General features: G+C 66.4%; 198 protein-coding genes, 4 tRNA genes and 10 pseudogenes (2 of these 212 cut by a window edge). 112 read left to right on the forward strand and 100 right to left on the reverse strand.

From position 1 onward, the window contains the following. The 6 genes from ahpF to ACG10_RS10200 form a co-directional block, all read right to left on the reverse strand. Positions 1-124, reverse strand: the 5' portion of a protein-coding gene (gene ahpF, locus ACG10_RS10175; protein WP_089168135.1) for an alkyl hydroperoxide reductase subunit F. Its footprint begins 1,442 nt before the window's first position; only the first 124 of its 1,566 coding nucleotides appear in the window; it begins with the start codon at positions 122-124; its stop codon lies beyond the left edge, outside the window. Between the two features lie 201 nt (positions 125-325). After that, complete coding sequence (locus ACG10_RS10180; protein ID WP_089168136.1) at positions 326-1,156, reverse strand: alpha/beta fold hydrolase; 831 nt, start codon at positions 1,154-1,156, stop codon at positions 326-328. A 129-nt stretch (positions 1,157-1,285) separates the two neighbouring features. Next, a complete protein-coding gene (locus tag ACG10_RS10185; protein WP_089168137.1) occupies positions 1,286-2,656 on the reverse strand; it encodes a formimidoylglutamate deiminase in 1,371 nt (456 codons plus the stop codon). A 16-nt stretch (positions 2,657-2,672) separates the two neighbouring features. Beyond that, positions 2,673-4,202, reverse strand: coding sequence for a histidine ammonia-lyase (gene hutH, locus ACG10_RS10190; RefSeq protein WP_089168138.1), 1,530 nt, complete (start codon positions 4,200-4,202; stop codon positions 2,673-2,675). A gap of 1,042 nt (positions 4,203-5,244) precedes the next feature. Beyond that, entirely contained in the window at positions 5,245-5,916 is a 672-nt protein-coding gene (locus ACG10_RS10195; protein ID WP_089168139.1) for an RES family NAD+ phosphorylase, read from the reverse strand. A 3-nt stretch (positions 5,917-5,919) separates the two neighbouring features. Beyond that, positions 5,920-6,327: an MbcA/ParS/Xre antitoxin family protein gene (locus ACG10_RS10200; RefSeq protein WP_332460695.1), complete on the reverse strand. Its 408-nt coding sequence runs from the start codon at positions 6,325-6,327 to the stop codon at positions 5,920-5,922. 160 nt (positions 6,328-6,487) lie between these two features. Between ACG10_RS10200 and ACG10_RS10205 the strand changes: the two genes are divergently transcribed. Beyond that, on the forward strand, positions 6,488-6,943 hold the full coding sequence (locus ACG10_RS10205; protein ID WP_089169849.1) for a hypothetical protein: 456 nt from the start codon (positions 6,488-6,490) through the stop codon (positions 6,941-6,943). A 6-nt stretch (positions 6,944-6,949) separates the two neighbouring features. On the opposite strand, the gene ACG10_RS10210 is transcribed toward ACG10_RS10205, so the two are convergent. The 11 genes from ACG10_RS10210 to ACG10_RS10255 all read right to left on the reverse strand — a co-directional run bounded on the left by ACG10_RS10210 (position 6,950) and on the right by ACG10_RS10255 (position 15,838). After that, positions 6,950-8,650, reverse strand: a complete 1,701-nt coding sequence (locus ACG10_RS10210; protein ID WP_198319049.1) for a diguanylate cyclase — start codon at positions 8,648-8,650, stop codon at positions 6,950-6,952. A 371-nt stretch (positions 8,651-9,021) separates the two neighbouring features. Continuing rightward, positions 9,022-9,312 carry a hypothetical protein gene (locus tag ACG10_RS10215; protein ID WP_089168141.1) on the reverse strand — a complete coding sequence of 97 codons (291 nt, stop codon included), beginning with the start codon at positions 9,310-9,312 and terminating at the stop codon, positions 9,022-9,024. A gap of 368 nt (positions 9,313-9,680) precedes the next feature. Further along, positions 9,681-11,033 carry an adenylate/guanylate cyclase domain-containing protein gene (locus ACG10_RS10220; protein WP_089168142.1) on the reverse strand — a complete coding sequence of 451 codons (1,353 nt, stop codon included), beginning with the start codon at positions 11,031-11,033 and terminating at the stop codon, positions 9,681-9,683. A 31-nt stretch (positions 11,034-11,064) separates the two neighbouring features. After that, on the reverse strand, positions 11,065-11,349 hold the full coding sequence (locus tag ACG10_RS10225) for a BufA1 family periplasmic bufferin-type metallophore (protein ID WP_089168143.1): 285 nt from the start codon (positions 11,347-11,349) through the stop codon (positions 11,065-11,067). After that, a complete protein-coding gene (locus tag ACG10_RS10230; RefSeq protein ID WP_089168144.1) occupies positions 11,298-12,125 on the reverse strand; it encodes an acetoacetate decarboxylase in 828 nt (275 codons plus the stop codon). Before ACG10_RS10230 ends, ACG10_RS10225 begins: the two co-directional genes overlap by 52 nt. Positions 12,126-12,147: 22 nt before the next feature. Then, the gene (locus ACG10_RS10235) at positions 12,148-13,224 is read right to left on the reverse strand and encodes a patatin-like phospholipase family protein (protein WP_089168145.1); all 1,077 of its coding nucleotides are present in this window, start codon (positions 13,222-13,224) and stop codon (positions 12,148-12,150) included. Between the two features lie 10 nt (positions 13,225-13,234). Beyond that, the gene (locus ACG10_RS10240; RefSeq protein ID WP_089168146.1) at positions 13,235-14,017 is read right to left on the reverse strand and encodes a 3-hydroxybutyrate dehydrogenase; all 783 of its coding nucleotides are present in this window, start codon (positions 14,015-14,017) and stop codon (positions 13,235-13,237) included. A 44-nt stretch (positions 14,018-14,061) separates the two neighbouring features. After that, positions 14,062-14,271, reverse strand: a complete 210-nt coding sequence (locus ACG10_RS24120) for a hypothetical protein (RefSeq protein WP_198319050.1) — start codon at positions 14,269-14,271, stop codon at positions 14,062-14,064. 80 nt (positions 14,272-14,351) lie between these two features. Further along, the gene (locus ACG10_RS10245) at positions 14,352-14,960 is read right to left on the reverse strand and encodes an NAD(P)/FAD-dependent oxidoreductase (RefSeq protein ID WP_198319051.1); all 609 of its coding nucleotides are present in this window, start codon (positions 14,958-14,960) and stop codon (positions 14,352-14,354) included. Beyond that, the gene (locus tag ACG10_RS10250; RefSeq protein ID WP_089168147.1) at positions 14,957-15,460 is read right to left on the reverse strand and encodes a DoxX family protein; all 504 of its coding nucleotides are present in this window, start codon (positions 15,458-15,460) and stop codon (positions 14,957-14,959) included. Before ACG10_RS10250 ends, ACG10_RS10245 begins: the two co-directional genes overlap by 4 nt. Before the next feature lie 72 nt (positions 15,461-15,532). Then, positions 15,533-15,838, reverse strand: a complete 306-nt coding sequence (locus ACG10_RS10255) for a BufA1 family periplasmic bufferin-type metallophore (RefSeq protein ID WP_089168148.1) — start codon at positions 15,836-15,838, stop codon at positions 15,533-15,535. 307 nt (positions 15,839-16,145) lie between these two features. Here ACG10_RS10255 and ACG10_RS10260 point away from each other — a divergent pair, with 307 nt between their 5' ends. From ACG10_RS10260 to ACG10_RS10275, 4 genes are all read left to right on the forward strand, one after another. Continuing rightward, on the forward strand, positions 16,146-16,595 hold the full coding sequence (locus ACG10_RS10260) for a hypothetical protein (RefSeq protein ID WP_198319052.1): 450 nt from the start codon (positions 16,146-16,148) through the stop codon (positions 16,593-16,595). Between the two features lie 246 nt (positions 16,596-16,841). Further along, a complete protein-coding gene (locus tag ACG10_RS10265; protein ID WP_089168149.1) occupies positions 16,842-17,117 on the forward strand; it encodes a hypothetical protein in 276 nt (91 codons plus the stop codon). A 403-nt stretch (positions 17,118-17,520) separates the two neighbouring features. Beyond that, the gene (locus ACG10_RS10270; protein ID WP_089168150.1) at positions 17,521-18,228 is read left to right on the forward strand and encodes a response regulator transcription factor; all 708 of its coding nucleotides are present in this window, start codon (positions 17,521-17,523) and stop codon (positions 18,226-18,228) included. A 268-nt stretch (positions 18,229-18,496) separates the two neighbouring features. Then, positions 18,497-19,570: a sensor histidine kinase gene (locus ACG10_RS10275; protein ID WP_089168151.1), complete on the forward strand. Its 1,074-nt coding sequence runs from the start codon at positions 18,497-18,499 to the stop codon at positions 19,568-19,570. Here the strand turns inward: ACG10_RS10275 and ACG10_RS10280 are convergent. Next, the gene (locus ACG10_RS10280; protein WP_089168152.1) at positions 19,557-20,330 is read right to left on the reverse strand and encodes an HvfC/BufC N-terminal domain-containing protein; all 774 of its coding nucleotides are present in this window, start codon (positions 20,328-20,330) and stop codon (positions 19,557-19,559) included. The two genes, ACG10_RS10275 and ACG10_RS10280, sit on opposite strands and share 14 nt — an antisense overlap. Then, positions 20,314-21,159 (reverse strand): MNIO family bufferin maturase, encoded by an 846-nt coding sequence (gene bufB, locus ACG10_RS10285; protein ID WP_089168153.1) that lies wholly within the window; start codon positions 21,157-21,159, stop codon positions 20,314-20,316. Before bufB ends, ACG10_RS10280 begins: the two co-directional genes overlap by 17 nt. Before the next feature lie 122 nt (positions 21,160-21,281). Between bufB and ACG10_RS10290 the strand changes: the two genes are divergently transcribed. The 9 genes from ACG10_RS10290 to ACG10_RS10330 all read left to right on the forward strand — a co-directional run bounded on the left by ACG10_RS10290 (position 21,282) and on the right by ACG10_RS10330 (position 31,630). Next, complete coding sequence (locus ACG10_RS10290; RefSeq protein WP_089168154.1) at positions 21,282-22,475, forward strand: PAS domain-containing protein; 1,194 nt, start codon at positions 21,282-21,284, stop codon at positions 22,473-22,475. Positions 22,476-22,526: 51 nt separating this feature from the next. After that, positions 22,527-24,206 carry a urocanate hydratase gene (gene hutU, locus ACG10_RS10295; RefSeq protein WP_089168155.1) on the forward strand — a complete coding sequence of 560 codons (1,680 nt, stop codon included), beginning with the start codon at positions 22,527-22,529 and terminating at the stop codon, positions 24,204-24,206. Positions 24,207-24,328: 122 nt separating this feature from the next. After that, on the forward strand, positions 24,329-25,540 hold the full coding sequence (hutI, locus tag ACG10_RS10300; protein WP_089168156.1) for an imidazolonepropionase: 1,212 nt from the start codon (positions 24,329-24,331) through the stop codon (positions 25,538-25,540). Further along, the gene (gene hutG, locus ACG10_RS10305; protein WP_089168157.1) at positions 25,533-26,342 is read left to right on the forward strand and encodes an N-formylglutamate deformylase; all 810 of its coding nucleotides are present in this window, start codon (positions 25,533-25,535) and stop codon (positions 26,340-26,342) included. The genes hutI and hutG overlap by 8 nt, the downstream gene beginning before the upstream one ends. A 227-nt stretch (positions 26,343-26,569) precedes the next feature. Then, positions 26,570-27,685, forward strand: coding sequence for a branched-chain amino acid ABC transporter substrate-binding protein (locus tag ACG10_RS10310; RefSeq protein WP_089168158.1), 1,116 nt, complete (start codon positions 26,570-26,572; stop codon positions 27,683-27,685). Positions 27,686-27,850: 165 nt separating this feature from the next. Continuing rightward, positions 27,851-28,765, forward strand: coding sequence for an ABC transporter permease subunit (locus tag ACG10_RS10315; protein WP_039804243.1), 915 nt, complete (start codon positions 27,851-27,853; stop codon positions 28,763-28,765). A 2-nt stretch (positions 28,766-28,767) separates the two neighbouring features. Further along, on the forward strand, positions 28,768-30,045 hold the full coding sequence (livM, locus tag ACG10_RS10320; RefSeq protein ID WP_089169850.1) for a high-affinity branched-chain amino acid ABC transporter permease LivM: 1,278 nt from the start codon (positions 28,768-28,770) through the stop codon (positions 30,043-30,045). Further along, positions 30,042-30,917, forward strand: a complete 876-nt coding sequence (locus tag ACG10_RS10325; RefSeq protein WP_089168159.1) for an ABC transporter ATP-binding protein — start codon at positions 30,042-30,044, stop codon at positions 30,915-30,917. The genes livM and ACG10_RS10325 overlap by 4 nt, the downstream gene beginning before the upstream one ends. Beyond that, positions 30,914-31,630 (forward strand): ABC transporter ATP-binding protein, encoded by a 717-nt coding sequence (locus ACG10_RS10330; RefSeq protein WP_089168160.1) that lies wholly within the window; start codon positions 30,914-30,916, stop codon positions 31,628-31,630. The genes ACG10_RS10325 and ACG10_RS10330 overlap by 4 nt, the downstream gene beginning before the upstream one ends. 272 nt (positions 31,631-31,902) lie before the next feature. Here ACG10_RS10330 and ACG10_RS10335 read toward each other — a convergent pair whose 3' ends face one another. The 11 genes from ACG10_RS10335 to arsB all read right to left on the reverse strand — a co-directional run bounded on the left by ACG10_RS10335 (position 31,903) and on the right by arsB (position 48,384). Next, on the reverse strand, positions 31,903-34,149 hold the full coding sequence (locus ACG10_RS10335) for a xanthine dehydrogenase family protein molybdopterin-binding subunit (protein WP_089168161.1): 2,247 nt from the start codon (positions 34,147-34,149) through the stop codon (positions 31,903-31,905). An 11-nt stretch (positions 34,150-34,160) separates the two neighbouring features. Further along, positions 34,161-34,619: a (2Fe-2S)-binding protein gene (locus ACG10_RS10340; RefSeq protein WP_039804234.1), complete on the reverse strand. Its 459-nt coding sequence runs from the start codon at positions 34,617-34,619 to the stop codon at positions 34,161-34,163. Between the two features lie 269 nt (positions 34,620-34,888). Then, on the reverse strand, positions 34,889-36,013 hold the full coding sequence (gene gcvT / locus ACG10_RS10345) for a glycine cleavage system aminomethyltransferase GcvT (RefSeq protein WP_089168162.1): 1,125 nt from the start codon (positions 36,011-36,013) through the stop codon (positions 34,889-34,891). 87 nt (positions 36,014-36,100) lie between these two features. Beyond that, complete coding sequence (locus tag ACG10_RS10350; RefSeq protein WP_089168163.1) at positions 36,101-37,477, reverse strand: L-serine ammonia-lyase; 1,377 nt, start codon at positions 37,475-37,477, stop codon at positions 36,101-36,103. Between the two features lie 123 nt (positions 37,478-37,600). Then, on the reverse strand, positions 37,601-40,465 hold the full coding sequence (gene gcvP / locus ACG10_RS10355; RefSeq protein WP_089168164.1) for an aminomethyl-transferring glycine dehydrogenase: 2,865 nt from the start codon (positions 40,463-40,465) through the stop codon (positions 37,601-37,603). 357 nt (positions 40,466-40,822) lie between these two features. Next, positions 40,823-42,358 (reverse strand): sigma-54-dependent transcriptional regulator, encoded by a 1,536-nt coding sequence (locus tag ACG10_RS10360; protein ID WP_089168165.1) that lies wholly within the window; start codon positions 42,356-42,358, stop codon positions 40,823-40,825. A gap of 253 nt (positions 42,359-42,611) precedes the next feature. Beyond that, entirely contained in the window at positions 42,612-43,796 is a 1,185-nt protein-coding gene (locus ACG10_RS10365; RefSeq protein ID WP_089168166.1) for a thiolase family protein, read from the reverse strand. A gap of 424 nt (positions 43,797-44,220) precedes the next feature. Next, positions 44,221-44,457 (reverse strand): thioredoxin family protein, encoded by a 237-nt coding sequence (locus ACG10_RS10370; protein WP_089168167.1) that lies wholly within the window; start codon positions 44,455-44,457, stop codon positions 44,221-44,223. Positions 44,458-44,472: 15 nt separating this feature from the next. Then, positions 44,473-45,477, reverse strand: a complete 1,005-nt coding sequence (locus tag ACG10_RS10375; RefSeq protein ID WP_089168168.1) for a permease — start codon at positions 45,475-45,477, stop codon at positions 44,473-44,475. 51 nt (positions 45,478-45,528) lie between these two features. Next, the gene (gene arsA / locus ACG10_RS10380) at positions 45,529-47,292 is read right to left on the reverse strand and encodes an arsenical pump-driving ATPase (RefSeq protein ID WP_089168169.1); all 1,764 of its coding nucleotides are present in this window, start codon (positions 47,290-47,292) and stop codon (positions 45,529-45,531) included. Positions 47,293-47,304: 12 nt separating this feature from the next. Beyond that, a complete protein-coding gene (gene arsB / locus ACG10_RS10385) occupies positions 47,305-48,384 on the reverse strand; it encodes an ACR3 family arsenite efflux transporter (RefSeq protein WP_089168170.1) in 1,080 nt (359 codons plus the stop codon). A gap of 215 nt (positions 48,385-48,599) precedes the next feature. Between arsB and ACG10_RS10390 the strand changes: the two genes are divergently transcribed. The 6 genes from ACG10_RS10390 (at position 48,600) to arsJ (ending at position 52,894) form a co-directional block, all read left to right on the forward strand. Then, entirely contained in the window at positions 48,600-48,956 is a 357-nt protein-coding gene (locus tag ACG10_RS10390; protein ID WP_039804213.1) for a metalloregulator ArsR/SmtB family transcription factor, read from the forward strand. Between the two features lie 19 nt (positions 48,957-48,975). After that, a complete protein-coding gene (gene arsH, locus ACG10_RS10395; protein WP_089168171.1) occupies positions 48,976-49,689 on the forward strand; it encodes an arsenical resistance protein ArsH in 714 nt (237 codons plus the stop codon). 18 nt (positions 49,690-49,707) lie between these two features. Then, the gene (locus ACG10_RS10400) at positions 49,708-50,202 is read left to right on the forward strand and encodes a phosphatase domain-containing putative toxin (RefSeq protein ID WP_089168172.1); all 495 of its coding nucleotides are present in this window, start codon (positions 49,708-49,710) and stop codon (positions 50,200-50,202) included. Positions 50,203-50,214: 12 nt separating this feature from the next. Then, positions 50,215-50,541, forward strand: a complete 327-nt coding sequence (locus ACG10_RS10405; protein ID WP_089168173.1) for a YnfA family protein — start codon at positions 50,215-50,217, stop codon at positions 50,539-50,541. A 23-nt stretch (positions 50,542-50,564) separates the two neighbouring features. Continuing rightward, the gene (locus tag ACG10_RS10410; RefSeq protein ID WP_039804211.1) at positions 50,565-51,569 is read left to right on the forward strand and encodes an ArsJ-associated glyceraldehyde-3-phosphate dehydrogenase; all 1,005 of its coding nucleotides are present in this window, start codon (positions 50,565-50,567) and stop codon (positions 51,567-51,569) included. A 113-nt stretch (positions 51,570-51,682) separates the two neighbouring features. Continuing rightward, positions 51,683-52,894 carry an organoarsenical effux MFS transporter ArsJ gene (gene arsJ, locus ACG10_RS10415; RefSeq protein WP_089168174.1) on the forward strand — a complete coding sequence of 404 codons (1,212 nt, stop codon included), beginning with the start codon at positions 51,683-51,685 and terminating at the stop codon, positions 52,892-52,894. A gap of 5 nt (positions 52,895-52,899) precedes the next feature. On the opposite strand, the gene ACG10_RS10420 is transcribed toward arsJ, so the two are convergent. From ACG10_RS10420 to ACG10_RS10435, 4 genes are all read right to left on the reverse strand, one after another. After that, on the reverse strand, positions 52,900-55,260 hold the full coding sequence (locus tag ACG10_RS10420; RefSeq protein WP_198319053.1) for a heavy metal translocating P-type ATPase: 2,361 nt from the start codon (positions 55,258-55,260) through the stop codon (positions 52,900-52,902). Positions 55,261-55,336: 76 nt separating this feature from the next. Beyond that, entirely contained in the window at positions 55,337-55,783 is a 447-nt protein-coding gene (locus tag ACG10_RS10425; RefSeq protein ID WP_198319054.1) for a hypothetical protein, read from the reverse strand. A gap of 133 nt (positions 55,784-55,916) precedes the next feature. Then, complete coding sequence (locus tag ACG10_RS10430) at positions 55,917-56,567, reverse strand: methyltransferase family protein (RefSeq protein WP_089168177.1); 651 nt, start codon at positions 56,565-56,567, stop codon at positions 55,917-55,919. After that, the gene (locus tag ACG10_RS10435; protein WP_089168178.1) at positions 56,554-56,802 is read right to left on the reverse strand and encodes a DUF2933 domain-containing protein; all 249 of its coding nucleotides are present in this window, start codon (positions 56,800-56,802) and stop codon (positions 56,554-56,556) included. The genes ACG10_RS10430 and ACG10_RS10435 overlap by 14 nt, the downstream gene beginning before the upstream one ends. 392 nt (positions 56,803-57,194) lie before the next feature. Here ACG10_RS10435 and ACG10_RS10440 point away from each other — a divergent pair, with 392 nt between their 5' ends. After that, positions 57,195-57,512: a hypothetical protein gene (locus tag ACG10_RS10440; RefSeq protein ID WP_089168179.1), complete on the forward strand. Its 318-nt coding sequence runs from the start codon at positions 57,195-57,197 to the stop codon at positions 57,510-57,512. A gap of 54 nt (positions 57,513-57,566) precedes the next feature. After that, positions 57,567-58,220: a c-type cytochrome gene (locus tag ACG10_RS10445; protein ID WP_089168180.1), complete on the forward strand. Its 654-nt coding sequence runs from the start codon at positions 57,567-57,569 to the stop codon at positions 58,218-58,220. A 41-nt stretch (positions 58,221-58,261) separates the two neighbouring features. On the opposite strand, the gene ACG10_RS10450 is transcribed toward ACG10_RS10445, so the two are convergent. After that, positions 58,262-59,365 (reverse strand): sigma-54 interaction domain-containing protein, encoded by a 1,104-nt coding sequence (locus ACG10_RS10450; protein ID WP_089168181.1) that lies wholly within the window; start codon positions 59,363-59,365, stop codon positions 58,262-58,264. Between the two features lie 9 nt (positions 59,366-59,374). Continuing rightward, positions 59,375-60,562: an acyl-CoA dehydrogenase family protein gene (locus tag ACG10_RS10455; protein ID WP_089168182.1), complete on the reverse strand. Its 1,188-nt coding sequence runs from the start codon at positions 60,560-60,562 to the stop codon at positions 59,375-59,377. Positions 60,563-61,130: 568 nt separating this feature from the next. Between ACG10_RS10455 and ACG10_RS10460 the strand changes: the two are divergent. The 3 genes and pseudogenes from ACG10_RS10460 to ACG10_RS10470 all read left to right on the forward strand — a co-directional run. Continuing rightward, positions 61,131-61,718: pseudogene (locus tag ACG10_RS10460) on the forward strand (LLM class flavin-dependent oxidoreductase); the annotation flags it as partial. Positions 61,719-61,780: 62 nt separating this feature from the next. Next, positions 61,781-62,962, forward strand: a complete 1,182-nt coding sequence (locus ACG10_RS10465) for an acyl-CoA dehydrogenase (RefSeq protein WP_089168183.1) — start codon at positions 61,781-61,783, stop codon at positions 62,960-62,962. 134 nt (positions 62,963-63,096) lie between these two features. Further along, positions 63,097-64,383: a tyrosine-type recombinase/integrase gene (locus ACG10_RS10470; protein ID WP_089168184.1), complete on the forward strand. Its 1,287-nt coding sequence runs from the start codon at positions 63,097-63,099 to the stop codon at positions 64,381-64,383. Positions 64,384-64,444: 61 nt separating this feature from the next. Here the strand turns inward: ACG10_RS10470 and ACG10_RS10475 are convergent, their stop codons facing one another. The 3 genes from ACG10_RS10475 to ACG10_RS10485 all read right to left on the reverse strand — a co-directional run bounded on the left by ACG10_RS10475 (position 64,445) and on the right by ACG10_RS10485 (position 70,747). Next, the gene (locus ACG10_RS10475) at positions 64,445-66,061 is read right to left on the reverse strand and encodes an FMN-binding glutamate synthase family protein (protein ID WP_089168185.1); all 1,617 of its coding nucleotides are present in this window, start codon (positions 66,059-66,061) and stop codon (positions 64,445-64,447) included. Positions 66,062-66,071: 10 nt separating this feature from the next. Further along, on the reverse strand, positions 66,072-67,895 hold the full coding sequence (locus tag ACG10_RS10480) for a monovalent cation:proton antiporter-2 (CPA2) family protein (protein ID WP_089168186.1): 1,824 nt from the start codon (positions 67,893-67,895) through the stop codon (positions 66,072-66,074). Between the two features lie 326 nt (positions 67,896-68,221). After that, positions 68,222-70,747 (reverse strand): patatin-like protein, encoded by a 2,526-nt coding sequence (locus ACG10_RS10485; protein ID WP_232487237.1) that lies wholly within the window; start codon positions 70,745-70,747, stop codon positions 68,222-68,224. A 56-nt stretch (positions 70,748-70,803) separates the two neighbouring features. On the opposite strand from ACG10_RS10485, the gene acuR reads away from it, so the two are divergent. Further along, the gene (gene acuR, locus ACG10_RS10490) at positions 70,804-71,436 is read left to right on the forward strand and encodes an acrylate utilization transcriptional regulator AcuR (RefSeq protein ID WP_089168188.1); all 633 of its coding nucleotides are present in this window, start codon (positions 70,804-70,806) and stop codon (positions 71,434-71,436) included. Positions 71,437-71,464: 28 nt separating this feature from the next. On the opposite strand, the gene ACG10_RS10495 is transcribed toward acuR, so the two are convergent. From ACG10_RS10495 to ACG10_RS10505, 3 genes and pseudogenes are all read right to left on the reverse strand, one after another. Continuing rightward, entirely contained in the window at positions 71,465-72,103 is a 639-nt protein-coding gene (locus tag ACG10_RS10495; RefSeq protein ID WP_089168189.1) for a response regulator transcription factor, read from the reverse strand. A 429-nt stretch (positions 72,104-72,532) separates the two neighbouring features. Continuing rightward, a pseudogene (locus ACG10_RS10500) lies at positions 72,533-72,703 on the reverse strand (SDR family NAD(P)-dependent oxidoreductase); the annotation flags it as partial. Between the two features lie 176 nt (positions 72,704-72,879). Then, positions 72,880-73,452 (reverse strand): pirin-like C-terminal cupin domain-containing protein, encoded by a 573-nt coding sequence (locus ACG10_RS10505; RefSeq protein WP_089168190.1) that lies wholly within the window; start codon positions 73,450-73,452, stop codon positions 72,880-72,882. A gap of 42 nt (positions 73,453-73,494) precedes the next feature. On the opposite strand from ACG10_RS10505, the gene ACG10_RS10510 reads away from it, so the two are divergent. Together ACG10_RS10510 and ACG10_RS10515 are read left to right on the forward strand one after the other, a co-directional pair. Next, complete coding sequence (locus ACG10_RS10510) at positions 73,495-73,914, forward strand: nuclear transport factor 2 family protein (RefSeq protein WP_089169851.1); 420 nt, start codon at positions 73,495-73,497, stop codon at positions 73,912-73,914. Between the two features lie 156 nt (positions 73,915-74,070). After that, positions 74,071-74,940, forward strand: a complete 870-nt coding sequence (locus ACG10_RS10515) for a helix-turn-helix domain-containing protein (RefSeq protein WP_089169852.1) — start codon at positions 74,071-74,073, stop codon at positions 74,938-74,940. A gap of 15 nt (positions 74,941-74,955) precedes the next feature. Here the strand turns inward: ACG10_RS10515 and ACG10_RS24810 are convergent, their stop codons facing one another. Both ACG10_RS24810 and ACG10_RS10525 read right to left on the reverse strand, forming a co-directional pair. Then, positions 74,956-75,132, reverse strand: coding sequence for a hypothetical protein (locus tag ACG10_RS24810; protein ID WP_332460696.1), 177 nt, complete (start codon positions 75,130-75,132; stop codon positions 74,956-74,958). 276 nt (positions 75,133-75,408) lie between these two features. Next, positions 75,409-75,997, reverse strand: a pseudogene (locus tag ACG10_RS10525) (NADP-dependent oxidoreductase); the annotation flags it as partial. A 52-nt stretch (positions 75,998-76,049) separates the two neighbouring features. On the opposite strand from ACG10_RS10525, the gene ACG10_RS10530 reads away from it, so the two are divergent. The 3 genes from ACG10_RS10530 to ACG10_RS10540 all read left to right on the forward strand — a co-directional run bounded on the left by ACG10_RS10530 (position 76,050) and on the right by ACG10_RS10540 (position 77,816). Further along, positions 76,050-76,679 (forward strand): hypothetical protein, encoded by a 630-nt coding sequence (locus ACG10_RS10530; protein ID WP_089168191.1) that lies wholly within the window; start codon positions 76,050-76,052, stop codon positions 76,677-76,679. A 453-nt stretch (positions 76,680-77,132) separates the two neighbouring features. Further along, positions 77,133-77,327 (forward strand): DUF4160 domain-containing protein, encoded by a 195-nt coding sequence (locus ACG10_RS10535; protein ID WP_232487270.1) that lies wholly within the window; start codon positions 77,133-77,135, stop codon positions 77,325-77,327. Positions 77,328-77,330: 3 nt separating this feature from the next. Further along, complete coding sequence (locus ACG10_RS10540; protein WP_089168193.1) at positions 77,331-77,816, forward strand: DUF2442 domain-containing protein; 486 nt, start codon at positions 77,331-77,333, stop codon at positions 77,814-77,816. 54 nt (positions 77,817-77,870) lie between these two features. On the opposite strand, the pseudogene ACG10_RS10545 reads toward ACG10_RS10540, so the two are convergent. Further along, positions 77,871-79,152: pseudogene (locus ACG10_RS10545) on the reverse strand (HipA domain-containing protein). Then, the gene (locus tag ACG10_RS10550) at positions 79,152-79,481 is read right to left on the reverse strand and encodes a helix-turn-helix domain-containing protein (RefSeq protein WP_089168194.1); all 330 of its coding nucleotides are present in this window, start codon (positions 79,479-79,481) and stop codon (positions 79,152-79,154) included. Before ACG10_RS10550 ends, ACG10_RS10545 begins: the two are co-directional and overlap by 1 nt. 283 nt (positions 79,482-79,764) lie before the next feature. Here ACG10_RS10550 and nadE point away from each other — a divergent pair. Beyond that, positions 79,765-80,294, forward strand: a pseudogene (nadE, locus tag ACG10_RS10555) (NAD(+) synthase); the annotation flags it as partial. 30 nt (positions 80,295-80,324) lie between these two features. Here the strand turns inward: nadE and ACG10_RS10560 are convergent. Further along, the gene (locus ACG10_RS10560; RefSeq protein ID WP_089168195.1) at positions 80,325-82,154 is read right to left on the reverse strand and encodes a PAS domain-containing sensor histidine kinase; all 1,830 of its coding nucleotides are present in this window, start codon (positions 82,152-82,154) and stop codon (positions 80,325-80,327) included. 190 nt (positions 82,155-82,344) lie between these two features. Here ACG10_RS10560 and ACG10_RS10565 point away from each other — a divergent pair, with 190 nt between their 5' ends. The 5 genes from ACG10_RS10565 (at position 82,345) to ACG10_RS10585 (ending at position 88,981) form a co-directional block, all read left to right on the forward strand. After that, positions 82,345-83,967 carry an acyl-CoA synthetase gene (locus ACG10_RS10565; RefSeq protein ID WP_089168196.1) on the forward strand — a complete coding sequence of 541 codons (1,623 nt, stop codon included), beginning with the start codon at positions 82,345-82,347 and terminating at the stop codon, positions 83,965-83,967. Between the two features lie 138 nt (positions 83,968-84,105). Then, the gene (locus tag ACG10_RS10570; RefSeq protein WP_039804112.1) at positions 84,106-84,435 is read left to right on the forward strand and encodes a DUF485 domain-containing protein; all 330 of its coding nucleotides are present in this window, start codon (positions 84,106-84,108) and stop codon (positions 84,433-84,435) included. After that, positions 84,432-86,096, forward strand: a complete 1,665-nt coding sequence (locus tag ACG10_RS10575; protein WP_089168197.1) for a cation acetate symporter — start codon at positions 84,432-84,434, stop codon at positions 86,094-86,096. The genes ACG10_RS10570 and ACG10_RS10575 overlap by 4 nt, the downstream gene beginning before the upstream one ends. Positions 86,097-86,258: 162 nt before the next feature. Next, positions 86,259-87,131 (forward strand): 3-hydroxybutyryl-CoA dehydrogenase, encoded by an 873-nt coding sequence (locus tag ACG10_RS10580; protein WP_089168198.1) that lies wholly within the window; start codon positions 86,259-86,261, stop codon positions 87,129-87,131. A gap of 71 nt (positions 87,132-87,202) precedes the next feature. Next, positions 87,203-88,981 carry an acyl-CoA dehydrogenase C-terminal domain-containing protein gene (locus ACG10_RS10585; protein ID WP_089168199.1) on the forward strand — a complete coding sequence of 593 codons (1,779 nt, stop codon included), beginning with the start codon at positions 87,203-87,205 and terminating at the stop codon, positions 88,979-88,981. Positions 88,982-89,039: 58 nt separating this feature from the next. On the opposite strand, the gene ACG10_RS10590 is transcribed toward ACG10_RS10585, so the two are convergent. The 8 genes from ACG10_RS10590 to ACG10_RS10625 form a co-directional block, all read right to left on the reverse strand. Beyond that, entirely contained in the window at positions 89,040-89,876 is an 837-nt protein-coding gene (locus ACG10_RS10590; protein ID WP_089168200.1) for an HDOD domain-containing protein, read from the reverse strand. 493 nt (positions 89,877-90,369) lie between these two features. Continuing rightward, a tRNA-Leu gene (locus tag ACG10_RS10595) sits at positions 90,370-90,456 on the reverse strand. Positions 90,457-90,612: 156 nt separating this feature from the next. Beyond that, positions 90,613-90,686 (reverse strand) — tRNA-Cys (locus ACG10_RS10600). Positions 90,687-90,731: 45 nt separating this feature from the next. Beyond that, positions 90,732-90,807, reverse strand: a tRNA-Gly gene (locus ACG10_RS10605). A 63-nt stretch (positions 90,808-90,870) separates the two neighbouring features. After that, positions 90,871-91,431 (reverse strand): CDP-diacylglycerol--glycerol-3-phosphate 3-phosphatidyltransferase, encoded by a 561-nt coding sequence (gene pgsA, locus ACG10_RS10610; protein ID WP_039804014.1) that lies wholly within the window; start codon positions 91,429-91,431, stop codon positions 90,871-90,873. Positions 91,432-91,464: 33 nt separating this feature from the next. Beyond that, the gene (gene uvrC / locus ACG10_RS10615; RefSeq protein WP_089168201.1) at positions 91,465-93,291 is read right to left on the reverse strand and encodes an excinuclease ABC subunit UvrC; all 1,827 of its coding nucleotides are present in this window, start codon (positions 93,289-93,291) and stop codon (positions 91,465-91,467) included. After that, the gene (gene gacA / locus ACG10_RS10620) at positions 93,291-93,935 is read right to left on the reverse strand and encodes a response regulator transcription factor GacA (RefSeq protein WP_089168202.1); all 645 of its coding nucleotides are present in this window, start codon (positions 93,933-93,935) and stop codon (positions 93,291-93,293) included. Before gacA ends, uvrC begins: the two co-directional genes overlap by 1 nt. A gap of 130 nt (positions 93,936-94,065) precedes the next feature. After that, a tRNA-Ser gene (locus ACG10_RS10625) sits at positions 94,066-94,155 on the reverse strand. Positions 94,156-94,410: 255 nt separating this feature from the next. On the opposite strand from ACG10_RS10625, the gene ACG10_RS10630 reads away from it, so the two are divergent. Further along, positions 94,411-94,878, forward strand: a complete 468-nt coding sequence (locus ACG10_RS10630; RefSeq protein WP_089168203.1) for a copper chaperone PCu(A)C — start codon at positions 94,411-94,413, stop codon at positions 94,876-94,878. Positions 94,879-94,911: 33 nt separating this feature from the next. Here the strand turns inward: ACG10_RS10630 and gorA are convergent, their stop codons facing one another. Then, complete coding sequence (gene gorA / locus ACG10_RS10635; RefSeq protein WP_089168204.1) at positions 94,912-96,270, reverse strand: glutathione-disulfide reductase; 1,359 nt, start codon at positions 96,268-96,270, stop codon at positions 94,912-94,914. 86 nt (positions 96,271-96,356) lie between these two features. On the opposite strand from gorA, the gene ACG10_RS10640 reads away from it, so the two are divergent. Further along, complete coding sequence (locus tag ACG10_RS10640) at positions 96,357-96,779, forward strand: VOC family protein (protein WP_089168205.1); 423 nt, start codon at positions 96,357-96,359, stop codon at positions 96,777-96,779. 47 nt (positions 96,780-96,826) lie between these two features. Here ACG10_RS10640 and galU read toward each other — a convergent pair whose 3' ends face one another. Continuing rightward, the gene (gene galU / locus ACG10_RS10645; RefSeq protein WP_089168206.1) at positions 96,827-97,666 is read right to left on the reverse strand and encodes a UTP--glucose-1-phosphate uridylyltransferase GalU; all 840 of its coding nucleotides are present in this window, start codon (positions 97,664-97,666) and stop codon (positions 96,827-96,829) included. 232 nt (positions 97,667-97,898) lie between these two features. Here galU and ACG10_RS10650 point away from each other — a divergent pair, with 232 nt between their 5' ends. Continuing rightward, a complete protein-coding gene (locus ACG10_RS10650) occupies positions 97,899-98,087 on the forward strand; it encodes a ribbon-helix-helix protein, CopG family (RefSeq protein ID WP_039804002.1) in 189 nt (62 codons plus the stop codon). Here ACG10_RS10650 and ACG10_RS10655 read toward each other — a convergent pair. After that, the gene (locus ACG10_RS10655; protein ID WP_198318928.1) at positions 98,074-99,732 is read right to left on the reverse strand and encodes a SulP family inorganic anion transporter; all 1,659 of its coding nucleotides are present in this window, start codon (positions 99,730-99,732) and stop codon (positions 98,074-98,076) included. The genes ACG10_RS10650 and ACG10_RS10655 overlap by 14 nt on opposite strands. A gap of 98 nt (positions 99,733-99,830) precedes the next feature. On the opposite strand from ACG10_RS10655, the gene ACG10_RS10660 reads away from it, so the two are divergent. From ACG10_RS10660 to ACG10_RS10715, 12 genes are all read left to right on the forward strand, one after another. Continuing rightward, positions 99,831-100,061 carry a hypothetical protein gene (locus tag ACG10_RS10660; protein WP_089168208.1) on the forward strand — a complete coding sequence of 77 codons (231 nt, stop codon included), beginning with the start codon at positions 99,831-99,833 and terminating at the stop codon, positions 100,059-100,061. A 358-nt stretch (positions 100,062-100,419) separates the two neighbouring features. After that, a complete protein-coding gene (glgA, locus tag ACG10_RS10665) occupies positions 100,420-101,970 on the forward strand; it encodes a glycogen synthase GlgA (protein WP_198318929.1) in 1,551 nt (516 codons plus the stop codon). Between the two features lie 14 nt (positions 101,971-101,984). Continuing rightward, positions 101,985-103,778, forward strand: coding sequence for a malto-oligosyltrehalose trehalohydrolase (gene treZ, locus ACG10_RS10670; protein WP_052263901.1), 1,794 nt, complete (start codon positions 101,985-101,987; stop codon positions 103,776-103,778). Continuing rightward, a complete protein-coding gene (gene malQ / locus ACG10_RS10675; RefSeq protein ID WP_089168209.1) occupies positions 103,765-105,840 on the forward strand; it encodes a 4-alpha-glucanotransferase in 2,076 nt (691 codons plus the stop codon). The genes treZ and malQ overlap by 14 nt, the downstream gene beginning before the upstream one ends. Continuing rightward, complete coding sequence (locus ACG10_RS10680) at positions 105,841-108,603, forward strand: malto-oligosyltrehalose synthase (protein WP_089168210.1); 2,763 nt, start codon at positions 105,841-105,843, stop codon at positions 108,601-108,603. It abuts the gene before it with no gap. 26 nt (positions 108,604-108,629) lie between these two features. Continuing rightward, entirely contained in the window at positions 108,630-108,917 is a 288-nt protein-coding gene (locus tag ACG10_RS10685) for a DUF2934 domain-containing protein (RefSeq protein WP_089168211.1), read from the forward strand. Between the two features lie 97 nt (positions 108,918-109,014). Then, entirely contained in the window at positions 109,015-111,195 is a 2,181-nt protein-coding gene (glgX, locus tag ACG10_RS10690; protein ID WP_089168212.1) for a glycogen debranching protein GlgX, read from the forward strand. A gap of 148 nt (positions 111,196-111,343) precedes the next feature. After that, positions 111,344-111,757: a CBS domain-containing protein gene (locus ACG10_RS10695; protein ID WP_089168213.1), complete on the forward strand. Its 414-nt coding sequence runs from the start codon at positions 111,344-111,346 to the stop codon at positions 111,755-111,757. Between the two features lie 37 nt (positions 111,758-111,794). Next, complete coding sequence (locus ACG10_RS10700) at positions 111,795-113,129, forward strand: zinc-dependent alcohol dehydrogenase (protein ID WP_039803988.1); 1,335 nt, start codon at positions 111,795-111,797, stop codon at positions 113,127-113,129. Positions 113,130-113,145: 16 nt separating this feature from the next. Beyond that, positions 113,146-113,913, forward strand: coding sequence for an endonuclease/exonuclease/phosphatase family protein (locus ACG10_RS10705; protein ID WP_089168214.1), 768 nt, complete (start codon positions 113,146-113,148; stop codon positions 113,911-113,913). Next, entirely contained in the window at positions 113,910-115,151 is a 1,242-nt protein-coding gene (gene clsB / locus ACG10_RS10710; RefSeq protein ID WP_089168215.1) for a cardiolipin synthase ClsB, read from the forward strand. Before ACG10_RS10705 ends, clsB begins: the two co-directional genes overlap by 4 nt. Then, complete coding sequence (locus ACG10_RS10715; protein WP_089168216.1) at positions 115,148-116,116, forward strand: lysylphosphatidylglycerol synthase domain-containing protein; 969 nt, start codon at positions 115,148-115,150, stop codon at positions 116,114-116,116. Before clsB ends, ACG10_RS10715 begins: the two co-directional genes overlap by 4 nt. A gap of 198 nt (positions 116,117-116,314) precedes the next feature. On the opposite strand, the gene ACG10_RS10720 is transcribed toward ACG10_RS10715, so the two are convergent. After that, positions 116,315-117,169: a GNAT family N-acetyltransferase gene (locus ACG10_RS10720; RefSeq protein ID WP_089168217.1), complete on the reverse strand. Its 855-nt coding sequence runs from the start codon at positions 117,167-117,169 to the stop codon at positions 116,315-116,317. Between the two features lie 435 nt (positions 117,170-117,604). On the opposite strand from ACG10_RS10720, the gene acuI reads away from it, so the two are divergent. After that, positions 117,605-118,591: an acrylyl-CoA reductase (NADPH) gene (gene acuI / locus ACG10_RS10725; RefSeq protein ID WP_089168218.1), complete on the forward strand. Its 987-nt coding sequence runs from the start codon at positions 117,605-117,607 to the stop codon at positions 118,589-118,591. 4 nt (positions 118,592-118,595) lie between these two features. On the opposite strand, the gene ACG10_RS10730 is transcribed toward acuI, so the two are convergent. Then, positions 118,596-119,522, reverse strand: a complete 927-nt coding sequence (locus tag ACG10_RS10730; RefSeq protein WP_039803978.1) for a LysR family transcriptional regulator — start codon at positions 119,520-119,522, stop codon at positions 118,596-118,598. A 148-nt stretch (positions 119,523-119,670) separates the two neighbouring features. Between ACG10_RS10730 and ACG10_RS10735 the strand changes: the two genes are divergently transcribed. Together ACG10_RS10735 and ACG10_RS10740 are read left to right on the forward strand one after the other, a co-directional pair. Continuing rightward, positions 119,671-120,324, forward strand: a complete 654-nt coding sequence (locus ACG10_RS10735) for an oxygen-insensitive NAD(P)H-dependent nitroreductase NfsB (protein ID WP_039803977.1) — start codon at positions 119,671-119,673, stop codon at positions 120,322-120,324. A 405-nt stretch (positions 120,325-120,729) separates the two neighbouring features. Next, a complete protein-coding gene (locus tag ACG10_RS10740; protein WP_232487084.1) occupies positions 120,730-121,590 on the forward strand; it encodes a tetratricopeptide repeat protein in 861 nt (286 codons plus the stop codon). A 73-nt stretch (positions 121,591-121,663) separates the two neighbouring features. Here the strand turns inward: ACG10_RS10740 and ACG10_RS10745 are convergent, their stop codons facing one another. From ACG10_RS10745 to ACG10_RS10770, 7 genes and pseudogenes are all read right to left on the reverse strand, one after another. Continuing rightward, positions 121,664-123,562 (reverse strand): potassium transporter Kup, encoded by a 1,899-nt coding sequence (locus tag ACG10_RS10745; RefSeq protein WP_039803973.1) that lies wholly within the window; start codon positions 123,560-123,562, stop codon positions 121,664-121,666. A 34-nt stretch (positions 123,563-123,596) separates the two neighbouring features. Further along, the gene (locus ACG10_RS10750) at positions 123,597-124,295 is read right to left on the reverse strand and encodes a response regulator (RefSeq protein WP_039803971.1); all 699 of its coding nucleotides are present in this window, start codon (positions 124,293-124,295) and stop codon (positions 123,597-123,599) included. Further along, positions 124,292-126,910, reverse strand: a complete 2,619-nt coding sequence (locus ACG10_RS10755; protein ID WP_089168219.1) for an ATP-binding protein — start codon at positions 126,908-126,910, stop codon at positions 124,292-124,294. The genes ACG10_RS10750 and ACG10_RS10755 overlap by 4 nt, the downstream gene beginning before the upstream one ends. Before the next feature lie 95 nt (positions 126,911-127,005). Next, positions 127,006-127,104, reverse strand: a pseudogene (locus ACG10_RS24400) (DUF2256 domain-containing protein); the annotation flags it as partial. 11 nt (positions 127,105-127,115) lie between these two features. Then, positions 127,116-128,666, reverse strand: a complete 1,551-nt coding sequence (locus ACG10_RS10760; RefSeq protein ID WP_089168220.1) for a cryptochrome/photolyase family protein — start codon at positions 128,664-128,666, stop codon at positions 127,116-127,118. Beyond that, positions 128,659-128,976, reverse strand: a complete 318-nt coding sequence (locus ACG10_RS10765; RefSeq protein WP_089168221.1) for a DUF6482 family protein — start codon at positions 128,974-128,976, stop codon at positions 128,659-128,661. The genes ACG10_RS10760 and ACG10_RS10765 overlap by 8 nt, the downstream gene beginning before the upstream one ends. 130 nt (positions 128,977-129,106) lie before the next feature. Further along, positions 129,107-129,742 (reverse strand): cation transporter, encoded by a 636-nt coding sequence (locus ACG10_RS10770; RefSeq protein WP_089168222.1) that lies wholly within the window; start codon positions 129,740-129,742, stop codon positions 129,107-129,109. A gap of 107 nt (positions 129,743-129,849) precedes the next feature. Between ACG10_RS10770 and cadR the strand changes: the two genes are divergently transcribed. After that, positions 129,850-130,272 (forward strand): Cd(II)/Pb(II)-responsive transcriptional regulator, encoded by a 423-nt coding sequence (gene cadR, locus ACG10_RS10775; RefSeq protein WP_089168223.1) that lies wholly within the window; start codon positions 129,850-129,852, stop codon positions 130,270-130,272. A 94-nt stretch (positions 130,273-130,366) separates the two neighbouring features. Then, positions 130,367-131,062, forward strand: coding sequence for a P-loop NTPase family protein (locus ACG10_RS10780; protein WP_039807725.1), 696 nt, complete (start codon positions 130,367-130,369; stop codon positions 131,060-131,062). Positions 131,063-131,083: 21 nt separating this feature from the next. On the opposite strand, the gene ACG10_RS10785 is transcribed toward ACG10_RS10780, so the two are convergent. The 4 genes from ACG10_RS10785 to ACG10_RS10800 form a co-directional block, all read right to left on the reverse strand. After that, positions 131,084-131,623, reverse strand: a complete 540-nt coding sequence (locus ACG10_RS10785; protein WP_157731431.1) for a hemerythrin domain-containing protein — start codon at positions 131,621-131,623, stop codon at positions 131,084-131,086. A gap of 109 nt (positions 131,624-131,732) precedes the next feature. Beyond that, on the reverse strand, positions 131,733-133,940 hold the full coding sequence (gene glgB, locus ACG10_RS10790; RefSeq protein WP_089168225.1) for a 1,4-alpha-glucan branching protein GlgB: 2,208 nt from the start codon (positions 133,938-133,940) through the stop codon (positions 131,733-131,735). Next, a complete protein-coding gene (gene treS, locus ACG10_RS10795) occupies positions 133,937-137,263 on the reverse strand; it encodes a maltose alpha-D-glucosyltransferase (RefSeq protein ID WP_089168226.1) in 3,327 nt (1,108 codons plus the stop codon). Before treS ends, glgB begins: the two co-directional genes overlap by 4 nt. 27 nt (positions 137,264-137,290) lie before the next feature. After that, positions 137,291-139,303, reverse strand: coding sequence for an alpha-1,4-glucan--maltose-1-phosphate maltosyltransferase (locus tag ACG10_RS10800; protein WP_089168227.1), 2,013 nt, complete (start codon positions 139,301-139,303; stop codon positions 137,291-137,293). A 221-nt stretch (positions 139,304-139,524) separates the two neighbouring features. Here ACG10_RS10800 and ACG10_RS24125 point away from each other — a divergent pair, with 221 nt between their 5' ends. From ACG10_RS24125 to ACG10_RS10830, 7 genes are all read left to right on the forward strand, one after another. Beyond that, positions 139,525-139,686 (forward strand): hypothetical protein, encoded by a 162-nt coding sequence (locus ACG10_RS24125; RefSeq protein WP_165493833.1) that lies wholly within the window; start codon positions 139,525-139,527, stop codon positions 139,684-139,686. Positions 139,687-139,834: 148 nt separating this feature from the next. Next, a complete protein-coding gene (locus tag ACG10_RS10805; RefSeq protein ID WP_039803943.1) occupies positions 139,835-140,506 on the forward strand; it encodes a Bax inhibitor-1/YccA family protein in 672 nt (223 codons plus the stop codon). Between the two features lie 90 nt (positions 140,507-140,596). Beyond that, positions 140,597-140,989 (forward strand): sulfurtransferase complex subunit TusD, encoded by a 393-nt coding sequence (tusD, locus tag ACG10_RS10810; RefSeq protein ID WP_089168228.1) that lies wholly within the window; start codon positions 140,597-140,599, stop codon positions 140,987-140,989. 1 nt (position 140,990) lies between these two features. Continuing rightward, complete coding sequence (gene tusC / locus ACG10_RS10815) at positions 140,991-141,350, forward strand: sulfurtransferase complex subunit TusC (RefSeq protein WP_039803938.1); 360 nt, start codon at positions 140,991-140,993, stop codon at positions 141,348-141,350. After that, positions 141,350-141,646 carry a sulfurtransferase complex subunit TusB gene (tusB, locus tag ACG10_RS10820; RefSeq protein ID WP_089168229.1) on the forward strand — a complete coding sequence of 99 codons (297 nt, stop codon included), beginning with the start codon at positions 141,350-141,352 and terminating at the stop codon, positions 141,644-141,646. The genes tusC and tusB overlap by 1 nt, the downstream gene beginning before the upstream one ends. Next, the gene (locus ACG10_RS10825) at positions 141,643-141,978 is read left to right on the forward strand and encodes a TusE/DsrC/DsvC family sulfur relay protein (RefSeq protein WP_039803935.1); all 336 of its coding nucleotides are present in this window, start codon (positions 141,643-141,645) and stop codon (positions 141,976-141,978) included. The genes tusB and ACG10_RS10825 overlap by 4 nt, the downstream gene beginning before the upstream one ends. Next, positions 141,975-142,961, forward strand: a complete 987-nt coding sequence (locus tag ACG10_RS10830; protein WP_089168230.1) for a glycosyl transferase family protein — start codon at positions 141,975-141,977, stop codon at positions 142,959-142,961. Before ACG10_RS10825 ends, ACG10_RS10830 begins: the two co-directional genes overlap by 4 nt. A 36-nt stretch (positions 142,962-142,997) precedes the next feature. On the opposite strand, the gene cysG is transcribed toward ACG10_RS10830, so the two are convergent. From cysG to ACG10_RS10860, 6 genes are all read right to left on the reverse strand, one after another. Next, positions 142,998-144,392, reverse strand: a complete 1,395-nt coding sequence (gene cysG, locus ACG10_RS10835) for a siroheme synthase CysG (RefSeq protein ID WP_089168231.1) — start codon at positions 144,390-144,392, stop codon at positions 142,998-143,000. A gap of 340 nt (positions 144,393-144,732) precedes the next feature. Continuing rightward, complete coding sequence (gene serS, locus ACG10_RS10840) at positions 144,733-146,013, reverse strand: serine--tRNA ligase (RefSeq protein WP_089168232.1); 1,281 nt, start codon at positions 146,011-146,013, stop codon at positions 144,733-144,735. A 20-nt stretch (positions 146,014-146,033) separates the two neighbouring features. Next, positions 146,034-146,408 (reverse strand): fluoride efflux transporter CrcB, encoded by a 375-nt coding sequence (gene crcB / locus ACG10_RS10845; RefSeq protein WP_039803926.1) that lies wholly within the window; start codon positions 146,406-146,408, stop codon positions 146,034-146,036. Beyond that, the gene (locus ACG10_RS10850; RefSeq protein ID WP_039803924.1) at positions 146,405-147,730 is read right to left on the reverse strand and encodes a replication-associated recombination protein A; all 1,326 of its coding nucleotides are present in this window, start codon (positions 147,728-147,730) and stop codon (positions 146,405-146,407) included. Before ACG10_RS10850 ends, crcB begins: the two co-directional genes overlap by 4 nt. Positions 147,731-147,743: 13 nt before the next feature. Beyond that, entirely contained in the window at positions 147,744-148,367 is a 624-nt protein-coding gene (gene lolA / locus ACG10_RS10855) for an outer membrane lipoprotein chaperone LolA (protein ID WP_039803922.1), read from the reverse strand. Positions 148,368-148,394: 27 nt separating this feature from the next. After that, on the reverse strand, positions 148,395-151,268 hold the full coding sequence (locus tag ACG10_RS10860) for a DNA translocase FtsK (RefSeq protein ID WP_089168233.1): 2,874 nt from the start codon (positions 151,266-151,268) through the stop codon (positions 148,395-148,397). 440 nt (positions 151,269-151,708) lie between these two features. Here ACG10_RS10860 and trxB point away from each other — a divergent pair, with 440 nt between their 5' ends. From trxB to infA, 4 genes are all read left to right on the forward strand, one after another. Next, positions 151,709-152,656, forward strand: a complete 948-nt coding sequence (trxB, locus tag ACG10_RS10865; protein WP_039803919.1) for a thioredoxin-disulfide reductase — start codon at positions 151,709-151,711, stop codon at positions 152,654-152,656. Between the two features lie 54 nt (positions 152,657-152,710). Next, a complete protein-coding gene (aat, locus tag ACG10_RS10870; protein WP_089168234.1) occupies positions 152,711-153,391 on the forward strand; it encodes a leucyl/phenylalanyl-tRNA--protein transferase in 681 nt (226 codons plus the stop codon). Between the two features lie 80 nt (positions 153,392-153,471). Further along, entirely contained in the window at positions 153,472-154,179 is a 708-nt protein-coding gene (locus ACG10_RS10875) for an arginyltransferase (RefSeq protein ID WP_039803915.1), read from the forward strand. Positions 154,180-154,281: 102 nt separating this feature from the next. Continuing rightward, entirely contained in the window at positions 154,282-154,500 is a 219-nt protein-coding gene (gene infA / locus ACG10_RS10880; RefSeq protein WP_002553999.1) for a translation initiation factor IF-1, read from the forward strand. Positions 154,501-154,573: 73 nt separating this feature from the next. Here the strand turns inward: infA and clpA are convergent, their stop codons facing one another. Together clpA and clpS are read right to left on the reverse strand one after the other, a co-directional pair. Further along, positions 154,574-156,844: an ATP-dependent Clp protease ATP-binding subunit ClpA gene (clpA, locus tag ACG10_RS10885; protein WP_039803912.1), complete on the reverse strand. Its 2,271-nt coding sequence runs from the start codon at positions 156,842-156,844 to the stop codon at positions 154,574-154,576. Between the two features lie 29 nt (positions 156,845-156,873). Beyond that, entirely contained in the window at positions 156,874-157,236 is a 363-nt protein-coding gene (gene clpS / locus ACG10_RS10890; RefSeq protein ID WP_039803910.1) for an ATP-dependent Clp protease adapter ClpS, read from the reverse strand. A 232-nt stretch (positions 157,237-157,468) separates the two neighbouring features. Here clpS and cspD point away from each other — a divergent pair, with 232 nt between their 5' ends. From cspD to nuoN, 24 genes are all read left to right on the forward strand, one after another. After that, positions 157,469-157,747 (forward strand): cold shock domain-containing protein CspD, encoded by a 279-nt coding sequence (gene cspD / locus ACG10_RS10895; protein ID WP_039807723.1) that lies wholly within the window; start codon positions 157,469-157,471, stop codon positions 157,745-157,747. Between the two features lie 594 nt (positions 157,748-158,341). Further along, positions 158,342-160,567, forward strand: coding sequence for an NADP-dependent isocitrate dehydrogenase (locus ACG10_RS10900; protein WP_089168235.1), 2,226 nt, complete (start codon positions 158,342-158,344; stop codon positions 160,565-160,567). Positions 160,568-160,809: 242 nt separating this feature from the next. Beyond that, positions 160,810-161,244, forward strand: coding sequence for an NUDIX hydrolase (locus ACG10_RS10905; protein ID WP_089168236.1), 435 nt, complete (start codon positions 160,810-160,812; stop codon positions 161,242-161,244). Positions 161,245-161,315: 71 nt separating this feature from the next. After that, the gene (mnmA, locus tag ACG10_RS10910; RefSeq protein ID WP_089168237.1) at positions 161,316-162,434 is read left to right on the forward strand and encodes a tRNA 2-thiouridine(34) synthase MnmA; all 1,119 of its coding nucleotides are present in this window, start codon (positions 161,316-161,318) and stop codon (positions 162,432-162,434) included. Then, the gene (gene hflD / locus ACG10_RS10915; protein WP_039803906.1) at positions 162,431-163,054 is read left to right on the forward strand and encodes a high frequency lysogenization protein HflD; all 624 of its coding nucleotides are present in this window, start codon (positions 162,431-162,433) and stop codon (positions 163,052-163,054) included. The genes mnmA and hflD overlap by 4 nt, the downstream gene beginning before the upstream one ends. Before the next feature lie 95 nt (positions 163,055-163,149). Then, on the forward strand, positions 163,150-164,520 hold the full coding sequence (purB, locus tag ACG10_RS10920) for an adenylosuccinate lyase (protein ID WP_089168238.1): 1,371 nt from the start codon (positions 163,150-163,152) through the stop codon (positions 164,518-164,520). Between the two features lie 78 nt (positions 164,521-164,598). Beyond that, a complete protein-coding gene (locus ACG10_RS10925; protein WP_089168239.1) occupies positions 164,599-165,765 on the forward strand; it encodes a ribosomal protein uL16 3-hydroxylase in 1,167 nt (388 codons plus the stop codon). After that, positions 165,758-166,183 carry a GNAT family N-acetyltransferase gene (locus ACG10_RS10930; protein ID WP_089168240.1) on the forward strand — a complete coding sequence of 142 codons (426 nt, stop codon included), beginning with the start codon at positions 165,758-165,760 and terminating at the stop codon, positions 166,181-166,183. The genes ACG10_RS10925 and ACG10_RS10930 overlap by 8 nt, the downstream gene beginning before the upstream one ends. A 129-nt stretch (positions 166,184-166,312) precedes the next feature. Next, the gene (locus ACG10_RS10935) at positions 166,313-167,122 is read left to right on the forward strand and encodes a secretin N-terminal domain-containing protein (RefSeq protein ID WP_089168241.1); all 810 of its coding nucleotides are present in this window, start codon (positions 166,313-166,315) and stop codon (positions 167,120-167,122) included. 282 nt (positions 167,123-167,404) lie between these two features. Then, positions 167,405-169,000: an isocitrate lyase gene (locus ACG10_RS10940; RefSeq protein ID WP_089168242.1), complete on the forward strand. Its 1,596-nt coding sequence runs from the start codon at positions 167,405-167,407 to the stop codon at positions 168,998-169,000. Between the two features lie 173 nt (positions 169,001-169,173). Next, positions 169,174-171,162: a PhoX family protein gene (locus ACG10_RS10945; RefSeq protein WP_089168243.1), complete on the forward strand. Its 1,989-nt coding sequence runs from the start codon at positions 169,174-169,176 to the stop codon at positions 171,160-171,162. 449 nt (positions 171,163-171,611) lie between these two features. Beyond that, positions 171,612-172,025, forward strand: a complete 414-nt coding sequence (locus tag ACG10_RS10950) for an NADH-quinone oxidoreductase subunit A (RefSeq protein WP_039803892.1) — start codon at positions 171,612-171,614, stop codon at positions 172,023-172,025. Positions 172,026-172,035: 10 nt separating this feature from the next. After that, positions 172,036-172,710, forward strand: a complete 675-nt coding sequence (locus tag ACG10_RS10955) for a NuoB/complex I 20 kDa subunit family protein (RefSeq protein WP_039803889.1) — start codon at positions 172,036-172,038, stop codon at positions 172,708-172,710. A gap of 73 nt (positions 172,711-172,783) precedes the next feature. Next, on the forward strand, positions 172,784-174,565 hold the full coding sequence (gene nuoC / locus ACG10_RS10960; RefSeq protein ID WP_089168244.1) for an NADH-quinone oxidoreductase subunit C/D: 1,782 nt from the start codon (positions 172,784-172,786) through the stop codon (positions 174,563-174,565). 1 nt (position 174,566) lies between these two features. Next, a complete protein-coding gene (gene nuoE / locus ACG10_RS10965) occupies positions 174,567-175,061 on the forward strand; it encodes an NADH-quinone oxidoreductase subunit NuoE (RefSeq protein WP_039803885.1) in 495 nt (164 codons plus the stop codon). Next, entirely contained in the window at positions 175,058-176,407 is a 1,350-nt protein-coding gene (gene nuoF, locus ACG10_RS10970; protein WP_039803884.1) for an NADH-quinone oxidoreductase subunit NuoF, read from the forward strand. Before nuoE ends, nuoF begins: the two co-directional genes overlap by 4 nt. 160 nt (positions 176,408-176,567) lie before the next feature. Next, entirely contained in the window at positions 176,568-179,282 is a 2,715-nt protein-coding gene (gene nuoG, locus ACG10_RS10975; protein WP_089168245.1) for an NADH-quinone oxidoreductase subunit NuoG, read from the forward strand. After that, positions 179,279-180,268: an NADH-quinone oxidoreductase subunit NuoH gene (gene nuoH, locus ACG10_RS10980; RefSeq protein WP_089168246.1), complete on the forward strand. Its 990-nt coding sequence runs from the start codon at positions 179,279-179,281 to the stop codon at positions 180,266-180,268. Before nuoG ends, nuoH begins: the two co-directional genes overlap by 4 nt. 14 nt (positions 180,269-180,282) lie before the next feature. Then, positions 180,283-180,831 (forward strand): NADH-quinone oxidoreductase subunit NuoI, encoded by a 549-nt coding sequence (gene nuoI / locus ACG10_RS10985; protein WP_089168247.1) that lies wholly within the window; start codon positions 180,283-180,285, stop codon positions 180,829-180,831. Positions 180,832-180,844: 13 nt separating this feature from the next. Next, on the forward strand, positions 180,845-181,345 hold the full coding sequence (gene nuoJ, locus ACG10_RS10990; protein WP_039803877.1) for an NADH-quinone oxidoreductase subunit J: 501 nt from the start codon (positions 180,845-180,847) through the stop codon (positions 181,343-181,345). A 4-nt stretch (positions 181,346-181,349) separates the two neighbouring features. Next, positions 181,350-181,658, forward strand: a complete 309-nt coding sequence (gene nuoK / locus ACG10_RS10995; RefSeq protein WP_039803875.1) for an NADH-quinone oxidoreductase subunit NuoK — start codon at positions 181,350-181,352, stop codon at positions 181,656-181,658. Beyond that, complete coding sequence (nuoL, locus tag ACG10_RS11000) at positions 181,655-183,502, forward strand: NADH-quinone oxidoreductase subunit L (protein ID WP_089168248.1); 1,848 nt, start codon at positions 181,655-181,657, stop codon at positions 183,500-183,502. The genes nuoK and nuoL overlap by 4 nt, the downstream gene beginning before the upstream one ends. Before the next feature lie 27 nt (positions 183,503-183,529). Then, positions 183,530-185,059, forward strand: coding sequence for an NADH-quinone oxidoreductase subunit M (nuoM, locus tag ACG10_RS11005; RefSeq protein WP_089168249.1), 1,530 nt, complete (start codon positions 183,530-183,532; stop codon positions 185,057-185,059). 8 nt (positions 185,060-185,067) lie between these two features. Continuing rightward, positions 185,068-186,540 (forward strand): NADH-quinone oxidoreductase subunit NuoN, encoded by a 1,473-nt coding sequence (gene nuoN / locus ACG10_RS11010; protein WP_089168250.1) that lies wholly within the window; start codon positions 185,068-185,070, stop codon positions 186,538-186,540. A 97-nt stretch (positions 186,541-186,637) separates the two neighbouring features. Here the strand turns inward: nuoN and ACG10_RS11015 are convergent, their stop codons facing one another. Genes ACG10_RS11015 through ACG10_RS11025 form a run of 3 tightly spaced genes read right to left on the reverse strand, consistent with a single transcriptional unit; the run spans position 186,638 to position 188,945 of the window. Beyond that, positions 186,638-187,963 (reverse strand): sensor histidine kinase, encoded by a 1,326-nt coding sequence (locus ACG10_RS11015; RefSeq protein WP_089168251.1) that lies wholly within the window; start codon positions 187,961-187,963, stop codon positions 186,638-186,640. Continuing rightward, positions 187,960-188,625, reverse strand: a complete 666-nt coding sequence (locus tag ACG10_RS11020; protein WP_089168252.1) for a response regulator transcription factor — start codon at positions 188,623-188,625, stop codon at positions 187,960-187,962. The genes ACG10_RS11015 and ACG10_RS11020 overlap by 4 nt, the downstream gene beginning before the upstream one ends. Beyond that, complete coding sequence (locus tag ACG10_RS11025; protein WP_089168253.1) at positions 188,625-188,945, reverse strand: PepSY domain-containing protein; 321 nt, start codon at positions 188,943-188,945, stop codon at positions 188,625-188,627. The genes ACG10_RS11020 and ACG10_RS11025 overlap by 1 nt, the downstream gene beginning before the upstream one ends. Before the next feature lie 273 nt (positions 188,946-189,218). On the opposite strand from ACG10_RS11025, the gene queD reads away from it, so the two are divergent. Then, entirely contained in the window at positions 189,219-189,575 is a 357-nt protein-coding gene (gene queD, locus ACG10_RS11030; protein WP_039803863.1) for a 6-carboxytetrahydropterin synthase QueD, read from the forward strand. On the opposite strand, the gene ACG10_RS11035 is transcribed toward queD, so the two are convergent. Further along, positions 189,576-190,190 (reverse strand): lytic transglycosylase domain-containing protein, encoded by a 615-nt coding sequence (locus tag ACG10_RS11035; protein ID WP_089168254.1) that lies wholly within the window; start codon positions 190,188-190,190, stop codon positions 189,576-189,578. Positions 190,191-190,565: 375 nt separating this feature from the next. On the opposite strand from ACG10_RS11035, the gene gspG reads away from it, so the two are divergent. Both gspG and ACG10_RS11045 read left to right on the forward strand, forming a co-directional pair. Beyond that, positions 190,566-190,994 (forward strand): type II secretion system major pseudopilin GspG, encoded by a 429-nt coding sequence (gene gspG, locus ACG10_RS11040; protein ID WP_039803861.1) that lies wholly within the window; start codon positions 190,566-190,568, stop codon positions 190,992-190,994. A 12-nt stretch (positions 190,995-191,006) separates the two neighbouring features. Next, positions 191,007-192,197 (forward strand): type II secretion system F family protein, encoded by a 1,191-nt coding sequence (locus ACG10_RS11045; protein WP_039803859.1) that lies wholly within the window; start codon positions 191,007-191,009, stop codon positions 192,195-192,197. Positions 192,198-192,226: 29 nt separating this feature from the next. Here ACG10_RS11045 and ACG10_RS11050 read toward each other — a convergent pair whose 3' ends face one another. Both ACG10_RS11050 and ACG10_RS11055 read right to left on the reverse strand, forming a co-directional pair. Further along, complete coding sequence (locus ACG10_RS11050) at positions 192,227-194,716, reverse strand: bifunctional diguanylate cyclase/phosphodiesterase (protein ID WP_089169854.1); 2,490 nt, start codon at positions 194,714-194,716, stop codon at positions 192,227-192,229. A 620-nt stretch (positions 194,717-195,336) separates the two neighbouring features. Next, complete coding sequence (locus ACG10_RS11055; RefSeq protein WP_198318930.1) at positions 195,337-195,915, reverse strand: antibiotic biosynthesis monooxygenase; 579 nt, start codon at positions 195,913-195,915, stop codon at positions 195,337-195,339. 263 nt (positions 195,916-196,178) lie between these two features. Between ACG10_RS11055 and ACG10_RS11060 the strand changes: the two genes are divergently transcribed. The 4 genes from ACG10_RS11060 (at position 196,179) to ACG10_RS11065 (ending at position 198,505) form a co-directional block, all read left to right on the forward strand. Beyond that, complete coding sequence (locus ACG10_RS11060; protein ID WP_089168256.1) at positions 196,179-196,892, forward strand: SOS response-associated peptidase family protein; 714 nt, start codon at positions 196,179-196,181, stop codon at positions 196,890-196,892. Positions 196,893-197,079: 187 nt separating this feature from the next. Beyond that, the gene (locus ACG10_RS24405) at positions 197,080-197,301 is read left to right on the forward strand and encodes a hypothetical protein (protein ID WP_131349153.1); all 222 of its coding nucleotides are present in this window, start codon (positions 197,080-197,082) and stop codon (positions 197,299-197,301) included. A gap of 582 nt (positions 197,302-197,883) precedes the next feature. After that, positions 197,884-198,153: a hypothetical protein gene (locus tag ACG10_RS23680; protein WP_157731432.1), complete on the forward strand. Its 270-nt coding sequence runs from the start codon at positions 197,884-197,886 to the stop codon at positions 198,151-198,153. A 16-nt stretch (positions 198,154-198,169) separates the two neighbouring features. Next, positions 198,170-198,505 (forward strand): hypothetical protein, encoded by a 336-nt coding sequence (locus ACG10_RS11065; protein ID WP_089168257.1) that lies wholly within the window; start codon positions 198,170-198,172, stop codon positions 198,503-198,505. A gap of 636 nt (positions 198,506-199,141) precedes the next feature. On the opposite strand, the gene ACG10_RS23685 is transcribed toward ACG10_RS11065, so the two are convergent. Both ACG10_RS23685 and ACG10_RS11070 read right to left on the reverse strand, forming a co-directional pair. Beyond that, entirely contained in the window at positions 199,142-199,417 is a 276-nt protein-coding gene (locus tag ACG10_RS23685) for a hypothetical protein (RefSeq protein WP_157731433.1), read from the reverse strand. Between the two features lie 749 nt (positions 199,418-200,166). Then, positions 200,167-201,522, reverse strand: a pseudogene (locus ACG10_RS11070) (IS1182 family transposase); the annotation flags it as partial. A 387-nt stretch (positions 201,523-201,909) separates the two neighbouring features. Here ACG10_RS11070 and ACG10_RS11075 point away from each other — a divergent pair. From ACG10_RS11075 to ACG10_RS11090, 3 genes are all read left to right on the forward strand, one after another. Next, on the forward strand, positions 201,910-202,137 hold the full coding sequence (locus ACG10_RS11075) for a hypothetical protein (RefSeq protein WP_089168258.1): 228 nt from the start codon (positions 201,910-201,912) through the stop codon (positions 202,135-202,137). After that, complete coding sequence (locus ACG10_RS11080; protein ID WP_089168259.1) at positions 202,134-202,385, forward strand: hypothetical protein; 252 nt, start codon at positions 202,134-202,136, stop codon at positions 202,383-202,385. Before ACG10_RS11075 ends, ACG10_RS11080 begins: the two co-directional genes overlap by 4 nt. Before the next feature lie 408 nt (positions 202,386-202,793). Further along, entirely contained in the window at positions 202,794-203,273 is a 480-nt protein-coding gene (locus tag ACG10_RS11090; RefSeq protein ID WP_157731434.1) for a DNA cytosine methyltransferase, read from the forward strand. Positions 203,274-203,303: 30 nt separating this feature from the next. Here ACG10_RS11090 and ACG10_RS11095 read toward each other — a convergent pair whose 3' ends face one another. Then, positions 203,304-203,600 carry a hypothetical protein gene (locus ACG10_RS11095; protein WP_089168261.1) on the reverse strand — a complete coding sequence of 99 codons (297 nt, stop codon included), beginning with the start codon at positions 203,598-203,600 and terminating at the stop codon, positions 203,304-203,306. A 107-nt stretch (positions 203,601-203,707) separates the two neighbouring features. Here ACG10_RS11095 and ACG10_RS11100 point away from each other — a divergent pair, with 107 nt between their 5' ends. From ACG10_RS11100 to ACG10_RS24815, 5 genes and pseudogenes are all read left to right on the forward strand, one after another. Then, positions 203,708-204,061 carry a hypothetical protein gene (locus ACG10_RS11100; RefSeq protein WP_089168262.1) on the forward strand — a complete coding sequence of 118 codons (354 nt, stop codon included), beginning with the start codon at positions 203,708-203,710 and terminating at the stop codon, positions 204,059-204,061. Between the two features lie 765 nt (positions 204,062-204,826). Continuing rightward, on the forward strand, positions 204,827-205,054 hold the full coding sequence (locus ACG10_RS11105) for a hypothetical protein (protein WP_089168263.1): 228 nt from the start codon (positions 204,827-204,829) through the stop codon (positions 205,052-205,054). Continuing rightward, positions 205,051-205,335 carry a hypothetical protein gene (locus tag ACG10_RS11110; RefSeq protein WP_089168264.1) on the forward strand — a complete coding sequence of 95 codons (285 nt, stop codon included), beginning with the start codon at positions 205,051-205,053 and terminating at the stop codon, positions 205,333-205,335. The genes ACG10_RS11105 and ACG10_RS11110 overlap by 4 nt, the downstream gene beginning before the upstream one ends. Next, entirely contained in the window at positions 205,332-205,481 is a 150-nt protein-coding gene (locus ACG10_RS23690; RefSeq protein WP_157731435.1) for a hypothetical protein, read from the forward strand. The genes ACG10_RS11110 and ACG10_RS23690 overlap by 4 nt, the downstream gene beginning before the upstream one ends. Positions 205,482-205,716: 235 nt before the next feature. Further along, positions 205,717-205,863 (forward strand): annotated as a pseudogene (locus ACG10_RS24815) (Arm DNA-binding domain-containing protein); the annotation flags it as partial. A gap of 153 nt (positions 205,864-206,016) precedes the next feature. Here the strand turns inward: ACG10_RS24815 and ACG10_RS11120 are convergent. Then, complete coding sequence (locus ACG10_RS11120; protein ID WP_089168265.1) at positions 206,017-206,568, reverse strand: transposase; 552 nt, start codon at positions 206,566-206,568, stop codon at positions 206,017-206,019. 29 nt (positions 206,569-206,597) lie between these two features. Next, positions 206,598-207,116: a helix-turn-helix domain-containing protein gene (locus ACG10_RS11125; RefSeq protein WP_089168266.1), complete on the reverse strand. Its 519-nt coding sequence runs from the start codon at positions 207,114-207,116 to the stop codon at positions 206,598-206,600. A gap of 54 nt (positions 207,117-207,170) precedes the next feature. Here ACG10_RS11125 and ACG10_RS11130 point away from each other — a divergent pair. Together ACG10_RS11130 and ACG10_RS11135 are read left to right on the forward strand one after the other, a co-directional pair. Then, positions 207,171-208,049, forward strand: a pseudogene (locus ACG10_RS11130) (tyrosine-type recombinase/integrase); the annotation flags it as partial. A gap of 36 nt (positions 208,050-208,085) precedes the next feature. Then, complete coding sequence (locus ACG10_RS11135; protein ID WP_039803851.1) at positions 208,086-209,675, forward strand: ABC-F family ATPase; 1,590 nt, start codon at positions 208,086-208,088, stop codon at positions 209,673-209,675. Positions 209,676-209,726: 51 nt separating this feature from the next. Here the strand turns inward: ACG10_RS11135 and ACG10_RS11140 are convergent, their stop codons facing one another. The 3 genes from ACG10_RS11140 to ACG10_RS11150 are packed head-to-tail and all read right to left on the reverse strand — an operon-like array spanning position 209,727 to position 211,768. Further along, positions 209,727-210,239 carry a DUF1993 domain-containing protein gene (locus ACG10_RS11140; protein WP_039803849.1) on the reverse strand — a complete coding sequence of 171 codons (513 nt, stop codon included), beginning with the start codon at positions 210,237-210,239 and terminating at the stop codon, positions 209,727-209,729. Positions 210,240-210,273: 34 nt separating this feature from the next. Beyond that, positions 210,274-210,921, reverse strand: coding sequence for a DUF1294 domain-containing protein (locus ACG10_RS11145; RefSeq protein WP_089168267.1), 648 nt, complete (start codon positions 210,919-210,921; stop codon positions 210,274-210,276). A 13-nt stretch (positions 210,922-210,934) separates the two neighbouring features. Then, the gene (locus ACG10_RS11150; RefSeq protein ID WP_089168268.1) at positions 210,935-211,768 is read right to left on the reverse strand and encodes an undecaprenyl-diphosphate phosphatase; all 834 of its coding nucleotides are present in this window, start codon (positions 211,766-211,768) and stop codon (positions 210,935-210,937) included. A gap of 373 nt (positions 211,769-212,141) precedes the next feature. Between ACG10_RS11150 and ACG10_RS11155 the strand changes: the two genes are divergently transcribed. Next, on the forward strand, positions 212,142-212,753 hold the full coding sequence (locus ACG10_RS11155; RefSeq protein ID WP_039803845.1) for a hypothetical protein: 612 nt from the start codon (positions 212,142-212,144) through the stop codon (positions 212,751-212,753). Between the two features lie 209 nt (positions 212,754-212,962). Continuing rightward, the gene (locus ACG10_RS11160; RefSeq protein ID WP_039803844.1) at positions 212,963-213,229 is read left to right on the forward strand and encodes a hypothetical protein; all 267 of its coding nucleotides are present in this window, start codon (positions 212,963-212,965) and stop codon (positions 213,227-213,229) included. 161 nt (positions 213,230-213,390) lie between these two features. On the opposite strand, the gene nfuA is transcribed toward ACG10_RS11160, so the two are convergent. From nfuA to ACG10_RS11195, 7 genes are all read right to left on the reverse strand, one after another. After that, entirely contained in the window at positions 213,391-213,975 is a 585-nt protein-coding gene (gene nfuA, locus ACG10_RS11165; protein ID WP_089168269.1) for a Fe-S biogenesis protein NfuA, read from the reverse strand. A gap of 108 nt (positions 213,976-214,083) precedes the next feature. Continuing rightward, positions 214,084-216,354 (reverse strand): fatty acid cis/trans isomerase, encoded by a 2,271-nt coding sequence (locus ACG10_RS11170; RefSeq protein ID WP_089168270.1) that lies wholly within the window; start codon positions 216,352-216,354, stop codon positions 214,084-214,086. A gap of 338 nt (positions 216,355-216,692) precedes the next feature. After that, a complete protein-coding gene (locus ACG10_RS11175; RefSeq protein ID WP_089168271.1) occupies positions 216,693-218,231 on the reverse strand; it encodes an efflux transporter outer membrane subunit in 1,539 nt (512 codons plus the stop codon). Further along, positions 218,228-221,335, reverse strand: coding sequence for an efflux RND transporter permease subunit (locus ACG10_RS11180; protein WP_089168272.1), 3,108 nt, complete (start codon positions 221,333-221,335; stop codon positions 218,228-218,230). The genes ACG10_RS11175 and ACG10_RS11180 overlap by 4 nt, the downstream gene beginning before the upstream one ends. Positions 221,336-221,429: 94 nt before the next feature. Then, entirely contained in the window at positions 221,430-224,525 is a 3,096-nt protein-coding gene (locus ACG10_RS11185) for an MdtB/MuxB family multidrug efflux RND transporter permease subunit (RefSeq protein ID WP_089168273.1), read from the reverse strand. Beyond that, positions 224,522-225,826 (reverse strand): MdtA/MuxA family multidrug efflux RND transporter periplasmic adaptor subunit, encoded by a 1,305-nt coding sequence (locus tag ACG10_RS11190; RefSeq protein ID WP_089168274.1) that lies wholly within the window; start codon positions 225,824-225,826, stop codon positions 224,522-224,524. Before ACG10_RS11190 ends, ACG10_RS11185 begins: the two co-directional genes overlap by 4 nt. Before the next feature lie 458 nt (positions 225,827-226,284). Beyond that, positions 226,285-227,148, reverse strand: coding sequence for a DMT family transporter (locus tag ACG10_RS11195; RefSeq protein ID WP_089168275.1), 864 nt, complete (start codon positions 227,146-227,148; stop codon positions 226,285-226,287). A 124-nt stretch (positions 227,149-227,272) separates the two neighbouring features. On the opposite strand from ACG10_RS11195, the pseudogene ACG10_RS11200 reads away from it, so the two are divergent. Continuing rightward, positions 227,273-228,620 (forward strand): annotated as a pseudogene (locus ACG10_RS11200) (aminotransferase-like domain-containing protein); it runs 35 nt beyond the window's last position.

Below are 228,620 nucleotides of genomic sequence, written 5' to 3' on the forward strand. Positions count from 1 at the left end.
CCTGCAGCAGGCCGAGCATCTCCTGCGACTTGGCACTCCCGTCAAGGGTGGCGACGATCTCGAAGGGCAGGGTGACGCGCTCCAGGTAGGCCTGCAGCTGGGTCTTAAGGCTAGCGTCCAACATGGGTTTCGACTCCTCGATGGGGGTGAAGAACTTGATGGGTGCAACCTTACGATGCAGGGGAGAATTTTCCTAATCGATTGAACTTGTCGGGTCGATTTCGTTTTTCTATCTGAGCGGGGGAGAGCGGCCGGACGAGACTCTGCAGGTCCGGCGGCCTTGGGAGGGGAATGGCGGGTTGATGTGGCAGGGACCTGGGCCGGATCAACAACCAGCCTGCCGTTCTGCACGCAGGAAGCCGGCGACCAGATCGAGAACGACCTGCTCCCGCTCGCGGTGCGGGACATGGCGGGTGTCGGCCAGCACCTCGGCGCGCGAGGGGCCGCCGGCCAGTTGCGCGATGAGCTCGGGATGGCGGGGCGAGCCGTATTCGTCGTCGAGTCCGTGAATGGCCAGCAGCGGGCAGCCGACCCCGGGCAGCACGGGGGCCAGGGACCAGGCGGCGAATCCCGGCGAAAGCCAGGTGTCGAGCCAGGCGTCGAGCACCCAGCGGGCCTTGTCGCCGTGGTATTTCCCGAGCCGGGCGAACTGCTCCGCCTGCCCGAACAGCGCCTTGGCCTCCTGAAGACCCGCCAGGGTCCGGTCCTCGACGAAGGCTTGGGCGGACTCGGTGATCAGGGCCTCGCACGCATCGGCGAAGCGGTTCGCGCAGTGCACGGCCATGCCGCCGCCGACGCTGTGGCCGAAGGCGACGAAGCGCTGGATGGCGAGCTGCTCGCGGACCGCGGGAAAGCAGCGCTCGGCCTCTTCGGCGATGAACGCGAACGTCGGCCGGTCGCTGCGCGGATCGGACCTGCCGAAGCCGAGCCGGTCGTAGGCGATCACCTTCCTGCCGGTGCTGGCGCTCAGTCGCGCCGGGAAGCCGCGCCACAGCTCCACGCAGCCGAGGGAGTCGTGGAACAGCACGATCGGGCTCTGCGGCCCTTCGTGCATTGCCACGGCCGGAGTCCAGACACGGGCGAAGACACGCCCATCGGGCGTTTCCAGCCACAGGTCCTGTTGGATTGCGTGCTGCGCTTCCTGCATCGACGACATGGGGTGAAGCTCCTCGAAGGATGAAATGACGAGCCGGGCCATCGGCTCTGCGCGGCTATCCAATCCGAATACCGGGTCGGTTCGCAAACCGGATCGCCGGCGTGGGCGAAATCGCCCGTCTGCCGGCGCTCAGGACGTCGCCGAAAGCTTCGCCAGCACCGCGGCGAAGGCGCGGGCGCTGTGTTCCTCGTCCGCATGACGGCCTTTGCGCACCACCCAGCGGCCGGCAACCATCACGTCGCGCACCTGGCGGTCGCTGCCGGCGAACAGCCAGCGGTTGAGGATCTGGTCGCCTTCGGCATTGGCCAGATAGGGATCGGCGCCGTCCAGCACCAGCAGGTCGGCGCGCCGGCCGCTTTCCAGCGCGCCGACCGGCTGGCCGAGGGCCTGGGCACCGCCGCTCAGGGCGCCCTGGTAGAGCGCGGCGCCGACCGCCGGGCGGCCGGGCTGGACGAGACGGTTGCGCCGGCGGTCGCGCAGGCGCTGGCCGTATTCCAGCCAGCGCAGTTCCTCGACCACGCTGACCGAGACCTGGCTGTCCGAGCCGATGCCGAAGCGGCCGCCCCGGGCCAGGTAGTCCGTGGCCGGAAACAGGCCGTCGCCGAGGTTGGCCTCGGTCGCCGGGCAGAGGCCGGCGACCGCGCCGCTGGCGGCGAGGAGGGCGAGTTCGTCCGGCTGCGCCTGGGTGGCGTGCACCAGGCACCAGCGCTCGTCCACCGGGCAATTCTCGAACAGCCACTGCAGAGGGCGCCGGCCGCTCCAGGTCAGGCAGTCGTCGACTTCCTTCTGTTGCTCGGCGATGTGCAGGTGGATGGGGCCGTCGATGGGCGAGGCGGCCAGCACCCGTGCGATCTGTCCGGGGGTCACCGCGCGCAGGGAATGGAAGCCCAGCCCCAGGTACTGTCCGGCCTGCTCCAGCGCCGGGTGCAGGCGTGCCAGCAGGTCGAGGTAGCCGTCCGTGTCGAGGATGAAGCGCCGCTGCTCGGTGCCCGGCGGCAGGCCGCCGAAGCCGGAATGGCTGTAGAGCGCGGGGACCAGGGTCAGGCCGATGCCGGCCTCGCGGGCGGCGCGGGAGAGGCGCAGGGACAGCTCGATGGGGTCGGCGTAGGGCCGGCCGTCGCGGTCGTGGTGCAGGTAGTGGAACTCCGCGACGCTGCTGTAGCCGGCCTTGAGCAGCTCGATGTAGAGCTGGCGGGCGATGGCTTCAAACTGGTCAGGGTCGAGCCGGGCGACCAGCCGGTACATCCGCTCGCGCCAGTTCCAGAAGCTGTCCTCGGCGCTGAACGCGACCTCGGTCAGTCCGGCCATGGCGCGCTGGAAGGCGTGGGAGTGCAGGTTCGGCAAGCCGGGCAGCAGCGGCCCGCGCAGGCGTTCGGCACCCTCGGCGCGGGCATCGGGCTCGATCCGCCCGAGTCGGCCGGCGGCGTCGATTTCCAGGCGCACGTCGCGCGCCCAGCCGCCCGGCAGCAGGGCGCGTTCGGCGAACAGGGTGGTCGTCATGGTGGCCTCGCGGCGCTCAGGAATGAAGACGGGCACAGGGCACCCAGCGTTCGAAGGCGCCGTCCTCGACCCAGGCCCGCGCGGTGGCGATGTCCGGGGCGAAGTAGCGGTCCTCTTCGTAGTGCGCGACCCGGCTGCGGATCAGCGCCATGACCTCGCCGAGCTGCGGCGAGGTGGACAGTGGCGCGTGGAAGTCCATGCCCTGGGCGGCGGCCAGCAGTTCGATGCCCACCACCGCCGCGGCGTTGCCGGCCATGTCCTGCAGGCGGCGGGCGGCGAAGGTGGCCATGGAGACGTGATCCTCCTGGCCGGCCGAGGTCGGCAGGCTGTCCACCGAGGCCGGGTGAGCCAGGCTCTTGTTCTCCGAAACCAGCGATGCCGCCGTGACCTGGGCGATCATGAAGCCGGAATTCAGCCCGCCTTCCCTGACCAGAAAGGCCGGCAGGCCGGACAGCGCCGGGTCGACCAGCAGGGCGGTGCGCCGCTCGGAGAGCGCGCCGATCTCGGCGATGACCAGGGCGAGCACGTCGGCGGCCATCGCCACCGGCTCGGCGTGGAAGTTGCCGCCGGAGAGCACCTCGGCGTCGCCGGCGAACACCAGCGGGTTGTCCGACACCGCGTTGGCCTCGCGCAGGAATACCCCGGCGGCGAAGCGCAGGTGGTCCAGGCAGGCGCCCATCACCTGCGGCTGGCAGCGCAGCGAGTAGGGGTCCTGGACCCGCTTGCAGTGGACGTGGGAGCGGTTGATCGCGCTGTCGTGGAGCAGTTCGCGGTACAGCTCGGCCACCGCGATCTGCCCCGGCTGGCCGCGCACCGCCTGGATGCGCGCATCGAAGGGCACGAAGGAACCCTTCAGCGCCTCGACGCTGAGGCTACCGGCGACCAGCGCGGCGCCGAACAGCCGCTCCGCGGCGAACAGCCCGCGCAGCGCCAGGGCAGTGGACACCTGGGTGCCGTTGAGCAGCGCCAGGCCCTCCTTAGGGCCGAGGATCAGAGGCTCCAGGCCGGCGATGGCCAGTCCTTCGGCTGCCTCCAGTACCTGGCCTTCATGGCGCACCTGGCCGACCCCGAGCAGCACCGCCGCCAGATGCGCCAGCGGCGCCAGATCGCCGGAGGCGCCCACCGAACCCTGGGAGGGGATGCACGGATAGACCCGGGCTTCGTAGAGCTTCAGCAGCGCCTCGATCACTGCCCAGCCGACGCCCGAATAGCCGCGCGCCAGGGAGGCGATCTTCAGCGCCAGGATCAGCCCGACGCTGGCGTCGTCCAGCAGCGGCCCGGTGCCGGTGCAGTGGGAGAGCACCAGGTTGCGCTGCAGGGCGGCGAGGGAGTCGGCCGGGATCGAGGTGCGCGCCAGCAGGCCGAAGCCGGTGTTGATGCCGTACACGGTGCGCTGGCTGGCGAGGATCGCCGCGACGCTGCGCGCGCCGGCCTCGACCTCGGTCCGGCAGGCCGGATCGAGATCGAGCGTCGCCTGGTTCCAGTAGATGTCGCGCAGGTCATCCAGGACGAGCTGGCCGGGGCGAAGGAGCAGGGCGGAGGGCATGGAAGCATCCTGCAAAGAGACTTCCTATATAGATAGGCAAAAAGCCCGGGCCTTGTCGAAGCGGACCCGGTGAAGTGGGGCGGAGCAGGACCTGCCTTGGCACATCCATGCGCGCATTTTTCCATAAATCGGAAATTTGCGGCTGGGCCGGACGCCGACAGTTGCCGCCATGTCTTGAGGGGGCCCGGAAACCGTGGACGAGGGTGGCGAAAGATCGACGGGAAAGGCTGCAGGGGAGGGGCCGGTAGTGGCCTGGATGAGGCGGGAGAGCAGGGAAAAAAGAGGGGACAAGAAAAAGCCCACCAAAACAACGATGGGCTCTGTCACACGATGGAGCTGATCCTTCAGCTGGAACGATAGTGCTCCAACTGATGTGAAAGTTCCATCAAAAAAGGTTTGAAAAGTATTCCTTTGCAGTCGTTCCGACGAACGGTGATCGCAGGGCTGCAGCCCGTGCCATGCCTGCGCTGGCATCGTTCCGATGGCCCCGTTCCCGAGTGTTTTCCGACACCACAGACACTCGACTTTCGGCGAGGTTGACTGCGTCTGTTCATCGGCTGACCAAGGGAGGCCGCCATCGCCAATCCAGACCGGTCGGCGGTCAGGAAGACTCGATAACGCGGGCAGGCGAGGCCGTGAGGTAATGACAGCCGGGACGATGCGTCTCGAGGCCATGGCGGTGCCCTCCAAGCCATGCCGGAGGATGCAGGGTGGCTCCCCGGCAGGCCCGGCATCTCGGTGCCCGTCCGGCTTTTTCCTTAAATCGGAAATCATCGAGCAAGCCAAGCCAGTCGGGGTACGCCCTGTGCCGGCTTTTGCGGATGAGAGAGTCCAAGCGAACGCTTGTCCGATATATTTCCTAAAATCGGAAGTCTAGACATGGGGCAAGAATTCCACCACCGAACCTTCCCACCCCAGTCACAAAAAAACGTCTCCAGCTGCCTGCTGCGCGACGCGGCGAGGGGGAAGACGGCTTCTGCTGCGCCGGGCCGCCTTGGGTGGGGCTGCACCCGGCGGCAGAAACGGGGGCGGCCGGGCAGGCCTAACGGATTTCCGACACTTCCAGCACGTGGGTGAAGGCCTGCTGCTGGCCGTCCCAGACGTAGCGCAGGTGCTTGCCCTGCACCGGGATGCTGGTCGCCGGCGGGCGGAACAGCGCCACGCATTCGGCACCCGGCCGGCGCACGCTGGCGTAGAGCAGGCCCCAGTTGCCGTCCAGGCGCAGCCGGGCGGCGAAGGCCTGGGCCGGGCCGTACTGCTGCGGGTCGGGATGGTAGAGCGCCGGGTCACCGGTGCGGATGTCCAGCAGCGGCCGGACGATCTCGCTCAGGTAGCAGCGCATGGTCAGCTCCAGGCTGGGTTGCTGCGTGGCGGCGAGGAAGCGGGCGCGGTGGAACTGGGTTTCCGCGATGGCCGCCTCGAGGCTGTCGGCCGCGTAGTAGACGCCGTAGCTGCCGTCGGTGAAGCGGCTCGGGCTGCCGATGTGGGTGAAGGCCGCCATGACCGGACTGGAGCCGGGCCCGGAAACCCGGTCCTCGGGCGCGACCAGGTGGATCTCGCCGGCTTCCTCGCGCAGCCGGTCGTTGGTCAGCGCCTCGATCTCGAAGGCAATCTCCAGGTCGGCGGGGTCCAGGGTGTCCTCGAACACGCCGATGGGCGGGAAGTGGCTGGCGACCAGCCGGTGCGCCTGCCAGGCAGGGATGACTTCGTTCATTGCCTAACCCCGCTGCGCCGCCAGATAGCGATTGACGTCCGACAGGTCGACCAGCGAGCCGGCCAGCATCCGCTGCAGCGCCGTGTCGCCGTTGAAGGGCGCGGCCCTGTTCGGGCGCTTGACCCAGTCGTAGGCGGAGGGCGAGTCGCCGAACAGGATGCGCAGCGACTTGTGGATGCCCATCAGGTGGGAGATGCGCTCCAGCAGGTCGCGGCCCAGGCGGACCTCGGGCAGCTTGCGGTAGTTGAAGTAGGTGGAGCGGCCGATGCCGCCGAGCAGCACCATCTGCTCCTCCGTGCTCAGCCCCCAGAGTTCGGCGAGGCGGAAGAAGAAGGTCAGCGCCACGCGACCGGCCTGGGGCGTGTCGACGCCGGCGCGGCCGGTTGGGGCGGTGCGGGTATGAGGTTCCATGGGGAAGCTCCGTGGCTGTCCAGATATGGTTTATTAACGACAATATAGTCCATATGTGTACTAAAAAGAACAGCGCCAGGCTCGATTCCGTGCAGTGCGCTACCATTGCGCCGAGTGAAACCCGAGGCCACTCGGCCTTGCGCCGCAACGGGGAATGCCGATGTTCGGAAAAGCTGCCGGTGAGGTATTGGGAAGCGGGATTTCCGCACTGGCCAGGGATGCCGCCAACGAGAAGGGGCGACTCGGCGAGGTGTTCCGGAGGATCGCCAGTCATCCGGTCAAGGTGCTGGCGTCCTTCATCGCCGCGCCGTTTCTCATCGTCCGGGTCGCCCTGCGGGTGAGGAGTCCCCGGCGGCGGGCCGTCGCACTCGTCGGCCTGCTGCTCTCCGTGCTGCTCTCATACGGGGCGGCCACCTTTCTCGGCACCCTGGTCGGCGCGGCCTTCGTCGCCTCGCATATCGGCCTGCTGGCGGGGATCGGCTTCCTGTTCGGCACCACCCTGAGCGTCTATCTGAGCGTCATCTTCTCGATCGTCGTGTTCCATGCCGTCTCGTTCGTCTTTCTCAAGATCAGCTCGCAGGAAGTGCTCGACTACCTGCGCGAGATCTCCAGCTGAGACGCTTCAGGCGACGCTGATCCGGTTGCGGCCCATTTCCTTCGAGCGGTAGAGCAGCTCGTCCGCTTCCGCGACCAGGCGGTCCAGATCGGGCTGGCCGGCCTTGCGCCGGGCGATGCCGAAGCTCGCGGTGATCGCGATGTCCTGGCCCTCATGCTGCAGGCGCAGGCCTTCCAGCGCGGCGCGCAGGCGCTCGGCCAGGTGGGCGGCCTCGTTCAGGTCGGTTTCCGGCAGGAGCAGGATGAATTCCTCGCCGCCCCAGCGGGCCAGTACGTCCTGCCTGCGGATGGCGGCTTCGAGGGTCCTGGCCGTGGCAACCAGCACCTTGTCGCCGCCGGCGTGGCCATGGGTGTCGTTGATCGCCTTGAAACGGTCGATGTCCAGGAGGATGAGCGACAGCTCCCGATCCTCCCGCCGCGCCCGCTGCCAGAGCGGCAGCGCCTTGTCGTGAAAGGCCCGGCGGTTGTCGATCCCGGTCAGCGGGTCGAGCGTCGCCAGCCGTTCGGCGCGCAGCTTCTCGGCCTGGGTGACGCGGAAGCGGTAGGTGAGGGCCAGGGCCAGCAGGGTGGCGTCCAGCATCATGCCGATGTCGGCCGCGCGATAGGTCCATTGATTGGTCGGGATGCGGCCCCAGACTGCCAGCGTACTGATGGCCGCGCCGAGCATCGCGGCGATGGCGGCCAACAGGAAGTATTTCGCCGGCTTTTGCCCGGAGCGCATGGAAATCGCGCCCAGCGCCAGCATGATGCCCGCGAACAGGAGAACGAACACGAAGGCGAGCATCAGGGCGTGCTTCTGGCTGCCGGCCAGGATGGCGAGCAGCATCAGCAGGGCGAAAACGCCCAGGTAGCCGGTTATGGCCCGGTAGAGACGCGGAAAATGCCGACGGATGTCCAGAAAGCGCAGGGCGAAGGCCAGCCCGCTGCTTCCGTAGAGCAGCACGAGCAGCGGATTGGACCATTGCGCCCAGATTCTGGAGTCGGGCCAGAGCCACTGGAAGCCATGGCCGGTATAGGCGCCGTTCATCAGCAGGAAGGCACCGAGATACAGGGAGTAGAGCAGGTAGCTCGCATCCCGCAGACCGGCCCAGAGCATGAAGTTGTAGGCCAGCAGGGCGAACAGGAAACCGTAGAAGAAGCCGTAGCTGTAGTCCTGGAGGCGCTCCTGGGCGCGCGCCTCGTCCGCCGTCAGCAGATAGAGCGGAACGACCATGGGGTCGGGCTTCTCTACGCGGATGAAGAGTTCGCTGAGTCCGGGCGCGAAGGCATGTTCGAGCATGAAGAAACGGTTGTCGCCAGGGGATTGCCCGAATGCCTTGCGGTCGGCGATTACATGGCTGGCCCGGGTCGCTCCTGCGAGACGGAAATGCACCTCCACCCGGTCGAGCCATGGGGTTTTGATGTGCAACTGGCGCTCCAGCGGCTGCGCCGTCGGGTTTTCCACGGTGAGCTGGAGCCAGACGGGCACCGAGCCGATGCCGAAGTTGGGCACCGGGGTGCCGACGGCCCTGAAGGCGCCCCGGGCGTGGGCGGCAACGGCCTGCTCCAGGCTCAGCCGGCCGCCCGTCTCCATCAGATAGCTGGCGTGGAGGCCGATGGGACCGGTCTGGGAGACGTTCGCCGGCAGGGGGTGGTCCCCGGCAAAGGCCGGCATGCTGCGGAGCGAGGCGAGCAGAAGGAGCAGGGCGAGGAGCAGGCGAGTCTTCATCAGGTTCCATCTAATGGCGGCGCTGCGAATGGCACAGAACAGATTGATCGATGGCAACCGACCCGTGAAGTGGGTCGTCAATTGGCCACCGAACATTTTATGGTGATGCTGGATCTGCTGGCGCAACACGATCGCCCCGCTCCAGCCTCGCCAGCGACGTCGACGTGAATAGTCCGAGCATCAATTGCGCGATGAAACCGTTGCAAGATCGACCGGAACAGGCAGGGATGGCTTCATCGCGGCGTTTCGGAGGGAGGATGCCGGTCTCGGTGTCCGTGGCAGTTAGCCGGCATTATGCACTGGCCGGAGGGGCGTGGTGCTCTGCGATGGCGGCGATATTCACCGTCCGACCGGCGGTGTATACGGCGGGATCATCTGCCGCCCCAGTCACGCTTCAACGCGCCCGACGCCGTGAGCGGTTTTGACAGACGTCCTTGCAGCATCCGAAGTTGCCAGACGCCGCCAAAGTATCCGTTGCCCCGCCGCGGCAGCCACATTCTGGCCATGCGTAGTTGGTTGTCGGCAAACTTGCGCAAGTCATTCGCCAACTCGGGCTGATTGAGATGATCGAGTTCCCGGGCCGCACGCTTGTTGTCGCGGGCGTTCCGCACGAGATCGGAGGCATGGGCACGAGCTGTGCCGCTATGTTCCAGGTCGGACATAGGAGTACCTCTTTGGGAAAGAGGCCGTCCCTGGCGGTGGTTACTGCAGGCGTTTCAAATTTTCCTTCCCCTTCCTCAACTTACACTCTCAGTAGTTCTCGAAAACAACAACAGTGCCGATGGGTTGTGTTCAGGATGTGTCTATTTGAATGGACAGTCCAGCATGTTTTGCGTTCCCTGTTATGGGCCTCCAAGTTCAGCTATAGAGCTTGTCGAGCCATCCGGCAACATGGCCCGGTAATAAAAAATTTTCGACGGCGATATCATTCGAAGGGTATTGTTCCATCGCCATTCAAGCAGGGCGCTTCAGCCAAGTATGGCTCTTCCGTCGATATTGACCAGTATCGACAAAGATTCCCGCGGGCAATCTAACCGAGCACCGCCAGTTCCAGCGGCGCGGCCACGCCGCCGACCCGGCGGGCCGCACGGAGCTCCTTGCTGCCCGCGTAGCCCTGGGCGCGGGCCAGTTGGTAGGTCGTGCGGGTGGTCAGGCCGCGGCTGTGCTCGACCTTGTTGTGCTTCTCCAGCTTGGCGGCGAGATTGACCGCGTCGCCGATCAGCGTGTACTCGAGCCGCCGCCCGTGACCGATGATGCCGAACACCACCTCGCCGCTGGCGAGCCCGGCGCCGACGTCCGGGGCGGGCAGGCCGGCCGCCTGGCGCTGGGCGCGCCAGTGCCCGACCGCCGTCCAGATGGCGTCGACGGCACGCAGCGCCTGGGCGGCGAAGGCGGGATCGGGGCTCACCGCGCCGAAGCTGGCGAGGATGCCGTCGCCCATGAACTTGTCGATGCTGCCGCCGTGGGCCTTGAGGATCGGCAGCAGCAGGCCCTGGTATTCGCCGAGCAGGGCGATCAGCTCGTCGGGGGCCAGGCGGGCGGCGGCTTCGGTGAAGCCGCGCATGTCGAGGAAGAGGATCGCCGCCTGGCGCAGCTCGCCCTGGCCGGCCATGACCTGCGCCTCGGAGTGGGTGATGCGGCTGGCCACCGACTCGTCGAAGAACAGCGACAGATCGGCCACCGCCTGCTCGCGGGCGACGGCGCTGGCGAGCAGGCGGCGGGCGCGGGACAGGGAGAAGGCGAGCACGGCAGTGACCATGAGGAGTGCCAGCACCCGGTCGAATTCGCCGCCGTAGTGGATCTGGATCGAGCGCAGCGAAGTCACGTAGTCCCAGGTGATGGGATTGCCCGGCGCGCTGGCCACGGCATAGCCGAGCAGGGCGAGCCAGCCGGCCGCGGCGGTGAGGCCGGAGAGGATCACCCAGAGCGGCTCGAAGCGCAGCGCGCGCAGGGCGATGAGGATGAACAGGTAGGCGAACTCGGTGCTCTTCAGGGAGAACTGCGCGGGCTGCTCGTACTGCAGGTGGTAGGCGAAGATAACCCCGACCAGCAGGGCCATCTCGGCGACCACGCCCAGCCCCAGCAGCCAGCGCCCGAGCTGCCCGCTGAGGGCGAGCCACAGGCGCAGCAGGGCGAGGATGGCGAACAGGCTGAGCCCCAGCGGCGCCGCCTCCACCGGCGCGTCCGGGGCGAAGCCGTGGGTGCTGCCGGCGTAGAGCAGGGCGAGCAGCGTGGCGATGCCCAGTTGCACGGCGCCGACCAGCAGCTCGCTGCGGTACTGCTCGCGGGCGATCTCCCGCCGCACCCGCGCCGGCAGCAGCGGGGCCGTCTCGCGCCGGCGCAGCAGCGGGGCGGGCGTCGTGGCGGGGTTCGCTCCGTTCATTCGCGCGCCTCCTCGTTATGGCTCCACAGCCTCAACCGCCGGCCTTGAGCTGCCCGCCGGCGATGCGCAGGCAGGTGCCGGCGGGCAGCATCAGCCACTCCTCGGGGCTGCGCTCGCGGGTCGCCTGGCCGGCGCAGGCGTGCTTCGCGGTGCCACAGTCGTTCCTGCCGGCGCGCACCACGGCGTAGCAGCGCTCGCGGTCGGCGCTGAAGGTCTTCGCCGAACCTGGCAGCAGATGGCTGTACTGCTGCACCGCGAGCAGGCTCAGGCCGATTGCGGCAGCGAGGACCGCGCCGTTGGCGAGTCGGTACGGCATGCGCCGGCCTCCTGCAGATAGTCGAAGAGCACCCGCCCGTAGGGCAGCGTCAGGTCGGCGACGAAGTGGATGCCGCCGAGCACCCGGCGCACCGGCAGGTCGGCGACCGGCGCATTGACGTGGGGGATCAGGTGCAGCCGTGCCGGGCTTTCCCAGGCACCCTTGATGTGGATGTCGGCGAGGTTGTAGGCGACCAGCTGGGCGATGGCGGGGGAACCGTCGACGTCCGGGATCAGCTTGAGGTTGACCTGGGTCCTGGAGAGTTTCTGCACCAGCGGCGCGGTATCGCAGACCAGTCCGCCGTTGCCGCCGCAGAGGATGTTGTCGTGCTTGTAGGCCATGCTCGCCAGCGCCACCGGCTGGCCGGCGTATTCCAGGCGTCCGGCCAGGGTGTCGCGGTTCACCTTCAGCGAGACGTCGGCCAGCTTCTTGGGGAAGCCCCAGATCTCGCGCCCGCCGGAGATCGGCGGCTCGCAGTCGAGGTACATCTGGGCGACGAAGTTCAGCGGCTCGCCGCGAAAGCGGCAGGGGATGACGATGCCGGACTCGGTGTAGTCGCCGAAGCCGGTGGAGTCCGGCATGCGGATGAACTCGTAGAGCACCCGGTCGCTGCCGTCCGGCTCCAGCGGCTCGGGCACCGCGGCGCGGATCGCCGCCGGGTCGGACTGGTAGGTGAGGATCATGTACTGGCGGTCGATGAAGCGGTACGGACCTCTGGGGTAGCTCGGGCTGGCCAGCGGCATCGAGGCGGTTTCGAGGATGTCGGCGATCTTCATGGGCGTTCTCCGGTGGGGCGGGTCAGAGGAATTCGGCGCGGATGTCCACGCTGGAGCGCTCGCCGAGGGCGTCGTAGGTCTCGGCCAGCCAGTGCCCGGCCTGGGCGCGGCCGCGATCGCGCAGCGTGCAGAGGAATCGCCAGTCGGCGTTGAGCTTGCTCGACACGCCGAGCCCGGCCATGGTCTCGTCGGCGCGGATCGAGTGGATCAGCATCCGCTTCATCTCGCCGTCCGCCACCTGGCCGCGCTCGATCAGCGAGGTGACGAAGGCGATCGCGCGCAGCTCGCGCATCAGCGAGGAGTTGAAGCTCACCTCGTTGATCCGGTTGAGGATCTCCGCGGCGGTCTTCGGCACGCCGCGGCGCACGATGGGGTTGATGTGCACGATCACCACGTCGCGGCTGGCGCATTCGTAGATCAGCGGATAGATCGCCGGGTTGCCGACGTAGCCGCCGTCCCAGTAGGGCACCTCGTCGATCTCCACCGCCTGGAACAGGAAGGGCAGGCAGGCCGAGGCGAGCACCGCCTCGATGCAGATCTCCTCGCGCGGGAAGATCCGCACCTTGCCGGTTTCCACGTTGGTGGCGCACAGGTACAGCCGGGTGCTGCCGTTTTCGCGCAGGGCGGCGAAATCCACGTGGCGCCCGAGCACCTGGCGCAGCGGATTGAAGTTGAACGGATTGAACTGATAGGGCGAGAAGACCCGCATCAGCATGTCGGTCATCAGGTAGAACGGCGAGTGGTCGAGCCTGTGGCCGTACAGGTTGCCGACTCCGGGCAGCTGGCGGAACGGGCTGTACAGCGCCGCGCTGGCGGCGATGTCGCGCCAGAAACCGTGCAGCGCCTGGCGCGCGCCGGCCGGGCCGCCCTGCATCAGGCCGTAGGCGAGCACCACGGCGTTCATCGCCCCGGCGCTGGTGGCGCTGATCCCCTCGAAGTCAATGCGCCCGTCCTCCAGCAGGCGGTCGAGTACCCCCCAGGCGAAGGCGCCGTGGGCGCCGCCGCCCTGCAGGGCGAGGGTCACCGGCTTCACCTGCAGCTGGCCGGCGCTCGCGCGCTGCGCCGCCGGGCGTTCGTCGAGTCGTTCTCTGGCAGTCATGGCGTGCACCTCAGTGTTGGGTCCAGCCGCCGTCCATCGCCAGGGCGGCGGCGGTCATCGAGGCGGCGGCATCGGAGCAGAGGAACAGGGTCAGCGCGGCCAGCTCCTCGACCGCGACGAACGCCTTGCGCGCCTGGTGCGTCAGCAGCACGTCGCGCACCACGTTCTCCGCGGAGATGCCGTGGGCCCTGGCCTGGTCGGCGATCTGCCGCTCGACCAGCGGGGTCTTCACGTAGCCGGGGCAGAGGGTGTTGCAGGTGATGCCGTACTCCGCCACCTCCAGGGCGACCGCGCGCGAGAGGCCGACCAGGCCGTGCTTGGCCGCCACATAGGCCGACTTGAACGGCGAGGCGGTCAGTCCGTGGGCCGAGGCGATGTTGACGATGCGTCCCCAGCGGCGCGCCTTCATCTCCGGCAGCACCGCCTTGATCAGGTGGAAGGCCGAGGACAGGTTGACAGCGAGGATCGCGTCCCACCTGTCCTCGGGGAACTCCTCGAGCGGCGCGACATGCTGGATGCCGGCGTTGTTGACGACGATGTCGACCTTGCCGAACTCGCCTCGGGCGTAGTCGGCCATGGCGCGGATGGCCGCGGGGCTGGCCAGGTCGGCGGGCGAATAGCGCACCCGCACGCCGTGGCGCGCCTCCAGCTCGTGGCGTAGGCTGTCGATGGCGTCGGGCTCGCCGAGGCCGTTGAGCAGCACGTCGGCGCCCCGTTCGGCGAAGGCGCGGGCGATGCCGAGGCCGATGCCGCTGGTGGAGCCGGTGACGATGACGGATTTTCCCTGGAGCATGGGGTTGTCCTCGCTGGGAAGAGGGGGCGGTTGCAGGAGCGGATTTATCCGCGATTCCCGGCAGCACCGAGGGCTTGTGGTGTTCTTGCAGGTTCGGCGCGGACCGGGATTTCGCGCAGAGGGGGTGGCGGGGCGGCGGCCTCGTCCTCCGTCTCGCCGCTGCGGGTGAAGCGCAGGTGGGTGATGTCGGCGCGGAAGAACATGCCCCAGGTCCATTCCGCCCAGATGTGCAGCTTGCGGCCGAGGGTCGGCATGCGCAGCAGGTAGTAGGCGCGCCACAGCAGCCAGGCGGGCAGGCCCGCCAGAGGCAGGCCGAAGACCTGGGCGACGCCGTTCAGGTGGCCATCATCCCTTTCGAGACATGGGCGAAGGGGCGCGTCTCCTGGCCGGCGATGGCGGCGGCGAGATTGCCGGCGAGCTGCCCGGCCTGGGCCACCGCGAACTGCGCGGTGGGCGGCGAGTCCGCGCCGCTGGCGGCGTTCGCCACCCGCGCGCAGTCTCCGAGGGCCCAGACCCCGGGCAGTCCCGGCACCGCCATGTCGGCCTGGGTGTCGATGCGCCCGCGCACCAGCGGCACGCCGAGCTGCTCGACCAGCCGGTGTGGGCGGGTGCCGATGGTGCAGATCACCGTCGCGGCGGCGAGGCGCCCGCCGTCGGCCAGGTCCACGCCCTCGGCGTCGACGCCGCGCCGCTCCAGCGAGCGGGCGGCGCGCCGGCCGAGGCTCTCGGGCAGCTCCGGCAGCAGGCGCGTGCCGTCCTGGAGGATCGTCACCCGCAGCTCGTCCGGCTTCACCCGCGGGTAGTAGCGCAGCGCGCCGCGCAGGAAGTCGGCCAGTTCCCCGGCCACCTCGACCCCGGCGAAGCCGCCGCCGATCACCAGGATGTTGCGTTCCGCCGGCTCGCCGGCTGCCGGAGCGGGGATGTCCAGGGAATCGGGCTTCATGCTGCGCGCCTCCCCCGCCAGCGGCGGATCAGGTGATCGAGGGACAGCTTGCCGGGGCCGTGGCACAGCGTGACCAGCAGCAGGAGCCCCCAGTACTGGTGGTGCTGCAGCCCGACCTCGCCGAGGCCTGGGTAGGAGATCACCGCGACGATGTTGAACAGGAACAGCGCCAGCGCCGCCAGCCGCGTGCCGAGGCCCAGCACCAGCAGCACCGGCAGCGACAGCTCGGCCGCGGTGCCGAGCCAGGCGGCCAGCTCCGGCGGCAGCAGCGGCACCGCGTATTCGTATTCGAAGAGCGTCAGGGTGCTGCTCCAGCTGGCGATCTTGGTCAGTCCGGCCTGGAAGAACACGCTGGCGACCAGCAGCCGGATGCCGAAATCCAGCAGCGGGGTGAACAAGGCGAGCCCCTTCAGCGCGGCATTGGCCGCGTCGTCGAAGCGGCCCCTGAGGGGCGCGCGGGTCTTCGCCAGGGGCGCGGGATGGCTGGCAGAGAGATCCATGGTGACCTCCTGAGAGTCGGTGGGGTTGGAAGGGCCGGCCGCCCGGCGGCCGGCAGGGGATGCGTGGGCGGCTTACTGCTGCTTCATCGCCGCCAGGCCGCCGTGGGCGTTGTAGGGCTTGTCGGTGAGCGTGCCGCCGGCGATCTTTTCGCAGGTGCCCTTGGGCACCAGCACCCAGGCCTCGGCGTCGTTGTCGACCTTGGCGGTGCCGGCGCAGGAACTCTTCGCCGTGCCGCAGTCGTTCTTGCCGGCTTTGGCGATCCCGGCGCACTTCTCCACGTCCGCCTTGGCGGCCAGCGCCGGCCCGCTGGCGCTGGCCAGCACGCCCAAGGACAAAAGACCGGCCATGGCGCCACGGATGATCTGTTCGGTTTTCATTGAGGGGGTTCTCCGCATCGGGTTGCTTGGGAACGGGCCGGCGGGGTGCCTTTCCGTGGTGGGCAGTATCCGAGGCGGAATTCACGGGACGGTCGCGCGAAATTCACGTTTTCGTCACGGCGGGGGCGTGAGCCGAATGCCTTCTGTGGTGCTCGGCAGACTTTGCATGCGAGCCGACTCGGCTTCTGTCGGTCATGGAAAAGCGGTTTCAACACCGGGCTTGCCTCGACAGAACCTAAGCTGAAAGTTGGGGTCAGGAGGAAACATCCGTTGCAAGCCGTATCGGATATGAACAGGGAGGTATGCCGTGAAAAACTTTATTGGCACGATTGTCATGGCCAGCGTTATCGCCGGCGGGTTCTATATGCAGGAGCAGGACCGCCAGGAAAGCCAGGAACTGCACGAGCGGTTCGCCACCAGCATGGTGGCCCGGCATGATGGCTTGATCTGGAATACACAAATGGCAATGACATGCGATCTGGAGTTCGACGGGCGCCCCGGCGAGGAAGGTATTCGCCGTTATCTGGCATGCGAAGAACGCATGCTCGACCCGGAAGCGCTGAACAAGGCCCTGGCGCTGGATAGACAGTTGCGATCCTGCGGCGGGATAGAGAATCCTGAAAGAATGACCGAATGTTTTGCGGCGGTAGTTGGTTTATCGGTGGCAAAAGCCAAGGTATCTGAAACAGAGCGCGCTCAATGGAGCCCGGTCGCGCCGGTAGCGGCTCATTCGTTATTTCAAGTGCTTGAAAAATAGCGGGTATTCCTGCCTGTCGAGTCCGGCAGGAGCGCCCCTTGAAGGCTGTACGAAAAGTCGTTGTGCTGGACTGGCAAGAACGAGTCGCGCCTGAAAAGGCTTTTCGAGGGCTGGCGAATAGACACTTTTGGGTATTGATCCGGACGTTTCGCAAGAAGCCTGGCAGCCACCTGTGTAGATCGTCGTCTAGTCTTTTCAAGCGCGTTCCGCTGCACGCCTAGGGGAATAAACGGGAGTAAGAAAGCAATGACGCTTAAAGAACTGGCTGCCCGCTCTGCGAGTTTCAATACGCGCCTGCATAGCCTGCAGGGCATTTCGATACTGGATTGGGAAAGAATGAAGATTCCCGAAGAAGACCGGCCGGCACTTCTTCGGCAAATGCATCGCGATTCCGTCGTCTGGCTATATGGCTATATAGCCGCGCTGGCGGACAGGAAACTTGTCGATAAGGGGGACGCCGAGCGGATGCACTGCGAACTTCTATATCTGCATGAGAAACATTCTTCTATTGTCAACTACTAACGGAGTCCAGAACCCCGGGCTCCCGGGGTTTTATTCCGGCCTGACAGCAGTCGCATATATGCATATATATTGGGCTCCGTTGGCGCAGGCCCGATCAGCGGCAGCGCCCAGGGGCCGATGGCCCGCCCGATCGAACAGCGCTATGCGCACCGCACGCTGGAGCTGCTGGTGGACGGCGGTTTCGCCAGGCTCGGCAACTTGCCACGCCGGGCTTGGGTGAAAGAGCCGCGGCGACCCGCTCCGCTTCCAGGGCGTTCGGCGCTCATCGCCGTCCCCAAAAAAATCGAAAACCTCACAGCCTCCCAGCGCAACCCCGCTCCACCAGACGAACACCACCCCCGCCGCTCCCCGATTGCCTATCCTTCATCCTTCATTCCCCTGCTGGCTTGCGCGAGAGCCCGCCATGGCGCGACAGGTGCTGGTCATCGAGGACGATGCGGATATCGCCCGGCTGGTGCAGTTGCAGCTGGCCGATCTGGGCTGCGCGGTCAGGCTGGCCGGCGACGGGGCGAGCGGGCTGGCCGAGGCGCAGGCGCGGGATTACGACCTGGTGATCCTCGACCTGATGCTGCCGGGGATCGACGGGCTGGAGATCTGTCGGCGGCTGCGGGCGCGGCCGGGCTATGTGCCGATCCTCATGCTCACCGCGCGCTCGGGGGAGCTCGACCGGGTGCTCGGCCTGGAGATGGGCGCCGACGACTACCTCACCAAGCCGTTCAGCGTGCTCGAGCTGGTGGCCCGGGTGAAGGCGCTGTTCCGTCGGGTCGACAGCCTGGCCAGCCGTTCCGCGCAGGCCGGGCAGGTGATCGAGAACGGCGGGCTGCGTATCGACGTGGAGCGGCGCCAGGTGGCCCTCGACGGCCGGCCGGTCGAGCTCACCGCCACCGAGTTCGACCTGCTGCTGCATTTCGCCCGGCATCCGGGGCGGGTGTTCTCCCGCAGCCAGCTGCTCGACCAGGTGTGGGGCTACAGCCACAGCGGCTACGAGCACACCGTCAACACCCACATCAACCGCCTGCGGGCGAAGATCGAGGCCAATCCCAACCGTCCCGAATACGTGCAGACGGTGTGGGGGGTGGGCTACCGCTTTCGCGACGCGCCCCGGAGCTAGGGTCTGTTGACGTTTTGACGTAGGCCGCGACGGCGGCCCGTCTGGCGCAGAACAAGGAACGAGGAGAGAAGTTTGGTCATTCCAAATGAACGACGAGCGACGCCGTGCTGCGCCAGACGGGCCCCGTCCCTGCGGGTTGCGCGGCAAATGCCGCCATGCGGCGTTGCGGGTCTTGGCAAGGGAATGACCATTGCCGGCGTCCCGCGCCTTGCCTGGCGGCATTTGCTGCGGCAACGCGGCTCACGCCAAAACGTCAACACCCCCTAACATGTTCCAGTCCCTCTACGGCAGGCTCGCGGCGGTGCTGATGGGGGTGTTCGTCGCGGTCGGCGGGCTGACGCTCCTCGCCTCGGAGCGGATGCTGGAGACCGAGCGCCTGCTGGAGCTGGCGAGCCACCTGATCCTCGGCGCGCTGGCCTTCAGCCTGCTCGCGGCGCTGATCGTCTTCCGCCTGCTGACCCGGCGCCTGCGCGCGCTCTGCGCGGCCATCGAGGCCTTTCGCGACGGTGGCTTTGCCGAGCCGCTGCGCCTTGCCGTGCCTGTCGCTGCCAGCGACGAGATCGACCGGCTGGCGCGGGTCTGCGTCGAGATGTCGGAGCGCATCGCCGGCCAGCTCGACGCCCAGGCGCGGGCCGAGGCGTGCCGCCGCGAGCTCTTGGCCAACGTCTCCCACGACCTGCGCACGCCGCTGGCGTCGATGCAGGGCTATCTGGAAACCCTGCTGCTCAAGGCCGACAGCCTCGCCCCGGAGGAGCGCCATGGCTACCTGCAGATCGCCACCCGTCACTGCGAGCGGCTGGGCAAGCTGGTCGGCGACCTGTTCGAGCTGACCCGCCTGGAGGCGCGGGAGGTCCGCCCGAACCTGGAGCCGTTCCCCATCGCCGAGCTGGCCCAGGACGTGGCGCAGAAGTTCGAGCTGCAGGCGGGCAACGCCGGGCTGCGGCTGCAGACGACGATCCCGCCGGACGTGCCGGCGGTGCCGGCCGATATCGGCATGCTCGAACGGCTGCTGGAGAACCTCATCGAGAACGCCATGCGCCACACCCCGGCGGGCGGCGTGATCGGCGTCGAGGTGGCGGCCGACGGGGAGGCGGTGGAGCTGCGGGTCAGCGATACCGGGCGGGGCATGGCGGCGGAGGAACTGGCCCATGTGTTCGACCGCTACTACCGCGTCGACCGCGGCGAGGCCGCCGACGCCGGGCATGCCGGACTCGGCCTGGCGATCTGCCGGCGCATCGTCGAGCTGCATGGCGGCAGCATCCGCGCCGAGAGCCGGCCCGGCGCCGGGACCTGTTTCGTCGTGCGCCTGCCGGTCGCCGCACCACAGCTCAGCGCAGGCTGAAATCGGCCAGGGTGGAGGCGAGCAGATGACGCTGCAAAAAGGCCGCCAGATCGAACGCCGGCGCCGTGCGCTGCAGCGCGGCGAACGCCGCGCCGAGCGGCTGGCCGTTGGCGAGCCGGCGCAGCAGGGCGTATTCGCCGGGTTCCAGGGCGTCGAGCAGCACCTCGAAGCCGCTGCGCCGCACCAGCAACTCGACACCGCCGCTAGCGAGGTCGAAGCCCTCGTCCCAGGCCACCCCCGGCTGGTGCAGCTGCCACAGGCGCCGCAGCGGCCAGGGCGAGGCGAGCAGGCGGCAGGCCGGGCTGAGCCGGAAGCGCAGCCGCGCCTGGGCGGCGGCCTCGACCGCGGCGAGCCGTTCGAGGGGGAAGGCTGGCGGCGCGGCGGCGTGGAACACCTCGTGGATCGCCCATTCCAGCCGGGCCATGTCCGGCAGGTAGGGCAGGCCGGCGGTCGGGGCGAAGCCGGCGAGAAAGTCCGCGAAGTGCCGGCCGAAGTCGTGGATGTCGCCGCTGGTCGAGGGATGCGCGCGGCGGTAGCGCTCCGCCGCCGCGGCGAAGAACTCCGCGCCGACCAGTTGCTCCAGCACCGGGTAGACCGCGCGCAGCGCCTCGCGGCCGTTGTGCCGGGCGTTGTTGCGGTACACCGCCAGGCGTTCCCCGGGGGCGATGCGGTCGGCCACCAGCAGCGGCAGCAACGCCGCGTCCTGCGGGGCGTCCAGCGCCGCCGCGAACAGCTCCTGCAGCTCACGCAGGGAGAGCATCATGCACCTCCAGCAAGCGTTCCGCCGTGGCCGCCTCGGCCAGCAGCACGGCCAGTTCCGGGATGTCGGTGTCCCATTCGATCAGCGTCGGCTGGCGCCCGAAGCGGCGCAGGGCGAGCCGGTACAGTGCCCACACCGGCGGTGCCACGCGGCTGCCGTGGGTGTCGACGAGCAGCTCGCCGGCGCGGTCGAAGCCGGCCAGATGGATCTCGCCCACCGCCGCCGGCGGGATGTCGGCGAGAAAGCCGGCGGGATCGAAGCCATGGTTCATCGCGCTGACGTAGAGGTTGTTCACGTCGAGCAGCACGCCGCAGCCGGTTTCTCTGGCGAGGCCGGCGAGGAACTGCGCCTCGCCGAGGCTGGAGTGGCGAAAGCGCAGGTAGCTGGAGATGTTCTCGACCAGGATCTGCCGGCCGAGCCTGTCCTGCACCTGGCGCACATGGGCGGCGACCACCGCCAGCGCCTCCTCGGTGTAGGGCAGCGGCAGCAGGTCGTTGAGGTGGCGGCCGGGGATCGCGCCCCAGCTCAGATGCTCGGACACCCGCGCCGGCTCGATGCGCCGCACCAGCGCCGCGAGGCGGGCGAGGTGGGTGCGGTCGAGAGGCTGCGCCGAGCCCAGCGACAGGCCGACGCCGTGCAGGCTCAGCGGGTAGTGGCCGCGAGCACGCTCCAGATAGTGCAGCGGCTGGCCGTCGCCGAAGTAGTTCTCGCTGTGCACTTCCAGCCAGCCGATATCCGGCAGTTCGGCGAGCAGCTGGCGATAGTGCGGGGCGCGCAGGCCGATCCCGGCGCGGGCCGGCAGGCGGGGGGGAGGGCTGGAGGGGATCATGCTCGCTCCTGGGGGCGGTGGCGGTTGCGATCCAGTCTGCGCGGCGGGGATCACGAAAGCGTCACGGAAGGATCAAGGTTTTCTCCGTCGGCGCGAAGCAAGCGGACACGGGAGGAGCGGACATGAGCCTGGAACGCCGAATCCTGCTACCGGCGGCGCTCTGGGCGCTGCTCCTGCTGGCCGTCCTGGCCTGGGCGGACTGGCCGCGCCTGGCCCCGCCGGGCCTGCTCGCGGTGGGGCTGGCGCTGTGGCTGGCGCTGCTCGCGCTGGCGCTGCGCCGGCAGGTCCGCCGGCCGCTGGCGGAGCTCGTCCGCGGCTGCGAGGCGCCGGCGGCGGACGGCGACGACTTCGCCCGTCTCGCCGCCGGCCTGCGTGCGCTGCACGAGCGGCTGGAGGCGCAGCAGGCCGAACTGGCGCGGCTCGGCGAACGCTGTGCGCAGGCCGAGCGGGCCTGCAAGCTCAGCGAGGAGCGCTTCGCCCTGGCCCTGCGCGGCGCTGGCGACGGCCTCTGGGAGCGCGATCTGGACAACGGCCGGCTGGTCCTCTCGGCGCGCTGGAAGAGCATGCTGGGCTACGCCGAGGAGGAGTTTCCCGACCGCCTGGAGGTCTGGCGCGAGCATGTCCACCCCCAGGACCTGATCGCCGTCGAGATCGCCCTGGATTCCCATCTGCAGGGCGCCCTGCCGCGCTACGAGTGCCAGTACCGCGTCCGCCACAGGGACGGCCGCTACCGCTGGCTGCTGTCGCGCGGCTGCGCGCTGCGCCATGCCAACGGCCGCGCCTACCGGATGGTCGGCCTGGACACCGACGTCAGTCCGATCAAGCGGGTCGAGCACATCCTCGAGGAGGTGGTCGAGGGCACCGCCGGCTCCTACGGCGAGGACTTCTTCCAGCGCCTGGTGCAGCACTTCGCCGGCGCCCTCGAGGTGTCCTGCGCCTTCATCACCGAATGCGCCGACCAGCCGCCGACCCGGGTGCGCACCCTGGCCTTCTGGTCCGACGACCGCTTCCTCGACAACCTGGAGTACGACCTGCCTGGCACGCCCTGCGAGGCGGTGATCCGCGACGGGCTGACCTGCTTTCATCCGGCGGCCCTGGCCCGCAAGTTCCCGGTGGAGGAGGGTTTCCAGAGCTATATCGGCATACCGATCTTCGGCCGCGACGGCGGCGTGCTCGGCCACCTGGCCTTCCTCGACCGGCGGCCGATGGATGGCGGGATGCTGGTCGACGCGGTGTTCCGCCTGTTCGCCGCCCGCGCCGCCGCCGAGCTGGAGCGCAAGGCCATGGCCGGGGCGCTGGCGCAGCGTTTCGGTTGAGCCCGGATGCGGCGGCTATGCTTGAGGCAGGCCGTAGCGCGAGGTGTTCCCATGGGCGACTCCTTCCACCCGTACCGCGACGTCGAGATCCGCGCCCCGCGCGGCACGGCGCTGAACGCCAGGAGCTGGCTCTGCGAGGCGCCGCTGCGCCTGTTGATGAACAACCTCGACCCCGAGGTGGCCGAGAACCCGAAGGAGCTGGTGGTCTACGGCGGCATCGGCCGGGCGGCGCGCAACTGGGAGTGCTTCGACAGGATCGTCGAGACGCTGAAGAACCTGGCGGACGACGAGACCCTGCTGATCCAGTCGGGCAAGCCGGTGGGGGTGTTCCGCACCCACCGCGACGCGCCGCGGGTGCTGCTCGCCAATTCCAACCTGGTGCCGCACTGGGCGACCTGGGAACACTTCCACGAGCTGGACGCCAAGGGCCTGGCGATGTACGGGCAGATGACCGCCGGCAGCTGGATCTACATCGGCAGCCAGGGCATCGTCCAGGGCACCTATGAAGCCTTCGTCGAGGCCGGCCGCCAGCATTATGCCGGCGACCTGCGCGGGCGCTGGCTGCTCAGCGCCGGGCTCGGCGGCATGGGCGGCGCGCAGCCGCTGGCGGCGACCCTGGCCGGGGCCTGCGCGCTGCTCGTCGAGTGCCAGCAGAGCCGCATCGATTTTCGCCTGCACACCGGCTATCTGGACGAGCAGGCGCGCGACCTGGACGACGCCCTGGCGCGCATCGCCCGCTACTGCGGCGAGGGCCGGGCGGTGTCAGTCGGCCTGCTCGGCAACGCCGCCGAGGTGCTGCCGGAACTGGTGCGCCGCGGCGTGCGCCCGGATCTGGTCACCGACCAGACCAGCGCCCACGACCCGCTCAACGGCTACCTGCCCAGGGGCTGGAGCTGGGCCGAGTACCGCGAGCGCGCCGCCCGCGAGCCGGCCGCGACCGTCAAGGCGGCCAAACAGTCGATGGCCGGGCACGTGCGCGCCATGCTGGCCTTCCACGCGCAGGGCGTGCCGGTGTTCGACTACGGCAACAACATTCGCCAGATGGCCCGGGACGAGGGGGTGGAGAACGCCTTCGCCTTTCCCGGCTTCGTCCCGGCCTATATCCGCCCGTTGTTCTGTCGCGGCATCGGCCCGTTCCGCTGGGTGGCGCTGTCCGGGGAGGCCGAGGACATCCACCGCACCGACGCCCGGGTCAAGGAGCTGATCCCCGACGATCCGCACCTGCACCGCTGGCTGGACATGGCCCGCGAGCGCATCCGTTTCCAGGGCCTGCCGGCACGCATCTGCTGGGTCGGCCTCGGCCAGCGCGCCAGGCTCGGCCTGGCCTTCAACGAGATGGTCAGAAGCGGCGAGCTCAAGGCGCCGGTGGTCATCGGCCGCGACCATCTCGACTCCGGCTCGGTGGCCAGCCCCAACCGCGAAACCGAGGCCATGCGCGACGGCTCGGACGCGGTGTCCGACTGGCCGCTGCTCAACGCCCTGCTGAATACCGCGAGCGGCGCCACCTGGGTGTCCCTGCACCACGGCGGCGGGGTCGGCATGGGCTACTCGCAACATGCCGGCATGGCGATCGTCTGCGACGGCAGCGACGAAGCGGCGGCGCGGATCGCCCGGGTGCTGCACAACGACCCGGCCAGCGGGGTGATGCGCCATGCCGACGCCGGCTACCCGGAGGCCATCGCCTGCGCGCGCGAGCAGGGGTTGAACTTGCCGATGCTGGGGGATTCCTGATGCCGGCCTGCTGCAGGCGCGCCAGGGGCCAGCTTGCTGGCGATCCATGACAGCGAAAAAGCATCGCCAGCAAGCTGGCTCCTGCGGGAGTGGCGGTGGCGATCAAGGAGAGTCGTCCGACCATGACCTACACCCGCTGCTGGTACCACTGCCACGCCGCCACCATGAAGGGCGGGCACTATTCGGTGATCGAGGATGCCGCGATCGTCGTGCGCGGCGAGCGGATCGCCTGGATCGGCCCGCGCGAGGCCCTGCCGCCCGGCGCCGCCGAGGCCGTCGACCTCGGCGGCGCCTGGGTCACGCCGGGACTGATCGACTGCCACACCCATCTGGCGTTCGCCGGCGAGCGCAGCGCCGAGTTCGAGCTGCGTCTGGAAGGCGCCAGCTACGCCGAGATCGCCGCGCATGGCGGCGGCATCGCCAGCACGGTGCGCGCCACCCGCGCGGCCAGCGAGGAGCAGTTGCTGGACAGCGCCCTGCGCCGCGCCCGCCAGCTGCTGTGCGACGGGGTGACCTGCCTGGAGGTGAAGTCCGGCTACGGCCTCGACCTGCCCGGCGAGCGCAAGCTGCTGCGCGTCGCCCGCCAGCTCGCCGGGCGCCTGCCGCTGACGGTGCGCGCCACCTGCCTGGCCGCCCATGCGGTGCCGCCGGAATACGCCGGGCGTGCCGACGACTACATCGCCCATGTCTGCGACGAGCTGCTGCCGGCGCTGGCCGAGGAGGGGCTGGTGGACGCGGTGGATGCCTACTGCGAGCATCTGGCCTTCTCGCCGGCGCAGGTCGAGCGGCTGTTCCGCGCCGCCAGCGCCCTGCGCCTGCCGGTCAAGCTGCACGCCGAGCAGCTTTCCGCGCAGGGCGGCGCGCAGCTCGCGGCACGTTACCGGGCGCTGTCCGCCGATCACCTGGAGTATGCCGGCGAGGCTGACGTCGCCGCCCTGGCGGCGGCGGGCACGGTGGCGGTGCTGCTGCCGGCGGCTTTCTACCTGCTGCGCGAGCGCCAGTTGCCGCCGGTCGAGGCGCTGCGCCGGCACGGCGTGCCGATGGCCGTGGCCAGCGACCTCAACCCCGGCACCGCGCCGGTGCTGTCGCTGCGCCTGATGCTGGCCATGGCCTGCACGTCGTTCGGCCTGACGCCGGAGGAGGCGCTGGCCGGCGTCACCCTGCACGCGGCCCGCGCGCTCGGTCTGGTGGACAGCCACGGCAGTCTCGAAGTCGGCAAGTACGCCGATTTCGTCGCCTGGGACATCCATCGCCCGGCCGAACTGGCCTATTGGCTGGGCGGCGAGCTGCCCAGGCAGGTCGTGTTCCACGGACTGGAGGTCACCCATGGATGAGGTTCTCGAATTCAGCCGCGGCCGGGTGCCGCTGTTGATCAGCATTCCCCACGCCGGCACCCGGCTGACGCCCGAGGTCGAGGCCGCCCTGGTGCCGCGCGCCCGTTGCCTGCCGGACACCGACCGCTACCTGCCGCGGCTCTACGACTTCGCCGCCGGGCTGGGCGTCAGCCTGCTGGTGGGGCGCTATTCGCGCTACGTGGTGGACCTCAACCGGCCGCCCGACGACAGCCTGCTGTACACCGTGCCGGGCACCGGGCTGTTTCCCGCGACCTTTCTCGACGGCACGCCGCTGTTCCTGCCGGGGCAGGAGCCGGACACCGCGCAGCGGGCCGGCTGTCTTGAGCAGGTCTGGAGGCCCTACCACGCCACCCTGGCGCAGGAGCTGGCGCGGCTGAAGGCGGAATTCGGCTACGCGCTGCTGTTCGATGCCCACTCGATCCGCTCCGAGGTGCCCTGGCTGTTCGAGGGCCGCCTGCGGGATCTCAACCTGGGCACCCATTGCGGCGCCAGCTGCGCGGCGGGGCTGGCCGAGCGGCTGATGGCGGTGTGCGCGGCGGCCGAGGGCTACAGCCGGGTGCTCGACGGGCGCTTCACCGGCGGCTACATCACCCGTCATTACGGGCGGCCGGGGGAGGGCATCCACGCCGTGCAGCTGGAGCTGGTCCAGTGCCGCTACATGGACGAGGACGAGCCCTTCCGCTACCGCGAGGATCTCGCCGCGCCGACCCGCGTGGTGCTGCGCGCGCTGCTGGAAGCTATGCTGGCCTGGGGCCGGGAGCAGGGCCGAGGCGATCGGTGAGGCGCTTTGCGCTGCCGACGGCGCGCCGTCGACGGCACGTAAGCCATTGTTTAAACTCGCTCTGTGAGTCGTATACCCCTCATGCGAGTGTGCCTTTCCACCTCGCGCACCCACTGTCCGGACTTCCCCGCAGGACAACCGTCGGGGCCTGGACGCAGCGGACGGCACGTCTCGCTGGAAACGAAACGTCACTCCCCAATACCTCCAACAACAAGGAGCTTCACTTCATGACGATGGTGAGAAAAGGCATGCTGGCTTTCGCGGTGTCCGCCGCGCTGGACCTGTCCTCCCTGGCCCAGGCCGACATCCTGATCGGCGTCGCCGGTCCGCACACCGGCCCGAATGCCGCCTTCGGCGAGCAGTACTGGCGCGGGGCCAGCCAGGCGGCGGCCGACATCAACGCCGCCGGCGGCATCAACGGCGAGCCGATCAAGCTGGTCAAGGGCGACGACGCCTGCGAACCCAAGCAGGCCGTCTCGGTGGCCAACCGCCTGGTCGACCAGGACAAGGTCGCCGCGGTGATCGGCCACTTCTGTTCCTCCTCGACCATCCCGGCCTCCGAGGTGTACGACGAGGCGGGCATCCTCACCATCACCCCCGGCTCGACCAACCCGCAGGTCACCGAGCGCGGCCTGACCGGCATGTTCCGCATGTGCGGCCGCGACGACCAGCAGGGCCAGGTCGCCGCCGACTTCATCGTCGACAGCCTGAAGGGCAAGCGGGTAGCGGTCATCCACGACAAGGACACCTACGGCCAGGGCATCGCCGACTCCGCGCGCGCCCAGCTGAGCAAGCGCGGCGTCGCTGCGGTGCTCTACGAGGGCCTGACCCGCGGCGAGAAGGACTTCAACGCGCTGGTCACCAAGCTGCGCGGCGCCAATGTCGACGTGGTCTACTTCGGCGGCCTGCACACCGAGGCCGGCCCGCTGCTGCGGCAGATGCGCGAGCAGGGCCTGACCGCCAGCTTCGTCTCCGGCGACGGCGTCGTCACCGACGAGCTGGTCACCACCGCCGGCGGCCCGCAGTACGTCAAGGGCGCCTTCATGACCTTCGGCGCCGACCCGCGCAAGATCCCCGACGGCCAGGCGTTGGTCGAGAAGCTGCGCGCCGGCGGCTACGAGCCGGAGGGCTATACCCTGTACGCCTATGCTTCGCTGCAGGCGCTGGCCGCGGCCTTCAACGCGGTCGGCAAGACCGATTCGGAAAAGGCCGCCGAGTGGCTGAAGAGCCATCCGGTGGCGACCGTGATGGGCACCAAGGAGTGGGATGCCAAGGGTGACCTGAAGGTCAGCGACTACGTGATCTACGAGTGGGACGACCAGGGCAAGTATCACCAGAAGTGACGACCGCCCAGGCCGGGCAGGGTGGGAAACGACCGCCGGTCCTTTCCACCTTCCGGCCGCGGTCCGGTGGAAAACCGCTGCGCGGGTTTTCCACGGGGTGGCCATCCACCCTGCGGCGCAGTGCCGCCGAACCCTCCATGAACCGCCCATAGACGAGACTTACGCATGGACGGCATCTTCCTGCAACAACTGATCAACGGGCTGACCCTCGGGTCGGTCTACGGCCTGATCGCCATCGGCTACACCATGGTTTACGGGATCATCGGCATGATCAACTTCGCCCACGGCGAGGTGTACATGATCAGCGCCTACCTGTCGGCCATCGGCCTGGCCCTGCTGGCGTTCTTCGGCCTCGAATCCTTTCCGCTGCTGATCTTCGGCACGCTCTTGTTCACCGTCTGCGTCACCGGCCTGTACGGCTGGACGATCGAGCGCATCGCCTACCGGCCGCTGCGCAACTCCACGCGCCTGGCGCCGCTGATCAGCGCCATCGGCATTTCGCTGATCCTGCAGAACTACGTGCAGCTCAGCCAGGGCGCGCGCCAGCAGGGCATACCGACCCTGCTCGACGGCGCCTTCCGCTTCCACGTCGGCGAGGGCTTTTTGCAGATCAGCTACACCAAGGTGTTCATCCTGGTCGCCGCCTTCGCCGGCATGGCCGCGCTGACCTGGGTGATCCACTGCACCCGGCTCGGCCGCATGTGCCGCGCCACCCAGCAGGACCGCAAGATGGCGCAGATCCTCGGCATCGACACCGACCGGGTGATCTCCTGGGTGTTCGTCATCGGCGCCGCCATGGCCGCGCTGGCCGGCCTGCTGATCACCCTGAACTACGGCACCTTCGACTTCTACGCCGGCTTCGTCATCGGCATCAAGGCGTTCACCGCCGCGGTGCTCGGCGGCATCGGCTCGCTGCCCGGCGCCATGCTCGGCGGCCTGATCCTCGGGGTCGCCGAGGCGCAGTTCTCCGGAATGGTCAACACCGACTACAAGGACGTGTTCAGCTTCTCGCTGCTGGTGCTGATCCTGATCTTCCGACCGCAAGGACTCCTGGGCCGGCCCCAGGTGACGAAGGTATGAACATGCCCGAGCGTTCTTCCCTGGATATCCGCCAGCCGCTGCTGGACAGCGTGCTCGCCGGGCTGGTCGCCCTGGTGGTGTTCGGCCCCATCGTCGGCGTGGTGCTCGACGGCTACGGCTTCAACCTGCAGCCCGCGCGCGTCGCCTGGATCGTCGGCACGGTGATGCTCGGCCGCTTCCTCCTCAGCCTGTTCCTGCACAGCGCCAGCGGTCGCGGCTGGATGCAGCGTTTCGAGGGCTCCGGCGCCGGCGTGCAGGTGCTGGCGCCGGACTACCGCTCGCACCTGCGCTGGATCGTCCCGCTGGTGCTGCTGGCGGCGCTGATCTTTCCGTTCTTCGCCAGCAAGTACCTGCTCACCGTGATCATCCTCGGCCTGATCTACGTGCTGCTCGGCCTCGGCCTGAACATCGTGGTCGGCCTCGCCGGTCTGCTCGACCTGGGCTACGTGGCCTTCTACGCGATCGGCGCCTACGGCCTGGCGCTCGGCTACGAATACCTCGGCCTCGGCTTCTGGAGCGTGCTGCCGCTGGCCGCGCTGGCGGCGGCGCTGGCCGGGGCGCTGCTCGGCTTCCCGGTGCTGCGCATGCACGGCGATTATCTCGCCATCGTCACCCTGGGCTTCGGCGAGATCATCCGCCTGGTGCTGAACAACTGGCTGTCCCTCACCGGCGGGCCGAACGGCATGTCGGTGCCGGCGCCGACCTTCCTCGGCCTGGAGTTCGGCCGCCGGGCCAAGGATGGCGGGGTGCCGTTCCACGAGTTCTTCGGCATCGCCTACGACCCCAACGTCAAGTTCCTGTTCATCTACGCGGTGCTGCTGCTCACCGTGCTGCTGGTCCTTTACGTCAAGGGCCGGCTGATCCGCATGCCGATCGGCCGGGCCTGGGAGGCGCTGCGCGAGGACGAGATCGCCTGCCGCGCCATGGGCCTCAACCACGTGCTGGTCAAGCTCTCGGCGTTCATGCTCGGCGCTTCCACGGCGGGGCTGGCCGGGGTGTTCTTCGCCAGCTACCAGGGCTTCGTCAACCCGACCTCGTTCACCTTCTTCGAATCGGCGCTGATCCTCGCCATCGTGGTGCTCGGCGGCATGGGCTCGACCCTGGGTGTGGTGCTCGCCGCCTTCGTGCTGACGGTGGCACCGGAGCTTCTCAGGAGCTTCGCCGACTACCGGGTGCTGCTGTTCGGCATGCTCATGGTGCTGATGATGATCTGGCGGCCGCGCGGGCTGATCCGCATCAGCCGCCGCGGCTTCGCGCCGCGTCCGGGGGTGGCGCCATGAGCGGCGACGAGATCCTCCGCGTCGAGCACCTGTCCATGCAGTTCGGCGGCATCCGCGCGCTGCACGACGTCAGCCTGGGCGTCAGGCGCCACTCCATCACCGCGCTGATCGGCCCCAACGGCGCCGGCAAGACCACGGTGTTCAACTGCCTGACCGGCTTCTACCGCGCCAGCGGCGGCAGTATTCGCCTGCATGCCCGCGGCCGGACCACCGACGTGCTGCAGGTGCTCGGCGAGCCGTTCCGCGCGGGCGACTTCGTCAACCCGCGGCGCTTCGCCAGCCGCCTGCGCTACAAGCTGTTCGGCGGCACCCACCTGGTCAACCGTGCCGGGCTGGCGCGGACCTTCCAGAACATCCGGCTGTTCCGCGAGATGTCGGTGCTGGAGAACCTGCTGGTGGCCCAGCACCTGTGGGTCGAGCGCAACCTGCTGGCCGGCATCCTCAACACCCGGGGCTTCCGGCGGGCCGAAGAGCAGGCGCTGGAGCACGCCTTCTACTGGCTGGAGGTGGTCGATCTGGCCGACTGCGCCAACCGCCTGGCCGGCGAGCTGTCCTACGGCCAGCAGCGCCGCCTGGAGATCGCTCGGGCCATGTGCACCCGGCCGCAGCTCCTCTGCCTGGACGAGCCGGCCGCCGGCCTCAACCCGGCCGAGACCGCCGCGCTCAGCCGCATCATCCGCACCCTGCGCGACGCGCACGAAGTCACCGTGCTGCTGATCGAGCACGACATGGGCCTGGTGATGGGCATTTCCGACCACATCCTGGTGCTCGATCACGGCGAGCTGATCGCCGAGGGACCGCCCGCGGCGATCCGCCACGATCCCAGGGTGATCGCCGCCTACCTGGGCGCCGACGAGGAGGAGCTGGCATGAGCGTGCCCTTGCTGGAATTCCGCAACGTCGACCTGCACTACGGGCCGATCCAGGCGCTGCGCCAGGTCAGCCTGCACGTCGACGAGGGCGAGACGGTCAGCCTGATCGGCGCCAACGGCGCGGGCAAGTCGAGCCTTTTGATGTCGATCTTCGGCCAGCCGCGGGTGAGCGCCGGGCAGATCCTCTACCGCGGCGAGGACATCACCCACAAGTCGGCCCATCACGTCGCCTCCGGCGGCGTGGCCCAGTCGCCGGAAGGACGCCGGGTGTTCCCCGACATGAGCGTGGAGGAGAACCTGCTGATGGGCACCATCCCGATCGGCATGGCGCACGCCGACGAGGACCTGCGGCGGATGTTCGAGCTGTTCCCGCGCCTCGAGGAACGGCGCAACCAGCGCGCCATGACCCTCTCCGGCGGCGAGCAGCAGATGCTCGCCATCGCCCGCGCGCTGATGAGCCGGCCAAAGCTGTTGCTGCTCGACGAGCCCTCGCTGGGCCTGGCGCCCATCGTGGTCAAGCAGATCTTCCAGATCCTCCGCGAGCTGGCGGCCGGCGGCATGACCCTGTTCCTGGTCGAGCAGAACGCCAACCATGCGCTGAAGCTGTCCGACCGCGGCTATGTGATGGTCAACGGGCAGATCCGCCTGTCGGGTACGGGAGAGGAGCTGCTCGGCAACCCGGAGGTGCGCAGCGCCTATCTGGGCGGGCATTGAGGGGAGGGGAAGTCGGCTTCCCCCTCGAACGAGGGGGCGCTCGAAAATCCCGGCCATGAAATAGTGGCCGGCTTGGATTGGAGGTCGGGCATGTCGTTGCCCGGAGATCTGCGAATGGATATCGAATTTCACTTCTGGCTGGGGATTTCCGTGCTGGCGCTGGCCGGCATGGTCTGGCAGGGCATCCGCCATTAGGCGAGTCGCTGGCGACGGCCCCGGAGCGGGCGTCGCCCGGCATCCCCGCCGGCGCGAGGATGCCGGGTGCCGCCGCCCTATGCCTGCAGCTGATTGCCGATCGGCAGCCGGCGGATGCGCTTGCCGCTGGCGGCGAACAGCGCATTGGCCAGCGCCGGCGCCAGCGGCGGCACGCCCGGCTCGCCGACGCCGGTGGGGGCCACCGCCGAGGGCACGATGTGCACCTCGACCTGCGGCATCTCGTTGAGGCGGATCACCTGGAAGTCGTGGAAGTTCGACTGCTCGACCACGCCATCCTTCAGGGTGATGGCGCTGTGCATGGCCGCCGACAGGGCGAAGCCGATGCCGCCTTCCATCTGCGCGCGGATCACGTCCGGGTTGATCGCCAGGCCGCAGTCCACCGCACAGACGACCCTGTCCACCCGGTAGCTGTGGTCGGGCTTCACCGTCACCTCCACCACCTGCGCCACGAAGCTGCCGAACGACTCGTGCACCGCGATGCCGCGACCGCGCCGCTCGCCCTGCGCTCCCGGCGGCAACGCGGCGGTCCAGCCGGCCTTCTCCGCCACCAGGTCGAGTACGCCGAGGTGGCGCGGGTGCTTGTCCAGCAGCGCCCGCCGGTACTGGTAGGGGTCCTTGCCAGCCGCCACGGCGGCTTCGTCGATCAGCGTTTCCGTCGCGTAGGCCGTATGGGTATGGCCCACCGAGCGCCACCACTGGGTCGGCACGCCGATGCCCTGCGCCAGGTGCAGCTCGACGTGCAGGTTGGGGACCGCGTAGGCGAGATTGTCGATGCCTTCCACCGCCACCTTGTCGATGCCGTCCTTGAGCATCACGGATTCGAACGGCGTGCCCTGCATGAACGACTGTCCCACCAGGCGATGCTGCCAGGCCATCAGCCTGCCTTCGCCGTCCAGGCCCAGGCTGGCCCGGTGCAGGAACAACGGGCGGTAGTAGCCGCCGCGGGTGTCGTTGTCGCGGGTCCAGACCATCTTCACCGGCCCCTTCACACCCTGGTCCCGGGCTGCCCTGGCGATGGACACCGCTTCCAGCACGTAATCCGAGTGCGGGTTGGCGCGCCGGCCGAAACTGCCGCCGGCGTAGAGCTGGGTGATCGATACAGCCTCCGCGGGAATGCCCAGCAACTGCGCCACCAGTTGCTGGTCGCCGGACTGCCACTGCTCGCCGTTCCAGATTTCGCAGCGCCCCTCGTCCAGCCTGACCACGCAGTTCAGTGGCTCCATGGCGGCGTGGGCGAGATAGGGGAACTCGAACTCGGCATCGATGCGCTTGTTCGCCTGCTCCAGCGCGCTGCCGGCGTCGCCTTCGTTGCGCGCGACAGTGCCGGGTTGGCCGGCCAGCTCCCGGTACTGGGCGAGGATCTCCGCGCTGCCGAGGCGGAAGGCCTTGCTCTCGTCCCACTCCACCTGCAGCGCGTCGCGCCCCCGGATCGCTGCCCAGGTATTCCGGGCCAGTACGGCGACCCCGGCGAAACGGCGCTGGTCGCCGGGATACTCGACCACCGCGACCACGCCCGGCACCGCCCTGGCCTTGCTCGCCTCGACCTTGGACGGCGTGGCGCCGAAGCGCGGCGGATGGGCGGGGACGGCCACCAGCATGTCCGGCAGGCGGATGTCCTGGGTGAACAGCGCGCTGCCGTCGGTCTTGTCCTGGCTGTCGGTGCGCGGCAGCTTCTGCCGGCCGATGAGCGTGAAGTCCTTCGGGTCCTTGAGCTTCACGTCGGCGGGCAGCGGTTGCCTGGCTGCGGCCTCGGCCAGTTCGCCGAAGCCGGCCCTGCGACCCGAGGCGGCGTGCTCGACCACGCCCTGGCGCACGGCGATCTGCTCCGCCGGCACCTGCCATTGCCCGGCGGCGGCGGCCACCAGCATGGCGCGGGCGCTGGCGCCGGCCTTGCGCATCTGCTCGAAGGAGTTGGCGATGGCGCTGCTGCCGCCGGTTCCCTGCAGGCCGAAGGCAAGGTTCTTGTACAGCGCGGTGTTCGCCGGGGCGCCCTCGACGCGCACGCGGCTCCAGTCCGCATCCAGTTCCTCGGCGATCAGGGTGGCGAGGCCGGTGTAGCTGCCCTGGCCCATCTCGACGTGCTTGGCGATCACCGTGACCATTCCGTCGGAGCCGATGCGCAGAAAGGCGTTCGGCTCGAAATCATCGCCGGCCGCTTCGGCCAGGCCCCGGCGCCCGAGCAGCGGCGCGAAGTAGATGCCCAGCGCCAGGCCGCCCGTGCCGCGCAGAAAGGCGCGGCGGCTGAAGTTGCAGATGCCGCTGTCGCTGGCAGCCGTTTCGTTCGGGGAGTGCAGCTCTGCCATGGGGAGGCTCCTCAGGCCAGGCTCCGTGCGGCTTCGTGGATCGCCGCGCGGATGCGTACATAGGTGGCACAGCGGCAGAGGTTGCCGCTCATGGCCGTGTCGATATCGGCATCGCTGGGATTCCTGTTGCCGGACAGCAGCGCGCTGGCGGCCATGATCTGCCCCGACTGGCAGTAGCCGCACTGCACCACGTCGAGCTTGCGCCAGGCCTCCTGTACCGCCTTGCCGGCGGGTTGTGCGGCGATCGCCTCGATGGTGACCACCTGCTTGCCGGCCACCGCCGCAAGCGGCGTCACGCAGGCGCGCGTCGGCTGCCCGTCGACCTGCACGGTGCAGGCGCCGCACAGCGCCATGCCGCAGCCGTACTTGGTCCCGGTCAGCCCGGCGACATCGCGCAGGGCCCAGAGCAGCGGCATTTCCCCGGGTGCATCGAACTCATGGTCCTTGCCGTTCAGGTTCAGCTTGATCATCGGAAGATTCACCTCATGTCGCGGGTGTGGAGCTTGGGTGTCTCAAGAGTAGGCGGCTGATGCGTGGGCCGCAGCATGAAGTGCGAGGGCAACGTTCGGGCATCAGGCAGGCGCCCAGCCGATGATATTGCATCGCGATCGGGGCGTTGTACCGGACCGGCAAGGATAGCGGTCGTGCGGTCTTCGCGGCCAGCCGGGAAGCCGGCCTGGCGGGCGCCATGGTGGGCGAATCGGCCCCTCTCCCGCGGACGGAAGAGGGGCGGCAGGGCTCAGCCGCGGTAGTAGCGCTGCGGCACGAACGGGGTCCTGGCGACCTTCATCGCCACGCGCTTGCCGCGGACGATGGCCCAGACCTCGCTGCCTTCGGCGGCATGGCTGCTGGCGACATAGCCCATGGCCAGCGGCGCGCCCAGGCTCGGGCCGAAGCCGCCGCTGGTGACCTTGCCGATGGTCGCGCCTTCGGCATCGACGATCTCCGCGCCTTCGCGCACCGGCGTGCGCTCCTGCGGCAGCAGACCGACGCGCTTGCTGGCCACGCCTTCCTGCTGCTGGGCGAAGATCCGCGCCGCGCCGGGGAAGCTGCCGGCGCGGGCGCCGCCTTGGCGGCGCACCTTGGAGACGGCCCACAGCAGGCTGGCCTCGACCGGCGTGGTGGCGCTGCTCATGTCGTGGCCGTACAGGCACAGGCCGGCTTCCAGGCGCAGCGAGTCGCGGGCGCCGAGGCCGATCGGCTGGACTTCCGGTTCGGCGAGCAGGGCGCGGGCGAGCTTGTCGGCGTGCTCGACCGGCACGGAGATCTCGAAGCCGTCCTCGCCGGTGTAGCCGGAGCGGCTGACGATGCACGGGCTGCCGAGCAGCTCGACCTCGGCGATGTGCATGAAGGTCATCTTCGCCACTTCCGGCGCCAGGCGCGCCAGCACGTCGACCGCCTTGACGCCCTGCAGGGCGAGCAGGGCGCGCGACTCGAACAGCGATTCGATCTGGCAGCGCTCGCCGATATGCTTTTGCAGGTGGGCCAGGTCCTGCTCCTTGCAGGCGGCGTTGACCACCAGGAACAGGCGCTCGCCGCCCAGGTTGGCGACCATCAGGTCGTCGAGGATGCCGCCGTTGTCGTCGGTGAACAGCGCGTAGCGCTGCAGGCCCACCGGCAGGTCGACGATGTCCACCGGCACCAGGGTCTCCAGGGCCGCGGCGGCATCGGCGCCGCGCAGAATGATCTGGCCCATGTGCGAGACGTCGAACAGCCCGGCCTGGTCGCGGCTGTGCAGGTGCTCCTTGAGCACGCCCAGTGGGTATTGCACCGGCATGTCGTAGCCGGCGAAGGGCACCATGCGCGCGCCCAGTTCGAGGTGCAGGGCGTGCAGCGGGGTTGTGGCGAGGGTTTCCGTGGTCATGCAGGAACTCCGAAGGTCGATTTGGGGTAGGAGCGAGCGCGAGCACGCTCGCTTCTACGGTTCTGGCTGCAGCGACGAAAGCGTGGCTCAGCATTCGATGATGTTCACCGCCAGTCCGCCGCGGGCGGTTTCCTTGTACTTGCTCTTCATGTCGGCGCCGGTCTGGCGCATGGTGGCGATCACCTTGTCCAGCGAGATGAAGTGCCGGCCGTCGCCGCGCAGGGCCATGCGCGCGGCGTTGATCGCCTTCACCGCGCCCATGGCGTTGCGCTCGATGCACGGTATCTGGACCAGCCCGCCGACCGGGTCGCAGGTCAGGCCGAGGTTGTGCTCCATGCCGATCTCGGCGGCGTTCTCGACCTGCTGCGGGGTGCCGCCGAGCACTTCGCAGAGCGCGCCGGCGGCCATCGAGCAGGCCACGCCGACCTCGCCCTGGCAGCCGACCTCGGCGCCGGAGATCGAGGCGTTCTCCTTGTAGAGAATGCCGATGGCGCCGGCGGTGAGCAGGAAGCGCTCGACGCCCTCCAGGCTGGCGCGGGGCACGAAGCGCATGTAGTAGTGCAGCACCGCCGGGACGATGCCGGCGGCGCCGTTGGTCGGCGCGGTCACCACGCGGCCGCCGCTGGCGTTCTCCTCGTTCACCGCCAGGGCGTAGAGGTTGACCCAGTCGAGCACCCACAGCGGATCGCTCCGGCTGCCCTCGGGGGTGCGGTTCAACTGGCGGTACAGCGCGGCGGCGCGGCGGTTGACCTGCAGCCCGCCGGGCAGCACGCCCTCGCTGCGGCAGCCGGCCTCGACGCACTCCTGCATCACCTGCCAGAGGCGCTGCAGGCCGGCGCGGGTGTGGCTGTCCGGGCGCCAGACCATCTCGTTGACGCGCATCAGCGCGCTGATCGACAGGTCCTGCTCGGCGCACAGCGCCAGCAGCTTGGCGGCGCTCCTGAACGGGTAGGGCAGCGGCCGGCATTCTTCCTTGAGGCGGCCGGCGCTGGCGGTGTCGGCGTCGACCACGAAGCCGCCGCCCACCGAGTAGTACTCGCGGCTGCGGATCTGCAGGCCGGCGGCGTCGAAGGCGCGGAAGATCATGCCGTTGGGATGGTGCGGCAGCGGCTTGCGGATCAGCGCCAGGTGTTCCTTCTCGACGAAGCGGATCGGCTTGTCGCCGAGCAGGCGCAGCTCGCCGCTGGCGCGGATCGCCGCCAGGCGTTCGGGGATGCGGTCGGTGTCGACCCGCTCCGGGTGTTCGCCCTCCAGGCCGAGCAGCACTGCCTTGTCGCTGCCGTGCCCCTTGCCGGTGGCGCCGAGCGAGCCATGCAGCTCCACCCGCACGCCGGCGGTGGCAGCCAGCAGGTTGTCGCGGCGCAGCTCCTCGACGAAGCGCGTCGCGGCGCGCATGGGGCCGACGGTGTGCGAACTGGAAGGTCCGATGCCGATCTTGAACAGGTCGAAAACGCTGAGGGACATGATGGAACTCCGGCGCCGGGAGCCGACGGGCGGGCTCCCGGCAAGATGGCCTTGTTGTTCTTATATAGACCGGAAAGATGACGCACAGGTCGGCATCTTTCCTGGCCGGGAGCGGGCGTGTCGTCAGGCGTCCCGGTAGGCCTCCGGCGCAGGGCAGGCGCAGACCAGATTGCGGTCGCCGTAGACGTTGTCGACCCGCGCCACCGGCGGCCAGTACTTGCCCTCGACCAGGCTGGCGACCGGGTACACCGCCTGTTCGCGGCTGTACGGGTGAGGCCACTCGCCGACCAGCTCGGCCGCGGTGTGCGGCGCGTTCTTCAGCGGGTTGTCGTTCTTGTCCAGCGCGCCGTTTTCCACCGCGCGGATCTCCTCGCGGATGGCGATCATGGCGTCGCAGAAGCGGTCCAGCTCCTCCTTCGATTCGCTCTCGGTCGGCTCGATCATCAGGGTGCCGGGGACCGGGAAGGACATGGTCGGCGCGTGGAAGCCGAAGTCGATCAGGCGCTTGGCCACGTCGTCGACGCTGATGCCGCTGCTGTCCTTGAGCGGGCGCAGGTCGAGGATGCACTCGTGGGCGACCAGGCCGCCTTCGCCGGTGTAGAGCACCGGGTAGTGGTCCTTCAGGCGGCTGGCGATGTAGTTGGCGTTGAGGATCGCCAGGAGCGAGGCCCGGCGCAGGCCGGCGCCGCCCATCATGCTGATGTACATCCAGGTGATCGGCAGGATGCTGGCGCTGCCGAACGGCGCCGAGCAGACCGCGCCTTCCCGGCGTTCGAGCTGGCCGTGGCCGGGCAGGAAGGGCGCCAGGTGGGACTTGACCGCGATCGGGCCGACGCCCGGGCCGCCACCGCCGTGGGGAATGCTGAAGGTCTTGTGCAGGTTGAGGTGCGAGACGTCGCCGCCGAACCGGCCCGGCGCGCACAGGCCGACCATGGCGTTCATGTTGGCGCCGTCGATGTACACCTGGCCGCCGTGTTGGTGGACCAGCTCGCAGATCTCGCGCACGCCTTCCTCGAACACGCCGTGGGTCGAGGGGTAGGTGATCATCAGCGCGGCCAGTTGCGCGCCGTGCTGCTCGGCCTTGGCGCGCAGGTCGTCGATGTCGACGTTGCCCTGGGCGTCGCAGGCCACCACCACCACGCGCAGGCCGGCCATGCTGGCGGTCGCCGGGTTGGTGCCGTGGGCCGAGGCGGGGATCAGGCAGATGTCGCGCTGGCCTTCGCCGCGGCTGGCGTGCCAGGCGCGGATCGCCAGCAGGCCCGCGTACTCGCCCTGGGAGCCGGCGTTGGGCTGCAGCGACACGGCATCGTAGCCGGTGGCGGCGCAGAGCATGCGCTCGATGTCGGCGGTCAGCCGGGCGTAGCCCTGGCTCTGTTCGGCCGGGGCGAAGGGGTGCAGGTTGCCGAACTCGGCCCAGGTGATCGGGATCATCTCGCTGGCGGCGTTGAGCTTCATGGTGCAGGAGCCCAGCGGGATCATGCTGCGGTCCAGCGCCAGGTCCTTGTCCGCCAGCCGGCGCAGGTAGCGCATCAGCTCGGTTTCCGAATGGTAGCGGTTGAACACTGGCTGCTGGAGGAACGCCGAGGTGCGCAGCAGCGCCGGCGGCAGGCGCTCGCCGACGCCGGCGGCCAGCGCGGCGAAGTCCGGCAGGGCCTGGCCTTCGCCGGCGAAGATCGCCCACAGCGCTTCGACCTGCTCTGCGGTGGTGGTTTCGTCGAGGGACAGGCCGAGGCGGCCGGCGTCGATCTCGCGCAGGTTGATGCCCTGGGCGCGGGCCCGCTCGTGCAGTTCGGCGGTGCGCGCGCCGCTGGCGACGCTCAGGGTGTCGAAGAAGTGCTCCTGCTCGATGCGCTGGCCCAGCTGGATCAGGCCGCGGGCGAGGATCGCGGTCAGGCCGTGCACGCGCCGGGCGATGGCCTTGAGGCCCTCGGGACCGTGGTAGACGGCGAACATGCTGGCGATGTTGGCCAGCAGCACCTGGGCGGTGCAGATGTTGCTGGTGGCCTTCTCGCGGCGGATGTGCTGCTCGCGGGTCTGGATCGCCAGGCGCAGCGCCGGCTGGCCGTGGCGGTCGACCGACAGGCCGACCAGGCGGCCGGGCATGTCGCGCTTGAAGGCGTCGCGGGTGGCGAAGTAGGCCGCGTGCGGGCCGCCGAAGCCCAGCGGCACGCCGAAGCGCTGGGTGCTGCCGAGGGCCACGTCGGCGCCGAATTCGCCGGGCGGGGTGAGCAGGGTCAGCGCCAGCAGGTCGGCGGCCACCGCCACCAGGGCGCCGGCGGCGTGGAAGCGCTCGACCTCGGCGCGGTAGTCGAACACCTCGCCGTCGCAGGCCGGGTACTGCAGCAGGGCGCCGAAGTAGGGGCTGGCGTCGCTGAGTTCGCGCTCGTCGCCGACCACCACCTCGATGCCCAGCGGCTCGGCGCGGGTGCGCAACACGTCGAGAGTCTGCGGCAGGCAGTGGCGGGAGGCGAAGAAGGCGCGGGCGGTCTTGTTCTTCGACAGGCGCTTGCAGAAGGTCATTGCCTCGGCGGCGGCGCTGCCCTCGTCGAGCAGGGAGGCGTTGGCGATCGGCAGGCCGGTGAGGTCGCTGATCAGGGTCTGGAAGTTCAGTAGGGCCTCCAGGCGGCCCTGGGAGATTTCCGGCTGGTAGGGCGTGTAGGCGGTGTACCAGGCCGGGTTTTCCAGGAGGTTGCGCAGGATCGGCGCCGGGGTGTGGGTGCCGTAGTAGCCCTGGCCGATGAAGCTGGCGAACTGCTGGTTCTGCGCGGCGATGGCCTTGAGCCGGGCCAGCGCTTCGGCTTCGCCCAGACCGTCGCCGGAATCCAGCACGCTGCTGCCCTTGATGCTCTCCGGGATCACCCGCCCGCCCAGGGCGTCCAGGGAGGCGTAGCCGAGCTGGCCGAGCATGGCGGCGATATCCGCCTCGCGCGGGCCGAGATGGCGGGCGATGAATTCGTTGGTGGTGCTGAGGGCGCGGCGATCGGTCATCGGTGAATCCTGAAGGTTCGCCCGCAGCGAGGCGGGCGAGGGATTGAGGGCTCGTGCAGGATGACGAGCGGTTGCTCGCCCTGAGCAAGGCGGATGCCAGTTTTTAAAAATTTATTTTAAATCAATTACTTAGTTTATTTACTGAAAGCGCTTGTAGAATTTTTTGGAACGAAATCGTTACGGGAAGGCTGGCGCTTTGGTGCCAATCCCTGAGCTGGCGGGCGGCAGCCGTTTCTGTTGCGAATGCATTCCACTGTATCGTTTTGGTTACGGGAGGGCCGGCGTCGTGCATCTCGGGTAGGAGCCAGCGTGCTGGCGATGCTATTGCGCTGCGCTGGATCGCCAGCACGCTGGCTCCTACCGTTCGCTGCCGGGAATCCCGTACTTGCGCAGGCGCTTGGCGATGGCGGTGTGCGAGGTCTGCAGGCGGGCGGCCAGCAGGCGGCTGGAGGGATAGCTGGCGTAGAGCCTTTCCAGGATGCCGCGCTCGAAGTTCTCCACCGCCGCGCCGAGGCTGCCGATCTCGTCGGCCCGTGGCGCCACGGCGGTGCCGGCGATGTCCAGGTCGCCGATCTCCACCAGGCTGCCCTCGCTGATCGCCGCGGCGCGGAAGATCACGTTCTGCAGCTGGCGCACGTTGCCCGGCCAGCGGTTGGCCAAGAGCGCCGGATAGGTGTCCGGCGCCAGGCGGCAGGGCGGGCGGCGGATCTGCGCGCAGGCCTGTTGCAGGAAGTGCCGGGCCAGCGGCAGGATGTCCTCGCTGCGCTCGCGCAGCGGCGGCACGGCCAGGTTGAGCACGTTGAGCCGGTAGAACAGGTCCTCGCGGAAACGCCCCTCGCCGACCATCTGTTCCAGGTTGCGGTGGGTCGCGCTGAGGATGCGCACGTCCACCTTGATCTCGCGCTCGCCGCCGATGCGCCGGAAGCTGCCGTCGCTGAGAAAGCGCAGCAGCTTGGCCTGCAGGTAGGGCGACATCTCGCCGATCTCGTCGAGGAACACCGTGCCCTGGTGGGCCAGCTCCAGCAGGCCGGGCTTGCCGCCGCGCTGGGCGCCGGTGAAGGCGCCGGGGGCATAGCCGAACAGCTCGCTCTCGGCGAGGTTCTCCGGCAGGGCCGCGCAGTTGAGGGCCAGGAAGGGCGCATTGCGCCGCGCGCTGACCGCATGGCAGGCGCGCGCCACCAGCTCCTTGCCGGTGCCGGTCTCGCCCTGGATCAGCAGCGGCGCGTCGAGCACCGCCACCCGCTGGGCGCGGGCCTTGAGGGTGCGGATCGCCGGCGAGTCGCCGAGCAGGGCGTCGAAGCCCTCGGCCTGCTCGTGATGCAGGGCGGCCAGGCGCTCGCCGAGGCGGTTGGGCGCGTACAGGGTGAGCAGGGCGCCGGCCAGCTGGCCCGCTCCCTGTCCGGCGCCTTCGCCGATCGGTATGGCGTCCAGCAGCAGGGTCCGGCCGTTCAGGGTGACCTCGCGCATCGACAGGCGCAGGCCCTGCGCCAGCAGCTCGTCGTGCAGCTCCGGGGCGGCGAACAGCTCGCCGAGGGATTCGCCGTCGGGGTCGCGGCCGGCCAGCTCGATCAGCGCCGGGTTGGCCAGCAGCACCCGGCCGCTGCCGTCCACCGCCAGCAGCGGGTCGGGCATGGCGGCGAGCAGGGCATACAGCTGCAGGCTGCGCCGCTGGCCGGGGAGGATGTCGACCACCTCCACCGCCTGCACCCCGCGCACCTTGAACAGGGCGCCGCGCAGCTCCTCGAGCACCTCGGCGCTGAGCGTCGGCGCGTCGATGTAGACGTTCGGCGGGACCATCTCCACGGCGTCCAGGTTGAGATTGCGCCCGCCGAGCAGGGCGAGCACTTCCTGGGTGATGCCGACGCGGTCGATGAAGGTGACGTGGATGCGCATGGACGGGGGACGGGCTGCTGACGGGGGGATCAAGTATGTGGCCAGCGCCGCGCCCGCGTCGAATTGCACTGCGCGGTGGGAAAACGCTGCCGCGAATGGCGATGCTGTGCAAGGAGGAGCTTTTCCGCCCGCAGCCCGACTCCAGCCCTTGCCTATGGCGGCATGGCCGAAGGCGGCCCGGTGTGGTTCAGCGATGTCTACGGCGTCGACCACGCCGCGATCCGCGAGGAGGGCGCGCCTCGACCCATCCAGATCACAGCATTTCCAGCGCGAGCGCGATGCCCTGTCCACCGCCAATGCACAGCGTCACGATGCCCCGCCGTTCACCGCTGCGCTGCATGGCATGCAGCAGGCGGGTGGTCAGCACCGCGCCGCTCGCACCGATCGGGTGGCCATGGGCAATGGCGCCACCTTCAACGTTGACGCTCTCCTCGGCAAAACCGAGTTCGCGAAGACAAGCCAGGGCAATCGCCGCGAAGGCTTCGTTGATCTCGACCCGCTCCACATCCGCCACCGACCAGCCCGCCCGGGTCAGCGCCTGGCGTACCGCGGGCACCGGTCCCAGGCCGAACAGGCCCGGCTCGACCGCGCCCACGCCATGGCTGACCAGCCGCGCCATGGGAACCAGGCCATTGCGCTCCGCCCAGCCACGCTCGGCCACCAGCATGGCGGCCGCACCGCTATTGAGGCCCGGCGCATTGCCGGCGGTGAGGGTGCCGTCCTGACGAAACGCCGGCTTGAGCCTGGCCAGCGACTCGGCTGTGGTCTCCGGGCGGTTGTGCTCATCCCTGGCGAACAGGGTCGGACCCTTGCGGCCGGGCACTTCGACGGTAGCGATTTCAGCCTCGAACAGCCCCGCCGCCTGGGCCTGGGCAAAGCGCTGCTGGGAGCGCAGGGCCCAGCGGTCCTGATCGTCACGCGAGATGCCGCAGCGGCTGACCAGATCTTCGGTATGCCAGCCGGAATGTTGGCCGCTGAATGCGTCGTTCAGCCCGTCGCAGAGCATGCTGTCGTGCATGGTGACATCGCCCAGCCGGGCGCCCCAGCGGCCCTGGGGCATCAGGTAGGGCGCCCGATCCATGTTCTCCATGCCGCCGGCAATGGCGCAGTGGGTCAGGCCCGACCAGATTTCCAGCGCCGCACTGGCGATGGCCTGGGCTCCCGAGCCGCAGACGCGGTTGACGGTGAGGGCGGGCAGCTCCACCGGCAGGCCTGCCGCGATGCCGGCCTGGCGGGCCGGATTCATTTTCACGCCGGCCTGGATCACGTTGCCCATGACCAGGGACTCGACCTTGTCGGCGGCGAGGCCGGAGCGTGCCAGGCTCTCGCGAATCGCCGTGGCGCCCAGGTCCGGCGCCGGCACATTCTTGAGCGCACCATCAAAGGTGCCAATCGCGGTACGTACGGGGTTGCACAGCACAACGTCGATCTTGCTCACGATGGTTCTCCTGCCTGCTGACTGAGTTGAAGAACTGCCTCTGGAGGTCGCCGCACCCGTCGTGCTCAGGGCAAGGGCGCGGGCCCTGGATACACCGGTGCGAAGGCGCCGCAGGGGGGACGAAAGTCGGTGGTCCGGCCCCGATACAGGCGCGCCGCTAGCCACTGCGGCGCGCCGTCGTAAGCGTAGTTGCGCAAGTCGAACGTGAGCGCCTGTGCCGAAATCCCGGCCGACGGACGACGGCCGCGGGCTGCGCTGTATCGGGCGCTGGCCGAGACAGGAGGGTCTTTGACAGCCTACCTCTCGCTGACGCTCGCCGCCCGAAGGGTGGAAAGGAAGGGGATTGCTACCGTGTTCAGCCCACCAGGGCCGACGCACCCCGGTGCATAGCCGATCTATCGCGGCAAAACCCGCCGCGTGCCTGTCACTGAGCCTTGAGCAGCGCCGCGACCTCGTCGGCGCTGAGCACCTTGCCCACCGACACCACCTTGTCGTCGATGGCCAGGGCCGGGGTCGACATCACGCCGTGGGCGGCGATTTCGGCGAAGTCGGTGACCTTCACCACCTCGGCCTCGCGGCCCAGGCTGGCCAGTGCGGTCTTGGTGTTCTCGGTGAGGGTGACGCACTTCTTGCAGCCGGAGCCGAGGATTTTGACGATCATGGGGATTTCTCCAGGTCAGACGAACAGGTGGGCGAAGGTATTGAACAGAAAACCGATCAGCATGACGCCGGCGACCACGATGGCGAAGAACAGCGCCAGCAGCCGCGGCTTGACCACCTTTCTCAGCATGATCAGCGAGGGCAGCGACAGCGCGGTAACCGCCATCATGAACGCCAGCGCGGTGCCCAGGCCGATCCCCTTGGCCACCAGCGCCTCGGCGATCGGCAGGGTGCCGAAGATGTCGGCGTACATCGGCACGCCGACCAGCACCGCCAGCGGCACCGACCACCAGCGTTCCTCGCCGAGCAGGGTGGTGATCAGCGCTTCGGGTATCCAGTTGTGGATCGCCGCCCCGATGCCCACGCCGATCAGCACGTACAGCCAGACGCGCTGGATGACTTCGGCGACCTGTTCCCGAGCGTAGTTCAGGCGGTCGCGCAGGGTCAGTTGTTCCTGCGGCAGATCGAGCACCTTGTTGTGCAGAACGAAGGCCTCGACGTTGTTTTCCATCTTCGCCCGGCCGATCAGCGTGCCGCCGAGCACCGCCAGCACGATGCCGACCAGCACGTAGGCGATGGCGATCGACCAGTTGAAGATGCTCGCCAGCAGGATCACCGAGGCGAGGTCCACCAGCGGCGAGGAGATCAGGAAGGAGAAGGTCACCGCCAGCGGCAGGCCCGAGCCGGTGAAGCCGATGAACAGCGGGATCGACGAGCAGGAGCAGAACGGCGTGACCGTGCCGAGCAGCGCCCCCGTCACATTGGCCCGCAAGCCGCGCATGCCGCCGAGAATCCTGCGGGTGCGCTCGGGCGGGAAATAGCTCTGCACCCAGGAGATGGCGAAGATCAGCACCGACAGCAGGATGAAGATCTTGATCGTGTCGTAGATGAAGAAGTGCAGGCTGCCGCCGACGCGGCCGGCCATGTCCAGGCCGAACACATCCTCCACCAGCAGGCGCACCAGGGCGGACAGCCAGTCCATGCGCAGCAGCTGGTCGTTCAACCACGTGAAAACTTCCAACGGGGGTTCTCCTTGCAGTGCGCCTGGGCGCGTACTTCTTGCCGTTTGTCGTCAATGGCTGCCGGGTCTGCTCAACGCCAGCAGGCGCTGCACGCCGATCGGCTCCTCGGCGAGCAGCGGCACCACGGCGTGGCGGCGCGCATGGGTGTGGGCCACGGCCTCGATCTCGGCGAGCTCGTTGCGCGCCCGCTGGCGCAGCAGGGGCGAGTCGGTCCGCGCAGCGGCGATGCTGTTGTTGATCACCCAGGCCCATGGCTCGATGCCGGCGCGGCGCAGGTCGGCCTGCAGGTTGGCGGCTTCCAGCACCGGCGTGGTTTCCGCCAGGGTGACCAGCAGCACCCTGGTCTGCTGCGGGTCCTGCAGCTGCATCATCGGCGTGCTGAAGCGCATGCCGCTGGCGCTCATCTGCCGCTGGATCTCGCGGTGGTAGGCGCCGGTGGCGTCGAGCAAGAGCAGGGTGTGGCCGGTCGGCGCGGTGTCCATGACCACGAAGGTGCGGCCGGCCTCGCGGATGACCCGCGAGAAGGCCTGGAACACGGCGATCTCCTCGGTGCAGGGCGAGCGCAGGTCCTCGGCCAGCAGCGCGCGGCCAGCCTCATCCAGCTTGGCGCCCTTGGTCGCCATCACGTGCTGGCGGTAGGCCTCGGTCGCCGCGTGCGGATCGATCCGGCTCACCCTGAGGTTGTCCAGCGAGCCGTCGAGGGTTTCCGCCAGATGGGCGGCCGGGTCGGAGGTGGTCAGGTGCACGGGCAGGCCGCGGTGCGCCAGCTCCACCGCCACCGCGGCGGCGAGGGTGGTCTTGCCGACCCCGCCCTTGCCCATCAGCATCACTAGGCCGTGGCCGGCGGCGGCGATCTCGTCGACCAGCTCGGCGAGACTCGGCGCCTGCAGCGTGGGGACGGCGGCCGGCGCTTCGAGGGTCACGCCGCTCGCGCCGTCGAGCAGCTGGCGCAGGGCCTCGAGGCCGACCAGGTTGAACGGCTTGAGCGCGATCCGGTCGCAGGGCAGGGCGCGCAGCGCCTCGGGCATGGCCTCCAGCGCCGCCTGTTCGCGGGCGCAGACGGCGGCGGCCAGCGGGTCCCGCTCGCCCTCGCTGTCCGGCAGCACGCCGTTGATCACCAGGTACTGCTGGCGCAGGCCGATGGCGGCGAGTTCCTCGTGGGTGCGCGCCACCTCGCGCAGGGTGGCCTGCTGGGCGCGGGCCACCAGCACCAGGCGGGTGCGCCGCGGGTCGGCCAGCGCCTCCACCGCCTCGCGGTACTGGCTGCGCTGCTTGTCCAGCCCGGCCAGCGGGCCGAGGCAGGAGGCGTCGCCCTGGCCGGCCTCGAGAAAGCCGCTCCAGGCGCCGGGCAGCTGCAGCAGGCGGATGGTGTGGCCGGTCGGCGCGGTGTCGAAGAGGATGTGCTCGTAATCGGCAGTCAGGTCGGAGTCGACCAGCAGTTCGGTGAATTCGTCGAAGGCGGCGATCTCGGTGGTGCAGGCGCCGGACAGCTGCTCCTCCATGCCCTTGACCACGTCCGCCGCCAGCACGCCGCGGGCCGGGCCGACGATGCGGTCGCGATAGGCCTGGGCGGCGGCCTGCGGGTCGATCTCCAGCGCGGACAGGTTGGCCACCGCCGGCACGGGCGTGATGCGGTTGCCGATGGTGATGCCGAACACCTGGCCGACGTTGGAGGCCGGATCGGTGCTGACCAGCAGCACCCGCTTGCCGCTCTCGGCGAGGCGGATGGCGGTGGCGCAGGCGATCGAGGTCTTGCCGACGCCGCCCTTGCCGGTGAAGAACAGAAAGCGCGGCGGCTGTTCGAGAAATTCCATGGACTTGTCTCCTCAGTTGTGCGGCAGGCCGCGCGCGTACCAGGCACGGCTATCGTTGACCAGCTTCACCAGAGCAAGCATCACCGGCACCTCGATGAGCACGCCGACCACCGTGGCCAGCGCGGCGCCGGAATCGAAACCGTAGAGGACGATGGCCACCGCCACCGCCAGTTCGAAGAAGTTCGAGGCGCCGATCAGCGCCGACGGCCCGGCGATGTCGTGGCGCACCTTGAGGCTGTGGTTGAGCCAGTAGCCGAGGGCGGCGATGAACAGCGTCTGCAACAGGATCGGCACGGCGAGCATGGCGATGATCAGCGGCCGCTCGACGATGGCCTCGCCCTGGAAGGAGAACAGCAGCACCAGGGTGGCGAGCAGGGCGACGATGGTGAAGGGGCCGATCCGCGCCAGTGTCGCCTGGAAGACCTCGGGGCCGCGGGCCAGCAGGCGCCGGCGCAGGAGCTGGGCGATGGCCAGCGGGATGACGATGTACATCGCCACCGACAGCAGCAGGGTGTCCCAGGGCACCGGGATCGACGACACGCCGAGCAGCAGGGCGACGATGGGCGCGAAGGCGAACACCATCACCAGGTCGTTGAGCGCCACCTGGGTCAGGGTGAAGTTGGGGTTGCCGCCGCACAGGTTGCTCCACACGAACACCATCGCCGTGCAGGGCGCGGCGCCGAGCAGGATCAGCCCGGCCATGTAGCTGTCGATCTCGCCGGCCGGCAGCCAGGGCGCGAATACGTGCTTGAGGAACAGCCAGCCGAACAGGGCCATGGAGAACGGCTTGACCGCCCAGTTGACGAACAGGGTGACGCCCATGCTGGCCTTCTGCTGGTAGATCTCGTGCAGTGCGCCGAAGTCGATCTTCATCAGCATGGGGACGATCATCACCCAGATCAGCACGCCGACCGGGAGGTTGACCTGGGCGATCTCCAGCGCGCCGACCGCCTGGGACGCCGCCGGCGCGAAGAGGCCGAGTAGGGTGCCGGCGACGATGCAGAGGAACACCCAGAGGGTCAGGTAGCGCTCGAAGAAGCCGAGCGGGGCGCCGGCGGCCCTGGCGGCTGCCGCTTCGCATTGGCTGGACATGGGGGCATCTCCTTTTTCCGGCCCGTTCGCGTCGATGGTCATGTTTTCTTCATCTGTTTGTCCGAATATGCGCCGTTCCGAATGCGCCATGCTCCGCTGCCAGTGGCGGCATCGGAAAAGCACCGGATACAGCCAGTGTGCCTGCTTTACTTAATATGCGGCAATCCATATATTCAGGCCTTCCGACGCCTCAAGCAAGAACCCCGAGGGCTACCATGGTCGAGCACCTGACTCCCACCGCGCTTTTCAAGTGTCTGGCCGACGAGACCCGGGCGCGGCTGACCCTGCTGATCGCCCGCGAGGGCGAGCTGTGCGTCTGCGAGCTGACCGCAGCGCTGGAGGAAAGCCAGCCGAAGATTTCCCGGCACCTGGCGCTGCTGCGCAGCAGCGGGCTGCTGGAGGACCGCCGCCAGGGGCAGTGGGTGTACTACCGCCTGCATCCCCATCTGCCGGACTGGGTGCACGAGATGCTCGCCACCGTTCTGGCCGCCAACCGCAACTGGCTGCGCCCCGACTCCGAGCGTTTGGAAGGCATGCGCAAGCGCCCCGAACGCACGACCATCTGCGCCTGAGGCCGCCAAGGAGACCGCCATGCCCGACGACCTGCCCAACCTCGATCCCGCGCTGCTCGACCTGCCGAGCCTCGACAAGCTCGGCCTGCCGGCGCAGCCCGAACACCCGCCGCGCATCCTGCTGCTCTACGGCTCCAACCGCGAGCGCTCCTACAGCCGCCTGCTGGTGCAGGAGGCGGCGCGCCTGCTCGAGCGCCTCGGCGCCGAGCCGCGGATCTTCGATCCCGCCGGCCTGCCGCTGCCCGACGATGCGCCGGAAAGCCATCCCAAGGTGCAGGAGCTGCGCGAGCTGGTGCTCTGGTCGGAAGGCCAGGTGTGGTGCTCGCCGGAGCGCCACGGCGCGATGAGTGCGGTGTTCAAGGCGCAGATCGACTGGATTCCGCTGACCCTGGGGGCGATCCGCCCGACCCAGGGCAAGACCCTGGCGCTGATGCAGGTCTGCGGCGGCTCGCAGTCGTTCAACGCGGTCGGCCAGATGCGCGTGCTCGGCCGCTGGATGCGCATGTTCACCATCCCCAACCAGTCCTCGGTGCCCAAGGCCTTCCTCGAGTTCGACGAGGCCGGGCGCATGAAGCCCTCGGCCTACTACGACCGGGTGGTGGACGTGATGGAGGAACTGGTCAAGTTCACCCTGCTGCTGCGCGGCCGCGCCGACTACCTGGTCGACCGCTACTCCGAGCGCAAGGAGTCGGCCGAAGAACTGTCCCGGCGCGTCAACCAGCGCGCCATTTGAGAGCCAAGGAAAAACACCGTGTCCCACCCCCACGACATTCTCGATGTACCCGGCTGTCCGGGCCGCCTGATCTTCACCCCGTGCCCCGGCACCCGGGACACCAGCGTCGCCAGTGCGCTGGACACCCTGCAGGCGGCCGGCGCCGAGGCGCTGATCACCCTGATGCAGGGCGAGGAGCTGCGCCTGAACCAGGCGGACGCGCTGCCGGCGCTGTGCGCCGGGCGTAACCTCGAATGGTTCCACCTGCCGGTGGCCGACGAGCAGGTGCCGCTGGACGACTTCGACGTCGCCTGGGCGCAGTCGCGCGCCCGCATCCACGAGCTGCTCGACCAGGGCCGCAGCATCGCCATCCACTGCAAGGGCGGCTCCGGGCGCACCGGGCTGATCGCCGCGCGCATCCTGATCGACCGCGGCCTGCCGCGCGGCGAAGCCGTCGCCCTGGTCCAGGCGCTGCGGCCCAAGGCCATCCAGCATCCGGCGCATGCGGCCTGGATCGCGCAGTTCGGCCGGTAACGGGGAGGCAGCATGCTGAAGACCCTGACGCTCTTTGTGCTGACTGCCCTGGCCGAGATCCTCGGCTGCTATCTGCCCTGGCTCTGGCTCCGGGAGGGCCGGAGCGCCTGGCTGCTGCTGCCGGGCGCCGTTGCCCTGGCGCTGTTCGCCTGGCTGCTGTCGCTGCATCCGACCGCGGCCGGGCGGGTCTATGCCTCCTATGGCGGCGTGTACGTCGGTGTCGCCCTGCTCTGGCTGTGGCTGGTCGACGGCGTTCGCCCGACGCTCTGGGATCTGCTCGGCGGCAGCGTCGCCCTGGCCGGCATGGCGATCATCATGCTGGCCCCGCGAACCCCCTGAATCTCTGAAACGAGGAAACCTTCATGACCATCAAGGTAGGCATCAACGGCTTCGGCCGCATCGGACGTCTGGCCCTGCGTGCCGCCTGGGGCTGGCCGGAGCTGGAGTTCGTGCAGATCAACGACCCGGCCGCCGACGCCGCCACCCACGCCCACCTGCTCAACTTCGACTCGGTGCACGGCCGCTGGCAGCGCGAGGCCGGCAGCGACGGCGACTGCGTGATGATCGACGGCAAGCGCATCCCGGTCACCGCCAACAAGGCCATCGCCGACACCGACTGGTCGGGCTGCGACGTGGTGATCGAGGCCAGCGGCAAGATGACCAGGGTCGCCCTGCTGCAGGCCTATCTGGAGCAGGGCGTCGGGCGCGTGGTGGTCAGCGCGCCGGTCAAGGAGCCGGGCGCGCTCAACGTGGTGATGGGGGTGAACGACCAGCTGTTCGATCCGGCGCAGCATCGCATCGTCACCGCCGCGTCCTGCACCACCAACTGCCTGGCGCCGCTGGTCAAGGTGATCCACGAGAACCTCGGCATCCGCCACGGTTCGATCACCACCATCCACGACCTGACCAACACCCAGAGCATCCTCGACCAGCCGCACAAGGACCTGCGCCGCGCCCGCGCCTGCGGCATGAGCTTGATTCCGACCACCACCGGCTCGGCCACCGCCATCGCCGAGATCTTCCCCGAGCTGCGCGGCCGCCTGAACGGTCATGCCGTGCGCGTGCCGCTGGCCAACGCCTCGCTGACCGACTGCGTGTTCGAGGTGGAGCGCGCGACCACGGTGGAGGAGGTCAACCAGCTGCTCAAGGCCGCCGCCGAGGGGCCGCTTGCGGGCATCCTCGGCTACGAGGAGCGGCCGCTGGTATCCATCGACTACCGCACCGACCCGCGTTCGTCGATCGTCGATGCGCTGTCGACCATGGTGGTCAACGGCACCCAGGTGAAGCTCTATGCCTGGTACGACAACGAGTGGGGCTACGCCAACCGCACCGCGGAGCTGGCCCGCAAGGTCGGCCTGGCCGGCTGATCCCCGTAGGGTGATGGCTCCCACGCTCCGGCGTGGGAGCCTGTTGTGGACGCTGGAGCGTCCGGACGACGTACCCACGCGGGAGCGTGGGCACGATCAGATCAGGTTCTCCCATGCACGCACTCGCTCGCCTTTCCCCGGAAATCCGCCAGTACCTGCTGGTCACCGGCAATTACTGGGCCTTCACCCTCACCGACGGCGCTTTGCGCATGCTGGTGGTGCTGCATTTCCACGGGCTCGGCTACAGCCCGCTGGAGATCGCCGCGCTGTTTCTCTTCTACGAGTTCTTCGGTGTGGTCACCAACCTGGTCGGCGGCTGGCTCGGCGCGCACCTGGGCCTCAACCGCACCATGAACCTCGGCCTGGGCATGCAGGTGCTGGCGCTCTTGATGCTCTGCGTGCCGGCGAGCTTGCTCACGGTGCCCTGGGTGATGGCGGCCCAGGCGCTGTCCGGCATCGCCAAGGACCTCAACAAGATGAGCGCCAAGAGCTCGATCAAGCTCTTGGTGGCGGACGGACAGCAGGGCGCGCTGTACAAGTGGGTGGCGCTCCTGACCGGCTCGAAGAACGCCCTCAAGGGCGTCGGCTTCTTCCTCGGCGGCGCGCTGCTGACGGGGCTGGGCTTCACCGGCGCGGTGCTGGGCATGGCCGCGCTGCTGGCGCTGATCTGGCTGGCCAGCCTGGCGACCCTGAAAAAGGAGCTCGGCAAGGCGAAGAGCAAGCCCAAGTTCCGCGACCTGCTGTCGAAGAGCCGGGCGATCAACATCCTCTCCGCCGCCCGCCTGTTTCTGTTCGGCGCCCGCGACGTGTGGTTCGTGGTGGCGCTGCCGGTCTACCTGTCCAGCGTGTTCGGCTGGGACTTCTGGCAGGTCGGCGGCTTTCTCGCCGTCTGGGTGATCGGCTACGGCATCGTCCAGTCGTTCGCCCCGTACTTCACCGGCAAGCGCCGCGGCCAGCTGCCGGACGGCAGCGCGGCCTTCGCCTGGGCGCTGTCGCTGGCCGGGCTGCCGGCGGCCATCGCCCTTGGCCTCGGCACCACGCTTTCCGCGCAGACGGTGCTGATCGGCGGCCTCTTGCTGTTCGGGGCGCTGTTCGCCATCAACTCCTCGCTGCACAGCTACCTGATCGTCAGCTATGCCAGGGAGGACGGCGTGTCGCTGGACGTGGGCTTCTACTACATGTCCAACGCCCTCGGCCGGCTGCTCGGCACCCTGCTGTCGGGCTGGGTGTTTCAGGTCTGGGGGCTGGAGGCCTGCCTGTGGGTGTCGAGCCTCTTCGTGCTGCTGGCGGCGCTGATCTCTCTGGGCTTGCCGAAGGTTCGCTGACGGGCTCAGGCGCTGCCGATGGTCGCCCGCTTGAGCAGGGCGGAGTTGACGATCACCGACAGCGACGACAGGGCCATGGCCGCGGCGGCGAGGATCGGGTTGAGCAGGCCGAGGGCGGCGATGGGTACGCCGACGCTGTTGTAGACGAAGGCCCAGAACAGGTTGCGCTTGATGGTGCGCATGGTCGCCCGCGACAGGCGGATGCCGGCCACCACGTCGCGCACGTCGCTGCGCACCAGGATGATCCCGCCGGTTTCCTTGGCCACGTCCGAACCCGAGCCGATGGCGATGCCGATGTCGGCGGTGGCCAGCGCCGGGGCGTCGTTGACGCCGTCGCCGACCATCGCCACGACCTTGCCCGCAGCCTGCAACGCCTTGATCGCCTTGGCCTTGTCGGCCGGCAGCACGTCGGCGATCACCCGGTCGATGCCCAGCGCGCGGCCGATCGCCTCGGCGGTACGGGCGTTGTCGCCGGTGAGCATCACCACCTCGATGCCCTCGGTGCGCAACGCGATGATGGCCTCCAGGGCTTCGCGCTTGAGGGTGTCGGCCACCGCGACGATGGCCGCCAGCCGGCCGCCCTCGGCCAGCAGCATCGTGGTCTTGCCGTCGGCCTGCAGGCGTTCCAGTTCGGCCGCGGCGTCGCCCAGCGCCACGCCTTCGCGCTCCATCAGCCGGCGGTTGCCGAGCAGCACGGTATGGCCGTCGATCTCGCCGCGCACGCCGTGGCCGGGGATCGAGTCGAAGCCCTGCACCCTGGCCGGCTCGATGCCTTCCTCGCGGGCGCCGCGCAGTATCGCCTCGGCCAGAGGGTGTTCGGAGCCGACTTCCAGGCTGGCGGCCAGGCGCAGGGCCTGACCGCGGTCGAAGCCGCCCAGTGCCAGCACGTCGGTGAGCGCCGGTTCGCCGCGGGTCAGGGTGCCGGTCTTGTCGAAGACCACGGTGTCGAGCTTTTGCGCCTTCTCGAGGATTTCGCCGCCGCGGATCAGGATGCCGGCCTGGGCGCCGCGGCCGACGCCGACCATCAGCGCCGCCGGCGTGGCGATGCCGAGGGCGCAGGGGCAGGCGATGATCAGCACGGCGATGAACGCCAGCAGGCCCTGCGGGAAGTTGCCGGCCAGCCACCAGCCGACGAAGGCCAGCACGGCGGTGCCGACCACCGCCGGCACGAAGTAGCGGGTCACCTGGTCGGCGATGCGCTGGATCGGCGCGCTGCTGGCCTGGGCCTCCTCGACCATGCGGATGATCTGCGCCAGCGCCGTCTCGGCGCCGATCCGCGTGGCCTCGAAGCGGAAGCTGCCAGTGCGGTTGAGGGTTCCGCCGATGATCCGGGCGCCGGGCTGCTTCTCCACCGGCATGGACTCGCCGGTCAGCATGGACTCGTCGACGGCCGAGCTGCCCTCGGTCACCAGGCCGTCGGTGGCGATGCGCTCGCCGGGCCGGACCACCACGGTTTCGCCGACCATCACGCTGTCGGCGGGGATTTCCGTCTCCACGCCGTCGCGGATCACCCGGGCGGTGGCGGGCTTGAGGTCGAGCAGCTTGCGCACCGCCGCCGAGGAGTGCTTCTTGATGATCTCCTCCATGTACCTGCCCAGCAGCACGAAGGCGATGATCACCGCGGATACCTCGAAGTAGACGGCGCGCTCGTCCACCTTCACCGGCAGCACCTCGGGGAAGAACAGCACCGCCACGCTGTAGAAGTAGGCCACCGAGGTGCCCAGGGCGATCAGCAGGTCCATGTTGATCGTGCGGTTGCGCAGGGCGTTGAAGGCACCCTTGTAGAAGCTCCAGCCGCCGATGAACTGCACCGGGGTGACCAGCAGGAACAGCCACATGCCCCAGGTGAACCAGGGCAGGGCGGGAATCGGCGCCCAGGTGAGAATCGTCGCCCCGGCGGCCAGGCCGATGAAGGCCCCGGCGCGCAGGATGGCCAGCGCCAGCACGCCGGTCAGGGCGATGGTCACCCGCCGGCGCATGGATTTCAGCTCGGCCTCCGGCGACTCGAAGATGCGCTGGCAGCTGGTGCTGCAGAAGTAGTAGGTCCGCCCGCCGCGCTCGCTGTGCAGGGCGGTGGCCTTGTCGACCATCATCCCGCAGACCGGGTCCTTCGCCAGGCCCGCCCGTTCCTTGCCGGAGGCCGCCTGCATCGGCTGTCCGGCCTGGGCAGGCGGCGAATGTGCCTGGGCTGTGGGGACTTTGACGTACCTGCCGGGTGCGGCTTCGAACTGCTCGAGGCAATGCGGCGAGCAGAAGAAGTAGGGCTGGCCCTCATAGGTGGTGCGGGGGGCTGCCGAGGTTTCCTCGACCGGCATGCCGCAGACGGGGTCTACTGCTGGGGAGCGTCCGGTTACCACGGTATTCATAGGTCCCTCACCCTTATCGGACATGATTCGATGCTGCCGGTCGAGCGCGACTCATTGCTCCTGCCCGGATGTGGTATCAGTTCTGGCCCGGATGGGGCGATGCTGCGGAAATGGAGTACTCGATCTCCTCTTCTCGGTTGGGCAGCTTCACGAATATCCGGAACCGGTAGGGGCCTTTCTTGACCATGGAGAACAACTGCCCGTAAGACATCAGGCCGTTGATCTCCATGGGCGCCAGAGCCTTCGCGGGCGTTTCGGAGATCCCGACCTCGATTAGCTGGGCGCGCACGGCAGCAGTGCCAATGCGCTTTCCAGTGGCCGTGTCGAACAGGGCGACGACCAGGTGGTGGGGTTCGCCCTGGCCATCCTTCCCATGCATTTCATCCAGCGCATGCTTGTCGGTGAAGACGGCGCCTGGTACGAGCCCCCAATACAGCGTCACACCTTCCCGCTCCTGCATCGACTGCGCCATGGCTTCCCACGCCGAAAGCCAGAGAAAGGGCAGGATCAATGCAGTGGCCAACCAGGTTGCAATCCTCCGGCCTGGAGCGTTTTGGATGGCTTGTATCCGAGGGAGCATGGCGCTTCTCCTGATTGAAAGATGAAGTTATCTCCTGTCTTCGATCATCCAATGACCTGGTATTCGTCAACCCGCTTCAGAGGTTTCGGGCTTCCCGTTTCCAACGGGGGAAAAACCTAGGGGTATGCCGGGCGTAATGCTCGAATTCGGCGCCGAACTGTCGATACATTTCCGCTTCTTCGGTAATCGCCAGGCGGCCGTACATCGCCAGCAGGATCGGAAACATGATCAGGGTCAGCAGTGTCGGCCACTGCAGCAGGAACCCCAGCAGGATCAGTACGAATGCCACGTACTGTGGATGCCGGATTCGTGCGTAGGGGCCGGTAGTTGCCAGCCTGTGGTTGCGTTGCGCCTGATAGAGGACATTCCAGGCGCTGGCCAGCAGATAGAAACCAAAGCCGAGCAAGAAGTAGCTGGCGATATGAAGTATGCCAAAGTGGGGATTGCCCTTTTCGCCGGCCAAGGTCGACCAGAGGTGCCCTGCATCATGGGACAGGAGATCGAGTTCTGGATGTTTGCTTTGCAACCAGCCGGACAGCAGGTAGATGGTCAGCGGAAATCCGTACATCTCGACAAAGAGCGCGACAATGAACGCGGAAAACGCCCCGAAGCCTCTCCAGTCCCGTGCGCTCGCCGGTTTGAAGAAGCTGAAGGCGAACATGATGAAGACTGCCGAGTTCAGGATAACCAGCGACCATAATCCATAGGCCGGTTCAGCGTGGTTCATGAGGACTCTCCCTGTCTATTCCTCGCCTGTCGTTTTTGCCATGGCCGTGGTGCATGAAGAGGTGCATCAAGGGACAGGCGAGAAGCAACAGATACGGCAATACACCCAGGACATGGGCGGTGTGTTCGGTGAGAAGGAAATAACCTGCCACCGCCCCGATCACCATCAAGCCGACTGCGTAGCGTGAGCGCCAGAAACCAGTTGGTGGTTCGTGGGTTTCATGGTCAGGCTTCATGAGTCTTTCTCCATTGCCATTGCCGGGTTGTCCAACGGCAGACAAATCATCAGTCCTTGTTTTGCAGCTATCCGGCATTCATGCCGGCGTCATATTGATTGATAGCAGTCAGATTAATTGGATTTTTCGCTGGCTATTTATTCATGAACTTATATCCAGTGTAGCGCTGGCCGATTGGGCTGGTCGGAACTGACAAGAATGTAATCCGGTCCGTGTGGACGAGCTTGCCATCCGCTCGGATGGTTGTTGCCCGCCTTACACGAATGTAATCAAAGCCTCCTTGGCGGCATGGCAGATTAAGGGGGCCGATAGAGCAACTATTTTTCTCTTGACGGCATTGCCGATCTTTCTCGGTCGCCGTCGCTTCGCCTCAATCCATAAGGAGTTGAAAAATGAGCACCCTCCCGAAACGCAAGACCCTGCTGGCCGGCTCCCTGGCCCTGTTTCTGGGCGCCACCCTGCAACTGCCCGCGCTGGCGGCGCACCACGAGCAGGAGGAGGGCAAGTCCTCCTCCGGCAGCAGCGGGCAGTCGCAGGAGCACAAGAGCGGCACCATGGGCGGCGAGCACAAGATGAACAAGGAGGAACACGAGAAGATGATGGAGGACATGCACGAGCAGCACATGGATGACCACGACATGGATCGCAGCGATCAGAATGCGCCCGATGACGAGGAAGGGGACTACGAGAGCGACGATGCGGAAGAATGATTTCCCCGAGGCCTGCCTCTGACGGGAATGGGAATACGCTGATCAAGGAGAGTCATGGGAGTTTTCAAGACGTTGGCCGTGATCGGCCTGGTCTCGGCCGCGATCGGCGCCGGCGTGCTGTATTCGGGGCTGATCGAGGTGGGCGCCGATGTGCCGCATGCCGCGCCGGTCCATGCCCTGCTGGAGACGGCGCGGGAACGCTCGATCGCCGTGCGTGCCCGGGACATCCAGGTGCCCGGCCTTGCCGACGAGGCGCTGGTCCGCAACGGGGCCGGCAACTACGACGCCATGTGCGTCGGCTGCCACCTGGCGCCGGGGCTGGCCGAGACGGAGTTGAGCAAGGGCCTCTATCCCGCGCCGCCGAACCTGAGCAAGGTCGGCAGCGGCGGCGAGCCGGCCCGCGCCTTCTGGGTCATCAAGCACGGCATCAAGGCCTCGGGCATGCCGGCCTGGGGCCGGAGCATGGACGACCCGTACATCTGGGAGCTGGTGGCCTTCGTCGAGCGGCTGCCGAGCCTCGATGCCGAAGGCTACCGGATGCTGGTCGAGAGCAGTCCCGGCCACCGCCATGGCGGTGGCGAGAGCATGGGGCAGGGAACCTTGCAGAGCGAGCCGGCTCAGGGGGAGTCCGCTCCAGCCCAGGGGTCGGCTGAGACGCCCGCCTCGAAAGTCCATATCCATGCCGACGGAAAACGGCATGTCCATTAGCCCGGCGCGCTGACGGTGCGCCTCGGGCCGAGCCGGGCGACTCAGATCGACAGGTCGACTGCCCGGCCGTTGTGGGGGCTTTGTGCCTGGCGACGTTTGTTGACCACCAGCTCGCCGATGCGGATCAGCTGCGCGCGGGTGACGTTGCGGCTGAGGCCGAGCAGGCTGGCGGTATGCACCTGGTTGCAGTGGCAGAAGCGGTAGGCGGTGCGCAGCAGGGCCGCCTCGACCCGTTCGTGCAGGGCGCCGCAGTCTTCCTCGAAGAGCTTGTGGAAGGCGCGCTGCAGCAGCGCCTCGGCCGATTCGTCGGGGCGCGGAGTGGTTTCCTCCTGGCGCTCGAGGCGCAGGTTGGAGAGGTGCAGGTCGGCGGCGCCGATCCGGTTGTTGCGGCAGACCAGCAGGGTGTGGTGGATGACGTTTTCCAGCTCGCGGATGTTGCCCGGCCAGGAGTAGCCGAGCAGCTTTTCCTCGGCCTCGCGGTCCAGGGCGATCTCGCGGTAGCCCAGGCGCCGGCTGTATTCGCCGATGAAGTGGCGGACCAGCGGCAGCACGTCGCCGGGCCGCTCGCGCAGCGGGCTGAGTTCCAGGCTGACCACGTTGAGGCGGTAGTAGAGGTCCTCGCGGAAGTTGCCGGCGTTGATCGCCTTTTCCAGCTGCACGTTGGTCGCGGCGAGCACCCGCACGTCGATGGGAATGCTCTTGCGCGAGCCGAGGCGCACCACCTCCCGTTCCTGCAGCACGCGCAGCAGCTTGACCTGGATCGGCAGCGGCAGGTCGCCGATCTCGTCGAGGAACAGGGTGCCGCCGTTGGCCTCCTCGAACCAGCCGGCCTTGGCGCTGAGGGCGCCGGTGAAGGCGCCCTTCTCATGGCCGAACAGCTCGGCCTCCACCAAGTTTTCCGAGAAGGCGCCGCAGTTCACCGCGACGAAGGGGCCGCCGCGGCGCTTGCTGAGGTTGTGCACGTGGCGGGCCACCAGCTCCTTGCCGGTGCCGGTCTCGCCGATGATCAGCACGCTGGCCTCGCTCGGCGCGATCTGTTGCAGGTGGTCAAGCAGGGCCTGCGATTTGGGGTCGGCGAAGACCTGCGCGGTGGCGCGGACCGAGGTGGCCAGCGCAGGGGACGGGGGCAGGGTGAGTAGTTGCATGGTCGGCGGCTACGAGTAGAAGGTGGGAGTCGGCAGCGCCCCGTTCAGCGCCCAGTCGCCCAGTTCGTGGAGCTTGTAGTCCACCGGGTCGTGCAGGGTCTGGGTGCGCAGGTTGCGCCAGTAGCGGTCCAGGCGCAGGGCGGCATGGGTGGCGCGGGCGCCGGTGACCTCGAACAGCCGGCCGGTCAGCTCGAGGCCGACGCGGCTGGCGGCGACCTTGGCGGTGGCGATGGCCACGGCGAGCCGGCCGCGCTCCTCGGCGCCGAGGCCGTCTTCCTGGCGCCAGGCGTCGTCGAGCAGCGCATTGGCCCGCTCGACGAGCAGGCGCACGCTCTCCAGGCCGACCCAGAACTCGCCGAAGTGGCGCAGCACGTAGGGGTCCTCGCCGATGTGGGTGGCGGCGGACTTGAACCACGGGCGGGTTTCCTTGAGCGTGTAGTGGCGGGCCTCGGCGAAGGCGCCCTCGGCGATGCCGAGGAACAGGTTGGCGAAGGTCAGCTGGGCGATCAGCGGGCGCAGGCAGGCGAAGGGCGTGCTCAGCGGGCCGGGTTCGAGCAGCAGTTCGTTCTCCTCGACGCGCACCCGCTCGAAGGTCACGCTGCCGCTGTCGGTCTGCCGCTGGCCCATGTTGTCCCAGTCGCCGTGCAGGGTGATGCCGCTGCGTCCGCTGGGCAGCGCAGCGATCAGCAGCTTGCCGCCGTTGCTCTCGTCGAGCGCCGAGGCGATCAGCATTTCCGAATCGGCCGAGCCGGAGCAGAAGCTCTTGCGCCCGGAGAACTCGCGCCAGCCGTCGAACTTGCGGGCGACGGTGCGGGTGTCCAGCGGATTCAGGGCGTTGCCCCAGAACCACTGGTTGCGCGCGGTCTGCTCGAACCAGGGCTGCCACTGGTCCGGACGGGAGAATAGACGCACGGTGGCCAGCATCAGGTGCTGGAAGCCGTAGACGTGGGCGATCGAGCTGTCGACCCGGGCGAATTCGCGGACGATCTCCAGGGTTTCGCTCCAGCCGGCGCCCAGGCCGCCGTACTGGCGGGGAATGGCCAGGGCCAGCAGGCCGCTCCGGCGCAGGGCGTCGCGCTGGGCCTTCGGCGTGCCGCCGTGCTGGTCGCGCTCGGCGGCGGTTTCGGCGAATTCGGCGGCCAGCTGGCGGGCGGTCTGCAGGGGCGACAGTACCTTGGGTTGTTGGATGGCGGTCACACGCGGTTCCTCAGGCTGTGGTTCGACTGGCGCTGAGTGGGGCAATCCCTGTGCCATCTTGAAAATCCTTTTTGAATCAGTTGGTTGCATAAGTGCCGCAAAACCGGCCTGTTGCATTCGGCGCGGCGCTGTTGAACCGCTGTTGGCGGTGCAACACTTCGTCCGCTGTTGCCGGGGCAGCAGCGGGCCTGGCGAGACGGGCGTGCCGCCGGTTCGGATAATCTATGCGATATAAAAACTAAGAATTAAATATCTTTTTGTTATTTGCTTAGGAGCTTCGCCGCGACCGCCGGCCGCGTGCGCGCGCTGTTGCTGACGCAACTGTTGTTCCGGCAACACTTGCCGCGCAAAGTGTTGATCCGCCGACAGTTGGCCGCTGCGCGCCGCCGGGGCGTTCCCGGTCCGGCGCCCATGCCGCTGCGCCTGCTGGTGCGCTTTTGGCTGGGGTTGCCGGCCTGTTCGCCGCCATTCATCTCTAGTCGCCGTAGCCTCGCGGTACTGGCACGGGGCTTGCCAACTCAGGGAAACCGCGCATCGCCGCGCCGCATTCATCCTGAGGCACGCATCCATGAGTCTGGACATCTTCTGGTTCCTTCCCACTTCCGGCGACACCCGCTATCTCGGCAAGTCTTCCGCCGGCCGCCCGGCGACCAACGACTACATGCGACAGATCGCCGTGACCGCCGAGAGCCTCGGCTACGACGGCCTGTTGATCCCCACCGGATCGAGCTGCCTCGATCCCTGGATCACCGCCGCCAGCCTGGCGCCGGTGACCAGCCGCATCAAGCTGCTGGTGGCGCTGCGCACCTCGGTCAGCGGGCCGACCGCCACCGCCCGCCAGGCCGCCACCCTCGACCAGGCGCTGAAGGGCCGCCTGCTGCTCAACGTGGTGCCGGGCGGCGACGCTACCGAGCTGGCCGCCGACGGCGTGTTCCTCGACCACGACGAGCGCTACGAGGCCGCCGACGAGGTGCTCACCGTGTGGCGCGACCTGCTGCAGGGCAAGACCGTCGACTTCGCCGGCAAGCACGTCACCGTCGAGGGCGCGAAGAACTTCTTCCCGCCGGTGCAGAAGCCCTATCCGCCGCTGTACTTCGGCGGCTCATCAAAGGCCGCCCATGAGCTGGCGGCCAAGCACGTCGACGCCTATCTCACCCGTCATCGAGCGGCTCGACTGAATCCATACTCACAACAAGACCGATACCGAGGAATACCGACATGGCCAACCACGCAAGCTTCAACTGGGCAGATCCGCTGCTGCTCGACCAGCAACTGAGTGACGAGGAGCGCATGGTGCAGGACAGCGCCCGCAAGTTCGCTGCCGAGCGACTGGCCCCGCGGGTGCTGGAAGCCTTCCGCCGGGAGCACACCGATCCGGCGATCTTCCGCGAGATGGGCGAGACCGGCCTGCTCGGCGCGACCATTCCGGCCGAATACGGCGGCAGCGGCCTGAACTACGTGTGCTACGGGCTGATCGCCCGCGAGGTAGAGCGCATCGACTCCGGCTACCGCTCGATGCTCAGCGTGCAGTCCTCGCTGGTGATGCTGCCGATCTTCGAGTTCGGCACCGAGGCGCAGAAGCAGAAATACCTGCCAAGGCTGGCCAGCGGCGAGTGGATCGGCTGCTTCGGCCTGACCGAGCCCGATCACGGCTCCGACCCGGGCTCGATGGCCTGTCGGGCGAAGAAGGTCGACGGCGGCTACCGGCTGACCGGCACCAAGATGTGGATCACCAACAGCCCGATCGCCGACGTGTTCGTGGTCTGGGCCAAGGACGAGGCCGGCGAGATCCGCGGCTTCGTGCTGGAGAAGGGCTGGGCCGGGCTGTCCGCCCCGGCGATCCACGGCAAGGTCGGGCTGCGCGCCTCGATCACCGGCGAGATCGTCATGGACGAGGTGTTCGTTCCCGAGGAGAACGCCTTCCCCGAGGTGCGCGGCCTCAAGGGGCCCTTCACCTGCCTGAACTCGGCGCGCTACGGCATCGCCTGGGGCGCGCTGGGCGCCGCCGAGGCCTGCTGGCACACCGCGCGGCAGTATGTGCTCGACCGCAAGCAGTTCGGCCGCCCGCTGGCCGCCAACCAGCTGATCCAGAAGAAGCTGGCCGACATGCAGACCGAGATCGCCCTGGGCCTGCAGGGCTGCCTGCGTCTGGGACGGATGAAGGACGAGGGCACCGCGGCGGTGGAGATCACCTCGATCATGAAGCGCAACAGCTGCGGCAAGGCGCTGGACATCGCCCGGCTGGCCCGCGACATGCTGGGCGGCAACGGCATCAGCGACGAGTTCGGCATCGCGCGTCATCTGGTCAACCTGGAGGTGGTGAACACCTACGAGGGTACCCATGATATCCATGCGCTGATCCTCGGCAGGGCGCAGACCGGCATCCAGGCGTTCTTCTGAGCGGGTAGGGGCAGGGGCAAGAGCCCGGCTTCGAGCCGGGCTTTCGCACGTATCGGGGGCAGGAAGTATTCCGATTATGCCTATAATCGGAATATGTACCCTGACATCCAGCCACCCGACAGACCCCTTGCCCGATGACCGAACTCATTCCCCAGCCGCTGTTCGACACCTATGCGCGCTTCCTGGCGCTGTCCCCAGGCAGCCTGGTGTTCGAAAATCGCTTCGTCGTGCGTTTTCTGAACAGGCTCGAACCGGAGCTTCCGGCCAAGAACGACTACCTGCACACCCGGGACTTCCTGCGTTCCTACGCCGGCTGGGAAACCACCTACAAGGCCTACCGCATCCAAGTGGAGCGGCTGCTGCTGTGGTGCTGGCTGAAGAAGGGGAGTTCGGTGCTGAAGCTGACCCGCGAGGACGCCGAGGCCTTCCTCGGCTTCTGCCGCGAACCGGACATGGAGTGGGTCGGCCAGGCGGTGCGGCGGCGCTTCATAGCCGGCGAGGAGCCGGGCGAGCTGGTGCCCAATCCGCAGTGGCGCCCCTACGAGAGCCTCGGCAGCAAGGCGGCGCGCAAGCTCGCCGACGAGACCGGCATGCCGCGCCAGGCGCCGGAGCACTACAAGGTCACCACGAGCTCGCTGAAGCAGGCCTTCACGATCTGCTGTTCCTTCTACGACTTCCTGGTCGGGCAGAATACGCTGCTCGACAACCCGTTCCGCGCCATCGAGGAGCCGGGTCGCTTCTTCGAGAAGCGCGCCCCCTCGATCGAGGGCAAGGTGCTGAACCCGCTGCAGTGGGCGTTCGTCATCGAGACCGCCGAGTGGATGGCCCACCAGGACGCGGAGCGGCATGAGCGCACGCTGTTCGTGGTCGTCGTGCTGTTCTCCCTGTACCTGCGCATCTCCGAGCTGGCCGGGCGTCCCGACTGGCATCCGACCATGCAGGCCTTCCAGCAGGACGGCGACGGTGCCTGGTGGTACGTGACCGTCGGCAAGGGCGGCAAGGAGCGGCGGATCTCGGTCGGCAGCGAGCTGCTCGGCTACCTCAAGCGCTACCGCATGTCGCGCAACCTGACGCCGTTGCCGCAGCCCGGCGAGAACGTGCCGCTGCTGCTGAAGCTGGACGGCCGCGGCGGGCTGACCGACCGGCAGATCCGCAACATCGTGCAGAAGTGCTTCGACAGCGCGGTCAAAAGGATGCAGGCCGAGGGCCGCGGCGAGCGGGAGGTCTCCAGCCTGCGCGCCGCCAGCACCTACTGGCTGCGCCATACCAGCGCCAGCTACGACGCGCCGCACCGGCCGCTCAGGAGCCTGCAGGTCGACCTGGGCCACGCCAAGGCCAGCACCACCCATGACATCTATTACACCGGCGTCGCGCCGGAACGGACGCCCACCGGGCGCCCGCGCCGGCTGAAGCGACGGTAGGGCGGGTGCAACCCGCCGGGTTCGGTGAGGCCTTTGCCATGTCTGGCGGGTTGCACCCGCTCTACGCGAAAGGCGCCGGCTCGAAGCTGTCGGCGCGCGCCATCCGCCACATGCGCGCGTAGAACTCGCTGTCGATGCGATCGCCGAGCAGTTCGCCCGGTTTGAGGAAGGCGTGCAGCTGCGCGTACTGGCGGATCTCGCTTTCCGACAGACGCCGCAGCAGATGGCGAGGCTCCAGTTGCGCGGGACGCTCGAGCCCGGCGGCGGCGACGATCTCGGCCAGGGCCTTGAGGGTGTTGCGGTGGAAGTTGCGCACCCGTTCGGCCTTGTCCGGCACCACCAGGGCGCGTTGGCGCAGCGGGTCCTGGGTCGCCACGCCGGTCGGGCAGCGGTTGGTGTGGCAGTTCTGCGACTGGATGCAGCCGAGGGCGAACATGAAGCCGCGCGCCGAGTTGGCCCAGTCGGCGCCGATGGCCAGCACGCTGGCGATGTCGAAGGCGCTGATGATCTTGCCGCTGGCCCCCAGGCGGATGCGGTCGCGCAGGCCGGCGCCGACCAGGGTGTTGTGGACGAACAGCAGGCCCTCGCGCAGGGGCACGCCCACGTGGTCGGAGAACTCCAGGGGCGCGGCACCGGTGCCGCCTTCCTTGCCGTCGACGACGATGAAGTCGGGGAGGATGCCGGTTTCCAGCATGGCCTTGGCGATGCCCATGAACTCCCAGGGATGGCCGAGGCAGAACTTGAAGCCGACCGGCTTGCCGCCGGACAGCTCGCGCAGCCGGGCGACGAAGCCGAGCAGCTCCCGCGGCGTGGAGAAAGTGCTGTGGCGGGCCGGCGAGACACAGTCGCGGTCCATCCGCACGCCGCGGGTGACGGCGATTTCCGCGGTGATCTTGTCCTTAGGCAGGATGCCGCCGTGGCCGGGCTTGGCGCCCTGGCTCAGCTTGATCTCGATCATCTTCACCTGGGCGTTCTGCGCCTGGCTGGCGAAGCGCTCGGGGTCGAAGCGGCCGTCGTCGCTGCGACAGCCGAAGTAGCCGCTGCCGATTTCCCAGATCAGGTCGCCGCCGTGTTCGCGGTGATAGGGGCTGATGCTGCCTTCGCCGGTGTCGTGGGCGAAGCCGCCGAGCCTGGCGCCCTGGTTGAGGGCACGGATGGCATTGGCACTGAGCGAGCCGAAGCTCATCGCCGAGATGTTGAAGATCGAGGCCGAATAGGGCCTGGTGCACTGCGGACCGCCGATCTGGATGCGGAAATCCTCGGGCTTGCCGAGCTCGGCCGGACACATCGAGTGGGTGATGAACTCGAAGCCGTTCTGGTAGACGTCGTGCAGGGTGCCGAAGGCCTTGTCGGCGCTCTGGTTCTTGGCGCGCGCGTAGACCAGCATGCGCTGGGCCCGGGAGAAGGGCAGACACTCGTCGTCGGTCTCCAGCAGGTACTGGCGGATTTCCGGGCGGATGTACTCGATCAGGTAGCGGATATTGCCCAGCACCGGGTAGTTGCGCCGCACCGCGTGCTGCGTCTGCCGCAGGTCGTTGACGCCCACGAGGCTGAGTAGCCCGGCGATCAGGGTCAGCGGCCAGAGTCCGGGCGAGCCGGGGAGGAGGGGCAGGGTGACCAGGGTGAGCAGTACGCAGGCGGCGAAGCAGGCATAGCGGCTGAACAGGGTGACACTCATTCGTGGGCTCCTAGAGCGGATCGGAGTATTTCGGGGGAGTAACGGGCTCTTCCAGCACGTCCCGGGCGAACAGGCTTTCGAGATCGTCGAAGTAGGCATGGGTGGCCCTGAGGCTGGCGGTCTCGTCGCTGATCACCTTGTGCAGCTCCTGCAGCATCTGCTCGTCGTGGCGACGGAAGCGCTCCAGGCGCGCGGCGGTCTGCTGCTCGCTGAGGCCCAGCCCGAGCAGCACCTGGCGGCCCATCTCCAGGCTGGAGAAGAAGGTCTCGCGCACCGGGCCGGCCTCCAGGTCGAGCAGGGTGTGCAGCTGCGCCCAGTCCAGGGCGCGGGTGATCACCTTCATGTGCGGATAGCGCTGGCGGACCAGCCGGGCCGTCTGGATGTTGGTCGGCCCGTCGTCGGTGGCGATGACGAAGAACTGCGCATGCTCGGCCTTGGCGGCATGCAGGATCTCCAGGCGCAGGGGGTTGCCGTAGTAGATCGGCAGGTTGCTGATCTTGCGGTTGAACTCCACCGTTTCGACCGCCGTGTCGAAGCCCACGAAGGGCACGCGCTGGGCGTGCAGGAGGCGGGCGACGACCTGGCCGACGCGGCCCATGCCCATGATGATGACCCGCGGCTCATGGTCGATGCTGGGCTCCTCGGGTTCCGGCGCAGCGGCCCGCCGGGCCGGCCTGGCGAACAGCGAGAGCAGCATGACCACCAGCGGGGTGAGCGCCATCGACAGGGTGATGGTCAAGACCAGCAGGTCGTGGAGTCCGGCATCGAACAGGCCGTGGCGGTGGGCGATCGAGAAGATCACGAAGGCGAATTCGCCGCCGCCGGCGAGCACCACGCCAAGGCGCAGGGCGGAGTCGGGCTGCAGCCGTCCGGGAAAGCGCCCGACGAGGGCGATCAGGGGCAGCTTGAGCAGGATCAGCAGCAGGGCCAGGCCGAGCACTGTCCAGAACGAATCGACCAGCAGGCCGAGGTTAATGTTCATGCCGACACCGAGGAAGAACAGCCCGAGCAGCATGCCCTTGAAGGGCTCGATCTTCGCTTCCAGGGCATGGCGGTACTCGGATTCGGCCAGCAGCACGCCGGCCAGGAAGGCGCCGAGGGCCATGGACACGCCGATCCACTCCATCAGCAGGGCGCTGCCCATCACCACCAGCAGCGCGGTGGCAGTGAGGATGTCCTGCAGGTCGCCCTTGGCCACGATGCGGAACAGCGGACGCAACAGGTAGCGCCCGCCGATGATCAGGCCGCCCACGCAGGCGACCACCTTGAGCAGCTCGACCAGCGGGTCTTCGCCGCTGTCCGGCTGGCTGACGCCACTGAGCAGTGGAACCATCGCCATCAGCGGAATGGCCGCAATGTCCTGGAACAGCAGCATCGAGAACGCCAGGCGTCCGTGCGGCATGTGCAGCTCGCGGCGCTCGGCGAGCAGCTGCAGGACGAAGGCGGTGGACGACAGCGCCAGGCCGAGGCCGAGGACGAGGGCGCTGGTCCAGTGCTGCTGGAAGAAGGCCATGGCCATGCCGCCGATGGCCGCACCACACAGCAGCACCTGCGCCAGGCCGGCGCCGAACACCGCATGGCGCATCAGCCAGAGGCGTTTCGGCGACAGCTCCAGGCCGATGATGAACATCAGCATCACCACGCCCAGCTCGGAAATCCTCAGGATGCTGCCGGGCTGATCGATCAGGCCCAGCACGCCGGGACCGATCAGCACGCCGCCGATCAGGTAGCCGAGCACAGCACCCAGCTGCATGCGCTTGGCGAGCGGCACGAGCAAAACCATGGCGAGCAGACACACCACACTGGCCTGCAAGAGGCGCGACTCATGTTCCACTGTGAAATACCTCGATGAGCGGTCCTTGGGAAAGACGAACCGGGCCGGAGCGGCGAACGCCGCCTGGTTCGAGGGAATCCCTCAATTGTGCATCTGCCTTGGCGTTTTGGCAGCTGATCCCGGTCATCGCCAGGATGTCCGTGTATCATTCGCGTTCGCCGTATCCGCGTTTTCGGGGTTTTGGAAACCGGAACCAACAGTTCGCATAATGTATATTATGTTAAATAAATGCTGAACCGGTTCGCCCCGCTACTGCGCCAAGCAAGATTGAGCGCAGGGGCCTCCCCGACATTAGTATTCCGTCGAGGTCAACGGCCAGCCCTGGCCTAAATACGCTCGACGGCCTCCCTGAGCTTGGCAATCAGCGCGGGAATCGAATGCAGGTGCGGCTCCTCCTCCGCGAGCACCCGCTCGAAGGCGCGCTTCTTCAGGGCGCCGATGTCGAAGTTGCCGCGAATGCTCACCGGCACCGTACTGAGCAGAATGTCGAAGAGCCGCTCCACGGCATGCAGGCGCCCCCACAGGTAGTCGTTCTCGCGAATCGAGCGGTCGAGAAATCCGCCAAAGCTGGCGAACGACCGGCCGAGCAGCACATTCTTCTGACCGTCGAGCCGCAGGCTGATCGCGTCCTCGGGGCTGATGCGGTCCACCAGGATCTCCTCGATCGGCCCTGCATCGCTGTCCAGCGACAGCGCGCTCACGGTCGGCCGCAGGATGATGTCCCAGAAGAAATACCCCAGGTAGCCGGTGAGAATGGCGTCGCGGCTCCGCTCCTCCAGGTTCAGGACCAGTGACGAAGCCAGTACCGCATCCGCGTTGTCGGCCGTCCTGGCGAGGTCGCACTCCAGGGCCAGGCGCCCGACCAGCCGGGTGATCTCCTCGAAGGTCTCCGGCCCCGGCCAGGCGCCCTCGCCGCCCGGCTCCAGGAAGATCTCCCGGCAGCCGGCGATAGCCTGCCGGCTGAGAAAGTCGATGTCGTCGTAGATCGACAGCTCGTCGATGCACTTGTGGATCTTGATCTTCAGCAGGTCGAGGGATTCCGAATCGGCTGCGCTGGCGCCGGCCTGCTCGCCGGAAACCCCCGGATAGAGATCGTTGATTTCATGCAGGACGAAGTTCAGTCGCCTCCTTTTGTAGATGACCCCGAAATCCAGAATCATCTTCCCGAACGGCGGCAGCTCGGCGTTTTTATAAAGGTTCTCGGGCATGGCATAGGAGTCGGCGATGATTCCCTGCTGCCTGGCCCAGGTTTCGATGACCTCCTGTACCCGGCACGCTTCCGGCGAATTGGGAGTGTACTGGCAGGCAGTGACGATGATCCGCACGATGAAGTCCAGGGCCTCGAGAACCAGCGAACGCATCCAGACGTCATAGACGATGGTCGTGCCGGACAGCAGGCTGATCGACGAGAGTCGCCAGTGCCGCAGGTCGTCGGCCGTGAGGTCGCTCCTGAGCCGCCCCGCCGTCGCCTGCTCGATCAGTTTGGCGACGATGGGCCGGGCATTGAGGATCGCTGCCTTCAGCCGCCGCGCCTGCACGTTGTAGCGGCTGATGACCGCCAGTTCGTTGTACACGGGGTCATGCCGCGGCAGGTCCGAGAGCGCGCCCCGCAAGGTGGCGAAGAAGCCCGGCACGCCGGTACCGGGAGCCCTGACCATTCCGGGGTTGGGATCGATGAAGACCAGCCGGCGATCCACCTCCCTGAACGCGCAGTGCGTGTGGATGGCCTCGACGCAGGCCATGATCGGCTTGTTGTCGAGCACGCTGCCATCGAGCAGCACCGCCTCCTCGGGATTCTCGCCGCGCTCGAGGTAGTGGCGGAAATTCCGCTCCAGAAAATGCGCGCGGGCCGGCCAGGGCATGTGGCGCGCCGCCAGAATCTCGTCGATCTCGCGAATCCGGGCCGGCGGAAAGGCTCCCGGATAGGAGGCCGTCGCCCGTCCGGCGAAGGCCAGGGAAGGAAAGTTGTCGACGTCGAAATCGCTCAGCAGATGCCCGGTGCGGCGATGGTCAAGGCTGAAATGCAGCAGGTGGCGGTGCTCCCGCTCGTAGGCGACTGCCGGATCGTGGATGAAGATCGGCCGCTCGATCCCCCGGAAATCCGTGACGGTCACCAGCAGGTCGAGCCTGGCCCCCTGCGGCAGCAGCGACTCCCACGGCGAGCTGGAGGTTCTCATTGCCGTCAGACCGTCGAGGATGAGCGTGCTCAGGCGGCGACCGTCCAGGGGCGGCTTGAACCAGCGCGAACGCAGGAATACCGAAATCCGCTTTTCCATCTCGGCATTGGCCTTTCCCGGCAGCAGGCCCTCGCGGTTGAGGCGGATGAGCAAAGGATGCACGAGCGGCCAGAAATACCACTTGCTCCAGAGACGCGCCCTGGCTTCGGGGGCCAGCAGGCCCAGCATGTCGGCCTCGTCGAGCCACAGGTCGGTGATCGGCATCAGGCTGCGATCGTGGGCCAGCGCCGTGGCCAGGGTCACGCCATTGATGCCCCCCGCCGAGGAGCCGGCGATGACGTCGACGATCACCCGCAGGCAGACATCCCTTCCCAGCGTCTCCAGGAATTCCCGGTACAGGTCCCCGGTGGACTGTTCCGGCTCGTCCGGGTAGCGCTCGTGCAGGCTGCGTGCCGGCGTTTCCCGGCCATCGACGGGCTGGTCCGCGTGATAGAGCTTCGACGCCCGGACCAGATTGAGGATTTCCCGGTTGATGCCGTGCTGGTAGATCGCCAGTGAGACGCCGCCAAAGAAAACGACCGCCAGTCGCAGCTCTTTCTCTTTCATCACCTGGCCCTGCTTCCCGGGTAGAACCAGTTTAGATAAGGAAAGACCGAGGGCGGCCCTCGCAGGCATGCGGCAGCCCCGGCACGGCTTGCCAGGCAAGCGGAGCCGGGGCCAAACTCGCCACCATGACCATCACGACGCCCAAACCCCGCCGCGGCCGCCCGCCCAAGGTCGCCCGGGACTTCCCCGATACCCGCGAGGCGCTGATCCGCTGCGGCATGGAAATCCTCACCGAACAGGGCTTCATGTCCACCGGCATCGAGGCCGTGCTCAAGCGCATCGGCGTACCCAAGGGCTCCTTCTATCACTACTTCGAGAGCAAGGAGGCCTTCGGCCAGGCGGTTCTGGAACGCTACGGCGCCTACTTCGCGCGCAAGCTGGACCGCTGGCTGCTGCAGGACGAGGTGCCGCCGCTGCAGCGCCTGCGCGATTTCGTCGAGGACGCCAAGGCCGGCATGGCGAAATACGAATTCCGCCGCGGCTGCCTGGTAGGCAATCTCGGTCAGGAGGTGGCCATCCTGCCGGAGAGCTTCCGCGATCAGCTGGAGGCCACCCTGTGTGACTGGCAGCGTCGTCTGGCTGCCTGCCTGCAGCTTGCCAAGGAGCGTGGCCAGTTGCCTGCCGACACCGACTGCGCCGGACTTGCCGCCTTCTTCTGGATCGGCTGGGAAGGCGCCGTGCAGCGCGCCCGGCTGGTCCGCAACGGCGCACCGCTGGAGATTTTCCTCACGGGCTTTCTCGCCGGACTGCCACGTTAGCCGCGCGCCCTCCTCCTGCCCGGCCGGTTCAGGCCGGCGCGTTCGCCCGCAGGTTCAGCGGGTCCACCATCCCGGCGGCGATGGCCATGCCGACCAGGTCGGCATGCCGTTCGGCCTGCATGCGCTTCATCACCCGCATGCGGTAGAGATCGACGGTCTTCACACTGATCGCCAGCTGCTCGGCGATCTCCCGGTTGGTATAGCCCTGCACCAGCGGCAGCAGTACGTCGCGCTCGCGCGGCGTCAGCGTATCCAGGCGTGCCTGCACCGCCTCCTGACCACGGCTGCCGGAACGGCGCTCGCCGTAACGGCCGAGCGCCTGCTGCACGCTGTCGAGGAGCATCTGCTCGTTGTAGGGCTTCTCGATGAAGTCGCAGGCACCGGCCTTGAAGGCCCGCACCACGATGGGCACGTCGGCGTGCCCGCTGACGAAGATCACCGGCAGGTCGATGCCCCGCGCGCGCATCGCCTCCTGCACGTTCAGCCCGCCCATCCCGGGCATCCGCACGTCCAGCAGCACGCAGGCGTTGAGGCTTGGCTCGCAGGCGTCGAGAAACTCCCGGCCGCTGATGAACGGCAAGGCCTTCAGCCCCACCGACTCGAGCAGCCAGACCGTCGAGTCCAGCATGCCCTGGTCATCGTCCACCACGTACACCACCTGCTCCATCGGGATTCTCCTGTTGTTGTCATTGTGCGCTGTCTTTCCGGGAGGCTGCGGAGCAGCGAGCCGCCCTCCTCCTGAACGTCGCCGGCAAAGGATAAAAGAGCCTGACACCGGGCAATCCAGTCGCCATCGAAGCGGCCAAGTACAGCATGCCTGCCGGCATGCCGGAAGTGCGAACCGCACGACCACCCTGCGCTTGGCCTGTTTGCTGGTTTCAGACTATGCAGGGGTTTTATGGGTAAGGTATTCCTGTTCATTGATTTCCGATTACAGTAATTTTATCAAAAGAAATGCCATCCAGGCATGAGGGGATGCCGCATCACTAAATTTCCGATTACAGGAATATCGCCAACAAGGTACCTGTACCCGTCCGGCGATTTCCGATTTGCAGATCCGGGCTAGATCGAGGCAGGCCTCTTCGAGGCGCTGGTGCCCGGGGCGCGAGAGCGCCTCGACCGCCGGGTTCAGGTCTTCGGCGACGACCTTCGCGCCGCGCGCATGCAGCAACAGGGCAATGGCCTTGCCGATGCCGCTGGCAGCGCCGGTGACCAGCGCGACTTTGCCTTCGACTTCCTGGGGAATGCTGTGCTTGATATCAGTCATGGTGGTCTCCTCCTGGGCGAGCCAGACGAGACATTCGCTGGCCCTGCGCCCGCGGGCGCTGTCGTTATCGACGAGTGCACTGTCTCGCAACGGGGAGCGCCGGGCTTTCGGGGGCTTGCCCAGACTGTCGGAGTTTTGCGCGAAAGTGCGATCACCGAGGCGTCAGCACGTGACGATCACGCCTTGAATCGCCACCGCACCTGCGAATCGGCGGGCAGCGGGATGAATTCGTCATCGCCCGGTACGTCAGGGAAGCGCCGGGCACGCCAGTCTTCGGCGGCCTGCAGGATTCGCTCGGGCCGGCTGGAGACGAAGTTCCAGTAGATGTGTCGGCGACCTTCCAGCGGCTCGCCACCCAGCAGCAGGAGCCGGGTGGGCCCGACGGCGCGCAGCACCACCTCGCTATCCGGGCGAAGCACCACCAGACGATCAGCGCCGAAGCGCCCCGGCTGACCGACCACCTCGACCTCGCCGCTCACCATATAGAAGGCGCGCTCAATGTGCTCGGCCGACAAGCGATAACACGCGCCCGCCTGCAACTGGAGGTCGGCGTAGAACAGATCAGAAACCGTCTGGGTGGGCGACTGGACGCCTTCGAGAGATCCGGCCAGCAGGCTCAGCGAAGCACCGTCCCCTTGGATCAGCGGGATGCGCTCGGCGAGACCGAACTGGCCGGCGCCCGCCACCAGGGTGAACTGATCGCCAAGACCGCCACCAAGCTGTTCGGCTGATGGTCGAAACTTGCCCAATGGCGAGCCCTTTCCCTTCTGTTACTGAAACGAGCGATGACCATGAATACTGCTGAGCAGCTGTTGCACCTGCATTTCGAAACCTTTGTCGATGACCACGAACGGTGGAAGACGCTGATCGCCGACGACCTGGTGTGGGAGCTGCCGTTCGCGCCTGCGCTCGGTCATCCGGCCCGCCTCAGTGGGCGCGATCAGGTGCTCAGCCACGTCGGCTGGTTTGTCGGCGCCGTGGAGAACTTCCGCTTCCATGATCTGAAGGTGCACCCCGGCGCGGCCCCCTCCGAGGCGAGCGCCGAGGTCAAGGCCGAGGGCTTGATCAAGCCGACCGGACGTCTCTACCAGCAGGACTACGTGCTGTTCGTCCGCGTCGAAAACGGCAAGCTGGCCTTCATCCGCGAATACTTCGACCCGGTCCGGGCCGCCATTGCGCTGGATGCGCCTATTCCTGCACTGGCCAGCTGAGCCGGTCGGGTCGACCTAATCGAGGCTGCCCATCCCTGCGCTACCCTATCGATCGCAGCCCTCGCTTGAGGGCTTTGCCGATGGGAGCATGCCGTGCACCAGACCGAACCGGATGTACCGCCACTGAGTGATGCCCAACGCATCACCGCCGAATCGATGCTGCATTATCTGCCTGGCGAGCAGCAGGCCTTGCCGCCGCGCCCGCAAATGCAGGATGTGGTGGTGCAGCTGTTCACCCATCACACCATCGTCGAGCCGATATTGGTTCCCGCCGTGGTGGAGCCGCTGCTGGTGCTGGTGCTGGCCGGCGCCGCCAACATCGAAGAACGCTCCCTCGGCGGGGAATGGGAAGCCGCCAACGTTCAGGCCGGCGATTTCTTCCTCACCAACACCAGCGAGCCGTATGAGATGCGCTGGCAAACACAGGACGGCGATGTCTTCGAGGTGATGCACCTATATCTCGGCCTGCCACTCATCGATCAGGCCGCACGGGATCTGCTGGGCAAACACGCCACCCCGGTGACCTTTCTCGATGTGTCCGGTGCACGTGATGAACGGGTGAGGTTCATGCTGGATCAGCTGCGCATCGAGCTGATCAGCGAGCGCCAGCCCAGCCCGCTGTTCGCACGTAGCCTGGCGCAGGCGCTGGCCGTGCATCTGGTCCGCACCTACCTTGATCCGCACAGCGTTGCTAGGCGCGGCAATGCGCTGCAGGCGTACAAGCTGCGGCGCGTCATCGAAGCGATGAGCGAGCGCCTGGCCGACGACTTCAGCCTGACACACCTGGCCGAAATCGCGGATCTGAGCGAGTATCACTTCAGCCGGATGTTCAAGCGCGCCACCGGCTTGTCGCCCTCGCAGTACTTCATCCGCCTGCGCATGGCGCGCGCCCGCCATCTGCTGCTCGAGACGGACCGCAGCATCATCGACATCGGGATGGAGGTCGGCTACTCGAGCCCGAGCCATTTCTCCCAGGTATTTCGCCGCGAGGTGGGCGTCACGCCCAGGGCCTATCGCCAGGCGTGATGCTCGCCCCGGGCCTTACAGGTTCTGCGGCCTGAAGCGCTCGCTCAAGCACTCCTCGATCAGGGGCGCATCCACACGGCTGGCAGGCGCTGCGCTCAATCCGCACGTCTCGAACGTGTTCGACGACCTTCCCGAGCTGTTGCCGACGCAAACGACCGCATCGACCAAGTCAGCCGTGGGCACGTTGATCACGCACTCGCGACTGCGGCGTATCAACTCGTAGCTGTGGTTGCCTTCTCAGATGTAGCAACCAAAGAGCGCAGGGCTGAATTGCATCATCAGGTGCCAGCCCATGGTCATGATGTTGGTTTCGCCCTGCCAGGCGGAGGTGACCAGCACCGATGAGGGTCAGCCTCTCGCAGGCTCGACCTGCCGTCTGTTGCGGGCCTGCCGGCGATGTCGCGAAATTGCGGACGAAAAAAGCCGGGCAATCGCCCGGCTTGGCCAGCTGTCTGCGACGCGCCGCGTTTACAAACTGGCATCGAGGACCAGCTTGCCACGTGTGTGCCGCCCCCAGCTCTTGCGCAACGCGCCTTCGGCTTGGGATAAGGGCAACACTTCCACTTCGATCACCAGGTCGCCCGTCTCGAACAACGCGGCGATCTTCTGAAGCTGAGCGCCATCGGAGCGTGCCGCGAAATGCTTGCCCGTTGCGCCGACCGCCTCTGCCTGTGCGGCGTCAGGCGGGCTCACTGGGGAAACCAGTACACCCCCAGGTTTCAGTACCGACCATGAACGTGTCTGCGTATCGCCACCAACCAGGTCCAGCACGACATCGACCGAGTCCACGACGGTCTCGAACGGCGTCTGGGTGTAGTCGATCACCTGAGAGGCACCTAGCTCCCGCAGGTACTCATGGTTGCGCGCCGAGGCCGTGGCAATGATGGTGGCGCCAGCGATCCGCGCCATCTGCACCGCCATGCTGCCGACCCCGCCAGCGGCGCCGTGGATGCACCGTCTGCCCTGGCTTGATCTGCGCATGCTCATGCAGCGCTTGCCAGGCGGTCAGCGCCACAGCCGGAACGCCACTTGCCTGCAGGGCCGACAACCGACCCGGTTAGATATCGCTGGCTACAGAAGAAGCCTGTCGGCAAGGAGCGCCGCCGAGGATGAATCACCACCGAGCCCTCGCCCTGTTCATCGGCGGCGCCGGCGACAAGAAGCCCTACTACCTCGCCGGCCCCTACCGCAACATCGCCTACGCGCAGGCGCCTTTCGACCGGCGCATCGAGCAGGCCGGGCTGGCGGCCGCCTGCCGGTCGCTCTACCTCGGCTATCACGAAGTACGCGGCGAGCCAGCCATCGGCCGGCTGGTGACTGCCGCAATCCCGGACAAGGCCACGCCCATCTATATCGTCGGCCACAGCATTGGCGCCTGGAGCGGCGCGCACCTGTCGCAGCGGCTCAGCGAATGGGGCTACCGGGTGGAGATGCTGGTGACCCTGGACCCGGTCGGTTCTGGTCTGCTGGTGCGGCTGGGCTCGAACATCCCCTACCGCCGGCCGGCGCCGCGCAGCCGCTTGTGGATCAACGTGCGCGCCGAGCCGGGGCGGCCGAACGCTTCGGATCTGGTGGCACGGCTGGGGCGCAAGTGGCAGGTCGCCGGCGAGCCGGACATCGACCAGGCGCTGGACACCAACCATGCCAATGCCGGGGCGCTGTTCTGCAAGCCGCTGCGCGATGGCCGCTCGGCCGCCGACTGCATGTTCGAGTCGGTTGTCGGCCAGTTGCGCGCCTGATCGTGGGCCGGGCGCTTCAGCGTCACCTCAGGCGCGACGCCTGCTCGGCGATTACCACACAGACAGCGCAGCTCGCCGGCAAGGGTGGCAGCCAGCTCCAGTCGCTGCACACTCAATTACCCTCAGCACCCTTGTCATAGGGAAAAAATTTCCCTTGCATCCCGGCCATGGCCATGTACATAGGGGTTGCCGCAGAATTCGGAAAAAATCATACGCTAAGCGCCAGGTTATTGGCTGGAAGCCACAGCCGGCCTGGGGTGTCCGGCTGGGTTATACCTCAACCGGACGTCAGCCGTGACCAGCCAGCAGCGTCAGGTTAGGGCTCATTTTGATGTTTCCTGACGCAATTGCATCTGGGTCTATGGCCTCAACCTGACGGTTCGAGGCTAAACGTACGATTTTTTCCGTTTTCTGCGACGCCCCCTACATAGCGACCGCAACTGGAAAATCAAGATCTACCCGGACGACCACGCACCGCCGCACTTCCATGTACAAACGCCCGAGGGCGAGTCGCTGGTGGAGATCGACGGGCTCAAGGTGCTCGGCAAAGGCGCCGAGCCCAAAGCCCTCAAAGCCGCCCTGGCGTGGGCGGCGCAACATGCCGCTGAACTGCAGCAGGTATGGGACGAGCAGAACCGGAGGAACTAGACCATGACCAGCAAAGTCCGCATCCACAGCGTGAAGCCCGTTGCCGGCAAGCATGCCCTGCAGGTCGAGTTCAGCAACGGCAAGCGCTACACCGTCCAGCTGGCCGAGCACATCCGCAGCTTGCCAGTGCTCAAGCCGCTGGAAGACCTGGAGCGGTTCCGTCAGGCCCAGGTCGGCGAATGGGGCTTCGATGTGACCTGGGGCGACGACCTCGAGCTGCCCGCCACCACCCTGCACCGCCTTGCACTGGAGCAGGCTGGCGAGGTGATGCCGACCCAAGCCTTCAAGCACTGGCTGGCCGCCAACAAGCTCTCCCTGACCACAGCTGCCATCGAGCTGGGCTTTAGCCGGCGCACCATCACCGCTTACAGCAGCGGCACGGCGTTGATCCCCAAGCATGTGGCACTGGCCTGCAAGGGCTGGGAGTACGAGCACAAGGCCATGTCTGCCAAGGCAGAAGACAAGAAGGCGCGCCGCGCCTCCTGTTGATGTCCGCGGCCGCAGCCTGCTGCGGATCTGTTCATCGGTAGTGCCGGTTCGGCGTCACTTCAGGCGAGCCACCTGCTCAGCGATAACCACATGGAGGATGCTCCGCAGGCAGCGCAGCTCGCCGGCCAGGGTTGCCGCCAGCTCCGGGCGCTGCGCGATCAACTCGGCATTCTCGCGTTCGACCTGCGCATAGAGCGCCTGCGCCTCGCCGACAATCTTGTCCCGCAGGCTGTCCAGCAGGCGCACGACAGTGCCCGGCTTGATCTGCATGGCTTCACCCGCCTCCGCCAGGCAGCGGCGGTCGATGTCGGCGATCCGCACGCGGCCTTCTATCGGCCAGGCCAAGGTGGTCGCTGCCGGCCAACGGGCTTGGCCGAACGCAGGCGTGTCGTACACGGCGGTGCAGATCAGGTCGTAGAATGGCGCCAGCTGGATGCCGGCATGGGAGACCAGGAAGCTGAGGTTTTTCAGGTGGGCGTCGGAACACCAGCCACTGGAACAACGCCGTGCGCGCCACCGCCGCGCTGCGGCAGGCGGCCGCCAGCTCCATCAGCCGGCCCACGCTGCCTTCGAGGTATTTATAGGCCGCGCTCAGCCCCAGCAGCTGGCAGGCGTCGATACTGTGCAGGCGGCGCCAGCCCTCGGCGCCCGGCTGGCGGTCGAAGCGTTCGATCAGGTACACCGGCTGAGGCACATAACGGCGCTCCACCCGTGGCACCGCCAGGCCGAGCCGCCGGGCCAAGGTCATCACGAACCACTCGTTGATCGCCGAATGGGCGTAGGACTCATGCGGATGGTCGGGCTTGAGGATATGCGTCGAGGGCGTCCGCCCGGACGGCTCGAACAGCTCACCGTCCTGCAGCACCACCGCCAGCTTGTGCTGGGCGCCGGCCAGCGACATGCGCTTGAGCGCACCCTCGACCAGCGGGACGCTCGGCATGGCGGCGATGCGCGCGCTCAGGTCGGCATCGCTCAACGGCCGCAGGCCGCCCTCACCCTGCTCGCTCCCCGGCGGAAGCAAGGTCAGCGAGCCGGCGGACTCGGCCCCGTAGTGGCCGAGCAGGCTGAATGCATCGGCGCCATCCACCCTGGCCGCGCTGGCCAGCAGGACTCGCTGGCCTTCCTCAGGCAACAGGTTGTCGAAGTACCACTGCACCGGCCGTCGCGAGCTTCCGTCCTGTTGCTCTTCGGCTTGCAGGGGCAGGCCGGGGCACAGGGCGAAGTTGCCGGACGCCTCCAGCCAAGCCGGCGCATAGCGGAAGGACCAGATGCCGTAGCGGTCGCTCAGGGTGCCGATTCGCTGGCGGTCGATCCAGGCCAGTAGCGTGCGCTGTATCAGCGAGGCCCCTCGGGACTGGTCTGATGAGCCGTCTTCGCCTGGCGGGCGGCCTTGGCGCGCTGCTTGCGAGTATGCAGTTGCTGTGCCGCGGCGAGCTGGCTGGCCACCTCGTCGGGGACATCGAGGATCACCCGCACGCCCAGCCCCTCCAGCACCTGGAACAGCTTGCCCCATTGCACGGTTTCCCCGCCGCTTTCGACCTTGCCCATGAAGGACTCGCTGACACCGATGCTGCCGGCGGCATCGTCCTGGCGAATGGACTGGGCTTTGCGGCTGGCCCGTACCACGGGGCCGATGTCGTCGGCGGAAATGATCTCGATGCGCATGACCTAATCCTCACGATCGCAAGGATTTCTGGCAGGTGCAGGGTAGGCAAGCCGCCAATCCTTGTGATCGAAAGGATTTCACGTCGAACGCGGCAAGACAATACCCTGCCTCGGACGGCGATGGTCAGGCAATCCCGATTTCAGTAACGTGATGCGGCCTCAGTCTTGCTGCAGGCTGAGGCTTCAAGGATAGATAACCGAGGACAACGGGTGATTTCCTCTGCACGCATGGGCGACATGCACGTCTGCCCTTTGCCGGTTCTGGAGCCCGTCATCATGATACGCGCTGGCCTTCATCGCGGCCGACGAGCAGGAGACCCTCGACATCGCCGCCGACGTGGGGAGTCTGGACGAGCAACTGAAACACCACGAGCGCCTGGATGCCGCACGGCAGAATTTCGTCCTCGGCAACGTCAAGGCCCGGCTGCGGATGGTCGCCCAGTACGCGATCGCCAATGCCCGCGGCGGGCTGGTGATCGGTACCGACCATGCCGCCGAGGCGGTGATGGGCTTCTTCACCCAATTCGGCGACGGCGCCTGCGATCTCGCCCCTATCGCCGGCCTGGTCAAGGGGCAGGTGCGCGCCCTTGGCGCCCACCTGGCGGCGCCCGGGCATCTGGTCCTCAAGCTGCCGACCGCCAATCTCGAGGAGCTGCGCCCGGGCAGGCCGGACGAGGACGCGCATGGCGTTTCCTACGCCGACATCAATGCCTTCCTGCACGGCCGGGAGGTGAGGCGGCCTGCCAGCGCATCGTCCGGGCATACGAGGCGACCCGACACAAGCGCGATCTGCCCCTGGTACCCTGTCCCTGAGCGCGCCCGCCCTCTCCGGGAGCTTTCAAGCTATCTGGAGTCCGGCCGCGTATCGCCCTGCTGGACCGGCAGCCGGCAGCACATCGACAGCCCGACGCCTTCGGCGCGCTGCGCTTCCAGGGAACCGCCGAAGCCCTCGACGATGCTGCGACTCATCGACAGGCCCAACCCCAGCCCTTCCGGCTTGCTGGTGTAGAACGGCGTGAACACCCGCTCCAGCTCGGCGTCGCTCAGCCCCGGCCCGCAGTCGCGCACCTCGATCGTCATCCGGCCGGCCTCGGCACGGGCCGTCAGCACGACGCGGGTGGGCTGGCCGGGATGGGCCTCATGGTTGGCGTCGATGGCATTGCGCAGCAGGTTGAGCAGGACCTGCTCGAGCAGCACGCGGTCGGCATAGACCGGTGGCAGGCCGTCCGGCAATTGCGCCTCGATCGTCACCTGGCCGGCACTCGCCTCCCAGCCACAGAGGCGCACCGCGCACCGCGCCACCTCAGCCACGTCGAGCGCCTGCATGCGCCGCTGGCCCTTGCGCAGGAAGGCACGCAGCCGCTTGATCACCTCCGAGGCATGCTGGGCGTGCTCGGTGATGCGCTCCAGCCCCTGGGCCACGCGCAGCACCGCCTGGGGATTGTGCTCCAGGGACTGCAGGTAGCGCTGGCTGGCGCTGGCGTAGTTGACCACCGCCGCCAGCGGCTGATTGATCTCGTGGGCGAGCCCCGAGGCCAGCTCGCCGAGGCTGACCAGCCGCGCAGTATGCGCCAGCTCGTCCTGGTGACGGTGCTGCTGCGCCTCGCGCAGTTCGCGCTCGGTCATGTCGCGCGCCACCAGCGAGTAGTAGCGTTCGCCGCCGATCGCGGAGTGCGCCAGCAGTACCAGCGAGACCGGCACCGAAGCGCCGCCGCCGGTCGGCTGCAGACGCGCGTCGGCGCTCCAGGCGCCTTGCCGCTCGGCGGTGTTCCAGCCCTCGGCCTGCAGGCGCGCCAGGTCGTCACGGGCAAAGAGTCCGGCCAGTGACGGCATCGGCTGCCGTTCGCCGATCCCCAGGGTGCGCCGGGCAGCCGGATTGAGATAGGTGACCTGCCCGGCCGGGTCGATGAACAGCACCAGATCGGTGTTGGCCTCCACCACGCCGGCCAGCCGCCGATTGTTCTCCTCGGCCCGCACCCGGGCGGTGATGTCCCGCGACACGCTGATCACCTCCACCACCGCGCCGGTGTAAGTGTCGCGGATCGCCCGGCTGGCCGTCTCGAACCACAGGTAGTGCCCGGCACGGTGACGAACCCGGTAGCTCATGGTGTGGTAGCCGTGCTGCTCGAGCGCTTCGCGGGCACAGCGCAGCTGCGTCCGCTCGCGGACATGCACGAGTGTGCGTACCGGCTTGCCGCGCAGCTCCTCCGGCCAGTAGCCGAGCAGGGTCCAGGAAGCCGGCGAGGCGTCGAGGAAGCGGCCGTCGGGATCGTGGCGGGAAATCAGGTCGGTGGTGTTCTCGGTGATCAGCCGGTACAAGCGGCGCGCCCTGGCCGCCTCGCGCTCGCCAAGGATCTGTGCGCTGGCGTCCCGGCAGCGCGCCAGCACCCTCCCCTCCTGCGGATCGGGAACGAAGTTCCAGAGCAGGACCCGCTCGCCGAACTGCGCCTCGACCTCCTCGATGGCACGCCGCTGCTCCAGGCAGGCGCGCACCAGCTGCGCGTGATTCGCCGGCAGGCAACCGGCCAGCACCTGCGGGCCAGACTCACCGAGCAGCGCCAGCAGGGCCGCGTTCAGTTCGAGGGGCCGGGCCTGGACATCCAGCAGCAGACTCGGTTGCGGGTCGAGCGCCAGCAGCGGCGAGACACTGGAAGGAACGGAATGCGTGGGCATGGGGCGTCTTCCGGCTGATGATCTGAGATCACGGGGGATCAATATAGTAAAAATACCATATTTATTCAGTAGTATTTACATATCAAATGGAGATTGCTATATAGATCTACGAAGGATGTACCAGCCACCCGCCGGAACGGGGAGGCTGAGAGGCAATAAGAGCTAACAATTAGCCTGAAAGGATAAGAACATGTCGATCTTCGAACAGGGCCTGTCGCGCTCTCAAGTCAACCACGTCCCGCTTTCCCCGCTGAGCTTCATCGAGCGCAGCGCCGCCGTCTATCCGCACCGCCCCGCCGTGATCCACGGCTCGATCCGCCGCAACTGGGCCGAAACCTATGTGCGCTGCCGCCGCCTGGCCTCGGCCCTCGCCGGCCGCGGCATCGGCAAGGGCGACACCGTCGCGGTGATGCTGCCGAACATTCCGCAGATGCTCGAGGCGCACTTCGGCGTACCGATGATCGGCGCCGTGCTCAACACCCTCAATGTGCGCCTGGACGCCGAGGCCATCGCCTTCATGCTGCAGCACGGCGAGGCCAAGGTGCTGATCGCCGACCGCGAGTACCAGGAGGTGATCCATGCCGCGGTCGGCATGCTCGCCCACCCGCCGCTGGTGATCGACGTCGACGATCCGGAATACGGCGAGGGCCAGCCGGTCAGCGATCTGGACTACGAGGCGCTGCTCGCCGAGGGCGATCCCGAGTTCGCCTGGCAGTGGCCGGAGGACGAGTGGCAGGCCATCAGCCTCAACTACACCTCGGGCACCACCGGCAACCCCAAGGGCGTGGTCTACCACCACCGCGGCGCCTACCTGAACTCGCTGGGCAACCAGATGGTCTGGGCGATGGGCAACCATCCCGTGTATCTCTGGACCCTGCCGATGTTCCACTGCAACGGCTGGTGCTACCCCTGGACCGTCACCGCCCTGGCCGGCGCACACGTTTTCCTGCGCCGGGTCGACCCGCAGAAGATCCTCACCCTGATCCACGAGCACCGCGTCACCCACCTGTGCGGCGCGCCCATCGTGCTCAACGCCCTGGTCAACATGCCCGATTCGGCCAAGGCCGCCATCGACCATCCGGTCAACGCCATGGTCGCCGGCGCCGCGCCGCCGGCCAAGGTGATCGGCGCGGTGGAGGAAATGGGCATCAAGGTCACCCATGTCTACGGCCTCACCGAAGTCTACGGCCCGGTCACCGTGTGCGCCTGGCACGAGGAATGGGACGAGTTGCCGCTGGACGACCGGGCACGGATCAAGGCGCGCCAGGGCGTGCGCTACCCGACCCTGGAAGGGGTGATGGTGGCCGATCCGCAGACCCTCAAGCCACTGCCGCGCGACGGCGAGACCATCGGCGAGATCTTCATGCGCGGCAACACGGTGATGAAGGGCTACCTGAAGAATCCCACCGCCACTGCCGAGGCCTTCGAGGGCGGCTGGTTCCACACCGGCGACCTGGGCGTCTGGCATCCGGACGGCTACGTGGAGATCAAGGACCGCCTGAAGGACATCGTGATCTCCGGTGGCGAGAACATCTCGACCATCGAGGTGGAAGGCGTGCTCTATCGCCATCACGGTGTCCTCGAGGCAGCCGTGGTGGCCCGCCCCGACGAGAAATGGGGAGAAACCCCCTGCGCCTTCGTCACCCTCAAGGCCGGCCACGAACGAACCAGCGAGGCGGAGATCATCGCCTTCTGCCGCGAGCACCTGGCCGGCTTCAAGATCCCCAGGCGCGTGGTCTTCAGCGAACTGCCGAAGACCTCCACCGGCAAGATCCAGAAATACGTCCTGCGCGAAAGGGCCAGGGCGCTGTAGCGCCAGCCCTGATCGACTCCGCAAAACAGATCGAGAAGACATGGCGCCTGGCTCCGGCCGAGCGCCAGAGGTAGCGGCGCGCCCGAAGGGGCGGTCGCGAATGGTACAGAGACAACAACAACAATCCGGTGCCCAACGATGAACCAACCAATATCACTGCATACCCAGAGTTACGATCAGATCCGCAACAATCCGAAATTCCGCCAGCTGGTGCAAAGCCGCTCGCGCCTGGCATGGTCGCTGAGCGCTACGGTATTTGGCGCCTATTCCCTGTTCATGCTGACGGTGGCCTTCGCCCCGCAATGGCTGCATCAACCACTCGGCGAAGACACCCTGCTCACCGTCGGTCTGCCGGTTGGTGCGGCGATCATCGTCTTCTCCTGGCTGCTCACTGGCTGGTACGTGCGCAGCGCCAATACCCGTTTCGACGCCCTCAGCGCCCAGATCCTCAAGGAGAGCCAGCAATGAGTCCGCTTCGCGCCCTTGGCCTTGCCGGCCTCTGCCTGCTCTCCACCAGCGCCTTCGCCGCCCCAGTGATCGTTGCGGAAAAGCAGCCTCTCAACCTGCATGCCATCGGCATGTTCTTCGTCTTCGTCCTCGGCACCCTGGCAATCACCTGGTGGGCCTCCCGCCAGACCCGCTCCACGGCCGACTTCTACACCGCCGGCGGCGGCATCAGCGGCTTCCAGAACGGCCTGGCGATCGCCGGCGACTACATGTCCGCCGCCACCCTGCTCGGCCTGTCCAGTCTGGTGTTCGCCAAAGGCTACGACGGCTTCATCTATACCGTGGCGTTCTTCGTCGGCTGGCCGCTGATCACCTTCCTGATGGCCGAGCGGCTGCGCAATCTAGGCCGCTTCACCTTCGCCGACATCGTCTCCTACCGTCTCGACCAGACCCGCATCCGCACCTTCGCCGCCTTCGGCTCGCTGACCGTGGTGTGCTGCTATCTGGTGGTGCAGATGGTCGGCGCCGGCCAGCTGATCAAGCTGCTGTTCGGTCTCGACTACCCGGTGGCGGTGGTGGTGGTCGGCGCGCTGATGCTGGTCTACGTGATCTTCGGCGGGATGCTTGCCACCACCTGGGTACAGATCATCAAGGCGGTGCTGCTGCTCGCCGGCGGTACTACCCTGGCGCTGCTGGCAATGGCCCAGTTCGGCTTCAGCTACGAAGCCCTCGCCGCCCGCGCCATCGACAGCCACGCCATCGGCAAGGCGATCATGGGCCCCGGCTCGATGCTCGCAGACCCGCTCAACGCCGCCTCCATGTCGCTCGGCCTGGCCTTCGGCATCGCCGGCCTGCCACACATCCTGATGCGCTTCTTCACCGTGCCGAACGCCAAGGAAGCCCGCAAGTCAGTGTTCTACGCCACTGGCTTCATCGGTTTCTTCTTTCTGGTGGTCATCACTCTCGGCTTCTCCGCCATCGTCATCGTCGGCACCGACCCGCAGTACTTCGTCGGCGGCGACATCAAAGGCGCGCTGATCGGCGGCGGCAACATGGTCGCCATGCACCTGGCCAAGGCAGTGGGCGGCAACCTGTTCCTCGGCTTCCTATCCGCCACGGCCTTCGCCACCATCCTCGCTGTGGTCGCCGGTCTGGCCCTGGCCGGCGCCTCGGCGATCTCCCACGACCTCTACGCCACCGTACTGAAGAAGGGCCAGGCCAGCGAGAGGGACGAGATGCGCGTGACCCGCATCGCCACCATCGGCCTCGGCCTAGTCGCCATCGGTCTCGGCATCCTGTTCGAGAAACAGAACGTCGCCTTCCTGGTCGGCCTGACCTTCGGCGTCGCCGCCTCGACCAACTTCCCGGTGCTGATCATGGCCATGTACTGGAAGGGCCTGACCACCCGCGGTGCTCTCTGGGGCGGCTGTGCCGGCCTGGTCAGTGCGCTCCTGCTGGTGATCCTGTCGCCGGCAGTATGGGTCACGGTGCTGGGCAACGCCAAAGCGATCTTCCCCTACGACCATCCGGCGCTGTTCTCCATGCCGCTGGCCTTCCTGGTCATCGTCGTGGTTTCCAAACTCGACCGCAGCGCCCGTGCCGAGCAAGAGCGGGCAGCCTTCGACGACCAGTTCGTCCGTGCCCAGACCGGCCTGGGGGCCGCCGCGGCCAGCGCGCACTGAGGGCTTGCGCGAACCGCACCCTGCCGGGGACAGGGTGCGGTTTGCCGACCACCGTTCCTCTGGCGGTTAGTGCCGCCAGCACCTACTGTGTGCGGTACGGCCCGGGCGCACGGGTCGAAACCACCAGGAAATCAGCCAACCCCGTCAACACGGAAACCAAGCATGAACGATCATCTGAAGAGCACGAGCGATCTGCGCATCGCGATCATCGGCGCCGGCACCATGGGCAACGGCATCGCCCAGGTCTGCGCGCTGGCAGGCCTTCCGGTCACCCTCGTGGACATCTCCGACACGGCCCTCGAGCGCGGTCTCGCCACCCTCTCCAACAACCTGGAGCGGCAGCTGAAGAAGGGCCTGATCAGTGAAGCGGACAAGCAGGCCGCCCTGTCCCGCATCCATCCGCAGACCAGCTACGGCGCCCTTGCCGGGAGCAGCCTGGTCATCGAGGCGGCTACCGAGAATCTCGACCTCAAGCGGCAGATCCTCGCCCTGATCGAGGAAGTGACGGAGCCTGACGCCCTGATTGCCAGCAACACCTCCTCACTGTCGATCAGCCAACTGGCGAGTGCGCTGAGCAACCCCGAACGCTTCATCGGCCTGCACTTTTTCAATCCGGTACCGCTCATGACCCTGGTGGAGGTCATTCGCGGTCTGCAGACGTCTGAATCCACCCATGCCAGGGCACTGGAATTCGCCGAGCATGTCGGCAAGACCGCCATCTCGGTGCGCAACAGCCCGGGCTTCGTGGTCAACCGCATCCTCTGTCCGATGATCAACGAGGCGATCTTCGTTCTCCAGGAAGGCCTGGCCAGCGCCCAGGACATTGACACCGGCATGCAGCTCGGCTGCAACCACCCCATCGGCCCCCTGGCGCTGGCCGACCTGATCGGCCTGGATACGCTGCTGGCGATTCTCGAAACCTTCTACCGCGATTTCGGCGATCCCAAGTACCGCCCGGCCAGCCTGCTCAAGGAAATGGTCGCGGCCGGCTACCTGGGCCGCAAGAGCGGCCGCGGCTTTCACGTCCACGCCTGAGCCGCGCTCTCGACACCGGCCGCCCGGACCGCACCGGGCGACCGTTTCATGACAAGAAAACGAGGTCCGTCATGCCCGAATACCACGCCCCCCTGCGCGACATGCGCTTTGTCCTGCATGAGGTGTTTGCCGCCGGCCAGCTCTGGGCACGCCTGCCCGCGCTGGCCGAGACGGTGGATGCCGAGACCGCCGACGCCATTCTCGAGGAAGCCGCCAAGGTCACCGGCGAACTGCTCGCCCCGCTCAACCGCAGCGGCGACGAGGAAGGCGCGCACTGGGACAACGGCGTCGTCAGCACCCCGGCCGGCTTCCGGGAAGCCTACGCCACCTACATCGAGGGCGGCTGGGTCGGCCTGGCCGGCAATCCCGCCTACGGTGGCCTGGGGATGCCGAAGATGCTCGCCGTGCAGTTCGAGGAAATGCTCTACTCCGCCAACGCCAGCTTCACCCTGTATTCGGCGCTGACCTCCGGCTGCTGCCTGGCACTGGACGCCCACGCCAGCGAGGAGCTCAAGCAGCTCTACCTGCCGCGCCTGTACAGCGGCGAATGGGCCGGCACCATGTGCCTGACCGAAGCCCATGCCGGCTCCGACCTCGGGCTGCTGCGCACCCGCGCCGAACCACAGGCCGACGGCAGCTATGCGATCAGCGGCAGCAAGATCTTCATCACCGGCGGCGAACAGGATCTGACGGCGAACATCGTCCATCTGGTGCTGGCCCGCCTGCCCGACGCACCGGCCGGCTCGAAGGGCATCTCGCTGTTCCTGGTACCCAAGTTCCTGGTCGGATCCGATGGTGCCCTCGGCGCGCGCAACAGCCTGTCCTGCGGCTCGCTGGAACACAAGATGGGCATCAAGGCCTCGGCCACCTGCGTGATGAACTTCGACGGCGCCACCGGCTACCTGGTCGGCGAGCCCCACAAGGGTCTGGCCGCCATGTTCACCATGATGAACTACGAGCGCCTGTCCATCGGCATCCAGGGCATCGGCTGCGCCGAGGCTTCCTATCAGAATGCCGTGGCCTATGCCCGCGAACGCCTGCAGGGCCGCGCCCCGGGTGGTGCCCAGGCACCGCAGAAGAGCGCCGATCCTCTTATCGTCCACCCCGATGTGCGGCGCATGCTGCTGACCATGAAGGCGCTGACCGAGGGTGGACGGGCCTTCTCCACCTACGTCGCCCAGCAGCTGGACCTGGCCAAGCATGCCGAGGATGCCGACGAGCGCCGCCGCGCCGAAGCGCTGGTGGCGCTGCTCACTCCCATCGCCAAGGCCTTCTTCACCGATACCGGGCTGGAAAGCTGCATCCATGGCCAGCAGCTGTTCGGCGGTCACGGCTACATCCGCGAATGGGGGCAGGAGCAGCTGGTGCGCGACGTGCGCATCGCGCAGATCTACGAGGGCACCAACGGCATCCAGGCGCTCGACCTGCTGGGCCGCAAGGTAGTGGCCAACGACGGCGCGGCACTGCGCCTCTTCGCCGCGGAGATTCGCGCCTTCGTCGACACGCCGGCCGCGCCCCGGCCGTTCGCCAGCGAGCTGCTGACCGCCCTGGAACGCCTGGAGAGCATCAGCGCCTGGCTGCTCGAGCAGGCTGGCAAGGATCCGGCACTGGTCAGTGCCGTGGCAGTGGAGTACCTGAACCTGTTCGGCTACGTCGCCTATGCCTACATGTGGGCACACATGGCCGCCGTGGCCCAGGCCAGCCGCGCCAGCGATGAGGCCTTCTACGACGCCAAGCTGTCTACTGCGCAGTTCTTCTTCAGCAAGCTGCTGCCACGCATCCACTCCCTGGATGCCGTCATCCGCGCCGGCAGCGCCCCGCTCCTGGAACTGGCCGACGATCAGTTCTGATTGCCCTCGGCAGCCGGCGAGGCCTTGTGCCGAGCCGGCTGACGGGCGGACTCCGGCCTTACTGCAGCATGCCCATCGCTGCTTCCATCGAATCGCTCAGGTCTTCATCGGCCTGCACGTCCAGATCGGGATCGAGGCCAAGCTTGGCGAACGCCGCAATTCCCCTCCAGTCGAGCCGTGTGAAGGGATGCTCGGTACCGACATGGCTCAACAGCTCCGCCACCTGGACTATATCCACGTAATCCACCTGGGCAGAATCCCGGGCGAAGTTCAGGTACTCGCCGGGAACGCCGGTGATAGAGACGGGAAACTCCCAGCTGCGCAGAATCCTGTCGCCAAGGCTCGGGTGGGTCTGCTCGATGATCTGGTCGAGGACGGCTGGATCGGCCAGCAGCTCGTCGTGGGTTTCCGCATAGGTGAGAATGGGCAGAACGCCGATCCGGCTCACCAGGCCGGCCAGGGTCGCCTGGTCGGGCACCAGGCGGGTGTAATGACGGCAGAGCATGTAACAGATGCCGGCAACTTCGCTGCTCTTCCTCCAGACCTCACGCATCTTGCGGTCTACCACAGGTGAAGTCGCCTGGAACATCTGCTCCATGGCCAGGCCCGTGGCCAGGGTGCAGGTATAGTTGATGCCCAGGCGACTGATGGCTGTCTGCAGGTCGGTGATTTCCCTGTTGGCACGCATCAGCGGATTGTTCGCCACCTTGATGAGCCGTGCGCTCAACGCCGCATCGTGTCCGATCACTCTCGCCAGGGCGCCGATGCTGATCTCCGGATCACGCGCAGCCTCACGCACCTCCAGCGCCGCCTCGGGCAATGTAGGCAATATCAGCTCATCGTTATCGATGGCCTCGATCAATTCCCGCTGAACCTTCTCGGCAAGCTCGCCCATCTCGTTTCTTCCCGCTCCTACTCATCAGTCAAGTTCGATCTCAGCAAAAGCATTCTGCCACCAGCCAAGATACGGAACTCATTGAGCAATCACGAAATTCGCATGTTACGAACCCTGGAGCAAATCAAGCCCCCGCCCGCACGGCATTGGCTTGAACGATGAAGCTATCGATACAGACATAGTGGAGATCGGCGCCCTGGGTTAATACCGGGCGGGGCCATCCCGAACGCCGAGCCGGCGCCAACGGGCAAAGCGCTTGAAGACACTGTTCCATGAAGCCAAGGCGGCAGGGAAACATCCACTATCGGGCGCCGCTGCGCAGCAGCCAGAACACTGCCTCGACGAACCAACGACAGTTGGGAGCTGATCGTCGAATGCCTTTCGTGGCATTCAGCAGGCTTTGTATACGGACCAATAGGGAGAATTGAGGACCACGCATTAAATTGCGGACCAGATGAACGGTCATTCAAAACCACGTAGGCCGCGCCATTACTGGTGCCCGGAGCCGGGATCGAACCGGCACGCTGTTGCCAGCGAGGGATTTTAAGTCCCTTGCGTCTACCAATTTCGCCATCCGGGCAGAACGCCTGCAGAAAATACCCCTGCGCAAAGCGCGTAGGAATATATACAACCCTACCTCATGAGACAATGTAATATACAGCGCCTTGACAGCACTTAACCGAGCACATAAGCAAAAACCCCCGCAAATAAAAACTTGCAGGGGCTTTCAATATGATGGAGGCCGAGGTCGGAATCGAACCGGCGTACACGGATTTGCAATCCGCTGCATGACCACTCTGCCACCCGGCCTTAAATCGAGAAACCGCCTAAGCGGAATCTTCACACAAAGAAAACTGGAGCGGGAAACGAGACTCGAACTCGCGACCCCGACCTTGGCAAGGTCGTGCTCTACCAACTGAGCTATTCCCGCGTCTTGGTGACGGGCGCCATTCTATAGATTCGCAGCGCCCAGTCAAGCCTTTGATTCAAAAACTTATTTTTTTTCAACTGTACTCGTGAGGTGAGGCCAGGCTGCCAATAAATACTGGGTCATGGACCATAGCGTGAGTGCAGCTGCGACGATTAGCAACGCGTAGCCAAGCATGACCCAGAAGGTCAGCAACGGCGGATTGGCGAGAAGCAAAACCAGAGCCACCATTTGCGCCGTAGTTTTCCATTTGCCCAGGCTCGAAACCGCAACTTGCGCTCGCGCCCCCAGCTCAGCCATCCATTCGCGCAAGGCTGACACCATAATTTCGCGACCAATGATAATGATGGCCGGAAGGGTCAGCCAAAGATTGGCATGCTCCCCCACCAACAGCACCAGCGCCACGGCTACTATCAGCTTGTCTGCTACCGGATCGAGAAAGGCGCCAAAGGGGGTACTCTGTTGCAAACGCCGGGCAAGATAACCATCGAACCAGTCAGTAATGGCCGCAAAGGTGAATACGGCACTGGCTGCCAGGTAGCTCCAGGTGAACGGCAGATAGAACAAGAGGATGAAAACCGGGATCAGCAGAACGCGCAGAATTGTGAGAATGTTGGGGATGTTCATCGGCACGACTGGGCTGCGGAGTAAGCCGGCATTCTACTCGCTGTGCAAGGCTGCATAAATCGACTCGGCGAGCTTTTTGCTGATCCCCGGCGCCTTGGCGATTTCGTCGATGCTGGCTCGGGAGAGTTCCTGAAGCCCGCCGAAATACTTGAGTAGCTCGCGCCGGCGCTTCGGCCCAACCCCGACGACCTCCTCCAGGCTGGAGGTGCGCCGCGCCTTGCCGCGCCGTGCCCGGTGCCCGGTAATAGCAAAGCGGTGGGCCTCGTCGCGGATCTGCTGAATCAAATGCAGAGCTGGTGAATCGGCCGGCAATGTGAACTCATGGGCAGCATCGTTCAAATAAAGGGTTTCCAATCCGGGCCTGCGGGTGACGCCCTTGGCCACCCCGAGCAGGATCAGATCCGGCACAGCCAACTCCTGCAGAACCTCTTGCGCTATTGCCAGCTGCCCCTTGCCGCCATCCACCAGGAGGATGTCGGGGAGCTTTCCTTCCCCCTCCCGCAACTTGCCGAAGCGCCGGGTCAGCGCCTGCTGCATGGCCGCGTAATCGTCGCCGGCAGTGACACCCTCGATGTTGTAGCGACGATACTCTCCTTTCAGGGCACCCTCAGGCCCGAATACCACGCAGGACGCGACAGTCGCCTCACCGCTCGAGTGGCTGATGTCGAAGCACTCCATGCGCTGGGGTGGCGCGTCCAGGTCGAGCGCCTCAGCCAAGGCTTCGAAGCGGTCCGCCAGATGCTGGCGATGCACCAGACGCGCAGACAGCGCCTGCTCCGCGTTGGCAAGCGCCAACTGCTGCCAGCGTGCCCGGGTGGCGCGCACCCGGTGCCTGATGTGCAGTTCGCGGCCATGCTGCTCGCCCAAGACTGAGGCGAGCGCGGAGAAATCTTCGTGCATGGCATTGACGATGATCTCGCCAGGCAGATCGCGCTCCGGACTGGCCAGGTAATACTGGCCGAGAAAGGCAGCCAGAACCTCTCCCACCTCCTCCTCGATGCCCACTTGCGGGAAGAAGTTCTTGCTGCCCAGCACACGCCCTCCACGCACACTGATCAGGTGCACGCAGGCGCCGCCGGGCTTGACCACTGCGGCCAGCACGTCCACATCGCCACTGCCACCTTCCATGCTCTGCTGATCCTGCACCCGACGCAGCAGGGCGATCTGGTCGCGCAACTCGGCAGCACGCTCGAAATCCAGACGAGCAGCCGCCTGCTCCATCGCCGCCGAAAGCTCCTCGGCCAGAGCATTGCTGCGCCCCTCGAGAAACATTATCGAATGACGAACATCCTCGGCATACTCGGCCGGATCGACCAGACCGACACAGGGGCCCTTGCAGCGCTTGATCTGATACTGCAGACAGGGGCGAGTCCGGTTCTTGAAATAACTATCCTCGCACTGGCGAACCAGAAAGGCCTTTTGTAGGAGCCCCAGGCTTTCGCGTATGGCGCCGGCGCTGGGATAAGGGCCGAAATAACGCCCCTTCTGCTGCTTCGCTCCCCGGTGAATGCCGAGCCGTGGAAATACCCCATCGGACAGGAATACATAGGGATAGGATTTGTCGTCACGCAGCAGGACGTTGTACGGTGGCCGCCACTCCTTGATCAGGGTCTGCTCCAGCAGCAGCGCCTCGGTTTCGTTGGCGGTGATGGTGGTTTCGATCTGAACTATCCGCGCGACCAGAGCGGCCGTCTTCGGCGCCAGCCCGGTCGTGCGGAAATAGCTGGACAGCCGCTTCTTGAGATTCCTGGCCTTGCCGACATAGAGCAGCTTCCCCTCCGCATCCAGCATCCGATAGACGCCAGGATGACTGCTACAGTGGGCCAGAAAGGCTGCGCTATCGAAGGCTTGCTGCCCCATCAACTGGATGCGTCGACCATACCGTGGCGCACGGCCAGCAGCGCCAGCTCCACGTCACTGGTGATGGAGAGCTTCTCGAAGATGCGATAGCGATAGGTGTTCACGGTCTTCGGCGAGAGGCAGAGCTTGTCCGAAATGCTCTGCACCTTTTCGCAATTGGCGATCATCAGGGCGATCTGGATCTCCCGCTCGGAGAGCAGATCGAAGGGAGAGCCGCCCTGCTGCGGCTGGAAGGACTTCAAGGCCAGCTGCTGGGCAATCTGCGGGCTGATATAGCGCTGTCCAGCAAAGACCTGGCGAATGGCTTGAACCATTTCGTCGAGGGCCGCCCCCTTGGTCAGATAGCCGGCCGCTCCGGCCTGCATGAGACGCGTGGGAAAGGGATCTTCCTCACAGACGGTTACCGCAATCACCTTGATGTCAGGATTGCTGCGCTGCAGCTTGCGGGTCGCCTCGAGGCCACCGATGCCTGGCATCTTGACATCCATCAGGATCACATCGGGCTTGAGATCACGTGCCTTCTTTAGGGCCTCCTCGCCAGAACTTCCTTGTCCGACCACCTGCAGGCCGTCGATATCGGCCAACATCCGGGTGATGCCGGCTCGAACCAGATCGTGATCATCGACCACAAGCACCCTAATCAACGGACACCTCGTTTCGCGTCAGCGCAGACTGCGAGCGACCTGCCTGGAGAAAATCTGGCCTGAACCAAACTCTCAGAAGGATCAGCCAGCCACTTGCCAGTAGGACAGGCCAATCGATTCGGCCAGAAGGTGGCGGAGGCGGTGAGATTCGAACTCACGGAAGAGTCTCCCCTTCGGCGGTTTTCAAGACCGCTGCCTTAAACCACTCGGCCACACCTCCGCATGAATGCGGACGGCAATTTTTACCGGATCGCTCCCTAGTGTCAAACGGTTGTTTTGAAACGACTCCGAGATAACTGGACAATGAATATGAAATAGCAGGGATTTTGATTTTGTGGCCGGCAAACGTCCCCTCATGAGCCAAGGCTATCCTCGGCCAAGAAGCATGGCGATGGAAAACCCACGTGAGGAGGGATGAATTTCGCTGAGCGCTCATGCTAAGTTTCCGAACCTCATCCTGCCGGAGAGTCGCCTGATGTTCGCTCGCATCCTGTTTTCCTCCCTTCTCGCCCTCTCCTGCAGCCCTGTCTTCGCCACCGACTACCAGGTTGGCGAACTGCGGATTGGCACCCCCTGGTCCCGGGCATTGCCGCCCAGCGCACCGGCCGGCGCCGTCTATTTCAACGTAAAGAACAACAGCCGGACGGAGGATCGCCTGATCGGCGCCGCCACTCCGAGCGCGGCCAAAACCGAGTTGCACACCCACGCCAAGGTGGGTGAAGTCATGCGCATGCAGCGCATCGACTCGCTCGCCATTCCTGCCGGCACGGAAGTGAAACTTGCACCAGGCGGACATCACGTCATGTACTTCGGCCTGAAGAGTCCACTGCCGGTCGGTAGCCGCTTCCCACTGACCCTGGAATTCGAGAAGGCCGGCAAGGTGGAGGTCGAAGTCGAGGTCCGCAGCGATGCCCCTGCCAGCGAGGGACAAGCGCATCACTGACTCCAGCCATCGGTAGTATCCGGCACTTCGCCGTCAGCGCTGCACGGGGGTGCGCATGGTGACGAACTCCTCCGCTGCCGTCGGGTGAATGCCCAGCGTCTCGTCGAACATCTGCTTGGTGGCCCCCGCCTTGAGCGCCACGGCCAGCCCCTGAAGGATTTCGCCAGCCTCCGGACCGACCATGTGGCAGCCGAGCACCCGGTCGGAGTCGGCATCCACCACTAGCTTCATCAGGCTGCGCTCCTGGCTGTCGGTCATGGTCAGCTTCATTGGGCGGAAGCGGCTCTCGAAGATGCTCACCTGATGTCCGGCCTCGCGCGCCTGCTCCTCGGTCATGCCCACGATGCCGATGTTCGGCAGACTGAACACCGCCGTGGGGATCAGGCGATAGTCCACCGGGCGATACTGCTCCGGCTTGAACAGCCGGCGGGCAACCGCCATGCCTTCGGCCAGGGCCACCGGCGTGAGCTGAACCTTGCCGGTGACATCGCCGATGGCGAGGATGGAAGGCACGCTGCTGCGGTACAACTCGTCGACCCGGATGCTGCCCCGCTCGTCCAGCTCGATCCCGACATCTTCCAACCCCAAATCGTCCAACATCGGCCGACGGCCGGTGGCATAGAAGACGCAGTCGGCCTCCAGGCTGCGCCCGTCCTTCAAGGTGGCGAGCAGGCTGCCATCGGCCTGGCGGTCGATGCGGGTGATATCGGCATTGAACTGCAGATCGATACCCCTCTTGGTCATCTCGTCGCGCAGGTGCTCGCGGACCGCCCCGTCGAATCCGCGCAGGAACAGCTCGCGGCGGTACAGCAGGGTGGTTTTCGCCCCCACCCCGTGGAAGATCGAGGCGAACTCCACCGCGATATAGCCCCCCCCCACCACCAGCACCCGCTCCGGCAGGGCCGGCAGATGGAAGGCCTCATTGGAAGTGATGGCATGCTCCCGCCCCGGAATGTCCGGCACCACGGGCCAGCCACCGGTGGCGACGAGGATATGCTCGGCGCTGTAGCGCTGCCCGTCCACCTCCACGCCGTGCGCATCGGTCAGCCGCGCATGCCCCTCCAGCAGGGTGACGCCGCTGTCCACCAGCAACTTGCGATAGATGCCGTTCAGGCGCTGAATCTCGCGGTCCTTGTTGGCGACCAGGGCGGCCCAGTCGAATTGCGCCTCGCCCGGCGTCCAGCCATAGCCGCGCGCCTGCTCGAAATCCTCGGCATAGTGCGCACCATAGACCAAGAGCTTCTTCGGCACGCAACCGACGTTCACGCAGGTGCCGCCCAGATAGCGGCTCTCGGCCACCGCTACGCGGGCGCCGAAACCGGCGGCGAAACGCGCCGCCCGCACCCCGCCGGAACCGGCACCGATGACAAACAGATCGAAGTCGTAGGCCATGCATCGTTCTCCCTTCAACGAACTGCCAGAATAACCCATGCGGCCGGACGGCTGGCCCCATCGCCCCGGATCACGAGGAAACCGGCATGCGCCCCACGCTCACCCATCTTGCCCTGCACGTCCCGGATCTCGACGCCTGCGTGGAATTCTACCGGCGCTTCTGCGGCATGCAGGTGTTTCACGAGCGCCTCGGCAAGGGCGCACGCATCGTCTGGATGGCCGAACCCGGCCGCGAACGCGAATTCGTCTTCGTGCTGATGCCGGGCGGCCGCCTGCGCAACCTCGCGGACGACGACTACAGCCATTTCGGCTTCGCCCTGGAGAGCCGAGAGCAGGTCGATGCCATCGCGGCCGACGCCCAGGCTGCCGGCTGCCTGATCTGGCCGCCGCGCGACGAGCCCTATCCGGTCGGCTACTACTGTGGCCTACGCGACCCCGCCGGCAATTATGTCGAATTCAGCCACGGCCAGCCGCTGGGGCCAGGATCGGAACACATACCGCTGCCTTGAACGGAGAAGCCACCCGCAGGTGGCTTCCCCGTCGCAGCGGCCGGGACTCAGTAGGCCTTGCCGAGCTTGTAGAGGTTCTCGAAGCAGAAGTTGGTGGCGTCGATGTAACCCTCGGCGCCGCCGCAGTCGAAACGCTTGCCCTTGAACTTGTAGGCCATCACGCAGCCGTCCTTGGCCTGCTTCATCAGCGCGTCGGTGATCTGGATCTCGCCGCCCTTGCCAGGCTCGGTCTGCTCGATCAGCTCGAAGATGTCCGGCGTCAGGATATAGCGGCCGATGATCGCCAGGTTCGAGGGGGCATCTTCCGGCTTGGGCTTTTCCACCATGGCGCTGACCCGGTAGATGTCGTCGCGAATCATCTCGCCGGCGATGACGCCGTACTTGGAGGTTTCCTCCGGCGGCACTTCCTGGATCGCCACGATCGAGCAGCGGAACTGGTTGTACAGCTTGACCATCTGGGTCAGCACGCCATCGCCGTCGAGGTTGATGCAGAGGTCGTCGGCCAGCACCACGGCGAAGGGCTCGTCGCCGATCAGCGGACGGCCGCAGAGAATCGCATGGCCGAGGCCCTTCATCTCGACCTGGCGGGTATAGGAGAAGGTGCACTCGTCGATCAGCCGGCGGATGCCGATCAGGTATTTTTCCTTGTCGGTATCGCGGATCTGGTGTTCGAGCTCATAGCTGATGTCGAAGTGGTCTTCCAGTGCACGTTTGCCGCGGCCGGTAACCATCGCAATCTGCGTCAGACCGGCGTCCAGCGCCTCCTCGACGCCGTACTGGATCAGCGGCTTGTTCACGATCGGCAGCATTTCCTTGGGCATGGCCTTGGTGGCCGGCAGGAAGCGGGTGCCGTAACCGGCAGCAGGAAACAGGCATTTCTTGATCATGGGAATCCTTAAAAAACCAAATGGCGGCAAATCTGATCGGGCGTCCGGAGTAGCCCGGCGCCACGCCACTATCCTAACGGAGTGGTGCCCACATGCGCATGACAGACACCATATGAATCAAGACCATACGAACCGGCAGGGGTTCGCAGGCCCGGCAGGGCCGGTAGCTGGTGCATGCAGGATTTGATTAAAATATGCCGACATTTTGCAACGATCACGACGGGTTTCCCCCATGGAAAGCAAGACAGCACGTCTCACCGTACTCATCGACCCGGTCAAGAAGAAAGCCTTTGAAGAACTCTGTGCCGCCCAGGACCAGACGCCCTCCCAGGTCGTCCGCCAGTTGATCCGCGACTACCTGGAAGCCCATGGCGTCAGCTACGCCACGCAGAGCCGCATTCCCACCGTCAGGAAGCCGTGACTTCCGTTTTCTCCGCACTGGCGGACAGGGCCTCGGCAAAGCTCGCGTGGTAGTTCGGGGCGCCGATCAGCTCCAGTATTCCCGCCCGCTCCAGCTTGCCCTGCACCCGCGCGCTCGCCTCGCAGAGCTTGACCCGGATCCTGCGCCTGCCCAGCTGCTGGATGACCTCCTCCAGCGTCTGCAGACCGGTGATATCCATGAAGGGCACCCGCTTCAGACGAATGATCAGCAGGCGCGGATCGGTGTGGGTGCTGGCCAGGGCCCGTTCGAAGGTTTCCGCCGCGCCAAAGAACAGCGGCCCCTCCACGGTGTAGACCAGTACCCCGTCGGGCAGCCGGGTCTGGCCGTTGCTGAGCAGCTCCGGCTCCAGTTCCTGCTCGAGCTGTTGCTGCACCGCCACCGAAGACGCCATGCGGCGCATGAAATGCAGCATGGCCAGGATCATGCCGATGTTCACCGCGATCACCAGGTCGCTGAACACCGTGAGCCCGAAGGTGATCAGCAGAATGCCCACATCCGCCTTCGGCGCCCGCTGCAGCATGCGCCTGAAGTGCTTCAACTCGCTCATGTTCCAGGCCACCACGAAGAGGATCGCGGCCAGCGCGGCCAGCGGAATGTTCGCCGCCAGCGGCGCCAGGAACAGCAGGATCAGCACCAGGATGAGCGCATGGACGATGCCGGCCAGCGGGCTGTTGCCACCGTTGCGGATATTGGTCGCGGTGCGGGCGATCGCCCCGGTCGCGGCGAAGCCACCGAACAGCGGTGCGGCCAGGTTGGCGATACCCTGGCCGATCAGCTCCTGGTTGGAGTCGTGCTTGGTTCCGCCCATGCCGTCGGCGACCACCGCGGAAAGCAGCGACTCGATGGCGCCGAGCATGGCGATGGCGAAGGCCGGCCCGATCAGCTCGATGAGCCGCGCCACGGTGATCTCCGGCAGCCCCAGCTGCGGCAGCCCCCGGGGAATGCCGCCGAAGGCGCTGCCGATGGTGGCCACGCCCTCGAAGTGGAAGACCGACTGGATGAGAGTGGCGACGACCATCGCGATCAGCGGACCGGGAATGCGCCGCAGCGCCCGCAGACGCGGCGCGAAGATGACCAGCGCCAGACTGAGCAGGGCCAGTAGCGTGGTTGGCAGGTGCAACTGTGGCAGCGACTGCAGCAGATGCCAGAGCTTCTCGTGGAAATGCGTGCCCGTCGCTGCCGGCAGGCCGAAGAAGTCCTTCCACTGACTGACCCAGATGATCACCCCGATACCGGCGGTGAAACCGACGATGACCGGATCGGGAATGTACTTGATGACCGTCCCCAGACGGCTGATGCCAAGCAGCAGGAGAATGCCGCCGGCCATCAGGGTCGCGATCTGCAGGCCATCGATCCCGTGTTCGGCGGTCACCCCGGCGAGAATGACGATGAAGGCGCCGGTCGGACCGGCGATCTGCAGCCGGCTGCCGCCGAACAGGGAAACCAGCAGGCCGCCGACGATGGCGGTGTAGATCCCCTGCTCCGGTTTCACCCCGGAGGCGATGCTGAAGGCCATGGCCAGGGGCAGTGCCACGACGCCGACGATGATGCCGGCCACCAGGTTGCGCAGCCAGTGTTCCCGCCGCAGCAGGCCGGCCTGCCACGCCTCACGAATCGCGATCATCAGTGGTCCTCCCGGAACCGGAACATGTGTGTGATATTAACATTTCATGATAATGATAAAGTCCTCCGCCGCCCTCCCTCGGTTCGCCCGGAGAAACCATGAAACGCCAGGATGTCGAAACCCTGCAGACCGAAGGCACCACCTTCGTCACCCACCTGATTCGCAATCCGGCCCGCAGCGGGGAATGGATCGCGTTTTTCCAGCTGAACACCGGGCGCAGCTTCTTCCTGATCGACGAGCATGACGAAGTCGAATCCTTCCGCCAGTTGGACAGGCTCATCGAAGTCTTGCAGAGGCTTGGCATCAAGCTGGCGGAAATCCATTTCTGAACCACACTTTTCTCGTTGCAGTACAGCATCGCCCTATCCTCGCGGCCATGGAGGCTCCGGGGGGCGAAATCATTCGATCAACGGTCAAGGTCTATTCGCCGATTGGCGTCCACACTTCATGAATGGCGAGTTCGCCGACGCTCGCCGGCAGTCATGGCTCCGGGATGGCTCTGGCGAACGCCTCCATGTCTCCTCTCGGAAACCGCTGAAGGAACGCCATTGCGCCAGGAGGGCTGCACCGGCCGCACGGTTCTAATAACTCATCGATGACTGCGGACCTCAACGGGCCTTGCGGACACCTCTTTACCCGACGGAGGACCGGAAGATCCGGCAAGGAAGATTTGATTGGAGGATGACCATGAGTAACGCCGCTGTGCAGGCTCAGCGTATCGAACGTCAGGATCAGACCATGCGGGTCGGAGCGAGCCGGCCCGCCCCGCAGATCCGCACCGTCCAGGAAAACGAAAGCAAGAAGAAAATCCTCTTCGTCACCTCCGAACTCTCCGAGCTGATCAAGACCGGCGGGCTGGGCGACGTCTCCGCCGCCCTGCCCCGGGCGCTGCGCCCTCACCACGATGTCCGCGTGCTGCTGCCCGGCTACCGTCAGGTCATGCAGAGCGGCCACCCCATCCGCCTGGTCGGCAGCCTCGCCGGCCATGCCGCCCTGCCGGGCGGCCGGATCGGCCGCATCGACCTGGACGACGGCCTGATCGTCTATGTCCTCATCAGCCCCGAACTCTACGAGCGCGACGGCGGCCCCTACGGCGACAACCGCAACCAGGACTGGCCGGACAACCACATCCGCTTCGCCCGCCTGGGCCTCGCCGCGGCCGACTTCGCCGCCGGCGAGGCCGGGATCAGCTGGCGCCCCGACCTGATCCACGCCCACGACTGGCCAGCGGGACTCGCGCCAGCCTACCTGCGCTGGCGCGGACAGCGCACTCCCAGCGTGTTCACCATCCACAACCTCGCCTACCAGGGCCTGTGGCGGCCGGAATGCCGCGCGGAACTGGCCATCCCGGCGGAAGCCTGCCGGATGGAGCGCATGGAATTCCACGGCCAGCTGTCCTTCCTCAAGGCCGGCATCGCCTACGCCGACCGCATCACCACGGTGAGCGCCACCTATGCCCGGGAAATCACCACTCCGGACTTCGGCTGCGGGCTGGAAGGCTTCCTCCGCGAAAAGGCCGAGCATGGCCTCCTCTGCGGCATTCCCAACGGCATCGACGAAAGCTGGGAGCCGGAAACCGATGCGCACCTGCTGCGCAACTTCGGCGTCAACGACTGGGAAGGCAAGGCCGTGCACGCCGAGCACGTGCGTCGCCAGTTCGCCCTCGAACCCTCCAGCTCCAGTGGCCCGCTGTTCGTGGTGGTTTCCCGGCTGGTCCAGCAGAAGGGCCTGGACCTGACCCATGCGCTCGCCGAAACCCTGGTCGCGCACGGCGGGCAACTGGCCGTGCTGGGACGCGGCGAGCCGGCAGTGGAGGACAGCATGCGCCAGCTGGCCGAGCACTTTCCCGGCCGGGTGGGGGTGAACATCGGCTTCGAGGAAACTGTCGCGCGGCGCATGTTCGCCGGGGCCGACTTCCTGCTGATGCCCTCGCGCTACGAGCCCTGCGGCCTCAGCCAATTGTATGCCCAGCGCTTCGGCTCGCTGCCCGTCGCCCGCAAGACCGGCGGACTCGCCGATACCATCGAGGACGGCGTGACCGGCTTCCTATTCGAGGAGCCCAGCCTGGACAGCTACCGCGAAGCACTGTTGCGTGCCTTCCGGGTGTTCGCCACACCCTCCCTGTTCCATGCCATGCGTTGCCGCGCCATGGCCGTGCCCTGCTTCTGGCGGCAAACCATAGACCCTTACCTGCGTCTCTACCGGCAAGTACTGGAAAGCCGGCATGGCGAGGCATGAACGGAGACCTACCCATGTCAATTCCAAGCTACAACAAACGTTTCGGCGCCCATCTGCTCGGTGGGAAAAACACCCGCTTCACCCTCTGGGCTCCCGACGCCGAACGCGTCGATCTGGAAATCCTCTCCGACGGCCGGCTGCCCATGAACAAGGAACAGGGCGGCTGGTTCGTACTCGAAGCCCCCTGCGGCGCCGGCACCCAGTATCGCTACCGGATCGACGATGAAATCAGCGTAGCGGACCCGGCATCACGCTCCCAGGTCGTCGGACTGCACGGCCCCAGCATGGTAGTCGACCCCAAGACCTACCAGTGGCAGCACCCCCAGTGGCGCGGCCGGCCCTGGCACGAGACGGTGATCTACGAACTGCATGCCGGCCTGCTCGGCGGCTTCCACGGGGTCGAGGCGCAACTGGCCGAACTGGCCGAACTGGGCGTCACCGCGATCGAACTGATGCCCATCGGCGAATTCCCCGGCACCCGCAACTGGGGCTACGACGGCGCGCTGCCCTTCGCCCCGGAATCCGTCTACGGCTCGCCCGACGACCTCAAGCACCTGATCGACACTGCCCATGGCCATGGCCTGATGGTCTTTCTGGACGTCGTCTACAACCACTTCGGGCCGGACGGCAACCATCTCGGCCGCTACGCCAAGGCCTTCTTCCGCCACGACGAACAGACGCTCTGGGGCGACGCCATCGATTTTCGCCACCAGGAAGTCCGTGACTTCTTCATCGAGAACGCGCTGATGTGGCTGCAGGAATACCGCTTCGACGGCCTGCGCCTGGATGCCGTGCACGCCATCGGCGAGCGCGGCTTCCTCACCGAACTGGCGCAGCGGGTGCATGCCGCGGTCGAACCCGGCCGCCACGTGCACCTGATGCTGGAGAACGAGAAGAACCAGACCAGCCTGCTCGAGGAAGGCTACGTGGCGCAGTGGAACGACGACGGCCACAACGTCCTGCACACCCTGCTCACCGGCGAGCAGCAGGGCTACTACGCCGACTTCCACCAGGGCGCCGCGGAAAAGCTCGCCCTCTGCCTGAGCGAAGGCTTGGTCTTCCAGGGGCAGATCGCCCGCCAGGGGCAGAGCGAGCCCTGCGGCGAGCCCAGTGCGCACCTGCCGCCCAGCGCCTTCATCCTGTTTCTGCAGAACCACGACCAGGTCGGCAACCGCGCCTTCGGCGAGCGCCTGGTCAGCCTCGCCAACGCCGACGCCCTGCGTGCGGCCACCAGCCTGCTGCTGCTCTCGCCGATGGTGCCCCTGCTGTTCATGGGCGAGGAATGGGGCACGCACCGTCCCTTCCTGTACTTCACCTGCCACCAGAGCCCGGAACTGGCCGAGGCGGTGCGGGAAGGCCGGCGCCGGGAGTTCTGCAGGTTCGAGCCGTTCCACGACATGTCCCTCTGCGAGCGGATTCCCGACCCCAACGACGAGAAGACCTTCACCGCCTCGCAGCCGGACTTCCAGTGCTGCCTCGACCCCAAGCACGGCGAGTGGCGCGCCCTCTATCACCACCTGCTGGGCCTGCGCCGCCGCGAGATCATCCCGCGCCTGCCCGGCACCCGGGCGCTGGGCGCCGACGTGCTGGGCAAGGCGGCCGTGGTGGCGCACTGGCGGCTGGGCGACAGCAGTCTCCTGCGCATCGAGCTGAACCTCGGCGACCAGGCCGTAGCGCTGCAGGAACACCACAAGCACGGCCGGCTGCTGTTCGCCAGCCAGGACATGGAGGAGTTCCACGAGCATCAGGGCAAGCTTCCCCCCCGGATGGCCCGTGTCTACCTGGTAGCTCCGGATGAGCAACGATGAGCGACTCCACACCCTGGCCACTGCCGCCGGGGTGGCGACCGACTGGGTCGACGCCGACGGGCAGCCACAGAAAGTTCCGCCGGAGGTCCTGCGACAGATACTGGCCGGGCTGGACCTGCCGGCCGACAACGACACGCAGATCGAGGACAGCCTTGTCCAGCTGCGACAGGCGGGCAAGGAGCTGCCGCCGTTGCTCACCCTGGAGCGCCACCAGTCTCTCGACCTGTCCAGCCATTTCGTCCCTGGCAACGTCTTCGAGCTGACCCTGGAGGATGGCCAGCTCCAGCCCGGACGGCTCGACGAGCGAGGTCGCCTGCCGCCGATCGCGCAGCCCGGCTACCATCGGCTGTCGATCGGCGAGCGGACGATCACCCTGGCTGTCGCCCCGCCGCGCTGCACCGGCGTGGACGAACTGGATACCCGCCTGCCGCCACGCCTGTGGGGGCTCGCGGTGCAGCTCTACGCCCTGCGCCGTCAGGGCGACGGCGGCATCGGCGACACCCAGGCCCTGGAAAGCCTGGTGCACCAGGCCGCCCGGCAGGGCGCCGCAGGCATCGCCATCAGCCCGCTGCACGCCATGTTCAGTGCCGACACCCAGCGCTTCAGCCCCTACTCGCCGTCCAGCCGGCTGTTCCACAACGTGCTGCACAGCGCGCCCGGCAGCATCCTCGGCGAGCGCGAAGTGCGCACCGCGATCGAGGCCGCCGGGCTGGACGACGAATGGCAGCGCCTGGAGCGGCTCGACCTGATCGACTGGCCGGCGGCGGCCGAGGCCAAGCTGCGCCTGCTGCGGGCGCTGCATGCCGAATTCCGCCGCGGCGGCAACCCGCTGGAGCAGGACTTCGCCAGCTTCCGGCGCAACGGCGGCGAGGCTCTGGAGAACCACTGCCGCTTCGAGGCGCTGCACGCCTACCACGTCCGCCACCATGGCCTCCATGACTGGCGGCACTGGGACGCTGCCCTGCGCTGCCCGGGCAGCGCCGCGGTGGCCGGCTTCGCCCGCGAATACGCCGACGAGATCGCCTTCCACGCCTTCGCCCAGTGGCTGATCGCCCGTGGCCTGGAGCGCACCCAGAACGCCGCGCGCAGCGCCGGCATGCCGATCGGCCTGATCGCCGACCTCGCGGTGGGCGCCGACGGCGGCGGCAGCCAGGCCTGGAGCCGCCAGGCCGAACTGCTGTCGACGCTGACCGTCGGCGCGCCACCGGACGCCCTCAACCGCTCCGGCCAGAGCTGGGGCGTGTCGGCCTTCTCGCCCTGGGGCCTGCGCCAGCACGGCTTCCACGCCTACATCGAGATGCTCCGCGCCAACCTGGCCCACGCCGGCGGCATCCGCATCGACCACGTGATGGGACTCCGGCGCCTGTGGGTGATCCCGCCGGGCGGCGAGCAGCGCGACGGCGCCTACCTGAACTACCCGCAGGAAGACCTGATGCGCCTGCTGGCGCTGGAATCCTGGCGGCACCGGGCAATAGTCCTCGGCGAGGACCTCGGCACCGTTCCGGAAGGCTTCCGCCCGCTGCTGGCCGAGCGCGGCATCCTCGGCATGCGCGTGCTGCTCTTCGAACAGGACGCCGGCGGACGTTTCCCGCCGCCGCAGGACTGGCCGGACAACGCCCTGGCGACCAGCACCACCCACGACCTGCCGCCGCTGGCCGGCTGGTGGCAGGGGCGCGACATCGACTGGCGCGAACGCCTGCGGCTGACCGACGCCGAAGCCACCGCGGCCGCCCGGGAAATCCGCCGGCGCGAACGCCATGCCCTGCGCGAGGCCCTCGCCGGCGCCGGCGGGCCGGCCCTCGACGCGCCCCTGGACAGCGACGGCCTGATCGACGCCTGCGTGCGCTTTCTCGGCGAGACGCCGGCGCCCCTGGTCCTGCTGCCCATGGAGGACGCCCTGGGCCTCGACGAGCAGGCCAACCTGCCCGGCACCGTCGACGGCCATCCCAACTGGCGGCGCCGCCTGCTCGGCGACAGCGACACGCTGCTCGACGACGCGGCCCCGGCGCGGCGCCTGCGCCTGCTGGCCGACGCCCGCGAGGCATCGCGCAGGAGCGGCTGAATGAGCGAGCTGCGCGCCACCCTGCGCCTGCAATTCCACCGGGGCTTCACCCTCGACGACGCCGTGCCGCTGGTCGGCTACTTCGCCGACCTCGGCATCAGCCACCTGTACGCCTCGCCCCTGCTCACCGCGCGCCCCGGCTCGATGCACGGCTACGACGTCATCGACCCGACCCGGATCAATCCCGAACTGGGCGGCGAGCCGGCCCTGCGGCGCCTGGTCGACGCCCTGCGCGACTGCGGCATGGGGCTGATCCTGGACATCGTCTCCAACCACATGGCGGTCGGCGGCGCCGGCAATCCCTGGTGGCTGGACGTGCTGGAATGGGGCCGGCGCAGCCCCTATGCCGGCTTCTTCGACATCCAGTGGAACTCCCCCGACCCGCTGCTGGAAGGCCAGCTGCTGGTGCCCTTCCTGCGCAGCGACTACGGCGAGGTCCTGCAGGCCGGTGAAATCCCCCTGCAGTTCGACGCGCCAGCCGGCGCCTTCCATGCCAGCCACCACGAACACCGCTTTCCCATCAGCCCGCCGAGTTATGGCGAACTGCTGCGCGCCACCGGCCATCCGGCCCTGCAGGACCTGGCCGTGCAGTTCCGCGGACTCGCCGGCGACGCGGGCTACGCCCGTGCCGCCGGCCTGAAGGCCAGTCTGGCGCAACTGGCCGGCCAGCCCGAGGTGCGCGCCGCCATCGAGACCATGCTCGGCGCCTACGACGCGCGCCAGCCGGAGGGTTTCGAGCGCCTGCACGCCCTGCTCGAGCGCCAGTTCTACCGGCTGGCCAGCTGGCGCACCGCGGCGGACGACATCAACTGGCGGCGCTTCTTCGACATCAACGAGCTGGGCGGCCTGCGCGTGGAACGCCCGCGGGTCTTCGAAGCCACCCACGCGAAGATCTTCCAGCTGCTCGAGGAAGACCTGATCGACGGCCTGCGCATCGACCACATCGACGGCCTGGCCGATCCGCGCGGCTACTGCCGGCGCCTGCGCCGGCGCCTGGACCGGCTCGACGACAGCCGGCAGAAGCAACGGCCGGTCTACGTGGAGAAGATCCTCGGCCAGGGCGAGGAACTGCATGACGACTGGCAGGTGGATGGCACCACCGGCTACGAATTCATGAACCAGCTGTCCCTGCTGCAGCACGACCCGGCCGGCGAAGGGCCGCTGCGCGCGCTCTGGCACAGTCTCAGCGGGCGCCCCGCCGAATTCCTCGAGGAAGTGCGCCAGGCCCGCCAGCTGGTGCTCACCGGAACCCTGGCCGGCGACTTCGAGAGCGCCGCCCTGGCTCTGCTGCAGGTGGCGCGCGGCAACCTGATGACCCGCGACCTCACCTTCGGCCAGATCCGCCGGGCGCTGCTCGAGCTGATCGTCCACTTCCCCGTGTACCGCACCTACATCGGTCCCTGCGGCCGTCCGGCCCAGGACGACCCCTTCTTCCGCCAGGCCCTGGAAGGCGCGCGCAGCACCCTCAACGAAGCCGACTGGCCGCTGCTCGCCCATCTGGAGCGCTGGCTCGGCGGCGAACCCTGGCGCAGCCTGCCGCCGGGACCGCTGCGCAAGGCACGCCGCCACGCCTGCGTGCGCTTCCAGCAGGTCACCGCGCCAGCGGCCGCCAAGGCGGTCGAGGACACCGCCTTCTACCGCTCGGGCGTGCTGCTCTCGCGCAACGACGTCGGCTTCGACAGCCAGCGCTTCAGCGCTCCGCCGGAAGACTTCCACGCCGCCTGCCTGCGGCGGCGCGAGCGCCTTCCCGGCAACCTGCTGGCCAGCGCCACCCACGACCACAAGCGCGGCGAGGACAGCCGCGCGCGGCTGGCCGTGCTCAGCGAGCGCGCCGGCTGGTACGCGGAGCGGGTACAGCACTGGCTGCTGCTGGCCCAGCCGCTGCGCCGAAACCTCGGCGACAGCCTGGCACCGGCTCCCGTCGACGAGCTGATGCTCTACCAGAGCCTGCTCGGCAGCTGGCCCCTGGAGCTGGCCGCGGACGATGCCGAAGGCCTGCATGCCTATGCCGGACGCCTGCGCCAGTGGCAGGAGAAGGCCCTGCGCGAAGCCAAGCTGCACAGCAGCTGGAGCGCACCCAACGGCCCCTACGAGGAGGCCTGCCGCAGCTTTCTCGACGACCTGCTGGAACAGCCCGAGGGCGCCCACCTGCGCGAGGAGATCGCTGCCGCCGTCGCCCGCATCGCCCCGGCCGGCGCGCTCAACAGCCTGGCGCAGACCCTGCTGCGGCTGACCGTTCCCGGCGTGCCCGACCTCTACCAGGGCAACGAATTCTGGGATTTCAGCCTGGTCGATCCGGACAACCGCCGGCCGGTCGACTTCGCCGCCCGCCGCCAGGCCCTGGCCCGGGGCGGCGAACCCGCCGCGCTGCTCGAACACTGGCGCGACGGACGCATCAAGCAGGCGCTGATCGCCCGCTCCCTGGCCCTGCGCGGGCGCTGTCCGGCGCTGTTCGCCGCCGGCGACTACCTGCCGCTGGAGGTCGTCGGCGAGCACGCCGGACGGCTGCTGGCCTTCGCCCGCCGGCATGCCGGGCAATGGGCGATGGTGCTGGTGCCGCGCCTGGCCAGCGGCCTGCTCGGCGAGGCCGGGCAGCCGCTGATCGAACCGGCGCGCTGGGCGGACACCCGCGTGTCGCTCCCCGCCGAGACGCCTGCGCTGCGAGGGCTTTTCCAAGGCGCTGCCGTCCCGTCCGGGCAGCGGGAGCTGTTGGTGAGCGAGGCCCTGGCGACCTTCCCCGTCGGCCTCTTCCATGGCGCATGAAGACGAACCCAAAGGGGTGAGATGGAATGACGAGCAACGAATACCGTATCCGCGAACTGGCCTATCAGATCTGGCAATCCGAAGGCTGTCCCGAGGGCCAGCAGGAGCGCCACTGGCACATGGCCTGCAAACTGGCCGAGGCCGAACTGCAGGCCAGCGCTCCGCAGTCCCGGCCCCGCAAGCCCGTGGCCACGCGCAAGGCCGGCCCGGCCGCCAAGCCGGTGCCGGTCGCCTCCGCGGCCAACGGCGAGATGCCGGCCAAGCCGGCGGTGAAAAAGCCGCGCGCCACCCGCCCGCGACCGACCAGTCCCTGAACGGCAGGCTTCAAGCGGCGGATCGTCCGCGGCTCGCCCGGCAGCGTAGCGTTGAAACGGAGCGCAGAACGCCCTCTCAGCCGTCGGAGAACAAAGCATGGATCGGCACAAGAAGACCCCTGCCCCTCAGAAGAGCGCCGCCCCTCAGGTGAAAATCCCCTCGCGCATCCGCGAGGGCCTGCCCTTTCCCCTGGGCGCGACCTGGGACGGCCTGGGCGTCAACTTCGCCCTGTTCTCCGCCCACGCCACCAAGGTGGAACTCTGCCTGTTCAACGAGTCCGGGCAGACCGAACTGGAGCGCATCGAGCTGCCCGAATACACCGACGAGATCTGGCACGGCTACCTGCCGGACGCCCATCCGGGCCAGGTCTACGGCTACCGGGTGTACGGCCCCTACGCACCGGATGCCGGGCACCGCTTCAACCCCAACAAGCTGCTGATCGATCCCTACGCCAAGCAGCTGGTCGGCGAGCTGCGCTGGTCGGAATCCCTGTTCGGCTACACCATCGGCCACCCGGACGCCGACCTCAGTTTCGACCAGCGCGACAGCGCCCTCTACGTGCCCAAGAGCAAGGTCATCGACCCGGCCTTCACCTGGGGCCGCGACTGCCCGGTGCAGACCCCCTGGGACCGCACCATCCTCTATGAAACCCACCTGCGCGGCTTCACCATGCGCCACCCCGGCGTGTCCGAAGGGCTGCGCGGCACCTGCGCCGGGCTGATGGAGCCCGCAGTGCTGGACTACCTGTGCCAGCTTGGCGTCTCGGCGATCGAGCTGCTGCCGGTGCATGCCTTCGTCCAGGACCAGCACCTGCTGGAAAAGGGCATGAAGAACTACTGGGGCTACAACACCATCGGCTTCTTCGCCCCGCACCCGCGCTACCTGGCCAGCGGCAAGATCCAGGAGTTCAAGGAAATGGTCGCCCACCTGCACCATGCCGGCCTGGAGGTGATCCTCGACGTGGTCTACAACCACACCGCCGAGGGCAACGAGCAGGGTCCGACCCTCTCCATGCGCGGCATCGACAACGCCACCTACTACCGCCTGATACCCGACGACAGGCGCTACTACATCAACGACTCGGGCACCGGCAACACCCTCGACCTCTCCCACCCCTGCGTGCTGCAGATGGTCACCGACTCGCTGCGCTACTGGGCCACGGAGATGCACGTGGACGGCTTCCGCTTCGATCTGGCGACCATCCTCGGCCGCCGGCCGGAAGGCTTCGACGAGCGCCACAGCTTCCTGGTCGCCTGCCGCCAGGACCCGGTGCTGCGCCAGACCAAGCTGATCGCCGAACCCTGGGACTGCGGCCCGGGCGGCTACCGGGTCGGCGGCTTCCCGCCCGGCTGGGCGGAATGGAACGACCAGTTCCGCGACACCGTGCGGGCCTTCTGGAAGGGCGACGAGAACCAGCTGGCCGACATGGCCGGACGCCTCACCGCCTCCGGCAACCTCTACAACCAGCGCGGCCGCCGGCCGTTCGCCTCGGTCAACTTTGTCACCGCCCACGACGGCTTCACCCTCAACGACCTGGTTTCCTACAACGACAAGCACAACGAGGCCAACGACGAGGACAACCAGGACGGCACCGACTACAACCTGTCCTGGAACCATGGCGTCGAAGGCCGCAGCGACGACCCGGAGATTCGCGCCCTGCGCTTCCGGCAGATGCGCAACTTCTTCGCCACCCTGCTGTTCTCCCAGGGCACGCCGATGATCGTCGCCGGCGACGAGTTCGCCCGCACCCAGCACGGCAACAACAACGCCTACTGCCAGGACAGCGAGATCGGCTGGATCGACTGGGAGCTCGGCGAGGAGGCCAAGTCCCTGCAGGACTTCGTGCGCCGCCTGATCCGCCTGCGCCTGCGCTTTCCCATCCTGCGCCGCGGGCGCTTCCTGGTCGGCGCCTTCAACGAGGAGCTGGGCGTCAAGGACGTCACCTGGCTGAATCCCGCCGGCACGGAAATGACCATCGAGCAGTGGGAGGAAGAGCACAACCGCTGCCTCGGCATGCTGCTCGACGGCCGCGCCCAGCCGACCGGCATCCGCCGCGCCGGCGCCGACGCCACCCTGCTGCTGGTGGTGAATGCCCACTACGACCTGGTCAACTTCCACCTCCCCGAGGTGCCCCAGGGCAGCCGCTGGAAGCGCCTGGTGGACACCCACAAACCGAGCGCGGACGAAGAGCGCTTCGCCTTCGGCAGCCAGTACGGCGTCACCGGCCGCTCGCTCCTGCTGTTCGAGCTGATCCGCAACAGCCACCGGCCCTCCTGAAGCCAGGTGTTCCCCGCACCGCTCGTGAAAAAACGGGAACCCCCACCCCTGGATTCAGTCTTGACTTCATAGGTACGACAGTACCTCGGCTGGCCAGGCCGAGTGGTGACCAGGCCTGCTTCCATCAACCAGAGAGGAAGGCATTACCATGAAAATCCAAGACATCATGACCCGCGATGTACAGACCATTCGCGTCGACCAGAGCATGCGCGAGGCGGCCGCGCTGATGGAGAAGATCGATTGCGGCGCCCTGCTGGTCAACGAAGGCGATCGTCTGGTGGGTATGCTGACCGACCGCGACATCGCCATCCGTGCCGTGGCCAAGGGCAAGGACAACGACACCCTGGTACGCGAGGTGATGACCCCCAACGTCTGTTACTGCTTCGAGGACGAGGACGTCCAGCATGTCGCCGAGAACATGGCCGACATCCATGTGCGCCGCCTGCCGGTGATGAGCCGCGAGAAGCGCCTGGTCGGCGTGGTCTCGCTGGGCAATATCGCCGAATGTCACAACCCCTCGGTCAGCGATACCGTGCTGCAGGGCGTGACACAGGCGCACTGACAGCGCAGCCAACCGACTACCCTCCGGGGAGGTGCCCATGAAAGCGGTAGTTTTCCACGACATCGGCGACATTCGCCTGGATGATGTACCGGAACCCCACATCGAAGTACCGACCGATGCGATCGTCCGCCTGACCGCCTCGGCCATCTGCGGGACCGACCTGCACTTCATTCGCGGCACCGTCGGCGGCATGCGCCCGGGCACCATCCTCGGCCACGAGGGCGTCGGCATCGTCGAGCAACTGGGCGCGGAGGTGCGCAACCTGCAGATCGGCGATCGCGTGGTGATCCCCTCCACCATCGCCTGCGGCAACTGCTCCTACTGCCGCGCCGGCTACTACGCCCAGTGCGACATGGCCAACCCCAACGGCAAGGAAGCCGGCACCGCCTTCTATGGCGGCCCGGCGCAGAGCGGGCCCTTCCAGGGACTGCAGGCGGAGAAGGCGCGGATTCCCTTCGCTAACATCGGCCTGGTCAAGCTGCCCAGCGAGATCAGCGACGATCAGGCCATCCTGCTCTCGGACATCTTTCCCACCGGCTACTTCGGCGCGGAAATGGCCGAGATCGGCGACGGCGACACCGTCGCCGTGTTCGGCTGCGGCCCGGTCGGCCAGTTCGCCATCGCCAGCGCCAGGCTGCTCGGCGCCTCGCGGGTATTCGCCATCGACCAGTGCCCGGACCGCCTGCAGATGGCGCGCCAGCAGGGCGCGGAAACCATCGACTTCAACCGCGAGGACCCGGTCGAGACCCTGCGCCGGCTGACCGACGGCATCGGCGTCGACCGGGCCATCGATGCGGTGGGCGTGGATGCCGAACACCAGCACGCCCACCCGGCCCAGGACCCCGAACAGGAAGAACGCTTCGCCCGGGAAGTCGAGGCCGTGGCGCCGCGAACGCACCCCGAGGGGCGCAACTGGCATCCGGGCGATGCGCCCAGCCAGGCGCTCGAATGGGCGGTCGAGGCCCTGGCCAAGGCCGGCACCCTGTCGATCATCGGGGTCTATCCGCCGCAGGCGCACAGCTTCCCGATCGGCCTGGCGATGGAGAAGAACCTGACCATCAACATGGGCAACTGCCATCACCGCAAATATATTCCCAAGCTGATCGAGCTGATCCTGGCCAAGCGCATCGACCCGGCGAAGATCCTCACCCAGATCAAGCCGATGAGCGATGCCATCGCCGCCATCAAGGCCTTCGACCGGCGCGAGCCCGGCTGGATCAAGGTCGAGCTGCATCCGCAGCAGATGCAGCCCAGCGGCACGGGCAGCGAGGAGGAAGTGATGAACACGGACTATCTGCTCGACGAAGGCATCGAGGAAACCTTCCCCGCCAGCGATCCGGTGTCCATCAGCCCGCGGCCGGAACGACGCTGAGCGGGGCGCCAGGCCCATGAGCCAACCCCTGAACGGAGGGCAGCGCGTCGAGTCGCTGCACCTCCTCACGGTGAACACCCACAAGGGCTTCACCGCGCTCAACCGGCGCTTCATCCTGCACGAGCTGCGCGAGGCGGTGCGCGACGTCTCGGCCGATCTGGTATTCCTCCAGGAGGTGCTCGGCACCCACGAGCGCCATGCCCGGCGCCATCGCAACTGGCCGGAAACCCCGCAGTACGAGTTCCTCGCCGACAGCATGTGGGGCGACTTCGCCTACGGCCGCAACGCCGTCTACCCGGACGGCGACCATGGCAACGCCGTGCTCTCCAAGTATCCCATCCAGCGCTACGACAACCTCGACATCTCCGTCACCGGGCCGGAGCGCCGCGGCCTGCTGCACTGCGAACTGGAGGTGCCGGGCCAGCCCCAGGTGCACGCCATCTGCGTGCACCTGGGGCTGCTCGAAAGCCACCGGCAGAAGCAGCTCGGCCTGCTCTGCGAACTGATCGACTCGCTGCCGGCCGAGGCGCGCATCCTGGTCGCCGGGGACTTCAACGACTGGCGCCTGCGCGCCAGCGCCTGCCTGCGCCGCTGCGGCCTGGTCGAGGTCTTCGAGCACAGCCATGGCCGCTGCGCGCGCACCTTCCCGGCGCGCCTGCCGCTGCTGCGCCTGGACCGCATCTACCTGCGCAACGCCACTCCACAAGTCGCCAGGGTCCTGTCCCACACCCCCTGGCCCCACCTCTCCGACCACCTGCCCCTCGCGGCGGAGGTACGCCTATGAGCCATCCCTGGCGAAGCGGCAACCGCCTGTGGCTGCTGGAAAACGGCGAGGAATTCTTTCCCCGGGTGTTCGAGGCCATTCGCCAGGCCCGCCAGGAAATCCTCATCGAGACCTTCATCCTCTTCGAGGACAAGGTCGGCAACGAGCTGCACCGCGAACTGATCGCCGCGGCGCAGCGCGGCGTGCGCATCGAGATCACCGTGGACGGCTTCGGCTCGGCGGACCTGACCGCGGAGTTCGTCGCGGCGATGACCGAGGTGGGCATCCGCATCCGCATGTTCGACCCGCGGCCGAGACGGTTCGGCATGCGCATCAACCTGTTTCGCCGCCTGCACCGCAAGATCGTGGTGATCGACGGCGCCCGCGCCTTCATCGGCGGCATCAACTTCTCCGCCGACCACCTGGGCGACTTCGGCCCGACCGCCAAGCAGGACTACTCCGTCGAGGTGATCGGCCCGGTGACCCGCGACATCCACCGCTTCGCCCTCGCCAGCATCGCGGCCAGCGAGCCGTCGCGGCTCTGGTGGCGCCGCCGCCGCGCCCGGAACGGCGTCGACGAGCAGCAGACGATGGCGGCCGAGGGAACGGCCCAGGTCCTGTTCGTCACCCGCGACAACCGCCGCCACACCAACGACATCGAGGAGCAGTACCTGCAGGCCATCCGCCAGGCGCGGCACCGGCTGGTGATCGCCAACGCCTATTTCTTTCCCGGCTACCGCCTGCTGCGGGAGATCCGCCGGGCGGCGCGGCGCGGCGTCAGGGTGGAGCTGATCCTGCAGGGCCAGCCGGACATGCCGATCGCCAAATTCGGGGCGCGCCTGTTCTACGAGTACCTGCTCAAGGACGGCGTGGACATCCACGAATACTGCGAGCGCCCACTGCACGGCAAGGTCGCGCTGGCCGACGACGAGTGGGCCACGGTCGGCTCGAGCAACCTCGATCCGCTGAGCCTGTCGCTCAACCTGGAGGCCAACCTGATCATTCGCGACCGGGCCTTCAACCAGGAGCTGAGCGAGCGGCTCGAGCGGCTGCGGCTCAATCATTGCCGCCTCATGACCAAGGAGAAGATCGCCCGCGGCACCTGGTGGCGCATGCCGCTGGCCTTCCTCGCCTACCACGCGCTCAGCCACTTTCCTGCCTGGGTCGGCTGGCTGCCGGCGCACAGCCCGAAGGTGGAACTCCTGCAGGGCTACCCTCCGCCGAATGGCGGCAACGACCTGCGCCGGCCCAGCCCATGAAGGACCTCGCCGCGCGGCTGCGCCGCCACTGGCCGTTCGCCCGGCGCCTGCTGCTCTGGGCCTTCTTCCTGCTGATGGCCTGGCTGCTGTTCAGCCTGGCGCGCACCATCGAATGGCGCAACGTCCTCGCCACGCTGGCCGGCTATCGCCCGGGCACCCTGCTGGCGGCCCTGGCCTTCGCCGCCGCCAGCCACCTGCTCTACAGCTGCTTCGACCTGCTCGGACGCCGCTACGCCCGCCACCACCTGCCCCGGCGCCAGGTGCTGGCGGTGACCTTCGTCTGCTATGCCTTCAACCTCAACCTCGGCGCCTGGATCGGCGGCCTGGCCCTGCGCTACCGGCTCTACTCGCGCCTCGGCCTGTCCTCCCTGCAGATCACCCGGATCTACAGCCTGAGCCTGACGACCAACTGGATCGCCTACCTGCTGCTCGCCGGCCTGGTCTTCGCCAGCGGCAGCGTGCGCCCGCCCGCGCACTGGGCGATCGGCCAGGGCAGCCTGCAGGTCCTGGGCCTGGTGCTGCTGCTCCTGGCCGGGCTCTACCTGCTGCTCTGCGCCTTCTCCCGGCGCCGCGTGCTGACCGTGCGCGGCCATTCGCTCGGCCTGCCGAGCCTGCGCCTGGCGCTGTGCCAGCTCGCCCTGGGCGCCGGCAACTGGCTGCTGATGGCGCTGGTCATCCACACCCTGCTGTTGCAGCAGGTCGGTTATGGCAGCGTGCTCGGCACATTGCTGATCGCCAGCATCGCCGGCGTGCTCACCCACATCCCCGCCGGCCTCGGCGTGCTGGAGACGGTATTCGTCGCCCTGCTCCATCAGCAGGTCGGGCGTGACAGCCTGCTGGCCGCGCTGCTCGGCTATCGGGCGATCTACTACCTGCTGCCGCTGCTGATCGCCAGCCTGGTCTATCTCGGCCTCGAGGCGCGGGCGAAACGGATGCGCCAGAAGGAGGCCGGCAAGCCGGCGTAGCGCGAGGCGCCAGCGACTTCAGAGGTTGTGAAAAAATCGAGCGCCGTCGCGAGACCGTCTCCAAGCGTTCGCGGCAAGGCGCGCTACATGAAAAGCGGGGGAGTTTAGCGAGCTAAATGACCTTGCTTTTCACGTAGCGCAACGCAGCAGCGGGCGTTTGGAGTCGGTCGCAGTAGGCGGGAGTTTTTTCACAGCCTCTCAGCCCAGCTCGAAGGTCGTCACCCCGTACAGCCGGTCCAGCGACAGCGCCGGATCGGCTCCCGTATACATCCGCGCCGTCTCGAACACGACTTTCATGCCATGCCGCTCGGCCAGCTCGACCGCCGCCCGGTTGACTTCCGGCACATCCAGATAGAATGACTCCCCACTGCCGACGGCGGCGCGCAGCCTCTGCAACAGCGACTCCGCCAGCGCCGGGCTGTCGGCGTACAGGGGGCCGATCTTGTATCCGGAGCGGCACCGGCGCAGCACGCCACAGCCGGCCAGGCGGCCATCGCGCAGGATGCCCAGTGCCGTGCAGCCGGGCTGGTTGATCCAGTTGCGCAGAAATTCCGCCCTGGGCTCGGGAAAGAAGCCCCTGTCGTAGGCCTCGACCACCTCGAACGGCAGCTCGGCCAGCCCCACGAACTCGCCGGAGTACCCGGCCGCGGCGGCGGCGCCCTGCCCCTCGTAGCGCACGTTGCGATACGCCAGCCGGAAGCCGGACCTCCTGTAGTTGTCCTGCTGCTCGACGACGCCATCGAGGCCGATGTTGCGCCCGTCGAGATACTTCATCGCCGCCAGCCAGACCTGCTTGCCGTAGCCCTTGCCACGGTATTCCGGCCTGACGATGTAAAGACCGATGAAGCCGAACGAATCGCCATAGCGGACCGCCGAAATAGTCGCGACCGGCTCGTCGTTCAACAGCCCGATCAGGAAGCCGTGCGGGTCGGCCGCATGAAAGCACTCCGCATCATGAAGGCCCGGATTCCAGCCCTCCCGCGCCGCCCAGTCGATGGCAAGCTCGAGCTCGCTGCGGAGCATGGTGGCGATTTCGTAGGTTTCCTGCTGCATGTTCTCCACTCCGGGTACGAAATTTCGCCGCCTGCCAGCACCTCCGGCAGCGGCCTGGGTGACAGGGCAAAGCCTAGTTCGCCGTCGGGGCCGGCGACAGCGGCCCGCGCCGGTCTGCCCCTTTTGTCTGATTATCGATTGGGTTCTTTTGGACGCAGGGCATTCCTGGGTGAAACCGCTCCCCCTCCATGATTTCCGATTTATGGATAAAAGACCTGCAAGGTGGCGCCGTGCATCCTTCGCCATGCGAAAGGATGAATCCGGATTCGCCAGCCGCGTAGCCATCGCCGGTTGCAATAAAAGACGGTCAGTCTATATTCTGCCGCCGGGGTCCTGCGTCACGTCGGGACTCGCAGGCGGCACGGAAAGTGCGCAATGGTGCTCCGGCCGGTTTTTTCACCCATTTATAGACAGACGGTCCAAATGGAGGGCGGCATGTTCAAGGCGATCCTGATCGAGAAGGACGACGCGGCGGGTTACCGGGCGCGGAGCACTACGCTGGACGAGGCGCAGTTGCCCGAGGGCGATGTGACCGTGCGGGTGGACTGCAGCACGCTCAACTACAAGGACGCGCTGGCGATCACCGGCAAGGGCCCGGTGGTGCGCAAGTTCCCGATGGTGCCGGGGATCGACCTGGCCGGAACGGTGGAGGCTAGCGCCAGCCCGGACTTCAAGGCCGGCGATGCGGTGCTGCTCAACGGCTGGGGCGTCGGCGAGAACCACTGGGGCGGGCTGGCGCAGAAGGCGCGGCTGGACGGCCGCTGGCTGATCCCCCTGCCCCGGGGCTTCACGCCCCGCCAGGCGATGGCCATCGGCACCGCCGGCTACACCGCGATGCTCGCGGTGCTGGCCCTGGAGCGCCACGGCGTGACACCCGAACAGGGCGAGATCCTGGTCACCGGCGCCAACGGCGGGGTCGGCAGCTTCGCCATCGCCCTGCTCGCCCGCCTCGGCTACCGGGTGGTGGCCTCCACCGGCCGGCCGGAACAGACCGACTACCTGAAGAAACTCGGCGCCGCCGAGATCATCGACCGCGCCACGCTATCCGAGCCCGGCCGGCCGCTGGCCAGGGAGCGCTGGGCCGGGGTGATCGACTCGCTGGGCAGCCATACCCTGGCCAACGCCTGCGCCGCGACCCGCTACGGCGGCACCGTCGCCGCCTGCGGCCTGGCCCAGGGCATGGACTTCCCGGCCACGGTGGCGCCCTTCATCCTGCGCGGCGTCACTCTGGCCGGCATCGACAGCGTGATGCGTCCCCGCGCGGAGCGCATCGCCGCCTGGGAGCGCCTGGCCCGCGACCTCGACCTGGCGCTGCTGGACGACATCACCGCCGAGATCGGCCTGGACGAGGCCATCCCCATGGCCGGCGAGCTGCTCGCCGGGAAGGTGCGCGGACGGGTCGTGGTGGATGTGAACCGCTGAGCGCTCAGGGCGCCTCGGCCAGCCGCCGCAGGCGCTCGCCCAATTCCGCGAAACGGCTTTTGAGCAGGGCGTGGAACAGCTGGACCGCCGGCGAGAACTGCTTGCGGTGCGGGCAGACCAGATGCAGCGGCGCCAGCTCGCCCGGGCAATCCCCGAGCAGCACCTGCAGGCGCCCGGCGGCCACGTCCTCGCCGACGTCCAGCCAGGACTTGTAGGCGATGCCGTGCCCGGCGATGGCCCAGCGGCGCACCACGTCGGCGTCGTCGCTGAGCAGCACTCCGCGCACCGCGATCACCCGCCGGCGCCCCTCTTCCTCGAATCCCCACTTGTCGTGGGCCCGTCCGCCCAGCAGGTAGACCAGGCAGGCGTGCCCGGCCAGCTCGTCGAGCCTCTGCGGCCGGCCGCAGCGCGCCAGATAGTCCGGCGCGGCCACCAGCACCCGGCGGTTGTCCGGCGCCAGCGGCAGGGCGATGAAGCTGGCGTCCTCCATGGGCCCGTAGCGGATCGCCACGTCGATGGGGTCGCGGAAGATGTCGGCGATCTGGTCGGACAGCAGCAGGCGCAGGGTCAGCCGCGGATGCTCGCGGCAGAATTCCGAGAGCCAGGGCAGCAGCAGGTTGCGCCCCAGGTCGGAGGGCGCGCTGACCTGCAGCAGGCCCTGCAGCCCGGCCCGCTCCCGGTGCAGGCGCTCGTGGCCTTCGTGCAGGGTTTCCAGCACCCGCTCGGCATAAGGCAGGTACTGCTCGCCCTCGGCGGTCAGCCGCAGGCTGCGCGTCGAACGGGCGAACAGGCGGATGTCCAGATCCCGCTCCAGGCGCTTGATCGCCGCACTGACCTGCCCGGGCAGCAGGTCGACCTCCCGTGCGGCGGCGGAAAAGCTGCCGAGGGCGGCGGAGCGGACGAACAGGGCCAGATCCTCCAGGCGGATCATTTTCACTCCTTGAGAGAAAGTGTTGGCGGATCTTGCGGCTTTTCATGGAAAGCTGCACGGTCGAACATCCAGCCAGACGCTCACCGCGCCCGAGGCGGGAGCGGAGACCGCTGAGCACCTTTGGAAAATCTCGACAGGAGAACGAACCTTGACCATCGCCACCGCCGCCAGGACCCGCTACACCACCAAGGCCTACGACCCCAGCCGCAAGGTGCCCGAAAGCACTATGGAGGAGTTGCAGACCCTGCTGCGCTACAGCCCGTCCTCGGTGAACTCGCAGCCCTGGCACCACGTCATCGCCGCCAGCGAGGAAGGCAAGGCCCGCATCGCCAGGGCGACCCAGGACGGCTACGCCTACAACGAGGCGAAGATCCTCAACGCCTCCCACGTCGTGGTGCTCTGCGCCCGCACCGACCTGGACGCGGCCCACCTCAAGGCCGTGCTGAACCGGGAGGATCTCGACGGCCGCTTCGCCAATCCGGAAGGCAAGGCCGGCCAGGGCAACGTGCGCAGCTCCTACATCAACCTGCACCGCTACGACCGCAAGGACCTGCAGCACTGGATGGAGAAGCAGGTCTACCTGGCCCTCGGCACCCTGCTGCTCGGCGCCGCCGCCCTCGGCGTGGACGCCACGCCCATGGAGGGCTTCGACTTCGCCAGGCTCGACGAGGAACTGGGCCTGCGCGGGCGCGGCTTCACCAGCGTGGTGATCGTCAGCCTGGGCTATCGCAGCGACGACGACTTCAACGCCAAACTGCCGAAGTCGCGCCTGCCTGCCGAAGACATCTTCACGCTCCTCTGACCGGCCTCCGCCGGGGCTCGCCGCGCGCCTGCGAGAGGCGCGGCGAAGCCCACCACCTGCCGCACGCCATTCGGCGCCGGCGCCTGCCTGCCGCGCATCCGGCTATCCAGACCGGCATCGCTTCGACTATGTTTGGAAGGCCACTGGCCAGACCACTGTGCTCGACCGCCCTCCCGAGCGAATGCCCGACTCAGCGAAAGAATGGCGATCGTCGCCACCCTTCCGCCTCGCCCCGGCTGGGAAAACCGGCCCTCGACAGGCGCAGGACAGTCCTCAAGCACCGTGCAAGGCACTTGACCGCGAGAAGTTGAACGGATCAAATTGCGAGCAATTCTCATTGGGTGACAAGGAGTTGTTATGAAAGCCCGAAGCGCACTCATTTCACTTCTCGCAGTCTGTACCCTCATGGCCACCGACCATCCCGCCCAGGCTGCCGATATCACACCGAAATCACTGACCGATGTCGTCAAGCGCGAAGGCTGGGCCAAGGCCTGCCCGCAGATCCAGCCGAAGCTCGATGCGCTTCAGGAACCCGGTGACTTCTCCGGCAACGACTGGCGCGACTATGTGACGCTCAAGGGCTGGTGCCTGGTGGAAACGCGCCGCGAAGCCGAAGCCATCGACTTCCTCGAGAACAAGCTGGCCGTGGGCCGGCGCGCGCCCTGCCTGCTGGACATCCTCGGCACCAGCCTGTTTCGCAGCGGCCTGGACGCAGAGGCCATCGCCACCTTCGAGGAAGCGCTCGAAAACGAGCTGCCCGCACACGACAGGCCGAACGTCTACAGCAAACTGGCGACCGCCTACATGCGACTGGCCGCCACCTCCTCTGGCGGACAGATGACCGACCCGAATGCCCTGGCCCAGGCCGAGCGCTATGCCAGACTGGCCCTGGAAAGCGACAAGGAGCCGGTGCCGGCGGTCTACAGCCAGCTCGCCCATGTGAAGATGGCCCAGCAGAAGCACGACGAGGCGATCGAGCTGCTGAAGGTGGCGCTGGAGAAGAACGCCACCTATAAGGGCTGGCCCTCTCCCGGCCTGCGCAAGGCCATGGACGCGCAGTTCCTCATGGGCCTGGGCCAGGCCCATTACCTGAAAGGCGAAAGGGAACGCGGCCTGCTCCTGATGGATGTCGCACTGGACACGGCCCCCACCGAGCCGCAGAAAAGCGTGCTGAACACCATTCGCGACAACACCCTCAAGCCGCGTCCCCTCGAGCAGTTGCCGAGGCCCCTGAGACCCCTCGTTCCGCTCGACAAAGGCATCTGAGATGCCTGTTCACCCTCTCGCGAGCCAGTGAAACACTGGCCTCAGCGCCCTCTCCCATACCCGGGAGCCGGCCCTATATCTCCACCTGCGTGCCCAGCTCGATCACCCGGTTCACCGGCAGCTGAAAGTAACGCATGCTGCTGTTGGCGTTCTTCTGCAGGAAGGCGAACAGGGCCTCGCGCCAGTGGGCCATGCCGATGCGCTTGCTCAGGACCACGGTTTCCCGGCTGAGGAAGTAGGTGGTGCGCATGGGGCTGAAGTCGAGATCCTCGAGATGGCTCAGGCGCAGGGCACGGGGAATGTTCGGCTCGTCCATGAAGCCAAAGTGCAGCACCACGCGGTAGAAGCCCTCGCCGTAGCCGTCGACCTGGAAGCGCCGCTCCTCCGGCACCCGCGGCGTGTCCTCGGAAACCACCGTGAGCAACACCACCCGCTCGTGCAGCACCTGGTTGTGCAGCAGGTTGTGCAGCAGCGCATGGGGCACCACGTCCGCCCGTGCGGCGAGGAACACCGCGGTGCCCTGCACCCGGTGCGGCGGTTGCAGGCGCACGCTGTCGATGAACGCCGGCAGCGGCAGAGCCGCTTCGCCCAGGCGCTCGAAGAGGGTTTCCTTGCCGCGCTTCCAAGTGCTCATCAGGGTGAACAGGCCGATCCCGGCGATCACCGGGAAGGCACCGCCTTCGAAGATCTTCGGCACGTTGGCGGCGAAGAACAGGCTGTCGACCAGCAGGAAGCCGAGCAGCAGCGGGATCGCCAGCCAGCGCGGCATCTTCCACAGCAGCAGCATCACCGCCGCCACCAGCAGGGTGGTGATCAGCATGGTGCCGGTCACCGCCACGCCGTAGGCCGAGGCCAGCGCCCCGGAGTTCTCGAAGCCGATCACCAGCAGCACCACGCCGACCATCAGCGCCCAGTTCACCGTGGCGATGTAGATCTGCCCCTCCTCGGCGCTGGAGGTGTGCCGGACCTGCATGCGCGGCACATAGCCGAGCTGGATCGCCTGGCGGGTCAGGGAGAAGGCCCCGGAAATCACCGCCTGGGAGGCGATGATGGTCGCCAGGGTGGCCAGGGCGATCATCGGCAGCAGCGCCCACTCCGGCGCCAGCAGATAGAAGGGGTTGCGCGCCGCCTCCGGGTCCGCCAGCAGCAGCGCGCCCTGGCCGAAGTAGTTGAGCAGCAGCCCCGGCAGCACCAGCAGGAACCAGGCACGGGCGATGGGCCGGCGGCCGAAGTGGCCCATGTCGGCATAGAGCGCCTCGGCGCCGGTCAGCGCCAGCACCACCGCGCCGAGAATCGCCACGCCGAGGCCCGGATGGGCGATGAAGAAGTTCGCCGCCCACCAGGGGTTCAGCGCCAGCAGCACCTCGGGCTGCTGCAGGATGCCGTACAGGCCGAGCAGGCCGAGCACGACGAACCAGGCCACCATCACCGGACCGAAGAAGATGCCGATGCGCGCCGTGCCGTGGCGCTGGATCAGGAACAGGGCGACCAGCACCACGAGGGCCAGGGGGATCACCCACTGCTCCAGCCCGGCGAAGGCGAGTTCCAGCCCCTCGACCGCCGACAGCACGGAGATCGCCGGAGTGATCATGCTGTCGCCGTAGAACAGCGCGACGCCGAACAGGCCGAGCAGCACCAGGGTCCGGCTCAGGCGCGGATGGTCGGCGGTGGCGCGGCGCGCCAGGGCGGTCAGCGCCATCGCGCCGCCCTCGCCCTCGTTGTCGGCGCGCAGGATGAACAGCACGTACTTGATCGACACCACCCAGAGCAGCGACCAGAAGATCAGCGAGAGGATGCCGAGTACGCCGTCGTGGTTGACCTGCACCCCGTAATGGCCGGCGAAGACCTCCTTCAGGGTGTACAGGGGGCTGGTGCCGATGTCGCCGTAGACCACGCCGGTGGCGGCGACCAGCAGGCCCAGGCCGGATGCGGTCCGGGGTGGATGGCCCGACTGCAGGGCGAGTTCGCTCATGAATGCTCTCCAGGAAAGGGGAAGACCGCTCGTCTCACGGGGCATGCTCGCGCAGGCGGTAGCCGATGCCGGCCTCGGTGACGATGAAACGGGGATCGGCGGGGTCGTCGCCAAGCTTCTGGCGCAGGTGGCCGACCACCACCCTCAGGTAGTGGCTGTCCTCGACATGGGTCGGTCCCCAGATGTCGCGGAGCAGCTGCTGCTGGGTGACGACCCGCCCCGGGTGGCGGGCGAGCGCGGCCAGCACGTCGTATTCCTTGCGGGTCAGGGCGATGTCCCGACCGCCGAGGCCGACCCGCCGGCCGTCCAGGTCCACCGTCAGCGGGCCGCACTGCACCGTGCCCGGCGACTGCCCGGGCGGAGACGTCCGGCGCAGCAGCACGCGCACCCGGGCGAGCAGCTCGCGGATGCTGAAGGGCTTGGTCACGTAGTCGTTGGCGCCGCCGTCCAGCGCCAGCACCTTCTCGCCGTCGCCGGCGCGCACCGAAAGCACCAGCACCGGCACCTGGGAGTCCCGGCGCAGCTCGACGAGCAGCTCCTGGCCATCCATGTCCGGCAGGCCGAGGTCGAGCACCAGCAGGTCGGGCTGCGCCTCGCGGGCCTGTGCCAGCCCCTCGCGGCCGCAGCCGGCCTCCAGCACCCGGTAGCCCTGGGCGACCAGGCTGATGCGCAGGAACTTGCGGATCTGCGCCTCGTCCTCGATCACCAGGATGCTCTGCTGGGCACTGTTCATGGCGCGGTCACCGGCTCGTATTCATGCTCGGCATCGCCCGGCGGCTGCAGCGGCAGCGGCAGGTGCAGGCTCAGCGTGGCGCCCTGCCCGCCCAGCCCCTCGCCCACCGTCACCCGCCCGCCGTGGGCGCCGAGGATGCCCTGGCAGATCGCCAGGCCCAGGCCGGTGCCGGGGCCGCCGCGGTCGCCGCGGGCGGCGGTGTAGAACATGTCGAAGATCTTCTCCCGCTCGGCCGGCGGAATGCCCGGCCCCTGGTCGCTCACCGACAGGCGCAGCTCGGCGCCGTCGCTCTCGACCGCCACCCGCAGCCGCCCGCCGGGGGGCGAGAAGCGCGCGGCGTTCTCCAGCACGTTGACCAGCGCCTGCTCGATGAGTGCCGCATGCACATGCAGCAGCGGCAGCTCCTCCGGGATGCGGGCCTCCAGGACGAAGGGCGCCAGCAGCGGGCGCAGGCGCTGCAGGGAGCTGGCGACGATGTCCGCCGGCGCCACCCAGTCGCGCTCCAGCTTGAGACCGCCGTGGCCGAGGCGGGTCATGTCCAGCAGGTTCTGGATATAGCGGTCCAGCCGCGCGGCCTCGTCGCGGGTGCTCTCCAGAAGCTCGCGGCGGTCCGCCGCGCCGATCTGCCCGTCCAGGGTCAGCAGGCTGTCGATGGCGCCGTGCATGACGGTGAGCGGCGTGCGCAGGTCGTGGGACACCGAGGCCAGCAGGGCGCTGCGCAGCTGCTCGGTTTCCCCGCGCAGGCGGGCGGCCTGCAACTCCTCGGCCAGCTGGGCCCGCGCCAGGGCCTGGGCCAGCGGCTGGCAGAGGGCGACCAGCAGGCCGCGGCGGCTCGCCGGCAGCGGCCGGCGGTCCCTGGGCGCGATGCCGAGCAGGGCCAGCGGCCCCTCCTCGCCGGACAGCGGCCACCACCACCAGCGCCCGCCGGGCAGGGTGTCGGTGCCGAGGCCGGCCGGCAGCTCGTGCTGCCAGACCCACTCGGCGGCGGCCCGTTCGGCTTCGCCGAGGCCGCCCGCGACGCCCGCCTCGACCCGCAGCCCGCCGGCGCCGTCGGAGCCGAGCAGGCAGACGTCGAGATCGGGCCAGGCGGCAAACTGCTCCACGGCCACCGCCAGCACCGCACGGCGGTCGGTGGCGGCGCTCAGCTTGCGGGTCAGCTCGAGCAGCGCCGCGGTTTCCGCCTGGGTCTCGCGCAGCACCTGCATCTGCCGGCGCTGGCGGGTCGCCAGATTGCCGGTCAGCATGGCCATGAAGAGAAAGAACAACAGGGTCAGCACATCCGCATGATGCTGCACGGTCAGCGAGAAGGTCGGCGAGACGAACAGCAGATCGTAGGCGACGAAGGACAGCAGCGCACAGCACAGCGCGGGGCCCAGGCCGCTGCGCACGGCGACCAGCAGGACGGCGACGAGGAACACCAGGGATATGTTCGGCAGCGCCAGCAGCCGGGAGATGCCCCAGGCCGCAAGGCTGGCCAGCAGCGTGGCGAGCAGCGCCAGGCCATAGTCGAACGGGCCGGCCGCGTGCTCGTGCGTGGCGAACGCCGGGGCGGCAGGCGCCTCCTCGGCGGCCAGCACATCGATCTCCAGGCCGCGCCCCTGGCGCAACAGGCGCTCCACCACGCCCCGACCGAACCAGCCGCGGCGCCGGCGGCCGACCAGCAGCACGCTGGCGCGGCGCTCCCGGACGTGGCGCAGCAGGGTGCCGGCGACCTCCTCGCCAAGCAGGCCGACCACCTCGCCGCCGAGGCGCTCGGCCAGCTGCCGGGCCGCCTGCAGCAGCCGGCGGGACTCCGCGCTGCGCGCGCGGCCGTCGTCCACGTGGACCAGGCTCCAGGGCAGCTGGCGGCGCCGTGCCACCCGGCTGGCATGGCGCACCAGCTGTTCGGCCTGCTCGTCGCCGTCCACCGCCACCAGCAGGCGGCCGAGCACCGCCGGCGCCGTGCGGCCGGAAGGCCGATAGCGGCGCTGCACCTCGCTGTCGGCGCGCCCGGCCACCACCTGCAGGGCCAGGGCGCGCAGCGCGGCCAGGGTGGTCAGATCGAAGACATGGTCCGGTAGCTCGGCCGGCAGGCAGTCGATCAGCAATACCTCATGGGCCTCCTCCAGCAGCCAGTCGGGCACCGTCTCGGCCACCGGCTGCCCGGTGAGGGCCTCGACCCGGTTCTTCAGGCTTTCCAGGTGCAACACATCGAGGGTGGTATGCACGTCGATGCCGGCGGCGAGCAGCTCCTGCACATCCTGCCAGCGCTGGGCATGGCGGCTGCCGGGCGGATTGGCGCCGGCCAGGCGGTCGATCAGCAGCAGGGCCGGCGGACGGGCCAGCAGCGCGTCGAGGTCCAGCTCGCCGGCCGCATCCCGGCCGCCCGGCAGCGCGGCGAGCCGCGCCTGCAGAGGCTCGGTGCGGCCGGCGCAGTCGAGGCTGCCGACCCGCAGGTCGATGCCCTGGCGCTGCAGCTCCGCGGCGGATTGGAGCATGGCGAAGGTCTTGCCCACGCCGGGCGCCGCGCCGAGATAGACCCTGAGCCGGCCGCGCCGGCTGCTGCGGAAGGGTTCCGGAGCCGTCCCGGCGGCCCGGGCGGCAAGATCGCCGGCTTCGTTCGTGGTGGGGGTCATAGGCAGGCAAGGGTAGATCGGATTGGCCGCCAGTATTGCCAGTCCGACGGCGCCCTGCCGTAAAGAAGCCGTAAAAACCTGGGGCAAGGCTCCGCTCAGCGCGCCAGCACAGTCCGCCGGCGCCGGCAGCGCTCCGAGCAGTAGCGCCCCTCGTCCCGGCCGCGCACCCACTTCCGGCGCCAGGCGAGCGGCAGTTCCGCCCTCCTCACAGTCCGTCCTCCGCCGCGAGCCGCGCCAGCAGATCTTCGCCGCGCCGCCAGAGCGCCTGCTGGCGGGTTTCCGGCATCCGCGCAAGGGTCCTGTAGACCATGCCCAGGCGCGGATTGGCCTCGAGCTGGCGGCGGTGACGCATGAGGAAGTGCCAGTACAGGGCGTTGAACGGACAGGCCTGCTCGCCGGTGCTCTCGCTGACCCGATAGGCACAGCTCGCGCAATAGTCGGACATGCGACGGATGTACTGGCCGCTGGCGCAAGAGGGCTTGGAGGCGAGGTAACCGCCGTCGGCGTGCATCGCCATGCCCAGGGTGTTGGGCAGCGCGGCCCAGTCGAAGGCGTCCAGGTACATCGCCAGGTACCAGTCGCAGACCTGCCGCGGGGCGATGCCGGCGAGCAGGGCGAAGTTGCCGGTGACCATCAGCCGCTGGATGTGGTGGGCATAGGCGTGCTTGAGGGTCTGGCCGATGGTCTGGCGCAGGCAGTTCATCCGCGTCTGCCCGGTCCAGTAGAAGGCCGGCAGCGGCCGGCGGTTGCCGAAGGCGTTGCGCGTCGCGTAGTCGGGCATCTGCAGCCAGTAGATGCCGCGCACGTATTCGCGCCAGCCGATCAGCTGGCGGATGAAGCCTTCGGCGACGCCCAGCGACACCCGTCCCGAGCGGCAGGCCTCCTCGACGTCCGCGCAGAGCCGGCGCAGGTCGAGCAGGCCGATGTTCAGCGCCGCGCCGATCCGCGCGTGGAACAGGAAGGGCTCGCCGCTGGCCATGGCGTCCTGGTAGTCGCCGAAGGCCGGCAGGGCGAAGTCGAGAAAGTGCTGCCAGAGCGCCTGGGCCTCGCCGTGGCTGACCGGATAGTCGAAGCCGTCGAGGACGCCGGGATGCCCGGCGAACTGGCTGCCGACCAGCGCCAGCACCTCGCGGGTGATGACGTCGGGGGCGAAGCGCACCGCCATCGGTGCCTCGACGCCGGCCGGCAGGGGCTTGCGGCCCTGCCCATCGTAGTTCCAGCCACCGCCCAGCGGCGCGCCGTCGGCGTCCAGCAGCAGGCCGCTCTTGCGGCGCATCTCCCGGTAGAAGAACTCCATGCGCAGCGGCTGGCGGTCGGCGGCCCAGCGGGCGAATTCGGCACGCCCGCAGAGAAAGCGCGTATCGGCATGCCAGACCAGCGGCAGGCCGCAGTGGCGCAGCGACTGCTCCAGGCGCCAGTCGCCGCACTCGGTGAGATGCACCTCGCCGGCCCTCAGCCGGTCGGCCCAGCGGACCAGCTCGCCGGGCAACGAACCGCAGTTGTCCGGATCGTCGAGGGTCACGTAGTGCACGCGGAAGCCGCGCCGGCGCAGGGCCTCGGCGAAATGGCGCATGGCGCTGAAGATCAGCGCGATCTTCTTCGGGTGATAAGGCACACGAGTGACCTCTTCCCGCACCTCGGCGAGCAGCACGGCATCCTGGCGCGGATCGAGGCCACGCAGGGAGGCCAGCTCGAAGGACAGCTGGTCGCCCAGCACCAGGGCGAGGCGCCGCGCGGGCGGAGGTTGGTCAGTCATCGCTCATCCAGGCCGACTGCAGGGCGATCGGCACGCGCAGGGGCTGCTGGAGACCGTCGCTGAGGCCGCACATCTCCGTATGCACCACAGTGTGCAGCAGGTAGAAAGGCACGCTCGGCAGGCCCTGCAGCAGGTCGCGGGCATGCTCGACCGAGCGCAGATGCAGGGTGGCGCCGGCATCGTCCACCAGCAGGCGGCGCTGGCCTGCCTGATGCGCCTCCAGCAGGTAGATGCCACCTTCCAGGGAGATCAGGTTGAGTTCATCGACCTGCCCGTTCCGGGCCTGGTCGAAAAGCTGCTGCATGTTCATCTGGAAACCTCGCAAACTTATACAAGTCAGCTACAGAATATAGCCTTTGTACAAGTTTGCTCGGCCTTCCCGAAAGGCGATCCGGCAAGCGCCGGCGGCACGCAGACATGCCGTCCATGGCCAGCCCTCCTCAGAGGATCTGCGTCGGCACCTGGACAGAGACCGACCCCAGCTCCTGGCGCGCCTGACGCACTACGGCGACCCCCGCGCTGAGCGCCAGGGCGCCCATCAGCAGCGCCACCAGGAGGTCCGGCCAGCCCGAGCCGGTGCCGAACACTCCGGCCGCGGCGATCATCACCGCCAGGTTGCCGATGGCGTCGTTGCGGCTGCACAGCCAGACCGAGCGCATGTTGGCGTCGCCGTCGCGGAAGGCGTAGAGCATCAGCGCCACGCCGGCATTGGCGAGCAGCGCCAGGCTGGCGACCACGCCCATGGTCAGCGGCTCGGGCGGAATGCCGGCGAAGGCGCTCCAGCCGGCCTTGGCCACCACGAAGATGCCGAATGCCGCCATGCTCAGGCCCTTGACCAGCGCCGCCCGCGACCGCCAGGCCAGGCCCATGGCCAGCACGGCGAGGGAGATGCCGTAGTTGGCGGCATCGCCGGCGAAGTCCACGGCATCCGCCAGCAGCGACACCGAGCCCGACTTGATCCCGGCGCCGATTTCCACGGCGAACATCGCCACGTTGATGAACAGGGCCACCCACAGGGCCCTGCGAAAGCGCGGGCCGGCCGGGGGCGTCGACGAGCAGGAAGTGCAGCAGGGCATCGCGGTTCTCCTTCGAGGGGATTTTCCGGCATTGCACACCCTGTAGTGACTCCAGGGTCAAGACGGCTACCATCGAGCCTGTGGAACCTATCCGTGGAGAAAACCCCATGCGCATCGGCGAACTGGCCAGGGCCACCGGCGTCGACACCGAAACCATCCGCTATTACGAGAAGGCCGGCCTGCTCCCCGCCCCTGCGCGCGGCAGCAACGGCTACCGCATCTACGGCACGGAGCACCTGGAGCGGCTGGCCTTTGTCCGCCACTGCCGGGCGCTCGACATTCCCCTCGCCGAAATCAGGCGCCTGCTGGAATTCCTGCTGTATCCGGAAACCGACTGCGCCGACGTCGACCGGCTGATCGAAACGCAGCTGGAACGGGTGCGCGCGCGCCTTGCGAGCCTGCAGGCGCTGGAGCGCCAGCTGTCCGCCCTGCGCGGGCGCTGCGCCACCGGACGGCTGGCCGGCGACTGCGGCATCCTGCGCGAACTGCTCGCTGCCGCCCAGGAGGAGGTGCGCCCGGAGCGTCTCTGATCCGAAAAGACGCGGTCGTTATCCGTTGGTCATGAAAAGACGTCAGGATCGCCTGTACAATTTCTCGATGAACAACCCCGCGCAAGAGGAAAACATGACGACCATTCATTTGGTTGGCGGCGAAAAAGGTGGCGTAGGCAAATCTGTCGTTGCCCGTCTGCTGGCCCAGTACATGATCGATCGCGACCTGCCTTTCATCGGCTTCGACACCGACAGATCCCATGGCGCGCTGCTGCGCTACTACGGCGACTACGCCTCGCCCACCATCATCGACAGCTACCAGAGCCTGGACGCCATCGTCGAGACCGCCACCGAGCTGCCGGAGCAGCGCATCCTGGTCGATCTCGCCGCGCAGACCCACCGGCCGCTCACCCAGTGGATGGAAGAGTCGGGCGTGCTGGAGCTGGCCGAAGAGCTGGGCATCGCCATCCGCTACTGGAACGTCATGGATTCGGGCAAGGATTCGGTGGATCTGCTGGAAAGGCTGCTCGAACAGTTCGGCTCCCGCCTCGACTACGTGCTGGTCCGCAACCAGCTGCGCGACAACGACTTCACGGCCCTGGAGAGCGCCGAGGTGCAGCAGCGCGCCGAGGACCTGAATGCCGCCGTCATCGACCTGAAGCGCCTGCACCCGCCGGTGATGAACAAGATCGACCGCAACGGCTACAGCTTCTGGGCGGCGCAGAACCGCGACACGGCCGGCCCCGACGCCCTGAGTCTGCTGGAACGGCAGCGGCTGAAGATCTGGCTGCAGCATGCCTACAAGGGGCTCGAGGCGGCGGAGGTCTGAGGCGGACCGCCACGCCGGCTCTCAGCCGAGATAGGCAGCCTTCCAGCGGTGCAGCAGGTCGTGCAGCTCTTCGTGCCGGCCTTGCCCGATGACCTGCAGCTCGAAGTCAGCGAAGGCCTGCTGCAGCGCCTCCAGCTCGTCCGCGCGCAGCGCCTGCTCGGCCTGAGGGAAAAGCACGTCGTTCTCCTTGTCGATGTGCCGCTCGAGGAACTCCGCATAGGTCCTGGCGGCGGCGGCGAACGCCTCGGCGTCGAAGACCGGCGTGCTGGCCTGGCGCAGGACACCGACCAGGGCGCGGCCCTGCTCGTGCTCGGCGATCAGCTCGCCGACCAGTTCGCCCTGATGCGCGAGGCCGACCCGCTGCAGGGCCGGGAACAGCAGCCCCTCCTCCTTGCCGTGATGGCATTTGTCGACGAACTCCTGCAGGAAGCCGAGCAGCGCGGCGATGTCGCCGGCATCGGCATTGCCCTGCAGGGCCCGCTCGGCCATGCAGCGGAGAATCTTCAGGGTGGAAAGGATCGCGTCGTGTTCGTGGCGCAGCGTGTCGAGGGCCTGGCTCATGGGGGGCTCCTGGCGGTCTGGCAACATCGCCAGCCATCAGCCTAGTGCACCCCCTCCCCCAGCGCCGGGCCGCTCATCCGCCGCCGGCCCGCGCCGGACGCAGACGCGCTCATTCAGGCCGCATGATCAGCACCCCCAGCGGCGGCAGCTTGAGGTTGAGGCTGAAGGGTTGACCGTGGCTGGCCAGTTCGTCGGCGACCACCCCGCCGGCGTTGCCGACGTTGGAGCCGCCATAGCACTCGGCGTCGCTGTTGAGGGCTTCCTGCCAGTTGCCGCCGGAGGGCACGCCGATCCGGTAGCCGTGGCGCACCACCGGGGTGAAGTTGGCGACCACCAGCAGCGGTTCGCCCTTGCCGCTCCAGCGCAGCCAGGAGAACACGCTGTTGTGGCGGTCGTCGCCGATCAGCCACTGGAAGCCCTCCGGCACGCAGTCCTGCTGATGCAGCGCCCGCTCGTGGCGGTACAGCCGGTTGAGGTCCCTGACCAGCTGCTGCACGCCCTGGTGATCGCCGTAGTTGAGCAGGTACCAGTCCAGTTCGTGGTCGTGGCTCCATTCGCGCCACTGGCCGAACTCGCAGCCCATGAACAGCAGCTTCTTGCCCGGCATGCTCCACATGAAGGCCAGGTAGGCGCGCAGGTTGGCGAACTTCTGCCAGCGGTCGCCGGGCATCTTGTCGATCAGCGAGCGCTTGCCGTGCACCACCTCGTCGTGGGAAATCGGCAGGATGAAGCGCTCGGAGAAGGCATAGATCAGGCCGAAGGTCATGCGGTCGTGGTGGTAGGCGCGGTGGATCGGGTCCTCGGCCATGTATTTCAGGGTGTCGTGCATCCAGCCCATGTTCCACTTGTAGTCGAAGCCCAGCCCGCCCTCGGCGGCCGGCTTGCTGACCCCCGGCCAGGCGGTCGACTCCTCGGCGATCATCATCGCGCCGGGTGCCTCGGCCTTGACCACCTCGTTGAGATGACGGAGGAAATCGATGGCCTCGAGGTTCTCGCGGCCGCCGTGGCGGTTGGGAATCCACTCGCCATCCTTGCGCGAGTAGTCGCGGTAGAGCATGGAGGCCACCGCGTCGACGCGCAGGCCGTCGACGTGGAACTCGCGCAGCCAGTGCAGCGCCGAGGCGATCATGAAGCCGTGCACCTCGGTGCGCCCGAGGTTGTAGATGAAGGTGTCCCAGTCCTGGTGGAAGCCCTCGAAGGGGTGGTCGTACTCGTAGAGGGCGGTGCCGTCGAAGCGGCCGAGGCCATGGGTGTCGGTGGGAAAGTGCGCCGGCACCCAGTCGAGGATCACGCCGATGTCGGCCTGGTGGCAGGCATCGATGAAGGCGGCGAAATCCTCGCGCCTGCCGTAGCGGGCGCTGGGGGCGAACTGCGACAACGGCTGGTAGCCCCAGGAGCCGCCAAAGGGGTGTTCCATGATCGGCAGCAGCTCCACATGGGTGTAGCCCATTTCCTTCACGTAGGGAATCAGCCGCTCGGTCAGCTGCCGCCAGCTGGGCAGCGCTCCGCCCTCCTCGCGTCGCCAGGAGCCGACATGCAGTTCGTAGATCGCCATCGGCGCGTTCGCCGCCTGGCGGGCGGTGCGCCGTTCCATCCACACCTGGTCCCGCCAGGGGTGCGCCAGCGGCGCGGCGACCATCGAGGCGGTATTCGGCGGGGTCTCGGTGGCCAGCGCCACGGGATCGGCCTTCAGCGGCAGGATGCCGTGGGGGCCGAGCACTTCGTACTTGTAGACTTCGCCCGGCGCGAGGCGCGGGATGAAGATTTCCCAGACCCCGGCCGGGTGACGCAGGCGCATCGGATGGCGGCGGCCGTCCCAGCCGTTGAACGGGCCGACCACCGAGACGCGCCGGGCATTCGGCGCCCACACCGCGAAGCGCACCCCCGCCACCCCGTCCACGCTCAGGCACTGGGCGCCGAAGCAGCGGCCGAGGTCGCGGTGGTTGCCTTCGGCGAACAGGTAGAGATCCATCTCCCCCAGCAGCGGAGCGAAGCTGTAGGGATCCTCGGTCAGCTGCTCGCCCTGTGCCCAGCGGATGCGCAGCAGGTAGGGCTGCGCCTCGGCGAGGCGGCAGACGAACAGGCCAGGCACCCGGCTGGCCTGCATGTCGGCCAGCTTGGCCTGGCTGTCGCGGGCGAGCAGGTCGACGGCCACGGCATGCGGCAGGTAGACGCGCACCACGGTTCCTTCGCCGTCGTCGTGGGGGCCGAGCACCGCGAAGGGGTCGGCATGCTCGCCGCGCACCAGGGCATCGATGTTGCTCTCGCCGGGCAGCAGGGAATCGTCGTAGGCAGGCTGGGACAGCGGTAGGCTCATCGCAATGCATCTCCATCCAGTAGCTGTTGCGCCAGGCTCACCAGACCCCGCAGCGGCACGGCCAGCCAGGCGGGTCGGTGTTCGGCTTCATAGGCGATTTCGTAGAGCGTCTTCTCCAGGCTGAACAGCGCCAGGGCGGCCTCTTCGCCGCCCGGCGCGGCCCAGGCATGACCGATGTCGGCCGCGGCCTGGCGATAGGCGGCGAGGAAGGCCTGGCGGGCCTTGTCCTGGTACAGCGAGGCGATGCGCTGGCGGGCCTGGTCGGCCGCCTCCGAGCTGTCGATGCTCTGCGCGTTGCGCATGGCCATTTCGGCAGCGTAGCCGATCGAGCGCAGCACGCCGCTGACGTCCTTGTAGGGGCTGTGCCTGGCGCGGCGCTCGGCGAGCGGCCGCGACGGTTCGCCCTCGAAATCGATCAGATAGGCATCGCCCTGCACCACCAGCACCTGGCCGAGGTGCAGGTCGCCGTGCACGCGGATACGCAGGCTGCCGATGCAGGCCTCGGCCAACTGGCCGATCTTCGCCCGCAGGGCGTCGCGCTGCAGCAACAGCTGCCCGGCGGCGGCACGTGCCTCTTCGTCCAGCGTCGCCTGGCGCTCGGCAAGAATCACCAGGGCCCGTTCCAGCTGGGCGCCGACGCCCTCGGCCCAGTGCGCAACGTCCGCGGGGCCGGCAGTTTCGGGAGCGAAATCCGGGTTGTCGGTAGGCCCGGCCAGGGCCATGTGCATCTCGCCGAGGCGCTGGCCGAACTGGCGGGAAAAGTTCTCCAGTTCGTGCAGCGCACTGTACTGGCTCTCCAGGGTCGACTCGCCGCCGGCCAGTTCGTCGCGGATGGCGCGGTCGAGGGTGTTCTGCGTCCACTCCCAGGCATCGCCCTGGTTCTCCAGATAGCGCTGCAGGATCATCAGCGCGGTGCATTCACCCAAGCCATCGACCCGGCACACCTCGCCGAGCACGCTGGCGATGTTGGCGAAGCCGCAACGGGTGAGGAACAGGCCCATCTCCAGCTCGGGGTGCACGCCCGGCGAAACCCGGCGGATCAGCTTGAGCACCAGGGCATTGCCGATCACCACCGAGCTGTTGGACTGCTCGGCGGAGATGTAGCGCACCTCGGCGTCGGCCGGCAGCTCGATCGGGTCGAGCTGGGCGGTGGGCAGGAAGCGCAGCTCGCCTTGCTCGAAGGCCAGCACGCGGCGCTCGCGCAGCGCCTGGATCACCGCACGAACGAAGCCCTCCAGGGTGAAGGCATCGGTCAACAGACCCACCCGCCGGCCGCGGCGCACCCGGGCCATGGCCAGCTGCTGGGGCAGGACGCTGCCGAACTCCTCCTCGGGGAGAAAGCCCAGCGGCAGCTGGTAGCGCTGCAGGTTGCCCTCGACGCCGCTCTCGATCTCGCTGAGCAGCACGGGGCGTGGCAGATTGCCGAAGGTCACCGTATAGATGATGCGCACGTTGCCCAGCGGCGCGCCCTTGCCGGCGAACCAGCGGCGCTTGGGCAGGTAGGCCGGCAGCACTTCCTTCTCCAGGATGCGCCGGTTGGGGTCCACCAGCAGGTCGTCGAGACGGCGCAGCACCAGGGTCTGGAATTCGGGCATGCCCTCGGCCGGCTTGATGTGCCAGCTGGGCATCTGCGACTCGGGCGCCAGCAGGAACCAGCAGAAACCGTACGGCGGCAGGGTCAGCAGGTAGGGCAGCTGGCCGATCGGGGGGAAGGCGCTGCCGCCGGTCATCTCCACCGGCACCATGCCGGCGAACTGCGGCAGCTCCAGCTCCACCGCCTGGGCCGAGCGCGAGACGTTGGCCACGCAGAGGATGGTCTCGCTGCCGTCCGCCCCATGGTATTCGCGCAGGTAGGCGAAGATGCGCCGGTTGGCCGGCGCCAGCAGCTTCAGCGTGCCGCGGCCGAAGGCCTTCTGCTGCCTGCGCACGGCGAGCATGCGCCGGGTCCAGTTGAGCAGCGAATAGCTGTCGCGCTGCTGGGCCTCGACATTCACGGTCTGGAAGCCGTACAGCGGGTCCATGATCGGCGGCAGCACCAGGCCGGCCGGATCGGCGCGGGAGAAGCCGCCGTTGCGGTCGATGCTCCACTGCATGGGCGTGCGCACCCCGTCGCGGTCGCCCAGGTAGATATTGTCGCCCATGCCGATCTCGTCGCCGTAGTAGATCACCGGGGTGCCCGGCATCGACAGCAAGAGGCTGTTGAGCAGCTCGATGCGCCGCCGGTCGCGCTCCAGCAGCGGCGCCAGGCGCCGGCGGATGCCGAGGTTGATCCGCGCGCGGCGGTCGGCGGCGTAGAAGTTCCACAGGTAGTCGCGCTCGCGGTCAGTGACCATCTCCAGGGTCAGCTCGTCGTGGTTGCGCAGGAAGACCGCCCACTGGCAGTCGGTCGGGATGTCCGGCGTCTGGCACAGGATGTCGGTCATCGGGAAGCGGTCTTCCTGGGCGATGGCCATGTACATGCGCGGCATCAGCGGGAAGTGGAAGGCCATGTGGCATTCGTCGCCCCGGCCCTCCGGGGTGCCGCCGAAGTACAGCTGGGTGTCCTCCGGCCACTGGTTGGCCTCGGCCAGCAGCATGCGGTCCGGGTAGTCGGCATCCAGCTCGGCGCGGATGCGCTTGAGCACCTGGTGGGTCTCGGGGAGGTTCTCGTTGTTGGTGCCGTCGCGCTCGATCAGGTAGGGAATGGCGTCCAGGCGCAGGCCATCGACGCCCAGGTCGAGCCAGTAGCGCATGATGCCGAGCACCGCCTTCATCACTTGCGGGTTGTCGAAGTTGAGGTCCGGCTGGTGCGAGTAGAAGCGGTGCCAGAAGTACTGGCCGGCGACCGGGTCCCAGGTCCAGTTGGACTTCTCGGTGTCGAGGAAGATGATTCGGGTGTCCGGGTACTTGTCGTCGCTGTCCGACCAGACATAGAAGTTGCGCGCCGCCGAGCCCTTCCTGGCCTTGCGCGCGCGCTGGAACCAGGGATGCTGGTCGGAGGTGTGGTTGATCACCAGCTCGGTGATCACCCGCAGCCCGCGCCGGTGCGCCTCGGCGATGAAGCGGCGCACGTCGGCGAGACTGCCGTAGTCGGGATGCACGCCGCGGTATTCGGCGATGTCGTAGCCGTCGTCGCGGCGCGGCGAGGGATAGAACGGCAGCAGCCAGAGGGTGTTGACGCCCAGGTCGGCGATGTAGTCCAGCTTGGCGATCAGCCCGGGAAAGTCGCCGATGCCGTCGTTGTTGGAGTCGAAGAACGACTTGACGTGCACCTGGTAGATCACCGCGTCCTTGTACCAGAGCGGGTCTTCGAGGAAGGCGGCAGGCTTGGACAATTGATCCATTGTTCTCTGCTCCTGAATGCCAGCGGTTCAGTGCGGCGGGGTCAGCTTCCAGATGCCGAAGGGCAGATAGTCGGGGTCGAGGCGCGTCCACTGGATCTTGCCGTGCCAGGTCCAGCGATGGCCGTTCATCAGGTCCTCGCCGTGCATGGCGGCGTGGTCGGGCAGGCCGAACTCCCAGAGCGGCAGCTCGAAATGGGCCTCCTGGGCGTGGAAGGGATCGAGGTTGACGGCGACCAGGACGAAATTGGACAGGTCCGGCGTGCGCTTGCCGAACAGCAGGATGTTGTCGTTCCAGGCGTTGTAGAGCTGCAGGCCCAGATGGGTCTGCAGCGCCGGGTTGTAGCGGCGGATGCGGTTGAGCTGGGCGATCTCGGCGACGATGTTGCCGGGCGCCAGGTAGTCCCGCGGGCGGATCTCGTACTTCTCCGAGTCGAGGTATTCCTCCTTGCCGGGCAGTGCCGCCGCCTCGCACAGCTCGAAGCCCGAATACATGCCCCACAGCCCCGAGCCCATGGCCGCCAGCGCGGCGCGGATGAGAAAGCCGGCGCGCCCGGAGTTGTGCAGGAAGACGGGGTTGATGTCCGGCGTGTTGACGAAGAAGTTCGGCCGCATGCAGTACTTCGCCGGTGCCTCGTTCAGCTCCGCGAAGTAGGCGCCGAGCTCCTCCTTGGTGTTGCGCCAGGTGAAGTAGGTATAGCTCTGCGAGAAGCCGAGCTTGCCCAGGCGCAGCATCATCGGCGGGCGGGTGAAGGCCTCGGAGAGGAAGATCACTTCCGGGTGCTTGCTGCGCACGTCGCCGATCAGCCACTCCCAGAACGGCAGCGGCTTGGTGTGCGGGTTGTCGACGCGGAAGATCTTCACCCCTTCGGCGACCCAGCCGAGCACCACGTCGCGCAGCGCCACCCAGAGGTCGGGGACGGCATCCGCGGCGTAGAAGTCGACGTTGACGATGTCCTGGTACTTCTTCGGCGGGTTCTCGGCATAGCGGATGCTGCCGTCCGGGCGCCAGGAGAACCAGCCGGGATGCCGCTTCAGCCAGGGGTGGTCCTGGGAACACTGGATGGCGAAGTCCAGGGCGATCTCCAGGTCGTACTCGCCGGCGGCGGCGACCAGCTCGCGGAACTCCTCGCGCGAACCCAGCTGCGGGTGGATCGCCTCGTGACCGCCCTCCTCGCCGCCGATGGCGTAGGGGCTGCCGGGATCGTCCGGCCCGGCCTCCAGACTGTTGTTGCGGCCCTTGCGGAAGCGCCGGCCGATCGGATGGATCGGCGGGAAGTAGAGGACGTCGAAGCCCATGTCGTGGATCGCCGGCAGGCGGGCGATGACGTCCCTGAAGGTCCCGTGGCGCTGCGGATCGTCGGTCTGCGAGCGGGGAAACAGCTCGTACCAGCTGGCGAACAGGGCGCGCTCGCGCTCCACGTCCAGGGGAAAGGCATTGCTGTAGGTGCGATGGGGATGAGCGTCGGCGGCGCTCATGGCGGCGCTGGCCTCGCCGCCGAGCAGCAGTTCCACAGCCTCGGTGTGGGAGGCCCGCTCCAGCCGCCGCAAAAGCTCCTCCAGCGTGGCGCGCACCTCGCCCTGGCCGTGCTCGACGGCCCGCTGCAGGTGCAGGCGGCCCTCCTGCAGTTCGAGGGAGAGAGGCACGCCGGCGGCGTGCTTCTTCTGCAGTTCGTGCCGGTAGGTCGCGTAGACGTCCCACCAGGCCTCGATCACGAACAGATGCCGGGCGACGCGCAGCGGGGTGAACTCGGCCTGCCAGCGGTCGTTGCCGACAAACCGCATGCTCTGGCGGTGCCAGCCCGCCTCGCCGTCGGCCCGCCAGTAGAGGGCGGCGCCGAGCTGGTCATGACCGTCGGTGAAGATGCTGCTGGTCACCGCCACCGGCTGGCCGGCGATCGCCTTGACGGCGAAGCGACCGTTGTCGAGGGTCGGCTCGGTATGTTCGATGGCGATCCGCGGCAGGCGCAGCGCCTCGTCCAGGTTCGGACGGTGGTTCTCGCAATGCACGCCGGGCTGGCGCGCCTCGTGGGAGCTGGACATCGGGCTCGTTCCTCTGCTGGACAGCCATGGGAAAGCCGGCGACTGGCACGGTCGGCGTTGGCCGGCCATGCTTTTTCCGATGGCGGATGCGTGGAAAAAGTTCTGTGTGCGGCCGTGGGCGGAACTCTCCGGCCGGCGCCCCCATCCATGAGTTATAGAAGAAATGCCGCCCGTCACGGACTTTTGCGCGGCGACCTTGGACCTGACGCGAGGATTGAGCCATGAGCCAGCGATCCGATATTCCCCAGCCCGACCCGGTGGTCTGGAACCATCCGGGAGACTTCCCGCAAATGCCGGAATACGAGCCGGCCGAGGAGGTCAAGTACACCCCGCCGAACGACGGCAAGCTCTCCCACGGCGAGGAGGAACAGGAGCCGCAGTGAGGGAGCGGGCGCCCCGCCCGCCTCCGCACGCCGGCATCCGGGAGCCTGGGCAAGACACACACTGTCAAACTCTGACGGTCGGCAGCACCGCGTCCTTTGCTATGATCTCCGCCATCGATCACGGAACCTCGATCCAAGGAGCTGTGCCATGCACGAACCCAACAGTTATGTCCTCCAAACCGCCCAGGCGGAGCAGCTGGAAGTCAGCCGCGTCCTGCGCAACACCTATGGCCTGCTGGCCATGACCCTCGCCTTCAGCGGCGTGGTCGCCTATGTGGCGCAACAGATGAAGGTGGCCTATCCGAACATCTTCGTCGTCCTGATCGGCTTCTACGGGCTGTTCTTCCTCACCGTGAAGCTGCGCGACTCGGCCTGGGGCCTGCTCTCCACCTTCGCCCTGACCGGCTTCATGGGCTACACCCTCGGCCCGATCCTCGACCGCTACCTGGGCATGCCCAACGGCGGCGAGGTGGTGTCCTCGGCATTCGCCATGACCGCCCTGGTGTTCGTCGGCCTGTCCGCCTACGTGCTGACCACCCGCAAGGACATGAGCTTCCTCGGCGGCTTCATCACCGCCGGCTTCTTCGTCCTGCTCGGCGCCAGCCTGGCTGGCCTGTTCTTCGAGATCAGCGGCCTGCAACTGGCGATCAGCGCCGGCTTCGTGCTGTTCTCCTCGGTCTGCATCCTGTATCAGACCAGCGAGATCATCCACGGCGGCGAGCGCAACTACATCATGGCGACGATCAGCCTGTACGTGTCGATCTACAACCTGTTCGTCAGCCTGCTGCAGATCTTCGGCATCATGAGCAGCGACGACTGATCACCGTCCCGGTCTCACGAAAGCCCGCGCGATGCGGGCTTTCGCTTTTCTGGCGTATCATTTTTCTTTTTCTCCCTGCGGCTGCCGTCCATGAAATTCGCCATCGCCCTGTTCGCCCCGCCCCATGCACCCTCCTCGCGGCGCGCCCTGCGCTTTGCCGAGGCGGTGCTCGCCGGCGGCCACGAGATCAATCGGCTGTTCTTCTACCAGGACGGCGTGCACAACGCCTCCGGCAGCATCGTCACCCCCCAGGACGAGCTAGACCTGCCGGCCCAGTGGCGCGCTTTCGTCGAACGGCACAAGCTGGATGCGGTGGTGTGCATCGCCGCCGCCCTGCGCCGCGGCGTGCTGGATGCGCAGGAGGCACAGCGCTATGGCCGCACGGCGATCGCGGTGACGCCGCCCTGGGAGCTGTCCGGCCTCGGCCAGTTGCACGAGGCCGCCCAGCAGGCCGACCGTCTGGTCTGCTTCGGAGGTGTCTGAAATGGCCAAATCGATGCTGATCGTCAGCCGCCACAGCCCCTGGAGCGGTCTGGGCGCCCGCGAGGCGCTGGACATCGCCCTGGCCGGCGGCGCCTTCGAGCTGCCCATCGGCCTGCTGTTCCTCGACGACGGGGTGTTCCAGCTGCTGCCCGGCCAGCAGCCCGCCGCCCTCGAGCAGAAGGACCTCGCCGCCAACCTGCAGGCCCTGCCGCTGTTCGGCGTGGACGACCTCTACGTCTGCCGCCAGAGCCTGCGCCTGCGCGGCCTGGACGGCCAGCCCCTGGCCCTGCCGGCCACTCCGCTGGAAGGGCCGGAGCTGGCCGACCTCTTCGACCGTTACGATCTGGTGATCACCCTCTGATGACGACCCTGCACCTGCTTTCCCAATCGCCGCTCACCAGTCCGCTGGACAGCACCCTGCGCCCGCTCGGGGTTCGCGACGGCCTGCTGCTCTGCGGCGACGCCTGCCATGCGCTGCAGCCCGGCAGCGCGCCACTCGAGCTGCTGGAGCACCTGCCCGCCTCCGTCGCCGTCCATGCCCTCGAAGAAGACCTGCAGGCGCGCAACCTCACGGCGCCCGAGCGCGTGCAGGTGGTGGACTACCCCGGCTTCGTCGAGCTGTGCACCCGCTACGACAAGGTCAACGGCTGGCTATGAACACGCTGAACGTCGCCGGCTGCAGCCTGGCGCTGGACAAGGACGGCTACCTGACCGACCTTCAGGACTGGTCGGAGGAAGTCGCCGAGGCCCTGGCCCGGCGCGAGGAGCTGGAGCTGAGCGCCGAACACTGGGAGATCCTCCGCCTGCTGCGGGACTTCTACGCACAGTTCCAGCTGTCGCCGGCGACCCGCCCATTGATCAAGTACGTCGCCCTGAAACTCGGTCCGGAAAAGGGCAACAGCCTGCACCTGAACCGCCTGTTCAAGGGTACCCCCGCCAAACTGGCCGCCAAGCTGGCCGGCCTGCCGAAACCGACGAATTGCCTATGACTACCGTTACCCCTGAAGAACATCCCTTCGCCCAGTTCGTCCGCATCCTCGGCAAGGGCAAGCGCGGCGCGCGCAGCCTGACCCGCGAGGAGGCCCGCGAGGCCATGGGCATGCTGCTCGACGGCAAGGCCGAGGAAATCCAGCTCGGCGCCTTCCTGATGCTGCTGCGCCACAAGGAGGAAAGCGCCGAGGAGCTGGCCGGCTTCACCGAGGCCGTGCGCGCCCGCCTGCAAACCCCGGCGGGCCTCGCCGTGGACCTGGACTGGCCGAGCTACGCCGGCAAGAAGCGCCATCTGCCCTGGTACCTGCTGGCGGTGAAATGCCTGGCGCAGAACGGCGTGCGCATCCTCATGCATGGCGGCGGCGCGCATACCGCCGGGCGCCTCTACAGCGAGCAGCTGCTCGGCCTGCTGGAGATTCCCCTGTGCCATGACTGGAGCGAGGTCGAACAGGCGCTGCAGGCCCGCAACCTGGCCTTCACTCCTCTCGGCGCCTGGATGCCGCACCTGCAGCGGATGATCGAGCTGCGCAACACCCTCGGCCTGCGCTCGCCGATCCACTCCCTGGCGCGCATGCTCAACCCGCTCGGTGCGCGCTGCAGCCTGCAGAGCATCTTCCATCCCGGCTACCAGGCCATCCACCGCGAAGGCAGCCGCCTGCTCGGCGACACCGCCGTGGTGATCAAGGGCGACGGCGGCGAGATCGAAATCAATCCGGATGCCATCAGCCACCTGTACGGCACCGCCGGCGGCGAGAGCTGGGACGAGGAATGGCCGGCCATGGCTCCCCAGCGCCACGTCAAGCCCGAACGGCTCGACCCGGCGCAGCTGCAGGCCTTCTGGCGCGGCGAGAGCGAGGACGCCTACGGCCGCCTGGCGGTGCTGGGCACCATGGCCTTGGCCCTGCGCGCCCTCGGCACGCCGCGCGAGGAAGCCCTCGCCCAGGCGCAGCGTTACTGGGAGGCGCGCGACCGCTCGAAGTGACGGATGAAGGCCGCCGGCCGAGCCCGGGAACGGGACTCAGTCGGCGGCCTGCCGGCCCTCGAACCAGGCCAGCTTGTCGCGCAGCTGCACCACTTCGCCGACGATCAGCAGGGTCGGCGCCGTGACCTTCTCCTGCGCGACCCGCGCGGGCAGCTCGGCCAGGCTGGAAACGATCACCCGCTGCTGGGGGGTGGTGCCCTGCTGGATCAGCGCCGCCGGGGTCGTCGCCGCGCGGCCGTGCTCGATCAGCCGCTGGCAGATCACCGACAGGCCGACCAGCCCCATGTAGAACACCAGGGTCTGGGCCGGCGCCACCAGATCGGCCCAGGGCAGATCGAAGCTGCCGTCCTTCAGGTGGCCGGTGACGAAGCGTACCGACTGGGCGTGGTCGCGATGGGTCAGCGGGATGCCCGCATAGGCGGCGCAGCCGCTCGCCGCGGTGATCCCCGGCACTACCTGGAAGGGAATGCCGTGGGCGGCCAGCTCCTCGATCTCCTCGCCGCCGCGACCGAAGATGAACGGATCGCCGCCCTTCAGGCGCAGCACCCGCTTGCCCTCTGCGGCCAGCTTCACCAACAGTTGATTGATCTGCTCCTGGGGCAAGGCATGCTCGGCGCGGCGCTTGCCGACATAGATCCGTTCGGCATCGCGCCGGCACAACTCGATGATCGCCGGGGCCACCAGGCGGTCATAAAGCACCACGTCGGCCTGCTGCATCAGACGCAGGGCCCGGAAGGTGAGAAGGTCCGGATCGCCCGGTCCGGCACCGACCAGGTAGACCTCGCCGAGCGCCCTGGGCGCCGCACCGCCGAGCTTGGCCTCGAACAGCCGCTCGGCCTCGGCGCCCTGCCCGGCCAGCAGCCGCTCGGCGATCGGCCCCTGGAACACCTCCTCCCAGAACACCCGGCGCTGCTGGACGTTGGGCAGCAGGCGCTTGACCTGCTCGCGGAACTTCTTCGCCAAGCCGGCCAGCTGGCCGTAGCTGGCCGGAATCCAGGTTTCGATCCGCGCGCGCATCAGCCGCGCCAACACCGGCGCGTCGCCACCGCTGGAGACCGCGACCAGCAGCGGCGAACGGTCGACGATGGCCGGGAAGATCACGCTGCACAGGGCCGGCGAATCCACCACGTTGACCGGCACGCCACGGCCATGGGCATCGCGGGAAACCTGGGCGTTCAACCCGTGATCATCGGTGGCAGCAATGGCCAGCACGCAGCCATCCAGATCCCCCTCCGCGTAGCCCCGTATCAGGCAGTGTCCACCGCCCTCCCGCACCAGCTCGGCGAGCGCCGCCTCGATCTGCGGCGCCACGACCCGCAGCTCGGCACCAGCATCGGCGAGCAGCCGTGCCTTGCGCAGGGCGACCTCGCCACCGCCGACCAGCAGCACATGGCGGCCCTTGAGGTTGTGGAACAACGGAAGATAGTCCATGGGTCGCCTCTCGACGGATGAAAACAAAACGGGGTGGCCCCAGGGTCTGTTGACGTTTTGGCGTAGGCCGCGACGCGGCCCGTTTGGCGCAGAACAAGGAACGAGGAGAGAAGTTTGGTCATTCCAAGTGAACGACGAGCGACGCCGTGCTGCGCCAAACGGGCCCCGTCCCTTCGGGTTGCGCGGCAAATGCCGCCATGCGGCGTTGCGGGTCTTGGCAAGGGAATGACCATTGCCGGCGACCCGCGCCTTGCCTGGCGGCATTTGGCGCGGCAACGCGGCTCACGCCAAAATGTCAACAGACCCTAACCACCCCGCATTCAGTGTCGCTCGACTCGACCTAGCCGATGACCTCGATACCGCCCATGTAGAGCTTGAGCACTTCCGGCACGCGGATCGAGCCGTCGGCCTGCTGGTAGTTTTCCAGCACCGCCACCAGGGTGCGGCCGACCGCCAGACCGGAACCATTCAGAGTATGCACCAGCTCCGGCTTGCCGGTTTCCGGGTTGCGCCAGCGCGCCTGCATGCGCCGCGCCTGGAAGTCGCCGCAGTTGGAGCAGGAAGAGATCTCCCGGTACTTGTCCTGGCTCGGCACCCAGACTTCCAGGTCGTAGGTCTTGGTCGCGCCGAAGCCCATGTCGCCGGTGCACAGGGCCAGCACGCGGTACGGCAGCTCGAGCCGCTGCAGAACCTTCTCGGCGTTGCCGGTCAGTTCTTCCAGGGCCTCGTAGGACCTGGCCGGATCGACGATCTGCACCATCTCCACCTTGTCGAACTGGTGCTGGCGGATCATGCCGCGGGTGTCGCGCCCGGAAGCGCCGGCCTCGCTGCGAAAGCACGGGGTGTGGGCGACGAATTTCAGCGGCAGTTGCCTGGCGTCGAGGATCTCGCCGGAAACGATGTTGGTCAGCGACACCTCGGCGGTGGGGATCAGGTAGAAGTCGGCCTCGCCCTCGCGGCTGATCTTGAACAGGTCTTCCTCGAACTTCGGCAGCTGGCCGGTGCCCTGCAGGGCCGGAGCCTGCACCAGATAGGGAGTGTAGGCCTCCTCGTAGCCGTGCTCGCCGGTGTGCAGGTCGAGCATGAACTGCGCCAGGGCCCGATGCAGTCGGGCGATGGGACCGCGCATCAGGGCGAAGCGGGCGCCGGAGAGCTTGGCGGCGGTCTCGAAGTCCAGCCAGCCATGCTGCTCGCCGAGAGCGACGTGATCCTTGATCTCGAAGTCGAAGGCGCGCGGGGTGCCCCAGCGGCGCACTTCCACATTTTGCTCTTCGTCGGCGCCGACCGGCACCGATTCGTGAGGCAGGTTGGGAATGCTCAGCATCAGGCCGTCCAGCTCAGCCTGGATGGCCTCCAGCTCGCGCTTGCCGGCCTCCAGGTCGCTGCCCATGCGGTCGACTTCGGCCAGCAGCGGCGCAATGTCCTCGCCGCGCGACTTGGCCTGACCGATGGCCTTGGAGCGGGCGTTGCGCTCGGCCTGCAGCTGTTCGGTGCGGGTTTGCACGGCCTTGCGCTGGGCTTCGAGGCTCTCGAAACGCGCCACGTCCAGTTGGAAGCCACGGGTTGCCAGGCGGTCCGCAATCTCCTGCAGTTGGGTACGAACCAGTTTGGAGTCGAGCATGGGATGTTCTCGTCTATCGATCAGAGCTTGGTGAGTGTCAGGCCGGCCCAGGTGGCGAGCAGACCGCCCAGCACGCTGAGCGCCAGGTAGCCGAAGGCCAGCGGGGCCTGGCCGCTTTCCAGCAGGCGCAGCGTGTCGAGGGAAAAGGATGAAAAGGTGGTCAGGCCACCGAGAAAACCGACGATCACCCCGGCCCGCAGCGCCAGCGGCACTTCGGGACGCAGGAGGAACTGGCCATACAGATAGCCGATCAGCAGGCAGCCGGCAATGTTGACTGCCAGCGTGGCCGCATAGAAATGCTGCGGCCAGTGCGCGGACACCCAGTTGCTGGCGGCGAAGCGCAAGAGGCAGCCGAGCGCGCCGCCTGCTGCCACCGCCAGGGTCACGCCGATCATGGCTTTCTCCTCTGCCACGGACTGGCGCGGTCGAGTTCGGCCAGATGCTGCAATTTGTCGCGGATCTTCAATTCCAGGCCGCGCGGCACCGGGTGGTAGTAGCGGCGCGGCTCGAGGCTTTCCGGGAAGTAGTCCTCGCCGGCGGCATAGGCCTCCGGCTCGTCGTGGGCGTAGCGGTATTCCTCGCCGTAGCCGAGCTGCTTCATCAGCCTGGTCGGAGCGTTGCGCAGGTGCAGCGGCACCTCCAGCGAACCCTGCTGGGCAGCGTCGGCCATGGCCGCCTTGAAGGCGCTGTAGACGGCGTTGCTCTTCGGCGCACAGGCCAGGTAGACGATGGCCTGGGCCACCGCCAGCTCGCCCTCGGGGCTGCCCAGACGCTCCTGCACGTCCCAGGCCGCCAGACACAGGGGTAGCGCTCGCGGGTCGGCATTGCCGACGTCCTCGCTGGCCATGCGCACCACGCGGCGGGCGAGATAGAGCGGATCGCAGCCGCCGTCGAGCATCCGCGCGAACCAGTAGAGCGCGGCGTCGGGATTCGAGCCGCGCACCGACTTGTGCAGCGCGGAGATCTGGTCGTAGAAGGCCTCGCCGCCCTTGTCGAAACGCCGGCGGCTGTCGCCCAGCAGATTGCCGAGCAGCTCGACGCCGATCACCTCGCCGTCCTCGACCAGGTCGGCGGCGTTCTCCAGCAGGTTGAGCAGTCGCCGACCGTCGCCGTCGGCTGCCGCCAGCAGCATCTTGAGGCTTTCCTCCGGCAGGCCCAGGCGGCGTCCGCCCAGTCCGCGCTCCTCGCCCAAAGCGCGCTCGACCAGCCGGCGCAGGGCTGCCTCGTCCAGGCTCTTCAGCACGTAGACGCGCGCCCGCGAGAGCAGCGCGTTGTTCAGCTCGAAGGAAGGGTTCTCGGTGGTGGCGCCGATGAAGATCAGGGTGCCGTCTTCCACGTAGGGCAGGAAGGCGTCCTGCTGGGACTTGTTGAAGCGGTGCACCTCGTCGACGAAGAGGATGGTCCGCCGGCCATACTGGGCTGCCTGCTGGCGGGCGACCTCGACCGCCTGGCGAATCTCCCTGACCCCGGCGAGCACCGCGGAAATCGTCTCGAAGTGGGCGTCGGTGACCTTCGCCAGCAGCCGCGCCAGGGTGGTCTTGCCGACCCCGGGCGGCCCCCAGAAGATCATCGAGTGCAGGGCGCCCTGCTCCAGCGCCTCGCGCAGCGGCTTGCCGCGGGCCAGCAGATGCTCCTGGCCGACGTACTCGTCCAGGCTGGCCGGGCGCAGGCGCGCGGCCAGGGGCTGGGCAGGAGGATCGGCGCGAAACAGGTCCATGGGCTTGGCCGGATCACTCCTGGATGACGTCGGTGCCTTCCGGCACCTTGAAGTTGAACTGGGCGGTATCGATCGACTGGTTCATCTTCACCCCAAAGAACAGGATGTTGGTGCGCTGGCCGACGCCATCGATCAGTTGCATGTCGTTGACCACGCCATTGCGGAAGGACAGGCGCAGGTTGTCGAACAGGGTGTCCTTGGCTTTCGGCTTGAGGATGAAGTCCACCACGCCGCCGGCTTCCTTGTGGGTGATCTCGAAGTTCTCGCCGATCTTCGAGATGTCGCCGGAGAGCAGCAGCGCCGGGGTGTGGGTCAGGCGCTGGTCGAGGCTGCGGATGGTCACCTGCTCCAGGTCCGGGTCGTACAGCCAGACCGTCTCGCCGTTGGAGACCAGCAGCTGCTCCAGCGGCGCGTCGGTGTGCCAGCGGAACAGTCCCGGGCGCTTCAGCGCCATCTCGCCCGAGGTTTCCTGCAGCTGGGTGCCGGAACCGTCGAGGGTGAGCTGGGAGAAGCGCGCGGTCAGGGTCTGCGCCTGGTCGAGCAACTGGGTCAGGCGCTGGATGGAGCGCTCGTCCGCCTGCACCGGCAGGAGGACGAGGGTGAGAGCGGACAGCAACAGCATGCGGAAAAAGCGCATGACAATCCTCATGGGAGCCTTGGGAAATCAGTCGCGAACCGGCGCGGGGGCGATCACTTCCCGCGAGCCGTTGGTGTTCATCGAGGACACCACACCCGCCATCTCCATGGCTTCGATCATCCGTGCCGCGCGGTTATAGCCGATCTTCAGCTTGCGCTGTACCGCGGAAATCGAGGCGCGCCGGCTTTCCGTCACGAAGCGCACTGCCTCGTCGTACAGCGGGTCCTCCTCGCTGCCTTCGCCGCCATCACCACCGCCCCCCTCGAAGCCGCCGCCCTCCTCGGCGCCGGCGAGGATGTCCTCGACATAGTCTGGCGCGCCGCGCTGCTTCCAGGCCTCGACGACGCGATGCACCTCGTCGTCGGAGACGAAGGCGCCGTGCACGCGGATCGGCAGCCCGGTACCGGGCGGCAGGTAGAGCATGTCGCCGTGGCCGAGCAACTGCTCGGCGCCACCCTGGTCGAGGATGGTGCGCGAGTCGATCTTGCTGGACACCTGGAAGGCCATACGCGTCGGGATGTTCGCCTTGATCAGGCCGGTGATCACGTCCACCGAGGGACGCTGGGTCGCCAGGATCAGGTGGATGCCTGCGGCGCGAGCCTTCTGGGCGATGCGCGCGATCAGCTCCTCGACCTTCTTGCCGACGATCATCATCATGTCGGCGAACTCGTCGACCACCACCACGATGGTCGGCAGCGGCCGCAGCAACGGCGGCTCATCGTCCATGCTCTCGCGCCGGTACAACGGATCGTAGAGCGGCGTGCCGGCCTCCTCGGCATCCTTCACCTTGCGGTTGAAGCCGGCCAGGTTGCGCACGCCCATGGCCGCCATCAGCTTGTAGCGGCGCTCCATCTCGGCCACGCTCCAGCGCAGGGCGTTGGCTGCCTCCTTCATGTCGGTCACCACCGGGCAGAGCAGGTGGGGAATGCCCTCGTAGATCGACAGTTCGAGCATCTTCGGGTCGATCATGATCAGGCGCGCCTCTTCGGGCGTCGACTTGAAGAGGACCGACAGGATCATGGCGTTGACCCCCACCGACTTGCCGGAACCGGTGGTGCCGGCCACCAGCAGGTGCGGCATCTTCGCCAGGTCGGCGATGACCGGCTTGCCACCGATGTCGTGGCCCAGCGCCAGAGTGACCGGAGACTTGGCTTCTTCGTACTCGGTGGACATCAGCACCTCGGAGAAGCGCACGATCTGCCGGTCCTCGTTGGGCACCTCGATGCCTACCGTGGTCCTGCCGGGAATGACCTCCACCACCCTCACGCTGATCATCGCCATCGAGCGCGCCAGGTCCTTGGCCAGGTTGGAAATCCGGCTGACCTTGACGCCCGGCGCCGGCTGGATCTCGAAACGGGTGATCACCGGGCCAGGGTGCACGGACTCGACGGTCACCTCGACGCCGAACTCCTTGAGCTTGATCTCGAGCAGGCGCGACAGCATCTCGAGCGATTCGACCGAGTAGTTCTGCGACTTCTGCTCGGGCGCATCCAGCAGGGAAAGCGGCGGCAGGGTGCCTTCCAGGGCAGGGTTGACGAACGAAGCGGGCTTTTCCCGGAACGCGGACACGGGCACAGGTTGCGGCCTGGGCTCCATGGCCAGGGTTTCCGAGAGCGGTGTGATGACCGGCGCCGGGCGCTGCTCCGGCTCGCTCACAGGTCTGGCCGCGACCGGCTCCGGCTCGCTGCGTGGCCGGGGATCGACTGCCGGTACGGGTGCCGTGACCGGCGACTTGGGCTCGTCGAAGCGTGGGAGGCTGGCCGGCAACCTTGCCTCGAATGCTTCGTGTTCCTGGAAATCCAGCGGCAGGTCGTCGAACTCGTCGAAATCCTCGGACCAGGCAGGGACCGTCTCGGGCTCGTTGCGAAGCTGGGGCTTGTTGGGCGTGGCGAGTTCCGGCTCGACGCGTGGTTGGGGCGCGACCAGCTCGGGCTCGATACGGAGTTGGGGCGAAGCAAGCTCAGGCTCGACATGAGGCCTGGGCGCGGCGATCTCGGGCTCGATGCGTGGCCTCGACTGTGCGGTCATGGGCTCGATGCGTGGTTTGCGCGGCACGGCAGATTCCGGCGGACGCTGGAACCTGGCCGGAACCTCCGCCGCAGCTGCACTGCGGCGCTGCACAGCGGGCTTGACCGGCTTGGCATGCACCTCGATCGGCGGCTCGACAACACGGAATGGCTCGCCCCGCGGCTCCTCGGCCGCGCGGGACTTGAGCGGCCTCTCGGCTTCACGCAACCGGGCGACCAGTCGGCGGCGCTCGGCCAGGGCCCCCCACCAGCGCCCGAGGGCTCCCTGCACCAGCTCGAGCAGGTCGAGCGTGATCTTGCCGGTCAGATCCATGACCCTGAACCAGGACAGATCGGCGAACACAGTCAGCCCGAAAAGGAACAGCGAGAGGAACACCAGCGTGCTGCCCTGCACATTGAGCGCGTCCAGGGCAAGCTTGCCCAGAACCTCGCCCAGGGCACCACCGGCCGAGGCCGGCAGACCGGTGGCCGAATGGAAATGAATGTAGGCCAGCGCGGAGCCCGCCGGGATCAAAATCGCCAGACCGGTCAGACGCCAGGAGAGCAGCCAGCCACTCCAGGGCCAGGGGTCGTGACGCGCCATGAACACCTGGGCCGTCTTGATCACCAGCAGCAGGGGAAAGAGATAGGCGAAATAGCCAAGAGCCATGAACAGGATGTCGGCGAACCAGGCGCCTGCCCGGCCCGCAGCATTCTGCACCTGCGCCACGCTGCTGCTGTGACTCCAGCCGGGATCAGATGGATCGTAGGTCAACAGCGCCATCCAGAGGTACAGGCACAACGCACTCAGGGCGATCAGGGCACCTTCCTTGAGGCGGGAGCTCAACTGTTGCTGCCACGCCGGGAGCCGTACTTTAGTAGAGGAGTTCTTCAAAACGCTTCTTTTCCTGCGCCAACGGCGCGTTCCATCCAGGTTACGTGTCGGTCGGGAGCCAAGAGTGCGGCAGCGACGGCTGGAGATCCGCAGGCTCAATCATGCAGCGTTGAAACCAGGCTCAGACTACCCATTTACCAGGGGCATATGCCACGCCTTCCGCCTGATTTCACCTCGTCCGTCTCATCCTGCCTTTGGTTGTGCCTTTGACTCCAGCGAGTCGCAGGTGCGCTCGGGCAGCTCCTCACAAGGAAACGGCGAGACCAGCCCTTTGAGAACCTCTTATTGTACGATTTTGCCTGTCCAATGCCATGCAGCGGGCCTGTTCCCCCTTTTTGCCGACCTCTCATGCTTCGGTGTAGCATAGTCGACAATCATTCCCATGCTGCTCCATTGGAGCATGCATTTTCTTTTGTGACAAAGGCTTACGGGGACTTTTTATGAATGATGTCAAGCATTCGCGGCTGATCATCCTGGGCTCCGGCCCGGCCGGCTACACTGCCGCCGTCTATGCTGCACGCGCCAATCTGAAGCCCCTGCTGATCACCGGCATCCAGCCCGGCGGCCAACTGACCACGACCACCGAAGTGGACAACTGGCCTGGCGATGTCGAAGGCCTGACCGGCCCCGGCCTGATGGAGCGCATGCAGAAACACGCCGAGCGCTTCGATACCGAGATCGCCTACGACCACATCCACACTGCCAAGTTGCAGCAGCGCCCCTTCACCCTGATCGGCGACAGCGCGACCTATACCTGCGACGCACTGATCATCGCCACAGGAGCCTCGGCCCAGTACCTCGGCCTGCCCTCGGAAGAGGCCTTCTCCGGCAAGGGCGTTTCCGCCTGCGCCACCTGCGATGGCTTCTTCTATCGCAATCAGGTGGTCTGCGTGGTCGGCGGCGGCAATACCGCTGTGGAGGAGGCATTGTATCTGTCGAACATTGCCAAGGAAGTACACCTGGTCCATCGCCGCGACAAGTTGCGGGCCGAAAAGATTCTCCAGGACAAGCTCTTCGAGAAGGCACAGAACGGCAATATCCGCCTGCACTGGAACCAGACGCCGGACGAGGTGCTTGGCGATGCCTCCGGAGTGACCGGCGTGCGCCTGAAGGACACCCTGAATGGCGCTACCGAAACGCTGGCGCTGACCGGCGTCTTCATCGCGATCGGTCACAAGCCCAACACCGAACTCTTCCAGGGGCAGCTCGAGATGCACAACGGCTATCTGTCGATCAAGGGCGGCAGCGCGGGCGATGCCACCGCCACCAGCATCGAAGGCGTTTTCGCGGCCGGCGATGTGGCCGACCATGTCTACCGCCAGGCCATCACCTCGGCCGGCGCCGGCTGCATGGCCGCCCTGGACGCCGAGCGCTATCTGGACAACTGAGCAACTCCCGGCGGGCGTCGGCCCGCCTCCCTCCACTCATACTGCGGCGTTAACATGCTGACCTGTCTGCAACGCGACAGCCTGAGCTTCCCTCCCCTGGAGAGAGCCCTACGCGAACCCAACGGCCTGCTGGCCGTAGGAGGCGATCTTTCCGCCGAGCGCCTGATCCAGGCTTACCGGCACGGCTGCTTCCCCTGGTACCAAGCAGGACAGCCCATTCTCTGGTGGTCCCCGAACCCACGAACCGTGCTGCTCCCCCAGGAACTGCATGTTTCCCGCAGCCTGCGCAAAATCCTCCGCCAAGAGCGCTTCCAGGTCTCCTTGGATCGCGATTTCTCCGCAGTGATCCAGGCCTGCGCCGGCCCACGCGACTATGCCGACGGCACCTGGATAACGCCGAAAATGCAGGCCGCCTATCGGGAACTGCATCGCCGCGGCATTGCCCACTCGGTCGAAGTCTGGCAGAACGACAATCTTGTCGGCGGACTCTATGGCTTGGCGATCGGCCAGCTATTCTTTGGCGAATCCATGTTCAGCCATGTCGACAACGCATCCAAGGTCGGCTTCGCGACCTTGGTGAGACGGCTCGAGCAGTGGGGCTTCGTGCTGATCGACTGCCAGATGCCCACCCAGCACCTGCAAAGCCTCGGTGCCCGCAGCATTTCCCGCAGCGAGTTCGCCGACTATCTGAAGCGTTATCTGGACCAGCCGAGCACGGCTGACTGGATCGCCTAGTAGAGGCCCACAGCCTGGCATACACTTGATGAGTGCCGCTGAACAATCACGGCCCGCCAAGAGCTTTCCGGGGGTTGATCATGACCGAGCTGGCTCGTCTCAAGTTCTATGCCACTCAACCGCACGCCTGCAGCTATCTGCCCAACGAGCAGGCGACGACCCTGTTCCTCGATCCCAGTCAACCGATGGACATGCACGTCTATGCGGAACTCTCCGACCTCGGCTTCCGACGTAGCGGCGACCACCTGTATCGCCCTCATTGCCAAGGCTGCAATGCCTGCATCCCGGCCCGCATCCCGGCCAAGAGCTTCCTGGCGAATCGCCAGCAAAGGCGCATTCTGAAACGCAACACAGACCTCTCGGTGCAAGCCGTACGCCCCAGCTTCAACGAAGAGTATTACAAGCTATATGCACGCTATATCGAACAGCGCCATGCTGACGGAGACATGTATCCTCCCAACCGCGACCAGTTTTGTACTTTTTTGGTCCGCGACCTGCCCTTTTCCCGCTTCTATGAGTTTCGCCTGTCCGGACGCCTGCTGGCCGTCGCCGTGACCGACGTGCTCCCCAACGGCCTGTCAGCGGTCTATACCTTCTACGATCCAAGTGAAGAGCGACGCAGCCTCGGCCGCTATGCGATTCTCTGGCAAATCGGCGAAGCAGCGCGCTTGGGCCTGCAGGCGGTGTATCTAGGCTACTGGATCAAGAACTGCCGCAAGATGAACTACAAGACCCAATATCGCCCACTCGAATTGTTGGTGAATCATCGCTGGGTCACTTTGACCTGAGAACCCTTGGCGTCAACAGCCATTTTCAGGCACAATGCACGCCGTTTTGCTCGGCGTGCCAGCTACGTTGGGCCATTCACTGCATACCGAGGGTTTTATTGAATGTCGAAAGAAGACAGCTTCGAGATGGAAGGCACTGTCGTCGACACCCTGCCCAACACCATGTTCCGCGTGGAGTTGGAAAACGGGCACGTCGTTACCGCGCATATCTCCGGCAAGATGCGCAAGAACTACATCCGCATCCTCACCGGAGACAAGGTGCGCGTCGAGCTGACCCCTTACGACCTCAGCAAGGGACGCATCACCTATCGCGCCCGCTGAAAACGGATCCAATGAAAACGCCCGGCATCGCCGGGCGGTTTCGCTCTGATGGACCGACCTGAGACTACTGCACTCAAGCCACCTCGACAGCCGTTTCGAATTCGAAGGACAGCTCCCCGCCCTTTAGGTCGATATGCACCACTCCCCCATGCTCGGCCAGCTCGCCGAAAAGAATCTCTTCGGCCAGGGGACGCTTGATCTTGTCCTGAATCAGACGAGCCATCGGCCGCGCGCCCATCTGCGCATCGTAACCATGCTCCGCAAGCCAACCGCGCGCCTGCTCGGAAACATCCAGCTGCACGTGCTTGTCCTCCAACTGCGCCTGCAGCTCAGTAAGGAACTTGTCGACGATGCTCTTGATCACCTCGTGGCTCAGCCGACCGAACTGGATAATGGTGTCCAGACGATTGCGGAACTCGGGCGTGAAGCTCTTCTTGATTACCTCCATGGCATCGGAAGAGTGATCTTGCAGAGTGAAGCCGATAGAGGCACGAGCTGCGGTTTCCGCACCAGCATTGGTAGTCATGACGATGATGACACTGCGGAAATCGGCCTTGCGTCCGTTGTTGTCGGTCAGCGTGCCATGATCCATGACCTGCAGCAGCAGGTTGAATACTTCCGGATGCGCCTTCTCGATTTCGTCCAGCAGCAATACGCAGTGCGGCTGCTTGGTGATCGCCTCGGTCAGCAGTCCCCCCTGGTCAAAACCGACATACCCCGGAGGCGCACCGATCAGACGCGAAACCGTGTGCCGCTCCATATACTCGGACATGTCGAAGCGCACCAGTTCCACACCCAGCGCCTTGGCCAACTGCCGGGCAACCTCGGTCTTGCCCACCCCCGTAGGACCAGCAAAGAGGAAGGAGCCGACCGGCTTGTCCGGCGACTTCAACCCAGCCCGGGACAGCTTGATTGCCGTTGCGAGCGAGTCGATGGCTGCATCCTGACCAAACACGGTCAATTTGAGATCGCGCTCGAGATTACGCAGCAATTCCTTGTCCGAACTGGAAACATGCTTGGGCGGAATGCGGGCAATCTTGGCGACAATATCCTCGACCTGAGGCACATCGATAAGCTTGACGCGCCTTTCTTCCGGTTGGAGCCGCTGAAATGCCCCAGCCTCGTCAATGACATCGATCGCCTTGTCCGGCATGTGGCGATCATTGATATAACGAGAAGACAACTCTGCCGCGGCACGCAGTGCCTCATCACTGTACTCGATGCCGTGATGCTGCTCGAAGCGCGGCTTGAGCCCGCGAAGAATACCTACGGTATCCTCGACCGAAGGCTCGACCACATCGACCTTCTGGAAGCGGCGGGCCAGAGCCCGGTCCTTTTCGAAGATTCCCCGGAACTCTTGGAAGGTAGTCGAGCCGATGCAACGAATTTCGCCGGACGAGAGCAGCGGCTTGAGCAGATTCGAGGCATCCATCACGCCACCGGAAGCCGCTCCGGCACCGATGATGGTATGGATCTCGTCAATGAACAGAATGGCGTGAGGCTTCTTGCGCAATTCATTGAGCAGCGCCTTGAAACGCTTTTCAAAATCACCGCGATACTTGGTACCGGCGAGCAAGGCCCCCAGGTCGAGAGAGTACACGACACTGTGCGCCAAGAGATCCGGAACCTGATTGTCGACGATGCGCTTTGCCAGCCCCTCGGCAATGGCCGTCTTGCCCACACCTGCCTCGCCCACCAGCAAGGGATTGTTCTTGCGTCTCCGCGCCAGAATCTGCGCGACCCGCTCGACCTCGAACTCGCGCCCCACCAGGGGATCGATTCGCCCCTGGCGAGCCAGCTCGTTCAGATTACTGGCATAGGCCTCCAGAGGATGACCGGCAGCCGAAGCCTCTCCACCCTCCTCATCCTGCATCTCGTGCTCGCTGTCGGGATGATCGCCATGACCCGGCACCTTGGAAATACCATGGGCGATATAGTTCACCACGTCTATGCGAGCCACGCTCTGCTGCTTGAGCAGAAAGACGGCCTGACTTTCCTGTTCGCTGAAGATGGCCACGAGCACATTGGCCCCGGTCACCTCCCGCTTGCCGGAACTCTGCACATGGAAGACCGCGCGCTGCAGCACCCGCTGGAAGCCGAGGGTCGGCTGGGTCTCGCGCTCTTCGTCATGCTGGGGAATCAGTGGGGTTGTGGAGTCGATGAACTCCTGCAGGTCGTGCCGGAGCTTGTCGATATTCGCACCGCAGGCCCGCAGTACGGCAGCCGCGGCCTCGTTGTCCAGAAGCGCCAGAAGGAGATGCTCCACCGTCATGAACTCATGACGTTTTGCGCGAGCCTCCTTGAAGGCAAGATTGAGAGTGACTTCGAGCTCACGGTTCAACATAGCTTCACCTCATACCCAAGCGGTCGGCATTAACCGTCCTTCTCGATCTCACAGAGCAGCGGATGCTGGCATTCCTTTGCATATTGGTTGACCTGCATGGCCTTGGTTTCCGCAACGTCACGAGTAAACATCCCGCATACTGCCCGCCCCTCTGTATGGACAGTCAGCATGACCTTCGTTGCCAACTCGCGGTTAAGGTTGAAAAATTTCTCCAGCACTTCGACCACGAAATCCATCGGCGTGTAGTCGTCGTTGAACATCACCACCTTGTACATGGGTGGAACCTGCAGCGCAGGCTTGGATTCCTGCACGACCAGCCCATAAGAGTCGTCCTCGTGCGGCTCTGGACGGTCCTGACAGAATGTTAGTCGAATCTCAGTGCTTGCGAACATGCTGGACAAGCTTCCGGTTGAGCGAATACGGATACTAGAGGGATTTTGCACGCTTGGGCAGCAAAGCGCAGCCCCGCCTTGACTATCGGCCAAACAATGATAAAAACAATAGGTACCCAAGAGGGTGTTTAAGGGGTCCTGTCATGTCCCGGCCGCGGGGTCGAGCGTGGCGTGGCGAGGGGTCAAGGCGGATGATACTCCAGTGACGGAGTCTTTGCAGAGGGATGTCGGCATGCTAAGCGGCAAGGTCAAATGGTTCAATAACGCCAAGGGATATGGATTCATCGTGGCAGATGGCCGCGATGAGGATTTGTTCGCCCATTATTCGGCCATTCAAATGGATGGCTACAAGACCTTGAAAGCCGGCCAGGCGGTGACTTTCGAGCTGCTGCAAGGCCCTAAAGGCCTCCACGCGATCAATATCCGCCCCTGCCCGGCCCAGATCGAGAGTTCGGCCAAGTTCAGCCTGACACAACCGTCATCCATTTCGGATATCGCTGGCACCCTGTAGGCCAGCAGGTCAGGCACTCCCGATCAAAACAGGCCTGGTCCGTGCCGGGCTGGTTACTGACCAGCCCTAGCCGGCACGACTTGATCAAGTAGCGCACAGACTGGCCAAAGACCGGCTGCCGCTCGACAGCGTTGAGCAACATCCAATTTCAAGACTCCAAGCCCCCTCTCAACAGCAAGGCCAGCAGGGACACCCGCCAGCCCACCAAAGCCCAAAGCGGCACCTGACGAAGATCTTCAGCCCTGCCCACATCCCCCTGCCAGCCTCACCAGAAACAGATGAAGCCCCTGGCGCACCGTCACCACCCCATCAAAAACCGGCGAATGCAAAAGGCATGTCGTACTGATATACTCCGCGCAACTGACAGGACATTGGATCCAGAGCCATTCTGGAATGAGCCACTCTAAACCCAAGCAGCATGCAGACTTGAACCTGGCACCCCCCCTTGGCAAATCTCAACCCAAGGCATCCGGGAACTCCCCAGGAACCTCGACTTTACGCTCATTGATGCCTTTAGGCAGCTTCGCCTACTCTGCGAGCATCAAGAGTTTGTGCACTTGCAAATGTAGCAATACAGAGGGGTTAACGTAAAAAATGTCCACATCGAAGATTATCTATACGCTCACCGACGAAGCACCCGCACTGGCAACCTACTCTCTGCTTCCAATCGTTAAAGCGTTCACCGAATCTTCAGGTATCGCTGTCGAAACCCGCGATATCTCCCTTGCAGGCCGCATCATCGCAACTTTTCCCGAATACCTGAGCGACAGTCAGAAGATTGCCGACGACTTGGCCGAACTGGGGAAACTAGCGACCACTCCGGAAGCCAACATCATCAAGCTGCCCAACATCAGCGCCTCCGTCCCGCAGCTCAAGGCTGCGATCAAGGAGCTGCAGCAGCAAGGCTACAAGCTGCCCGACTATCCTGAAGAGGCCAAGACCGATACGGAAAAGGACGTCAAGGCACGTTACGACAAGATCAAGGGCAGCGCCGTGAACCCTGTCCTGCGTGAAGGCAACTCCGACCGTCGCGCACCGCTATCTGTCAAGAACTATGCCAGAAAGCACCCCCACAAGATGGGTGCGTGGAGCGCAGACTCCAAGTCGCATGTGGCCCACATGAACAGCGGCGACTTCTACGGCAGCGAGAAAGCCGCCCTGATCGACACCGCTGGCAGCGTAAAAGTCGAGCTGCTCGGCAAAGACGGCAGCAGCACTGTCCTGAAGGCAAAAACCACCGTCCTGGCCGGTGAAATCATCGACTCTTCGGTAATGAGCAAGAATGCTCTGCGCAGCTTCATCGCCGCCGAAATCGAAGATGCCAAGAAGCGAGGCGTACTGCTGTCCGTACACCTGAAAGCCACCATGATGAAGGTGTCCGACCCCATCATGTTTGGCCAGATTGTATCCGAGTTCTACAAGGATGCCCTGAGCAAGCATGCCGACGTACTGAAGCAGATCGGCTTCGACCTCAACAACGGCATCGGCGACCTCTACGCTCGGATCAAGACCCTTCCCGAGGAAAAGCAGAAGGAGATCGAGGCCGACATCCAGGCGGTTTACGCCCAGCGCCCGCAACTGGCAATGGTGAATTCCGACAAGGGCATCACCAACCTGCACGTGCCGAGCGACGTCATCGTGGATGCCTCGATGCCGGCAATGATCCGTGACTCTGGCAAGATGTGGGGTGCCGACGGCAAGCTGCATGACACCAAGGCCGTCATCCCCGACCGTTGCTATGCCGGCGTGTATCAGGTGGTCATCGAGGACTGCAAGCAGCACGGCGCCTTCGACCCCACCACAATGGGCAGCGTGCCCAACGTCGGCCTGATGGCCCAGAAGGCCGAGGAATACGGCTCCCACGACAAGACCTTCCAGATTCCGGCAGACGGCGTAGTACGTGTGACCGATGAAAGTGGCAAGGTTCTGATGGAACAGAACGTCGAGTCCGGCGACATCTGGCGCATGTGCCAAGTGAAGGACGCCCCGATCCAGGACTGGGTCAAGCTGGCTGTCAACCGCGCCCGCGCCACCAACACCCCGGCGGTGTTCTGGCTGGATCCCGCCCGTGCCCACGACGCGCAGGTGATCGCCAAGGTCGAGCGCTATCTGAAGGACCACGACACCAGCGGCCTCGAGATCCTCATCATGTCGCCGGTCGAGGCAACTCGCTTCACGCTGGCTCGCATCCGCGAAGGCAAGGACACCATTTCCGTTACCGGCAACGTCCTGCGCGACTACCTGACCGACCTGTTCCCGATCATGGAACTGGGCACCAGCGCCAAGATGCTGTCGATCGTCCCGTTGATGAGCGGTGGCGGCCTGTTCGAGACCGGCGCGGGCGGTTCGGCTCCCAAGCATGTCCAGCAGTTCCTCGAGGAAGGCTACCTGCGCTGGGATTCGCTCGGTGAGTTCCTGGCTCTTGCCGCATCGCTGGAGCATCTGGGCAACACCTACAAGAATCCGAAGGCTCTTGTCCTGGCAAGCACCCTGGACCAGGCCACCGGCAAGGTTCTCGACAACAACAAGTCGCCGGCGCGCAAGGTTGGCGAGATCGACAATCGCGGCAGCCACTTCTACCTGGCACTCTATTGGGCCCAGGCTCTGGCAGCACAAACCAAGGACAAGGAACTGCAGGCCCAGTTCACCAACCTCGCCAAGACCCTGACTGACAACGAAGCCAAGATCGTTGGCGAGCTGGCTGCTGCCCAGGGCAAGCCCGTGGATATCGGTGGCTACTACCGCCCGAACGTCGAGCTGACCAGCAAGGCCATGCGCCCGAGCGCAATCCTCAATGCAGCTCTGGCTGCGCTTGCATAAGGCGCCGCGCCAACCACACGGGAAGCGGCTTACGTCGCCTCCCGCCTGACAAGAACCCCGGCTCCGGAGCCGGGGTTTCTCGTTTATGGGCCCTCTCGCGCCGCGGACAAGCCTCCCGACAAACAAATCGCAGCCCCGCCCAACCTCGACCGGAGGCTGGCAAGGGAGCATCCATCATGCCCCCGTGAACAGGCGCTGCTGCGTATAATGCGCAGCTATCGGCAAACACCTGGACGAACTTTATGGATTGGCAGGCACACGTCACCGTCGCCACGATCGTGGAAGACAACGGTCTCTTCCTCCTGGTAGAGGAGCTACAGGATGGCCGTGCAGTTCTCAATCAGCCTGCCGGACACCTCGAACCCAACGAAACCCTGCTCGAAGCTGCCCAGCGGGAAACCCTGGAGGAAACCGGCTGGCAAGTAGAACTCACCGCCGTGATCGGTATCTACCTCTATACAGCCCCCAACGGCGTGACCTATCAACGCGTCTGCTTTGCAGCGCGTCCGCTGCAGCCAATCGACGGATACCAGCTCGACGAAGGGATCATCGCCCCCCACTGGCTGAGCCGCGAGCAATTGATCGAGCAACGGGAATGCTGGCGCAGCCCGCTCGTGCTGCGCTGTATCGACGACTACCTGGCCGGGGAGCGCTTTCCGCTGAGCCTCATTCGCTGAACAACTCGCGCCTTCGCAGCCAGACCTGCGACCCTGATAGAATCTCCCTTTTTCAGGACCCGACTCTTCATATGCATGATCCCGCCCATACCCGCGTGATCGTCGGCATGTCCGGCGGCGTGGACTCTTCCGTTTCCGCCCTCCTGCTCCTGCAACAGGGATATCAGGTGGAGGGTCTGTTCATGAAGAACTGGGAAGAGGACGACGGCACCGAATATTGCACGGCCAAGGAGGATCTTGCGGATGCACAGGCCGTCTGCGACCGAATCGGCATCAAGCTGCATACCGCCAATTTTGCCGCCGAATACTGGGACAACGTATTCGAACACTTTCTCGCCGAATACAAGGCCGGACGCACGCCGAACCCGGACATCCTGTGCAACCGCGAGATCAAGTTCAAGGCCTTCCTCGACTATGCGCTGTTGCTTGGCGCCGACCTTATTGCAACAGGACACTATGTGCGCCGGCGCGATACAGGGGAGCGGACCGAATTGCTCAAGGGGCTGGACCCCAACAAGGATCAGAGCTACTTCCTGCATGCCGTGGGCGGCGAGCAACTCGCAAAGGCATTGTTTCCGGTCGGGGAACTGGAGAAGCCGGCCGTGCGCGCCATTGCCGAGCTGCATGGCCTGGCCACGGCCAGGAAGAAGGACTCCACCGGCATCTGCTTCATCGGCGAGCGCCGCTTCAGCGATTTTCTCAAGCAGTACCTGCCTGCCCAGCCAGGCCCCATCGAGACCACCGACGGCAAGGTCATCGGCCAGCACCACGGCCTGATGTACCACACCATCGGCCAGCGCCAGGGGCTGGGCATCGGCGGAATGAAGAATGCTGCCGATGATCCCTGGTATGTGCTAGCCAAGGATCTGGCCCGCAACGTCCTGGTCGTCGGCCAGGGCAATCAGCACCCCTGGCTGTTCTCTCGCGCCCTGCTCGCCTCGGAGATGTTCTGGGTGAACCCGCTCGACTTTCCACTCCCGCAGCGCCTGACCGCCAAGGTTCGCTATCGACAGAGCGACCAGGCCTGCACTCTGGAAAAGACCGCCGAGGGCTTCCGAATCCTGTTCGACGAGCCCCAGCGAGCCGTGACGCCAGGCCAATCGGTAGTGCTCTACGACGGCGAGATCTGCCTGGGTGGCGGCGTTATCAAGAGCGCCGAGCCATGGAGCTGCGAGGACAAGCAGCCATGACCCCCAGACAGGAACAACTGGTCGCCCTCGGCGGAGTATTCGAATCGGCCTACCTGGTCGACAGGATCGCCAAGACCGGACAGGCCGGCGAAGCCAATCTTGCCTGCATGCTCGGCAGCCTGCTGGTACGCAATCCCGAGGACACCCTCGCGGTATTCGGCGGCGACGATCTCAACCTGCGTGACGGCTACCGCGCCCTGGCCAGCGCACTCGAGCGCGACCCGCAAAGCCTGCAGCGCGAACCCCTGCGCTACTCGTTGGCGCTCGTCACTCTGGAGCGGCAGTTGGACAAGCGCGGCGACATGTTGCAGCACATGGGCCAACGGCTGGATCAGATCCAGCTGCAGGTCCAGCATCTGGGCCTTACCCACGAAAGCGTGATCGCCGCCTTCGCCTCCCTGTACGAAGACACGCTGAGCACTTTCCGGCAGCGCATCCAGGTGCATGGCGAGATGCGTCACCTGCAGAATCCTGCCAATGCCACCAAGGTCCGCGCCCTCCTGCTGGCCGGCATCCGCTCGGCACGCCTGTGGCGCCAGCTCGGCGGACATCGCTGGCAGCTGGTGTTCAGCCGCCGAAAACTGCTCGACGAGCTCTATCCGCTGATGCGACGCAGCTGAGGAGTCCGGCCAACCGAAGATTGCGCTCGGTCGGCCCTCCGCCTTCGTGTATCATTGCAGCCCTTTTTGTAGCCCGACTGTCCGAGACTTCCCCCATGCAGCTCTCCTCGCTCACTGCGGTGTCCCCCGTCGATGGCCGCTACGCCGGCAAAACCGCCGCCCTGCGCCCGATCTTCAGCGAATTCGGCCTGATCCGCTACCGCGTGCAGGTGGAAGTGCGCTGGCTGCAGCGCCTGGCCGCCCACGCCGGCATCCCGGAGGTCGCGCCGTTCTCCGCCGCAGCCAACGCGCTGCTCGACGAGCTGGCGGAAAACTTCCAGCTCGAGCACGCCCTGCGCATCAAGGAGATCGAGCGCACTACCAACCATGACGTCAAGGCGGTGGAATACCTGCTCAAGGAGCAGGCCGCCAAGCTGCCGGAACTGGCAGCGGTGAGCGAATTCATCCACTTCGCCTGTACCAGCGAGGACATCAACAACCTGTCCCACGCCCTGATGCTGCGCGAAGGCCGCGATACCGTGCTGCTGCCGCTGATGCGCCAGCTGGCCGAGGCCATCCGCGCCCTGGCCGTGCAGTTCGCCGACGTGCCGATGCTGTCGCGCACCCACGGCCAGCCGGCCTCGCCGACCACCATGGGCAAGGAGCTGGCCAACGTGGTCTACCGCCTCGAACGGCAGATCGCGCAGGTCGCGGCCGTGCCGCTGCTGGGCAAGATCAACGGCGCCGTGGGCAACTACAACGCTCACCTGTCGGCCTACCCGGACGTCGACTGGGAAGCCTACGCCCGCGAATTTATCGAAGGCGACCTCGGCCTGACCTGGAACCCCTATACCACCCAGATCGAGCCGCACGACTACATCGCCGAGCTGTTCGACGCCATCGCCCGCTTCAACACTATCCTGATCGACTTCGACCGCGACGTGTGGGGCTATATCTCCCTCGGCTACTTCAAGCAGAAGACCGTGGCCGGCGAGATCGGCTCCTCGACCATGCCGCACAAGGTCAACCCCATCGACTTCGAGAACTCCGAGGGCAACCTCGGCATCGCCAACGCCCTGCTCCAGCACCTGGCCAGCAAGCTGCCAATCTCCCGCTGGCAGCGCGACCTGACCGACTCCACCGTGCTGCGCAACCTCGGTGTCGGCCTGGCCCACAGCCTGATCGCCTACGAGGCCAGCCTGAAGGGCATCGGCAAACTGGAGCTGAACGCCGCCCGTCTGGCCGAAGACCTCGACAACTGCTGGGAGGTGCTGGCCGAACCGATCCAGACGGTGATGCGTCGCTATGGTGTCGCCAACCCTTACGAAAAGCTCAAGGAGCTGACCCGCGGCAAGGGTATCGGTCCGGAAGCACTCAAGACCTTCATCGACACCCTGGACATCCCCGCTGCCGCCAAAGCCGAGCTGCACAAGCTGACCCCTGCCGTTTACATCGGCAATGCGATCACCCAAGCCAAGCGCATCTGATTTCGTCCCGTCATCTCCACGCCCGGCTGTGCCGGGCGTTTTTATTTTCAGCTCTCATTACAGAGCAAGGGTTTAGCCATGACTTCTGATATTCCTCTTCAATTCCTGGGCGGCATCAGCGCACGCGAATTCCTGCGCGACTACTGGCAGAAGAAGCCCCTGCTGATCCGTCAGGCCATCCCCGGCTTCGAAAGCCCCATCTCGCCGGACGAGCTGGCTGGCCTGTCGCTCGAGGAGGAAGTCGAATCGCGCCTGATCGTCGAGCATGGCAATCATCCGTGGGAGCTGCGCCGCGGCCCGTTCGACGAGGAAACCTACCAGAACCTGCCCGAACGCGACTGGACCCTGCTGGTCCAGGCCGTCGACCAGTTCGTTCCGGAAGTCGCCGAACTGCTGGAAAACTTCCGCTTTCTGCCCAGCTGGCGCATCGACGACGTGATGATCAGCTATGCCGCACCCGGGGGTGGCGTGGGTCCGCACTATGACAACTACGACGTGTTCCTGCTGCAGGGCTACGGCCAGCGGCGCTGGCGGATTGGCCAGATGTGCGACAGCGACAGCCCGCTGCTGAAACATGCCGACCTGCGCATCCTCGCCGAGTTCCAGAGCGGCGAGGACTGGGTGCTGGAGCCTGGCGACATGCTCTATCTGCCACCCCGCCTGGCCCACTTTGGTACCGCGGTCGACGATTGCATGACCTATTCGGTGGGCTTCCGTGCCCCCAGCGCGGCCGAGGTGCTGACCCATTTCACCGACTTCCTTGCCCAGTTCCTCCCCGACGAGGAGCGCTACGGCGATCCGGACATACGTCCCTGCGAGGATCCGCACCAGATCCAGCTCGATGCCCTGGAGCGCCTCAAGGGCCTGATCCAGGAGCACATGGGCGATGAACGCCTGCTGCTAACCTGGTTCGGTCAGTTCATGACCGAACCGCGCTACCCCGAGCTGGTCGCCGGCGCGGAAATGCCCGAACAGGACTTCCTGGCCAGCCTGCAGGAAGGCGGCGTGCTGGTCCGCAACCCCAGTGCCCGCCTAGCCTGGTCCGAGGTCGGCGAGGATCTAGTGCTGTTCGCCAGCGGTCAGAGCCGCCTGCTCCCCGGCCACCTGCGCGAGCTGCTCAAGCTGATCTGCAGCGCCGACGCCCTACATACCGACAACCTTGCCTCCTGGCTGGCCGACGAGGAAGGCCGTCGACTTCTCTGGCAGCTGCTCGTGCAGGGCAGCCTGGAGTTCACCGATGACTGAAATCCATGTGCGGATCGCCGACTGGCAGAAGGACAATGCCGACATCCGGCGGATCCGCGACAGCGTCTTCATCGCCGAACAGGCCGTTCCTGCCGAACTGGAATGGGATGGCGAGGATGCCGAGGCCATCCACTTTCTCGCCTTCGAAGGAGGATTTGCCGCGGGCACGGCTCGCCTGCTGCGCGACGGACACATCGGCCGAGTCGCCGTCCTCAAGGACTGGCGCGGCCTGAAGATCGGCGACGCCCTGATGCGTGTGGTGATCGCCGAGGCCGAGCGCCGCGGGCTCCACCGCCTGGTCCTGAGCGCCCAGGTGCATGCCACGCGCTTCTACGAACGCCTCGGGTTCGTGGTCGTCAGCGACGAATACCTCGATGCCGGCATTCCTCATGTGGAGATGGTGCGTCAGGCCGGCTGACCCAGCCTGCGGACGTCCTGCCCCTGCCAGGGCAGGACGCCCCGGGCAGACCTGCACGACTCCACAGACTCCGCCCGCCCCGCCCCCCTAGAATGTCGGCATGAATGGTTTTCCTGCCGAGTCCCCACCATGAAGATCCGCAGCTTGCTCACCGTGTCGCTGATGCTTTCCGCTACCCACGCACTGGCCGCCACTGAGATCATCCCGCTGAATTACCGGATGGCCGACGAACTGCTGCCCATGGCGCAATCGGTGATCGGTGACGACGGGCGGATTCATGCCCATGGCAACCAGCTCATCGTCAATGCCCCGGCGGCACAACTGCGAGAACTGCGCGAATTGCTCGAGCAGTTGGACACGCCCCCCAGACGCCTGCTGATCAGCATCGACAGCGGCGAAGCGAGAACCGGTGAACGGCGTGGCTATGCCGTGGATGGCTCGGTCGATGCCGGTAACGTGGAGATCGAGGCTGGCCGCGGCCCGATTCACGGCGAGAACCGGGTACGCATCCTGAATCGCAGTACCGACAGGCGGGGCGATGCCCTGCAGCAGATCCAGGCCACCGAGGGCTACCCGGCATTGATCCAGACCGGCCAGAGCGTGCCGCTGCACACTACCCACATCGCCCCCTACGGGCGGCTCCATCGTGAAACCCACTACCGCGATGTCACCCATGGTGTCTACGTTATTGCGAGGATTTCTGGCGATATCGTGCACATCACCCTCAGTAGCAACAATGATCGAGTGGATCGTTCCCACCCCGGCGTGATCGATGTCCAGCGCCTGGACACCCAGGTCAGCGGACACCTGGGCGAATGGATCGAGCTCGGCAATGCCCGCGAAAGCCGCCAGAGCGATCAACAGGGACTGCTGCGCCAGCACTCCGCGTCCAGCCAGGAAGAGCTGTCCATGCGCCTGAAGGTCGAAGCACTGGAGTGAATGGCGGGCATCATACTTTTGTGTAGTGCACGCAAAATCACACTACAAATTCGTTGACTGCGAATTTCACCCTAGGCATCATGGCCTCGCTCCCGCTAACCAGGGGCCCTGGCAAGGGTCTCCGGAGCCCGCTCCAGCCAACCAGCCGAGCCGGTTCCGTGCCTGTACTACCCACAAGGTTCGACGCTCTGCCGCGTGTTGTCCGCATCGATCATCGACTACACGCAGGTTCAGATGGGAAAAGTCAGTGCTCAACCATTTTTCAACTCTTAAGGATTGACCATGTCCGCTTACCAAAACGAGATCAAGGCCGTTGCTGCCCTGAAAGAGAAGTACGGCAGCAGCTGGAGCGCCATCAACCCGGAATACGCCGCTCGCATGCGCATCCAGAACCGCTTCAAGACCGGTCTGGACATTGCCAAGTACACCGCAGCCATCATGCGCAAGGATATGGCCGAGTACGATGCCGACCCCTCCGTCTACACCCAGTCCCTGGGCTGCTGGCACGGCTTTATCGGCCAGCAGAAGCTGATCTCCATCAAGAAGCATCTGAAGACCACCAACAAGCGCTACCTGTACCTGTCCGGCTGGATGGTTGCTGCCCTGCGCTCCGACTTCGGCCCGCTGCCGGACCAGTCCATGCACGAGAAGACCGCCGTTTCCGGTCTGATCGAAGAGCTGTACACCTTCCTGCGCCAGGCTGACGCCCGTGAGCTGGACCTGCTGTTTAGCGCTCTGGACGCTGCCCGTGCTGCTGGCGACAAGACCAAGGAGGCCGAGCTTCAGGCTCAGATCGACAACTTCGAAACCCACGTGGTGCCGATCATCGCCGACATCGACGCCGGCTTCGGTAACCCGGAAGCCACCTACCTGCTGGCCAAGAAGATGATCGAAGCCGGTGCCTGCTGCATCCAGATCGAGAACCAGGTTTCCGACGAGAAGCAGTGCGGCCACCAGGACGGCAAGGTTACCGTTCCGCACGCCGACTTCCTCGCCAAGATCAACGCCGTGCGCTACGCGTTCCTCGAACTGGGCGTGGACGACGGCGTGATCGTTGCCCGCACCGACTCCCTGGGCGCCGGCCTGACCAAGCAGATCGCCGTGACCAACGAGCCGGGCGACCTAGGCGACCAGTACAACGCCTTCCTGGATTGCGAAGAAATCAGCGAAGCCGAACTGGGCAACGGTGACGTCGTGATCAAGCGCGAAGGCAAACTGCTGCGTCCGAAGCGTCTGCCGAGCAACCTGTTCCAGTTCCGCAAGGGCACTGGCGAAGCTCGCTGCGTCCTGGACAGCATCACCTCGCTGCAGAACGGTGCCGACCTGCTGTGGATCGAAACCGAGAAGCCGCACGTTGGTCAGATCGCCGCCATGATGAACGAAGTTCGCAAGGTGATCCCGAACGCCAAGCTGGTGTACAACAACAGCCCGTCGTTCAACTGGACCCTGAACTTCCGTCAGCAGGTGTTCGATACCATGGCCGCCGAAGGCAAGGACGTTTCCGCCTACGATCGCGCCAAGCTGATGAGCGTCGAGTACGACAACAGCGAACTGGCCCAGATCGCCGACGAGAAGATCCGTACCTTCCAGCGTGACGGTTCCGCTCAGGCTGGCATCTTCCACCACCTGATCACCCTGCCGACCTACCACACCGCCGCGCTGTCCACCGACAACCTGGCCAAGGGCTACTTCGCCGAGGAAGGCATGCTGGCCTACGTGAAGGGCGTGCAGCGTCAGGAAATCCGTCAGGGCATCGCCTGCGTCAAGCACCAGAACATGGCTGGCTCCGACATCGGCGACAACCACAAGGAATACTTCGCTGGTGAAGCCGCTCTGAAGGCGGGTGGCAAGGACAACACCATGAACCAGTTCCACTGATTGGAACCCGTTCGCAGCTAGCGCAACACCGACATCCCCCGGCCCTGCCGGGGGATGTCTTTTTTCACGACACACGCCGAAAGTCCGAGCCTCGCCCCCGACGCGTGTCACTCTCCTGTCGCACACAGCCGTTAGGTTCATCTCCGTTCGACCCCCTTAGACGGAGCTTTCCCGTGACGACCGATAAAGACACCGCCCTGTTCGGCAATGGCGACGAACTGCCCAGCAATCACTCGGACAATCCGCACATCAACGACCTGATCGAGGGCATCAGCCGTCGCCAGGTGATTGGCGGCGGAATGGCCATGGGCATGCTGGCCTTCCTCGGCGTAACCATGCCAGGCGCAGGCCTCGCCGGTCAGGCCAACGGCCTGCTAAAACGCCCCGGACGCCTGCCGTTCGCTCCGGTGGCTGTGTCCCGTGCCGATACCGTCACCGTGCCCGAGGGCTTCCAGGCCAGGGCCTTCATTCCCTGGGGCACGCCAATCTGCGGCAGCTATCCGGCCTATCGCGAGGACGGCACCAACAGTGCCCAGGACCAGGCCGAACAGACCGGCATGCACCACGACGGCATGCACTACTTCCCCATCGATGCCCAGAACGGCAAAGGTCACAACAGCGAGCACGGCCTGCTGGTGCTCAACCACGAATACATCGACGCACCGCTGCTGCACCCCAACGGCCCGACCGTGGTCGATGGCAAGCGCACGATGCCTGAAGAAGTCCGCAAGGAAATCAACGCCCACGGTGTCTCGGTGGTGGAGATCCGCCGCAACCCCAATGGTGACTGGGAAGTGGTCGGCAACTCGAAGTTCGGCCGCCGCATCACCGCCGCCACCCCGATGGAGATCCAGGGCCCAGCACGCGGCCATGCCCTGCTGAGCACCCGTTACAGCCCCGAGGGCACGGCCACCCGTGGCACCCAGAACAACTGCGCCAACGGCTTCACCCCCTGGGGAACCTACCTGACCTGCGAGGAGAACTGGGCAGGCTATTTCGCCAGCAAGGACAGCGAAAAACCCCGCGAACTGAGCCGCTATGGCGTGGGCAGCAACAGCCGCTATGCCTGGGAAACCCTGGAAGGCGACGAATTCCAGCGCTTCGATGCCACCCGCAAGGCCGGCATGGCCAGCGGCGACTATCGCAACGAACCCAACCACTTCGGCTGGATCGTCGAGATCGACCCCTTCGACCCGAAGTCCGTGCCGGTCAAGCACACCGCCCTCGGCCGCTTCGCCCACGAGGGGGTTATCTTTGCCCCCACCCAGCCCGGCAAGCCCGTGGTCTGCTACTCGGGCGACGACTCGCGCCACGAATACGTCTACAAATACGTCAGCCGCGACAAGTTCCGCCCGGGCCATCCCGACAACAGCCGCCTGCTCGACGTGGGCACCCTCCACGTCGCCCGCTTCAATGCCGACGGCTCAGGCGACTGGCTGCCCCTGGACATCCAGGACCCGGCCTTCCAGGCTGCCTGCGCCGCCAAGGGCATCAGCTTCGCCGACCAGGGCGACGTCCTGATCAACACCCGCACGGCCGCCGACACCGTGGGCGCGACCAAGATGGATCGTCCGGAATGGGGCGCCGTACATCCGGAAACCGGCGAGGCCTACTTCACCCTCACCAACAACACTAACCGGACCGAAGCCGATGCGGCCAACCCGCGGACCAACAACGCCTACGGCCACATCATCCGCTGGAAGGAAGAGAACCAGGACCACTCCGGCACCCGCTTCGGCTGGAATATCTTCCTCCTGGGCGGCCCGCAGAGCGACAGCCGCGGACCGGACGGAGAAGCGCTCACCGCCGACAGCATCCACGCCAGCCCGGACGGCCTCTGGTTCGACCCCGAGGGGCGTCTGTGGATCCAGACCGACATGAGCGGCAGCCAACTGAGCGACGGACCGTTCGGCAACAACCAGATGCTGGTGGCCGACCCTGAAAGCGGCGAAGTGAAGCGTTTCCTGGTCGGCCCCAGCGGCTGCGAGGTCACCGGCATCACCGCCACTCCGGATTTCCGCACGCTGTTCGTCAACATCCAGCACCCCGGCGAAGGCTCGACTCCGAGCAACCTGCTCAGCACCTGGCCGGACGGCCCGGGCAAGCGTCCGCGCGCCGCGACGGTGGTCATTACCCGTGACGGCTGGCGCAAGGTGCTGTAACCCTCTTCAGGGCCAACGGCTGCATGACCGACCCCAGTCCGGTCATGCCTTCATTCATTGCGCAGCCCCGTCAGCGACAGCGAACCGACCGCCCCCGATCATGACAAGCGGGAATCCCGCGTTCGCCCGTTCGGACGCCTAGCAGCTCGAACTTGCATTTCCCATGGATGAGCTATCGTTGAACAGGAAGCGCCGGCCACATCGGAAAATTGAGGCTCGCTCCTCGGCGCTTCTGTTTAATGGCAAAACGACGCGGCGAGCCTGTCGAATCACCGTGCACAGTGATTGGCATCACGCCAAAAGAGTGCGCGGCGGATGCTTTTGTAACAAAAAATTGATCTGGAGCAATATTTCCGAGGCCGCCCAGACATAGAGTAGCCATCCAAAGCAGCTGCTACATTTTGCCGCAGCCATCCGCCCTTTGAGCCGTTCGACCGAGGAGTCCCGGCATGCCCGAAGCCGTCGCCACGCTGTCTCACAACTGGGGATTTGCAGTTTTCCTGCTAGGCGTCGCAGGCCTGTGCGCCTTCATGCTCGGCGTTTCCCGCCTGCTCGGCAGCAAGGCAGTCGGACGCAGCAAGAACGAGCCCTTCGAATCCGGCATCGTTCCCACCGGCGGTGCGCGTCTGCGCCTCTCGGCAAAATTCTATCTGGTCGCGATGCTCTTCGTGATCTTCGACGTCGAAGCCCTATTTCTCTTCGCATGGGCGGTATCGGTTCGCGAAAGCGGCTGGGCCGGTTTCATCGAAGCAACGATTTTCATAGCAATTCTGTTGGCGGGTCTTGTCTATCTATGGCGGATCGGAGCCCTCGACTGGGCTCCGGAAGGCCGCCGCAATCGGCAGGCGAAGCTGAAACAATGAGGCTTTGGCAATGCAATACAAACTCACCAGGATCGATCCGGATGCCTCCTACGAGCAATATCCGATCGGCGAGCGGGAGACCGTAACCGACCCGACAGAGGGCCAGGTCAACCGCAGCATTTTCATGGGCAAGCTGGAAGACGTGCTGAGTGGTGCGGTCAACTGGGGACGCAAGAATTCCCTGTGGCCCTACAACTTCGGCCTTTCCTGCTGCTACGTGGAGATGACCACCGCCTTCACCGCTCCCCACGATATCGCCCGTTTCGGTGCCGAAGTGATTCGTGCTTCACCGCGACAGGCCGACTTCATGGTCATTGCCGGAACCTGCTTCATCAAGATGGCGCCGATCATCCAGCGCCTCTACGAGCAGATGCTTGAACCCAAGTGGGTCATCTCCATGGGTTCCTGCGCCAACTCCGGCGGCATGTACGACATCTATTCCGTGGTCCAGGGTGTCGACAAGTTCCTCCCCGTAGACGTCTACATACCCGGCTGTCCCCCGCGCCCCGAAGCCTTCCTGCAGGGATTGATGCTGCTGCAGGAATCCATCGGCCAGGAGCGCCGGCCGCTTTCCTGGGTCGTCGGCGACCAAGGCATCTATCGTGCCGAGATGCCCTCGCAACGGGAACTGCGCCGCGAACAGCGTATCCAGGTCACCAACCTGCGCAGCCCCGACGAAGTCTGAGCCGGCCTTTCCGCGCCCATCCGCGCGGCAAGCCCAGGCTCATTCTGTCCGTTGACCGAAAGCGACCGAGACCATGACTGCAGACAGCGTTCTGTCCATTCCGCCGTACAAGGCCGACGACCACGATGTGGTCGCCGAACTCAATTCCCGTTTTGGTGCCGAAACCTTCACCGTACAAAGCACCCGCACGGGTATGCCCGTGCTTTGGGTAGCACGGGAACAACTCATCGAAGTCCTGCGCTTCTTGCGCAATCTGCCGCGCCCCTACGTCATGCTCTATGACCTGCATGGCGTCGACGAGCGCCTGCGCACCCAGCGCCGCGGCCTGCCGGAAGCCGACTTCAGCGTCTTCTATCACCTGCTGTCGATCGAACGAAACAGCGACGTGATGATCAAGGTCGCCTTGAAGGAAGGCGATCTCAGGCTGCCCAGCGCCACCGGCATCTGGCCGAACGCCAACTGGCACGAGCGCGAGGTCTGGGACATGTACGGCATCGATTTCGCCGGCCACCCGCACCTGACCCGCATCCTGATGCCGCCGACCTGGGAAGGCCATCCGCTGCGCAAGGACTACCCGGCCCGCGCCACCGAATTCGATCCCTACAGCCTGTCGGCGGCCAAGCAGGACCTTGAGCAGGAAGCCCTGCGCTTCAAGCCCGAGGAGTGGGGCATGAAGCGCGGCGGCGAGCACGAGGACTTCATGTTCCTCAACCTCGGCCCCAACCACCCCTCCGCCCACGGTGCCTTCCGCATCATCCTGCAACTGGACGGCGAGGAAATCGTCGACTGCGTGCCGGAGATCGGCTACCACCACCGCGGCGCCGAGAAGATGGCCGAGCGGCAGAGCTGGCACAGCTTCATCCCCTACACCGACCGCATCGACTACCTCGGCGGGGTGATGAACAACCTGCCCTACGTGCTGGCAGTCGAGAAGCTGGCCGGCATCAAGGTGCCACAACGGGTCGACGTCATCCGCATCATGATGGCGGAGTTCTTCCGCATCCTGAACCACCTGCTCTACCTCGGCACCTACATCCAGGACGTCGGTGCCATGACGCCGGTGTTCTTCACCTTCACCGACCGCCAGCGCGCCTACAAGGTGGTCGAGGCCATCACCGGCTTCCGCCTGCACCCGGCCTGGTACCGCATCGGCGGGGTCGCCCACGACCTGCCGCGCGGCTGGGACGGTCTGGTCAGGGAGTTCATCGAGTGGATGCCCAAGCGCCTCGACGAGTACGAGAAGGCGGCGCTGCAGAACAGCATCCTGCGCGGCCGGACCATGGGCGTGGCCCAGTACGACACCAGGCAGGCACTGGAGTGGGGCGTCACCGGCGCCGGTCTGCGCGCCACCGGGCTCGACTTCGACCTGCGCAAGGCGCGCCCCTACTCCGGCTATGAAAACTTCGAGTTCGAGGTCCCGCTGGCGCACAACGGCGATGCCTACGACCGCTGCATGGTCAAGATGGGCGAGATGCGCCAGAGCCTGCGGATCATCGAGCAGTGCCTGAAGAACATGCCGGAAGGCCCCTACAAGGCCGATCATCCGTTGACCACGCCGCCGCCGAAGGAACGCACGCTGCAGCACATCGAGACCCTGATCACCCACTTCCTGCAGGTGTCCTGGGGTCCGGTGATGCCGGCCAACGAGTCCTTCCAGATGATCGAGGCGACCAAGGGCATCAACAGCTACTACCTGACCAGCGACGGCAGCACCATGAGCTACCGCACGCGGATCCGCACCCCGAGCTATGCCCACCTGCAGCAGATTCCCTCGGTGATCCGCGGCAGCATGGTGGCCGACCTGATCGCCTATCTGGGCAGCATCGACTTCGTTATGGCCGACGTGGACCGCTGACATGAACTCAATTATCCAGACCGACCGTTTCGTCCTCAGCGAAACCGAACGCTCGGCCATCGAGCACGAGATGCACCACTACGAGGACCCGCGCGCCGCCTCCATCGAGGCGCTGAAGATCGTCCAGAAGGAGCGCGGCTGGGTGCCGGACGGCGCCATCGCGGCGATCGCCGGGATTCTCGGCATTCCGGCCAGCGACGTCGAAGGCGTGGCCACCTTCTACAGCCAGATCTTCCGTGTACCGGTGGGACGCCACGTGATCCGCGTGTGCGACAGCATGACCTGCTACATCGGCGGCCATGAGGACGTGCTCGGCGCCATCCGCCAGAAGCTCGGCATCGCCCCCGGCCAGACGACCCGCGACGGCCGCTTCACCCTGCTGCCGGTATGCTGCCTGGGCAACTGCGACAAGGCCCCGGCCCTGATGATCGACGACGACACCTTCGGCAACCTGACTCCCGAAGGCATCGACCAACTGCTGGAGGCCTACCCATGACCCTTACCTCCATCGGTCCCGCCAACCGTACTCCCCGCACGGCGGAAACCCATCCCCTGACCTGGCGCCTGCGCGATGATGCCGAGCCGGTCTGGCTCGACGAGTACCAGCAGAAGAACGGCTATGCCGCGGCCCGCAAGGCGCTCGCCGAGATGTCGCCGGCCGACATCGTCGCCACCGTGAAGGACTCCGGCCTCAAGGGCCGGGGCGGCGCGGGCTTCTCCACCGGCATCAAATGGGGCCTGATGCCCGCCGACGAATCCATCAACATCCGCTACCTGCTGTGCAACGCGGACGAGATGGAGCCGAACACCTGGAAGGACCGCCTGCTCATGGAGCAGCTGCCGCACCAGCTGATCGAGGGCATGCTGATCAGCGCCCGGGCGCTGAAGGCCTATCGCGGCTACATCTTCCTGCGCGGCGAGTACGTCGATGCGGCCCGCAACCTCAACCGCGCCATCGCCGAAGCCAAGGCCGCCGGCCTGCTCGGCAAGAACATCCTCGGCAGCGGCTTCGACTTCGAGCTGTTTGTGCACACCGGCGCCGGCCGCTACATCTGCGGCGAGGAAACCGCGCTGATCAACTCCCTCGAGGGCCGTCGCGCCAATCCGCGCTCCAAGCCGCCCTTCCCCGCCGCCGTCGGCGTCTGGGGCAAGCCGACCTGCGTGAACAACGTCGAAACCCTGAGCAACGTGCCGGCGATCGTCGGCAACGGCGTCGACTGGTACAAGTCCCTGGCCCGCCCCGGCAGCGAGGACATGGGCACCAAGCTGATGGGCTTCTCCGGCAAGGTGAAGAATCCCGGCCTCTGGGAACTGCCCTTCGGCATCACCGCCCGCGAGCTGTTCGAGGACTACGCCGGTGGCATGCGCGACGGCTACCGGCTCAAGTGCTGGCAACCCGGCGGGGCCGGTACCGGCTTCCTGCTCCCCGAACACCTGGACGCGCAGATGTACGCCGGCGGCATCGGCAAGGTCGGCACCCGCATGGGCACCGGCCTGGCCCTGGCGGTGGACGACAGCATCAACATGGTCTCGCTGCTGCGCAACATGGAGGAGTTCTTCGCCCGCGAATCCTGCGGCTGGTGCACCCCCTGCCGCGACGGTCTGCCGTGGAGCGTCAAGCTGCTGCGCGCCCTGGAGCGTGGCGAAGGCCAGCCCGGCGACCTGGAGACCCTGGAGCAGCTGGTCAACTTCCTCGGCCCGGGCAAGACCTTCTGCGCCCACGCACCGGGTGCCGTCGAGCCGCTGGGCAGCGCCCTCAAGTATTTCCGCCAGGAGTTCGAGGCCGGCGTGCGGGGAACCCCCAGCGAGACACGCCCGGGCGTCGCCGCTTCACAGGTTTGAGTTTGCTCGAAACGCAGGTCGAACGGAGCCGGGGCCCGATCCATGGCCCGCCGGGCTCCAGTGCCCGCCCCGACCTGCGTCGGCGGCTGCCCCATGCAGCGCCACTGACCGGATTCCATTAGCCACACCCGCTCCGGCGGGTATTGAAGAAAACTGAACCATGGCCACTATCCACGTAGACGGCAAGACGTTCGAAGTCGATGGCGCGGACAACCTGCTCCAGGCCTGTCTGTCCCTCGGACTCGACATTCCCTACTTCTGCTGGCACCCGGCGCTAGGCAGCGTCGGCGCCTGCCGCCAGTGCGCGGTCAAGCAGTACAACGACGAGAACGACAAACGCGGTCGCCTCGTCATGTCCTGCATGACCCCCGCCACCGACAACAGCTGGATCTCCATCGACGACGAGGAGGCGAAGCAGTTTCGCGAGAGCGTCGTCGAGTGGCTGATGACCAACCACCCGCACGACTGCCCGGTGTGCGAGGAAGGCGGTCACTGCCACCTGCAGGACATGACGGTGATGACCGGCCACACCATGCGCCGCTACCGCTTCACCAAGCGCACCCACCAGAACCAGGAACTCGGCCCGTTCATCGCCCACGAGATGAACCGCTGCATCGCCTGCTATCGCTGCGTGCGCTACTACAAGGACTATGCCGGCGGCACCGATCTGGGCGTCTACGGCGCCCACGACAACGTCTATTTCGGACGGGTCGAGGACGGCGTGCTGGAGAGCGAGTTTTCCGGCAACCTCACCGAGGTCTGCCCGACCGGGGTGTTCACCGACAAGACCCACTCCGAGCGTTACAACCGCAAGTGGGACATGCAGTTCGCCCCGAGCATCTGTCATGGCTGCTCGGTCGGCTGCAACATCAGCCCCGGCGAGCGCTACGGCGAACTGCGACGCATCGAGAACCGCTACAACGGTTCGGTGAACCACTACTTCCTCTGCGACCGCGGCCGCTTCGGCTACGGCTATGTCAACCGCACCGATCGCCCGCGTCAGCCGCTCCTGGGCAGCGACAAGAAGCTCGGCATCGACGCCGCCCTCGACCACTCCGTCGCCCTGCTCAAGGATCGTCGCGTGATCGGCATCGGCTCGCCACGCGCCAGCCTGGAAAGCAACTTCGCCCTGCGCGAGCTGGTCGGCCCCGAGAACTTCTCCAGCGGCATCGAGGCGGGTGAACTGGAACGCCTGCAACTGGCCCTGCAGATCCTGCAGGAAGGCCCGCTGCCAACCCCCTCGCTGCGTGAGATCGAGGACCATGATGCGGTGTTCGTGCTCGGCGAGGATCTGACCCAGACCGCCGCGCGCATCGCTCTGGCCCTGCGCCAGTCGGTCAAGGGCAAGGCCGAGGAGATGGCCGCCAGCATGAAGGTCCAGCCCTGGCTGGATGCGGCGGTGAAGAACATCGCTCAGCGCGCGCTGAGCCCGCTGTTCATCGCCAGCCTGGCCGCCACCCGGCTGGACGACGTGGCGGCCGAATGCGTGCATGCCGCGCCGGACGATCTGGCCCGCCTGGGCTTTGCCGTGGCCCATGCCATCGATCCCGAAGCACCGGCCGTCGAGGGGCTCGAGCCCGAGGCCACCGAACTGGCCCGGCGCATCGCCGACGCCCTGCTGGCCGCCAAACGCCCGCTGCTGGTTTCCGGCACCTCCCTGGGCTCCCGGGCCATCCTCGAAGCCGCGGCGAACATCGCCAAGGCCCTGCACAAGCGGCAGAAGAACGCCGGCATCAGCCTGGTCGCGCCGGAAGCCAACAGCCTGGGCCTGGCCCTGCTCGGCGGCCACTCGCTGGACGCTGCGCTCGAGCAGCTCGCCAGCGGCGAGGCCGACGCCGTGGTGATCCTGGAAAACGACCTGTATCGCCGTGCCGATCCGGCCCGGGTGGATACCGCCCTGGCGGCCGCGAAGGCGGTGATCGTCGCCGATCACCAGCAGACCGCCACCGCAGCCCGGGCCCACCTGCGGCTGCCGGTGGCCAGCTTCGCCGAGGCCGACGGTACCCTGGTCAGCCAGGAAGGCCGTGCCCAGCGCTTCTTCCAGGTTTTCGAGCCGAGCTACTACGACGCCGACAACCTGGTGCGCGAGGGCTGGCGCTGGCTGCATGCCCTGCACAGCGCCCTGCAGGGCCGCACTGTCGACTGGACTCAGCTCGACCAGGTCACCGCGGCCTGTGCCGATGCCCATCCGCAGCTGGCCGGCATCCGCAACGCCGCGCCGAATGCCGCGTTCCGCATCAAGGGCCTGAAGCTGGCCCGCGAACCGCATCGCTACAGCGGCCGCACCGCCATGCGCGCCAACATCAGCGTGCACGAGCCGCGCGCGCCGCAGGATCAGGACAGTGCCTTCGCCTTCTCCATGGAGGGTTATGCCGGCAGCGTCGAAGACCGCCAGCAGATCCCCTTCGCCTGGTCGCCAGGCTGGAACTCGCCGCAGGCCTGGAACAAGTTCCAGGCCGAGGTCGGCGGCCACCTGCGCGCCGGCGATCCGGGCATCCGCCTGATCGAGGCGCAGGGCGATCATCTGACCTGGTTCGCCGAACCGCCGGCAGCCTTCAACCCGCCGCGGGGCAGCTGGCAGGTGGTGCCCTTCCACCACCTGTTCGGCAGCGAGGAAACCAGCGCGCTTGCCGCCCCCGTGCAGGAGCGCATCCCGCAGCCCTACATCGCCCTAGCCAGGGCCGAGGCCGAACGCCTCGGCGTCCACGAGGGAACCCTGCTCAGCCTGCGCATCGACGGCGTGGAACTGCGCCTGCCGCTGCGGGTGGACGCCAACCTGGGCATCGGACTGGTGGCCCTGCCGGCCGGCCTGCCGGGCATCCCCGCCACGCTTTTCGGCCGTCTGGCCAGCGCTCTGCAGGAGGCTGCGCAATGAGCTGGATCACTCCCGAACTCATCGAAATCGTCGTCGCCGTTCTCAAGGCCATCATCATCCTGCTGGTCGTGGTGGTCTGCGGCGCCCTGCTCAGCTTCGTCGAGCGCCGCCTGCTCGGCCTCTGGCAGGATCGCTACGGCCCCAACCGGGTCGGCCCGTTCGGCATGTTCCAGCTTGGTGCGGACATGCTGAAGATGTTCTTCAAGGAGGACTGGACGCCGCCGTTCGCCGACAAGCTGATCTTCACCCTGGCGCCGATCGTCGCCATGAGTGCGCTGCTGATGGCCTTCGCCGTGGTGCCGGTGACTCCGACCTGGGGCGTGGCCGACCTCAACATCGGCCTGCTGTTCTTCTTTGCCATGGCCGGCCTCGCGGTGTACGCGGTGCTCTTCGCCGGCTGGTCGAGCAACAACAAGTTCGCCCTGCTCGGCAGCCTGCGCGCCTCGGCCCAGACCATCTCCTACGAGGTGTTCATGGCCCTGGCGCTGATGGGCGTGGTCGCCCAGGCCGGCTCTTTCAACATGCGCGACATCGTCGAGTACCAGGCGCAGCACCTCTGGTTCATCATCCCGCAGTTCTTCGGCTTCTGTACCTTCTTCATCGCCGGCGTCGCGGTGACCCACCGTCACCCCTTCGACCAGCCGGAAGCCGAGCAGGAACTGGCCGACGGCTACCACATCGAGTATGCGGGGATGAAGTGGGGCATGTTCTTCGTCGGCGAGTACATCGGCATCGTGCTGGTCTCGGCGCTGCTGGTGACCCTGTTCTTCGGCGGCTGGCACGGCCCGTTCGGCATCCTGCCGCAACTGTCCTTCCTCTGGTTCGCCCTGAAGACCGCCTTCTTCATCATGCTGTTCATCCTGCTGCGCGCCGCCATTCCGCGCCCGCGCTATGACCAGGTGATGGCCTTCAGCTGGAAGTTCTGCCTGCCCCTGACCCTGCTCAACCTGCTGGCGACCGGCGCGCTCGTGCTGGCGGCCCAGTAAGGAGAAAACACGCCATGTTCAAATACATTGGAGAGGTGCTGTACGGTACCTTCACCCAGCTGCGCAGCCTGGTGATGGTGTTCTCCCACGCCTTCCGCAAGCGCGACACCCTGCAGTACCCGGAAGAGCCCGTCTACCTGCCGCCACGCTATCGCGGCCGCATCGTGCTGACCCGCGATCCCGACGGCGAAGAGCGCTGCGTGGCCTGCAACCTCTGCGCGGTGGCCTGCCCGGTCGGCTGCATCTCCCTGCAGAAGGCCGAGAGGGACGACGGCCGCTGGTATCCGGAATTCTTCCGCATCAACTTCTCGCGCTGCATCTTCTGCGGCCTCTGCGAGGAAGCCTGCCCGACCACCGCGATCCAGCTGACCCCGGACTTCGAGATGGCCGAGTTCAAGCGCCAGGAGCTGGTCTACGAGAAGGAGGACCTGCTGATCTCCGGTCCCGGCAAGTACCCGGACTACAACTTCTACCGCGTGGCGGGCATGGCGATCGCCGGCAAGCCGAAAGGTACCGCGCAGAACGAAGCCGAGCCGATCAACGTGAAAGGCCTGCTGCCTTAAGGACCCAGGAAAGATGGAATTCGCGTTCTACTTCGCTGCCGGGGCCGCCGTGGTGTCCACCCTGCGGGTGATCACCCACACCAACCCCGTGCATGCCCTGCTCTATCTGATCGTTTCCCTGCTGGCGGTCTCGATGTGTTTCTTCAGCCTCGGCGCTCCCTTCGCCGGCGTGCTGGAAATCATCGTCTACGCCGGCGCCATCATGGTGCTGTTCGTCTTCGTGGTGATGATGCTCAACCTCGGCCCGGCTATCGCCGAGCAGGAACGGCAATGGCTCAAGCCCGGCATCTGGGCCGGACCGACGGTGCTGTCCGCCCTGCTGCTCGTGCAGCTGCTGTATGTCCTGTTCGGCACCTCGAGCGGTGCCGTCATCGGCCAGCAGACGGTGGACGCCAAGGCCGTCGGCATCGCGCTGTTCGGACCCTACCTGCTGGCGGTGGAGCTGGCTTCCATGCTGCTGCTCGCCGCGCTGGTTGCCGCCTACCACCTCGGCCGCCACGAAGCCAAGGAGTGACCCGATGAATGCAATCCCCATGGAGCACGGTCTGGCGCTGTCCGGCGTGCTGTTCAGCCTCGGCCTGGTCGGCCTGATGGTGCGGCGCAACATCCTGTTCGTGCTGATGAGCCTGGAAGTCATGATGAACGCGGCCGCCCTGGCCTTCGTGGTTGCCGGCAGCCGCTGGGCTCAGCCTGACGGCCAGATCATGTTCATTCTGGTGATCACCCTGGCAGCCGCCGAGGCCAGCATCGGCCTGGCGATCCTGCTGCAGCTGTATCGCCGCTTCCATACCCTCGATATCGACGCTGCCAGCGAGATGCGCGGATGAACCTACTATTCCTTACCTGCCTGTTTCCGCTGATCGGCTGGCTGCTGCTGGCCTTCTCCCGCGGACGCTTCTCCGAGAACCTGTCGGCGCTGATCGGCGTCGGCTCCGTGGGCCTCTCGGCCCTGACCGCCGCCCATGTCATCTGGCAGTTCACCAGTGCCACGCCGGAAGGCGGCGTCTTCACCCAGACGCTGTGGCAGTGGATGAGCGTGGCCGGCTTCGCGCCGAGCTTCACCCTCTACCTGGACGGCCTGTCGGTCACCATGCTCGGCGTGGTCACCGGCGTGGGCTTCCTGATCCACCTGTTCGCCAGCTGGTACATGCGCGGCGAAGAAGGCTACTCGCGCTTCTTCGCCTACACCAACCTGTTCATCGCCAGCATGCTGTTCCTGGTGCTGGGCGACAACCTGCTGTTCCTGTACTTCGGCTGGGAAGGCGTGGGGCTGTGCTCCTACCTGCTGATCGGCTTCTACTTCCACGAACGCAAGAACGGCAACGCGGCGCTCAAGGCCTTCATCGTCACCCGCGTCGGCGACGTGTTCATGGCCATCGGCCTGTTCATCCTGTTCTTCAACGTGGGCACCCTGAATATCCAGGAACTGGTCAGCCTGGCCCCGCAGAAATATGCCGAAGGCGACAGCTGGTTGTGGATCGCCACCCTGATGCTGCTCGGTGGGGCGGTCGGCAAGTCCGCCCAGCTGCCGCTGCAGACCTGGCTGGCCGACGCCATGGCCGGCCCGACCCCGGTCTCGGCGCTGATCCACGCGGCGACCATGGTGACCGCCGGCGTCTACCTGATCGCCCGCACCCACGGCCTGTTCCTGCTGACTCCGGAGATCCTCGACCTGGTCGGCATCGTCGGCGGCGTGACCCTGCTGCTGGCCGGCTGCGCCGCCCTGGTGCAGACCGACATCAAGCGCATCCTCGCCTACTCGACCATGAGCCAGATCGGCTACATGTTCCTCGCCCTGGGCGTCGGTGCCTGGGATGCGGCGATCTTCCACCTGATGACCCACGCCTTTTTCAAGGCCCTGCTGTTCCTCGCCTCCGGTTCGGTGATCCTCGCCTGCCATCACGAGCAGGACATCTTCAAGATGGGCGGGCTGTGGAAGAAGCTGCCGCTGGCCTACGCCAGCTTCCTGGTCGGTGGCGCCGCACTGGCGGCCCTGCCGCTGCTGACCGCGGGCTTCTACTCCAAGGACGAGATTCTCTGGGAAGCCTACGCCAGCGGCCGCGTCCTGCTGCTCTTCGCCGGCCTGGCCGGTGCCTTCCTGACCTCCCTGTACACCTTCCGGCTGATCTTCATCGCCTTCCATGGCGAGGCGAAGGGCGAGGTGCATGCAGGACACGGCATCGCCCACAACCTGCCGCTCGCGGTGCTGATCGTCCTGTCCACCTTCGTCGGCGCCTGGATAGTGCCGCCGCTGCACGGCGTGCTGCCGGAAAGCGTCGGCCACGCCGGTGGCGGGGCCAAGCACGTGCTGGAAGTCATCTCCGCGATCATCGCCGTGGTGGGCATCGCCTTAGCCGCGCGGCTGTTCCTCGGCGACCGCAAGCTGCTCGACGGCATCGCGCAGAGCGAGCCGGCACGCCGGCTGATTCCCCTGTGGTATGCCGCCTGGGGCTTCGACTGGCTCTACGACCGGCTGTTCGTCACTCCCTACCTGCAGCTCTGCCGCCTGCTCGGCCGCGACCCCATCGACCGTGGCATCAACGTGATCCCGCGCCTGGCGCGCGGCGGTCATGGGGTGCTGAGCCGCAGCGAGACCGGCCAGCTGCGCTGGTATGCCGGCTCCATCGTCGGCGGTGCCGTGCTGCTGCTCGGCATCGTGCTGTTGGCCTGACATTTTGCGAAAGGAATTGAGCCCGTCATGATTCTGCCCTGGCTGATCCTGATCCCCTTCATCGGCGGCCTGCTGTGCTGGCAGGGTGAGCGCTACAGCGCCACCCTGCCGCGCTGGATCGCGCTGCTGACCATGTCCCTGCTGCTGGTTCTCGGCCTCTGGCTGTGGGCCACAGGGGACTTCACCCTGGCCCCCGCACCGGGAGCCGCACCGCTCTGGAGCGCCGAGTTCCGGCTGAGCTGGATCGAGCGCTTCGGCATCGAGCTGCATCTGGCCCTGGACGGCCTGTCGATGCTGATGGTGGTGCTCACCGGCCTGCTCGGTGTGCTCTCGGTCCTCTGCTCCTGGAAGGAAATCCAGCAGAAGGTCGGTTTCTTCCACCTCAACCTGATGTGGATTCTCGGTGGCGTGGTCGGCGTCTTCCTCGCCGTCGACCTGTTCCTGTTCTTCTTCTTCTGGGAAATGATGCTGGTGCCGATGTATTTCCTCATCGCGCTCTGGGGTCACAGCGGCAGCACGGGCAACACCCGCATCACTGCCGCCACCAAGTTCTTCATCTTCACCCAGGCCAGCGGCCTGATCATGCTGGTGGCCATCCTCGGCCTGGTGTTCGTCCACTACAGCCAGAGCGGCGTGCTCACCTTCAACTACGCCGACCTGCTGAAGACCCAGCTGGCCCCGGGCACCGAGTTCCTGCTGATGCTCGGCTTCTTCATCTCCTTCGCGGTGAAGTTCCCGGTCATTCCGTTCCACTCCTGGCTGCCCGACGCCCATGCCCAGGCGCCGACCGCCGGCTCCGTGGACCTGGCCGGCATCCTGCTGAAGACCGCCGCCTACGGCCTGCTGCGCTTCGCCCTGCCGCTGTTCCCCAACGCCTCGGCGGAGTTCGCGCCGATCGCCATGGGCCTCGGCGTGTTCGCCATCGTCTACGGTGCCCTGGTGTCCTTCGCACAGACCGACATCAAGCGCCTGGTGGCCTACTCCAGCGTGTCGCACATGGGCTTCATCCTGATCGCCATCTACTCCGGCAGCCAGATCGCCCTGCAGGGTGCGGTGGTGCAAATGATCGCCCACGGCCTCTCCGCCGCCGCACTGTTCATCCTCTGCGGCCAGCTCTACGAGCGCCTGCACACCCGTGACATGCGCGAGATGGGCGGTATCTGGAGCCGCATGCCGTGGCTGCCGGCGGTCAGCCTGTTCTTCGCCGCCGCCGCGCTCGGCCTGCCGGGCACCGGCAACTTCGTCGGCGAGTTCCTGGTCCTGATCGGCACCTTCCCGCAGGCCCCCTGGATCACCGTGCTGGCCTCCACCGGCCTGGTGCTCGGCTCGGTCTACTCGCTGATCATGATCCACCGCGCCTATTTCGGCCCGGCCAGGACGGAAGGCGCCCTGCTCGGCCTGAACGGCCGCGAGCTGAGCATGGTGCTCGGTCTGGCAGGACTGCTGATCCTCCTCGGCGTCTACCCGCAACCGGTTCTCGACACCTCTGCCGCCAGCATGCAAGGCGTGCAGCAGTGGCTGAGCACCGCCCTCACCCAACTCGTTTCGGCCCGGTAAGTAGAGCCATGCACATGACGACTCAACATCTCATCGCCCTGCTGCCGCTGCTCATCACCTCTGCCACTGTCGTGGCGGTGATGCTCGGCATCGCCTGGAGGCGAAATCACTCACTGACCTTCACCCTCTCGGTGGTCGGTCTCAACCTCGCCCTGCTGTCGGTCATTCCGGCGGTCAAGGTCGCGCCGCTGGCGGTCACCCCGCTGCTGCAGATGGACAGCTTCGCCGGCTTCTACATGGCGCTGATCCTGGTCGCCACCCTGGCCTGCGTGACCCTGATCCATGCCTACATGGGCGACAAGAGCGGCGCGCCGGGCTATCCCGGCAACCGCGAGGAAATGTACCTGCTGATCCTGCTCGCCGCCGCCGGCGCGCTGGTGCTGGTCGGTGCCCAGCACCTCGCCGGGCTGTTCATCGGCCTGGAACTGCTCTCGGTGCCGGTCTACGGCATGGTCGCCTACGCCTTCTTCAACCGGCGTTCGCTGGAGGCCGGCATCAAGTACATGGTGCTGTCGGCCGCCGGCTCGGCCTTCCTGCTGTTCGGCATGGCCCTGCTCTACGCCGAATCCGGCAGCCTGAGCTTCGCCAGCCTGGGCAACGCCATGGCGCCGGGCGGCGTCCAGAGCACTCTGGTGCAGGTCGGCATCGGCCTGATGCTGATCGGCCTGGCCTTCAAGCTGTCGCTGGTGCCCTTCCACCTGTGGACCCCGGACGTCTACGAGGGTGCGCCGGCGCCGGTCTCGGCCTTCCTGGCCACCGCCAGCAAGGTCGCGGTGTTCGCCGTGCTGCTGCGGCTGTACCAGATCTCCCCGGCGACCTCCGGCGGCTGGATGAACGACCTGCTGAGCCTGATCGCCATCGCCTCGATCCTGCTCGGCAACCTGCTGGCACTGCTGCAGAGCAACCTCAAGCGTCTGCTCGGCTACTCGTCCATCGCCCACTTCGGCTACCTGCTGGTGGCGCTGATCGCCAGCAAGGGCATGGCCGTGGAGGCGATCGGCGTCTACCTGGCGTCCTACGTGCTGACCAGCCTCGGCGCCTTCGGGGTGATCACCCTGATGTCCACGCCCTACAGCGGCCGCGACGCCGACGCCCTGTACGAGTACCGCGGCCTGTTCTGGCGCCGTCCGTACCTGACCGCCGTGCTCACCACCATGATGCTGTCGCTGGCCGGCATCCCGCTGACCGCCGGCTTCATCGGCAAGTTCTACGTGATCGCCGCGGGCGTCGAGTCCGGGCTCTGGTGGCTGCTCGCCTCGCTGGTCGTGGGTAGCGCCATCGGCGTCTACTACTACCTGCGGGTGATGGTCACCCTGTTCCTGGTCGAGCCGAAGCTGCAGCGTCGCGATGCTCCGCTCAACTGGAACCTGGGCAGCGGTGGCATCATGCTGCTGCTCATCGCCCTGCTGGCCTTCGGCCTCGGCGTCTACCCGCAACCCCTGCTGGAGCTGGTGCAGCAGAGCGGCCTGCTGGTCGGCTGACGCCGCACGTCCGCTATCGCGGAGCGACTTTCGCTCCGCGATAGCCTTCTCCCCCGCGACACTCTCTCCCCGCCCTTCCCGCAACACCCCTCCGAACTCAGTTTGCCTCCCGTCGCGCCGGCAATTCGATCGCCACCCGCAAGCCGCCCAGCGGCGAATCCTGCAGCGCCAGCCGGCCGTGCCAGGCATCGAGGATATCGCGCACGATGGCCAGGCCCAGCCCGTGACCGGCGACCTGCTCGTCCAGGCGTATCCCCCGGTTCAGCGCCTCGCCGCGAAACTCGGCGGCCATCCCCGGACCGTCGTCGTCGACCCGGATCAGCCAGCCCTCCGGCACTCCGGCGATCTCCAGACTCACTCGCGTCCGCGCCCACTTGCAGGCGTTGTCCAGCAGATTGCCGAGCAGTTCCAGCACGTCCTCCCGGTCCCAGGGCAGGCGCCCCCCCGCTGGGGCCTGCCAGTCGAGCGCCAGCCCGCGGTTGTGGACCATCGCCAGGGTGGCGAACAGCCCGGGCAGTTCCGCCGCGCAATCGAAATGGCTGGCCGGCAGCGCCTCGCCGGCCAGCCGCGCGCGGCCCAGTTCGCGGGCCAGGCGCTGCTCGATCTGCGCCAGCTGCTCCTGCAGCGACGCCTGCAGCTCCGGACAGGCCGCCAGTTCGGCCCGCGCGGCCAGACTGGTCAGCACGGCCAGGGGGGTCTTCAGCGCGTGGCCGAGATTGCCGACCGCATGCCGCGAACGCTGCAGGGTGCTCTCGGTCTGCCGCAGCAGATGGTTGATCTGCGCCACCAGCGGCTCCAGTTCGACCGGTACTCCGGGGTCCAGCGCCTGACGCTGACCCTGCTGCAGCTGCTCGACCTGCCGGCGCACCTCCTCGAGCGGCCGCAAGGCCCGGCGCACCGTGAGCCGCTGCAGCAGCACGACCAGCACCAGCACGCCCAGCCCGAGCAGGCAGCCGACCCATTGCACGCGCCGGTAGGCCTGCAGGATCGGCGTGTAGTCGGAGGCCACGCTGATCGAGATGGTTTGCCCGAAGCGCCGGTAGTCGGCGCGATAGAGCAGCAGCCGCTGGTCGCCCGGGCCATCGACCAGCCCGGCCTGCAGGCCCGTTGTGGACGAATCCGTCAGGGCATGATCCCAGAGGGAACGGGAGCGCCAGCTCTCGCCCGGCAGATCGATGCGGAAATAGTGTCCGGAATAGGGACGCTGATAGACACCCGGCAGACGCGGCTCGTCCAGCTGGATGCCGTTCCGCCCGCGGGCCAGGCTAGTCAGCAAGGCTTCGGCCTGCTCGCGCAGATCGTCCTCCAGGTAGCGGCGCAGCCCCGCATCGAGCATCCAGAGCGTGCTCTGCGCCAGCAGGAGCCCGGCACCGAGCAGGACACCGATCAGGCCGAACCCCAGCCGGCGCTGGATCGACCTCAACGCACACCCGCGAAGCGGTAGCCCTGGCCGCGACGGGTTTCGATCGCCGTCCGGCCGAGCTTGCCGCGCAGGCGGTTGATGTGCACCTCGATGACGTTGGAGTCGCGCTCGGTCTCGCCGTCGTAGAGGTGCTCGGCGAGCTGACCCTTGGAGAGCAGTTGCCCGGGATGCAGCATCAGGTAGCGCAGCAGGCGGAACTCGGCGGCGGTGAGCTCGATATCCTCCGCACCGCAGCGAACCACCTGGCGCGCCTCGTCGAGCAGCAGCCCGCCCGCCTCCAGCTGCGGCTGGTTGGCCAGTCCGTGGGCACGGCGCAGCAGCGCCTGGATGCGCAGCTGCAACTCCTCGGGATGGAAAGGCTTGCACAGATAGTCGTCGGCGCCCGCCTTCAGCCCCTCGATACGCTCCGCCCAGGAGGCGCGGGCGGTCAACACCAGCACCGGCGTGGCCACTCCCTGGGCACGCCAGTCGCGCAGCACCTCCAGCCCCGGCTTGCCGGGCAGTCCCAGGTCGAGAATCATCAGGTCGTAGGGCTCGCAGCTCCCCTGGCGGGCGGCATCGCGCCCGTCGGCCAGCCAGTCCACGGCATAGCCCTGGCGCTGCAGGCCGGCCACCAGTTCATCGGCCAGTCCGACCGAATCCTCCACCAGCAGCAGGCGCATCAGTCGTCCTCCTCGTCTTTCAGGATGCGCCCGTCGCGGGCATCCAGCTCCAGCTCGCGCACGACCCCGCCGGCCGTGAGCAGCTCCACCTCGTAGACGTAGACGCCATGCTCCTCCTCCAGCTCGGCCTCCAGCAGACGGGCCCCCGGATAACGCGCCAGGGCGCTCCGGACCAGTTGTTCGAGCGGCTGGATGACGCCCGCCTGGCGAAGGCGCAGGGCCTGGTCCTGATCCAGATCCCGGGCGCTCGCACTCGGCAGGCAGAGAGCGGAAAGCAGGACAAGCCCACCAGCCCCGAAGCGGGCACGCAAGCGCATCATTGGCCGAAAGCGGGTCCCGCGAGCGGGACGGCGAAAGAGTGCATGGAAATTTCCCTCGAAAAGCCTGATGGGGAAGGTTGTCGGCAGGTCTGCCAGCCCGGGAGAGAGCCTCGCCCAGTTTGCGGCCGGCACCTTAATCCACGCTGAACGGCGACTTCCGGTCGCCCCTGCTGAACCATAAGCCGGTCCCGGGGTTAAAATCCACCCTGCACGCCTGCGGGATGCGCTCTCCAGGGCGGGAAGCGCCCCATCACCTCATTCAAGGCTCTATCAGTGGAATTATTCAAAGAATTCGTATTCGAAGCGGCTCACCGCCTTCCCCACGTCCCGGCCGGCCACAAGTGCGGCCGGCTGCACGGCCATTCGTTCCGCGTGGCCATCTACATCGAGGGCGAGGTCGATCCCTACACCGGCTGGATTCGTGACTTTTCCGAGATCAAGGAGATCTTCAAGCCGATCTACGAGCGGCTGGATCACAACTATCTGAACGAGATCGAGGGCCTGGAGAACCCGACCAGCGAGATCCTCGCCAAGTGGATCTGGCAGCAGCTCAAGCCCCGGCTGCCCGAACTCTCCCGGGTACGCATCCACGAGACCTGCACCAGCGGCTGCGAATACCGCGGCGACTGATCAGCCGCCGCTCTGCAGGCGCCGATAGTGCTCGAGCACCTTCGGCACATAGCGCTGGGTTTCGGCGAAGGGCGGGATGGCGCTGCCGCTGCCGATGACCGCTCCGGGGCCTGCGTTGTAGGCCGCCACGGCCAGGCTGAGGTCCTGGTCGAACATCTCCAGCAGGCGCTTCAGGTAGCGGGCACCGCCGCGGATGTTGGCGGCCGGGTCCCAGACGTCGGCCACTCCCAGTTCGCGGGCGGTATCCGGCATCAGCTGCATCAATCCGGCCGCCCCCTTCGGCGAGACGGCATGCGGGTCGTAGTTGGACTCGGCGCGGATCAGCGCATGCAGCAGCGCCTCGGGCAGGCCGTGCTCGACTGCCGCGGCGGCCACCAGCGCGGCATAGGGCAGCGCACCGGCCTCCCCCCTCTGCTTCTTCGCTGCCGCCACCGGCATGGCCGGCGGCACTGGCGCCTCGCGACGCAGGCGCACGCTCTTGCGCTCCTTGCGATAGACATTGGTGAGGGTGATGCTGCCGTCCGCCGCCACTTCCCGGTAGATATCGCCATACGCGGGCATCGCCGCCCCCAGCGCGGCGATCATACCGAGCAGAACTGCCGCCACTCGTCCCATGCTTCCTTCTCCCGATCTCGGCCGCGCCTCCCGGCGGCTTCCTGGCGAAGCAGCCGAGCAAGAATCGTGCTGCAGCGGGAAAGGCTCTCCTGCGCCCACGCTATCGGGCCTTGGTGCTCCCGTGGCGGCCGCCCGGAGCGGGGAATGGTGGGTGAAAATCCCCAATTCCCCAGCGGGCAAGCACCCGGTGCCGCGGAAAATGGCCTCCAACGGCTGGCCTGAAGATTGCTGAAGTCCCGGCGCGCTCCGGCGTTTTCCCCGGCCATGTGCGGATTGCCTATCGGCAGGGAGCCTCCTGCGGGAGCGGCTGCTGCAGGCACTGTCGCGACATGGCCCCTTCTGTCACCGGAACCCGAGGTCAGCCAGATGAAACGGATGCAAACCCTTGCCCAAGCCCGCCGCAGTCCGGGCTTCACCCTGCTGGAACTGCTGGTCGTGCTGGTCGTGCTCGGCCTGCTGGCCGGCATCGTCGGCCCCAAATACTTCAACCAGCTCGGCCGCTCGGAAACCAAGGTCGCCCGCGCGCAGATCGAGGGTCTGAGCAAGGCGCTGGACATCTACCGCGTGGAAACCGGCCGCTACCCCAGCACCGAGCAGGGCCTCAACGCCCTGGTCGCGGCGCCCAGCGACGAGCCGCGCTGGTCCGGCCCCTACCTGCAGAAGGGCGTGCCACAGGACCCCTGGGGCCGCGCCTACGTCTACCGCTCGCCGGGCGAGAACGGCGACTACGACCTGCTGACCCTGGGCAAGGACGGCCAGCCCGGCGGCGAAGGCGAGAACGCGGAAATCACCAGCTGGCAGTGACGGGAGCCGGACATGCGCTTTCAGATCAAGGGCATGCGCAAGACGGCGGAAGTGGTGTCGCTGGTCCTCGACGCCCCGAGCCCGACCGACGCCCTGCGCCTGGCCGAACACCAGGGCCTGAAGGTGCTCAGCCTGCGCGCCGAAAGGCGCTGGTCGCCGGCCCGCTGGCGGCGCCGCGAAGCCTTCCCGCTGGTGCTGTTCAGCCAGGAGCTGACCACCCTGCTGAACGCCGGCCTGGCGCTGATCGACGCCCTCGAAAGCCTTGCCGAGAAGGAATCCGACGCCCAGGCGCGCAAGATCCTGAGCGACCTGGTGCGCCTGCTCTACGAGGGCAAGTCCCTCTCCCAGGCGCTGGGCGAGTTTCCCTCAATCTTTCCCCCCCTCTATGTGGCGCTGGTGCAGTCGAGCGAGAAGACCGGCGCGGTCGGCGACGCCCTGGGACGCTACGTCGCCTACCGCACGCGCATGGACGAGGTGCGCCAGAAGATCGTCAGCGCCTCGGTCTATCCGCTTTTGCTGCTGCTGGTCGGCAACGGGGTGCTGCTGTTTCTGATCGGCTACGTGGTGCCGCGCTTCAGCCTGGTCTTCGAGGGACTCGGCTCCAACCTGCCATGGCTGTCGCAGGTGCTGCTGAGCGTCGGGCAGTTCATTCATACCCATCAGAATGCACTGCTCGGCAGCCTGCTGCCGGTCCTGGCCGCCCTCGTCGTCCTGCTGCGCCAGGAACGGGTGAGGCGCGCCCTCGGCCGGCTGGTCGAGAAAGTCCCGACCATCCGCGAGCGCCTGTTCATCTACGAGATGGCGCGCTTCTACCGTTCCCTGGGCATCCTGCTGCAGGGTGGCATCCCGATCCTCACCGCCCTGGGCATGGTCCGCGGCCTGCTCGGCCCCGCCTCGCGCGTTCGTCTGGACCGGGCCGGCGAGCTCATCCGCGAAGGCCACGCCCTGTCCCGCTCGCTGGAGGAAAACCGCCTGGCGACCCCGGTTTCCCTGCGCATGCTGCGCGCCGGCGAACAGGCCGGCAACCTCGGGGTCATGATGGAGCGCACCGCGGACTTCTACGACGAGGAAACCGGCCGCTGGATCGACTGGTTCGTGCGCCTGTTCGAACCGCTGCTGATGACCTTCATCGGCCTGGTCATCGGCGTGATCGTGATCCTGATGTACATGCCGATCTTCGAGCTGGCGTCGAGTATCCAGTAGCCCCGGGAAGGAGTGGCGGGAGGGAACGCTCAGCTCACGGAATGCTCGAGCAGCCTGGGCAGGAACTCCGCTGCCGGCAGCGGCTTGCAGAACAGATAACCCTGTCCCGAATCGCAGCCCAGCGCCTCCAGTATCTGGCGCTGCTCTTCGGTCTCGATGCCCTCGGCGATGGTCTGCATGTCCAGATCCCTGGCAATGCCGATGATGGCCCTGACAATGGTTTGATCGCTGCTGCCGGCTGAAATGGCCTGGATGAAGGAGCGGTCGATCTTCAGCTTGTGCACCTGCAGCTTTTTCAGATAGCTGAGCGATGAATAACCCGTTCCGAAGTCGTCGATGGAAAGCTTCACGCCCCGGGAACGCAAACTGCTCACGATCTCGCCGACCTTCTCCGGATTCTCCATGGCCACGCTTTCGGTCAGTTCCAGTTCGAGTGCCCATGGCGGCAACTCACTGTTAGCAAGCGCCCTGTCGATCTTTTCCAGCAGGGCTGCATCGCGGAACTGCGCCATGGAGATATTGACCGCAATGCTCATGTCCCCGGGAAAGCCCTCGTCCAGCCAATGCTTCATCTGCTGCGTGGCCTTGTGCAGAACCAGATCGCCGATCTTGATGATCTGACCGCTGATTTCGGCGATCGGAATGAACTCGGCAGGACTGATGAAGCCCAGTTCGGGATGCTGCCATCTCACCAGTGCCTCGGCCCCTTCCAGCCGCTTGCCCGTTATATCGAACTGCGGCTGGTAATAGACGTCCAGCTGTCCCCATTGAATCGCCTCGCGCAGTGCCCCTTCCAGCAAAAGGGTCCGAGCCGTGCGGGCCTGCATTTCCTCCGTGAAGAGTTCGTAATGGCTGCGCCGCTCATGCTTTGCCCGATACATGGCGATATCGGCATGACTGGACAAGGTGTCGAGATCACGGCCATCCTGGGGAAAGATGCAGATTCCCATCGATGCGCCGACATGCAGCGTATATTGCCCCACCTGAATGGGCAGTTCGATGGAGCTTTTGATGCACTCGGCCATTTGTCCAGCCAGATGTGCATCCGCCTCGGGAAGCAGGAACATGAACTCGTCCCCACCCTGGCGAGACACCATGTCTCTCGGGCGCAGGATTCTTTCCAGGCGAGACGCAATTTTGATCAGCAGCGCATCGCCGACCTTGTGGCCCAGCGAGTCGTTGACATTCTTGAAGTTGTCGAGATCCATGAAGATCAGCGCCATGGGCTGCTGATTCTTTTCGCAGCGCGTAGCCTCGACATCAAAGCGTGTATTGAACAGCGTACGGTTCGGCAGCCCGGTGAGCGCATCGAAATGCGCCATCTGCTCGATCTTGGATTGATTTCTGGCCTGCTCCGTCACGTCCCGAATCAAAATCATGAAATGACTTCTCTCGTCAGGCCAGTGGGCGAGCAGCGAAGCCGAAACCTCGAAAATCAGCTCCTCGCCGGCGCTGCCAAGCTGGAATTTAAGGCCCGAGACCTGGCCGTCGTGCTCTGCTGCCCGCATCGCTCGTACCAGGCACTCTAAAGCCTGAGGCGGAAGCAAATCCTGAAGATATCCCCCTGCCTCCAGATCCTGCGTCTTGAACAGCCTTCCATCCGCCGGAAAATGGGCACTGAGAAGCAGGCCATCGAGACGCGCCTCGAGAATAATGTCTGGCAATGCCTCCATGAGGACCTGAACATGTTGCCTCGAGTCCTCCAATGACTTGTAGGGTGCCAGAATAGACTCCACAAAAATGGCTCTGTATAAAATCACATAGGCTATAATTTTATATATATGCCCAAACAGGTTATATGCATCCGTGACATTGCGATATACCGTAAAAAAAACCTCGCTCATCACCATGACCGACAAGGAGCATACCAGGAGACTTGTTTCAAGTCCCGTATCGACATGCCTTCGCATCAAGAGCAAGGCGATGCTGGTGCAATAGATTGCAATAATTGCAAATTCGGCCCCCTGTTTGAATGGCGTGAGGCCGACATCTTCCTGATAGGTCTTCGGGATAGCTTCTGGAAACAGGAGCAAGGTCAGGATGGCCAAAGACATGACCAACAGTGTAACAAGAAGGGCTATATATCTGTCTTTATTGGTCGAGACAGAATGACTGGAGGCCAGCACTCGCCAGGGCAGGCAGGCCATGATCAACAGGCTTACTGCCGTTAAATAACGTGCCAACAGCCAGAAGCCAATCGCCTTCTCCGGGGAATTTGGGCCGAAAAAGTCGGGCATTCCCGGATAAGACAGCATGTGCCAGAAGTCGGAAACCGCCACTCCCAGGAAAGTACAGGAAACAATCAGGATGGCATGATTTGCGTGCATCCTGAACGTATGCCAACCAACGACGAAGATCAGTACACTTACCATGATAGAAGCTGTTTCTAGTACCTGATGCAGTATCAGGAAATGCCCTATCGGCGGCAGCGAATCACCAAATAGATAAACCAGAATCCAGCCGCCCAGCAGCAGCGATGCCCAAAACCGGCAACTGCCGAAATACTTATTTCTCTGCATGTCGGACGCCACCACAAGTCAAGACAGGCTGCGGTCGAATAAAACGTATCCATGTCATCAAGTACAAAATGCTTGCGCTCCATGTTTTGCAGACAGCTTACTGGCAAGGACTGCATGCTTGCGGATGCCGTATCGATTCATGCCGACGGGTAGGCGCGTCGAAAGTGGGGAAAACCATCTGGTTTCGAGCGAGTGGCGGCACTGGCAACACCTCACCTGGACTCACGGCTCGATCCGGCTCCGACAGGACGGCAGTATTGATCGCATAGCGGCAGGCCTGGCCATATGCACAATCAAGCCGTGATGAGGAAGGCATCACTGTAATTGCACTGTCTTGAAATGAGAGGCTCAAAAAAACAGCCGATGGGTACCCTGTTTGGTTGATTGGACAACTCAAGTCCGGAGGTACGGAGCCGATATAGAGGGCCCGAATACTGCACTGTATCGCCCCCCCGAAACGACCAACCGGCAGCCTTGCTCGCAACAGCCCGAGGCTGGTTCGGCATGGACGACCTGACACTTTTCTGTGCGGGAAAAGCGGATGAAATCTCTTGCGGCCCAGCGCAACGACTCGGCTTCCGCCGCCCCTGGCGGGCGGCCGGGAGCCGAGTGGCCCGCGGCTATGCGCGGCCAGGGTGCAGCAGGCGCTCCAGACGTCCGCCGGCGGAGGAACGGCCATTGAGCCAGGGGGCCAGCAGGCGGGTGCTGAGCGGGATGAAGAGAAAGACCATCAGCGGCGTCATCAGCAAGGTGCTGAGCAGTATCCGCAGGACGAGCGGCAGCGTGCCCAGGGCATCGCCAAACAGCCACTGGAACGCCAGGGAGACGGGAAAGAACGCCAGCCAGATGGCCGTCGCCTGCTTCCAGCGCGGCGGGCCGTTGACTACGGCGTCGTGGAACCAACTGCCCAGCCCGGTGGCACGGTGCTCGTGGGGCGCATCGAAAAGGCCCAGGCCGCGTGCCAGCCAGGCATGCCGCGCGGCGGAATGCTCCCAGGCGGCCAGCGTGGATTCGTCGCGGAAACGAAAGATGATCTGGTGCTCGTCATCGCCAGGCGGCGGTGCCAGCACGCCGGAGCCCAGAAAGCCATCGAAGCCGGCGGCCAGGCTGCGGCCTTCGTCCAGCCAGATGCTGAAAGCGCGGTAGCGTCCGCGAGCCACGCGGCGCGCCACCATGAGGGTGACGGGGTCGTTAGACATCCTGTATCTCCTTTTGAGTATCCGACTACCCGGGTAGGGCCTGCCGAAGAGACGGAGGGTCTGGGTAAGACGCTCCGCAAGGCAGTTCAAACCTACCCCATACGGCGGCCCGGAACCAAGCCCCGCAGGCAGCAGAAATGGCTCGGCAATGGCTGCTTGCCTGAGCTGCCGGGCCGAACGCCCTCCTCCCGACAGGTTCCCTGGCCTCCCGCACCAGCGCTGACAATACTTGGCGACGGACAGACCTTGCAGCGGAGGCCGGCATGTGCGGCAGATTCGTGCAGTATCGGGCGGCGATCGACTACCTGCAGGCGCTGCACAGCGGACTGCCGCTGGCGGCCGGCCTCGAACCCGCGCCGATTGCCCGCTACAACGTGGCCCCGCATACGCGGGTGTTGCTGATCCACACGGATGCCGACGGGCTGCGCCTGGAGCCCGTCCCCTGGGGATACGCACCGGCTTGGGCCCAGGGGCCACGAGCGCGGCCGCCGGCGATCAATGCCCGGGTAGAAACGCTGGCGAGCAGCCGCTTCTGGCGGGAGGCCTGGAAATCCGGACGCGCCCTGGTGCCGGCCGATGGCTGGTATGAATGGCAGCAGAATGCGGCCGCTACAGGGCGCAAGCAGCCCTTCTTCTTTCGCCTCAAGAGCGGCGAACCGCTGTTCTTCCCGGCCATCGGCCGGTTTCCGCACGGGGGCGCAGCAGCGCGTGAAGGCGACGGCTTCGCGCTGATCACCCGGATGAGCGATGGGGGAATGAGCGCGATCCACGACCGCCAGCCGCTGGTCCTGGGAGCCGAGATGGCCCGCGCCTGGATCGATCCGCAGCAGATCCCGGCCCAGGCCGAGGAGATTGCCCTGCATCGGGGACTACCGACGCAGGCGTTCGAGTGGTACCCGATCGGGCTGGCGGTGGGGAACGTGCACAACGAGGGGGCCGGACTGATTCAGCCAATGGGGCCGGTGAATGCAGGCTGAGCCAGGCTCCGGGTGCCGCCGCGCTGGGCAGGCCAGGTCAAAAACTGGCAAGATCGCGCCCCTTATGGCCCCTCGTCTACCTGCAGGCCGACAGCTCGGGCAAGAAAGATCCGGAGTCGAACTCCGCCTTGACGAGCAGAGCCAAGGCATTCCCCCTCCAGCCGCTTGATTAGCAAGGACACCCCCTATGGACACCCTTTGGATTAGCGCCACAGTGATTGCAGTGACGGCGGCTGTGGCAATAGCGATCCGCATTGCGATGAAACCTCGTCGGTTCAAACCCAAAGGCGATGCCTACTGGAAGGAAAAAGCCAGAGCCATCCAGAAGAGGCACACGGGACAAGTCATTTCAGGCAGCGCGCCTTTGACCAAGGATCGATCAAGACCCAGGACGACGAATGATCGGTAATACAGAAGCGGAAAGCCCTACGGCGGATGGCGCTCAGCGCCACACCGCCCACCGGCCTCCTGGCGGCCAGCAAAGGCGCCGGAAATGCCGCGCTCCATGCGCCCGATATGGGCACCCTGGCAAGCCGACGGAACAGGAATAGCCGGCAGTGTGGCAATAGCCAGAAAAGCCGACCGCCCACGTACAGGGTCGAGGCCCTACCAAGAGCAGCCGGCCATATTCTCCTGATGCTGACCAGAACTCCCCTGCAGTGACGGTCTTGCAATTTCTCAATTGATAATAATTATCATTTGTGTATTATGGAGATGCCGTCGGCAGATCGGCATGCAAGCGGCGTCAGCTGGCCATTGCCAAGAGATGGTCACGCCGGGTTTCACGGTTCCCGGCAAGGCGCGCAGTCTGTTTGAGTAATCTGCAAGTCTGGGGGTTCATCAGCCCCATCCTGCTGGCAGGCATCCAGCGGCGACACACTGCCCGATTAGCCGGCGTAACCGGCCATTCCTCTCCTGTTCATATCCCACCGGAAAGCAGCCTCAGCCGAGACGGTTTCCCAGGTACGCGCCACACCGGCCGGCGAAGAGCATGCTGCTGCGTCTGGACGAACTGGACTGCAGGCTCCGTACAACTGCCGGCAGGCCTACGCAACCCTATGCCTCATGGCCGGATGAACCCTGCTTTCATCGCGACACAACTTGGGCCGTGAAATTCACCAACCCGCGCCAACAGCTGAAAACCGGCCTGTACCGCGGCGAGATCAATACCGGCAACGGCCGCGGCCAAGGCATCTACGCCCAGGTCGAAGTCGACGGGAAAACCCTGAAGGTGCGCCCAAGCAAGCTGACCGCTGCGTGACCAAGGAGGAGTCGCAATGTTCAAGAAGCTTTTCAGGGCGCTGTTCATGCGCAAGAAGGAAGCACCGCAACCCAAGGTAGAGCGCAGACCTGCCGGAACCACGACTCGCGGCTTTTCCAGTGCGCCGCCCGCGGCAAGGCGGCCGAGCAGCGACAACCCGCTGTTGAACCCGCTCCACCCGCTGAACCCCGCCAATCCCATCTACGAAACCAGCGACGACGACTGCCGGCGCCGCAGCCATGAGCCGGTATCCAGCAGCCCCTGTTCGAGCAGCAGCAGTTGGAACAGCAGTGACAGTGGCTCCAGCTCATCGAGTGACAGCGGGTCGAGCTGCTCCAGCAGCAGCGACTGACCAGAAGGCGCCCGGTTCGCCGGGCCTCATAGCTCGAAAGGAACAATATCGAAAAGGATCAATGCGGATGAAAAGGAATTTTTCTATATAAGTAACACTATAGTGAGTTACCATTTTATTGCTTGGCAAGACGCCAAGCAAAAGCCGCCGACAGATCGGCATGCCGTCAGCGTTAGCCGGCCAATCCGTATGATGGCCACGCCAGGCCTAACGGCCCCGGCAAGGCGCGCAGTCGGTTGGAGTAATCTGTAAGACACGGAAGTTAGACACCGGACTATGCCTGTAGTCACGCAGGCGTCGACAGAGTGACTGCCTGGCCGGCGTAACCGGCCATCCCTCCACCCCCGTTTTGTAGGAAGGACCTACCCACCTCAGGGTATAGCGAGGCCCCATCCAAGGGCTTAGCTTACTGAGCACTCCCCAGCGAACCCGGGGAGAAGCTGCAAGAGATGCTCATGTCAGTTCAAGCCGTTGGCAGATCGGTATGTCGTCAGCGTTAGCCGATCATCTCCGAAATGATCACGCGGGAGCTCGTCCTCCGCAAGGCGCGCAGCCGGTTTGAGTAATCTGCAAGACATGGAAGTCTTCACCGGATCAATCTGTAGTCACGCAGATGTCGATAGATACGGAAACGAATCAGCAACGAAAATTGAACGGAGTTGCTGCAAAGCCAATAAATGTGACTGGCTTCACAAAATTAAAAAGCACGCTATCATTTGCAAGCCGCTGGCGAATCGGCATGCCTGCAGCGTTAGTTGACCACTGCTTACAGTCATGCTGGTGGCTCGTCCCCATCAGTAAGCGTGCTGCAGGTTCGAGTAATTCGCAAGCCACGTTTGTGCTCATCTCCTGCTTTTGGCTGTATCTGCGCAGCTGGCGACAGAGCAGATGACAGGCCGGAAAGACGGCCATCCTTCCCAGCTCCAGGCAAGGCACCCACCCTTGGGTAACCAGATTTTTAAGTCCGTGCCGGTTCGGCATGCGGAGGCGTTAGCGCAATCGAGACTTCATTGCAGGTCAGTGCCGAAAGCGCCGGACTAAAGCGCGCCTTCGTTCGAGTAAACCGGAAGCCAAGGCGCCGCCCGAATGGACGAAGCCGAAAGAGAAGGTATCTGCGCCTTCAGCGACAGAGCAGACGCTTGGCCGGCGTAACCGGCCATCCCTCCACCCCGCTTTTGTGGGAAGGACCTTCCCACCGCAGGGTATAGCGAGGCCCTATCCAAGGGCTTAGCTTACTGAGCACTCCCCAGCTAATCCGGGGAGAAGTTGCAAGAGATGCTCATGTCAGTCCAAGCCGTCGGCAGATCGGTATGTCGTCAGCGTCAGCCGGCCACCTCCGAAGTGGCCACGCCGGTATCTCGTTCCCGGCAAGGCGCGCAGTCGGTTCAAGTAATCTGCAAGACACGGAAGTATTCACCGGATCAGTCTGTAGTCACGCAGATGTCGATAGAGTGATCGTCTGGCCGGCGTAACCGGCCCACCTCTTCCTTCGTGCCCCTCTCTCAAGCTGACCTGAGCAAAGCTCGGCAAGGGCTATTCATTCAGCTAGCAGCCTGTCGGACTTGAGCGCCGCAGGCAGATAGAGCATCGGCTTTGCCAGAAATCAGGCAGTTTTGACCGATTTTCCCGGATTTAGGTCTGTTTTTTGCCCAATTCCCGATCTGTAGGCGCAATACGGCCATGCGCTTCAGGTTCCGCGCCAGGCACACCAGAGCCCATTCACCGCTGACCTTGTCCAGACCGCGCAGCGAGAATTGCCGGAAGCCCAGCACCGCTTTGATGATGCCGAACACCGGTTCCACCGTTTGCTTGCGCAACGCATACAGCGCGCGGCCCGCTTGTGTTTGCAGCTTGTGCGTCATGCGCTGCGCCGGGCTCGCGTCGGCGGCCAGGGCCGGCGGTTCGGTGAAGCGGGCGCAAGGCGACGGGTGATGCTCCTCCCGCTTGACCGCCATCAGCGGCTCGATGCCACTCGCGGTGCAGGCGCTGGCATTGGCGGCACTGTAGTAGCCGCTGTCGGTCAGCAAGTGCTCGGGATTACCCAGGGCTTTGGGCAATTCGGCCAGTTGCGCCAGCATCGGCACGACTTGTTCCTTGTCGTTGCAGGCCTGGGTGACGGCCGACGCCACCACCAGCATGCTGGTCGTATCCACCGCCGCTTGGGCGTTGTAGGCCTGTTCGAAGCCGCCGCCCGACACGGGCATGATGCACGAGTCCGCATCGGTCAGATTGACCTGGTCTTTGGCCGTTGGCCCCGCGACCGGCGGCTTGGGCGGTTTGCCGCCCGGTTTTTTGCCGCGGGCTGCAGCCTTGGCCTCCCGCTGCGCCAGCTTGGCTTGATACTCGGTGTGTTCCCTGGCGAAGCGTACCTTGGCACGGGCTTCGATCTTGGCTTTCGCCTCGGCCATGGCCGCCAGGCGGGCTTCACGGCGGGCGATTTCCTCCGGCAGGCTCATGCCGCCCGGCATCGCCGACTGATCCGCCTGCTCGGCTAGATCGAGCAGCGAGCGCACTTCGGCCTTGAGCTGGCTTTCGAGCTGTTCGATATGTCCATGGGACAGCGCGCTGTGCCGCGAGGCGTTGGCGTGGATCTTGGTGCCGTCCAGGCTGATCGTACCCAAGCTGAGCAGGTGCATTTCCTGCGCCATCTGCAGCACCTGCACAAACAGACCGGCCAGTTCGTCAAGAAAGCGGCGGCGGAAGCTGGCCAGCGTATCGTGATCTGGGTAGGCGCCGGCGGCGATGAAGCGAAAGGCCACCGAGTCGTGGGTGGCGCGCTCGATCTTGCGGCTGGAAAACACGCCGGTGGCGTAGCCATAGATCAGCAGCGCCAACAGCATCGACGGGTGGTAGGCGGCGCTGCCGCGTCCGGCATAGGCCTTGGCCATGACACTGACATCAAGCCCCTCCACCACCTCCACGATGAAGCGTGCCAGATGATTCTCCGGCAGCCAGTCCTCGATGGAAGGCGGTAGCAAGTAGCTGGTGTGACGATCAACTGGGCGGAAACGGCTCATGCTGGGGCTCGCGGAAGGTCGGCAGCCATGATCGCAGAAAACCATGGGAAAGCCCGACAGGCTGCTAGCCGTTTGGCTGTGTGCTACCTCCTCGGCCTACGCTAGGAAAACCGTCGGCAGATCGGTATGCCGGCATGCGTTAGCTGGCCATTTCTGCAATGGCCACGTCGGGTTTCACGACCCCGATAAGGCGCGCTGTCGGTTTGAATAATCTGCAAGCCTGGGTTTCCATTCCCACCCTACTGGTAGGCACGCCAGCGGCGATAGAGTGCCCGCCTGGCCGGCGTAGCCGGCCACACCCTCCTCCCTCTTCCCCCGTACTCATCAGAAAGCCACCTCATCTGCTCGAGGAGGCTTCCCCATGCGCACGACAAATGGAGAACAGCCATGCAGGACATTGAGCTGGGCCGGCGCCAGCAAGTAGCCCGGAAGCGCACCCCCGAACGAACCCCACACGCCGCCCTGGCCTGGCTACTGGCTGGCAACTCGATCGGCATCGACGCAGTGAACGCAGCCGACTGGCGGCGCCACGTAGATGCGCTGGCCATGCTCGCCAAGGCCGAGGGTATGAAGAATCGGCACGGAGCAGAGTTGCTGGAGCGATGCTTTCCATGACTGCCAAGACCGCCGCAGAACGCAAACGCGAAGAGCGCGAGCGCAAGAAACTCAAGGAAGAGGAACGCCTCGTTCGCCTCCTCTCCCGCCGCATTAAGCTCGACCTGTTTCACGCCACCGATGCCAAGCTGATTCGCTCCATGGAGCGCACCGGCATCGAGGAACCGCAGGATCTGATCACCCGGCTCATCCACGGCGCCGACCGCCTCAGCGATGAGGCCCTGGCCGAGCTGATCCGCCTGCCGTAGCTGTCACGCCTACCTGTCACGGTGATATGGCGTGCACACCGCTACGCTCGCCGTATTTTCTGATCCGACACTGCATGCCGAAGAGCATGTAACTCGCCGGCATCCTGGTTCAGATGATGGACCACTCTCAGCAGCCGCTGGCGAAGTAATCCGTTATCGAGCTGTTCAATCGCTCGCATGACCTCAATCGCAGCAGCCTCATTGTTGGCGGCTACTGAATCCAAATTTTTGCGGATGTTTCTCACTACTCGGCTCACAAGATTCTCCCCTGAAAATTTGGGCCGATCTCATTAGACCACAGGATTTCCTTTTGATTTCAGCCGTTTGAGTTCGGGCGGCACCGTTTGTCTGGAGAAAAAGCCATGAGCACCTTTGCCGTCTTCGGCATAATTGGTGACTGCCAGCCTGATGACCCTACGCAAGAACTGCGTGGGCCGCGGGGTGACGGAGCCGGTATCGGTGATCACTGCCGGAGCAGAGCACCACGCACTGGTCGCCTGCACGCTGTCACCGGATGTCGAGGCCGGCGCCCTGCGTATAGCCGCATTCCTGACCAAGTACTACGGCCAAGGCGACGGGCAGGACCTGCGCGACCCGCTGCACACCATCACGACCAAGGACCGGCTGGCCCTGGTCACCGTCACGGTGCGCGGCACGCCCTACGTCATCGTCGACATCGGCATGCGCATGCTCACCCCGGCCGAGCTCTACGCCGCCCAGGGCTTCCCGAAGGGCTACGTCTTCGACCGCGGGCACGACGGACGGACCTTCTCGAAGAAGGTGCAGGTGCGCTTCGTCGGCAACAGCGTCAGCCCGCCGCCGATGCGTGCGCTGATCTCTGCCCTGTTCGCCGAGGAGTTGCAGATTCAGCAGCGCATGCTGGCCTGATCTGGCGAACCTGGAGAAGAGAGACGCGACCTAAAATCTTGGCAAATCGCTGATATTTCTCCCAGGCCCGCCTCGCTCCTCGATGACGGTAGCGTTGCCTCCTGGCAGAGCTTTCTTTAGAAACCGCCCGCCAGATACCCGCCCAGAGCCAGTCTCGAACATCATCTCGACAATGTCACCGCGGTCTATCGAATCGATGACCTCATCGACAGTCGCCTCATGTTCTTTCTCGAGAAACCTATTCGAGCCGCCATCGGCCTGGGCCCACATGAAACCTTTGACTTCATCGTCGGTGATACGAACCTTCGTAACGATATAGATCGCCATGATCCCCTCCTGAGGGATGCCAGCCCTCTACAGCTGTCTCGATACCAACGTAGCTCACCACTTACTGCAAAACATGCCGGTCGACATACGGCCAGCAAGGACTCCCCATGCCCATAGAAAACCAATTCCACCCGCCCCTCATCAGCTCTCAACGCCACCTGAACCCAGAGACAGTCCGGCGCAAGGCACAGAACTTCAAGGTGTTCGTTGTTCGAACGGTGGAGCTTGAGCTGCACGGCCGGCGGTACCGGCTGCTGATAGATGGCCATCACAACCTTGCCGCGGCACGGCTGATCGGCGCCGAGCCAACTTGGCGAGGCCAACCCCACAAGTTCGAGCGGATCATGCGGCGCACACCGCCCGATGAGTTCGCGCGTTTCATGATCAACAACTTGACCGACAGCGACTGGTACTTCGTCGAGACAGGCGAAGTTGTGCAGGAGCTGCTGTTGTGTGCCTGAAAGATAGGAATCCTCGATTAGCAGACCAACCTACTGCCGCGACAGCGGCGAAAGCATCCAGGCCTGCCAGTGCCCGACCTGCAGGCTCAACCGCGGCGAGCCCGTGGACCTTCCATCCCGCTTGATCGCCCCAGCGCCCAAGGCCGCCATCCCCCGCCGGTAGCCACAAGGAGAATCCCATGCAATGCAGTTGCGGCGGACAGATGAAGTCAAGCCAGGCGGCGCGCTCGAAGCAGCGCGCAGTCCTCGAATTTCAGGAGTGCCGGTCCTACGGGCGCTGCCACTTCGACGCTCTGCTGATCGGCGGCAGGTAGTCGCCGCCGGCACCGAGGCTCGCCAGCAGTTTGAGGCGCTTGATGCTCCAGATCCGGGCGAACCAAGCGAGCCGCCCTACTGCTCACCGGAAAAAGCTATCCCTCGCCCGGCCCGCACGACAGAACTCGACTGGCGGCCGACCTCCGAGCAGCCTCCGCGCGACCAACTCATCCGCGTGGACTACCTGACCGGGGGTTACTGCGTTGGGCATGGCGGGTTCTTCGCCAATGTATGGGACCTGATAGCCCGCTGGGCCCCGTGCAGGAGCGACGAGGGCCTGATCCCCTGGCCAACGACAACACCGTTGGTTGGCACTCCCTTCGACGTGGATGCCGCCCCAGCGCCTGAGATGGCGCCCGAAATATCACTTCCGCCCCCTATCCCGACCGCGATCTGCCGCCGGTCGGCACCAACTTCGCTTTCGCATTCTGACACCAAGGAGTTCACGAATTGAGCAAGCCAAGCGCGCGCCTGACCACTCACGCCAAGGTCCAGCTGACCATCGAAATATCCAACGTCGGCAGCTGGGGACCTACTTGCGACCTGGCCCAGGTCTACCACCAGGCCGCTGAGGCGGCCGTCGCCCGCGTGCTGCGGGCTCTGGACCTGCGCGACGCGCGTGTCATCGGGGCGCCGACCGTCAAGGCAATAACTACCGATATGGAGCAGACCAAATGACCCAACTTGCTATGGCCGGCGACGACTGGCTGAGCGACAACGACCGCAAGCGCACCCAGCGAGCCATCGCCAAGCGCAAGAAGGCTGCAGTGACCTGCGCGAAGAAGCTCGAATCGGCAGCAGAGGCCCTCAACGACTACCTGCGCGCCTGCCGGGAGTGCGATGACGAGAGCAGCGACCGGGTGGGCAGAGAGTGGGACGGCCGCAACATAATGATCCGCGACATCATGGAGTACGCCGGCTGGCTGGATGCCGTGTACGGGAAGGAGTCGCAGCAATGACCCACCAGCCCAAAGGCGGCATGTGCGCAGCCTGCCGCCACGCCCTGAGCAACTGCAGCGCCCTGCCCTTCGCATCGATGCCGGAACTCAAGCGCGCCGGCCAGACAGTCATCGTCCGCTGCACGCAGTTCCAGCGCAGCAAGTAATCCCACTCCACCCACACTCCCCGGCCAAGCCGCGCCGGGCAGGAGAGTATTGCCAAATGACCGATGACGCTCCTGACAAGGTTTCGGAAAAACAGATGGCTGAGTTTCTTGGCATCACCAAGCGCGCCCTGGAAGGACGCCGCGCACGCGGGCAGATCCCCGAAGGCGTCTGGAACCGTAATGGCCGCAGTATCATTTACAGTCGAAAGAGGTATGAAGAGTGGCTAGAAAGCCAATGGGTTTGCCCGCCGGGCTGGAGATCCGAGGCGACACAATCCGCATTCGCTTCGTCTGGAACGGAAAAAGGCACTCCGAAACGCTCAACTATCCCCCGACGAAATCGGGCATCGTGGCTGCATCCCGTCTTAGAGATCAGGTAAAGGATCTGATCCGACATGGCATCTTTACAGATGCCAAATATGCCGAGCTGTTCCCGAGGTCAGTGAACGCTCCAGAGTTTTCAGCCCCCACATTTGGCGAATATGCCCAGTTATGGCTCGACAGTCGCGAGATTGCCGGAGGCACTAGTGCAGTTTCAACCAACATCCTGTTCAAGTGGCGGGAGCTGTTCACAACCGTAATAGGTGCAGACTCGCTCCATCACCTCAGCGCTGGTCAGCGGGCGTTCGGGTTCATGGATCGCCCGCTTGCCATGCACCCAGCGGGGCTCGATCCGGTTCAGCCAGGGGCTCTTGCTCGGCAGGCGGCAGGTTACGATCCGTACGCCACCCTCGGCCCTGGCCCGGCGGTTGTGCGCCCCGATCCAGGCCCGCACCCGGTGGCTGATATGCCAGCTGGCGTTGTCCCAGATCATCAGCAGCGCCTTCTTCCCCTCGCTCGCCAGGCGCTCGCAGACCCACTCCAGGAAGTCCTCGGTCACCTGGCTGACCGGGCGGCCCTTGACGAAACGCAGCAGCATCTGCCCCGTGTCGGCGCGCAGCAGGCCATAGCAGCTCAGCGCCTTGGGTCCGGCATCCTGCGGATCCACCGACAACTGCTGCAGGCGCAGGGCCTGACCCGCGCTCCAGGCCTTCAGGGATGGGCGCGCAAAACGACTCCACCAGACCTCGTCCTGAAAACCCAGCACCCAGTCCGGGTGCGTTGTGGCCAGTTCGATCAGCCAGTCGCGTCGCTTTTTTTGCGCGCATAGTGGGGATCCGGGCTGGTAATCCAGGTCTTGGCCCGCTTCCAGCCCACGCCCAGGCGTATCAGCGTCTGGCGGATCGACTCATAGCTCAGTTGCCGTTCGGTCAGCCCCTGCTCGAAGGCCACCTCGGCGGCCAGGCTCAAGGTCCACAAGCGGGTGGGCTTGCCGAAATCGCGGGGGCTGCGGTGCAGCAAAGAGCGCAAGCGCTCGGCCTGCGTGCCCGCAAGCAAGGGACGGACACGTTTGGGCCGATGCGACTTCTCCGTCAGGCAAGACACCCCCTCGGCGGCAAAGGCCCGCAGGGTGTTGCGTACGGTTTGCGTGGCGCAGCCGAACAGAGCGGCAATTTCCGTGGCGGTCTTGCCGTCAGCGCTGGCCAGCAGGATCTGGCAGCGCCGCAGCGTGAAGGCTTCCCGGGCACGCAAGCCAACCTGCAGGGCCTGCCGTTCCTCGGTAGTCAAAGGGCGAACGAATAGAGGTGCTTTCATGGGGCATAGCATCGCCTGATGCCATAATTTCCACAACTTCATCTATGAAACTGCACTAGGAATAATTACAAGAGCGCGCTCAACAACTACTGGATGCCGCACCTGGCTGTCACTCAGCTGGTGGCAATAACCCCCACCCTGCTCCGGCGAATCACCTCTGAAATCCAATAGGCCTCACCCGGCGTGAAACGCAATGCACTGACGAAGATCAGCACCGTCCTGGCCTCCGCCGCTGCTGACGGGCTGATCCAGAAAAACCCGGCCGACTCCATTGAGCTGCCCAAGCGCACGAAGAAGGAGATCGACCCATTCACCCAGGACGAGGCTGAGCGGATCATCGCGCACCTATATGCCAGCGACCATTGGCCGAGCAGGATCTATGCAGCCTACTTCGAATTTGTGTTTTACACCGACATGCGCCTATCCGAGGCACTGGCCATGCGGTGGGATGCGATCGACACCGAGAGACGCACAGCCCATGTGTGCAGAACCATTGCTCTAGGCGAGGTACAGGAGCGCACCAAGACAGGCAGGGACCGCTTCGTCTTGCTCAACGACCGAGCCATGCACGCGATCGAATTTGCCAAGGGCTATGCCGAGCGCCGGCGGAGTGGTCAGGGCAAGATCAAGGAGACGCCCTATATCTTTCCACCGTCAAAGAATAACGAGCATGTCAAGGAGACCTCGAACATCCACCACCAATGGCGCCCTACCCTCAAGGAACTGGGCGTCCGCTATCGGCCTCCGTACAACTGCCGACACACCTATGCAACAATATGCCTCATGTCAGGCATGAACCCCGCCTTTATTGCGCAGCAACTTGGTCATAGCGTCCAGATGCTGCTCTCCACGTATGCGCGCTGGTTGAACTCAAGTAACGATTGGGAAGAGCTGAAAAAGCTCAAGATTGCCCCAAAAGTGGCCCAAGCCTGAAATAGACCCAGCGTAAACCATTGATAGGTAAGCCCCTTGATCTCTACCGCCAACATCACCATGCAGTTCGGCGCCAAGCCGCTGTTCGAGAACGTTTCCGTCAAGTTCGGCAACGGCAACCGCTACGGCCTGATCGGCGCCAACGGTTGCGGCAAATCGACCTTCATGAAGATCCTCGGCAGCGACCTCGAGCCCTCCGCCGGCCAGGTCATGCTCGAGCCCAATGTGCGACTCGGCAAGCTGCGCCAGGACCAGTTCGCCTACGAGGCCTTCACGGTGATCGACACCGTGATCATGGGCCACGAGGAACTGTGGAACGTGAAGGCCGAGCGCGACCGCATCTATTCGCTGCCGGAGATGAGCGAAGAGGACGGCATGAAGGTCGCCGACCTTGAAGTGCAATTCGCCGAGATGGACGGCTACACCGCCGAGTCCCGCGCCGGCGAGCTGCTGCTCGGGGTGGGCATTCCGCTGGAGCAGCACTTCGGCCCGATGAGCGCCGTCTCCCCCGGCTGGAAGCTGCGCGTGCTGCTGGCCCAGGCGCTGTTTTCCAACCCGGACGTGCTGCTGCTCGACGAGCCGACCAACCACCTGGACATCAACACCATTCGCTGGCTGGAGGGCGTGCTCACCGCGCGCAACTCCACCATGATCATCATTTCCCACGATCGCCACTTCCTGAACAGCGTGTGCACGCACATGGCCGACCTGGACTACGGCGAGCTGCGCCTGTTCCCCGGCAACTACGACGAGTACATGACCGCGGCGACCCAGGCCCGCGAGCGCCTGCTGGCCGACAACGCCAAGAAGAAGGCGCAGATCGCCGAACTGCAGACCTTCGTCAGCCGCTTCTCGGCCAACGCCTCCAAGGCCAAGCAAGCCACCAGCCGCGCCAAGCAGATCGACAAGATCCAGCTCGAAGAGGTCAAGCCGTCCAGCCGGGTCAGCCCGTTCATCCGCTTCGAGCAGACCAAGAAGCTGCACCGCCAGGCGGTGACCCTCGAGAAGGTCAGCCAGGGCTTCGACGGCAATGCGCTGTTCAAGGGCCTGTCGATGCAGATCGAGGCCGGCGAGCGGGTGGCGATCATCGGCCCCAACGGCATCGGCAAGACCACCCTGCTGCGCACGATGGTCGGCGAGATGCCACCGCTGTCCGGCGAGGTGAAGTGGACCGAAAGCGCCGAGGTCGGCTATTTCGCCCAGGACCACGCCGACGACTTCGAACAGGACATGACCCTGTTCGACTGGATGGGCCAGTGGACCCAGGGCGGCGAGCAGCTGATCCGCGGCACCCTCGGGCGCATGCTGTTCTCCAACGACGACATCCGGAAATCGGTGAAGGTGATTTCCGGCGGCGAACAGGGCCGCATGCTGTTCGGCAAGCTGATCCTCAACAAGCCCAACGTGCTGGTGATGGACGAGCCGACCAACCACCTCGACATGGAATCCATCGAGGCGCTCAACCTGGCGCTGGAGAACTACCCGGGCACGCTGATCTTCGTCAGCCATGACCGCGAGTTCGTCAGCTCGCTGGCGACCCGCATCATCGAGCTTTCCGAGAGCGGCGTGACCGACTTCAGCGGCAGCTACGACGACTACCTGCGCAGCCAGGGCGTACTCATCTGAGGCCGTGCTGCAGAAAACAAGCCCCGCCCCGCGCGGGGCTTGTTCCCCGGATCAGGCCGGCGGCTTGCCGAGAAAGTCCAGCTTGCCGATATCCAGGCCGTTGTGGCGCAGGATGGCGTAGGCGGTGGTGAGGTGGAAATAGAAGTTGGGTAGGACGAAGCCGAGCAGGTATTCGCTGCCGCCGAACTTCAGCTCCATTTTGGGAAAGCTCAGCGTGATGGGCCGCTCCTCGCTGCCATCGAGCTGCGCGGCGTCGATGCTCTCGAGAAAGACCACGGTCTTGGCGATGCGCTCCTGCAACTCGGCGAAGCTGCTCTCGGTGTCCGGGTAGCTGGGAATCTCCACCCCGGCCAGGCGCGCGGCGCAGCCCTTGGCGGTGTCGCTGGCGATCTGGATCTGGCTGCTCAGCGGCAGCATGTCCGGCGCCAGGCGCGCGTTGACCAGTACCGCAGGGGCGATCTTGCGGGCTTCGGCATAGGCCTCGGCCTTGTGCAGGATGGCCGATAGGTTGCCCAGCATGCGGACAAATACGGGAATCGACGCCTGATACATGGACAGCGGCATGGTGCAGCTCCTTGAAGGGTTGGGAGATACCAGCCTAGCCGAGAAAGCGCTGCACGATGGCCGAGGCGAACAGCCGCTGGAAATACAGGTAGTCGATCCACGCCGCCTGGTGCAGCAGCACGATGCCCCAGAACCCCAGCTGATAGGCGATCTTGCGGGTCTTGTGGCGGAACGTCTGCTGCGCCAGCAGCGCACCGGGCCAGCCGCCGAGCAACTCGACGGCATGCAGGCTGGCCTCCGGAATGCGCCAGCGACCGCTTGCCGCACGCCTCTTGTCCAGCCAGTACTGCAGGAAGCTGACCAGGCTGAACAGCACGTAGCCGCCCAGCGCCCAGAACGGGCCGTCGTGCGGCAGTTGCAGCGCACCGCCGAGCGGCAATGCGCAAAGCCCGCAGAACGCCAGGAGCTTGGGCAGCAGGTTGCGTACGCGGCCCCTCGTCCGCGGCGGCTGGCGGATCGACGGGCAGTCGAGGCTCAGCTCGGCATGGCGCATGTGCCTGGCCCGCATCCGCCCCTCCCGGTCGCGCCCGGCGACGAACAGCACCGTCTCGCCCGCCCTGGGCCGGCGGTCGCCACGCATCGCCGAGATGTGCACGAACAGTTGCTCGCCTCCCGCCTCCGGCTGGATGAAGCCGAAGCCCTTGCCGTCATCCCAGCTTTTCAGCACCCCGCGTCGTTCCATGAGCGCTCCGTCCTCAGCCTTGCGCCGTACTCCAGTCGATCATGCCCATCTGCCAGGTGGCGAGAATCAGCAGGCCGAAGCCGATGCGGTACCAGGCGAACACCGCATAGCTGTGGCTGGCGATGAACCTGAGCAGCGCGCGCACGGCGAGCATGGCGAAGATGAAGGAGACGACGAAGCCCAGCGCGAAGACCGGCAGATCGCCGCCGTTTTCGAACAGGGCACGGTGCTTGTAGCCGGAATAGACGGCAGCGCCGACCATGGTCGGCATGGCGAGGAAGAAGGAAAACTCGGTGGCCGCCTTGCGCGACAGGCCGAACAGCAGGCCGCCGATGATGGTCGAGGCCGAGCGCGAGGTACCCGGGATCATGGCCAGACACTGGGCGCAGCCGATCTTGAGGGCGTGCTTCCAGCCCATGTCGTCCACCGCATGCACCTCGATGGCGTGCTGGCGCTTCTCGGCCCAGAGCATGACCAGACCGCCGATCACCAGCGCGCTGGCCACGGTGATCGGGTTAAACAGCCAGTGCTCGATCAGATCGGCGAAGGCCACGCCGAGGATCACCGCCGGAAAGAAGGCGACCAGCAGATTGGCGGTGAAGCGCTGCGCCTGGCGCTCGCGCGGCAAGCCGACGATCACCCCGAAGATCCGCTGGCGAAACTCCCAGACCACGGCGAGGATCGCCCCGAGCTGGATGATGATATTGAATGCCTTGGCCCGGTCGCCGCCGAAGCCGAGCAGATCGGCGACGATGATCTGGTGCCCGGTGCTGGATATCGGCAGAAATTCGGTCAATCCCTCGACCACCCCCAAGATGAACGCCTGCGCGGCGAGCCAAAGCTCCATCGATCCCCTCTCCCAAATGCGAAAAATGCGGCCGTCCGCTCGCCCGTGATGGATAGGCGCGGACAACACCTGTCAATGACCCGTACAGGAGGAAACGGAATCCCGGTTGCCCGCCCCTCTTGCGGGCCGGCATGCTAGCAGAGCGGAACGGACGCTGCCGCAAACTTCAATCTATGACGTTTGGCACTGGTTGAGTCATAGCTTCTTGGCATTATGCAGGCGGGCTGGGATGCTGTGGACGCGGGTGCCAATTGAGCACTGATCGCCCAGCGGCGAAACCTCGGTTGCGCGAGTGCTCACCGGCCCGTTGCTTGCCAGGTATTCTGCCGCCCGCTCGGCAGCTCCATTACTAGATCGCAAGAAAGAGTCACGCATGAGCAGCATGAAGCATCAGGAAGTCGACTTCAGCAAACCGGCCAACCCCGACCTGATCTGGGAGCTGGACCACATTGCCCGCCGCGAGCTGGCCGAGCGCTTCATCCAGCTGTTCGAGAACCGACTGTGCGTCTATTCGGAGTCGGTGCGCCAGTTGTACACCAACTACAACCTGCACTTTCCAAGCGACCTCGGGCGGAAGATGGTGGTGCTGCCCAACCCCTATGCCTTCCACGACACCCTGCACGGCATCGACGCGTTCGCCGTGCGCCCGACGGGGCTCTTCGTTCTGCCCGGCCGGGTATTCGGCAAGCCCGGCCTGATGCTGGCGAAACAGCTGGGCGAAAGCCGCTCGATACCCAAGACCATGCCGTTCAAGCAGGCGCTGGCGCAGATCATCAGCAACCAGAAGAAGCTCGGCGACGTCTTCCTGCCCATCCTGATGAAGGGAGACCTGCGCGAATTCGGCCAGCAGCTGCCCTACCTCCACCTGCACCGCCTGCAGGTCAGCAAGCTCAGCCACCTGTCCAACTTCGAGCGGATCGACATCCAGAACACCATCACCCGCAAGCTCTTGCTGCTCTATCGCCAAGCGGACATGCTGGGATGACATACGTCGGAAAAATTTGCATTGCTCCGGAAAGGCTGGACTATACTTCAGTCATGTTATGCGAGTTTCAGGGCAGCGGAAGGAACCCGTTTGCCCAGGTAAGTTCCAAACTCTTGTCGCGTTCGCGCGACATGGCTTTTTAACTACCTGCAACAACAAATGGCCGCGTCAGACGGCCTTATCATGGTACTCAAATGAAGGATCGCCCCATGACCAATCCGCTCCGTTTCAACGAAGCTCTTCTGATCGCCAACCGCGCGTTCAAACCCCTGCAATGCATCGCCTGGACCCAGGAAATCAACAGTGAATTGAACCTGACCGTAGTGGACCGCAGCAATACGCGGACCCTGGGTCACAAACGCATTCCCTGCTCGACCTATTCCGATCCGCAGAAACTCGCCGCCGTCATCCAGCAGACCCGCCAGGAGCTGACCCGCCAGGGCTTCGACCTGGCCCCGTGGAAAATGCCGGACTGATCATCGAACGAATATGAAGCCTTGTCCCCGGCAAGGCTTCACGACAGGGCGCAGCGCAGGAAGCCAGACGGTAGAAACGTACCCCTCGCAAAAGACCGGTAACACAGCAACGAAAAAGGCGGCCATGGCCGCCTTTTCTCATTCCTCCCCAACCTCACCCGTCAGTAGTAGGCGTTTTCCCGGTTGCTGTGGTCGGTGGCGTCGCGCACGCCCTTGAGGTCCGGGATGCGCTCCAGCAGGGTCTTCTCCACGCCGTCCTTCAGGGTCATGTCGACCATGCCGCAGCCCTGGCAGCCGCCGCCGAAACGCAACACGGCGATGCCTTCCTCGACGATGTCCACCAGACTCACCTGGCCGCCGTGGCTGGCGAGGCCCGGATTGATCTCGGTCTGCAGGTAGTAGTTGACCCGCTCGCCCAGCGGGCTGTCCTCGTCGATCATCGGCACCTTGGCGTTCGGCGCCTTGATGGTCAGCTGGCCGCCCATGCGGTCGCTGGCGTAGTCGACCACGGCATCCTCGAGGAAGGGCTCGCTGACGGAGTCGATCCACGCGGTGAAGCTCTTCAGCGCCAGGGCGGTGTCGTCCGGATTCCGCTCGGCCGGCCTGCAGTAGGCGATGCAGGTTTCGGCGCTGGGCGTGCCGGGCTGGGTGATGAAGATGCGGATACCGATGTCGGTGCCGTTCTGCTTGGCCAGCAGTTCGGCCAGATAGTCGTGTGCGGCGTCGGTGATGATGATGGCGCTCATGGCAGCTCCTCGCGAATATGCTCACGAGTGTACGCCATGCACCCTGGGGGATAAAGTCCTAGCGTGCTTGTCGGAATAGGCCCGGAGGTCCGCAACAGACGGGCCGCCTCACAGGTTCTGGTAGCGGTTCATGTCCAGCACCCCGGCCTCCAGCGGCTCGGTTTCCCGCAGCCAGGCCGAGAGGTCGTTGAAATAGCGCCAGAATTCGGGATGGCTGCGGCGGATGCCCCAGCGCTCGACGACGGCCGCCAGGCCTGTCCCCGCCCTCGCCTGCTCCAGCGCCGCGACGAAGGCCGACACCTCCTCGGCGCGAACGTTGAACAGAAAATTCGGATAGCTGCTCAACACGCCCGGATAGAGCGTCAGGCTGTCCAGCGCCGGCTGGTGGCGCAGCTGCTCGCCGAAGATGAACGCCACGTTGCTGTGGGCCCGGTTGCGCAGCAGGCTGTAGATCTCCCGCCGCCCCTCGCCGTACTCGATGCGCAGCAGGCTGGCCTCCGGCAGCTCGAGCACCACCGGCAGGCTGGCGGCAGGCCGGCCGGCCAGATGGCTGAGCGCCTGCTCGGCGTATTGCAGCTCACGCGCCACCCCGGGGCGATGGCAATGCGCCGAGCGGCAGCGGTTGAGCGGATCGGGACGGGCGTTGATCGCCGCATGCCGCTCCAGCAGGTGCGCGGCGAAGCTGCGGATCGGCTGGTGCTGTGGCAGTCCGAGGGCCGACGGGGTCTGGCCGTCGATCTCGGTATAGGCCAGCCAGAGCTTGAGCTGGCCGCTGTTCTCGTACCAGCTGTCGAGGATCGCCTGGCGCGTGCCGGCCGGCAGCAGACGCAGGAAGTTCTGTTCGGCGCCGTTGCGGATCAGGTCGAAGTACAGGCGCGTCTGCAACTGGTGGGAAAGATTGCCGAACACATCGAAATTCACCACCAGCTGGTAGTAGGTGCGCTCGAACAGCGGGAAATCCAGCCACCACAGGGTCTGCGGCACCGTGCCGATCAGTCCCTTGCGCACCGAGGCACTGTCGTGCTGGCGGAATACGGTCAGCAGCGCATTGTCGTTGCCGCTCCACAGATCCGCCCACTCGGCCGGGCGCTCGGCATAGGCCTGGCGGCGCAGGTTTTCGTAGCGCTTGAGCCGATCCATATAGGTGCCCCAGAGGCTCCACAGGCCGGCGATGTCGTCGAGCTGGCCGGGCAGCGCGAGCAGTGGGCTCACCTCGCTGCGGTACTGCGAGTCGGTCAGGTAGCGGTCCTGCTCGGGGGCCTGGAAGAGCGTCCAGAAATGGTCGCGGATCACGTCGGTGGCGATCTGCCCGCGGCACACCGGGCCGCGGATGAAGGTACGCACGAAGTATTCGGCGTTGTCCAGCATGAAGCGGTAGCGCGCCTCGGGCGGAATCGCCGCGAAGGTTTCGAACGGATTGGCGCGCCGCTGGGCGCCGTAGCCGGGCAGCTCGACCACCTGCCAGTCGCCGGCGAGAAACAGCTCGCGCACCCGCGCCAGCTTCTGCGGGCCGAGCGGATAGGTGATGTGCGTCTTGTGCACGATCACGTCGCGGATCGGCCGCAGCCGGTAGTAGAAATCGCTGCCCGGGTCGTCGTTGGCGCGCCGTGTGGCGATCGGCTCGACCGGCTGGCCAGCCGGTGTGCGCGAGCGCACCAGCTGGAAGAAATGCCCCGGCGCACCGCCCTCGAAATGCAGATGGGCGAGGAACAGATGCTCGTACAGCCAGCGGGCGACCAGCCGGGAGCGCTTGTCCTGGGCATTCAGCAGGCGCTCCCAGTCGGCGATCTGCGCCGCCTCGGCCGGCGACGGTTCGAGCGGTGCCGCGTCGACCGGCGCGCCCTGCGCCAGCCATTGCTTCAGGATCGCGTATTCGCCGTCGGTCAGACCGGTGACGGCGAAGGGCATGCCGGCCCGGGGATTGTCGCGGGCGAAGGCTTCGAACTCGCCGGGCAGCGGGCAGCTGTTCTGGCGCCCGATGCCGATCTCCAGATCCTCGGGCAACCGGGCATTGTGTTCCAGCGGCTGGCGGCGGCCGAGTTCCAGCATACGCGCCAGCAGCGCCGCCTGGCCGCCGCCCTCCAGCACCGACTGGAAGCCCTTGCGGCGCCAGGCCACCTCGCCCTCGGCGTCGAGGAACAGCCGGCTGGGCTCCTCGGCCTCGGTGCGCAGGCCGTTGTAGACCGGCCGCTTGTGGGCGCCGCGCTGTACGCCCTCGCCGCTGCCCAGATTGAGCTGGCAGGGCGAGTCGTAGCAGGCATGGCAGGCCACACACTTGGCGGTGAAGATCGGCTGGACGTCGCGGCGGTACGACAGCTCTTCGGCACGCGCCACGGCGCCCAGCGCCAGCAGCACGAAGAGGAAAAGGCGAAGCGGCATGAAGCAGGTCCTAGGGGGTGTTGACGTTTTGGCGTAGGCCGCGACGGAGGCCCATTTGGCGCAGAACAAGGAGCGAGGAGAGAAGTTTGGTCATTCCAAATGAACGACGAGCGACGCCGTGCTGCGCCAAACGGGCCCCATCCCTGCGGGTTGCGCGGCAAATGCCGCCATGCGGCGTTGCGGGACTTGGCAAGGGAATGACCATTGCCGGCGCCCCGCGCCTTGCCTGGCGGCATTTGCCGCAGCAACGCGGCTCACGCCAAAACGCCAACACCCCCTATGCGGGGCGGCATTCTAACCGCAAGCGCACCCCTGCCGGCGCTTATCGCCGGAGGCCATCAATCCGCTTCCGGCTCCTTTGCCCGCGCCTGCTCCAGCTGCTCGTCCAGCTTCTCCAGGTTGTCCAGCTCGACGCTGTCCCAGCCACCACCGAGCGCGGCGATCAGTTGCACGCTGGCGGTCAGCCGGTTGCTCAGCAGGGTCAGGCTGGTGCGCTCGTTGGTCAGCGCTGCGGTCTGCACGTCGACCACGCTGCTGTAGTCGACGGTGCCGGCCTTGTACTGGTTCTCCATCAGCCGGCGCGACTCGTTGGCGGCGTCCACCGCCTCCTGCTGGGCCCGGCTCTCGCGCTCCAGCACGCTCAGCTGCACCAGGTAGTCCTCCACCTCGCGGAAGCTGTCCAGCACGGTCTGCCGGTAGGTCGCCACCGCTTGCTGGTGGGTGGCCCGCGCCTGATCCACCTGGGAGCGCAGCAGGCCGCCGTCGAACAGGGTCAGGGCCATCTCCGGGCTGATGTTCCAGAAGCGGTTGTCCTTCTCGAACCAGTTGTCCGTATGGGTGGCGCGATAGCCGCCCGCCGCACTCAGGCTGAAGGTCGGGAAGCGGGCCGCCTTGGCCACGCCGATCAGCGCGTTGGCGGACATCACCTCGCGTTCGGCCGCGGCCACATCCGGACGCCGCTCGAGCAGCTGCGACGGCAGCAGCGTGGGGATTTCCGGCAGCGCCGGCAGGCTGTCCAGCTCGGCCAGCTGGAACTCGGCCGGCGGCACGCCGGTCAGCACGGCGATGGCGTGCTCCAGTTGAGCGCGCTGGTAGTCGAGGTCGATAGCCTGGGCCTCGGTGCTCTTCAGCTGGGTCAGCGCCTGGGTCACGTCGGCCTTGGTGACCATGCCGGCACGGTACTGGTTCTCGGTCAGGCGCAGGCTGCGCGCATAGGCCTCCACCGTAGCCCTGAGCAGGCGCCGCTGGCCGTCCAGCACACGCAGTTGCAGGTAGCTCTGGGCCAGAGTGGACTGCTGGCTGAGGCGCACCGCGGCGAGATCGGCGGCGCTGCCCTGCAGGCCGGCACGATCCGACTCCAGCTGACGGCGCATCTTGCCCCAGAAGTCCAGCTCCCAACTGATGTTGCTGACCGCGTTGTAGCTGTTGGAGATGTCGCCGCCACCGCCGCCGGAACTCACCGTCGAACCGTCGGGCAGGCGCGACGTACCGCCGCCACCGCTGGCCGTCGCCGAGCGGGTCTCGTCGACGGTGACCCGTCCGGTCGGGAAGAAGTCCGCCTTCGCCGCACGCACCGCCGCCTTCGCCTGCAGGTACTGGGCGACCGACTGGGCGACGGTCTGGTTGGACTCGTCCAGCCGGCGCATCAGATCGTTCAGCAGGGGGTCGCTGTACATCTCCCACCAGGGACCGCGCTCGGCCTCGTCGGCCGGCGTGGCGAGCTTCCAGCCCTCGCCCTCCTTGAAGCTGTCGGGGGTGGACAGCTGCGGACGCTCGTAGTCCGGGCCGAGGGTGCAGCCGGCCAGGGCCAGGCTCAGGGCGAGCGTCACCGACCAGGCCAGGCGGTTCGGTCGAGCAGATAAAACGGATGCGGTCATAACGAGGTATCCAGGGCGGCATCGCTGCGCACGCCGCGCCAGCGGTTGAAGCGGTGGCGCAGGCGGTCGAAGAACAGGTAGACCGCCGGCGTGCTGTAGAGGGTGAGCAGCTGGCTGAGCACCAGGCCGCCGACGATGGCGATCCCCAGCGGCCGGCGCATTTCCGCGCCCTCGGCGGTATCCAGCAGCAACGGCAGGGCACCGAGGATGGCCGACAGGGTGGTCATCAGGATCGGCCTAAAACGCAGCAGGCAGGCGCGACGGATCGACTCCAGCGGGCTGAGCCGCTCCTGGCGCTCCAGCTGCAGCGCCAGGTCGATCATCAGGATGGCGTTCTTCTTCACCACGCCGATCAACAGGAACAGGCCGAGCAGCGAGATCAGGCTGAACTGGTCGCCGACCAGCTCGATCGCCAGCAGCGCGCCGACGCCGGCCGAGGGCAGCGTCGAGAGGATGGTCAGCGGGTGGACGTAGCTCTCGTAGAGGATGCCGAGCACGATGTACACCACCACCAGCGCGCCGAGGATCATCAGCGGCTGGGCCTTCTGCGCCTGCATCAGCGCACCGCCGGTGCCGCCGAGCATGCCCTGCACGTCGGTGGGCAGGCCGACCCGCGCCACCGCCTGCTGGATCGCCTGGCTGGCCTCCAGGGCGCTGTAGCCGGGGGTGATCGAATAGCCGATGTTCTCCGCGGCGAACTGGCCCTGGTGCTGCACCCGGTCCTCCTCCAGGCTGCGCTCCCAGCGGGCGAAGGCCGACAGCGGCACGCGCAGCCCGTCGTCGGTGATCAGCTGGACCATGTCCAGCGCCTCGGGGGACTGGGCATATTTCGGGTCGATCTCCATCACCACCTTGTACTGGTTGAGTTCGTCGTAGATGGTGGAGATCTGCCGCTGGCTGAAGGCGTTGTTCAGCACCGCGGTGATCATGTCCATGTCCACGCCCAGGCGCTTGGCGCTCTCGCGGTCGACCACCAGGCGGATCTGCTGGGCGCCCTTGCCCACGTTGCTGTCGAGGTCGGTGAGCTGCGGCAGCACGGCCAGCGCCTCGCGCACCCTGGGCAGCCAGGTGCGCAGCAGGTCGAGGTCGCTGGAAAGGAGCACGTACTCGTTCTCCGAGCTGCGCCCCTGGCGGCCGCCGAACTGCAGGTCCTGGTCGGCCATGAGGAACAGCTGGCCGCCCGGGACCTTCGGCAGGCTCCGGCGCAGGCGGTCGATCACCTGCTGGGCGGAGAGACCGCGCTCGGCGATCGGCTTCAGACGCACGATGACCATGGCGTTGCCGATCCCGCCCCTGCCGCCGATGAAGCCGGCCACGCTCTGCACCGCCGGATCGGCCAGCAGCGCCCGGCGGAACTCCTGCATTTTCGGCTGCATGACCTGGAAGGACAGCCCGTCGTCGCCACGGATGAAGCCCATCAGCTGGCCGGTGTCCTGCTGCGGCAGGAAGGTCTTGGGCACCGCGACGTAGAGATAGACGTTGAGGGCGATAGTCGCCAGCAGGCCGAACAGCATCAGCTTCGAGTGCCGCAGGGTCCAGTCCAGGCTGCGCGCGTAGCCGGCCAGCACCCGCGCCTGCAGCCAGTCGGAGAAACGCTGCAGGCGACCGGGCGCACGCGTCTCGGTCTCGGGCTTGAGCCAGCGCGCGCAGAGCATCGGCGTCAGGGTCAGCGAGACCGCCAGGGAAATCAGGATGGCCACCGCCAGGGTGATCGAGAACTCGCGGAACAGCCGTTCGACGATGCCGCCCATGAACAGCATGGACAGGAACACCACCACCAGCGACAGGTTCATCGACAAGAGGGTGAAACCGACCTCGCGCGAGCCATTGAGCGCCGCCTCCAGCGGCTTCTCGCCGCCCTCGACATGCCGGGCGATGTTCTCCAGCACCACGATGGCGTCGTCCACCACCAGGCCGGTGGCGATGATCAGCGCCATCAGCGACAGGTTGTTCAGGGAAAAGCCCCACAGGTACATCACCGCGAAGCTGCCGACCAGCGACACCGGCACCGCCAGCGCCGGGATCAGCGCGGCGCGCCAGTGGCCGAGGAAGGCCAGCACCACCAGGATCACCAGCCCCACCGCGATCAGCAGGGTGCGCTCGGCCTCGTGCAGGGTGGCGCGGATCACCGGCGAGCGGTCCATCGCCACCTCCAGCTCGACGCTGGCCGGGATCACCGCGCGCAGCGCCGGCAGCCGCTCGCGGATCTCGGCGATGGTCTCGATGATGTTGGCGTCGGCCTGGCGGTTGACGATCACCAGCACCGCCTCCTCGTCGTTGTAGAAGCCGTTGTTGTAGCGGTCCTCCACGCCGTCGTGAACCTTCGCCACGTCGCTCAGGCGCACCGGGCCGTCGTTCTGGTAGCGGATCACCAGCGGCCGGTAGTCGGCGGCGCGCATCAGCTGGTCGTTGGCCTGCACCTGCCAGTGACGCTCGTCGTCCTCCACGGCGCCCTTGGGCCGGCGCACGTTGGCGGCGGCGATCGCCTCGCGCACCTCGTCGAGGGCGATGTTGTACTGGTCGAGCAGGCGCGGCTCCAGCTCGACCCGCACCGCCGGCAGCGAACTGCCGCCGACCTGCACTTCCCCCACCCCGCCCACCTGCGCCAGCTTCTGCGCCACGATGCTCGAGGCGACATCGTAGAGCTGGCCCTTGTCGAGCACCTTGGAGGTCAGCGAGAGCACCATGATCGGCGCCTGCGAGGGATTGACCTTGCGGTAGGTGGGCATGCTGCGCATGCCGCTGGGCAAGAGGTTGCGCGCCTCGTTGATCGCCGCCTGCACCTCGCGGGCGGCGGCGTCGATGTCGCGGCCGATGTCGAAGAGGATGATGATCCGCGTGCTGCCCTGGGTGCTGCGGCTGGTCATCTCGCTGATCCCGGCGATGCCGCCGAGGGCCCGCTCCAGGGGCGTCGCCACGCTGGAGGCCATGATCTGTGGACTGGCGCCGGGCAAAGTGGCCTCCACGGTGATCGCCGGGAAGTCCATCTTCGGCAGCGGCGCCACCGGCAGCAGGCCGAAGCTCACCGTGCCGAGCAGGAGGATCGCCAGGCTCAGCAGCAGGGTCGCCACCGGGCGCAGGATGAAGGGAGCGGAGAGGTTCATGCCGCGCCCCCCGCAGGAGCAAGCCTGCTCGCGATCCACGACACTGGAAGCGCTACAGGATCGCCAGCGAGCTGGCTCCTACAGGACAGGTGAATCATATCGCCACCCCCGCCGCGCTGCGGCCCATGAAGCGCCGGCTCAGACGATCGAAGGCCAGGTAGATCACCGGCGTGGTGAACAGCGTCAGGAGCTGGCTGAGCAGCAGCCCGCCGACCAGCACCAGGCCCAGCGGCTGGCGCAACTCGGCGCCGGAGCCGCTGGCGAACATCAGCGGGATGGCGCCGAACAGCGCGGCCAGGGTGGTCATCAGGATCGGCCGGAAGCGCAGCAGCGCCGCGCGGTGGATCGCCGCCTGCGGGTCCATGCCCTGGTGGCGCTCGGCCTCCAGGGCGAAGTCGATCATCATGATCGCGTTCTTCTTGACGATGCCGATCAGCAGGATGATGCCGATAATGGCGATCAGCCCCAGGTCGTTGCCGGAGAGCAGCAGCGCCAGCAGCGCGCCCACCGCGGCCGATGGCAGCGTGGAGAGGATGGTGATCGGATGGATGTAGCTCTCGTAGAGCACGCCGAGCACGATGTACATGGTGACGACGGCGGCGAGGATCAGCAGCAGGGTGCTCGACAGCGAGGCGCGGAACGCCTCGGCGGCGCCCTGGAAGCGGCTCTCGATGCCGCCCGGCAGGCCGATCTCCTGCTGCACCCGCTCGATCGCCGCCACCGCCGCACCGAGCGAGACGCCCGGCGCCAGGTTGAACGACAGGGTCACCGCCGGGAACTGGCCGATATGGTTGACCAGCAGCGCCGCCGCCCGCTCCTCGATGCGCGCCAGGGACGACAGGCGCACCTGCCCGCCCTCGGCGCTGGCCACGTGCACCTCGTCCAGCGCCGCCGGGCCCAGGCGGTCGACGGCGCGGCTCTCCAGCACCACCCGGTACTGGTTGGCCTGGGTGTAGATGGTCGAGATCTGCCGCTGGCCGAAGGCGTCGTAGAGCGCGTCGTCGATGGAGGCGACGGTCACGCCGAGGCGCGCGGCGGCGTCGCGGTCGATGTTCAGGTAGACCTGCAGGCCGCGGGTCTGCAGGTCGCTGGCCACGTCGGTCAGCTCCGGCAGCTCGTCCAGCGCCTCGACCAGCTTCGGCGTCCACTCCTCGAGGAGATCGCCGTCCGGCGACTCCAGGCTGAACTGGAACTGGGTGCGGCTGACCCGGTCCTCGATGGTCAGATCCTGCACCGGCTGGAGGAACAGCTGGATGCCCGGCACCGCGGCCAGCTGCGGGCGCAGCCGCTCGATCACCTGGCTGGCGGTGTCCTCGCGCCCGGCATGTGGCTTGAGGTTGATCAGCAGGCGTCCGCTGTTGAGGGTGACGTTGTCGCCGTCCACGCCGATATAGGAGGACAGGCTGGCCACCGCCGGGTCCTGCAGGATGACCTCGGCCAGGCGCTGCTGGCGCTCGCTCATGGCGCGGAAGGAAATGCTCTGCGGCGCCTCGGAGATGCCCTGGATCACCCCGGTGTCCTGGACCGGGAAGAAGCCCTTGGGCACCGCCTGGTAGAGCACCACGGTGAGGCCGAGGGTGGCCACGGCGATCAGCAGGGTCAGCGCCTGGTGGCGCAGCACCCAGTGCAGGGCGAGGTCGTAGCGGGAAATCAATCCGTCGATCCAGGCGCCGCTGGCGCGGTAGAAGCGGCCCTGGCGCTCCGCCGGCACCTCCTGCTTGAGGAACCGCGCGCACATCATCGGCGTCAGGGTCAGCGAGACCAGCAGGGAGATCAGGATCGACACCGCCAGGGTGATGGCGAACTCGCGAAACAGCCGGCCGACCACATCGGCCATGAACAACAGCGGGATCAGTACGGCGATCAGCGAGAAGGTCAGCGAGATCAGGGTGAAGCCGATCTGCTTCGCGCCCTTGAGCGCCGCCTCGAGCGGCGTCGCGCCCTCCTCCAGGTGGCGGGCGATGTTCTCCAGCATGACGATGGCGTCGTCGACCACGAAGCCGGCGGCGACGGTCAGCGCCATCAGCGTCAGGTTGTTGACGGAGAAACCGGCCAGGTACATCACCCCGAAGGTGCCGATCAGCGACAGCGGCACGGCGATCGACGGGATCAGCGTGGCCGACAGCTTGCGCAGGAAGACGAAGGTCACCAGCACCACCAGGCCCACCGCCAGCACCAGCTCGAACTGCACGTCGCGCACCGCGGCGCGGATGGTCTGGGTGCGGTCGGTGAGGGGAATCACCTCGAGACTGGCCGGCAGGGTCGCGGCGATCTGCGGCAGCAGCGCCTGGATGCGCTCGACCACCTCGATGACGTTGGCCCCCGGCTGGCGCTGGATGTTCACCAGCACCGCCGCGTTGCGGTTGGCCCAGGCGGCCAGGCGCTCGTTCTCGGCGCCGTCGACGATCCGCGCCACGTCCTTCAGGCGCAGGGTCGCGCCGTTCTGGTGGGAGAGGATCAGGTTGCGGTACTCGTCGGCGGACTTGAGCTGGTCGTTGGCGTCGAGCTGGGACACCCGGGTCGGGCCGTCGAAGTTGCCCTTCGGCTGGTTGACGTTGGAGGCGGTGATCAGCGAACGCACGTCCGAGAGGTTCAGGCCGTAGGTGGCCAGCGCCTGCGGGTCGACCTTGATGCGCACCGCCGGGCGCTGGCCGCCGGCCAGGCTGACCATGCCGACGCCGGTGATCTGCGCCAGCTTCTGCGCCATGCGGGTATCGACCAGGTCGTTGATCTCCGGCAGCGGCATGGTCGCCGAGGTGACCGCCAGGGTTACCACCGGGGTATCGGCCGGGTTGACCTTGTTGTAGACCGGCGGCGTCGGCAGGTCGTCGGGCAAGAGGTTGCTGGCCGCGTTGATCGCCGCCTGCACCGACTGCTCGGCGACGTCCAGGTCCACCTCCAGGCTGAAGCGCAGGGTGATCACCGAGGCGCCGCCGGAGCTGGTCGAGGTCATCTGCTTGAGGCCCGGCATCTGGCCGAACTGGCGCTCCAGCGGCGCGGTCACCGCGCTGGTCATCACCTCCGGGCTGGCGCCGGGATAGAGGGTCATCACGCGGATGGTCGGATAGTCCACCTCGGGCAGCGCGGAAACCGGCAGCAGGCGGTAGGCGATCATCCCGCAGAGAAAGATCGCCACCATGATCAGCGTGGTGGCGACCGGACGGAGAATGAAGGGGCGCGAAAGGTTCATGCGTCGGGCTTCGCTGCCTGCGGCCGGCCGGCCGGCGCGGGCTTGGGCGCCTCGCCGTTGGCCTGGCGCTTGTCGTCGATCACCTCGACCTTGCCGCCGTCGCGCAGGCGGTCGGTGCCTTCCAGCACCACCCGCTCGCCGGCGCTCAGACCCTGCTCGATCAGGGTGGTGGTACCGTCGCCGGGGCCGGCGGTCACGTAGCGCAACTGTACCTTGCCATCACTGCCGACCACGTAGACGAAGGTGCCCTGGGAGCCGAACTGCAGCGCCGCCGCCGGCGCCAGCGTGGCCTGCTGGCGGGTGGTCACGCGCAGGCGGACGTTGACGAACTGGTTGGGGAACAGGCGCTGCTCGGCATTCTCGAAGCGCGCCTTGAGGCGCACGGTGCCGGTGGTCAGGTCGATCTGGTTGTCCAGGCTCTCCAGCTCGCCCAGCGCCAGACGGTTGCGCTCGCTGCGGTCCCAGGCCTCCACGCTCAGGCGCTGGCCGGCGTGCAGCTGCTCCAGCACCTGCGGCAGCTCGCCCTCGGGCAGGGTGAAGCTGACCGAGATCGGCAGGGTCTGGGTGATGGTCACCAGCGGCGTGGTGTCGCCGCTGCTGACCAGGTTGCCGACGTCCACCTGGCGCAGGCCGAGACGCCCGGCGATGGGTGCGCGCACCTGGGTGTAGTCCAGGTTGACCCGAGCCTCCTCGACCGCCGCCTGGTTGGAGCGCACCGTGCCCTGGTACTGGGCGACCAGCGCCTCCTGGGTGTCGAGGGTCTGCTTGGCGACGGAGTCCTCGGCGTACAGGGTCTTGTAGCGGGCCAGGTCGATCTCGGCGTTGCGCAGCTGCGCGCGGTTCTGCTGCAGGGTGCCTTCGGCCTGCTTCAGCGCCGCCTGGTACAGGCGCGGGTCGATCACCGCCAGCAGGTCGCCGGCCTTGACCTGCTGCCCCTCCCGATACAGCACCTTGACCAGTTCGCCGTCGACCCGGGAGCGCACATTCACCGTGTTGTAGGCGGTGACCGTGCCCAGCGCCCTGAGCTCGACCGGGAAGTCGCCCTGCTTCACCTCGCCCACCCGCACCGGCACCGGTCCGCCGAAAGGCCCCCCTGGCCCGCCGGGACCGCCCGGCCGCCCCATTTCCGGCCCACCCGCCCTGGGACCGGCCGCCGTCGGAGCGGACGGTGCCCAGAGGCCGGACAGCGCCGACCACTGCCACCAGGCGGCCAACGCGCCGACGACGAGCAGCGCCAGCACCCCGTAGAGCCAGCGGCGGCGGGGAGCGGGAGAAGGAGGACTCAGGTTCGGTTCGGACATGACGGACAACCACTTTCAAGGGAGGCAGAACGATAAGTAGTCACCTCAACCAAGCAAAGGGTTTTTACGGCTCATTTACACTGTGCCGGCGACGGCCTCGCCCTCGCCCGGCCCCGCCCCACGAAACATGGCCGCGTGCTCCACCACAACAGCGACACCAAATGATGCAATTGCCGGAAGCCGCCCGACACGGCCTCATGTCGCTGCCGGATAGAATGTTGCACAGAACGAGACCACGCCCGATATAGGGAACCGACATCCATGCCCGTTTTCTCCCTCTCGCCCCCAACGCGCAAATGCCGCCCGGCGCCCTTCGTCGGGATTCTGCTGTCGGCGAGCGCGGCCATCCTGCCCGCACTGTCGGCATTCATGGCCTAGCACCTTGCACACGCAAGGGACTCAGTTTTCTTTGTCCCCCTCGGGAGCTCGTTCACCATAACACCGCCCCGAACCTTCGATCAGCTGGCGAACCTCTTTGCTCCCGCGACACAGACCACTGCGCCAAACGTCACGAACAACATCATCCCGTTCACTGTCTCGTGAAGAAACAGCGTCGCAAGGCCGAGACCCAAGAAAGGTTGGAGCAACTGCAACTGGCCGACCGCCACGATGCCGCCCTGCGCCAAACCGCGGTACCAGAATACGAAGCCGATCAGCATGCTGAACAGGGAGACGTAGGCGAATCCGAACCAAGCAGGCGCTTTTACATCGTCGAATGACGTCGGCATGGTGAGCAGAGCAATCGGGAGCATGACGGGCAACGACAGTACCAGCGCCCAACTAATGATCTGCCATCCTCCGATTTTGCGAGACAGACATGCGCCCTCGGCATAGCCGAGACCACACACGACAATTGCAGCCAGCATCAGCAAGTCGCCCTGGAGGGATACCTCGACTTCCCCCAGCATGGCGTAGCCAACGACGAGGCCACTGCCAAGCATCGAGAACAGCCAGAAGGCCGGCTGGGGGCGCTCACCACCACGGAGCACGCCGAAGACCGCGGTGCAAAGCGGCAAAAGCCCCACGAAGACGATCGAGTGGGTGGATGAAACATATTGCAGGGCCAACGCGCTCAGCAGCGGAAAGCCGACGACGACTCCCAAGGCGACGAGCGCCAGCGAGGGAACGTCTTCAAAGTCTGGCCGACGCTGTCGAAATGCGAGCAGAAGCATCAAGCCAAGCAGGGCCGCAATGGTCGCGCGTGCACATGTCAGAAACGTCGGGTCGAAATCAATGACCGCAGCGCGTGTCGCCGGCAGCGAGCCGGCAAAGATCACTATCCCAATGAAACCGTTGATCCATCCACTCGACGCTTTGTCCATCGTTTACCCCCTTTGTGTTGCCCCTCAGTGGAGCACAGGGGGTATTGGATCGCCCAAGCACAATCCAGAACAATTTAAAATAAATGTTATGTATATGTTGGCAGTACAGTTGAGGGCAAAGAAGGTGAAACGAAGCAGGACACGGATTGATGCCGTCATGGATGCGGTCCGGGCGAAAATTGCGGCTCGCACCTATTTGCCAGGAATGCGGCTGCCTTCCGTGCGCGCGCAGGCGAAGGCCATGCAGTTCTCGATTTCAACCGTCGTTGAGGCCTATGAGCGATTGGCAGCAGAAGGCGTAGTTTGCTCTCGTCCAGGATCGGGCTTCTATGTATCTGGGCCCGTCGCGCCGCTTGCACTGGCATAGATCGGCCCCAAACTCGATCGAGAGATCGATCCGCTATGGGTCTCGCGCCAATCGCTTGAGACGGACGCAACGTTGCTCAAGCCCGGCTGTGGCTGGCTACCCGCTTCGTGGATGTATGAGGCCGGGATGCGCCGAGCGCTGCGGGCGGTTGCGCGGGCCGATACTTCGGTGCTTGCGGACTATGGCACGCCCCTTGGTCTCCCGGCGCTGCGTCAGCTTCTTGCCCGACGCATGGCTACCACCGACATCGAAGCGCCTCCCGAGCAGATCATGCTGACCGAATCCGGAACTCAGGCCATCGACCTCATCTGCCGCTTTTTGTTGGAGCCGGGTGACACCGTACTGGTTGACGATCCTTGCTACTTCAACTTCCACGCCTTGCTGAGGGCGCATCGAGTGAAGGCCGTAGGCGTCCCCTACACTTCGAATGGCCCGGACATAGCAGCGTTCGGCGCGGCCTTGCAAGAGCATGCCCCCCGGCTCTACATCACCAACTCCGCAATCCACAATCCCACCGGCGCGGCGCTCTCATCCGTGACGGCTCACCGGCTATTGAAGCTTGCCGAAAGCTCGGACCTTGTGATTGTCGAAGATGACATCTTCGCCGATTTCGAGCTGAGTCCGGCGCCCAGGCTGGCTGCCTTCGACGGCCTCTCGCGCGTGATCCATATCGGCAGTTTTTCCAAGACGATCTCGGCCTCGTTACGATGTGGCTACATTGCCGCACGTGCCGACTGGATCGACAGCCTCACCGACCTCAAGATCGCAACCAGCTTTGGAGGCGGAAGACTGGCCGCCGACGTCTTACTGAAAGTGCTGACCGACAGCGGCTATCGCAAGCACATGGAGGCAGTTCGGGGCCGGCTTGCGGAGGTAATGGAGAAGACCATCACCCGACTCGAAGCAATTGGCATCACGCCCTGGCTCGTCCCTCGGTCGGGAATGTTCGTCTGGTGTCGGCTGCCGGAGGGCATTGATGCTGCCAGCATTGCCCGCTCATGCTTGAAAAATGGGGTGGTGCTGGCACCGGGCAACGCTTTCAGCCAATCACTGAGCGCAGGCGACTTCCTGCGCTTCAATGCCGCGCAATCCACGGACGCCAGAG

Origin of the sequence: Azotobacter chroococcum (assembly GCF_002220155.1) — a bacterium.
Lineage (GTDB): Bacteria > Pseudomonadota > Gammaproteobacteria > Pseudomonadales > Pseudomonadaceae > Azotobacter > Azotobacter chroococcum.

Coding starts and splice junctions, on each gene's coding strand:
- ACG10_RS10180 (WP_089168136.1), bottom strand. CDS start 1,156: ATGTCGTCGATGCAGGAAGCGCAGCACGCAATCCAACAGGACCTGTGG.
- ACG10_RS10185 (WP_089168137.1), bottom strand. CDS start 2,656: ATGACGACCACCCTGTTCGCCGAACGCGCCCTGCTGCCGGGCGGCTGG.
- hutH (WP_089168138.1), bottom strand. CDS start 4,202: ATGCCCTCCGCCCTGCTCCTTCGCCCCGGCCAGCTCGTCCTGGATGAC.
- ACG10_RS10195 (WP_089168139.1), bottom strand. CDS start 5,916: ATGAACGAAGTCATCCCTGCCTGGCAGGCGCACCGGCTGGTCGCCAGC.
- ACG10_RS10200 (WP_332460695.1), bottom strand. CDS start 6,327: ATGGAACCTCATACCCGCACCGCCCCAACCGGCCGCGCCGGCGTCGAC.
- ACG10_RS10205 (WP_089169849.1), top strand. CDS start 6,488: ATGTTCGGAAAAGCTGCCGGTGAGGTATTGGGAAGCGGGATTTCCGCA.
- ACG10_RS10210 (WP_198319049.1), bottom strand. CDS start 8,650: ATGAAGACTCGCCTGCTCCTCGCCCTGCTCCTTCTGCTCGCCTCGCTC.
- ACG10_RS10215 (WP_089168141.1), bottom strand. CDS start 9,312: ATGTCCGACCTGGAACATAGCGGCACAGCTCGTGCCCATGCCTCCGAT.
- ACG10_RS10220 (WP_089168142.1), bottom strand. CDS start 11,033: ATGAACGGAGCGAACCCCGCCACGACGCCCGCCCCGCTGCTGCGCCGG.
- ACG10_RS10225 (WP_089168143.1), bottom strand. CDS start 11,349: ATGCCGTACCGACTCGCCAACGGCGCGGTCCTCGCTGCCGCAATCGGC.
- ACG10_RS10230 (WP_089168144.1), bottom strand. CDS start 12,125: ATGAAGATCGCCGACATCCTCGAAACCGCCTCGATGCCGCTGGCCAGC.
- ACG10_RS10235 (WP_089168145.1), bottom strand. CDS start 13,224: ATGACTGCCAGAGAACGACTCGACGAACGCCCGGCGGCGCAGCGCGCG.
- ACG10_RS10240 (WP_089168146.1), bottom strand. CDS start 14,017: ATGCTCCAGGGAAAATCCGTCATCGTCACCGGCTCCACCAGCGGCATC.
- ACG10_RS24120 (WP_198319050.1), bottom strand. CDS start 14,271: ATGCCGACCCTCGGCCGCAAGCTGCACATCTGGGCGGAATGGACCTGG.
- ACG10_RS10245 (WP_198319051.1), bottom strand. CDS start 14,960: ATGAAGCCCGATTCCCTGGACATCCCCGCTCCGGCAGCCGGCGAGCCG.
- ACG10_RS10250 (WP_089168147.1), bottom strand. CDS start 15,460: ATGGATCTCTCTGCCAGCCATCCCGCGCCCCTGGCGAAGACCCGCGCG.
- ACG10_RS10255 (WP_089168148.1), bottom strand. CDS start 15,838: ATGAAAACCGAACAGATCATCCGTGGCGCCATGGCCGGTCTTTTGTCC.
- ACG10_RS10265 (WP_089168149.1), top strand. CDS start 16,842: ATGACGCTTAAAGAACTGGCTGCCCGCTCTGCGAGTTTCAATACGCGC.
- ACG10_RS10270 (WP_089168150.1), top strand. CDS start 17,521: ATGGCGCGACAGGTGCTGGTCATCGAGGACGATGCGGATATCGCCCGG.
- ACG10_RS10275 (WP_089168151.1), top strand. CDS start 18,497: ATGTTCCAGTCCCTCTACGGCAGGCTCGCGGCGGTGCTGATGGGGGTG.
- ACG10_RS10280 (WP_089168152.1), bottom strand. CDS start 20,330: ATGCTCTCCCTGCGTGAGCTGCAGGAGCTGTTCGCGGCGGCGCTGGAC.
- bufB (WP_089168153.1), bottom strand. CDS start 21,159: ATGATCCCCTCCAGCCCTCCCCCCCGCCTGCCGGCCCGCGCCGGGATC.
- ACG10_RS10290 (WP_089168154.1), top strand. CDS start 21,282: ATGAGCCTGGAACGCCGAATCCTGCTACCGGCGGCGCTCTGGGCGCTG.
- hutU (WP_089168155.1), top strand. CDS start 22,527: ATGGGCGACTCCTTCCACCCGTACCGCGACGTCGAGATCCGCGCCCCG.
- hutI (WP_089168156.1), top strand. CDS start 24,329: ATGACCTACACCCGCTGCTGGTACCACTGCCACGCCGCCACCATGAAG.
- hutG (WP_089168157.1), top strand. CDS start 25,533: ATGGATGAGGTTCTCGAATTCAGCCGCGGCCGGGTGCCGCTGTTGATC.
- ACG10_RS10310 (WP_089168158.1), top strand. CDS start 26,570: ATGACGATGGTGAGAAAAGGCATGCTGGCTTTCGCGGTGTCCGCCGCG.
- ACG10_RS10315 (WP_039804243.1), top strand. CDS start 27,851: ATGGACGGCATCTTCCTGCAACAACTGATCAACGGGCTGACCCTCGGG.
- livM (WP_089169850.1), top strand. CDS start 28,768: ATGCCCGAGCGTTCTTCCCTGGATATCCGCCAGCCGCTGCTGGACAGC.
- ACG10_RS10325 (WP_089168159.1), top strand. CDS start 30,042: ATGAGCGGCGACGAGATCCTCCGCGTCGAGCACCTGTCCATGCAGTTC.
- ACG10_RS10330 (WP_089168160.1), top strand. CDS start 30,914: ATGAGCGTGCCCTTGCTGGAATTCCGCAACGTCGACCTGCACTACGGG.
- ACG10_RS10335 (WP_089168161.1), bottom strand. CDS start 34,149: ATGGCAGAGCTGCACTCCCCGAACGAAACGGCTGCCAGCGACAGCGGC.
- ACG10_RS10340 (WP_039804234.1), bottom strand. CDS start 34,619: ATGATCAAGCTGAACCTGAACGGCAAGGACCATGAGTTCGATGCACCC.
- gcvT (WP_089168162.1), bottom strand. CDS start 36,013: ATGACCACGGAAACCCTCGCCACAACCCCGCTGCACGCCCTGCACCTC.
- ACG10_RS10350 (WP_089168163.1), bottom strand. CDS start 37,477: ATGTCCCTCAGCGTTTTCGACCTGTTCAAGATCGGCATCGGACCTTCC.
- gcvP (WP_089168164.1), bottom strand. CDS start 40,465: ATGACCGATCGCCGCGCCCTCAGCACCACCAACGAATTCATCGCCCGC.
- ACG10_RS10360 (WP_089168165.1), bottom strand. CDS start 42,358: ATGCGCATCCACGTCACCTTCATCGACCGCGTCGGCATCACCCAGGAA.
- ACG10_RS10370 (WP_089168167.1), bottom strand. CDS start 44,457: ATGATCGTCAAAATCCTCGGCTCCGGCTGCAAGAAGTGCGTCACCCTC.
- arsA (WP_089168169.1), bottom strand. CDS start 47,292: ATGGAATTTCTCGAACAGCCGCCGCGCTTTCTGTTCTTCACCGGCAAG.
- arsB (WP_089168170.1), bottom strand. CDS start 48,384: ATGTCCAGCCAATGCGAAGCGGCAGCCGCCAGGGCCGCCGGCGCCCCG.
- ACG10_RS10390 (WP_039804213.1), top strand. CDS start 48,600: ATGGTCGAGCACCTGACTCCCACCGCGCTTTTCAAGTGTCTGGCCGAC.
- arsH (WP_089168171.1), top strand. CDS start 48,976: ATGCCCGACGACCTGCCCAACCTCGATCCCGCGCTGCTCGACCTGCCG.
- ACG10_RS10405 (WP_089168173.1), top strand. CDS start 50,215: ATGCTGAAGACCCTGACGCTCTTTGTGCTGACTGCCCTGGCCGAGATC.
- ACG10_RS10410 (WP_039804211.1), top strand. CDS start 50,565: ATGACCATCAAGGTAGGCATCAACGGCTTCGGCCGCATCGGACGTCTG.
- arsJ (WP_089168174.1), top strand. CDS start 51,683: ATGCACGCACTCGCTCGCCTTTCCCCGGAAATCCGCCAGTACCTGCTG.
- ACG10_RS10420 (WP_198319053.1), bottom strand. CDS start 55,260: ATGAATACCGTGGTAACCGGACGCTCCCCAGCAGTAGACCCCGTCTGC.
- ACG10_RS10430 (WP_089168177.1), bottom strand. CDS start 56,567: ATGAACCACGCTGAACCGGCCTATGGATTATGGTCGCTGGTTATCCTG.
- ACG10_RS10435 (WP_089168178.1), bottom strand. CDS start 56,802: ATGAAGCCTGACCATGAAACCCACGAACCACCAACTGGTTTCTGGCGC.
- ACG10_RS10440 (WP_089168179.1), top strand. CDS start 57,195: ATGAGCACCCTCCCGAAACGCAAGACCCTGCTGGCCGGCTCCCTGGCC.
- ACG10_RS10445 (WP_089168180.1), top strand. CDS start 57,567: ATGGGAGTTTTCAAGACGTTGGCCGTGATCGGCCTGGTCTCGGCCGCG.
- ACG10_RS10450 (WP_089168181.1), bottom strand. CDS start 59,365: ATGCAACTACTCACCCTGCCCCCGTCCCCTGCGCTGGCCACCTCGGTC.
- ACG10_RS10465 (WP_089168183.1), top strand. CDS start 61,781: ATGGCCAACCACGCAAGCTTCAACTGGGCAGATCCGCTGCTGCTCGAC.
- ACG10_RS10470 (WP_089168184.1), top strand. CDS start 63,097: ATGACCGAACTCATTCCCCAGCCGCTGTTCGACACCTATGCGCGCTTC.
- ACG10_RS10475 (WP_089168185.1), bottom strand. CDS start 66,061: ATGAGTGTCACCCTGTTCAGCCGCTATGCCTGCTTCGCCGCCTGCGTA.
- ACG10_RS10485 (WP_232487237.1), bottom strand. CDS start 70,747: ATGCCTGCGAGGGCCGCCCTCGGTCTTTCCTTATCTAAACTGGTTCTA.
- acuR (WP_089168188.1), top strand. CDS start 70,804: ATGACCATCACGACGCCCAAACCCCGCCGCGGCCGCCCGCCCAAGGTC.
- ACG10_RS10495 (WP_089168189.1), bottom strand. CDS start 72,103: ATGGAGCAGGTGGTGTACGTGGTGGACGATGACCAGGGCATGCTGGAC.
- ACG10_RS10510 (WP_089169851.1), top strand. CDS start 73,495: ATGAATACTGCTGAGCAGCTGTTGCACCTGCATTTCGAAACCTTTGTC.
- ACG10_RS10515 (WP_089169852.1), top strand. CDS start 74,071: ATGCTGCATTATCTGCCTGGCGAGCAGCAGGCCTTGCCGCCGCGCCCG.
- ACG10_RS10530 (WP_089168191.1), top strand. CDS start 76,050: ATGAATCACCACCGAGCCCTCGCCCTGTTCATCGGCGGCGCCGGCGAC.
- ACG10_RS10540 (WP_089168193.1), top strand. CDS start 77,331: ATGACCAGCAAAGTCCGCATCCACAGCGTGAAGCCCGTTGCCGGCAAG.
- ACG10_RS10550 (WP_089168194.1), bottom strand. CDS start 79,481: ATGCGCATCGAGATCATTTCCGCCGACGACATCGGCCCCGTGGTACGG.
- ACG10_RS10560 (WP_089168195.1), bottom strand. CDS start 82,154: ATGCCCACGCATTCCGTTCCTTCCAGTGTCTCGCCGCTGCTGGCGCTC.
- ACG10_RS10565 (WP_089168196.1), top strand. CDS start 82,345: ATGTCGATCTTCGAACAGGGCCTGTCGCGCTCTCAAGTCAACCACGTC.
- ACG10_RS10570 (WP_039804112.1), top strand. CDS start 84,106: ATGAACCAACCAATATCACTGCATACCCAGAGTTACGATCAGATCCGC.
- ACG10_RS10575 (WP_089168197.1), top strand. CDS start 84,432: ATGAGTCCGCTTCGCGCCCTTGGCCTTGCCGGCCTCTGCCTGCTCTCC.
- ACG10_RS10580 (WP_089168198.1), top strand. CDS start 86,259: ATGAACGATCATCTGAAGAGCACGAGCGATCTGCGCATCGCGATCATC.
- ACG10_RS10585 (WP_089168199.1), top strand. CDS start 87,203: ATGCCCGAATACCACGCCCCCCTGCGCGACATGCGCTTTGTCCTGCAT.
- ACG10_RS10590 (WP_089168200.1), bottom strand. CDS start 89,876: ATGGGCGAGCTTGCCGAGAAGGTTCAGCGGGAATTGATCGAGGCCATC.
- pgsA (WP_039804014.1), bottom strand. CDS start 91,431: ATGAACATCCCCAACATTCTCACAATTCTGCGCGTTCTGCTGATCCCG.
- uvrC (WP_089168201.1), bottom strand. CDS start 93,291: ATGGGGCAGCAAGCCTTCGATAGCGCAGCCTTTCTGGCCCACTGTAGC.
- ACG10_RS10630 (WP_089168203.1), top strand. CDS start 94,411: ATGTTCGCTCGCATCCTGTTTTCCTCCCTTCTCGCCCTCTCCTGCAGC.
- gorA (WP_089168204.1), bottom strand. CDS start 96,270: ATGGCCTACGACTTCGATCTGTTTGTCATCGGTGCCGGTTCCGGCGGG.
- ACG10_RS10640 (WP_089168205.1), top strand. CDS start 96,357: ATGCGCCCCACGCTCACCCATCTTGCCCTGCACGTCCCGGATCTCGAC.
- galU (WP_089168206.1), bottom strand. CDS start 97,666: ATGATCAAGAAATGCCTGTTTCCTGCTGCCGGTTACGGCACCCGCTTC.
- ACG10_RS10650 (WP_039804002.1), top strand. CDS start 97,899: ATGGAAAGCAAGACAGCACGTCTCACCGTACTCATCGACCCGGTCAAG.
- ACG10_RS10655 (WP_198318928.1), bottom strand. CDS start 99,732: ATGATCGCGATTCGTGAGGCGTGGCAGGCCGGCCTGCTGCGGCGGGAA.
- ACG10_RS10660 (WP_089168208.1), top strand. CDS start 99,831: ATGAAACGCCAGGATGTCGAAACCCTGCAGACCGAAGGCACCACCTTC.
- glgA (WP_198318929.1), top strand. CDS start 100,420: ATGAGTAACGCCGCTGTGCAGGCTCAGCGTATCGAACGTCAGGATCAG.
- treZ (WP_052263901.1), top strand. CDS start 101,985: ATGTCAATTCCAAGCTACAACAAACGTTTCGGCGCCCATCTGCTCGGT.
- malQ (WP_089168209.1), top strand. CDS start 103,765: ATGAGCAACGATGAGCGACTCCACACCCTGGCCACTGCCGCCGGGGTG.
- ACG10_RS10680 (WP_089168210.1), top strand. CDS start 105,841: ATGAGCGAGCTGCGCGCCACCCTGCGCCTGCAATTCCACCGGGGCTTC.
- ACG10_RS10685 (WP_089168211.1), top strand. CDS start 108,630: ATGACGAGCAACGAATACCGTATCCGCGAACTGGCCTATCAGATCTGG.
- glgX (WP_089168212.1), top strand. CDS start 109,015: ATGGATCGGCACAAGAAGACCCCTGCCCCTCAGAAGAGCGCCGCCCCT.
- ACG10_RS10695 (WP_089168213.1), top strand. CDS start 111,344: ATGAAAATCCAAGACATCATGACCCGCGATGTACAGACCATTCGCGTC.
- ACG10_RS10700 (WP_039803988.1), top strand. CDS start 111,795: ATGAAAGCGGTAGTTTTCCACGACATCGGCGACATTCGCCTGGATGAT.
- ACG10_RS10705 (WP_089168214.1), top strand. CDS start 113,146: ATGAGCCAACCCCTGAACGGAGGGCAGCGCGTCGAGTCGCTGCACCTC.
- clsB (WP_089168215.1), top strand. CDS start 113,910: ATGAGCCATCCCTGGCGAAGCGGCAACCGCCTGTGGCTGCTGGAAAAC.
- ACG10_RS10715 (WP_089168216.1), top strand. CDS start 115,148: ATGAAGGACCTCGCCGCGCGGCTGCGCCGCCACTGGCCGTTCGCCCGG.
- ACG10_RS10720 (WP_089168217.1), bottom strand. CDS start 117,169: ATGCAGCAGGAAACCTACGAAATCGCCACCATGCTCCGCAGCGAGCTC.
- acuI (WP_089168218.1), top strand. CDS start 117,605: ATGTTCAAGGCGATCCTGATCGAGAAGGACGACGCGGCGGGTTACCGG.
- ACG10_RS10730 (WP_039803978.1), bottom strand. CDS start 119,522: ATGATCCGCCTGGAGGATCTGGCCCTGTTCGTCCGCTCCGCCGCCCTC.
- ACG10_RS10740 (WP_232487084.1), top strand. CDS start 120,730: ATGGCCACCGACCATCCCGCCCAGGCTGCCGATATCACACCGAAATCA.
- ACG10_RS10745 (WP_039803973.1), bottom strand. CDS start 123,562: ATGAGCGAACTCGCCCTGCAGTCGGGCCATCCACCCCGGACCGCATCC.
- ACG10_RS10750 (WP_039803971.1), bottom strand. CDS start 124,295: ATGAACAGTGCCCAGCAGAGCATCCTGGTGATCGAGGACGAGGCGCAG.
- ACG10_RS10755 (WP_089168219.1), bottom strand. CDS start 126,910: ATGACCCCCACCACGAACGAAGCCGGCGATCTTGCCGCCCGGGCCGCC.
- ACG10_RS10760 (WP_089168220.1), bottom strand. CDS start 128,666: ATGACTGACCAACCTCCGCCCGCGCGGCGCCTCGCCCTGGTGCTGGGC.
- ACG10_RS10765 (WP_089168221.1), bottom strand. CDS start 128,976: ATGAACATGCAGCAGCTTTTCGACCAGGCCCGGAACGGGCAGGTCGAT.
- ACG10_RS10770 (WP_089168222.1), bottom strand. CDS start 129,742: ATGCCCTGCTGCACTTCCTGCTCGTCGACGCCCCCGGCCGGCCCGCGC.
- cadR (WP_089168223.1), top strand. CDS start 129,850: ATGCGCATCGGCGAACTGGCCAGGGCCACCGGCGTCGACACCGAAACC.
- ACG10_RS10780 (WP_039807725.1), top strand. CDS start 130,367: ATGACGACCATTCATTTGGTTGGCGGCGAAAAAGGTGGCGTAGGCAAA.
- ACG10_RS10785 (WP_157731431.1), bottom strand. CDS start 131,623: ATGAGCCAGGCCCTCGACACGCTGCGCCACGAACACGACGCGATCCTT.
- glgB (WP_089168225.1), bottom strand. CDS start 133,940: ATGAGCCTACCGCTGTCCCAGCCTGCCTACGACGATTCCCTGCTGCCC.
- treS (WP_089168226.1), bottom strand. CDS start 137,263: ATGGATCAATTGTCCAAGCCTGCCGCCTTCCTCGAAGACCCGCTCTGG.
- ACG10_RS10800 (WP_089168227.1), bottom strand. CDS start 139,303: ATGTCCAGCTCCCACGAGGCGCGCCAGCCCGGCGTGCATTGCGAGAAC.
- ACG10_RS24125 (WP_165493833.1), top strand. CDS start 139,525: ATGAGCCAGCGATCCGATATTCCCCAGCCCGACCCGGTGGTCTGGAAC.
- ACG10_RS10805 (WP_039803943.1), top strand. CDS start 139,835: ATGCACGAACCCAACAGTTATGTCCTCCAAACCGCCCAGGCGGAGCAG.
- tusD (WP_089168228.1), top strand. CDS start 140,597: ATGAAATTCGCCATCGCCCTGTTCGCCCCGCCCCATGCACCCTCCTCG.
- tusC (WP_039803938.1), top strand. CDS start 140,991: ATGGCCAAATCGATGCTGATCGTCAGCCGCCACAGCCCCTGGAGCGGT.
- tusB (WP_089168229.1), top strand. CDS start 141,350: ATGACGACCCTGCACCTGCTTTCCCAATCGCCGCTCACCAGTCCGCTG.
- ACG10_RS10825 (WP_039803935.1), top strand. CDS start 141,643: ATGAACACGCTGAACGTCGCCGGCTGCAGCCTGGCGCTGGACAAGGAC.
- ACG10_RS10830 (WP_089168230.1), top strand. CDS start 141,975: ATGACTACCGTTACCCCTGAAGAACATCCCTTCGCCCAGTTCGTCCGC.
- cysG (WP_089168231.1), bottom strand. CDS start 144,392: ATGGACTATCTTCCGTTGTTCCACAACCTCAAGGGCCGCCATGTGCTG.
- serS (WP_089168232.1), bottom strand. CDS start 146,013: ATGCTCGACTCCAAACTGGTTCGTACCCAACTGCAGGAGATTGCGGAC.
- crcB (WP_039803926.1), bottom strand. CDS start 146,408: ATGATCGGCGTGACCCTGGCGGTGGCAGCAGGCGGCGCGCTCGGCTGC.
- ACG10_RS10850 (WP_039803924.1), bottom strand. CDS start 147,730: ATGGACCTGTTTCGCGCCGATCCTCCTGCCCAGCCCCTGGCCGCGCGC.
- lolA (WP_039803922.1), bottom strand. CDS start 148,367: ATGCGCTTTTTCCGCATGCTGTTGCTGTCCGCTCTCACCCTCGTCCTC.
- trxB (WP_039803919.1), top strand. CDS start 151,709: ATGAATGATGTCAAGCATTCGCGGCTGATCATCCTGGGCTCCGGCCCG.
- aat (WP_089168234.1), top strand. CDS start 152,711: ATGCTGACCTGTCTGCAACGCGACAGCCTGAGCTTCCCTCCCCTGGAG.
- ACG10_RS10875 (WP_039803915.1), top strand. CDS start 153,472: ATGACCGAGCTGGCTCGTCTCAAGTTCTATGCCACTCAACCGCACGCC.
- infA (WP_002553999.1), top strand. CDS start 154,282: ATGTCGAAAGAAGACAGCTTCGAGATGGAAGGCACTGTCGTCGACACC.
- clpA (WP_039803912.1), bottom strand. CDS start 156,844: ATGTTGAACCGTGAGCTCGAAGTCACTCTCAATCTTGCCTTCAAGGAG.
- clpS (WP_039803910.1), bottom strand. CDS start 157,236: ATGTTCGCAAGCACTGAGATTCGACTAACATTCTGTCAGGACCGTCCA.
- cspD (WP_039807723.1), top strand. CDS start 157,469: ATGCTAAGCGGCAAGGTCAAATGGTTCAATAACGCCAAGGGATATGGA.
- ACG10_RS10900 (WP_089168235.1), top strand. CDS start 158,342: ATGTCCACATCGAAGATTATCTATACGCTCACCGACGAAGCACCCGCA.
- ACG10_RS10905 (WP_089168236.1), top strand. CDS start 160,810: ATGGATTGGCAGGCACACGTCACCGTCGCCACGATCGTGGAAGACAAC.
- mnmA (WP_089168237.1), top strand. CDS start 161,316: ATGCATGATCCCGCCCATACCCGCGTGATCGTCGGCATGTCCGGCGGC.
- hflD (WP_039803906.1), top strand. CDS start 162,431: ATGACCCCCAGACAGGAACAACTGGTCGCCCTCGGCGGAGTATTCGAA.
- purB (WP_089168238.1), top strand. CDS start 163,150: ATGCAGCTCTCCTCGCTCACTGCGGTGTCCCCCGTCGATGGCCGCTAC.
- ACG10_RS10925 (WP_089168239.1), top strand. CDS start 164,599: ATGACTTCTGATATTCCTCTTCAATTCCTGGGCGGCATCAGCGCACGC.
- ACG10_RS10930 (WP_089168240.1), top strand. CDS start 165,758: ATGACTGAAATCCATGTGCGGATCGCCGACTGGCAGAAGGACAATGCC.
- ACG10_RS10935 (WP_089168241.1), top strand. CDS start 166,313: ATGAAGATCCGCAGCTTGCTCACCGTGTCGCTGATGCTTTCCGCTACC.
- ACG10_RS10940 (WP_089168242.1), top strand. CDS start 167,405: ATGTCCGCTTACCAAAACGAGATCAAGGCCGTTGCTGCCCTGAAAGAG.
- ACG10_RS10950 (WP_039803892.1), top strand. CDS start 171,612: ATGCCCGAAGCCGTCGCCACGCTGTCTCACAACTGGGGATTTGCAGTT.
- ACG10_RS10955 (WP_039803889.1), top strand. CDS start 172,036: ATGCAATACAAACTCACCAGGATCGATCCGGATGCCTCCTACGAGCAA.
- nuoC (WP_089168244.1), top strand. CDS start 172,784: ATGACTGCAGACAGCGTTCTGTCCATTCCGCCGTACAAGGCCGACGAC.
- nuoE (WP_039803885.1), top strand. CDS start 174,567: ATGAACTCAATTATCCAGACCGACCGTTTCGTCCTCAGCGAAACCGAA.
- nuoF (WP_039803884.1), top strand. CDS start 175,058: ATGACCCTTACCTCCATCGGTCCCGCCAACCGTACTCCCCGCACGGCG.
- nuoG (WP_089168245.1), top strand. CDS start 176,568: ATGGCCACTATCCACGTAGACGGCAAGACGTTCGAAGTCGATGGCGCG.
- nuoH (WP_089168246.1), top strand. CDS start 179,279: ATGAGCTGGATCACTCCCGAACTCATCGAAATCGTCGTCGCCGTTCTC.
- nuoI (WP_089168247.1), top strand. CDS start 180,283: ATGTTCAAATACATTGGAGAGGTGCTGTACGGTACCTTCACCCAGCTG.
- nuoJ (WP_039803877.1), top strand. CDS start 180,845: ATGGAATTCGCGTTCTACTTCGCTGCCGGGGCCGCCGTGGTGTCCACC.
- nuoK (WP_039803875.1), top strand. CDS start 181,350: ATGAATGCAATCCCCATGGAGCACGGTCTGGCGCTGTCCGGCGTGCTG.
- nuoL (WP_089168248.1), top strand. CDS start 181,655: ATGAACCTACTATTCCTTACCTGCCTGTTTCCGCTGATCGGCTGGCTG.
- nuoM (WP_089168249.1), top strand. CDS start 183,530: ATGATTCTGCCCTGGCTGATCCTGATCCCCTTCATCGGCGGCCTGCTG.
- nuoN (WP_089168250.1), top strand. CDS start 185,068: ATGCACATGACGACTCAACATCTCATCGCCCTGCTGCCGCTGCTCATC.
- ACG10_RS11020 (WP_089168252.1), bottom strand. CDS start 188,625: ATGCGCCTGCTGCTGGTGGAGGATTCGGTCGGACTGGCCGATGAACTG.
- ACG10_RS11025 (WP_089168253.1), bottom strand. CDS start 188,945: ATGATGCGCTTGCGTGCCCGCTTCGGGGCTGGTGGGCTTGTCCTGCTT.
- ACG10_RS11035 (WP_089168254.1), bottom strand. CDS start 190,190: ATGGGACGAGTGGCGGCAGTTCTGCTCGGTATGATCGCCGCGCTGGGG.
- gspG (WP_039803861.1), top strand. CDS start 190,566: ATGCAAACCCTTGCCCAAGCCCGCCGCAGTCCGGGCTTCACCCTGCTG.
- ACG10_RS11045 (WP_039803859.1), top strand. CDS start 191,007: ATGCGCTTTCAGATCAAGGGCATGCGCAAGACGGCGGAAGTGGTGTCG.
- ACG10_RS11050 (WP_089169854.1), bottom strand. CDS start 194,716: ATGCAGAGAAATAAGTATTTCGGCAGTTGCCGGTTTTGGGCATCGCTG.
- ACG10_RS11055 (WP_198318930.1), bottom strand. CDS start 195,915: ATGTCTAACGACCCCGTCACCCTCATGGTGGCGCGCCGCGTGGCTCGC.
- ACG10_RS11060 (WP_089168256.1), top strand. CDS start 196,179: ATGTGCGGCAGATTCGTGCAGTATCGGGCGGCGATCGACTACCTGCAG.
- ACG10_RS24405 (WP_131349153.1), top strand. CDS start 197,080: ATGGACACCCTTTGGATTAGCGCCACAGTGATTGCAGTGACGGCGGCT.
- ACG10_RS23680 (WP_157731432.1), top strand. CDS start 197,884: ATGCTGCTGCGTCTGGACGAACTGGACTGCAGGCTCCGTACAACTGCC.
- ACG10_RS11065 (WP_089168257.1), top strand. CDS start 198,170: ATGTTCAAGAAGCTTTTCAGGGCGCTGTTCATGCGCAAGAAGGAAGCA.
- ACG10_RS23685 (WP_157731433.1), bottom strand. CDS start 199,417: ATGGCCGTCTTTCCGGCCTGTCATCTGCTCTGTCGCCAGCTGCGCAGA.
- ACG10_RS11075 (WP_089168258.1), top strand. CDS start 201,910: ATGCAGGACATTGAGCTGGGCCGGCGCCAGCAAGTAGCCCGGAAGCGC.
- ACG10_RS11080 (WP_089168259.1), top strand. CDS start 202,134: ATGACTGCCAAGACCGCCGCAGAACGCAAACGCGAAGAGCGCGAGCGC.
- ACG10_RS11090 (WP_157731434.1), top strand. CDS start 202,794: ATGACCCTACGCAAGAACTGCGTGGGCCGCGGGGTGACGGAGCCGGTA.
- ACG10_RS11095 (WP_089168261.1), bottom strand. CDS start 203,600: ATGGCGATCTATATCGTTACGAAGGTTCGTATCACCGACGATGAAGTC.
- ACG10_RS11100 (WP_089168262.1), top strand. CDS start 203,708: ATGCCCATAGAAAACCAATTCCACCCGCCCCTCATCAGCTCTCAACGC.
- ACG10_RS11110 (WP_089168264.1), top strand. CDS start 205,051: ATGACCCAACTTGCTATGGCCGGCGACGACTGGCTGAGCGACAACGAC.
- ACG10_RS23690 (WP_157731435.1), top strand. CDS start 205,332: ATGACCCACCAGCCCAAAGGCGGCATGTGCGCAGCCTGCCGCCACGCC.
- ACG10_RS11125 (WP_089168266.1), bottom strand. CDS start 207,116: ATGAAAGCACCTCTATTCGTTCGCCCTTTGACTACCGAGGAACGGCAG.
- ACG10_RS11140 (WP_039803849.1), bottom strand. CDS start 210,239: ATGCCGCTGTCCATGTATCAGGCGTCGATTCCCGTATTTGTCCGCATG.
- ACG10_RS11145 (WP_089168267.1), bottom strand. CDS start 210,921: ATGGAACGACGCGGGGTGCTGAAAAGCTGGGATGACGGCAAGGGCTTC.
- ACG10_RS11150 (WP_089168268.1), bottom strand. CDS start 211,768: ATGGAGCTTTGGCTCGCCGCGCAGGCGTTCATCTTGGGGGTGGTCGAG.
- ACG10_RS11155 (WP_039803845.1), top strand. CDS start 212,142: ATGAGCAGCATGAAGCATCAGGAAGTCGACTTCAGCAAACCGGCCAAC.
- ACG10_RS11160 (WP_039803844.1), top strand. CDS start 212,963: ATGACCAATCCGCTCCGTTTCAACGAAGCTCTTCTGATCGCCAACCGC.
- nfuA (WP_089168269.1), bottom strand. CDS start 213,975: ATGAGCGCCATCATCATCACCGACGCCGCACACGACTATCTGGCCGAA.
- ACG10_RS11170 (WP_089168270.1), bottom strand. CDS start 216,354: ATGCCGCTTCGCCTTTTCCTCTTCGTGCTGCTGGCGCTGGGCGCCGTG.
- ACG10_RS11175 (WP_089168271.1), bottom strand. CDS start 218,231: ATGACCGCATCCGTTTTATCTGCTCGACCGAACCGCCTGGCCTGGTCG.
- ACG10_RS11180 (WP_089168272.1), bottom strand. CDS start 221,335: ATGAACCTCTCCGCTCCCTTCATCCTGCGCCCGGTGGCGACCCTGCTG.
- ACG10_RS11185 (WP_089168273.1), bottom strand. CDS start 224,525: ATGAACCTTTCGCGCCCCTTCATTCTCCGTCCGGTCGCCACCACGCTG.
- ACG10_RS11190 (WP_089168274.1), bottom strand. CDS start 225,826: ATGTCCGAACCGAACCTGAGTCCTCCTTCTCCCGCTCCCCGCCGCCGC.
- ACG10_RS11195 (WP_089168275.1), bottom strand. CDS start 227,148: ATGGACAAAGCGTCGAGTGGATGGATCAACGGTTTCATTGGGATAGTG.